Source organism: Streptomyces sp. NPDC102279 (assembly GCF_044766365.1).
Taxonomy (GTDB): domain Bacteria; phylum Actinomycetota; class Actinomycetes; order Streptomycetales; family Streptomycetaceae; genus Streptomyces.
Genome location: NZ_JBIWLU010000005.1, coordinates 1 through 226611, shown reverse-complemented (window position 1 = coordinate 226611; position 226611 = coordinate 1). Strand labels below are relative to the sequence as shown.

The 226611-nt window shown below is 71.8% G+C and carries 210 protein-coding genes, 1 tRNA gene, 1 rRNA gene and 1 riboswitch; of the genes, 103 read left to right on the top strand and 109 right to left on the bottom strand.

The genetic code is table 11. The features are described 5' to 3' along the window. The first annotated feature begins 289 nt into the window (after positions 1 to 289). Entirely contained in the window at positions 290 to 1408 is a 1119-nt protein-coding gene (gene serC, locus ACIRQH_RS13980) for a phosphoserine transaminase (protein WP_388872320.1), read from the top strand. A gap of 123 nt (positions 1409 to 1531) precedes the next feature. Here serC and ACIRQH_RS13975 read toward each other — a convergent pair whose 3' ends face one another. Further along, a complete protein-coding gene (locus tag ACIRQH_RS13975; RefSeq protein ID WP_404225880.1) occupies positions 1532 to 2542 on the bottom strand; it encodes a WD40 repeat domain-containing protein in 1011 nt (336 codons plus the stop codon). Between the two features lie 221 nt (positions 2543 to 2763). Between ACIRQH_RS13975 and ACIRQH_RS13970 the strand changes: the two genes are divergently transcribed. Beyond that, the gene (locus ACIRQH_RS13970; protein WP_388872623.1) at positions 2764 to 3447 is read left to right on the top strand and encodes an SGNH/GDSL hydrolase family protein; all 684 of its coding nucleotides are present in this window, start codon (positions 2764 to 2766) and stop codon (positions 3445 to 3447) included. A 238-nt stretch (positions 3448 to 3685) separates the two neighbouring features. Here the strand turns inward: ACIRQH_RS13970 and ACIRQH_RS13965 are convergent, their stop codons facing one another. Beyond that, positions 3686 to 5239 carry an MFS transporter gene (locus ACIRQH_RS13965; protein ID WP_388872315.1) on the bottom strand — a complete coding sequence of 518 codons (1554 nt, stop codon included), beginning with the start codon at positions 5237 to 5239 and terminating at the stop codon, positions 3686 to 3688. 482 nt (positions 5240 to 5721) lie between these two features. On the opposite strand from ACIRQH_RS13965, the gene ACIRQH_RS13960 reads away from it, so the two are divergent. Beyond that, positions 5722 to 6714 carry an aldo/keto reductase gene (locus ACIRQH_RS13960; protein ID WP_358819096.1) on the top strand — a complete coding sequence of 331 codons (993 nt, stop codon included), beginning with the start codon at positions 5722 to 5724 and terminating at the stop codon, positions 6712 to 6714. A gap of 138 nt (positions 6715 to 6852) precedes the next feature. Here the strand turns inward: ACIRQH_RS13960 and thpR are convergent, their stop codons facing one another. The 3 genes from thpR to ACIRQH_RS13945 all read right to left on the bottom strand — a co-directional run bounded on the left by thpR (position 6853) and on the right by ACIRQH_RS13945 (position 9669). Then, positions 6853 to 7443 carry an RNA 2',3'-cyclic phosphodiesterase gene (thpR, locus tag ACIRQH_RS13955; RefSeq protein ID WP_388872312.1) on the bottom strand — a complete coding sequence of 197 codons (591 nt, stop codon included), beginning with the start codon at positions 7441 to 7443 and terminating at the stop codon, positions 6853 to 6855. A 136-nt stretch (positions 7444 to 7579) separates the two neighbouring features. Beyond that, the gene (locus tag ACIRQH_RS13950) at positions 7580 to 9124 is read right to left on the bottom strand and encodes an MFS transporter (protein ID WP_388872309.1); all 1545 of its coding nucleotides are present in this window, start codon (positions 9122 to 9124) and stop codon (positions 7580 to 7582) included. 107 nt (positions 9125 to 9231) lie between these two features. Next, positions 9232 to 9669 (bottom strand): MarR family transcriptional regulator, encoded by a 438-nt coding sequence (locus tag ACIRQH_RS13945; RefSeq protein ID WP_355873763.1) that lies wholly within the window; start codon positions 9667 to 9669, stop codon positions 9232 to 9234. Between the two features lie 144 nt (positions 9670 to 9813). Between ACIRQH_RS13945 and ACIRQH_RS13940 the strand changes: the two genes are divergently transcribed. Beyond that, on the top strand, positions 9814 to 9996 hold the full coding sequence (locus tag ACIRQH_RS13940; RefSeq protein WP_355873760.1) for a ribbon-helix-helix protein, CopG family: 183 nt from the start codon (positions 9814 to 9816) through the stop codon (positions 9994 to 9996). A 33-nt stretch (positions 9997 to 10029) separates the two neighbouring features. On the opposite strand, the gene ACIRQH_RS13935 is transcribed toward ACIRQH_RS13940, so the two are convergent. Continuing rightward, a complete protein-coding gene (locus tag ACIRQH_RS13935) occupies positions 10030 to 11481 on the bottom strand; it encodes an NCS2 family permease (protein ID WP_358819093.1) in 1452 nt (483 codons plus the stop codon). Between the two features lie 240 nt (positions 11482 to 11721). Between ACIRQH_RS13935 and ACIRQH_RS13930 the strand changes: the two genes are divergently transcribed. Next, positions 11722 to 11994: a DUF2530 domain-containing protein gene (locus ACIRQH_RS13930; RefSeq protein WP_358819092.1), complete on the top strand. Its 273-nt coding sequence runs from the start codon at positions 11722 to 11724 to the stop codon at positions 11992 to 11994. 122 nt (positions 11995 to 12116) lie between these two features. Then, positions 12117 to 14516, top strand: coding sequence for a cation-translocating P-type ATPase (locus ACIRQH_RS13925; protein ID WP_388872304.1), 2400 nt, complete (start codon positions 12117 to 12119; stop codon positions 14514 to 14516). A 13-nt stretch (positions 14517 to 14529) separates the two neighbouring features. On the opposite strand, the gene ACIRQH_RS13920 is transcribed toward ACIRQH_RS13925, so the two are convergent. The 3 genes from ACIRQH_RS13920 to ACIRQH_RS13910 all read right to left on the bottom strand — a co-directional run bounded on the left by ACIRQH_RS13920 (position 14530) and on the right by ACIRQH_RS13910 (position 20144). Continuing rightward, on the bottom strand, positions 14530 to 15459 hold the full coding sequence (locus tag ACIRQH_RS13920) for a hypothetical protein (RefSeq protein ID WP_388872301.1): 930 nt from the start codon (positions 15457 to 15459) through the stop codon (positions 14530 to 14532). A gap of 224 nt (positions 15460 to 15683) precedes the next feature. Further along, on the bottom strand, positions 15684 to 18929 hold the full coding sequence (locus ACIRQH_RS13915) for a sacsin N-terminal ATP-binding-like domain-containing protein (protein ID WP_404225878.1): 3246 nt from the start codon (positions 18927 to 18929) through the stop codon (positions 15684 to 15686). A gap of 288 nt (positions 18930 to 19217) precedes the next feature. After that, complete coding sequence (locus tag ACIRQH_RS13910; RefSeq protein ID WP_358819088.1) at positions 19218 to 20144, bottom strand: DUF3027 domain-containing protein; 927 nt, start codon at positions 20142 to 20144, stop codon at positions 19218 to 19220. Between the two features lie 415 nt (positions 20145 to 20559). On the opposite strand from ACIRQH_RS13910, the gene ACIRQH_RS13905 reads away from it, so the two are divergent. The 4 genes from ACIRQH_RS13905 (at position 20560) to ACIRQH_RS13890 (ending at position 24149) form a co-directional block, all read left to right on the top strand. After that, positions 20560 to 21984, top strand: a complete 1425-nt coding sequence (locus ACIRQH_RS13905; RefSeq protein ID WP_358819087.1) for an MFS transporter — start codon at positions 20560 to 20562, stop codon at positions 21982 to 21984. Positions 21985 to 22079: 95 nt separating this feature from the next. Then, a complete protein-coding gene (locus tag ACIRQH_RS13900) occupies positions 22080 to 22577 on the top strand; it encodes a DUF2771 domain-containing protein (protein WP_358819086.1) in 498 nt (165 codons plus the stop codon). Between the two features lie 26 nt (positions 22578 to 22603). Beyond that, positions 22604 to 23302, top strand: coding sequence for a futalosine hydrolase (locus ACIRQH_RS13895; RefSeq protein ID WP_404225875.1), 699 nt, complete (start codon positions 22604 to 22606; stop codon positions 23300 to 23302). Continuing rightward, positions 23286 to 24149: a 1,4-dihydroxy-6-naphthoate synthase gene (locus ACIRQH_RS13890; RefSeq protein WP_358819084.1), complete on the top strand. Its 864-nt coding sequence runs from the start codon at positions 23286 to 23288 to the stop codon at positions 24147 to 24149. Before ACIRQH_RS13895 ends, ACIRQH_RS13890 begins: the two co-directional genes overlap by 17 nt. A 25-nt stretch (positions 24150 to 24174) precedes the next feature. On the opposite strand, the gene ACIRQH_RS13885 is transcribed toward ACIRQH_RS13890, so the two are convergent. After that, on the bottom strand, positions 24175 to 24558 hold the full coding sequence (locus tag ACIRQH_RS13885; RefSeq protein ID WP_358819083.1) for a cold-shock protein: 384 nt from the start codon (positions 24556 to 24558) through the stop codon (positions 24175 to 24177). 197 nt (positions 24559 to 24755) lie between these two features. On the opposite strand from ACIRQH_RS13885, the gene ACIRQH_RS13880 reads away from it, so the two are divergent. Then, complete coding sequence (locus ACIRQH_RS13880) at positions 24756 to 25007, top strand: hypothetical protein (protein ID WP_358819082.1); 252 nt, start codon at positions 24756 to 24758, stop codon at positions 25005 to 25007. 44 nt (positions 25008 to 25051) lie between these two features. On the opposite strand, the gene ACIRQH_RS13875 is transcribed toward ACIRQH_RS13880, so the two are convergent. Both ACIRQH_RS13875 and ACIRQH_RS13870 read right to left on the bottom strand, forming a co-directional pair. Next, positions 25052 to 25672: a haloacid dehalogenase-like hydrolase gene (locus ACIRQH_RS13875; protein ID WP_358819081.1), complete on the bottom strand. Its 621-nt coding sequence runs from the start codon at positions 25670 to 25672 to the stop codon at positions 25052 to 25054. Positions 25673 to 25757: 85 nt separating this feature from the next. Then, on the bottom strand, positions 25758 to 26876 hold the full coding sequence (locus ACIRQH_RS13870) for a hypothetical protein (protein WP_404225872.1): 1119 nt from the start codon (positions 26874 to 26876) through the stop codon (positions 25758 to 25760). 163 nt (positions 26877 to 27039) lie between these two features. On the opposite strand from ACIRQH_RS13870, the gene ACIRQH_RS13865 reads away from it, so the two are divergent. After that, positions 27040 to 29595, top strand: a complete 2556-nt coding sequence (locus tag ACIRQH_RS13865) for a helicase-associated domain-containing protein (protein ID WP_388872283.1) — start codon at positions 27040 to 27042, stop codon at positions 29593 to 29595. A 287-nt stretch (positions 29596 to 29882) separates the two neighbouring features. After that, positions 29883 to 31532 carry a DNA repair helicase XPB gene (locus tag ACIRQH_RS13860; protein WP_358819078.1) on the top strand — a complete coding sequence of 550 codons (1650 nt, stop codon included), beginning with the start codon at positions 29883 to 29885 and terminating at the stop codon, positions 31530 to 31532. A 52-nt stretch (positions 31533 to 31584) separates the two neighbouring features. Here the strand turns inward: ACIRQH_RS13860 and ACIRQH_RS13855 are convergent, their stop codons facing one another. Next, positions 31585 to 31779: a hypothetical protein gene (locus ACIRQH_RS13855; RefSeq protein WP_358819077.1), complete on the bottom strand. Its 195-nt coding sequence runs from the start codon at positions 31777 to 31779 to the stop codon at positions 31585 to 31587. Positions 31780 to 32356: 577 nt separating this feature from the next. Here ACIRQH_RS13855 and ACIRQH_RS13850 point away from each other — a divergent pair. Then, positions 32357 to 34354, top strand: coding sequence for a HelD family protein (locus ACIRQH_RS13850; RefSeq protein ID WP_388930864.1), 1998 nt, complete (start codon positions 32357 to 32359; stop codon positions 34352 to 34354). Positions 34355 to 34433: 79 nt separating this feature from the next. On the opposite strand, the gene ACIRQH_RS13845 is transcribed toward ACIRQH_RS13850, so the two are convergent. Next, positions 34434 to 35156 (bottom strand): copper homeostasis protein CutC, encoded by a 723-nt coding sequence (locus ACIRQH_RS13845; protein WP_358819075.1) that lies wholly within the window; start codon positions 35154 to 35156, stop codon positions 34434 to 34436. 157 nt (positions 35157 to 35313) lie between these two features. Beyond that, a complete protein-coding gene (locus tag ACIRQH_RS13840) occupies positions 35314 to 35991 on the bottom strand; it encodes a maleylpyruvate isomerase family mycothiol-dependent enzyme (RefSeq protein ID WP_358819074.1) in 678 nt (225 codons plus the stop codon). Positions 35992 to 36039: 48 nt separating this feature from the next. Between ACIRQH_RS13840 and ACIRQH_RS13835 the strand changes: the two genes are divergently transcribed. The 3 genes from ACIRQH_RS13835 (at position 36040) to ACIRQH_RS13825 (ending at position 39317) form a co-directional block, all read left to right on the top strand. Further along, positions 36040 to 36747: a hypothetical protein gene (locus ACIRQH_RS13835; RefSeq protein ID WP_358819073.1), complete on the top strand. Its 708-nt coding sequence runs from the start codon at positions 36040 to 36042 to the stop codon at positions 36745 to 36747. Positions 36748 to 36981: 234 nt separating this feature from the next. Beyond that, on the top strand, positions 36982 to 38190 hold the full coding sequence (locus ACIRQH_RS13830) for a Cmx/CmrA family chloramphenicol efflux MFS transporter (RefSeq protein WP_358819121.1): 1209 nt from the start codon (positions 36982 to 36984) through the stop codon (positions 38188 to 38190). A 20-nt stretch (positions 38191 to 38210) separates the two neighbouring features. Further along, a complete protein-coding gene (locus tag ACIRQH_RS13825) occupies positions 38211 to 39317 on the top strand; it encodes a GNAT family N-acetyltransferase (RefSeq protein ID WP_388872275.1) in 1107 nt (368 codons plus the stop codon). A 64-nt stretch (positions 39318 to 39381) separates the two neighbouring features. Here ACIRQH_RS13825 and ACIRQH_RS13820 read toward each other — a convergent pair whose 3' ends face one another. Both ACIRQH_RS13820 and ACIRQH_RS13815 read right to left on the bottom strand, forming a co-directional pair. Continuing rightward, a complete protein-coding gene (locus ACIRQH_RS13820) occupies positions 39382 to 39648 on the bottom strand; it encodes a DUF4031 domain-containing protein (protein WP_358819071.1) in 267 nt (88 codons plus the stop codon). Next, positions 39645 to 40040 carry a hypothetical protein gene (locus ACIRQH_RS13815; RefSeq protein ID WP_358819070.1) on the bottom strand — a complete coding sequence of 132 codons (396 nt, stop codon included), beginning with the start codon at positions 40038 to 40040 and terminating at the stop codon, positions 39645 to 39647. The genes ACIRQH_RS13820 and ACIRQH_RS13815 overlap by 4 nt, the downstream gene beginning before the upstream one ends. A 57-nt stretch (positions 40041 to 40097) precedes the next feature. On the opposite strand from ACIRQH_RS13815, the gene ACIRQH_RS13810 reads away from it, so the two are divergent. The 4 genes from ACIRQH_RS13810 to ACIRQH_RS13795 all read left to right on the top strand — a co-directional run bounded on the left by ACIRQH_RS13810 (position 40098) and on the right by ACIRQH_RS13795 (position 44150). Beyond that, positions 40098 to 41018 (top strand): MurR/RpiR family transcriptional regulator, encoded by a 921-nt coding sequence (locus ACIRQH_RS13810; RefSeq protein ID WP_358819069.1) that lies wholly within the window; start codon positions 40098 to 40100, stop codon positions 41016 to 41018. A 157-nt stretch (positions 41019 to 41175) separates the two neighbouring features. Beyond that, positions 41176 to 42111: an N-acetylmuramic acid 6-phosphate etherase gene (murQ, locus tag ACIRQH_RS13805; RefSeq protein WP_358819068.1), complete on the top strand. Its 936-nt coding sequence runs from the start codon at positions 41176 to 41178 to the stop codon at positions 42109 to 42111. Between the two features lie 16 nt (positions 42112 to 42127). Continuing rightward, complete coding sequence (locus ACIRQH_RS13800) at positions 42128 to 43528, top strand: PTS transporter subunit EIIC (protein ID WP_358819067.1); 1401 nt, start codon at positions 42128 to 42130, stop codon at positions 43526 to 43528. 34 nt (positions 43529 to 43562) lie between these two features. After that, positions 43563 to 44150, top strand: a complete 588-nt coding sequence (locus tag ACIRQH_RS13795; protein ID WP_358819066.1) for a hypothetical protein — start codon at positions 43563 to 43565, stop codon at positions 44148 to 44150. Between the two features lie 55 nt (positions 44151 to 44205). Here the strand turns inward: ACIRQH_RS13795 and ACIRQH_RS13790 are convergent, their stop codons facing one another. After that, positions 44206 to 44583: a hypothetical protein gene (locus ACIRQH_RS13790; RefSeq protein WP_404226149.1), complete on the bottom strand. Its 378-nt coding sequence runs from the start codon at positions 44581 to 44583 to the stop codon at positions 44206 to 44208. Positions 44584 to 44722: 139 nt separating this feature from the next. Between ACIRQH_RS13790 and ACIRQH_RS13785 the strand changes: the two genes are divergently transcribed. Next, positions 44723 to 45562, top strand: a complete 840-nt coding sequence (locus tag ACIRQH_RS13785; protein ID WP_388872265.1) for a Scr1 family TA system antitoxin-like transcriptional regulator — start codon at positions 44723 to 44725, stop codon at positions 45560 to 45562. Further along, positions 45546 to 45752 carry a DUF397 domain-containing protein gene (locus ACIRQH_RS13780; RefSeq protein WP_358819064.1) on the top strand — a complete coding sequence of 69 codons (207 nt, stop codon included), beginning with the start codon at positions 45546 to 45548 and terminating at the stop codon, positions 45750 to 45752. Before ACIRQH_RS13785 ends, ACIRQH_RS13780 begins: the two co-directional genes overlap by 17 nt. A 69-nt stretch (positions 45753 to 45821) precedes the next feature. Here ACIRQH_RS13780 and ACIRQH_RS13775 read toward each other — a convergent pair whose 3' ends face one another. The 5 genes from ACIRQH_RS13775 to thrC all read right to left on the bottom strand — a co-directional run bounded on the left by ACIRQH_RS13775 (position 45822) and on the right by thrC (position 51470). Then, complete coding sequence (locus ACIRQH_RS13775) at positions 45822 to 46943, bottom strand: NADH:flavin oxidoreductase (protein WP_388874857.1); 1122 nt, start codon at positions 46941 to 46943, stop codon at positions 45822 to 45824. A gap of 301 nt (positions 46944 to 47244) precedes the next feature. Next, positions 47245 to 48870: a chaperonin GroEL gene (gene groL / locus ACIRQH_RS13770; RefSeq protein WP_266760010.1), complete on the bottom strand. Its 1626-nt coding sequence runs from the start codon at positions 48868 to 48870 to the stop codon at positions 47245 to 47247. 382 nt (positions 48871 to 49252) lie between these two features. Next, positions 49253 to 49456, bottom strand: coding sequence for a cold-shock protein (locus ACIRQH_RS13765; RefSeq protein WP_005315736.1), 204 nt, complete (start codon positions 49454 to 49456; stop codon positions 49253 to 49255). A 443-nt stretch (positions 49457 to 49899) separates the two neighbouring features. Beyond that, positions 49900 to 50175, bottom strand: a complete 276-nt coding sequence (locus tag ACIRQH_RS13760; protein WP_355873669.1) for a MoaD/ThiS family protein — start codon at positions 50173 to 50175, stop codon at positions 49900 to 49902. Beyond that, positions 50172 to 51470: a threonine synthase gene (gene thrC, locus ACIRQH_RS13755; RefSeq protein WP_404225864.1), complete on the bottom strand. Its 1299-nt coding sequence runs from the start codon at positions 51468 to 51470 to the stop codon at positions 50172 to 50174. Before thrC ends, ACIRQH_RS13760 begins: the two co-directional genes overlap by 4 nt. Positions 51471 to 51487: 17 nt before the next feature. Further along, positions 51488 to 51644, bottom strand: a riboswitch (SAM riboswitch). 205 nt (positions 51645 to 51849) lie between these two features. Here thrC and ACIRQH_RS13750 point away from each other — a divergent pair. Further along, positions 51850 to 52794 (top strand): glucosyl-3-phosphoglycerate synthase, encoded by a 945-nt coding sequence (locus ACIRQH_RS13750; protein ID WP_358819061.1) that lies wholly within the window; start codon positions 51850 to 51852, stop codon positions 52792 to 52794. A 77-nt stretch (positions 52795 to 52871) separates the two neighbouring features. Beyond that, positions 52872 to 54323 (top strand): trehalose-6-phosphate synthase, encoded by a 1452-nt coding sequence (locus tag ACIRQH_RS13745; protein WP_358819060.1) that lies wholly within the window; start codon positions 52872 to 52874, stop codon positions 54321 to 54323. A 79-nt stretch (positions 54324 to 54402) separates the two neighbouring features. Here the strand turns inward: ACIRQH_RS13745 and otsB are convergent, their stop codons facing one another. The 3 genes from otsB to ACIRQH_RS13730 form a co-directional block, all read right to left on the bottom strand. Continuing rightward, positions 54403 to 55257, bottom strand: a complete 855-nt coding sequence (gene otsB, locus ACIRQH_RS13740; protein WP_358819059.1) for a trehalose-phosphatase — start codon at positions 55255 to 55257, stop codon at positions 54403 to 54405. A gap of 89 nt (positions 55258 to 55346) precedes the next feature. Continuing rightward, positions 55347 to 55574, bottom strand: a complete 228-nt coding sequence (locus tag ACIRQH_RS13735) for a DUF3263 domain-containing protein (RefSeq protein ID WP_355873656.1) — start codon at positions 55572 to 55574, stop codon at positions 55347 to 55349. Between the two features lie 143 nt (positions 55575 to 55717). Further along, positions 55718 to 56989 carry an ABC transporter substrate-binding protein gene (locus ACIRQH_RS13730; protein ID WP_404225861.1) on the bottom strand — a complete coding sequence of 424 codons (1272 nt, stop codon included), beginning with the start codon at positions 56987 to 56989 and terminating at the stop codon, positions 55718 to 55720. A gap of 144 nt (positions 56990 to 57133) precedes the next feature. Between ACIRQH_RS13730 and ACIRQH_RS13725 the strand changes: the two genes are divergently transcribed. The 3 genes from ACIRQH_RS13725 (at position 57134) to ACIRQH_RS13715 (ending at position 60356) form a co-directional block, all read left to right on the top strand. Further along, on the top strand, positions 57134 to 58129 hold the full coding sequence (locus ACIRQH_RS13725) for an ROK family protein (protein ID WP_404225859.1): 996 nt from the start codon (positions 57134 to 57136) through the stop codon (positions 58127 to 58129). 7 nt (positions 58130 to 58136) lie between these two features. Next, positions 58137 to 59282: an N-acetylglucosamine-6-phosphate deacetylase gene (gene nagA / locus ACIRQH_RS13720; protein ID WP_358819057.1), complete on the top strand. Its 1146-nt coding sequence runs from the start codon at positions 58137 to 58139 to the stop codon at positions 59280 to 59282. Positions 59283 to 59426: 144 nt separating this feature from the next. Further along, positions 59427 to 60356, top strand: a complete 930-nt coding sequence (locus tag ACIRQH_RS13715) for a 1-phosphofructokinase family hexose kinase (RefSeq protein WP_404225857.1) — start codon at positions 59427 to 59429, stop codon at positions 60354 to 60356. A 65-nt stretch (positions 60357 to 60421) separates the two neighbouring features. Here ACIRQH_RS13715 and ACIRQH_RS13710 read toward each other — a convergent pair whose 3' ends face one another. Further along, positions 60422 to 61402 (bottom strand): CBM35 domain-containing protein, encoded by a 981-nt coding sequence (locus ACIRQH_RS13710; protein WP_358819055.1) that lies wholly within the window; start codon positions 61400 to 61402, stop codon positions 60422 to 60424. Between the two features lie 116 nt (positions 61403 to 61518). Continuing rightward, on the bottom strand, positions 61519 to 63216 hold the full coding sequence (cdgB, locus tag ACIRQH_RS13705; RefSeq protein ID WP_358819054.1) for a diguanylate cyclase CdgB: 1698 nt from the start codon (positions 63214 to 63216) through the stop codon (positions 61519 to 61521). Positions 63217 to 63739: 523 nt separating this feature from the next. On the opposite strand from cdgB, the gene ACIRQH_RS13700 reads away from it, so the two are divergent. Beyond that, positions 63740 to 64249 (top strand): flavin reductase family protein, encoded by a 510-nt coding sequence (locus tag ACIRQH_RS13700; RefSeq protein WP_388874871.1) that lies wholly within the window; start codon positions 63740 to 63742, stop codon positions 64247 to 64249. A 40-nt stretch (positions 64250 to 64289) separates the two neighbouring features. Here the strand turns inward: ACIRQH_RS13700 and arfB are convergent, their stop codons facing one another. Then, complete coding sequence (gene arfB, locus ACIRQH_RS13695; protein WP_358819053.1) at positions 64290 to 64718, bottom strand: alternative ribosome rescue aminoacyl-tRNA hydrolase ArfB; 429 nt, start codon at positions 64716 to 64718, stop codon at positions 64290 to 64292. A gap of 192 nt (positions 64719 to 64910) precedes the next feature. On the opposite strand from arfB, the gene ACIRQH_RS13690 reads away from it, so the two are divergent. Beyond that, positions 64911 to 65486: a TerD family protein gene (locus tag ACIRQH_RS13690; RefSeq protein ID WP_358819052.1), complete on the top strand. Its 576-nt coding sequence runs from the start codon at positions 64911 to 64913 to the stop codon at positions 65484 to 65486. 64 nt (positions 65487 to 65550) lie between these two features. Here the strand turns inward: ACIRQH_RS13690 and ACIRQH_RS13685 are convergent, their stop codons facing one another. Then, positions 65551 to 66966: a M1 family metallopeptidase gene (locus tag ACIRQH_RS13685; RefSeq protein ID WP_404225854.1), complete on the bottom strand. Its 1416-nt coding sequence runs from the start codon at positions 66964 to 66966 to the stop codon at positions 65551 to 65553. Between the two features lie 491 nt (positions 66967 to 67457). Here ACIRQH_RS13685 and ACIRQH_RS13680 point away from each other — a divergent pair, with 491 nt between their 5' ends. Continuing rightward, entirely contained in the window at positions 67458 to 67958 is a 501-nt protein-coding gene (locus ACIRQH_RS13680; protein ID WP_358819050.1) for a hypothetical protein, read from the top strand. On the opposite strand, the gene ACIRQH_RS13675 is transcribed toward ACIRQH_RS13680, so the two are convergent. Then, on the bottom strand, positions 67955 to 68656 hold the full coding sequence (locus ACIRQH_RS13675; RefSeq protein WP_355873630.1) for a pentapeptide repeat-containing protein: 702 nt from the start codon (positions 68654 to 68656) through the stop codon (positions 67955 to 67957). The two genes, ACIRQH_RS13680 and ACIRQH_RS13675, sit on opposite strands and share 4 nt — an antisense overlap. 149 nt (positions 68657 to 68805) lie before the next feature. On the opposite strand from ACIRQH_RS13675, the gene ACIRQH_RS13670 reads away from it, so the two are divergent. From ACIRQH_RS13670 to ACIRQH_RS13660, 3 genes are all read left to right on the top strand, one after another. Beyond that, complete coding sequence (locus tag ACIRQH_RS13670; RefSeq protein ID WP_388930600.1) at positions 68806 to 69972, top strand: NAD(P)-binding protein; 1167 nt, start codon at positions 68806 to 68808, stop codon at positions 69970 to 69972. 131 nt (positions 69973 to 70103) lie between these two features. Next, on the top strand, positions 70104 to 71087 hold the full coding sequence (locus ACIRQH_RS13665; protein ID WP_388874882.1) for a zinc-binding dehydrogenase: 984 nt from the start codon (positions 70104 to 70106) through the stop codon (positions 71085 to 71087). Positions 71088 to 71167: 80 nt separating this feature from the next. Next, positions 71168 to 72667, top strand: a complete 1500-nt coding sequence (locus ACIRQH_RS13660; RefSeq protein WP_388874885.1) for an MFS transporter — start codon at positions 71168 to 71170, stop codon at positions 72665 to 72667. A gap of 76 nt (positions 72668 to 72743) precedes the next feature. On the opposite strand, the gene ACIRQH_RS13655 is transcribed toward ACIRQH_RS13660, so the two are convergent. Together ACIRQH_RS13655 and ACIRQH_RS13650 are read right to left on the bottom strand one after the other, a co-directional pair. Beyond that, positions 72744 to 74150, bottom strand: coding sequence for an NAD(P)/FAD-dependent oxidoreductase (locus tag ACIRQH_RS13655; protein WP_388930599.1), 1407 nt, complete (start codon positions 74148 to 74150; stop codon positions 72744 to 72746). A 10-nt stretch (positions 74151 to 74160) separates the two neighbouring features. Then, on the bottom strand, positions 74161 to 74814 hold the full coding sequence (locus ACIRQH_RS13650; RefSeq protein ID WP_388874890.1) for a rhomboid-like protein: 654 nt from the start codon (positions 74812 to 74814) through the stop codon (positions 74161 to 74163). 201 nt (positions 74815 to 75015) lie between these two features. On the opposite strand from ACIRQH_RS13650, the gene ACIRQH_RS13645 reads away from it, so the two are divergent. Continuing rightward, positions 75016 to 77916 (top strand): AfsR/SARP family transcriptional regulator, encoded by a 2901-nt coding sequence (locus tag ACIRQH_RS13645; protein ID WP_404225850.1) that lies wholly within the window; start codon positions 75016 to 75018, stop codon positions 77914 to 77916. A gap of 37 nt (positions 77917 to 77953) precedes the next feature. On the opposite strand, the gene ACIRQH_RS13640 is transcribed toward ACIRQH_RS13645, so the two are convergent. The 3 genes from ACIRQH_RS13640 to ACIRQH_RS13630 all read right to left on the bottom strand — a co-directional run bounded on the left by ACIRQH_RS13640 (position 77954) and on the right by ACIRQH_RS13630 (position 80664). Next, entirely contained in the window at positions 77954 to 78643 is a 690-nt protein-coding gene (locus ACIRQH_RS13640) for a sigma-70 family RNA polymerase sigma factor (protein ID WP_404225848.1), read from the bottom strand. A 183-nt stretch (positions 78644 to 78826) separates the two neighbouring features. Further along, entirely contained in the window at positions 78827 to 79834 is a 1008-nt protein-coding gene (locus ACIRQH_RS13635) for a hypothetical protein (protein WP_404225846.1), read from the bottom strand. 11 nt (positions 79835 to 79845) lie between these two features. Next, the gene (locus ACIRQH_RS13630) at positions 79846 to 80664 is read right to left on the bottom strand and encodes a lytic transglycosylase domain-containing protein (RefSeq protein ID WP_358821593.1); all 819 of its coding nucleotides are present in this window, start codon (positions 80662 to 80664) and stop codon (positions 79846 to 79848) included. Between the two features lie 419 nt (positions 80665 to 81083). Between ACIRQH_RS13630 and ACIRQH_RS13625 the strand changes: the two genes are divergently transcribed. The 8 genes from ACIRQH_RS13625 to ACIRQH_RS13590 all read left to right on the top strand — a co-directional run bounded on the left by ACIRQH_RS13625 (position 81084) and on the right by ACIRQH_RS13590 (position 89945). Beyond that, positions 81084 to 82037, top strand: coding sequence for a hypothetical protein (locus ACIRQH_RS13625; protein WP_404225844.1), 954 nt, complete (start codon positions 81084 to 81086; stop codon positions 82035 to 82037). Then, entirely contained in the window at positions 82034 to 82315 is a 282-nt protein-coding gene (locus tag ACIRQH_RS13620) for a hypothetical protein (RefSeq protein WP_081217966.1), read from the top strand. The genes ACIRQH_RS13625 and ACIRQH_RS13620 overlap by 4 nt, the downstream gene beginning before the upstream one ends. 78 nt (positions 82316 to 82393) lie before the next feature. Further along, positions 82394 to 82681, top strand: a complete 288-nt coding sequence (locus ACIRQH_RS13615) for a hypothetical protein (RefSeq protein WP_388874905.1) — start codon at positions 82394 to 82396, stop codon at positions 82679 to 82681. A gap of 16 nt (positions 82682 to 82697) precedes the next feature. Further along, positions 82698 to 83450, top strand: coding sequence for a hypothetical protein (locus ACIRQH_RS13610; protein WP_388874908.1), 753 nt, complete (start codon positions 82698 to 82700; stop codon positions 83448 to 83450). 1 nt (position 83451) lies between these two features. After that, complete coding sequence (locus ACIRQH_RS13605; protein ID WP_358821589.1) at positions 83452 to 84672, top strand: hypothetical protein; 1221 nt, start codon at positions 83452 to 83454, stop codon at positions 84670 to 84672. A 169-nt stretch (positions 84673 to 84841) separates the two neighbouring features. Next, positions 84842 to 86335: an SCO6880 family protein gene (locus ACIRQH_RS13600; protein ID WP_358821588.1), complete on the top strand. Its 1494-nt coding sequence runs from the start codon at positions 84842 to 84844 to the stop codon at positions 86333 to 86335. Positions 86336 to 86652: 317 nt separating this feature from the next. Next, complete coding sequence (locus ACIRQH_RS13595; RefSeq protein ID WP_404226146.1) at positions 86653 to 88149, top strand: ATP/GTP-binding protein; 1497 nt, start codon at positions 86653 to 86655, stop codon at positions 88147 to 88149. Between the two features lie 35 nt (positions 88150 to 88184). After that, positions 88185 to 89945 (top strand): type IV secretory system conjugative DNA transfer family protein, encoded by a 1761-nt coding sequence (locus ACIRQH_RS13590; protein ID WP_404226143.1) that lies wholly within the window; start codon positions 88185 to 88187, stop codon positions 89943 to 89945. Here the strand turns inward: ACIRQH_RS13590 and ACIRQH_RS13585 are convergent. Together ACIRQH_RS13585 and ACIRQH_RS13580 are read right to left on the bottom strand one after the other, a co-directional pair. Then, positions 89863 to 91095 carry a DUF418 domain-containing protein gene (locus ACIRQH_RS13585; protein WP_404225841.1) on the bottom strand — a complete coding sequence of 411 codons (1233 nt, stop codon included), beginning with the start codon at positions 91093 to 91095 and terminating at the stop codon, positions 89863 to 89865. The two genes, ACIRQH_RS13590 and ACIRQH_RS13585, sit on opposite strands and share 83 nt — an antisense overlap. After that, the gene (locus tag ACIRQH_RS13580) at positions 91092 to 91502 is read right to left on the bottom strand and encodes a hypothetical protein (RefSeq protein ID WP_358821586.1); all 411 of its coding nucleotides are present in this window, start codon (positions 91500 to 91502) and stop codon (positions 91092 to 91094) included. Before ACIRQH_RS13580 ends, ACIRQH_RS13585 begins: the two co-directional genes overlap by 4 nt. 141 nt (positions 91503 to 91643) lie before the next feature. Here ACIRQH_RS13580 and ACIRQH_RS13575 point away from each other — a divergent pair, with 141 nt between their 5' ends. Further along, complete coding sequence (locus ACIRQH_RS13575) at positions 91644 to 92684, top strand: NlpC/P60 family protein (protein WP_404225839.1); 1041 nt, start codon at positions 91644 to 91646, stop codon at positions 92682 to 92684. A 135-nt stretch (positions 92685 to 92819) separates the two neighbouring features. Here the strand turns inward: ACIRQH_RS13575 and ACIRQH_RS13570 are convergent, their stop codons facing one another. After that, positions 92820 to 93263 (bottom strand): DUF4913 domain-containing protein, encoded by a 444-nt coding sequence (locus ACIRQH_RS13570; protein WP_404225837.1) that lies wholly within the window; start codon positions 93261 to 93263, stop codon positions 92820 to 92822. Between the two features lie 138 nt (positions 93264 to 93401). Between ACIRQH_RS13570 and ACIRQH_RS13565 the strand changes: the two genes are divergently transcribed. The 4 genes from ACIRQH_RS13565 (at position 93402) to ACIRQH_RS13550 (ending at position 98504) form a co-directional block, all read left to right on the top strand. Then, positions 93402 to 95150: a hypothetical protein gene (locus ACIRQH_RS13565; protein WP_388874925.1), complete on the top strand. Its 1749-nt coding sequence runs from the start codon at positions 93402 to 93404 to the stop codon at positions 95148 to 95150. 203 nt (positions 95151 to 95353) lie between these two features. Further along, a complete protein-coding gene (locus ACIRQH_RS13560) occupies positions 95354 to 95548 on the top strand; it encodes a hypothetical protein (protein ID WP_388874928.1) in 195 nt (64 codons plus the stop codon). Beyond that, positions 95545 to 96825: a hypothetical protein gene (locus ACIRQH_RS13555; RefSeq protein ID WP_388874931.1), complete on the top strand. Its 1281-nt coding sequence runs from the start codon at positions 95545 to 95547 to the stop codon at positions 96823 to 96825. The genes ACIRQH_RS13560 and ACIRQH_RS13555 overlap by 4 nt, the downstream gene beginning before the upstream one ends. A gap of 104 nt (positions 96826 to 96929) precedes the next feature. Beyond that, complete coding sequence (locus ACIRQH_RS13550; RefSeq protein ID WP_404225834.1) at positions 96930 to 98504, top strand: glycosyl hydrolase; 1575 nt, start codon at positions 96930 to 96932, stop codon at positions 98502 to 98504. 122 nt (positions 98505 to 98626) lie between these two features. On the opposite strand, the gene ACIRQH_RS13545 is transcribed toward ACIRQH_RS13550, so the two are convergent. Beyond that, positions 98627 to 101554, bottom strand: a complete 2928-nt coding sequence (locus ACIRQH_RS13545) for a BTAD domain-containing putative transcriptional regulator (RefSeq protein WP_388874937.1) — start codon at positions 101552 to 101554, stop codon at positions 98627 to 98629. Positions 101555 to 101823: 269 nt separating this feature from the next. Between ACIRQH_RS13545 and ACIRQH_RS13540 the strand changes: the two genes are divergently transcribed. Further along, complete coding sequence (locus ACIRQH_RS13540; protein WP_404225832.1) at positions 101824 to 103578, top strand: hypothetical protein; 1755 nt, start codon at positions 101824 to 101826, stop codon at positions 103576 to 103578. Between the two features lie 414 nt (positions 103579 to 103992). Here the strand turns inward: ACIRQH_RS13540 and ACIRQH_RS13535 are convergent, their stop codons facing one another. Together ACIRQH_RS13535 and ACIRQH_RS13530 are read right to left on the bottom strand one after the other, a co-directional pair. Next, a complete protein-coding gene (locus ACIRQH_RS13535) occupies positions 103993 to 104358 on the bottom strand; it encodes a hypothetical protein (protein ID WP_404225830.1) in 366 nt (121 codons plus the stop codon). Between the two features lie 61 nt (positions 104359 to 104419). Continuing rightward, a tRNA-Thr gene (locus ACIRQH_RS13530) sits at positions 104420 to 104493 on the bottom strand. A 240-nt stretch (positions 104494 to 104733) separates the two neighbouring features. On the opposite strand from ACIRQH_RS13530, the gene ACIRQH_RS13525 reads away from it, so the two are divergent. The 3 genes from ACIRQH_RS13525 to ACIRQH_RS13515 all read left to right on the top strand — a co-directional run bounded on the left by ACIRQH_RS13525 (position 104734) and on the right by ACIRQH_RS13515 (position 107474). Next, entirely contained in the window at positions 104734 to 105870 is a 1137-nt protein-coding gene (locus ACIRQH_RS13525; protein ID WP_388875128.1) for an ABC transporter ATP-binding protein, read from the top strand. A 233-nt stretch (positions 105871 to 106103) separates the two neighbouring features. After that, positions 106104 to 106553 (top strand): hypothetical protein, encoded by a 450-nt coding sequence (locus ACIRQH_RS13520; RefSeq protein WP_358821630.1) that lies wholly within the window; start codon positions 106104 to 106106, stop codon positions 106551 to 106553. A 189-nt stretch (positions 106554 to 106742) separates the two neighbouring features. Then, positions 106743 to 107474, top strand: a complete 732-nt coding sequence (locus tag ACIRQH_RS13515; RefSeq protein ID WP_358821629.1) for a nucleotidyltransferase family protein — start codon at positions 106743 to 106745, stop codon at positions 107472 to 107474. A gap of 218 nt (positions 107475 to 107692) precedes the next feature. Here the strand turns inward: ACIRQH_RS13515 and ACIRQH_RS13510 are convergent, their stop codons facing one another. From ACIRQH_RS13510 to ACIRQH_RS13485, 6 genes are all read right to left on the bottom strand, one after another. Continuing rightward, the gene (locus tag ACIRQH_RS13510) at positions 107693 to 109342 is read right to left on the bottom strand and encodes a DoxX family membrane protein (protein ID WP_404225828.1); all 1650 of its coding nucleotides are present in this window, start codon (positions 109340 to 109342) and stop codon (positions 107693 to 107695) included. A 117-nt stretch (positions 109343 to 109459) separates the two neighbouring features. Continuing rightward, positions 109460 to 110401 carry a 23S rRNA (guanosine(2251)-2'-O)-methyltransferase RlmB gene (gene rlmB, locus ACIRQH_RS13505; protein WP_358821627.1) on the bottom strand — a complete coding sequence of 314 codons (942 nt, stop codon included), beginning with the start codon at positions 110399 to 110401 and terminating at the stop codon, positions 109460 to 109462. A 119-nt stretch (positions 110402 to 110520) separates the two neighbouring features. Next, entirely contained in the window at positions 110521 to 111921 is a 1401-nt protein-coding gene (cysS, locus tag ACIRQH_RS13500) for a cysteine--tRNA ligase (RefSeq protein ID WP_358821626.1), read from the bottom strand. 238 nt (positions 111922 to 112159) lie between these two features. Beyond that, positions 112160 to 112684 carry a 2-C-methyl-D-erythritol 2,4-cyclodiphosphate synthase gene (gene ispF, locus ACIRQH_RS13495; RefSeq protein ID WP_358821625.1) on the bottom strand — a complete coding sequence of 175 codons (525 nt, stop codon included), beginning with the start codon at positions 112682 to 112684 and terminating at the stop codon, positions 112160 to 112162. Beyond that, entirely contained in the window at positions 112674 to 113426 is a 753-nt protein-coding gene (ispD, locus tag ACIRQH_RS13490; RefSeq protein ID WP_388874950.1) for a 2-C-methyl-D-erythritol 4-phosphate cytidylyltransferase, read from the bottom strand. Before ispD ends, ispF begins: the two co-directional genes overlap by 11 nt. Before the next feature lie 358 nt (positions 113427 to 113784). After that, positions 113785 to 114267 carry a CarD family transcriptional regulator gene (locus ACIRQH_RS13485; protein ID WP_003953493.1) on the bottom strand — a complete coding sequence of 161 codons (483 nt, stop codon included), beginning with the start codon at positions 114265 to 114267 and terminating at the stop codon, positions 113785 to 113787. Between the two features lie 724 nt (positions 114268 to 114991). Between ACIRQH_RS13485 and ACIRQH_RS13480 the strand changes: the two genes are divergently transcribed. Continuing rightward, positions 114992 to 115663: a DUF461 domain-containing protein gene (locus ACIRQH_RS13480; RefSeq protein ID WP_388874953.1), complete on the top strand. Its 672-nt coding sequence runs from the start codon at positions 114992 to 114994 to the stop codon at positions 115661 to 115663. A 130-nt stretch (positions 115664 to 115793) separates the two neighbouring features. Here ACIRQH_RS13480 and ACIRQH_RS13475 read toward each other — a convergent pair whose 3' ends face one another. Further along, complete coding sequence (locus tag ACIRQH_RS13475; protein ID WP_009340348.1) at positions 115794 to 116474, bottom strand: response regulator transcription factor; 681 nt, start codon at positions 116472 to 116474, stop codon at positions 115794 to 115796. Next, positions 116471 to 117748, bottom strand: coding sequence for an ATP-binding protein (locus ACIRQH_RS13470; protein WP_358821622.1), 1278 nt, complete (start codon positions 117746 to 117748; stop codon positions 116471 to 116473). Before ACIRQH_RS13470 ends, ACIRQH_RS13475 begins: the two co-directional genes overlap by 4 nt. 246 nt (positions 117749 to 117994) lie before the next feature. On the opposite strand from ACIRQH_RS13470, the gene phoU reads away from it, so the two are divergent. Further along, positions 117995 to 118696 (top strand): phosphate signaling complex protein PhoU, encoded by a 702-nt coding sequence (gene phoU / locus ACIRQH_RS13465; protein ID WP_355873511.1) that lies wholly within the window; start codon positions 117995 to 117997, stop codon positions 118694 to 118696. Positions 118697 to 118847: 151 nt separating this feature from the next. After that, a complete protein-coding gene (locus ACIRQH_RS13460; RefSeq protein WP_358821621.1) occupies positions 118848 to 119000 on the top strand; it encodes a hypothetical protein in 153 nt (50 codons plus the stop codon). 88 nt (positions 119001 to 119088) lie between these two features. On the opposite strand, the gene ACIRQH_RS13455 is transcribed toward ACIRQH_RS13460, so the two are convergent. The 3 genes from ACIRQH_RS13455 to ACIRQH_RS13445 all read right to left on the bottom strand — a co-directional run bounded on the left by ACIRQH_RS13455 (position 119089) and on the right by ACIRQH_RS13445 (position 121032). Further along, positions 119089 to 119856, bottom strand: coding sequence for a calcium-binding protein (locus tag ACIRQH_RS13455; RefSeq protein ID WP_404225824.1), 768 nt, complete (start codon positions 119854 to 119856; stop codon positions 119089 to 119091). Positions 119857 to 120012: 156 nt separating this feature from the next. Beyond that, positions 120013 to 120462 (bottom strand): VOC family protein, encoded by a 450-nt coding sequence (locus ACIRQH_RS13450; protein ID WP_404225822.1) that lies wholly within the window; start codon positions 120460 to 120462, stop codon positions 120013 to 120015. Positions 120463 to 120573: 111 nt separating this feature from the next. Continuing rightward, complete coding sequence (locus tag ACIRQH_RS13445) at positions 120574 to 121032, bottom strand: ATP-binding protein (RefSeq protein ID WP_404225820.1); 459 nt, start codon at positions 121030 to 121032, stop codon at positions 120574 to 120576. 176 nt (positions 121033 to 121208) lie between these two features. On the opposite strand from ACIRQH_RS13445, the gene ACIRQH_RS13440 reads away from it, so the two are divergent. The 7 genes from ACIRQH_RS13440 (at position 121209) to cpt (ending at position 128804) form a co-directional block, all read left to right on the top strand. Continuing rightward, positions 121209 to 122123, top strand: coding sequence for a Scr1 family TA system antitoxin-like transcriptional regulator (locus tag ACIRQH_RS13440; RefSeq protein ID WP_388875131.1), 915 nt, complete (start codon positions 121209 to 121211; stop codon positions 122121 to 122123). Further along, the gene (locus tag ACIRQH_RS13435) at positions 122080 to 122217 is read left to right on the top strand and encodes a DUF397 domain-containing protein (protein ID WP_404225818.1); all 138 of its coding nucleotides are present in this window, start codon (positions 122080 to 122082) and stop codon (positions 122215 to 122217) included. The genes ACIRQH_RS13440 and ACIRQH_RS13435 overlap by 44 nt, the downstream gene beginning before the upstream one ends. A 334-nt stretch (positions 122218 to 122551) precedes the next feature. Continuing rightward, positions 122552 to 123463, top strand: a complete 912-nt coding sequence (locus ACIRQH_RS13430) for a hypothetical protein (RefSeq protein ID WP_404225816.1) — start codon at positions 122552 to 122554, stop codon at positions 123461 to 123463. Between the two features lie 304 nt (positions 123464 to 123767). Continuing rightward, positions 123768 to 125186 carry an FG-GAP-like repeat-containing protein gene (locus tag ACIRQH_RS13425; protein WP_404225813.1) on the top strand — a complete coding sequence of 473 codons (1419 nt, stop codon included), beginning with the start codon at positions 123768 to 123770 and terminating at the stop codon, positions 125184 to 125186. Positions 125187 to 125664: 478 nt separating this feature from the next. Beyond that, positions 125665 to 125937 (top strand): hypothetical protein, encoded by a 273-nt coding sequence (locus tag ACIRQH_RS13420; protein WP_404225811.1) that lies wholly within the window; start codon positions 125665 to 125667, stop codon positions 125935 to 125937. A 276-nt stretch (positions 125938 to 126213) separates the two neighbouring features. Further along, on the top strand, positions 126214 to 128175 hold the full coding sequence (locus ACIRQH_RS13415) for a YncE family protein (protein WP_404225809.1): 1962 nt from the start codon (positions 126214 to 126216) through the stop codon (positions 128173 to 128175). Between the two features lie 95 nt (positions 128176 to 128270). Continuing rightward, positions 128271 to 128804 (top strand): chloramphenicol phosphotransferase CPT, encoded by a 534-nt coding sequence (gene cpt / locus ACIRQH_RS13410; RefSeq protein WP_404225807.1) that lies wholly within the window; start codon positions 128271 to 128273, stop codon positions 128802 to 128804. 105 nt (positions 128805 to 128909) lie between these two features. On the opposite strand, the gene ACIRQH_RS13405 is transcribed toward cpt, so the two are convergent. Then, positions 128910 to 129671 (bottom strand): phosphoglyceromutase, encoded by a 762-nt coding sequence (locus ACIRQH_RS13405; protein ID WP_355879170.1) that lies wholly within the window; start codon positions 129669 to 129671, stop codon positions 128910 to 128912. Between the two features lie 198 nt (positions 129672 to 129869). Here ACIRQH_RS13405 and ACIRQH_RS13400 point away from each other — a divergent pair, with 198 nt between their 5' ends. Continuing rightward, a complete protein-coding gene (locus tag ACIRQH_RS13400; RefSeq protein ID WP_404225805.1) occupies positions 129870 to 131330 on the top strand; it encodes an MDR family MFS transporter in 1461 nt (486 codons plus the stop codon). 55 nt (positions 131331 to 131385) lie between these two features. Here ACIRQH_RS13400 and ACIRQH_RS13395 read toward each other — a convergent pair whose 3' ends face one another. Continuing rightward, positions 131386 to 131838: a DUF2000 domain-containing protein gene (locus ACIRQH_RS13395; protein WP_358821605.1), complete on the bottom strand. Its 453-nt coding sequence runs from the start codon at positions 131836 to 131838 to the stop codon at positions 131386 to 131388. Between the two features lie 49 nt (positions 131839 to 131887). Between ACIRQH_RS13395 and ACIRQH_RS13390 the strand changes: the two genes are divergently transcribed. Beyond that, on the top strand, positions 131888 to 132679 hold the full coding sequence (locus ACIRQH_RS13390) for an AraC family transcriptional regulator (protein WP_358821604.1): 792 nt from the start codon (positions 131888 to 131890) through the stop codon (positions 132677 to 132679). Between the two features lie 28 nt (positions 132680 to 132707). On the opposite strand, the gene ACIRQH_RS13385 is transcribed toward ACIRQH_RS13390, so the two are convergent. The 3 genes from ACIRQH_RS13385 to mshA form a co-directional block, all read right to left on the bottom strand. Next, entirely contained in the window at positions 132708 to 134414 is a 1707-nt protein-coding gene (locus ACIRQH_RS13385; RefSeq protein WP_404225802.1) for a glycosyl hydrolase family 28-related protein, read from the bottom strand. A gap of 185 nt (positions 134415 to 134599) precedes the next feature. Continuing rightward, positions 134600 to 135091, bottom strand: coding sequence for a YbjN domain-containing protein (locus ACIRQH_RS13380; RefSeq protein ID WP_358821602.1), 492 nt, complete (start codon positions 135089 to 135091; stop codon positions 134600 to 134602). Positions 135092 to 135182: 91 nt separating this feature from the next. Next, on the bottom strand, positions 135183 to 136520 hold the full coding sequence (gene mshA, locus ACIRQH_RS13375; protein ID WP_388874992.1) for a D-inositol-3-phosphate glycosyltransferase: 1338 nt from the start codon (positions 136518 to 136520) through the stop codon (positions 135183 to 135185). A gap of 344 nt (positions 136521 to 136864) precedes the next feature. Between mshA and ACIRQH_RS13370 the strand changes: the two genes are divergently transcribed. The 3 genes from ACIRQH_RS13370 (at position 136865) to ACIRQH_RS13360 (ending at position 140727) form a co-directional block, all read left to right on the top strand. Next, complete coding sequence (locus ACIRQH_RS13370) at positions 136865 to 137650, top strand: class I SAM-dependent methyltransferase (RefSeq protein ID WP_388874995.1); 786 nt, start codon at positions 136865 to 136867, stop codon at positions 137648 to 137650. 208 nt (positions 137651 to 137858) lie between these two features. Then, entirely contained in the window at positions 137859 to 138968 is a 1110-nt protein-coding gene (locus ACIRQH_RS13365; RefSeq protein WP_388874998.1) for an NlpC/P60 family protein, read from the top strand. Positions 138969 to 139395: 427 nt separating this feature from the next. Continuing rightward, positions 139396 to 140727 (top strand): PP2C family protein-serine/threonine phosphatase, encoded by a 1332-nt coding sequence (locus tag ACIRQH_RS13360; RefSeq protein WP_404225800.1) that lies wholly within the window; start codon positions 139396 to 139398, stop codon positions 140725 to 140727. Positions 140728 to 141059: 332 nt separating this feature from the next. On the opposite strand, the gene ACIRQH_RS13355 is transcribed toward ACIRQH_RS13360, so the two are convergent. The 7 genes from ACIRQH_RS13355 to ACIRQH_RS13325 all read right to left on the bottom strand — a co-directional run bounded on the left by ACIRQH_RS13355 (position 141060) and on the right by ACIRQH_RS13325 (position 146494). Continuing rightward, positions 141060 to 141398, bottom strand: a complete 339-nt coding sequence (locus tag ACIRQH_RS13355; protein WP_358821632.1) for a DUF2516 family protein — start codon at positions 141396 to 141398, stop codon at positions 141060 to 141062. Positions 141399 to 141512: 114 nt separating this feature from the next. Further along, positions 141513 to 142103 carry a hypothetical protein gene (locus ACIRQH_RS13350; protein ID WP_358821597.1) on the bottom strand — a complete coding sequence of 197 codons (591 nt, stop codon included), beginning with the start codon at positions 142101 to 142103 and terminating at the stop codon, positions 141513 to 141515. A gap of 61 nt (positions 142104 to 142164) precedes the next feature. Then, on the bottom strand, positions 142165 to 142695 hold the full coding sequence (locus ACIRQH_RS13345) for a helix-turn-helix domain-containing protein (protein WP_404225798.1): 531 nt from the start codon (positions 142693 to 142695) through the stop codon (positions 142165 to 142167). Between the two features lie 230 nt (positions 142696 to 142925). Then, positions 142926 to 143855 (bottom strand): RNA polymerase sigma-70 factor, encoded by a 930-nt coding sequence (locus ACIRQH_RS13340; RefSeq protein WP_358821982.1) that lies wholly within the window; start codon positions 143853 to 143855, stop codon positions 142926 to 142928. Continuing rightward, a complete protein-coding gene (locus ACIRQH_RS13335; protein WP_358821984.1) occupies positions 143852 to 144790 on the bottom strand; it encodes an NAD(P)-dependent oxidoreductase in 939 nt (312 codons plus the stop codon). Before ACIRQH_RS13335 ends, ACIRQH_RS13340 begins: the two co-directional genes overlap by 4 nt. A 194-nt stretch (positions 144791 to 144984) precedes the next feature. Continuing rightward, positions 144985 to 145533, bottom strand: a complete 549-nt coding sequence (locus tag ACIRQH_RS13330; RefSeq protein WP_404225795.1) for a GNAT family N-acetyltransferase — start codon at positions 145531 to 145533, stop codon at positions 144985 to 144987. A gap of 121 nt (positions 145534 to 145654) precedes the next feature. After that, on the bottom strand, positions 145655 to 146494 hold the full coding sequence (locus tag ACIRQH_RS13325) for an NAD(P)H-binding protein (RefSeq protein WP_358821980.1): 840 nt from the start codon (positions 146492 to 146494) through the stop codon (positions 145655 to 145657). A 104-nt stretch (positions 146495 to 146598) separates the two neighbouring features. Between ACIRQH_RS13325 and ACIRQH_RS13320 the strand changes: the two genes are divergently transcribed. The 3 genes from ACIRQH_RS13320 to ACIRQH_RS13310 all read left to right on the top strand — a co-directional run bounded on the left by ACIRQH_RS13320 (position 146599) and on the right by ACIRQH_RS13310 (position 149490). After that, positions 146599 to 147486, top strand: coding sequence for a sigma-70 family RNA polymerase sigma factor (locus ACIRQH_RS13320; RefSeq protein WP_404225793.1), 888 nt, complete (start codon positions 146599 to 146601; stop codon positions 147484 to 147486). A 481-nt stretch (positions 147487 to 147967) separates the two neighbouring features. Continuing rightward, the gene (locus ACIRQH_RS13315; protein WP_404225791.1) at positions 147968 to 148822 is read left to right on the top strand and encodes a nitroreductase/quinone reductase family protein; all 855 of its coding nucleotides are present in this window, start codon (positions 147968 to 147970) and stop codon (positions 148820 to 148822) included. Beyond that, positions 148819 to 149490, top strand: a complete 672-nt coding sequence (locus ACIRQH_RS13310) for an SDR family NAD(P)-dependent oxidoreductase (RefSeq protein WP_358821977.1) — start codon at positions 148819 to 148821, stop codon at positions 149488 to 149490. Before ACIRQH_RS13315 ends, ACIRQH_RS13310 begins: the two co-directional genes overlap by 4 nt. A gap of 40 nt (positions 149491 to 149530) precedes the next feature. On the opposite strand, the gene ACIRQH_RS13305 is transcribed toward ACIRQH_RS13310, so the two are convergent. Further along, positions 149531 to 151627, bottom strand: a complete 2097-nt coding sequence (locus ACIRQH_RS13305; RefSeq protein WP_404225788.1) for a HelD family protein — start codon at positions 151625 to 151627, stop codon at positions 149531 to 149533. 97 nt (positions 151628 to 151724) lie between these two features. Further along, a complete protein-coding gene (locus ACIRQH_RS13300; protein ID WP_358821975.1) occupies positions 151725 to 152354 on the bottom strand; it encodes a TetR family transcriptional regulator in 630 nt (209 codons plus the stop codon). Positions 152355 to 152493: 139 nt separating this feature from the next. Between ACIRQH_RS13300 and ACIRQH_RS13295 the strand changes: the two genes are divergently transcribed. Next, a complete protein-coding gene (locus ACIRQH_RS13295) occupies positions 152494 to 153477 on the top strand; it encodes a zinc-binding dehydrogenase (RefSeq protein ID WP_388875014.1) in 984 nt (327 codons plus the stop codon). 28 nt (positions 153478 to 153505) lie between these two features. On the opposite strand, the gene ACIRQH_RS13290 is transcribed toward ACIRQH_RS13295, so the two are convergent. The 3 genes from ACIRQH_RS13290 to ACIRQH_RS13280 form a co-directional block, all read right to left on the bottom strand. Beyond that, positions 153506 to 154582: a phosphotransferase gene (locus ACIRQH_RS13290; protein ID WP_404225786.1), complete on the bottom strand. Its 1077-nt coding sequence runs from the start codon at positions 154580 to 154582 to the stop codon at positions 153506 to 153508. Positions 154583 to 154882: 300 nt separating this feature from the next. Then, positions 154883 to 155620 (bottom strand): HAD family hydrolase, encoded by a 738-nt coding sequence (locus ACIRQH_RS13285; RefSeq protein ID WP_388875019.1) that lies wholly within the window; start codon positions 155618 to 155620, stop codon positions 154883 to 154885. Further along, positions 155620 to 156501: a winged helix-turn-helix domain-containing protein gene (locus tag ACIRQH_RS13280; protein WP_388930550.1), complete on the bottom strand. Its 882-nt coding sequence runs from the start codon at positions 156499 to 156501 to the stop codon at positions 155620 to 155622. The genes ACIRQH_RS13285 and ACIRQH_RS13280 overlap by 1 nt, the downstream gene beginning before the upstream one ends. Before the next feature lie 175 nt (positions 156502 to 156676). Here ACIRQH_RS13280 and ACIRQH_RS13275 point away from each other — a divergent pair, with 175 nt between their 5' ends. Further along, entirely contained in the window at positions 156677 to 156865 is a 189-nt protein-coding gene (locus tag ACIRQH_RS13275) for a hypothetical protein (RefSeq protein WP_358821970.1), read from the top strand. A gap of 27 nt (positions 156866 to 156892) precedes the next feature. On the opposite strand, the gene ACIRQH_RS13270 is transcribed toward ACIRQH_RS13275, so the two are convergent. Then, a complete protein-coding gene (locus tag ACIRQH_RS13270; RefSeq protein WP_358821969.1) occupies positions 156893 to 157801 on the bottom strand; it encodes a GntR family transcriptional regulator in 909 nt (302 codons plus the stop codon). A gap of 213 nt (positions 157802 to 158014) precedes the next feature. On the opposite strand from ACIRQH_RS13270, the gene ACIRQH_RS13265 reads away from it, so the two are divergent. Beyond that, positions 158015 to 158200: a hypothetical protein gene (locus ACIRQH_RS13265; RefSeq protein ID WP_081218099.1), complete on the top strand. Its 186-nt coding sequence runs from the start codon at positions 158015 to 158017 to the stop codon at positions 158198 to 158200. A gap of 209 nt (positions 158201 to 158409) precedes the next feature. Here the strand turns inward: ACIRQH_RS13265 and ACIRQH_RS13260 are convergent, their stop codons facing one another. The 3 genes from ACIRQH_RS13260 to ACIRQH_RS13250 form a co-directional block, all read right to left on the bottom strand. Continuing rightward, positions 158410 to 159684, bottom strand: coding sequence for a GNAT family N-acetyltransferase (locus tag ACIRQH_RS13260; RefSeq protein WP_404225782.1), 1275 nt, complete (start codon positions 159682 to 159684; stop codon positions 158410 to 158412). A gap of 349 nt (positions 159685 to 160033) precedes the next feature. Further along, positions 160034 to 161005, bottom strand: a complete 972-nt coding sequence (locus ACIRQH_RS13255) for an asparaginase (protein ID WP_388875134.1) — start codon at positions 161003 to 161005, stop codon at positions 160034 to 160036. Positions 161006 to 161192: 187 nt separating this feature from the next. Further along, the gene (locus tag ACIRQH_RS13250; RefSeq protein ID WP_388875030.1) at positions 161193 to 161849 is read right to left on the bottom strand and encodes an AmfC protein; all 657 of its coding nucleotides are present in this window, start codon (positions 161847 to 161849) and stop codon (positions 161193 to 161195) included. Positions 161850 to 162044: 195 nt separating this feature from the next. On the opposite strand from ACIRQH_RS13250, the gene dtd reads away from it, so the two are divergent. Beyond that, entirely contained in the window at positions 162045 to 162470 is a 426-nt protein-coding gene (gene dtd, locus ACIRQH_RS13245) for a D-aminoacyl-tRNA deacylase (protein WP_358821966.1), read from the top strand. A 22-nt stretch (positions 162471 to 162492) separates the two neighbouring features. On the opposite strand, the gene ACIRQH_RS13240 is transcribed toward dtd, so the two are convergent. The 6 genes from ACIRQH_RS13240 to ACIRQH_RS13215 all read right to left on the bottom strand — a co-directional run bounded on the left by ACIRQH_RS13240 (position 162493) and on the right by ACIRQH_RS13215 (position 167718). After that, on the bottom strand, positions 162493 to 163458 hold the full coding sequence (locus ACIRQH_RS13240; RefSeq protein ID WP_388875033.1) for a YgfZ/GcvT domain-containing protein: 966 nt from the start codon (positions 163456 to 163458) through the stop codon (positions 162493 to 162495). Between the two features lie 81 nt (positions 163459 to 163539). Further along, entirely contained in the window at positions 163540 to 163965 is a 426-nt protein-coding gene (locus ACIRQH_RS13235) for a transcriptional repressor (protein WP_358821964.1), read from the bottom strand. Positions 163966 to 164041: 76 nt separating this feature from the next. Further along, a complete protein-coding gene (locus ACIRQH_RS13230; RefSeq protein WP_358821963.1) occupies positions 164042 to 164617 on the bottom strand; it encodes an FABP family protein in 576 nt (191 codons plus the stop codon). A gap of 262 nt (positions 164618 to 164879) precedes the next feature. Beyond that, positions 164880 to 165935: a hypothetical protein gene (locus ACIRQH_RS13225; protein ID WP_404225778.1), complete on the bottom strand. Its 1056-nt coding sequence runs from the start codon at positions 165933 to 165935 to the stop codon at positions 164880 to 164882. Beyond that, entirely contained in the window at positions 165932 to 166882 is a 951-nt protein-coding gene (locus ACIRQH_RS13220) for a hypothetical protein (protein WP_358821961.1), read from the bottom strand. The genes ACIRQH_RS13225 and ACIRQH_RS13220 overlap by 4 nt, the downstream gene beginning before the upstream one ends. Next, positions 166879 to 167718, bottom strand: coding sequence for a hypothetical protein (locus ACIRQH_RS13215; protein WP_404225776.1), 840 nt, complete (start codon positions 167716 to 167718; stop codon positions 166879 to 166881). The genes ACIRQH_RS13220 and ACIRQH_RS13215 overlap by 4 nt, the downstream gene beginning before the upstream one ends. 157 nt (positions 167719 to 167875) lie before the next feature. Between ACIRQH_RS13215 and ACIRQH_RS13210 the strand changes: the two genes are divergently transcribed. Continuing rightward, positions 167876 to 168238 (top strand): DsrE family protein, encoded by a 363-nt coding sequence (locus ACIRQH_RS13210; protein WP_358821959.1) that lies wholly within the window; start codon positions 167876 to 167878, stop codon positions 168236 to 168238. Positions 168239 to 168264: 26 nt separating this feature from the next. On the opposite strand, the gene ACIRQH_RS13205 is transcribed toward ACIRQH_RS13210, so the two are convergent. From ACIRQH_RS13205 to ACIRQH_RS13165, 9 genes are all read right to left on the bottom strand, one after another. Then, positions 168265 to 168654 (bottom strand): VOC family protein, encoded by a 390-nt coding sequence (locus ACIRQH_RS13205; protein ID WP_358821958.1) that lies wholly within the window; start codon positions 168652 to 168654, stop codon positions 168265 to 168267. 77 nt (positions 168655 to 168731) lie between these two features. Further along, the gene (locus ACIRQH_RS13200) at positions 168732 to 168995 is read right to left on the bottom strand and encodes a DUF3099 domain-containing protein (protein ID WP_355879050.1); all 264 of its coding nucleotides are present in this window, start codon (positions 168993 to 168995) and stop codon (positions 168732 to 168734) included. A gap of 168 nt (positions 168996 to 169163) precedes the next feature. Next, positions 169164 to 169451, bottom strand: a complete 288-nt coding sequence (locus ACIRQH_RS13195) for a DUF1416 domain-containing protein (RefSeq protein ID WP_358821957.1) — start codon at positions 169449 to 169451, stop codon at positions 169164 to 169166. 30 nt (positions 169452 to 169481) lie between these two features. Further along, positions 169482 to 170327, bottom strand: a complete 846-nt coding sequence (locus tag ACIRQH_RS13190) for a sulfurtransferase (RefSeq protein ID WP_358821956.1) — start codon at positions 170325 to 170327, stop codon at positions 169482 to 169484. Between the two features lie 145 nt (positions 170328 to 170472). Beyond that, entirely contained in the window at positions 170473 to 170553 is an 81-nt protein-coding gene (locus tag ACIRQH_RS13185; protein ID WP_350310325.1) for a putative leader peptide, read from the bottom strand. Positions 170554 to 170819: 266 nt separating this feature from the next. Beyond that, complete coding sequence (locus ACIRQH_RS13180) at positions 170820 to 171554, bottom strand: DUF2993 domain-containing protein (RefSeq protein ID WP_404225773.1); 735 nt, start codon at positions 171552 to 171554, stop codon at positions 170820 to 170822. Between the two features lie 170 nt (positions 171555 to 171724). After that, the gene (locus ACIRQH_RS13175; RefSeq protein WP_358821954.1) at positions 171725 to 172954 is read right to left on the bottom strand and encodes a hypothetical protein; all 1230 of its coding nucleotides are present in this window, start codon (positions 172952 to 172954) and stop codon (positions 171725 to 171727) included. Between the two features lie 8 nt (positions 172955 to 172962). Next, positions 172963 to 173217, bottom strand: a complete 255-nt coding sequence (locus ACIRQH_RS13170) for a MoaD/ThiS family protein (protein ID WP_081218128.1) — start codon at positions 173215 to 173217, stop codon at positions 172963 to 172965. A gap of 149 nt (positions 173218 to 173366) precedes the next feature. After that, the gene (locus ACIRQH_RS13165) at positions 173367 to 174248 is read right to left on the bottom strand and encodes an alpha/beta hydrolase (RefSeq protein ID WP_404225771.1); all 882 of its coding nucleotides are present in this window, start codon (positions 174246 to 174248) and stop codon (positions 173367 to 173369) included. Positions 174249 to 174500: 252 nt separating this feature from the next. On the opposite strand from ACIRQH_RS13165, the gene ACIRQH_RS13160 reads away from it, so the two are divergent. Continuing rightward, complete coding sequence (locus ACIRQH_RS13160) at positions 174501 to 175319, top strand: response regulator transcription factor (protein WP_358821952.1); 819 nt, start codon at positions 174501 to 174503, stop codon at positions 175317 to 175319. A 23-nt stretch (positions 175320 to 175342) separates the two neighbouring features. Next, positions 175343 to 176365 (top strand): LacI family DNA-binding transcriptional regulator, encoded by a 1023-nt coding sequence (locus ACIRQH_RS13155; protein WP_355879030.1) that lies wholly within the window; start codon positions 175343 to 175345, stop codon positions 176363 to 176365. A gap of 77 nt (positions 176366 to 176442) precedes the next feature. Here ACIRQH_RS13155 and ACIRQH_RS13150 read toward each other — a convergent pair whose 3' ends face one another. Beyond that, entirely contained in the window at positions 176443 to 178203 is a 1761-nt protein-coding gene (locus tag ACIRQH_RS13150; RefSeq protein ID WP_404225769.1) for a trypsin-like serine protease, read from the bottom strand. 475 nt (positions 178204 to 178678) lie between these two features. Here ACIRQH_RS13150 and ACIRQH_RS13145 point away from each other — a divergent pair, with 475 nt between their 5' ends. The 4 genes from ACIRQH_RS13145 to ACIRQH_RS13130 all read left to right on the top strand — a co-directional run bounded on the left by ACIRQH_RS13145 (position 178679) and on the right by ACIRQH_RS13130 (position 182358). Beyond that, positions 178679 to 179890 carry a S1C family serine protease gene (locus ACIRQH_RS13145; protein ID WP_404225767.1) on the top strand — a complete coding sequence of 404 codons (1212 nt, stop codon included), beginning with the start codon at positions 178679 to 178681 and terminating at the stop codon, positions 179888 to 179890. Positions 179891 to 179904: 14 nt separating this feature from the next. Next, the gene (locus ACIRQH_RS13140) at positions 179905 to 180084 is read left to right on the top strand and encodes a hypothetical protein (RefSeq protein WP_388875060.1); all 180 of its coding nucleotides are present in this window, start codon (positions 179905 to 179907) and stop codon (positions 180082 to 180084) included. Positions 180085 to 180178: 94 nt separating this feature from the next. Next, the gene (locus tag ACIRQH_RS13135; protein ID WP_081218134.1) at positions 180179 to 180910 is read left to right on the top strand and encodes a response regulator transcription factor; all 732 of its coding nucleotides are present in this window, start codon (positions 180179 to 180181) and stop codon (positions 180908 to 180910) included. Further along, a complete protein-coding gene (locus ACIRQH_RS13130) occupies positions 180907 to 182358 on the top strand; it encodes an ATP-binding protein (protein ID WP_404225765.1) in 1452 nt (483 codons plus the stop codon). Before ACIRQH_RS13135 ends, ACIRQH_RS13130 begins: the two co-directional genes overlap by 4 nt. A 13-nt stretch (positions 182359 to 182371) precedes the next feature. Here ACIRQH_RS13130 and ACIRQH_RS13125 read toward each other — a convergent pair whose 3' ends face one another. Together ACIRQH_RS13125 and ACIRQH_RS13120 are read right to left on the bottom strand one after the other, a co-directional pair. Then, positions 182372 to 183583: a DUF2993 domain-containing protein gene (locus tag ACIRQH_RS13125; RefSeq protein WP_404225763.1), complete on the bottom strand. Its 1212-nt coding sequence runs from the start codon at positions 183581 to 183583 to the stop codon at positions 182372 to 182374. Between the two features lie 76 nt (positions 183584 to 183659). Continuing rightward, complete coding sequence (locus tag ACIRQH_RS13120; RefSeq protein ID WP_404225761.1) at positions 183660 to 185459, bottom strand: bifunctional metallophosphatase/5'-nucleotidase; 1800 nt, start codon at positions 185457 to 185459, stop codon at positions 183660 to 183662. Between the two features lie 432 nt (positions 185460 to 185891). Between ACIRQH_RS13120 and mshD the strand changes: the two genes are divergently transcribed. Beyond that, the gene (gene mshD / locus ACIRQH_RS13115; protein ID WP_358822053.1) at positions 185892 to 186818 is read left to right on the top strand and encodes a mycothiol synthase; all 927 of its coding nucleotides are present in this window, start codon (positions 185892 to 185894) and stop codon (positions 186816 to 186818) included. A 109-nt stretch (positions 186819 to 186927) separates the two neighbouring features. On the opposite strand, the gene ACIRQH_RS13110 is transcribed toward mshD, so the two are convergent. The 5 genes from ACIRQH_RS13110 to ACIRQH_RS13090 are packed head-to-tail and all read right to left on the bottom strand — an operon-like array spanning position 186928 to position 191621. Further along, positions 186928 to 187698 (bottom strand): ABC transporter, encoded by a 771-nt coding sequence (locus tag ACIRQH_RS13110; RefSeq protein WP_388875072.1) that lies wholly within the window; start codon positions 187696 to 187698, stop codon positions 186928 to 186930. Continuing rightward, a complete protein-coding gene (locus ACIRQH_RS13105; RefSeq protein WP_404225758.1) occupies positions 187686 to 189257 on the bottom strand; it encodes an ABC transporter permease in 1572 nt (523 codons plus the stop codon). Before ACIRQH_RS13105 ends, ACIRQH_RS13110 begins: the two co-directional genes overlap by 13 nt. Further along, positions 189254 to 190114 carry an ABC transporter ATP-binding protein gene (locus ACIRQH_RS13100; protein ID WP_358822050.1) on the bottom strand — a complete coding sequence of 287 codons (861 nt, stop codon included), beginning with the start codon at positions 190112 to 190114 and terminating at the stop codon, positions 189254 to 189256. The genes ACIRQH_RS13105 and ACIRQH_RS13100 overlap by 4 nt, the downstream gene beginning before the upstream one ends. Then, positions 190111 to 191046: a zf-HC2 domain-containing protein gene (locus tag ACIRQH_RS13095; protein WP_404226139.1), complete on the bottom strand. Its 936-nt coding sequence runs from the start codon at positions 191044 to 191046 to the stop codon at positions 190111 to 190113. Before ACIRQH_RS13095 ends, ACIRQH_RS13100 begins: the two co-directional genes overlap by 4 nt. A 32-nt stretch (positions 191047 to 191078) precedes the next feature. Then, positions 191079 to 191621: an RNA polymerase sigma factor gene (locus ACIRQH_RS13090; RefSeq protein ID WP_358822049.1), complete on the bottom strand. Its 543-nt coding sequence runs from the start codon at positions 191619 to 191621 to the stop codon at positions 191079 to 191081. 188 nt (positions 191622 to 191809) lie between these two features. On the opposite strand from ACIRQH_RS13090, the gene ACIRQH_RS13085 reads away from it, so the two are divergent. The 11 genes from ACIRQH_RS13085 to pstB all read left to right on the top strand — a co-directional run bounded on the left by ACIRQH_RS13085 (position 191810) and on the right by pstB (position 203655). Beyond that, the gene (locus ACIRQH_RS13085; RefSeq protein ID WP_358822060.1) at positions 191810 to 192196 is read left to right on the top strand and encodes a GntR family transcriptional regulator; all 387 of its coding nucleotides are present in this window, start codon (positions 191810 to 191812) and stop codon (positions 192194 to 192196) included. Continuing rightward, positions 192193 to 193116: an ABC transporter ATP-binding protein gene (locus ACIRQH_RS13080; RefSeq protein ID WP_388875081.1), complete on the top strand. Its 924-nt coding sequence runs from the start codon at positions 192193 to 192195 to the stop codon at positions 193114 to 193116. The genes ACIRQH_RS13085 and ACIRQH_RS13080 overlap by 4 nt, the downstream gene beginning before the upstream one ends. After that, entirely contained in the window at positions 193113 to 194066 is a 954-nt protein-coding gene (locus ACIRQH_RS13075; protein ID WP_388875084.1) for a hypothetical protein, read from the top strand. Before ACIRQH_RS13080 ends, ACIRQH_RS13075 begins: the two co-directional genes overlap by 4 nt. Then, complete coding sequence (locus ACIRQH_RS13070) at positions 194063 to 195088, top strand: hypothetical protein (protein WP_404225755.1); 1026 nt, start codon at positions 194063 to 194065, stop codon at positions 195086 to 195088. The genes ACIRQH_RS13075 and ACIRQH_RS13070 overlap by 4 nt, the downstream gene beginning before the upstream one ends. A 314-nt stretch (positions 195089 to 195402) precedes the next feature. After that, positions 195403 to 197634 (top strand): RNA degradosome polyphosphate kinase, encoded by a 2232-nt coding sequence (locus tag ACIRQH_RS13065; RefSeq protein WP_358822045.1) that lies wholly within the window; start codon positions 195403 to 195405, stop codon positions 197632 to 197634. Further along, on the top strand, positions 197615 to 198685 hold the full coding sequence (locus tag ACIRQH_RS13060; RefSeq protein ID WP_358822044.1) for a CHAD domain-containing protein: 1071 nt from the start codon (positions 197615 to 197617) through the stop codon (positions 198683 to 198685). The genes ACIRQH_RS13065 and ACIRQH_RS13060 overlap by 20 nt, the downstream gene beginning before the upstream one ends. Before the next feature lie 10 nt (positions 198686 to 198695). Next, positions 198696 to 199109, top strand: a complete 414-nt coding sequence (locus tag ACIRQH_RS13055; RefSeq protein ID WP_358822043.1) for an NUDIX hydrolase — start codon at positions 198696 to 198698, stop codon at positions 199107 to 199109. 420 nt (positions 199110 to 199529) lie between these two features. Then, positions 199530 to 200660: a phosphate ABC transporter substrate-binding protein PstS gene (gene pstS, locus ACIRQH_RS13050; RefSeq protein WP_358822042.1), complete on the top strand. Its 1131-nt coding sequence runs from the start codon at positions 199530 to 199532 to the stop codon at positions 200658 to 200660. A 100-nt stretch (positions 200661 to 200760) separates the two neighbouring features. Then, entirely contained in the window at positions 200761 to 201768 is a 1008-nt protein-coding gene (gene pstC, locus ACIRQH_RS13045; RefSeq protein ID WP_358822041.1) for a phosphate ABC transporter permease subunit PstC, read from the top strand. Beyond that, positions 201765 to 202829, top strand: a complete 1065-nt coding sequence (gene pstA / locus ACIRQH_RS13040; protein ID WP_358822040.1) for a phosphate ABC transporter permease PstA — start codon at positions 201765 to 201767, stop codon at positions 202827 to 202829. Before pstC ends, pstA begins: the two co-directional genes overlap by 4 nt. Positions 202830 to 202878: 49 nt before the next feature. Further along, positions 202879 to 203655, top strand: coding sequence for a phosphate ABC transporter ATP-binding protein PstB (gene pstB, locus ACIRQH_RS13035; protein ID WP_164374170.1), 777 nt, complete (start codon positions 202879 to 202881; stop codon positions 203653 to 203655). A 312-nt stretch (positions 203656 to 203967) separates the two neighbouring features. On the opposite strand, the gene ACIRQH_RS13030 is transcribed toward pstB, so the two are convergent. Both ACIRQH_RS13030 and ACIRQH_RS13025 read right to left on the bottom strand, forming a co-directional pair. Next, positions 203968 to 204966, bottom strand: coding sequence for an inorganic phosphate transporter (locus ACIRQH_RS13030; protein WP_358822039.1), 999 nt, complete (start codon positions 204964 to 204966; stop codon positions 203968 to 203970). 7 nt (positions 204967 to 204973) lie between these two features. Continuing rightward, on the bottom strand, positions 204974 to 205594 hold the full coding sequence (locus tag ACIRQH_RS13025) for a DUF47 family protein (RefSeq protein WP_358822038.1): 621 nt from the start codon (positions 205592 to 205594) through the stop codon (positions 204974 to 204976). A gap of 305 nt (positions 205595 to 205899) precedes the next feature. Between ACIRQH_RS13025 and ACIRQH_RS13020 the strand changes: the two genes are divergently transcribed. After that, on the top strand, positions 205900 to 206256 hold the full coding sequence (locus tag ACIRQH_RS13020; RefSeq protein ID WP_358822037.1) for a metal-sensitive transcriptional regulator: 357 nt from the start codon (positions 205900 to 205902) through the stop codon (positions 206254 to 206256). A 220-nt stretch (positions 206257 to 206476) separates the two neighbouring features. On the opposite strand, the gene ACIRQH_RS13015 is transcribed toward ACIRQH_RS13020, so the two are convergent. Both ACIRQH_RS13015 and ACIRQH_RS13010 read right to left on the bottom strand, forming a co-directional pair. Beyond that, a complete protein-coding gene (locus ACIRQH_RS13015) occupies positions 206477 to 206665 on the bottom strand; it encodes a hypothetical protein (protein ID WP_358822036.1) in 189 nt (62 codons plus the stop codon). A 130-nt stretch (positions 206666 to 206795) separates the two neighbouring features. Beyond that, positions 206796 to 207626: a hypothetical protein gene (locus ACIRQH_RS13010; protein ID WP_358822035.1), complete on the bottom strand. Its 831-nt coding sequence runs from the start codon at positions 207624 to 207626 to the stop codon at positions 206796 to 206798. Positions 207627 to 208110: 484 nt separating this feature from the next. On the opposite strand from ACIRQH_RS13010, the gene ACIRQH_RS13005 reads away from it, so the two are divergent. Further along, positions 208111 to 209685: an FAD-binding oxidoreductase gene (locus ACIRQH_RS13005; protein WP_404225750.1), complete on the top strand. Its 1575-nt coding sequence runs from the start codon at positions 208111 to 208113 to the stop codon at positions 209683 to 209685. A gap of 70 nt (positions 209686 to 209755) precedes the next feature. Here the strand turns inward: ACIRQH_RS13005 and ACIRQH_RS13000 are convergent, their stop codons facing one another. The 3 genes from ACIRQH_RS13000 to ACIRQH_RS12990 all read right to left on the bottom strand — a co-directional run bounded on the left by ACIRQH_RS13000 (position 209756) and on the right by ACIRQH_RS12990 (position 212566). Next, positions 209756 to 210457, bottom strand: coding sequence for a phosphatase PAP2 family protein (locus ACIRQH_RS13000; RefSeq protein WP_388875104.1), 702 nt, complete (start codon positions 210455 to 210457; stop codon positions 209756 to 209758). 196 nt (positions 210458 to 210653) lie between these two features. Beyond that, on the bottom strand, positions 210654 to 211655 hold the full coding sequence (locus tag ACIRQH_RS12995) for a bifunctional lytic transglycosylase/C40 family peptidase (RefSeq protein WP_358822424.1): 1002 nt from the start codon (positions 211653 to 211655) through the stop codon (positions 210654 to 210656). Between the two features lie 110 nt (positions 211656 to 211765). Further along, positions 211766 to 212566 (bottom strand): trypsin-like peptidase domain-containing protein, encoded by an 801-nt coding sequence (locus tag ACIRQH_RS12990; RefSeq protein ID WP_358822412.1) that lies wholly within the window; start codon positions 212564 to 212566, stop codon positions 211766 to 211768. Between the two features lie 293 nt (positions 212567 to 212859). On the opposite strand from ACIRQH_RS12990, the gene ACIRQH_RS12985 reads away from it, so the two are divergent. After that, positions 212860 to 213120: a DUF397 domain-containing protein gene (locus tag ACIRQH_RS12985; protein ID WP_358822413.1), complete on the top strand. Its 261-nt coding sequence runs from the start codon at positions 212860 to 212862 to the stop codon at positions 213118 to 213120. A 17-nt stretch (positions 213121 to 213137) separates the two neighbouring features. Here ACIRQH_RS12985 and ACIRQH_RS12980 read toward each other — a convergent pair whose 3' ends face one another. Both ACIRQH_RS12980 and ACIRQH_RS12975 read right to left on the bottom strand, forming a co-directional pair. After that, positions 213138 to 213776 (bottom strand): SRPBCC family protein, encoded by a 639-nt coding sequence (locus ACIRQH_RS12980; protein WP_358822414.1) that lies wholly within the window; start codon positions 213774 to 213776, stop codon positions 213138 to 213140. Further along, complete coding sequence (locus tag ACIRQH_RS12975) at positions 213773 to 214147, bottom strand: metalloregulator ArsR/SmtB family transcription factor (protein WP_358822415.1); 375 nt, start codon at positions 214145 to 214147, stop codon at positions 213773 to 213775. Before ACIRQH_RS12975 ends, ACIRQH_RS12980 begins: the two co-directional genes overlap by 4 nt. A 446-nt stretch (positions 214148 to 214593) precedes the next feature. Here ACIRQH_RS12975 and ACIRQH_RS12970 point away from each other — a divergent pair, with 446 nt between their 5' ends. The 6 genes from ACIRQH_RS12970 to ACIRQH_RS12945 all read left to right on the top strand — a co-directional run bounded on the left by ACIRQH_RS12970 (position 214594) and on the right by ACIRQH_RS12945 (position 221988). Next, on the top strand, positions 214594 to 214902 hold the full coding sequence (locus tag ACIRQH_RS12970) for a hypothetical protein (protein WP_037622434.1): 309 nt from the start codon (positions 214594 to 214596) through the stop codon (positions 214900 to 214902). A gap of 209 nt (positions 214903 to 215111) precedes the next feature. Further along, positions 215112 to 215966, top strand: a complete 855-nt coding sequence (locus tag ACIRQH_RS12965; RefSeq protein ID WP_404225746.1) for a hypothetical protein — start codon at positions 215112 to 215114, stop codon at positions 215964 to 215966. Then, positions 215956 to 217284, top strand: coding sequence for a hypothetical protein (locus ACIRQH_RS12960; protein WP_388875114.1), 1329 nt, complete (start codon positions 215956 to 215958; stop codon positions 217282 to 217284). Before ACIRQH_RS12965 ends, ACIRQH_RS12960 begins: the two co-directional genes overlap by 11 nt. Beyond that, positions 217281 to 218840: an SCO6880 family protein gene (locus ACIRQH_RS12955; protein WP_358822418.1), complete on the top strand. Its 1560-nt coding sequence runs from the start codon at positions 217281 to 217283 to the stop codon at positions 218838 to 218840. The genes ACIRQH_RS12960 and ACIRQH_RS12955 overlap by 4 nt, the downstream gene beginning before the upstream one ends. Before the next feature lie 14 nt (positions 218841 to 218854). Further along, complete coding sequence (locus ACIRQH_RS12950; RefSeq protein ID WP_358822419.1) at positions 218855 to 220282, top strand: ATP-binding protein; 1428 nt, start codon at positions 218855 to 218857, stop codon at positions 220280 to 220282. A gap of 11 nt (positions 220283 to 220293) precedes the next feature. Then, a complete protein-coding gene (locus ACIRQH_RS12945) occupies positions 220294 to 221988 on the top strand; it encodes a type IV secretory system conjugative DNA transfer family protein (RefSeq protein ID WP_404225743.1) in 1695 nt (564 codons plus the stop codon). A gap of 22 nt (positions 221989 to 222010) precedes the next feature. On the opposite strand, the gene ACIRQH_RS12940 is transcribed toward ACIRQH_RS12945, so the two are convergent. Together ACIRQH_RS12940 and ACIRQH_RS12935 are read right to left on the bottom strand one after the other, a co-directional pair. After that, complete coding sequence (locus ACIRQH_RS12940; RefSeq protein WP_404225741.1) at positions 222011 to 224653, bottom strand: NACHT domain-containing protein; 2643 nt, start codon at positions 224651 to 224653, stop codon at positions 222011 to 222013. A 74-nt stretch (positions 224654 to 224727) separates the two neighbouring features. Then, complete coding sequence (locus tag ACIRQH_RS12935; protein ID WP_358822422.1) at positions 224728 to 225282, bottom strand: GNAT family N-acetyltransferase; 555 nt, start codon at positions 225280 to 225282, stop codon at positions 224728 to 224730. A 151-nt stretch (positions 225283 to 225433) separates the two neighbouring features. Between ACIRQH_RS12935 and ACIRQH_RS12930 the strand changes: the two genes are divergently transcribed. Next, complete coding sequence (locus ACIRQH_RS12930) at positions 225434 to 226195, top strand: CDP-alcohol phosphatidyltransferase family protein (RefSeq protein ID WP_358822423.1); 762 nt, start codon at positions 225434 to 225436, stop codon at positions 226193 to 226195. Between the two features lie 139 nt (positions 226196 to 226334). Here the strand turns inward: ACIRQH_RS12930 and rrf are convergent. Next, positions 226335 to 226451 (bottom strand): 5S ribosomal RNA (gene rrf / locus ACIRQH_RS12925). Between the last annotated feature and the right edge of the window lie 160 nt (positions 226452 to 226611).

Here is a 226611-nt window from a genome sequence, read left to right as displayed (position 1 = left end):
GGTGGTGGGGGGGGGGGCCCCCCGCGGGGGGCGGCCCCCGGGGGGGGCCGGGGGGGGGGGGGGGGCGCCCCGCCCCTCCCCTTCCGAAGCCGCTCCGCCTTCTCCGCGTTCTCCGCCTTCTCCGCGTTCTCCGCGATCTCCGCGATCTCCGCGATCTCCGCGATCTCCGCGATCTCCGCGATCTCCGCGATCTGGTGCGTGCCCTCCGTACCCTCCGTCCCGTCTTCCTCCCGTCTCAGCCGCCGGACGAGGTTTCGACCAGGTTTCCCCGACCGGCTAGGCTCCCCGCGTGGCTGATATCCAGATCCCCGCTGACATCAAGCCCGCCGACGGACGATTCGGCGCTGGCCCCTCCAAGGTGCGGACGGAGGCGCTCGACGCGCTGGCCGCGACCGGCAGTTCCCTGCTCGGCACCTCCCACCGCCAGGCCCCGGTCAAGAACCTGGTCGGCACGGTCCGCGAGGGCGTGCGCCGGCTGTTCTCGCTGCCCGACGGATACGAGGTGGTCCTCGGCAACGGCGGCTCCACCGCGTTCTGGGACGTCGCGACGCACGGACTGATCGACAACAAGTCGCAGCACCTCACCTTCGGCGAGTTCTCCTCGAAGTTCGCCAAGGCCGCCAAGCTCGCGCCGTGGCTCGCCGACCCGACCGTGATCTCCTCCGACCCGGGCACCCATCCCGAGCCGGCCGCCGAGGCGGGCGTCGACGTGTACGCCTTCACCCACAACGAGACCTCCACCGGTGTCGCCGCTCCCCTCAAGCGGGTCGCGGGCGCCGACGAGGGCTCCCTCGTCCTGGTGGACGCCACCTCCGGCGCCGGCGGCCTGCCCGTCGACATCGCCGAGACCGACGTCTACTACTTCGCCCCGCAGAAGTCCTTCGCCTCCGACGGTGGCCTGTGGATCGGTGTGTTCTCCCCGGCCGCCATCGAGCGCGCCGAGCGGATCCACGCCTCGGGTCGGCACGTCCCGGAGTTCTTCTCGCTGCCCACCGCGATCGACAACTCCCGCAAGAACCAGACGTACAACACCCCGGCCCTCGCGACCCTCTTCCTGCTCAACGAGCAGCTGGAGTGGATCAACGGCCAGGGCGGCCTCGCCTGGTCGACGGCGCGCACGAAGGACTCCTCCTCGCGCCTGTACCGGTGGGCCGAGGACAGCAAGTACGCGACCCCGTTCGTCACCGACGCCGCGAAGCGCTCGCAGGTCATCGGCACGATCGACTTCGCCGACGAGGTCGACGCCGCCGCCGTCGCCAAGGCCCTGCGCGCGAACGGCATCGTCGACACGGAGCCCTACCGCAAGCTCGGCCGCAACCAGCTGCGCGTCGCCATGTTCCCGGCGATCGACCCGGCGGACGTCGAGGCGCTCACGCAGTGCATCGACTACGTGATCGAGAAGCTGTAACCACCGCTCCCCCACGGGGAGTTCAGGCGGTACGGGCGAGGGGCGCCCGGCACGGGAACGTGCCGGGCGCCCCTCGCGCCGTTGTCGGTGCCCTCACCGGGCCCCGCGGGCCGGTCGGCCGGCTCAGTTGCGGCGCAGCAGACGCCGGAAGCCGAAGACCACGGCGAGCAGCGCGGCGACCGCGACGGCGCCGACCTTGAGGCTGCCGCTCATCGAGTCGCCGTCGTCGCCGGAGGCGGAACCGCCGCCCTGCGAGGGCGACTTGCCGTCGGAACCGGTCGCGCCGGGCACGTCCCGCGGCTGCACGGGGCTGTCCGTTCCCTCGCTGCCGTACATGAGTTTGGTTCCGTCGGTGGTGTACGTGACGGACTCGCCCTGGCCTTGGAGGGGCACGTTCAGGCGGCCCTCGCGTTTGATGCTGCCGCCGTTCCAGTCGTAGAGGATGCCGCCGAAGTAGCCGCGTACGGCGAGGTGCCGGCCGTCGGGCGAGAACGCGCCGTCGGTGACCCACAGGTCGACGGGGGCGACGGGCTCGAAGATGTTCGTGCCGGTCGCGGAGAGGTGGGCGGGGCCTTCGTAGAGGTGGCCGCCGTCCTCGTCCTTGTCGGCGATGTACACACGGCCCGTCTTGGGGTGGACCATCAGCGCCTCGGCGTTGCGGGCGCCGTCGGAGTACTTCACGACGTACTGGGTGGCGCGGATCGTCTGGTCCTTCAGGACCTTCGGCTCGGGCAGCTCGTAGATCCACACGTGGTCCCACTTGCCGCCGAGGTTGTCGCCGATGTCACCGACGTACAGGTCGCCGTCGGGGCCCAGCGAGATCGCCTCGACGTCCCGGGGCGCGCCGACCCCGCTCATGGTGACCGTCGCGACGGTGCGGCCGGTCCGGCTGTCGACGGCGTACAGGTAGGCGCCGTCGTCGCTGTCGTTGTGGGTCCAGTACACGCCCGGGTGGATCCGGGAGGCGGCGAGGCCGCTGGACTCGGTGATGCGGGGGTCCTTGATGGTGAATCCGTCGTCCCCTCCGTCGGCGAGGGCCGGCGCCGCGAAGGCGACTGAGGCGACGGCTACGGCAACGGCTCCGGCAAGGGCTCCGGCGGTGGTCCCGAGGCGGAACGAGGGCGATCGGCGCATGGCCCAAGCCTGCCACCCCGCCCGAGTGTTCGCGTCGGCGGTGGCCGCCGAACAGCCCTCGACCGGCAGCGGACCGACGGCGGACGGACGGCGGACGGACGGCGGTCGGCGGACGGCGGTCGGCGGACGTGCGGCCGACCGGGCGGTGGACCAGGCGCACAGTGGCGGGCCTCACACCACGACGGCTCATCGCGCCCCCGCCGATCGTCCATGATGAGCGGATGCTCAGGTTCATGCCCGTCGGGGACTCCATGACGATCGGTAGCGCGGGCGAACACACGTGGCGTTACCGGATGTGGCAGCACCTGCGGGCGACGTACGGGGGCCCGTTCAAGATCGTCGGTCCGCGCGAGACGCTCTACGACATGACGACGGGCGTCCCCGACTCCTACGAGTACGCCGACCCGGACTTCCCGCGCGGTCATCTGGCGGGCTGGGGCGAGGGCTGGCAGCACATGGCGCCGGTCATCCGCGAGACGGTCAGCGCCCAGCGCGCCGACGTCCTGCTGGTCTCCCTCGGCCTGATCGACCTGGGTTTCTACACCAACGCGGTGCAGACGGCCGACAACGCCCGCATGTTCGTGGCGGAGGCCCGGGCCGCGAACCCGCGGGTGCGGATGGTGCTGCTCCCGGTGATACCGAACGTGCGCGCCGAGTCCGACGCCCCTTTCGCCACCGAGGTCGCCGCGTTCAACGAGCTGCTCGCCAAGACGGTCGCCGACCTCGACGAGCCGCGCTCCCCGCTGCTCCTGGCGTCCCCGCCGCCCTCGTACGACGTCGCCTTCGACACCTACGACGGCACGCATCCGAACGCCGGCGGCGAGCACAAGATCGCGGAGGGGTTCGCGGAGGCGATGTACCAGGCGTGGGATCTGGGCGCGCCGTACGTCGCGGCGACGGTCTGAACGGTCGCGACGGCCCGGACACCGCAAGGGGGCCCTCCCGGGCGGGGAGGGGCCCCTTGCGGCCCACCGGACCCTGACGGGCCCAACCAGGGTTTCCTGGAGGGGCGTTGCACCGGACGGCCGACCGCCGGTCCGTCGCTGATCCGCCTCCCTACCCGTACCGATCCGCCTCCCTACCCGTGCCGATCCGCTTCTCAGCTCGTGCCGATCCGCTTCTCAGCCCGTGCTGATCCGCTTCTCAGCCCATGTGGACGGGTGCGGCGCCCTCGCCCTGGTGCTGCCGGCCCGCGGTGATCGCGAGGGCCGTGACGACGAGGCCCGCCAGGAACAGGGCGGCGGCCGCGGCGAACGCCGTCGTGTAGCCGTGGGTCAGTGCGGCGGCCGCGGCGGAGACGAGCCCCGCGTCGTGCGTGGCGAGACCGCGGTACAGAGCCCCGGCGGCCCCGGGGAGCCGGTCGTCGGCCGCCGACGTGGACACCGTCGACAGCACCGCGAGGCCGAGCGCGCCGCCGATCTGCTGTGCGGTGTTGAGCAGCGCGGAGGCGATCCCGGTGTCCTCGTGGGAGACGCCGCTGACCGCGCCGAGTGTCATCGGCACGAAGCTCGCTCCGAGGCCGAGGGCGGTGACGAACATGGCGGGCATGATGCGCCCGGCGTAGGAGGAGTCCGGTGTGAGCGTGGCGAACCAGCACATGCCGCCGGCCGCGACCAGCAGACCCGGCCCGGCGATCAGCCGCGGCGCGATGTGGGTGACCAGCTTGGAACTGGCGCCGGCCGCGGCGGCCATGCCGAAGCTGAACGGCAGGAACGCGAAGCCGGTCCTGATCGGGCTGTAGTCCAGGATGAGCTGCGCGTAGAGCGTCAGGAAGTAGAAGGTGGCGAACATGCCCGCGCCGATGAACAGCATCGTCGCGTAACTCCCGGCCCTGCTGCGGTCCTTGAGGAGTCGCAGCGGCAGCATCGGGGACGCCGTCCGGCCTTGGAGCAGCAGGAACACCGCGAGCAGGACGGCCGCGACGGCGAACGAGGCGAGGGTGAGGGCGCCGGTCCAGCCGTGCTCGCCGCCCCGGGTGATGCCGTAGACGAGGGCGATCAGTCCGCCGGTTCCGGTGACGGCGCCGGGCACGTCGAGGCGTCCGGGGTGCCGCTCGGCCTCGACGAGGGTGCGGGTCCCGGCCAGGACGGCGAGGCCGATGGGGATGTTGACGAAGAACACCCACCGCCAGTCCAGGAGGTCCGTCAGGACGCCGCCCAGGAGCAGTCCGACCGTCGCGCCGACACCGCCCATCGCCGCGTACACGCCCATGGCGGTGTTGCGGGGCCTGCCGCCGGGGAACGTCGTGGTGATCAGCGCGAGCGCGTTGGGCGCGGCGAGGGCGGCGCCGACGCCCTGGAGGATGCGGGCGGCGATGAGCAGGCCCTCGTTCGGGGCGAGGCCGCCGAACAGCGAGGCGAGGGTGAAGACGGCGATGCCTGCCTGGAAGATCCGGCGCCGGCCGAACAGGTCTCCGGCCTTGCCGCCGAGGAGCAGCAGTCCGCCGAAGGCGAGGGCGTAGGCGTTGACGATCCACGCCAGGTTCGCGTCGGAGACACCGAGGTCGCTCTGGACGGCGGGCAGGGCGATGTTGGTGATGGTGGCGTCGAGGACGACCATCAGCTGCGCCGCGGCGATGACGACGAGGGCGAGGCCGAGGTGGCGTCCGCGGGGTGCGGGGCCGGTACCGGGCTCGGTCCCGGAAGTGTCCGTCCCGGCGGGGGCGACGGCAGGGGTGCTGCCGGCAGACACAGACATGGAAATACTCCAAAAGGTGGGCTGGAATCATTTCCCGGAGAGCGGAAGCGACCGGACAAGTCAATTCGAATTCCGAGAGGAAGCCGGGGCGAACGGAATCCGGGAAAGGTACGGAACGGAACGCCCACGCGTGCTGCAATCCGGGGCGGGGTGCCTGCACGGCACAATCCGGCCCCGGGACGAGCCCTCACCCTAACAGCCACAACACCCCGGGAGGGGGCGGGAGATCGGCCTCGCGGTGTGGTGATGATCGCCCTTGACGAATGCACGGACCGTGTGAGCACAAAGCGGAAAGCGGTGTGCGCGGACACCGGGAAGGAATCCGGAAAAGGGGCCGGTGCGGGTCCACATTTTTCACGGAAAGGCAAATCCTGAACCGGTCGGGCGGAGGTGTTTCGCCGGACGGACGGGAAGTCGGCCTCGGCCGGACGCCGCGATCCGCCCTTGCCTAGAGCGCACTCCACCCCGTTGGCTGGTACGTCATGAAGTACACACAGCTCGGACGCACGGGGCTCAAGGTCAGCCGGATCGTCCTCGGCACCATGAACTTCGGACCGCAGACCGACGAAGGCGACAGCCACGCCATCATGGACGCGGCGCTGGACGCGGGTATCAACTATGTCGACACGGCGAACGTGTACGGCTGGGGCGAGAACAAGGGCCGTACCGAATCGATCATCGGGAACTGGTTCGCCAAGGGCGGCGACCGGCGGGAGCGGACGGTCCTCGCGACCAAGGTGTACGGGAACATGGCCGCCGAGGGCGAGCCGTGGCCCAACCAGGACAAGCTGTCCGCCCTGAACATCCGGCGGGCGGTCGACGCGAGCCTGAAGCGGCTGCGGACCGACCACATCGACATCTACCAGTTCCACCACGTCGACCGGTCGACGCCGTTCGAGGAGATCTGGCAGGCGATCGACGTCCTGGTGCGGCAGGGCAAGATCCTCTACGTGGGGTCCAGCAACTTCCCCGGCTACAAGATCGCGCAGGCCAACGAGATCGCCGCGCGTCGCGGCGGCACCATCGGCCTGGTCAGCGAGCAGTGCCTGTACAACCTCGCCGAGCGGCGCGCCGAGATGGAGGTCATCCCGGCGGCACGGGAGTACGGGCTGGGGGTCATCCCCTGGTCTCCGCTGAACGGCGGGCTGCTGGGCGGTGTGATCAAGAAGGAGGTCCGGGGCGGCCGCCGGGCGGGCGGCCGGTCCGCCGACGCCCTCGCCGACACGGCCGTACGCAACCAGATCCAGGCGTACGAGGACCTGCTCGACAAGCACGGCCTGGAGCCCGGTGAGGCGGCCCTGGCATGGCTGCTGACCCGTCCGGGGGTGACCGGCCCGATCGTGGGCCCGCGCACCGCGGAGCAGTTGGAGTCGGCGCTGCGCGCCGTGGAGCTGGAGCTGTCGCAGGAGGTCCTGGAAGGTCTCGACGAGATCTTCCCGGGTCCGGGTCCCTCGCCGGAGGCGTTCGCCTGGTAGGACGGGCCCGCGCGGCGTCCGGTGTCCGGCGGTGGCGGTCGCTACCTGACCGCCGCCGCCAGTGCCACGACGACGAACATCAGCACGAGCACACCGGCCATGATCCGGTTACGGGTCTTCGGGTTCACGCCATCGAGGTTAACCGGCCCCTTGCCCGGTCCCGTCGCCCGCCCCCAGCGGCCGGGCGGCCAGGGTCTCGTAGCGGGGCCGCTCACCGGGGATCCCGGAGGCCGGCAGGTTGCTGCGGACGAGACACAGCTCGCCCACGGTCCAGGTGCCTCCGGCGAAGCCGTCCAGGGCGGTGACGTACGGGGTGAAGTCTGCGGAGTCGCGGCTGCGGGCCAGGGTGAGGTGGGGCCGGTAGTGGCGGTGTTCCTCCATGGCGATGCCCGCCTTGCGGCCGGCGGCCTCCGCGCGTGCGGCCAGCAGCCGCAGACTGTCGATGTCCCCGGTGGCGCCCGCCCACAGGGCGCGGCCGCCGAAGTGGCCGCCGCCGCGCAGGGCCAGCGGGAAGGGTGCGGTGTGCCGGGCCGCGCGGGTCAGCCGTTCGGTGAGGTCCGGCACGGTGGCGTCGGCGACCTCGCCGTAGAAGGCGAGGGTGAAGTGCCAGCCGGGGAGGCCGGTCCAGCGCAGCGCGTCGGCGCCCGGTGTGCGCCGCAACAGGTCGGCCTCCGTGGCGAGTTCACGCACCGCGTCAGCGGGCGGCAGCACGGCCGCGAAGAGTCTCATGCGGCCACTTTCCCAGGTGGCGGCGCCTGCGTGGAGGGATTCCGCCGGTGGCCCGGTCTCCCCGTGCGCGACGGCCGGCCCCCTCGCGCGGAGGGGGCCGGCCGTGGCGTCGGACCGGCTGTTCGCCGGCGGGGTCTCACACGGTGGCCAGTTGCTCCTCGGTGCGGGCGCGCGGCACGAAGCGGACGCGGGGTGCGCCGCGGTGCCAGCCGAGGGAGACGCGCAGGCCGCCGAGACGCGCCAGGACCAGGCCGATCGTCGTCGCCGCGGCCATCGAGACGAGGCCGCCGAGCGCGAAGCCGATCCGGGGGCCGTAGGAGTCGGTGACCCAGCCGACCAGCGGGGCCCCCACGGGGGAGCCGCCCATGAAGACCATCATGAACAGCGCCATGACCCGGCCGCGCATGGCCGGGTCGGTGGCCATCTGGACCGAGGTGTTCGCCGTGACGTTCACCGTCAGGCCGGCGATGCCGATCGGGACCATCAGCAGGGCGAACAGCCACAGTGAGGGGGCCGCGGCGGCGACCACTTCGAGCGCGCCGAAGGCGACGGCCGCCGCGATCAGCACGCGCAGCCGTGCCGTGCCGCGCCGCGCCGCGAGCAGCGCGCCGGCCAGTGAGCCGAGGGCCATCAGCGTGTTGAAGAGGCTGTAGGCGCCGGCGCCGGCGTGGAAGGTGTCGTCCGCGTACGCCGACAGCCAGACGGGGAAGTTGAACCCGAAGGTGCCGATGAAGCCGACGAGGACGATCGGCCAGATCAGGTCGGGGCGGCCGGCGACGTAGCGCAGGCCTTCGCGGAGCTGGCCCTTGCCCCGGGGTGTCCGCTGGACGACGTGGAGTTCGCGGCCGCGCATCAGGAGCAGGCCCACGATGGGTGCCACGAACGACAGGCCGTTGAGGAGGAAGGCCCATCCGGTGCCGACGCCGGTGATCAGGAGTCCCGCGACGGCGGGGCCGACCAGGCGTGCGGACTGGAAGTTGGCCGAGTTCAGGCTGACCGCGTTCTGCAGCTGGCCGGGTCCGACCATCTCGGAGACGAAGGACTGGCGGGCCGGGTTGTCGACGACGGTGGCGAGGCCGACGGCGAAGGCGGCGACGTAGACGTGCCAGACGTGGACGTGTCCGGAGAGGGTGAGGAAGGCGAGCGCCAGGCCGGTGAGGGCCATCGCCGCCTGGGTGACGAGCAGCGTGGGGCGTTTGGGCAGCCGGTCGACGAGGACGCCGCCGTACAGGCCGAAGAGCAGCATCGGCAGGAACTGCAGGGCGGTGGTGATGCCGACGGCGGCGGAGGAGCCGGTCAGGCTCAGCACCAGCCAGTCCTGGGCGATGCGCTGCATCCAGGTGCCGGTGTTGGAGACGACCTGGCCCATGAAGAACAGCCGGTAGTTGCGGACCTTCAGCGAGCTGAACATCGAGGAGGAGCGCTGGGCGCGGGGGGAGGGGCCGGCGGTGGCCGGCGAGGTCTCGGCGGTGGCCGGCGAGGCGCTCGGGGTCTGCGGGGTGGCCGCGGGGGTCCCGGTGGTGGCCGGGGGAGTCGCGGGCGTGGCCTGCGCGGGGTCCGCGACCTGTGCGGGGTCCGCGGTGGCCGGGGAGGTTCCGGCGGTGGCCGGGGAGTCGTGGGCGGCTGAGGAGTCGTGGGTGGCTGGTGCGGGGGCGGAGTGTGCTCCGGGTCCCGAACTCAAAAGGGCTCGCCTCCGGGGAGTCGTGGACGTCGGCGTCATGGGGGCGTCGGCGCTTGCTGGGGGCGGCCCCCGCCGATCCGGGATCGATGGGGGCCGGTTGGAGCGGGTCAGATGTGGGCGAGTTTCTCCAGGACGGGGGCGGCCTCGCGGAGCTTGGCCCACTCGTCCTCGTCGAGGACCTCGACCAGTCCGGCCAGGAACGCGTTCCGCTTGCGGCGGCTCTCTTCGAGCATGGCCTCCGCCTTGTCGGTCTGCGTGACGACCTTCTGGCGCCGGTCCTCGGGATGCGGCTCCAGCCTGACGAGCCCCTTGGCCTCGAGGAGCGCGACGATGCGCGTCATGGACGGCGGCTGCACGTGCTCCTTGCGGGCCAGCTCGCCGGGCGTGGCGGTGCCGCAGCGGGCGAGGGTGCCGAGCACCGACATCTCGGTCGGACTCAGCGACTCGTCGACCCGCTGGTGCTTGAGTCGACGCGACAACCGCATCACTGCGGATCGCAAGGCGTTCACGGCGGCCTCGTCGTCGCCCTGGGTGAGGTCAGGCATGTTCTTTAGCGTAACTCATTACCCTCGCTAAAGACCAACGGGGTGCCCGTGAAACGCGCCACCGAACCCCGAGGTCACTCATATGAGTGAGCCGGATCCGGAAAGCGACCCGGTTCCGGCCCGCGTGCGGCGACCCTCGACTGCATGGGGACCAGCGTGCTCAGCCTGCGTATGGACGGGGAGCTGCTCGACCGGCTCCGGGAACATGCCGCAAAACGCGGAATGAGCGTCCAGGACTATGTGGTCCGGACGCTCATTCGCGACGACTTCGACGAGCGGTTCCAGACCGCCGTCGAGGAGACGGAGAAGTTCTACGGGGTCACGTGAGGCCGCGTACCCGTGCCGCCGTCCCCGGCCGGGTCAGGTCAGGCCGAGGGCCGGCATCAGGTAGTAGAAGGTGAACACCGCCGACACCACGTACATCGCGACCGGGATGTCCCGCCCGCGGCCCGCCGCGAGGCGCAGCACGACGAAGGTGATGAAGCCCATGCCGATGCCGTTCGTGATCGAGTAGGTGAACGGCATCAGCATCATCGTCACGAAGGCCGGGATGGCGATGGTGTAGTCCGCCCAGTCGATCTCCTTGATCGAGTGGGACAGGATCAGGAAGCCGACCGCGATGAGCGCGGGGGTGGCGGCCTGGGACGGGACCATCGTGGCGACGGGGGTCAGGAAGAGGGCGACGGCGAAGAGCGCGCCGGTGACCACGTTCGCGAAGCCCGTGCGGGCGCCCTCGCCGACACCCGCCGTGGACTCCACGAAGCAGGTGGTGGCCGAGGAGGAGGAGGCGCCGCCCGCGGCGACGGCGATGCCGTCGACGAAGAGGACCTTGTTGATGCCGGGCATGTTGCCGTGGGCGTCGGTCAGCTTGGCCTCGTCGCTGATGCCCATGATCGTGCCCATCGCGTCGAAGAAGCACGACAGCAGCACGGTGAAGACGAAGAGGACGCCGGTCAGTATGCCGACCTTGTCGAAGCCGCCGAAGAGGCTGACCTTGCCGACGAGACCGAAGTCCGGGGTGGCGACCGGGTTTCCGGGCCACTTCGGGGTGGTCAGGCCCCAGGACGGGATGGTGGCGACGGCGTTGATGATCACCGCGACGACGGTCATGGTGACGATCGAGATGAGGATCGCGCCCGGCACCTTGCGGACCATGAGGGCGAGCGTGAAGAGCGTGCCGAGGATGAAGACCAGGACCGGCCAGCCGGTGAGGTGTCCGTCGCCGCCGAGCTGGAGCGGGACGGTGGTCTGGGCGGCGTCCGGGATGCGGGAGACGAAGCCGGAGTCGACCAGGCCGATCAGCATGATGAACAGGCCGATGCCGATGGCGATGCCCTTGCGCAGGCCGAGCGGCACGGCGTTCATCACGCGCTCGCGCAGACCGGTGGCGACCAGCAGCATCACGACGAAGCCGGCGAGGACCACCATGCCCATGGCGTCCGGCCAGGACATCCGGGGGGCGAGCTGCAGGGCGACGACCGTGTTCACGCCGAGGCCCGCCGCGAGCGCGATCGGCACGTTGCCGATGACGCCCATGAGGAGCGTGGTGAACGCGGCGGTCAGCACGGTGGCGGTGACGAGCTGCCCGCCGTCGAGGTGGTGCCCGTACATGTCCTTCGCGCTGCCCAGGATGATCGGGTTCAGCACGATGATGTACGCCATCGCGAAGAAGGTGGCGAAACCGCCGCGGATCTCGCGCGGGAGGCTGGAGCCCCGCTCGGAGATCTTGAAGTAGCGGTCGAGGGCGCTCTGCGCGGGCCGGGACTCCGGCTCCTGCGGGGCGGGGGCCTGGGTGGCGGCCGAGGTGGACATGCGGGTCCTCAAACGTGCGGGGGAATGGGGAACATGATCAAGTCTGGCCAGTGTCCGGTCACCGACGGGTTTCCCCCAGGTTTCCGTTGGTGTTTCGTACGAATACAACTGGCCAGTCTTGGACGGTTTCAGTATGAACATATGAGTCCGAAATCGCTATCTCCGCGCGTAGACCCTTGGTATACAAGGGGAACGAGGGTGCGGGCGTCGGCCGGATCCCACTCCTCGTAAGCTGTGCACATGGCGAAGTGGACCCCCAAGCACGAGGCGCCGGAGCCCCTGGAGGGCCCCGTCGTCGCCACCATCACGGGCGGCACGATCCTCTGGTTCGTCCTCTTCCTGGTGCAGCTGCCGTTCTACGGCTGGTTCGACGACCACGGACACCTGTGGTGGCTGTGGACGTGCCTGGCCGGCGCGGGACTCGGCCTGATCGGCATCTGGTACGTCCGCGGGCGCGACGCCGCCATCAAGCGCTCACGGGCCGCGGGCACCCCCTCCCCCACGACGGAGTAACGGCCACCCGGGGACCTCCCCTACGCCCACGGCAGCATTACCCGCGGCCCCGGTCCTCCCCAGGTCGGATCTTTCGGGCGCTCGGCGGGTGAAGCCGTATATCCGCACGTACCGTCGAATGCATGACCCACATCGACGCGGGCGCCGGACTCGATCCCGTTCACCCCGTGCCCATACCCGCGTCCCGGCGGGCGGAGGGGCTCACCGCCGCCGAGGTGGCCGAGCGCGTCGCGCGCGGTGAGGTCAACGACGTCCCCGTGCGCAGCAGCCGCTCCATCACGGAGATCGTCCGGGCCAACGTCTTCACCCGGTTCAACGCGATCATCGGTGTGCTCTGGCTGATCATGCTGGCCGTCGCGCCGTTCCAGGACAGCCTGTTCGGCTACGTGATCATCGCCAACACCGGCATCGGCATCGTCCAGGAGTGGCGGGCCAAGAAGACCCTCGACTCCCTCGCGGTGATCGGCGAGGCGAAGCCGACGGTCCGCAGGGACGGGGCGGCCACCGAGGTCAGCACCTCGCAGATCGTGCTCGGCGACCTCATCGAGATCGGGCCGGGCGACAAGGTCGTCGTCGACGGCACCTGCGCGGAGGCCGACGGGCTGGAGATCGACGAGTCGCTGCTCACCGGTGAGGCCGACCCGGTGGTCAAGCACCCGGGGGACCCCGTGATGTCGGGCAGCTTCGTGGTCGCCGGAGGCGGCGCGTTCACGGCGACGAAGGTCGGCCGGGAGGCGTACGCGGCGCAGCTCGCGGAGGAGGCCTCCCGGTTCACGCTCGTCCAGTCCGAGCTGCGCACCGGTATCTCCACGATCCTCAAGTACGTGACGTGGATGATGATCCCGACCGCCATCGGCCTCATCATCAGCCAGCTCGTCGTCAAGCAGCACGGCTTCAAGGACTCCATCGCGCGGACCGTCGGCGGGATCGTGCCGATGGTCCCCGAGGGGCTCGTCCTGCTCACCTCCGTGGCCTTCGCCATCGGGGTCATCCGGCTCGGCCGGAAACAGTGCCTCGTGCAGGAGCTTCCCGCCATCGAGGGCCTCGCCCGCATCGACACCGTCTGCCTCGACAAGACCGGCACCCTCACCGAGGGCGGCATGGACGTCACCGGACTGCGGCTCCTGGACGGCGCCGACGAGGAGTACGTGCGCACGGTGCTCGGCGCGCTCGGCGCGTCCGACCCGCGGCCCAACGCCTCCCTCCAGGCGATCATCGCCGCCTACCCGGACAGCGAGGAGTGGCGCTGCACCCAGGCCCTGCCGTTCTCCTCCGCCCGCAAGTACAGCGGTGCCGGGTTCAGCGAGGGCAACGGCGAGTCCAGCACCTGGCTCCTCGGCGCCCCGGACGTGCTGCTGGCCGAGGGCGACCCGGCGCTCGCCGAGACCGAGAGGCTGAACGAGGCGGGACTGCGCGTGCTGCTGCTCGCCCGCACCACCAAGGACCTGGAGGACCCCGGCGCGAAGGAGGCCGCGCGGCCCACCGCGCTGGTCGTCCTGGAGCAGCGGCTGCGCCCGGACGCGGCGGAGACGCTGCGCTACTTCGCCGAGCAGAACGTCAAGGCCAAGGTCATCTCCGGCGACAACGCGGTGTCGGTGGGCGCCGTCGCCGACAAGCTCGGCCTCACCGGCGAGGTCGTGGACGCGCGCCGGCTGCCCTCCGAGCGGGACGAGATGGCGAAGTCCCTGGAGAAGGGCACGGTGTTCGGCCGGGTCACCCCGCAGCAGAAGCGGGACATGGTCGGCGCCCTGCAGTCACGCGGCCACACCGTCGCGATGACGGGTGACGGGGTGAACGACGTGCTGGCCCTCAAGGACGCCGACATCGGGGTCAGCATGGGCTCGGGGTCCGAGGCGACCCGTGCGGTCGCGCAGATCGTGCTGCTCAACAACAGCTTCTCGACACTGCCCTCGGTGGTCGGGGAGGGCCGCCGGGTCATCGGGAACATCACCCGGGTGGCGACGCTGTTCCTGGTGAAGACGGTCTACTCGGTGCTGCTGGCCGTCCTCGTGGTGTGCTGGCAGGTCGAATACCCCTTCCTGCCCCGGCACCTGACCCTGCTGTCCACCCTGACGATCGGCATCCCCGCGTTCTTCCTCGCCCTCGCGCCCAACACGGAGCGCGCGAAGCCCCACTTCGTGCGGCGGGTGATGCGGTACTCGGTCCCCGGCGGGGTCGTCGCGGGCGTCGCCACCTTCGTGACGTACCTGATCGCCCGTCACCACTACACCGGGGACGGCTCGCTGAGCGCCGAGACGAGCGCCGCGACGCTGACGCTGTTCCTGATCTCGATGTGGGTGCTCGCGATCATCGCCCGGCCCTACACCTGGTGGCGGATCTGCCTCGTCGCCTCGATGGGCGGGGCGTTCCTGCTGGTGCTCGTCGTGCCGTGGCTGCAGCACTTCTTCGCGCTGAAGCTGGTCGGCACGACGATGCCGTGGATCGCGGTGCTGATCTCCGTGATCGCGGCGGCCGTCCTCGAGTTCTTGTGGAGGCTGGTCGACCGCCGCGTCCCGGCGTGAGGGGTGCTGTCGACTACTGCACGTCGACGTAGTCACCCGTGGCCTTGACGGCCGGGGTGGTCGAGGTGCCCGCGAAGTTGTAGCGGAAGTAACCGTCGACGGTGGCCGTCGTGGTCGTCTTCAGGTTGCCCTTGGAGTCCGACTTCACCGTCTTGAGGGTCGACGTGTACGTGGAGGCGGACTTCGTACGGAACTGCAGCCCGACCGGCTGGACGGTGTAGCCGGCGTACTTGTGGGTGTCCCAGTTGGCACGGGACAGCAGGCCGGTGACCGTGATGGTCTTGCCCTTCTTGACGGGCTCCGGCGAGGCGTTGACCGTCAGCTTGGAGTAGCGCTGGAGCTTGGTGGTGGTCAGCGCGTCCTGGTCGACGTACCCGACCTTGCTCAGGTCGGCGTTCGGGTCGTCGAGGTCGACGCCGTTCAGCGCGATCGCGTAGCCGTAGGCCTTCCACGTGGTCGCGTCCACGTTGCGCAGCTCGTCGTGCGGGTCGATGTCGATGGTGCCCGTGCAGGAGGCGGCCGTCGACGAGGTCGCCGTGCAGGACGGCCAGTCGTCGCCGATCAGCTCGTTGTCGAACGCGTCGAAGGAGCCTCGGTAGATCTCGACGTCCATCAGGAAGTCGTCGGCGGTGATGTCCACCGACGCGGCGTGCTTGACGTTGTAGGTGACCGGGACGGAGACCGTGTTGGTCGTTCCGGCGACGATCGGCTTGCCGTTGTTGACCTTCACGCTGGAGAAGGACAGGTCGAGCGTGTAGGGCTCGCCGTCGGAGCCGGTGGACCCGGTGTACGCGGTCTTGCCCGAGGCGGCGTGGGCGGCCTCGCGCACCTTGGCGATGTCCGCGCGGTGGTCGGCGGAGCCGGCTGCGTGGGCGCCCGGGACGGCGAGGGCGGAGAGGGCCAGGGCGCCGGAGACGGCGGCCACGGTGGCACGTATGCGCATGCGATCCCCAAGTGGAGAAAGGGGCCCGGCGGGTGGTCGTTCCTCGCGGTTCGTCGACACCAGGGGGCCCAAGTGATCGTGGAATCTGTTGACTCCGGTGATCAGATCGGCGACGCGGGCGAATGGTTGTACGGGGGATGAAGATTTTGTGTACGCATTACCAAGATCGCGCACGGGGTGGGCGGAGAAACCACCCACCCCGTGCGCGAACGGTCCCGGACCGCTCAGTCGAACCAGCGGTCCCGGGCCAGTTCCTCGGTGCGGGAGGGGTCCTCCAGCAGGGCCGCGACCTCGAAGCGGCGCGGCCACTGGCCCGCCGACCAGGCGAGTCCGGCGGCCACACCCTCCACGGTGGCGGCGTGCAGCACACCGTCGCGGGTGGCCCGCCAGTCCAACTCCGTTCCGTCCACGACCAGTTCCTCGTGCTCCAGGTACGAGGCGGGTGTCGCAGGCCCCAGCAGGAGCCGTACGGAGTCCGGGACGTCGTGCTCGGTGCCCTCGGAGGTGACCTCGCCGGTGACGGACTCGCTGAGCCGCCGCACCTGCAACAGCTCGGCGAGCTCCGCCGCCCGGGACGGCCGCACCGGCAGCAGCGGCACCCCGTCGGTGAAGGCCAGCAGGTCGGGAGAGTCGACGACCACAGCGTCGGCCGCGTCCACCACCCGCACCTCGCCGTCCACGACGGCCCGCAGCTCGTCCGGCAGCGTCACCTGCTCGGGATCGAGGTCGGCCAGCGCGCCGTAGAGGGCGTGCAGTTGGGCGCCGGAGACCTCACGGTCCGGGTCGGCGAGCCGGTCGAGGAGTTCGGCGGCGCCGCCGGGCTCGTCGAGCAGGGCGGCCACCGACGTACGGACGCCGAGCGCCCGCAGCACCTGCTCGTCGTCGAAGCCGGTCGCGTCGGCCTCGTCGTACAGGCCGCGCAGCAGCGGATCGCCGCCGGCCGCGCGCAGACCGGCCGGGCGGCGCCCGTCGAGCACCGGATGTCCGCGCAGCCACCACGCCGTGTACGGCCGGACGACCTCGTGCGTGCCGTCGGGCAGCAGGATGCGCACCTGCTGGGTGATCGCGTCCCGCAGCGGCGGCCGCGCGAGCAGCGCGAGCGCCTGCGGCCACCGGTCGTCGTCCACCAGGTCCAGGTCCCGTACGGCGACGATCTCGGTCGCGACGGGCGGCACCGGGGAGTCCGGCAGCCGGTCCAGGACGTCCTCGCACCACACGTCCACCGCGTCGAGCAGGCCCGCGTCGTCGGGCTGGGCGAAGTCCCCGTCGCGGGGCTCCAGTTCGTCCGGGTCGAGGACGACGTCGGTGGCCCGCACCAGGGCGAAGCCCGCGAGCACCCCGCAGGCGGCGAGTGGCCGGCCGCCCCAGCGGTCCGCCAGCTCCGCGTCGAGGAAGGCGAGTTCGTCCTCGCGCATCAGCTGGGCGAACGGGCTTCCGGGTAGCACGAGTTCACCGGCGGGCGCGAGTTCGCCCTCCTCGTCCGGCAGGGCCAGCGCGCCGAGCCAGGGCTCGTCACCGGGTTCGAGCCCGGCGTCGCGCACCAGCGCGAGCACGGTGTCCGCCAGTTCCTCCGCGTCCGGGGTGTCCTCGTCCCAGGCGCCGCCCCCGTCGTCCAGCGAGGCGGCCACCGCGGCCCGCACCTGCGGGGTGGTGAGCACCGAGCGGGGCGTCGCGGGCAGCGCGCCCAGCTTCTCCAGAAGCGGATGCACGGCGTCCGGATGGGCGACCTTCAGACCGAGCCGGGCGAGGGTGTCGGGCGCGACCAGCGAACCGTCGGCGGTGGGCAGCAGCACCTGGCGCGGCCCGATCGTCGTCCGGCCGTCGGCCAGCGGCACGGGCAGCCCCGACAGCCGGTCCGGGTCGACCCCGGCGAGGCTGTCGTACAGGCGGTGCCACCAGCCCGGGTCCTTCTCCAGACCGGCGAGCCGGTCCACGGCCTCGGTGAGCGGGACCCGGGCGACACCCAGGGTCCGCAGTTCCACGCGCCGTTCCAGTCCCGCGGGCAGCAGGCTCGGCAGGACCTCGGCGAGGACCCGCACCGTCTCGGCGCCGGCGCCCTCCACCACCTCCGCGTCCCGCGGCCGCAGCGCGGCCGGCTGCTCCGCCGGGCTGCTGTCGGGCCAGTCCGCCGGGGTGTCGGCGGCGGGCGTCTCGTCCGGCGGGACGGCGGGCGGCAGGAACGAGGTGCGCGGGAGCCGCTCCAGGACGGCCCGGCGCAGCGCGCTGTCCAGCTCGCCCTTGCCGAGCGGTCCCGGCACCAGGTCGATGATCCCGGTGTCCACCGGCCGCCACGCGGCGAGCAGCTCCGCGTACGCGTCCGCCGCGCGCTCCACCAGGAAGTCGGTCAGCGGGCCCGGGGCCGCGTGGCGCCGGGTGGTGTCCAGCGGGAGGGAGGCGATGAGCAGCGCGGGCACGCCGAGTGCCTCGTCGCTCGGGGTGGGCGCGTGCACGACGGGGCTGGTCCGGGGGCGGGCCGGGACGCCGTCCGGGCCGAGGGGGACGGCCCAGGTCACGGACCAGTGCGGCCGCAGCCGCTCCTCGACCGGACGGTCGGCGAGCAGGGCGGGGTCGAGGGAGCCGTGGCGGGCGACGGTGCGGTAGCGGGTGGTGCCGTCGCGGGAGTCGTCGATGGTGACGAGGCCGTGGGTGGCGGCGGGGGCGTCGCCGGTGGCGTATTCGGCGTCGCCGGTTGCCGGGGCGGGGGCGGAATCGGCGTCCCCGTCGGCGCCGGGCCGGGTACGGCGGAGGGTGCGGACCTCCCCCTCGCCGGTCTCGACGACCACTTCCTCCAGGCCGGGAAGGGCGAGCAGCAGGGCGTCGTCGACGGTGCGCAGGAGGCGCTCGGCGAGGTCCTCGGCGGCGGTGTCGCGCAGCGGGAGGATGACGGCCGTGTCGTACGGGTCCGGGGCGGTGCCCTCGGCGGCGAACGGCAGCCGGAGCAGCGGTACATGGCCGTCGCGGCGGCGGATCTCGTCACCGAGGCCCGCGCTGTCCCCGGCGGTGCCGGCGGCGAGGTCGCGGGCTTCGGCGAGGGCCCAGCGGACGCCGCCGTGCCGGCCGACGACCGCGGGTTCGTCCGTGACCGCGAGGACCGCGGCGAAGCCGACGCCGAACCGGCCGACGGCCGAGTCGTGGGCGTCCCGTTTCGAGGATGCGCGCAGCGTGGAGAGCGACTCGACGCCCGCCGCGTCGAGGGGGGCGCCGGTGTTGGCGGCGATCAGGACGCCGTCGCGCAGGGTCAGCCGGAGGCGGCCGGGGGCGCCGGCACGGGCTGCGGCGTCGGCGGCGTTCTGGGCCAGTTCCACGACGAGCCGGTCGCGGTACCCGCCGAGGACGAGGTCCTCCTCCGCGTTGGCGTCCTCGCGGAACCGGGCGGGGCTGGCCGCCCAGGCGTCGAGTACGCCACGGCGCAGGCGCGCCGTGCCGAACGGGTCCGCGCCCTCGGCCGCGGGCCGCACGAACTTACTCACGGATTCACTCTCCCTCTCGGGTGGCGCGGCCGCGCGGGCGGCGGGTCGCGGCTCGAAGGTACCGCGCGCTCCCCCGCGCTCCCGCCGGACGCCGGCTGCGGGCAGACGGGGGCCGAGGTTCCGGCGGGAAAAGGGCACGGGACACGGTCCAGCCCCTCGGCGATCGAGGAGCGGGTCCTGGGCGCAAGCCCCAGGACGGGACGGGCGGGGGCGGAGGGGGCGAAAGGAGCCGGTGGCCGGTCCCTGGGGCGGAGGACGAGTGGGTCCCCGCCCCGGGGCAGCGTGCCGCTACGAGTGGCCGAGTTCCGCGGTGGACTCGTCGGGGGCCGCGGAGACCGACCCGGAGTCGGGGGACGGCCGCAGCGGGAAGGGGTCCACCCGGGTCTCGTCGATCACCGGCTGAGGCGGCCGCGGAGGCGCCGGCATGACGGCGGCCTCGGAATGCCCCCCGCATCCGTACGCGAGGGACACCACATGCCCGTCGGCGGGCGAGAACTCGTTCGCGCAGACCCCGAACGCCTGTCCGAGCGTCCCGCCGATCCGGTTGAGGAAGCCACAGCTGACGCACGTCGCGGGCGCGGCCTGCGCCATCGCGGTCTTGGGCCCGTACGCCTCTTCCCAGCGGTCGGCGGCGACGTGCAGGCCGTAGCGGGAGAGGACCCGGGCCCGGCGCAGACCGAGTTCCTCGGCGACCGCGGCGATCGAACCGCGGCGCGGGGCCATCGGGAGGTTCGCGGGGGTGCCCGCACTCACCTCGATGTCCTCGGCCTCCACCAGCTCGGCCATGTCGTCCGAGATCGCGGAGTTCGGCGCGGGCTCGTCCTCGCCGGAGAAACCGGGTTCGAGCCGCAGGTCCTCGGCGTCCGTGGGCAGCAGGTCGCCGGGGCCCATGTCGCCGGGGCGGAGCCGCTCGCTCCACGGCACCCACTCGGGAGCCAGCAGCGCGTCGGTCCCCGGGAGGAGCACCGTCTCGTCGAGGGTGACGACCTTCGCTCGGGACGCGCGGGCCACGGTGGACGCCCAGCGCCAGCCCCGGTATCCCGGTTCCTTGCACTCGAAGTAGTGCGTGACAACGCGGTCCCCCTCGGAGACCATCCCGAGGTGCTCGCCGACGATGCCCGGATAGGCGACCTCCTCGGCGGCCGTCCGGGCGAGGTCGATCGCCTCGGCGCACAGGCGGTCAGGGGTGCGGCTTCGCGTTGTCGCTGCGCTCACAGGTATCGCTTCTCTCCTACGCCGTCTCACGGGTGCGCCATTCCTCCGGCGGGGGTGCGGACGGAGCGGACCGGTGGGCCGCGTCGACGTCCGCGCCCGATCGCACTCGGGCGCACCTACGCCATCCATTCTGCGGGATGGCCGAGAGGCGCGCGGCCGAGAACAATCGCCGCATGCGCGTTACGCACGCTACCTTCTCCTGGCCCCTGGGCCCACACCGGCGGGCGTCTTCGGCGCTCCGCGCCGGTATCCGGGCCGCTCCACGGCGTGCCGCCGGACCGCCTGACGCCGCCGCTCCGGCGCCCCGCGCCAGGGGTCCCGCACTCCCCGGCGCGCCCCGCTCCCCCACAAGCCGCCGCCCCCCATCCGCGCGGTAACCGCACTACAAACCCCGATCTCGGGGCACTATGACGGGGTGGCATCCGCAAGGTCGCCCCAGGGAGCCACCGGTCTCGGTGGCGCCAAGGGGAGCAACCAAGGTGACGGATCGGGCCGGGTGAGCGGTTCCGTCCGTGCGGTGGGGCGTGCCCTGAACTTCCCCGTGACAAAGACGGCGCGCGGCATCCGCCGGGCGACGCACGCGCACGGAGCGGGCGAGTCGGGCCTCGGAAAACTCATCGAACTGCACGCGGTGAACGGCGCGGGCGACGTCATGATCACCGTGGCGCTGGCGTCCACGGTGTTCTTCTCGGTGCCGACCGACGAGGCGCGCGGCCGGGTGGCTCTCTACCTGGGCATCACGATGGCGCCCTTCGCACTGCTCGCCCCGGTGATCGGCCCCCTCCTGGACCGGCTGCCGCACGGCCGGCGGGCCGCGATGGCGGGCTCGATGCTCGTCCGGGCCATGCTCGCGCTGATGCTGGCGGGCGCGGTGGTGAGCGGCACGTTCGAGCTGTACCCGGCCGCGCTCGGGGTGCTGGTGGCCTCGAAGGCGTACGGCGTGGTGCGCAGCGCCGTGGTGCCCCGGCTGCTGCCACCCAACTTCTCCCTGGTCAAGGCCAACTCACGGGTCACGCTGGGCGGGCTCCTGGCCACCGGTGTGGCCGCACCCATCGGGGCGCTGCTCCAGTCGCTGGGCTCCCGCTATCCGCTCTACGGCGCCTTCGTGATCTTCATCGCGGGTACGTTCCTGTCCTTCTCGCTGCCGCCGAAGGTCGACTCCGCCAAGGGCGAGGACAAGGCGCTGCTCGCCGCCGACGAGGGGCATCTGCACGGCCCGCACCTGAAGAAGCCGCCGCGCCCGGGGCTGCGGACGGTGGGGACGGCCGTCACGCACGCGCTCGCCGCCAACGCCTCGCTGCGCTGCCTGTCCGGCTTCCTGATCTTCTTCCTCGCCTTCCTGCTGCGCGAGCACCCGCTGAGCGGCAAGAGCGCGGCGGTCTCACTGGGCCTGGTGGCCGTCTCCGCGGGGGTGGGCAACGCGCTCGGCACGGCGGTCGGAGCCTGGCTGAAGCAGCGCGCCCCGGAACTCATCGTCGTGACGGTGGTGGCGTTCGTGCTGGGCGCCGCGGTCACGGCGGCGGTCTTCTTCAGCACCGCGCTGGTGGCGTGTCTGGCGGCGGTCGCGGGGTTCGCGCAGGCCCTCGCGAAGCTGTCCCTGGACGCGATGATCCAGCGCGACGTCCCCGAACTGGTCCGCAACTCCGCCTTCGCCCGCTCCGAGACGCTGCTCCAGATGGCCTGGGTCCTCGGCGGCGCCGTCGGTATCGCGATGCCGCTGAACGGGTCGCTCGGCCTGTCGGTGGCCGCCGGGATCGTCGCCCTCGGCTGGCTGACGACCGTGCGGGGGCTGCTTTCCGTGGCCCGGCGCGGGGGTTCGGGGCGCGGGCGGGTGTCCTGAGCCGCGCGGGACGGTGTCCGGGCCGCGCGGGTCCGCGCACGGCACGCCGTACCCCACGTGGGGGGACTGGTGGGCGCGCCCGATAGCCTTCGGCCATGACCTCCCTGCCCCGCGGCAGAGCCGCTAATGGACGACGCGCCGCCCGCACCCGCCGCGCCGTCGCCACCGTCGGCGCCGTTTCCGCCGGACTCCTCGCCCTGTCCGCCTGCGACAAGCCGACGCCGCTGGCCACCGTCACGGTCGGCGACAACTCGGTGAGTTCCGAGACCGACTGCTACAACGACGGCGACGCGGTGAAGACCGCCGACCTGGCGAAGTGCCTGCAGTCCAAGGACATCAAGTCCATCAAGGTCGATCCCGACGCGACCGTGCGCTTCGGTGTGGACCCGAAGATCGCGGACAAGGGCTGGACGATCCTGATGAACGGTCAGCCGCTGACCGACTCCAGCACGAAGACGTACCGGACCATCCCGGGCAGCGTGTTCTTCAACGAGCAGTACGGCGCCAAGGGCAACTCGACGGTCGTCTCCATCAAGGAGGGCGAGAAGGACGTGTCGGGTCTGTGGTCCTTCAAGTTCCAGAAGGACGCCTGATCACTGCCGCCGGGCGCAGGGTGCTCGTGGCCACCGCCGTTCCCGCCGAACGGGACGCGGTGGCCGGGGTGTCCCCCGGCCCGGGCCGTGAGACACGGCTGCCCGGGGCGACCCTGCTCCGGGCCGGCGGCCTCGATCTGCTGGCCGCCGGTGTGGGGCCGGCCCTCGCCGCCTCCTCCGTCTCCGCCGCGCTCACCGCGGCGGCCCTCGCGGGCACGCCGTACAAGCTCGTCGTCTGCGCCGGAGTCGCGGGCGGTTTCCAGCCCGACGCGCCGGTCGGGTCGCTGGTGGTCGCCGACGACATCGTCGCGGCCGACCTGGGCGCCGAGTCCCCCGGAGGTTTCCTCCCGGTCACCGAACTGGGCTTCGGGACCGTCAGCCACCGGCCGCCGGATTCACTCGCACGAGAGGTCGCGGCCGTCACGGGCGGCCAGGTCGGGACGGTGCTCACCGTGTCGACCGTGACCGGCAGCGCGGCCCGCGCCGCCGAACTGCGCGCCCGGCATCCGCGGGCCCTCGCCGAGGCGATGGAGGGCTTCGGCGTCGCCGAGGCGGCCGGTGCGCACGGGGTGCCGGTGCTGGAGATCCGCGCGGTGTCCAATCCCGTCGGCCCGCGTGACCGCGCCGCGTGGCGCATCGGCGACGCGCTCGCCGCACTCGCCGGGGCGTTCGGGAAGCTGACGCCCCTCCTGGAGAGTTGGAACGGACATGACCGTACGCACTGAACCTTCCGAAGACCTGCGGATCGCCTACTCGCCCTGCCCGAACGACACCTTCGTCTTCGACGCCTGGGCGCACGGCCGGATCCCGGGGGCGCCCCCGCTCGACGTGACGTTCGCGGACATCGACATCACCAACGGCATGGCCGAGCGCGGCGAGCTCGACGTGCTGAAGGTGTCGTACGCGGTCCTGCCGTACGTCCTCGACGACTACGCGCTGCTGCCCTGCGGCGGTGCGCTGGGCCGGGGCTGCGGGCCGCTGGTGCTGTCGCGGGAGGCCGGTACCGACCTGACGGGCCGTACGGTCGCGGTGCCGAGCGAGAAGTCGACGGCGTACCTGCTGTTCCGGCTGTGGGCCGCGGACACGGTGCCCGGCGGGGTCGGCGAGATCGTCGTCATGCCGTTCCACGAGATCATGCCGGCGGTGCGGGACGGAAAGGTCGACGCGGGCCTCGTCATCCACGAGGCGCGTTTCACGTACCAGAACTACGGGCTGCACAAGCTGGCCGACATGGGTGAGCACTGGGAGCGGACGACCGGGCTGCCGATCCCGCTGGGCGCGATCATCGCGCGGCGCTCGCTGGGCGCGGAGCGGCTGCGGGCGCTCGCCGACGCCACCCGTGCCTCGGTCCGCGCCGCCTGGGACGACCCGGAGGCATCCCGCGCCTACGTCCTGGAGCACGCCCAGGAGATGGACCCGAAGGTCGCGGACCAGCACATCGGCCTGTACGTGAACGAGTTCACCGCCGATCTCGGCGAGGACGGGTACGCCGCGATCCGCGGACTCCTCACGCGTGCGGCGGCCGAGGGACTGGTACCGCCCCTCGGACCGGACGCGCTGGACTTCCCCTGATCCGGAGGGATCCGGACCTCTCCGGTCAGACGTCGAGCTGGTCGGCGACCGCGCGCAGCAGGCCCGCGATCTTGTGGCCGGAGGCCTTGTCGGGGTAGCGGCCCTTCTCGAGCATCGGAGTGATGTTCTCCAGGAGGGTCGTCAGGTCCTGGACGATGGACGCCAGTTCGTCGGGCTTGCGGCGCTGGGCCGCCGCGACCGAGGGGGTCGGGTCGAGGAGTGTCACCGAGAGCGCCTGGTCCCCGCGCTGACCTGCGACGACTCCGAACTCCACACGCTGGCCGGGCTTGAGAGCTTCGACTCCGGCGGGCAGGACCGAGGAATGGACGAAGACGTCGCCGCCGTCGTCGCGGGAGAGAAAGCCGAAGCCCTTCTCACTGTTGAACCACTTGACCTTGCCGCTGGGCACCGTCTGTCCTCGTCCTCGTACTCGTCGGGAACTGCTCGGGAAACCGCTCGGGTCGTTGCAGGGGCAACTGCCCTTGAACGGCTCTGGATAGCACTACAGCGGGTCGCCCGACCCGCCGCCATCAAGGCTAGTGGTCCGGCGGCCGGTGACAAGACGTCGCCGGACTGTTCCTTCGCGCAGGGAACTACCCTGGTCGGGTGCGTGACAAAACCCAAGCGAATTCCCGCGAAGCCGGTGACCGGCTGATCCGTGCCGGTGCCATCGTGTTCTTCATCGGAGCCGTGGCCACACTGGTCACCGTGGCCCCGCTGTTCCTGGACACGAATCCTTTTCCGACCTACATGTTCGGCCTGAGCATGCTCATGGGGGTCGGCTTCCTGCTGGCGGCGGCTGGCGTGCTGCAGTCCGTCGCGGAGGGCCGCCGCAGGGCGCGCGCCGCGAGTTCCTGAGCGGCGGCTCGGCCCGGAACCTCTCCCGGCCCGCCCGGCCGCGCCTAGCGGTGGTTCTTCAGCCAGGCCGGGAATTCGGTGAGGTCGGCGAGGACCACGTCCGCGCCCGCGGCACGCAGTTCCTCCGCGTCGCACGGGCCGGTCGCCACACCCACCGCGTACGCCTGCGCCGTGTGCGCGCCGCGTACGTCGCCGGTGTGGTCCCCGACGTACACGCTCGCGCCGTGCTCGCGCAGTGCCACCGCCTTCTGCTCGGCCCACAGGTTGCCGACGAGTTCGTCGGCCGCGATGCCCAGGTGGTCCAGGTGCAGCCGCGCGTTGGGCTCCCACTTCGCGGTGACGACTACCGTGCGCCCGCCCGCCGCCCGGACCGCCTCGACGGCCTCGCGCGCGCCGGGCATCGCGAGCGTCCCGGTGATGGCGTGGGCCGGGTACATCTCGCGGTAGAGGTCGGCGATCGCCGCGACGTCCGCGGCGGGGAACCAGTTGGCCAGTTCGTCCTCCAGCGGCGGCCCGAGCCGGGTCACGACGAGATCGGCGTCGATGTACGTCCCCGTCCGCTCCGTGATCGCGGTGTAGCAGGCGTGGATCCCGGGGCGGGAGTCGATCAGGGTCATGTCGAGGTCGAAACCGACGGTCAGCGCGGGAGCAGTCATATGCGCCATTGTGCCCAGGCCGCCGACGGGCCGGTCCAGGCACCCCGTGCGGGCGGAGCGGGGGCTGTGGGACGTCCGGTGCGGGCCGTGGGGCTCAGCGGCGGCGCTGGGAGCGCCAGACGAGGTACAGGGCGGAGGCCACGGCTGCCGCGCGGACGACCCAGGGCCAGGTCTCGGCCATCGCGTCGCTCATGTGACCTTCGGCCACGGGGTCGCCCCAGCGGCCGTTCTGGCGGCCCCAGAGCCAGACGAGGCCGGCCGTGACCGCGAGGCCGGGCAGGACGAGGACCGCCAACTTCGACTCCCCGGGGGTGAGCCGGCGGGAGCCGTAGGCGATCAGCCAGCCGAGGCCGAGGGCGAACCAGTTGCCGAGCACGGCGCCGGCGACCAGGAGGACGGCGGCGAGCAGCAGGAGCGGGTTGGTGGAGCCGGCGAGGAGCGATCGGCGACGTACGACGACGGGGGCGACGACCGTCGCGTCCACGGCGCCCGGTGCGGCCGCCTTCGCCCGGCGCTTCGTGCCGAACCGGGCCCAGCGCCCTCCCCTGACCTTGCCGTTGTCCGTCCCGGCGGTCCGCGCGGCCTTCTCCGCTGCCGCCTCGGCCGCCTCCTCCGCCGTCGGGTCCTTCGCGGCGGGCGGCGGCTTGAGCAGTTCGGGGATCTCCACGCCGCCGGTGAACCCGGGCACGCTGTCGCCGAGGCCGAAGGGGCTGCCGGTGACCCGCCACCAGTCCGGCTGGGTCGCGCTGTCGCCCAGTTCGTACGCACTCGCCAGATGGGGCGGGGAGGGGATGTCGGCCCCCGCTTCCCCGGGGGGCACGGTCTCGGGGGGCGCGGTCCCGGCGGGGCGCGGGCGGGGCACGACGCGGCGCAGTCCCTTGGGGCGCTCCCGCGGGGTGTCGGAGCGCTGGGCGGGTACGGCGGCCCAGGTGTCCGTGGACGCCGCGGGGGCGGTGCCCGAGGGGGAGGCGGAGCCCGGTGTGCCGCCCGCTCCGGCCGCGGAGACGACGGCGTCGGGGGTGCCGAGCCGTTCGAGGAGGCGGCGGACGGCGACGGGGCTGTCCGCGGTGTCCTTGGCCCTGCTGCGGTCGATCTCACCGCGCAGCTCCGTGACCAGGCGCATCCGGGTCGCCGACGGCAACTGCCGCTGCTGGGCCAGGTCGCCGACCCGGCTCAGGTAGTCGAAGACCAGCTGGTCGCTCTCGATCCCCACGAAGTCCCCTCCGGGGCCGGTGCGTTGGATTCCCCGTGGTGACGAAGGTACCGGTTTTTCCGCGCCGGGAGGGGGCCGCTCCGTCCGGGGAACGCGCCCGCCGGGTACGCGTCCAGGCGTGCGGCGGGGTCTCGGGGGCAGGTCACCCGCTACCGTTGACAGGATGAGCCCCGAGACGACCGCCCCGCGGTCCCTGGCGGAAGCACTCCGGGCGCGGGACGACGCCTCGCTGTCCGCCTTGCTGCGTTCCCGTCCCGACCTGATCACGCCCGTCCCCACGGATCTCACCCAGCTCGCCACCCGGGCGGGCACCCGGGCTTCGGTGGTGCGCGCCCTGGAGCGGCTGGACCGGTTCGCGCTCCAGACGGCCGAGGCTCTGGCCGTGGCCCCGGAACCGGCCGCGTACGGGGAACTGCTCGGGCTGCTGGCGGGGGACGACGCCGAGCCCGCTGTGACGGCGGCCTTCCCGCACGCCCTCGGGACGCTCCGCGAGCAGGCCCTGGTCTGGGGGCCCGACGACCGGCTGCGGCTCGTGCGGACGGCCCGCGAGCTGCTCGCGCCGTCCCCGCAGCATCCGTCCCCCACGGGGCTCGGGCCCACGGTCGCCGAGGCCACCACGGGCATGTCGCCGGGCCGTATCCAGGAGATCGTGGCCGCGGCGGGGCTCGCGACGACCCATGACTCGGTGTCGGCGGTGGTGTCCCTGAGTGGCCTGTTCGGCGACCGGGGCCGGATGTCCGCGCTGCTCGACGAGGCGCCCGCCGATGCGGTGGAGGTGCTGTCGCGGCTGGTGTGGGGGCCGCCGTACGGGCAGGTGACGGCGGACCCGGCGGCGCATCTGCGGTGGCTGATCGACCGGGGGCTGCTGCTGCCGACGGCGCCCGGCACCGTCGTCCTGCCGCGGGAGGTGGCCCTGCATCTGCGGGCGGGCCGTGCGCACCGGGTGACGGAGCCGGCGGCGCCCGCGGTCGAGGCCGCGACGACGCACCGTCCACAGGTTGTGGACGCCGCCGCGGCCGGTCAGGCGTACACGACACTGGCGACGGTCGAGGAGCTGTTGAAGGACTGGCACGAGGGAGGTCCCGCCGTGCTGCGCGCGGGCGGGCTGAGCGTGCGGGACCTGAAGCGGACGGCGGTGGCGCTCGACGTCGCCGAGCCCGTCGCCGCGTTCTGGGTGGAACTCGCCCATGCGGCGGGCCTGGTGGCGTCCGACGGCGAGGCCGACGAGCGGTACGCGGCGACACCGGCCTACGACGAGTGGCTGGAGCTGCCGGCGGCCGAGCGCTGGGCGCGGCTCGCCTCGGCGTGGCTGGCGGCGACCCGCACGGCGGGGCTGGTCGGCGGGCGGGACGCGAAGGACCGGACGCTCTCGGCGCTGGGCCCCAACCTCGACCGTTCGGCGGCGCCCGAGGTCCGCCATCGTGTCCTCGCACTCCTCGGCACCCTGCCCGAGGGCTCCTCGCCCGCCCCGGACTCCCTGCTCGCCCGGCTGTACTGGGAGCGTCCGCCGCGCGGTGCCCGGACCCCCACGGACGACCTGCGGACCCGGCTGGCCCGGTGGACCCTGTCCGAGGCGGAGCTGCTCGGGGTGACCGGCCGGGGCGCGCTGTCCGCGCAGGGGCGGGCGCTGCTGGGCCTGCCGTCGTCGGCCGCCGTGGAGACGGTGGAGGCGTCGGGGCCGGGAGCCAAGCTGCCCGCGCACAAGCGGCACCACCCGGCGGACCGTGCCGTGACCGGTGCCGTGCCCCGCTCCCCCGCCGAGCAGGCCGCCGCGGCGGAGCGGGCGGCCCGGCTGGTCGCGCCGCTGCTGCCCGAGCCGCTCGACCACGTGCTGCTCCAGGCGGACCTGACGGCGGTCGCGCCCGGCCCGCTGCAGCGTCCGCTGGCCGACACGCTCGGGGTGCTCGCGGACGTCGAGTCCAAGGGCGGCGCGACGGTCTACCGCTTCACGCCGGGCTCCGTACGCCGGGCCCTTGACGCCGGGCGTTCGGCCTCCGACCTGCACGCCTTCCTCGCCGCCCACTCCCGTACGCCGGTCCCGCAGCCGCTCGCCTACCTGATCGACGACGTGGCGCGCCGCCACGGGCACCTGCGGATCGGGGCGGCGTCGGCCTACGTCCGCTGCGACGACGACGCCATGCTCAGCGAGATCCTCGCCGACAAGCGGTCGCAGGGGTTCCGGCTGCGCCGGCTCGCGCCCACGGTGCTGGCCGCGCAGGCCGACCCGGCGGCTCTGCTGGAGGGCCTCCGGTCGATGGGCTTCGCGCCGGCCGCCGAGTCCGCCGAGGGTGACGTCCTGATCACCCGGGCGCACGCCCACCGCACGCCGCCGCGCACCGCCCCGGAGCCCGTCCCGGACGGCCCGCCGGTACCCGACGCGACGCTCCTCGGAGCGGCGGTCCGCGCCATCCGGGCCGGGGATCTCGCCTCGACGACCCCGCGCAAGGAGGACCCGGCCGGGGACGGCCCGGCCACCGGCGAGCTGCCCCGCACCAGCTCCGCCGAGACCCTCGCCACCATGCAGGCGGCCGTTCTCACCGGTGAGTCCCTGTGGATCGGCTACGTCAACGCCGAGGGCTCCGCCAGCCAGCGGGTCATCGCCCCCATCCGTGTCGAGGGCGGCTTCGTCACCGCGTACGACCACACGGCGGACGAGGTCCGCACCTATCCGCTGCACCGGGTGACGGGAGTGGCGGAACTGGCGGACGACCAGCCGTGACGCGGCCCGCCGCGGGACGGGCCGCGGGCCGCGGGCGCGGGGGGACAGCGGTGCGGCCCGTGGCGCAGGACCGTGCTCGGGAACACCGGGTGTGGGCCGCCCCGCCGAACTCCTGGACCGAGCGGCCACGGCCGGCTGACGGGGGCGGACACGGCCGCCTGACAGGGGTGGGCGCGGGGCCGGTACCGGGACGGGCCGACGACCAGCCGTGATCACCCCCCGGTAAGGCACACTGGACGTTTGGCCGAGCATCCGCGCCGGGTGCCGCCACGCAGAAAGGGACGGGTGTGAACGGACCCCTCATCGTCCAGTCCGACAAGACGCTCCTGCTCGAAGTGGATCACGAGCTGGCCGACGCCTGCCGTCGTGTGATCGCCCCCTTCGCCGAGCTGGAGCGGGCTCCCGAGCACATCCACACCTACCGCGTCACCCCCCTCGGCCTGTGGAACGCGCGGGCCGCCGGGCACGACGCCGAGCAGGTCGTGGACGCGCTCGTCGAGTTCAGCCGGTATCCGGTCCCGCACGCCCTGCTCGTGGACATCGCCGAGACGATGGACCGCTACGGCCGGCTCACGCTCAGCAAGCACCCCGCGCACGGTCTCGTCCTGACCACCACCGACCGGCCCGTCCTCGAAGAGGTGCTGCGCTCCAAGCGCGTCGCGCCGCTCGTCGGCAGACGGATCGACGCCGACACGGTCGCCGTGCACCCCTCCGAGCGCGGCCAGATCAAGCAGACGCTGCTCAAGCTCGGCTGGCCGGCCGAGGACCTCGCCGGGTACGTCGACGGCGAGGCCCACGCCATCGACCTCGCGGAGGACGGCTGGGCGCTGCGGCCCTACCAGAAGCAGGCCGTGGAGAACTTCTGGCACGGCGGCTCCGGTGTCGTCGTCCTGCCCTGCGGCGCGGGCAAGACGCTGGTCGGGGCCGGTGCCATGGCGCAGGCCAAGGCCACCACGCTCATCCTCGTCACCAACACCGTCTCCGCGCGGCAGTGGAAGCACGAGCTGGTGAAGCGGACGTCGCTGACCGAGGAGGAGATCGGCGAGTACAGCGGTACGCGCAAGGAGATCCGCCCGGTCACCATCGCCACCTACCAGGTGCTGACGACCCGGCGGAAGGGCGTCTACCCGCACCTCGAACTCTTCGACTCGCGCGACTGGGGACTCATCCTCTACGACGAGGTGCACCTGCTGCCCGCGCCGGTCTTCAAGTTCACCGCCGATCTCCAGGCCCGCCGCCGGCTGGGACTGACCGCGACCCTCGTCCGGGAGGACGGGCGCGAGTCGGACGTCTTCTCCCTGATCGGCCCCAAGCGGTTCGACGCGCCGTGGAAGGAGATCGAGGCGCAGGGCTACATCGCGCCCGCGGACTGTGTCGAGGTGCGGGTGAACCTCACGGACGCGGAACGGATCGCGTACGCGACGGCCGAGACGGAGGAGAAGTACCGCTTCTGCGCCACCACCGCGACCAAGCGGAAGGTGACGGAGGCGCTGGTCAGGAAGTTCGCGGGCCAGCAGATCCTGGTGATCGGCCAGTACATCGACCAGCTCGACGAGCTGGGTGAGCACCTGAACGCGCCCGTCATCAAGGGCGAGACCAGCAACGCGCAGCGGGAGAAGCTGTTCGACGCGTTCCGGCAGGGCGAGATCAGCGTGCTCGTGGTGTCCAAGGTCGCGAACTTCTCCATCGACCTGCCGGAGGCCACGGTCGCCATCCAGGTCTCGGGCACCTTCGGGTCCCGCCAGGAGGAGGCTCAGCGTCTGGGCCGGGTCCTGCGGCCGAAGGCCGACGGCCACAAGGCCCACTTCTACTCGGTCGTCGCCCGGGACACCATCGACCAGGACTTCGCCGCGCACCGCCAGCGCTTCCTGGCGGAGCAGGGGTACGCGTACCGGATCATGGACGCCGACGACCTGCTGACCGACAGCGGGAGCTGACGGGAGGCGCCTGCGACGCGGGCGGTCACAGGGTCGGGCGGGGTACGGCGGGTCAGCGGCGGCGGACGCCGGCTTCCTCGCCGTACTCGCCGAGCAGGACGACGTCGACCGCGGCGCCCGCGAAGACCTTCACGGCCCGCAGGGCGTCGCCGAAGCGGTGGCGGTGGTGGGCGGAGGTGACGGCCGTCGCCCCGCGGGCGGCGGCGCCGGGACGGGCAGGGCCTGGGGTGAAAGTGGCTGCACTCATACCTCCATGGTGCGATCCCCGGCCCCGAACGGCGTCGGTCTTCCGACCGAACCTGGGCATCCCCCGCGTCCACCCCCGGTGCCGCCCGCCGTACACCTCACGACGGACAGCGCCCCCTAGGGGCCCGGGGCCCGACCCTGACGAGCGGCGGGCCGTTCCCCTCCCCGGCGGGATCCGGCGCCGCCCGCAGTCGCAGCGGGAGCCGTCCGTGAGGGAGCCCTGCGCCGCGACGCGGGAAGGCCGGACCGGTCCGGCGGCAAACCCGGAGCCGGAAAACCCAGTGGCACCGGCATCCGTCCCTCACCTAGAATCCCCGCTCTTGCCCGCCTCCCTTCGCGGAGTGCCGCCGTCCGGCCGGAAACCGGACGGCATCCGGAATCGCGCACGGATTCCACGGAGATCCAGGCCCGAACCGCCTGGACCGTCCGAGCCACCGCATCACTCCCGCAGCAGGTCCCCGGAGGCAATTCCCGTGTCCACCCTGTCCGACGGTCCGTCCGGCGCACCGTCCGAAGCCGGCGATCCCCTCTCCCGCGAACGTTCCCACCTCGGCCTGTCCCGTTCAGCGCTCCGCGCGATGCGCGAGGACGCCGAGAACCTCGACATCCGCGACGTCACCGCGAACTGGGTGAACGCCGAGGTCCTGCACCGGCAGATCGGGGAGCGCATCAAGGCCCTCGCCGACCTCAGCCACACCCCGCTGTTCTTCGGGCGCCTCGACTACCTGCACGCGCCGGGTGCCGACCGGGCGGAGGGTGCGCGGGGCGAGCGGTTCTACATCGGGCGCCGGCACGTGCACGACGCCGACGGCGACCCGATGGTCATCGACTGGCGCGCCCCGGTCTCGCAGCCGTTCTACCGGGCCTCGAAGAAGGACCCGATGGACGTCGGGCTGCGCCGTCGCTTCGGCTACACCGGCGGCGACCTCACCGCCTACGAGGACGAGCACCTCTCCGACCCCGCCGAGGCGGCGGCCACCAGCAAGCTGCTCCAGCAGGAGATCGAGCGCCCGCGTGTCGGCCCGATGCGCGACATCGTGGCGACCATCCAGCCCGAGCAGGACGAGATCGTACGGTCCGGGCTGTCCGGCTCGGTCTGTGTGCAGGGCGGCCCCGGCACCGGGAAGACCGCTGTCGGCCTGCACCGCGTCGCGTTCCTGCTGTACGCGCACCGGGACCGGCTGGCCCGCACCGGCACCCTGGTGATCGGGCCGAACAAGTCCTTCCTGCACTACATCGAGCAGGTGCTGCCCGCCCTCGGCGAGCTGGAGGTCCGGCAGGCGACCGTCGACGACCTCGTCGCGCATGTCGAGGTGCGCGGCAGCGACGACGCGCCGGCCGCGGTGATCAAGGGCGACGCACGGATGGCGGAGGTGCTGCGCCGGGCCGTCCGCTCGCACGTGACACTGCCGACGGAGCCGGTGATGGTCGTCCGGGGCTCCCGGCGCTGGCGGGTCGCGGCGTACGAACTGGAGGAGATCGTGCGCGAGTTGCTCGCCCGGGACATCCGGTACGGCGCCGCGCACGAGGCTCTTCCGCAGCGCATCGCGCACACCGTGCTGGTCCAGATGGAGCGCTCCGGGGAGGCGCCGGACGACCGGGTGCAGGACGCCGTCGCCCGGAACGCCGCGGTGAAGGCGGCCGTCAAGGCGATCTGGCCGCAGGTCGACCCGGCCAAGCTGGTGCTGCGGCTGCTGAGCGACGCGGACTTCCTCGCCGCCCACGCGGAGGGGCTGCTCGACGAGGCCGAGCAGAAGGAGATCCTCTGGGCGAAGCCGGTGCGCAGCGTGAAGGCCGCGAAGTGGTCGGCGGCCGACGCCGTGCTGATCGACGAGGCCACCGATCTGGTGCGGCGCACGCACTCGCTCGGGCACGTGGTGCTCGACGAGGCGCAGGACCTCTCCCCGATGCAGTACCGCGCGGTGGGCCGGCGCTGCACGACGGGTTCGGCGACCGTGCTCGGTGACCTGGCGCAGGGGACCACTCCGTGGGCGACCCGGAGCTGGGCGGAGGCGCTCGGGCATCTGGGCAAGGGGGACGCCGTCGTGGAGGAGCTGACGGCGGGTTTCCGTGTCCCCACGGACGTCATCACGTACGCGTCCCGGCTGCTGCCGCACATCGCGCCCGGTCTCGCGCCGGTCGCGTCGGTGCGGGAGAACCCCGGCTTCTTCGAGGTCCGGGCGTCCACCGGGGACGGTGAAGTGGTCGACGCGGTCGAGGAGTTGCTGGACCGCGAGGGCTCGATCGGGCTGATCGCGGCGGACGCCCGGATCCCGGCGCTCGCGCAGGCGCTGGCGGCGGCCGGGCGGACGTATCTCGGGCCCGGCGAGGAGACGACGGCCGAGACCCGGCTGACCCTCGTGCCGGCCTCGCTCGCCAAGGGCCTGGAGTACGACTACGTGGTGCTCGACGAACCGCGGGCCGTCGTCGACGGCGAACCGGACGAGCGCACCGGCCTGCGCCGCCTGTACGTCTCCCTCACCCGAGCGGTCTCGGGCCTGATCGTCACGCACGCGTCCCCGCTGCCGGCGGAGCTGACCGATTCCAGCGGGGAGTTCAGCCCCTCCGGCGTCTGAGGAGCGGGGTGCCCGAGGGCAGCACCCCCGGGTACGGGAAAGGCAGGGGCGGAGGGACGGGAATCCCCCCGCCCCCGGACTACGCGTGCAGCGGCGCGCGGGCGTCGACGGCGGCCCGCCACTCCCGGACCGCGACGGCGGAGACCGGCCCGGTCCAGCCGAGGGGCCGGGCGGCGCCGCCGATGTGGAAGGCGTCGACCCCTGCCGCGCGCAGCTGGGGGACATGGTCGAGGCGCAGGCCGCCCCCGACCATGATCCGCTGCTCGTACCCCGGTTCGCCGCAGCGCCCCGCCTCGGCGGCGAGCACGGGAAGGCCGTCGTCGACGCCCGTCGCGGACCCGGCGGTCAGATAGCCGTCGAGACCCGGCAGGCCGGCGAGCTGCCTGCGCAGGGCGTCGCGGTCGGCTGCGCGGTCGATCGCCCGGTGGAACGTCCAACGGCAGCCGTCGAGTTCGGCGGTGATCCGCTCGACGGCGGCCAGGTCGGGGCCACCCCGCTGGTCCAGGAAGCCGAGCACGAACTCGTCGGCGCCCGCCGCCCGCAGCTCGCCCGCGGCCCGCACCAGCGCCTCGACGCCCTGCTCGCCTCCCGAGGCGAAGCCGTCCGACAGGCGCAGCATCACGCGCAGCGAGATGTCGACGGAGGCACGGATCCCGGCGAAGGTCTCCACCGGGGGCGTCAGCCCGTCGGCGGCCATGTCGGTGACCAGCTCAAGCCGGTCGGCTCCGCCGTCCTGAGCGGCGACCGCGTCCTCCACGCCGAGGGCGATCACCTCCAGGAGTGCGCTCTTCCGCTCGCTCATCGGACCTCTTCCTTGGGCGGCTACAGGTCTAGTCCAATCCCAAGAGTACGCGCGCGGGCACGGGGGCGCGAGAAGCCCCGGCCGGGCCGAGGGTTTTCCCCGTCCGCCCGGCCCCGCCCTGCGCCGCCCCGCCCCGTGCTCACGTGTCCCCCGCCCTTCACCCGAACAGGTTCAGCTCCGTCTCCTTCGCCCCGACCAGCTCGTACGCGGCCGTCTGCGGGACCGGGCGTCCCGCGTACAGCCGTACGAGCGTCGCGGCGTCGCCGATGTAGCGGGCCGGGGGCCGGTCGCCGGGGACGCCGCCCAGGCGCAGCGGGTCGTCGAGGTGGTCGAGGTCGGCGTGCAGCGGCAGGCGGTCCCGTTCCCGGCTGACCCGGGCGAGGAGGGTGAGGGCGTGCGGAAGCCCCGCCCCCTCGTAGGCGCCCGGTTCGCCGAGGGCCTCCCGTACGTCTCCGGCGTGCACCCACTCTCCGAGCGCGACCGCGTCGAGGGCGCCGTCGGACCGGGCGATCGCCGCGCCGGCCTCGGTCATCCCGCGCTCCAGTTCGTCGAGGACCCGGGCTGTCGGCCAGTCGCCGCGCTCGGCGATGTCGCGGTCGTTGGACTCGGGGCTGAACACCCCCCGTTCGAAACGGCTCTCGACGACCCGGGCCAGCACGGCCGAGCAGTGCGCCACCACCTCCCGCACCGTCCAGGCCGGGCACCCCGCGGTCGGCAGCGCGAAGTCCCCCTCGGGCCTGGCCCGCAGCAGCGGGATCAGCGCGTCGCGCTCGGTATGCAGGAGCAGGCCGGGCAGTTCCGGGTCCCGTACGTCGTGTGCGTCTCCAGGAATCATGGGTCCACCGTAAGAAGGGACGCGGCGCGGGGCGAGCAGAATGGCGGTATGGCAGCAGAGAGCAACCGCAGGCCGGGCGCCGACAGCCCCCGGCATCCGGCCCGCGCGGACCTGGCGAAGCGCTGGGCGGAGACCGTACGGGCCGCCCGCGACGGCGCGGACGGTCCGGGACCCTCCCCGGAGCCCTACGCGGAGAACCTCCTGGACCGCTGGGCCGAGCCGCAGCGGCGATACCACACCACCGACCACCTCCTCGCGGTACTCGACCGCGTCGACGTGCTGGAGGCGCACGGGGAGCGGCCCTCGGACCCGGCCGCGGTACGCCTCGCGGCCTGGTTCCACGACGCCGTGTACCTGCCGGACCGCTCGGAGAACGAGGAGCGGTCGGCGCGGCTGGCCGAGCGCGCGCTGGCCGAGCTGGGCGTCGGCGCGCGGCGCACCGCCGAGGTCGCCCGGCTGGTCCGGCTGACCGTCTCGCACGACCCCGCCGACGGCGACGGCGACGGCGCCGTCCTGTGCGACGCCGACCTGGCGATCCTGGCCTCGCCGCCGGCCGCGTACGCCGCCTACGCCGCGGCCGTCCGCGAGGAGTACGGCTTCGTCCCCGACGACGCCTTCCGGGCGGGCCGGGCGGCCGTACTGCGTCAACTCCTGGATCTCCCACGGCTGTTCAGGACGTCGTACGGAGAGCGGGTGTGGTCCGGTCCCGCCCGCGGGAACCTCACGGCCGAGCTGGCGGCACTGACGGAGGGCTGAGCCCCGGGCCGCCCGCGCCGCAGGTCCCCCGGCTCCGGCGCCGCCCCGGCCCGCCTCCGGTACCGCGTCCCCCTCCCGTCGCACCACCGCCCACCGCCCCGTCCGTCATCCGGGACGGCGGGGAAACCGTTCGACGGCACGCTCCGGACGCCGTACGAAGGAGGCATGCCTCCGAGCCGCGGTTCCCTGACGCCGGACATACCCGCCACCGGTCCCCCCGGTGCCCGCCCCCGTATGCCGCTGTCCGTCTACATCCTCGCCCTGTCCGTCTTCGCCCTCGGCACCAGCGAGTTCATGCTGTCCGGGCTGCTGCCGCCCGTCGCGGAGGACCTGGGCGTGACCATTCCGCAGGCCGGACTGCTGATCTCGGCGTTCGCGATCGGCATGGTCGTCGGGGCGCCGCTGCTCGCCGTCGCGACCCTGCGCCTGCCGCGCCGGGCCACCCTCGTCGCGCTGATCGCCGTGTTCGGGCTCGGCCAGGTCGCCGGGGCTCTCGCGCCCACGTACGCCGTGCTGTTCGCCTCACGGGTGGTCAGCGCGCTGGCCTGCGCCGGGTTCTGGGCGGTCGGGGCGGCCGTCGCCGTCGCGACGGTGCCGGCGACGTCGCGGGCCCGGGCGCTCGCCGTGATGATCGGCGGCCTGTCGGTCGCGAACGTCCTCGGCGTGCCCGCCGGAGCGTTCCTCGGTGAGGGGCTGGGCTGGCGCTCCGCGTTCTGGGCCGTCGGCGCCGCGTCCGCGATCGCGCTCGTGGGCATCGTGAGCCTGGTGCCGGCCCTGCCCCGGCCGGCCGAACGGCCGCGGATGAAACGGGAGATGCACATCTACCGCGACCGGCAGGTCTGGCTCTCCATCGGCACGATCGCGCTCGCCGCGGCCGGTGTCTTCTGCGCGTTCAGCTACCTCGCCCCGCTGCTCACCGATGTCGCCGGCCTCGACGACGGCTGGGTGCCGACCGTGCTGGCGCTGTTCGGGGTGGGCGCGCTCATCGGGACGGCGATCGGCGGGCGGTTCGCCGACGCGCACCTGTTCCGGGTGCTGATCCTGGGGATGGCGGCCGACACGGTCGTGCTCGTCGCGTTCGCCCTCCTCGGGCGCCACGCCGTCGCGGCGGTGCTGCTCTCCTTCCTCCTCGGGGTCGCCTGCTTCTGCACCGCCCCGGCCCTGAACGCGCGGATGTTCGACGTCGCCGCCGCCGCTCCCACCCTGGCCGCCGCCACCACCACCGCGGCCTTCAACCTGGGCAACACCGCGGGCCCCTGGCTCGGCGGGGCGGTCATCGACGCGGGGCTCGGCTACGGCGCCACCGCCTGGGCGGGCGCGGCCCTGACGACGGCGGCCATCGCCCTGGCCGTCGTCTCGCTGCGCCTGCAGCGCCGTACGCCGGGATCACGGATCGTCGGAACCGGGAGCGCGACGGCCGATCCCGTGTGTTCCGAGGCGTGATCCGTCCTATCCTCGGCCGCATGGGAGACACGGGTGGGGACCAGGTGGAGGCAGCCGTCCGGGACTGTGCCGCGCTGCTGCGACCGGCGGCCGGGCTGGACTGGAACGGCGTCAGGGCGGGAGGGCTGGAGTGGGACTGCCGGCGGACCGCCGAGCACATCGCGAGTGATCTCGTCGCGTACGCGGGCCAGTTGGCGGGGCGGGCCACCACGGCGTACGTGCCGTTCGAGATCACGCTGGACGACGGAACCGACAACGCGGGGGCCGTCGACGTGATCGAGGCGACCGGCGGACTGCTCGCCGCCGCCGTGCGGACGACTCCGCGCGAGGTACGGGCCTTCCACCCGCACCCGTTCCGCAGCGCGAACCGCGAGGGCTTCGCCGCGATGGGCGTCGCGGAGATCCTGCTGCACACCCACGACATCGCCGAAGGGCTCGGCCTCGCGTACCGGCCGCCGGCCGAGCTGTGCACCTGGGTCCTGGCCCGGATCTTCCCGCACGTCCGGCCCGAACCGGGCGCCCCCTGGAACACCCTCCTGTGGGCCACCGGACGGGCCGACCTGCCCGGCCGCGCCCCGGTCACCGAGTGGCGCTGGCGCAACAACCTGGTGATCGACGCCGAGCGGCTCACGCTCCAGGGCGTCACCCCGGCCGCCGCCGCCGATCTCCGCGCGGGCGGCACCGGCGGCTTCGCGTGGATCGAGGGCGGCCCGTTCGAGGGCACGCGGGACGCCGCGGGCATGGTGGTGAAGGCGTACGAGGCGGGGACGCACCGGCCCGAGTGGGGCATGTTCGCGCTCGTGCGGCGCGAGGACGGGCAGGCCGTCGGCGGGATCGGCTTCCACGGGGTGCCCGACGAGGAGGGGCGCGCCGAGGTGGGCTACGACCTCGCGGAGACCGCGCGCGGCCGGGGTTACGCGACCGAGGCGCTGTGCGCCCTCGCGGAGCACGCCCTGGCCCGCGACGACGTGAAGCTCCTGTTCGCGGCCATCGAGCAGGACAACGCCCCCTCCCAGCGCGTGATCGCCCGCGCCGGCTTCACCCGGGTGAGCGAGGACGAGGAACGGGCGGCGTACGAACTGCACGATCTGGAGCCGTCGTTGCGGCTGTACGTCCGCGAGAGCTGAGCGGGCCGCCCGCTTCGCGTGAGCGGGGCGGGCGGCGCACCCGCGGGAGCCGGGCCGGGACCGGTCAGCCGGTCGTGCCCTTGCGCCGCCGCAGTCCCGCACCGTGCAGCAGCCGCACCACCTCGCGGCTGTTGACCTCGACGGCCCCCGCCGCCACGGCGGCGGCGTAGCGGTGCGAGGGGATGTCGTAGTGGTCGCGCTCGAAGGCGCGGCGGGGAGCGCCCAGCGTCTCCGCGAAGGCGTGGAGTTCGTCGTAGGAGACGTCGCTGATCAGGTGGGACCACACCCGGCCGTGGCCCGGCCAGGTGGGCGGATCGATGTAGACGGTCACGCGGGCGGGCCCGAGCCGGTCGCCGAACTGAGGGAGCCCACCGGGGAGACCTTCACGCCGGCCTGGTGGCACACCCAGTGCGGGTCGGGTCCCAGTTCGGGCTCGACCTCCAGGGCGTGCGGGTCGCCGCTGCCGCAGACCGGGCAGAGCGGCCACCGCCCGTGCCGCTCCAGGAGCGCGTCCTGGACGTCCTGGGCGACGAGCCCGGCGACGAATCCGGCGCCCTCCGGCCACTGCTCGACCCACCAGCGGCGCTGCACCACCGACTCCTCGACGAGGGAGACGACGTCCGCCTCGGCGACCCGGCCCGCGATCAGGTCGGCGAGCACACGGGCACGAGCCGCGTGGAGCGCCTGTTCCAGAGGGCTGAGGGCGTTGTCGCTGGGGTCCATGCCCCCCATTGTGCGCACCCTTGACCGTATGCCCCAAAGGAAAATATCTTTCATCATGTGACCCAGAACGTGAAGGAAATTTTCGCGGGCGAGGCTCCTCCCGCCCCTGCCGCCCTCGCGGCCAAGGTGCGGACCCTCGCCCCCTCGATGACGCGCTCCATGCAGCGGGTCGCCGAGGCCGTCGCCGGTGATCCGGCCGGCTGCGCGGCCCTCACGGTCACCGGGCTCGCCGAACTCACCGGCACCAGCGAGGCGACGGTCGTGCGCACGGCCCGCCTCCTCGGGTATCCGGGCTACCGGGACCTGCGCCTCGCGCTCGCCGGGCTCGCCGCCCAGCAGCAGTCGGGCCGAGCCCCCGCCGTCACCGCCGACATCGCGGTCGACGACCCCATCGCCGACGTCGTCGCGAAGCTCGCCTACGACGAGCAGCAGACCCTCGCCGACACCGCCGCCTCGCTCGACACGGTGCAGCTCGGCGCGGCCGTCGCCGCCATCGCGGCCGCCCGCCGCATCGACATCTACGGCGTCGGCGCCTCCGGCCTGGTCGCGCAGGACCTCTTCCAGAAGCTCATGCGGATCGGTCTGATAGCCAACGCGCACAGCGACCCGCACCTCGCGGTGACCAACGCGGTGCAGCTGCGCGCGAAGGACGTGGCGATAGCCATCACCCACTCCGGCTCGACCGGCGACGTCATCGAACCGCTCCGGGTCGCCTTCGAGCACGGGGCGACGACGATCGCGATCACCGGGCGTCCCGGCGGACCGGTCACGCAGTACGCCGACCACATCCTCACCACCTCCACCGCCCGCGAGAGCGAGCTGCGGCCGGCGGCCATGTCGTCGCGCACCAGCCAGCTCCTCGTGGTGGACTGCCTGTTCGTGGGGGTCGCCCAGCGCACCTACGAGACGGCGGCGCCCGCGCTGTCCGCCTCCTACGAGGCACTGGCGCATCGCCATACTCCGCGCCGCGGCCGATAACCGCCGCGCGGGACACAAACCGGGGGACTTGATTCAGCAGGGAGACTGCGGTCCGTGGGCGGCCTGACGCCACCCGCGTGACGGTGCCGTACGTCGTCCCGGCCGCGCCCCTTCCCGGGCGCGGTACGACACCTCACCGGAAAGAGCCGCTCCCGTCATGACCTCCATGTCCAACTACGGTGATCTTCGAGCAGAGTTGGAGACGCTGACCACCGAGGCGTTCCGCCCCGAACTGTCCGAGATCGACCGGCTGCCCACGCTGGAGATCGCCCGGCTCATGAACGGGGAGGACGCAACGGTGCCGACAGCCGTCGCCGCGCAGCTCCCGCTCATCGCCGCCGCGATCGACGGCATCGCGGAGCGCATGGCCCGCGGCGGGCGCCTCGTCTACGCGGGCGCCGGTACCGCGGGCCGCCTCGGCGTGCTCGACGCCTCCGAGTGCCCGCCCACCTTCAACACCGACCCCACCCGGGTCGTCGGCATGATCGCGGGCGGCCCCGCCGCCCTGTCCACCTCGATCGAGGGCGCGGAGGACTCCCGGGAACTGGCCGCGGCCGACCTGGACGCCATCGCGGTGACCGCCGACGACACGGTGGTCGGCGTCTCCGCCTCCGGCCGCACCCCGTACGCGGTGGGCGCGGTCGAGCACGCCCGCTCGCGCGGCGCGCTGACGGTCGGCCTGTCGTGCAACGCGCACAGCCCGCTCGCGGCCGCCGCCGACCACGGCATCGAGGTCGTGGTGGGCCCCGAGCTGCTCACCGGTTCCACCCGGCTGAAGTCCGGCACCGCCCAGAAACTCGTGCTCAACATGCTGTCGACGATCACGATGATCCGGCTCGGCAAGACGTACGGGAACCTGATGGTCGACGTGCGGGCCTCGAACGAGAAGCTGCGGGCCCGCTCACGGCGGATCGTCGCACTCGCGACCGGCGCCTCGGACGAGGAGATCGAGCAGGCGCTCGCCGCCACCGACGGCGAGGTGAAGAACGCGATCCTGACGATCCTCGGCGAGGTGGACGGGCCGACCGCCGCCCGCCTTCTGGAGGAGAGCCAGGGCCATCTGCGTGCCGCGCTGGCGAAGGCGTCCGGCTGACGAGCACGCTCGGGGAGTGCGTACACCGGACTCCACCACAGCCACCGCGATCCTCCCCCTGGTGGGCGGCCCCGCGAACGTCCTCACCGTCGCCCACTGCATGACCCGGCTCCGGCTGGGTCTGCGGGACCGGAACCTCGTCGACGAGGACGCCCTGCGGGCGCTGCCCGCCGTCCTCGGCGTCGTCGCGGACGACGACAGCTACCAGATCGTGCTCGGCCCCGGCACGGTCGCCCGGGTGACCCCGGAGTTCGAGGCACTGCTGACGCCCGCGGCCGAGCGTCTCGCGCTGCGCGGCGCCGAGCTGAAGGCCGACCGGACCCGGCGCAACGCGACGCCTCTCAAGCTGCTGCTGCGCCGGGTCGCGGACATCTTCGTGCCGCTCATCCCGGCACTGATCGGCTGCGGAGTGATCGCGGGCCTGAACGGCCTGCTGGTCAACCTCGGTGTGCTGACGGGCATCACGCCCGCCCTCGCCGTCATCGCCGGCGGCTTCATGGCGCTGATCGCCGTCTTCGTCGGCTACAACACCGCCAAGGAGTTCGGCGGAACCCCGATCCTGGGCGGCGCGGTGGCGGCGGTCGTCGTCTACGCAGGGGTCGCCAAGGTGACCGTGTTCGGCATGACGCTGGCCCCCGGCCAGGGCGGCGTCCTCGGTGCACTGGCCGCCGCCCTCCTCGGCACCTACGTCGAGAAGTGGTGCCGACGCTGGGTCCCGACGGCCCTGGACGTCCTCGTCACCCCGACGCTGACCGTGCTGCTGACCGGCCTGGTGACGCTGTACGCCCTGATGTACGCGGCCGGTGAGCTGTCCTCCGCCATCGGGACGGCGGCCGACCGGCTCCTGTCCACCACCGGAGCGTTCGCGGGCCTCGTCCTCGGCGCCCTGTTCCTGCCGCTGGTGATGCTCGGCCTGCACCAGGCCCTCATCCCCATCCACACCACGCTCATCGAGCAGCAGGGGTACACCGTCCTGCTGCCCGTCCTCGCCATGGCCGGCGCGGGCCAGGTCGGCGCCGCCCTCGCCGTGTACGTACGCCTGCGCCACGACACCTCGCTGCGCACGACGATCCGCTCGGCACTGCCCGCCGGCCTCCTCGGCGTCGGCGAACCCCTCATCTACGGCGTCTCGCTCCCCCTCGGCCGCCCCTTCCTCACCGCGTGCGCGGGCGGAGCCGCGGGCGGCGCCTTCATCGGCTTCTTCTCGATGCTGGGCGACCAGGTCGGCTCGACCGCCATCGGCCCCTCGGGCTGGGCCCTGTTCCCGCTGCTGTCCGGCAACCGGGGCCTCGGCCTCACCGCGGCGATCTACGCGGGCGGCCTGCTGACCGGGTACGCCGTCGGCTTCGCGGCCACCTACTTCTTCGGCCTGGACCGCCGGACACGCGTCCGGCCCCCGGAACCGGCCGCCGCGTGACCGCACTGTCGGCGGCGCGTGCGACGCTGGGACCATGAACCACGCACAGCTGACCGCCCTCGGGCGCGCCCTGCGGGTGCTCGGGGAGCACGGCGACGCCCTGAGCGCCGACAGCCCCGACGCCAAGCTGCACGAGGTCAAGGCGGACCTGAAGCGGGCCCTGGACCTGCTGGAGGAGACGGTGACGACGGCCGCGCCGACCACCCGCTGCTCCGAGCATCCGAACGGCCCGGTGGACGAGAGCGCCCCCGACCGCTGCCTGCTCTGCGAGACCCGCCGCCGCGCCGCCCGCCGCACCGAGGTCAACGACGCGTACACGCACGGCCGGACACCCGCGCCGGACGAGCTCCCCGACCGCGCCATGTCCCGGTACGGGGTCCGGGGCGACCGTCCCCAGCCCCAGCAGCGCTGGCTCCCTGAAGTGTGGACCGGCCAGGAGTGGCACCTGTGCGGCACCCCGCGCCGCGACCGGCACGAGGCGGAGCGCTATCTCGCGGCCGAGCGCCGTACCCCCCGCCCCGGCATGGCCTACCGCCTCGTCCACGAGTTCACCGACTACGAGGTGCTCCGCATCTGGGGCACCCCGGTCAAGGTGGACATCGAGCCCATGGGCAACCTGTAGCCGTCAGGGGTGACCCGGGAGGGTCTCCTCAGCGGTGACCTCCCGGACCCCTTCCTCACGGCAGCCGCGTCTCCGTGTTGAGCCGCCGCACCCGTGCCCGCAGCCCGTCCCCCGGTGCCGCCTCCCCGAGGGACTCCGGCGGGCAGTCCCACTCGCATCCGCCACCCGGCGGCCGCAGTTGGACGAGTCCGCCCTCGCGCCCCATCACCTGGCCGAGCCGCCCGTCCCGCACGTCGACCGCGTACTCCACGCAGGCACGCAGCACGGCGGTCAGCTTCTGCGCGGTCCCGACGTTGCAGCGGCCGAGTGCGACCAGGGCGAACGGCTCGTCGCTCGCCCCGGTGACCGGATCGACCCGCAGCGACGGCAGCACCACCCCGACGCCGGTCAGCGCCGCCCGCAGCTCCGCCACGATCTCCTCCGTCGGCCGCATCCGTGTACCCGGCGTCATCTCCATCGGACCGTTCCCTCCACGCTGAGTGTTCGCTTTCACCACCCAGCGTGGCCATCACCCCTCTAACCTGGCCAGAGTCGGCGTCCCAACAACCCCAGCTGTGTGACAGGGAGTCGCCATGCCCGGACCGAAGGACCTCGACCCCTCCTCCTCACCCCGCGCGATGATCGGAGCGGAGTTGCGGTACGCCCGCGAGAACGCGGGGCTCTCTCAGGCGGAGCTGGGCGAACCCCTTTTCGTGAGCGGCTCGTTCATCGGTCAGCTGGAGGCGGGGACCCGGCGGCTGCACCTCGAATACGCCGTCCAGATAGACGAGATCCTGGGCACGAAGGGCTTCTTCGAGCGCAACTGCAGGGCCCTGGCCAGGTCGAAGTACCCGGACCACTTCGCGGAGGCGGCGGAGGCAGAGGCGATCGCATCGGGGATCAGGGAGTACGCGCCTCTGCTGATCCCAGGACTACTGCAGACGGCAGGCTATGCGCAGGCCGTATTCCGCGGAGGCCGCCCGACCGCCACAGCAGACGTAATCGAGGATCTGGTCACAGCGCGACTTGAACGGGCTCAGATCCTGGAAGATCCAACAACCCCACTGTTGTGGGCAGTTCTGGACGAAGCCGTCCTACGCCGACAGGTTGGCGGCGCGGACATCATGGTTGAAGCCCTACGGCACATCGCGGCGCTCGCGAAGCGACACCGGATCATCCTCCAGGTACTGCCGTTCGAGGCGGGCGCCCATATGGCCATGGGTGGCTCTCTCAAGCTGATGGCGTTCGAGGACGCACCCTCACTCGCCTATCTGGAGGGCTTGGGCACAGGCCGACTGGAGGACTACCCCGGAACGGTCACCAGCTATGAGCTGACCTTCGACCTACTCGGGGCCAGCGCGCTCTCACCGTCGGAATCCCTAGCCCTGATCGAAGCAGTGGCAGAGGATTACTCGCATGAGGAACAACCCTGAGTACCCCCTGAACGACACCACTTGGCACAGGTCCAGCTACAGCGATGCCAGCGGCGGAAACTGCCTCGAAGTCGCCGAAGGTCACCCCACCCTCGTCCCCGTGCGGGACTCCAAGAACCTCGGCCCGGTGATCGCCTTCGGCGCCGTCGCGTGGGCCGTGTTCGTCGGGCACGTCGGCAGCGACGGCTGACCGGCGCGGGAAACGAGAAGGGGCGGCGCCCGCGTCACAGCGGGCGCCGCCCCTACAGCCAGGCTCGGATCAGCTGAGCGTGCGCAGCGCGGCGGCGTCGTACGGCTTCAGGTCGTCGAAGCGGCCGGCCAGGACCTTCGCGGCCCACTCCGGGTCCTGGAGCAGCGCGCGGCCGATGGCGACCATGTCGAACTCGTCGCGCTCCAGGCGGTCGAGGAGGTCGTCGATGCCCCGCACCGAGGAACCCTCGCCCTGGAAGGCCTTGAGGAACTCGCCGTCCAGGCCCACGGAGCCGACGCTGATGGCGGGCTTGCCGGTGAGCTTCTTCGTCCAGCCGGCGAGGTTGAGCTCGGAACCGTCGAACTCGGGCACCCAGTAGCGGCGGGTGGAGGCGTGGAAGGCGTCCACCCCGGCCGCGGCGAGCGGGGCGAGGATCGCCTCCAGCTCCTCCGGGGTCTCGGCGAGACGGGCGTCGTACGCCTGCTGCTTCCACTGCGAGTAGCGGAAGAGCACGGGGAACTCGGGCGAGACGGCGGCGCGGACCGCGGCGACGATCTCGGCGGAGAACTTGGTGCGGGCGACCGGGTCGCCGCCGTAGGCGTCGGTGCGGCGGTTGGTGCCGGCCCACAGGAACTGGTCGAGCAGGTAGCCGTGGGCGCCGTGCAGCTCGACGCCGTCGAAGCCGATGCGCTCGGCCTCGGCGGCGGCCTTCGCGAACGACTCGATGACGTCGTCGAGGTCCTGCTGGGTCATGGCCTTGCCGGTGACGTCCGCGCCCTCGGTGGCGAGGCCGGAGGGGCCGACGGCCGGGGCGTCCGCGAAGGGCGGCTCGCCGGCCTGGCGCACCATGCCGATGTGCCACAGCTGCGGGACGATCGTGCCGCCGGCCGCGTGCACGGCGTCGGCGACCTTCGTCCATCCGGCCAGCTGGTCCTCACCGTGGAAGCGCGGCACCCGGTCGCTCTGCCCGGCCGAGTCGTGGCCGACGTAGGTGCCCTCGGTCACGATGAGGCCGACGCCGGCCGCGGCGCGGCGCGCGTAGTAGCCGACGACGTCCTCGCCCGGTACGCCACCCGGCGAGAACATCCGGGTCATCGGGGCCATCGCGATCCGGTTCGGGACGGTCAGACCGTTCAGGGACACGGGGCGGGCAAGGATGTCGGCTGCGCGGGACGCGGCGTCTGCGGTCATGTGGGGGCTCCTCGAAGAGCTCGTCGGTGGCAGGTCGGGCGTTCTGCGGGGCGGAGGATTCCACGCGGTATGTGCGCATGCATCGACTGCCCGTCAGCGTCAACCACCACATCCGGCACCACATTCCGGCACGCCCGCACGGTCCACTGTGATCCGGGCCACGCGCGCCGAGGGAGGGCGGCGACCGTTTCGCGTCCAGGGGGCCCTCGGTCCTGGACCTCGGAAACGCCCGAGGGCGGCACCCTCCCTCTCGGGAAGGTGCCGCCCTCGGAACGTCAGGACGGTTGATCGACCAGGTCGATCAGAAGTCCATGTCACCGCCCGGCATGCCGCCCGGAGCGCCGCCGGCAGCGGCCTTCTCCGGCTTGTCGGCGATGACGGCCTCGGTGGTCAGGAACAGCGCGGCGATGGAGGCGGCGTTCTGCAGGGCAGAGCGCGTGACCTTCGCCGGGTCGATGATGCCTTCGGCGATCATGTCGACGTACTCACCGGTCGCGGCGTTCAGGCCGTGGCCGACGGGAAGGTTGCGCACCTTCTCGACGATGACGCCACCCTCGAGACCACCGTTGACGGCGATCTGCTTGAGCGGGGCCTCCAGCGCGAGCTTCACGGCGTTGGCGCCGGTCGCCTCGTCACCGGTGAGCTCGAGCTTCTCGAAGACCGAGGAAGCCTGGAGCAGGGCCACGCCACCACCGGCGACGATGCCCTCCTCGACGGCCGCCTTCGCGTTGCGAACGGCGTCCTCGATGCGGTGCTTGCGCTCCTTGAGCTCGACCTCGGTGGCGGCACCGGCCTTGATGACGGCCACGCCGCCGGCCAGCTTCGCCAGACGCTCCTGGAGCTTCTCGCGGTCGTAGTCCGAGTCCGAGTTCTCGATCTCGGCGCGGATCTGGTTGACCCGGCCGGCGACCTGGTCGGCAGAGCCGGAGCCGTCGACGATCGTGGTCTCGTCCTTGGTGATGACGACCTTGCGGGCACGGCCCAGCAGGTCCAGACCCGCGTTCTCCAGCTTGAGGCCGACCTCCTCGGAGATGACCTCGCCGCCCGTGAGGATGGCGATGTCGCCGAGCATGGCCTTGCGGCGGTCACCGAAGCCCGGAGCCTTGACGGCGACGGACTTGAAGGTGCCACGGATCTTGTTGACGACCAGGGTCGACAGCGCCTCGCCCTCGACGTCCTCGGCGATGATCAGCAGCGGCTTGCCGCCCTGCATGACCTTCTCGAGGAGCGGGAGCAGGTCCTTGACGTTCGCGATCTTGGAGTTCGCGATCAGGATGTACGGGTCGTCGAGGACGGCCTCCATACGCTCCATGTCGGTGGCGAAGTACGCCGAGATGTAGCCCTTGTCGAAGCGCATACCCTCGGTGAGTTCCAGCTCCAGACCGAAGGTCTGGGACTCCTCGACGGTGATGACGCCTTCCTTGCCGACCTTGTCCATCGCCTCGGCGATGAGCTCGCCGATCTGCGTGTCGGCGGCGGAGATGGAGGCCGTGGAAGCGATCTGCTCCTTGGTCTCGACATCCTTGGCCTGCTCGAGCAGGGCACCGGAGACGGCCTCGACGGCCTTCTCGATACCGCGCTTGAGGGCCATCGGGTTGGCGCCGGCGGCGACGTTGCGCAGACCCTCGCGCACGAGCGCCTGGGCCAGCACGGTCGCCGTGGTCGTACCGTCGCCGGCGACGTCGTCCGTCTTCTTGGCGACTTCCTTGACCAGCTCGGCGCCGATCTTTTCGTACGGGTCCTCGAGCTCGATCTCCTTGGCGATGGAAACACCATCGTTGGTGATCGTGGGCGCGCCCCACTTCTTCTCGAGGACGACGTTACGGCCCTTGGGGCCGAGGGTGACCTTGACGGCGTCGGCGAGCTGGTTCATCCCGCGCTCGAGACCGCGCCGTGCCTCCTCGTCGAACGCGATGATCTTGGCCATGTGAAGTGGTCCTCCCGGACGGGGTGGATTGCTCCGGATCGCGCCCGCGCCCGCGACGGACGGCCTGCATGCCCTGTGGTTCCTTGCCCCACCGGCCTGCGGACCTCGCTGGCCCGATCCAAGTTCTGTCACTCTCACTGGGAGAGTGCTAACGCCAATGATTAGCACTCGACCCCGTCGAGTGCAAGGTGCGCTCGTGAGGCGAGCCCCTCCGAGGGGTGGCGGTCGGGCGCAAGCGCCTCTCGGGAAACGGGCCCCCGGGGGAAGCCCCCGCGCACGGCGCGCGCCCGCGCGCGCGTGGGGAAGACGCACGAGGGGCCCGCATCCCTGGTGGGATGCGGGCCCCTCGTGCGTGAGTGCGTCGGTGGTCGTTCGCGCCCGATCAGACGGCGAGTTTGACCATGTCCGCCTGCGGACCCTTCTGGCCCTGCGAGATCTCGAACTCCACTCGCTGACCCTCTTCAAGGGTGCGGTAGCCGTCCATCTGAATCGCGCTGTAGTGCACGAAGACGTCCGCACCACCGTCGACCGCGATGAAGCCGTACCCCTTCTCCGCGTTGAACCACTTGACGGTGCCCTGAGCCATGCCTAACTCCCCTATTACTGGCCCTTGCACAGATCCGCACTTCGCGGATCCGGGTCAGACCTCCACCCCCCAACGGGTTGGGGGTGTGCGCCGGAACGCGTCGACCGCGGCTGAATGTATCTGTCCAACTGCCGTCTGCAACAGGTCAATCGGACGAGAATTCTGGGCACGCCTGATCGCCGGTATAGGGAGAATTCGAGGAGATCCAGGGCAAGTCGGGCCCCGTATATGCCATAAACGGCTCAAAAAGGCCGGGCACTTTGGCTACTTCTTGTCGGCTGCCGGGAGAGGACTCATATGCGTCCGGCATGAAACCAACATCCAGAACGGGGCGACTTCCCCAACCCTACCCCGTTCAACCCTGCAGAATTGCCCCCTCCGCTTCTCTCACGGAGGGGGCAATTCGATGAACTCTTCGTGTTCGGCATTACCGAGGGTAACGATCAGCCTCCGGCGACGGCCGGAATGATCGAGACGCCCACCCCGTCCGGGGTCGCCGTCTCCAGTCCCTGCTCGAAGCGCACGTCGTCGTCGTTCACGTACACGTTGACGAAGCGGCGCAGCTTGCCCTGGTCGTCCAGGACGCGCGCGCTGATGCCCGTGTGGTTCTTCTCCAGGTCGCTGATGACCTCGGCGAGGGTCGTGCCCTCGGCCGTCACCTCGGCGGCACCCCCGGTGTAGGTGCGCAGGATGGTGGGGATGCGGACGTTGACGCTCATGATGCGAGGCCTGCCTCTCGGAAGGAGTCGAGGTTCGGGCGGATGGTCGCGGTCAGCCCGGTGTCCGAGGCCACCGCGTCCAGAGTCTTGAGGCCGTCGCCGGTGTTGAGGACGACGGTGGTCAGGGTCGGGTCGAGCAGACCGCTCTCGATCAGCTTGCGGGTGACGCCGACGGTCACCCCGCCGGCGGTCTCCGCGAAGATGCCCTCCGTGCGCGCGAGCAGCTTGATCGCGTCGACGATCTGCTCGTCGTTCACGTCCTCCACGGCACCACCGGTGCGCCGTGCGATGTCGAGCACGTAGGGCCCGTCGGCGGGGTTGCCGATGGCGAGCGACTTGGCGATGGTGTCCGGCTTCTGCGGCCGGACGACGTCGTGGCCGGCCTTGTAGGCGACGGAGACCGGCGAGCAGCCCTCGGCCTGGGCGCCGAAGATCTTGTAGGGCCGGTCCTCGACGAGCCCGAGCTTGATCAGCTCCTGGAGGCCCTTGTCGATCTTCGTGAGCTGGGAGCCGGAGGCGATCGGCACGACGAGCTGGTCCGGCAGCCGCCAGCCGAGCTGCTCGCAGATCTCGTACGCCAGCGTCTTGGAGCCCTCGGCGTAGTACGGGCGGAGGTTGACGTTGACGAAGCCCCAGCCCTCGCCGGCCGGGTCGCCGATCAGCTCGGAGCAGAAGCGGTTCACGTCGTCGTAGTTGCCCTGGATGCCGACCAGCTCGCCGCCGTAGACCGCGGCCATGACGACCTTGCCCTGCTCCAGGTCGTGCGGGATGAACACGCAGGAGCGGAAGCCGGCACGGGCCGCCGCCGCGCCGACGGCGCCGGCGAGGTTGCCCGTGGAGGAGCAGGAGAGGGTGGTGAAGCCGAAGACGCGGGCCGCTTCGATGGCCTGGGCGACGACGCGGTCCTTGAAGGAGTGCGTCGGGTTGCCGGAGTCGTCCTTGACGAAGAGCTTGCCGGCGTCGACGCCGAGCTCGCGGGCCAGGTTGTCGGCCTGCACGAGCTTGGTCCAGCCCGGGTTGATGTTCGGCTTGTCGGCCACGTCCGCGGGGACGGGCAGCAGCGGCGCGTAGCGCCAGATGTTCGCGGGTCCCGCTTCGATGCGCTTGCGGAGTTCTTCGGTTTCGTAGGCCGAGAAGTCGTACGCGATCTCCAGCGGGCCGAAACACTCCTCGCAGGCGAAGAGCGGGCCGAGAGGGACGCGATGTCCGCACTCCCGGCAGGAAAGCGCCGCGGCCGGGCCGAGATCGACCGCTTCTGCGGAGTTCGTGGTGCTTGCAACTGTCTGCGCAGCCATGGAGGCGAGGCCCTTTCTCCTCATCTTCCTCACGACGCACTTCGCCGTGAGACGGATTTGGCACCTTCCCTAGCCGGGAGCCTCGCGACGCGATCGACTTCGATCGGTACGAGACCGGCTGGAGGGTTGCCGGGGCTTCATCGGGCCGTATCCCTCTGCCCCTCTGGATGAGCGGTATTAAATTGTTGAACTGTTGAACACAGTTAGCGCCGATGATCCAGGACATGCGATGGTCATCCGCGTTGTTCAAGACTGTAACCGAAGGCCAGGACAGTTGAAGCAGTCGTCCGAACCGCGAGACGACGGCAAGCGATCAGCCGCTGGCCGCAGCGGGCACGCTGATGAGAGCGTGTGATCAGACAGTGAGGAGCCGCAGACCGTGCTGAATGACGTCGAACGCTGGCTGAGCACACGCTCCTGGTCCCTGACCGACCGCCCGCTCCACAGGATCATGGCCGCGAAACGCACCTCGGGGTCGACGGTCAGCGTCGTGCTGCCCGCGCTCAACGAGGAGGAGACGGTCGGCGAGATCGTCTCGATCATCCGCCACGACCTGATGCAGCAGGTGCCCCTCGTCGACGAGATCGTCGTCGTCGACTCGGGCTCCACGGACCGCACCTCCGCGGTCGCCGCCGCCGCGGGCGCGCGAGTCGTGCACCGCGACGACATCCTTCCCCGGCTGCCGGCCGTGCCCGGCAAGGGCGAGGTCCTGTGGCGGTCGCTGCTCGTGACGAGCGGGGACGTCGTCTGTTTCATCGACGCGGACCTCAAGGAGTTCTCGTCCGACTTCGTCTCCGGGATCGTGGGCCCCCTGCTCACCGACCCCGGCGTCGACCTGGTCAAGGCCATGTACGACCGCCCGCTGGGCGGCGCCGCCGGTCAGGGCGGCCGGGTCACCGAGCTGATGGCCCGCCCCCTGCTGAACATGCACTGGCCGCAGCTCGCGGGCTTCGTGCAGCCGCTCGGCGGGGAGTACGCCGCCCGGCGCTCCCTGCTCGAACAGCTGCCGTTCCCCGTCGGGTACGGCGTCGAGCTGGGCATGCTCGTCGACGCCCTGCACCTGGTGGGCCTGGACGCCCTCGCCCAGGTCGACGTCGGGGTGCGCAAACACCGCCACCAGGACGGCCAGGCCCTGGGCCGCATGGCCGCCGCGATCTACCGCACCGCCCAGTTGCGGCTGGCCCGCGGCCACCTGATCCGCCCCGCCCTCACCCAGTTCGAACGCACGCGGGACGGTTTCCAGCCGCGCACGTACTCGGTGGACACGGAGGAAAGGCCCCCCATGTCCGAAATCGCCGAGTACCAGCAGCGCAAGGCCGCTTGAGCGGACCCGTCGGCCGGCGATCGCATACGGCCGACGGGAACGTTTGAGCGTTTCGAGACGGGGCTAGGTTTCGAGGCATGGCTTCCACGCACGGTGCCCACGGCATCCTCGTCGCGTCCAACCGCGGCCCGATCACCTACCAGACCCAGGACGACGGCTCACTGCAGGCCAAGCGCGGCGGTGGCGGGCTCGTCTCCGGGCTCTCGGCGATCGGGCCGGACGCGGACGCCCTGTGGGTGTGCGCGGCCCTCGGTGACGGCGACCGGGAGGCCGTGCGGCGCGGGGTCGGCGAGGACGGCGTGCGGATGCTGGACATCGACGCCGAGGTGCACGCCGACGCGTACAACGGCATCGCCAACTCCGTGCTGTGGTTCGTCCACCACATGCTGTACCAGACCCCGCTGGAGCCGGTCTTCGACGCCGGGTTCCGGCGCCGGTGGGACGCCTACCGCGCCTACAACCAGGCCTTCGCCGAGGCGCTGGCCGAGGAGGCCGCCGAGGGCGCCTCGGTGCTGGTCCAGGACTACCACCTGTGCCTGGTGCCGGGGATGCTCCGCACGCTCCGCCCCGACCTGCGCATCGGCCACTTCTCCCACACGCCGTGGGCGCCCGTGGACTACTTCCGGATGCTGCCCGACGACATCCGCACGGAGCTGCTGGACGGCATGCTCGGCGCGGACCGGCTGGCGTTCCTGACCTGGCGCTGGGCGACGGCCTTCCTGGACTGCGCGGCGGAGATCGACCCCGGGCGCTACCGGGTGACGTCGGCCTCGGAGGCGTCCCGGGCGGTCGAGCACCTGGACGGCGCCGCGCCCGGCCGGACCCTCGTGGGCGTGCACGGCCTCGGCGCGGACGCCGAGTTCCTGCGCGCCCGCTCGCACGAGGACGACGTCGCGGAGCGGATGGCCGCGCTGCGCGAGGAGATCGGCGAGGGCCGCAGGACGATCGTCCGCGTCGACCGGACCGAGCTGTCGAAGAACATCGTGCGCGGGATGCTGGCCTACCGGCAGCTGCTCGACGACCACCCGGAGTGGCGCGAGCGGGTCGTGCACGTGGCGTTCGCCTACCCCTCGCGGCAGGACCTCGCGATCTACCGGGACTACACGGCCGAGGTGCAGCGCGTCGCCGACGAGATCAACTCCAGCTACGGGACGCCCGGTTGGACCCCGGTCGTGCTGCACGTCAAGGACGACTTCGCGCGCTCGCTCGCCGCGTACCGGCTGGCGGACGTCGCCCTGGTGAACCCCATCAGGGACGGCATGAACCTCGTCGCCAAGGAGGTCCCGGTGGTCTCGGACGAGGGCTGCGTCCTGGTCCTGTCCCGGGAGGCGGGAGCGTACGAGGAGCTGGGCGAGGACGCCGTCTCCGTGAACCCGTACGACATCATCGGCACCGCGCGGGCGCTGCACGAGGCGCTGACCATGCAGCCGGGCGAACGGGCCGAGCGGACCAAGCGGCTGGCCGCCGCGGCCACCGCGCTGCCGCCGGCCCAGTGGTTCCTGGACCAGCTGCACGCGCTGGAGGCCTGACCGGCCGCCGGCCGTCCAGTCCAACAAGGCCGTTGTCGCAGCCGGGTTGTCGTGGCCCGGCGGACAACGGCCCGCGCGCTCAGGCCAGTCGGTCGGCGAGTGCGGCGAGCAGCCGGACGACCCCGGCCGGGCCGTCGACCACCAGGTCGGCGCGCTCGGCGAGTTCACCGACCTCGGGGGTGCCGCTGCACACCAGGAGGCCGGGAACGCCGTCCGAGCGGAGCTTGTCGATGGCGGCGAACGCGGGCAGGTCGCCCAGGTCGTCACCGGCGTACAGGACGGCCTCGGCGCCGGTCTCCCGGATGTAGTCGAGGAGCGCGACGCCCTTGTCCATGCCCGGCGGGCGCAGCTCCAGGACCATCCGGCCGGGTTCGACGATCAGTCCGTGCCGGGTGGCGAGGTCGGCGAGCGGTTCGCGGAGCGCCTCGAAGGCGGCCTGCGGGTCCTCGGCGCGGCGCGTGTGCACGGCGAGCGCGCGGCCCTTCTCCTCGATCCAGGTGCCCTGCCAGGCGCCGATCTTGTCCAGGAAGCCCGGCAGTTCGGCGCGGACGGCGGCGACGCCGGGGTGCGGGGCCGGGGCGGTGACGTCGCCGCTGACGGCGTCCCAGCGTTCGGCGCCGTAGTGGCCGAGGACGACGAGGTGCTCCAGGCCGGGGACGCCCGCGAAGCCGCCGTGCCGGACGGCGACGCCGGGCGGACGGCCGGTGATCACGGCGACGGAGGCGACCTTCGGGGCCAGCGCCGCCAGGGCGGCGACCGCGTCGGGGTGCGCGCGGGCCCGGTCGGGGTCGGCCACGATGGGGGCGAGGGTCCCGTCGAAGTCGAGTGCGACGACCGTCCGGGTGGGGCGGGAGAGGATCGCTTCCAGACCGTCGCGCCCGGCAGGGGTCACCGGGGCCGGCAAGGGGTCCTTGGATTCGGGATGGCTGCCCATGGGGCGACCCTATCCGGGTACGGGCGGGCGCACCCCTCGCTCATGGCCGCGCGGGGGCGGCGCGGCCTGATCGCGCCGCGGCCGGCCGGTCAGCGCTCCGAGCGGCGGGCCTCCCGCACCCGGCGAAGCCGGTTCACCGTGACCGGGTCGTGCGCGAGGGCCCTCGGGTCGTCCAGCAGGGCGTTGAGCAGTTGGTAGTAGCGGACCGGGGCCAGGCCCAGCTGTTCCCGTATCGCGCGCTCCTTGGCGCCGGGGCCGGCGAAGCCACGGCGCTCCAGGGCGAGGATGCGCTGTTCCCGCGCCGGCAGCTCTTCCACGGACAGCACGGTATCCCCCGGCACCGACAGCGGCCCGATGAGGCCACCGGGGGCGAGCGGAGGCGCGGGGAGCGGCGCGAGCCCCCACCCGGGGGGGGCGGCCGGAGATCGACCCGGCGGTCCCCCGGTGGGGGGGTCGGGCGCTAGCTGCCGCTGCTGTCGGCCATGGTGGCGCTGGTCTGGAGCGAGCCGAGCACCTCGGCCGGGTCGCCGCCCGGGCTCACGGCCTTGGCGATGCCGCTCTTCACGTCGGCGCTGACACCGGCCCAGGAGGTCTTGTCGACCGGGTAGAGCCGGGAGGTGGGGAGCTGGGCGAGGAAGGGCTCCAGGTCCTTGTCCCTCTTGTCGACCTCCATGGCGTCGGACGCGGACGCGGTGACGGGCAGCAGGTCGTACTTGTGGGAGAAGGCCGTGACGTTCTTGTCCTGGTAGACGAAGTCGAGGAAGTCGCCGACCTGGTCGCCGTTGCCGTTCTTCTTGAAGGCCATCATCCAGTCGGCGACGCCCATGGTCGCCTTCGTCCTGCCGTCGACGCCGGGCATCGGCACCATGCCGAACTTCACGCCCTTGCTCGCGGCCTGCTTCATCAGGGTGGGGTGTCCGACGAGCATGCCGACGTCACCGCGGGTGAACGCGGAGAAGGCGGCCGCACGGTTCAGCTTGGCAGGTGCGACGGGTCCGGTGAGGCCCTTGGTGACCAGTTCGTCCTTGATCCAGGTGAACGTGTGGACGTTCTGCGCGGAATCTATGGAGTACGTGCCGACGTCGTCCGCGTAGCCGGTGCCGCCGCCGCTCAGCAGCCACTGCATCGCCTCCGCCTGGGCCTCCTCGGGACCGAGCGGCAGCGCGTAGGGGAACTTCACACCCTTCGCCTTGAGCGCCCTGGCGTCGGCCGCGAGCTCGCTCCAGGTCGTGGGCGGGGTGATGCCGGCCTCGGAGAACAGCGTCTTGTTGAAGAAGAGCAGCCGCGTGGACGAGGCGAACGGCAGCCCGTACTGCGTCTGGTCGATCTGTCCGGCGTCGGCGAGCTGGGAGACGAAGTTGGCCTGCACGGGTATGGAGAGCAGGTCGTCGGCCTTGTAGAGCTGGCCTTTCGCCGCGTAGTCGGCGTACGCGCCGATCTGCGCCATGTCGGGGGCGTGGCCCGCCGCGACCATCTCCTTGACCTTGCGGTCGACGTCGGTCCAGGGGTAGACGCTGACCTCGACCCTGGTTCCCGGATGGGCGGACTCGTAGGCCTTGACGACGCCGTCCCAGTACGTCCGCGAGCTGCTGGCCTTCGTGTCGCCGTAGTCCGCGGCCACGAGTCTGAGTGTCACGTCCGAGGGATCCTCCGAGCCGCCGCAACCCGCGAGGGTCGCCGTCATGCCCAGGGCCGAGACCGCCGCCATCGTTCCCGTGATACGCCGCTGCACCGCTTGCTCTCCCCAACCCCTGAGCCGTATCGGCTGCTTCATTTGCTTCTGCGTCCGTTGCATCCGTCTCGGAATGCGGATCCAAGGTCTACACCACGTGAGTGGACTAGACCTCTCCTGGGGTAAGGGGCGACACTGTCCCCCGTGAGACATGTCATCGCCCTCGATGTGGGCGGCACCGGGATGAAGGCGGCCCTCGTCGGGGCCGACCCCGAACCCGCCGCCGGCCGCCCCGGCGCGCCGCCGCCGCAGGCCCCCGAGCACCCCGTGCTGCTGCACCAGGCCCGCCGGGCCACCGGCCGCGAGCGCGGGCCCGAGGCCGTCGTCGACGACATCCTCGACTTCGCCGCCGAACTGCGCGCCCACGGCGAGAAGCACTTCGGGCAGAGCGCCCTGGCCGCCGGCGTCGCCGTGCCCGGCATCGTCGACGCCGAACACGGCATCGCCGTCTACGCCGCCAACCTCGGCTGGCGGGACGTCCCGCTGCGCCGGCTGCTCGGCGAACGGCTCGGCGGTGTGCCCGTCGCCCTCGGGCACGACGTCCGCACCGGAGGTCTCGCCGAGGGCCGGATCGGCGCCGGGCGGGGAGCGGACCGTTTCCTGTTCGTGCCGCTGGGCACCGGCATAGCGGGCGCCATCGGCATCAACGGCAGCGTCGAGGAGGGCGCGCACGGCTTCGCCGGGGAGATCGGCCACATCGTCGTACGGCCCGGCGGCACCGCGTGCCCCTGCGGGCAGTACGGCTGTCTGGAACGGTTCGCCTCGGCGGCGGCCGTCAGCCAGGCCTGGGCCGAGGTGTCCGGCGACCCGGACGCGGACGCCGCGGACTGCGCCAAGGCCGTCGAGTCGGGCGACCCGCGGGCGCGGGCCGTGTGGCAGGACGCCGTCGACGCGCTCGCCGACGGGCTGGTCACCGCGCTCACCCTCCTGGACCCGCGCACGCTGATCATCGGTGGCGGGCTCGCGGAGGCCGGGGAAACCTTGTTCACACCGCTGCGGGCAGCGGTCGAACGCCGCGTCACCTTCCAGAAGCTGCCGTCCATCGTCCCCGCCGCCCTCGGGGACACCGCCGGATGCCTCGGTGCCGGGCTCCTCGCCCGGGACCTCCTGAACACCACGTCAACGACTCCCCGGAGGTAACCACCTGATGGCTCCTAGCAAGGTTCTCGCCGGTGCCCGGGTGGTCCTGCCCACCGGGACCGTGCCCGAAGGCCGCGTCATCGTCGACGGTGCGCGCATCAGCGGGAGCGCTCCCGCGGACGCGGACGTCCTCGACCTGTCCGGCCACTGGCTGGTCCCCGGCTTCGTCGACATCCACAACCACGGCGGTGGCGGCGCGTCCTTCACCTCGGGCACGGTCGAGGACGTCCTGAAGGGCATCCACACCCACCGTCTGCACGGCACCACCACCGTCGTCGCGTCGACCGTGACCGGAGACATGGACGGCCTCGCCCAGCGCGCCGGACTGCTCTCCGAGCTGGCCGAGCAGGGCGACCTCGCGGGCATCCACTTCGAGGGGCCGTTCATCTCGCCGTGCCGCAAGGGCGCGCACTCCGAGGAACTGCTGCGCGACCCCGACCCCGCCGACGTCCGCAAGCTGATCGACGCGGCCCGCGGCCACGCCAGGATGGTCACGCTCGCCACCGAACTGCCGGGCGGTCTCGACTCCGTGCGGCTGCTCGCCGAGCACGGCGTGATCGCGGCGATCGGCCACACCGACGCGACGTACGAGCAGACGCAGGCGGCCATCGACGCGGGCGCGACCGTGGCGACCCACCTGTTCAACGCGATGCCGCCGCTCGGACACCGCGAGCCCGGCCCGATCGCCGCCCTCCTGGAGGACGAGCGGGTCACCGTCGAGCTGATCAACGACGGCACGCATCTGCACCCCGCCTCGCTGGAGCTGGCGTTCCATCACGCGGGCCCCGGCCGGGTCGCGTTCATCACCGACGCGATGGACGCGGCGGGCTTCGGCGACGGCCGCTACATGCTCGGCCCGCTGGAGGTCGACGTCACGGACGGCGTCGCCCGCCTCGTGGAGGGCGGATCGATCGCGGGCTCCACGCTCACCCTCGACCGCGCCTTCCAGCGCGCGGTCACCGTCGACCGGCTGCCGGTCGACGACGTCGTGGCGGCCATCTCGGCCAACCCGGCCCGCCTGCTGGGCCTGTACGACCGCAAGGGGTCCCTGGAGCCCGGCAAGGACGCGGACCTCGTGGTTCTCGACGCGGACTTCGCGCTGAAGGGCGTGATGCGCGCGGGCGAGTGGGTGGTCGATCCCCAACTGGGGTGATTAGCCCCTTTGTTGCGGCACGGCGGTCGGCCCGGGGACTGGGCCGACCGCCGTTGTCTTTGGCATGATCGTGCCTCCGGAACCACCGGCGGGCGTCCAGTCGGCGCGCCCACGTCACGCAACCCTCGGGGGAGGTCGTCGCAGGTGATCCTCACGGTCACGCTGAACACCGCTCTCGACATCACCTACCGCGTACGGTCCCTGCGCCCACACGCCTCGCACCGGGTGAGCGAGGTGACCGAACGCCCGGGCGGCAAGGGCCTGAACGTCGGCCGCGTGCTCGCCGCGCTCGGCCACGAGGTGACGGTCACCGGGTTCACGGGTGGCGCGACCGGCCGCACGGTGCGCGAACGGCTCGCCGGAACGCCGCGGATCGAGGACGCGCTCGTCCCGGTCGCCCAACCGACGCGCCGCACGATAGCCGTGGTCGACACGACGACCGGTGACACGACTCAGCTCAACGAACCGGGACCGGAGATCACCCCAGCCGAGTGGGCGGCCCTCCAGGAGACGTACGAGCGGCTGCTGCGCTCCGCCTCCGCGGTGGCCCTGTGCGGCAGCCTGCCGCCCGGAGTCCCGGTCGGCGCCTACGCCCAACTCGTCCGCGCCGCACGCGCCCTGGCCGTCCCGGTGCTCCTCGACACGAGCGGCGAACCGCTGCGCCGGGGGGTCGCCGCGCGGCCCGACATCGTCAAGCCGAACGCCGACGAACTCGCCGAACTCACCGGCTCCCACGAGCCGTTGCAGGCCACCCGTAACGCCCGTCGGCGCGGCGCACACGCGGTGGTCGCCTCCCTCGGCCCGGAGGGGCTGCTGGCCCACACACCGGACGGCCACTGGCGCGCCAGGCCGCCCGTGCGCGCCCACGGCAACCCGACCGGCGCGGGCGACTCGGCGGTCGCGGGCCTGCTGTCGGGTCTGGTCGAGAACCTGCCCTGGCCTGACCGGCTGGCCCGCGCGGTCGCCCTGTCGACGGCGACGGTCGCGGCGCCGGTGGCGGGCGAGTTCGACCGCCCGCTGTACGAGAGCCTGCTCGACAAGGTCACGGTGACGACGGAGGCCGCGGCGGCGTAGCCGCGCGGCCTCTCCTGCGGCCCTCGGGGCCGGCGTTCACGGCCCGGGGCGCCCCGGGCCGGAACCTACTCCTTGACCTGGCCCTTCTTCAGCGAGAGCTGGTCGAGCAGCACGTTGCAGCTGTCGCCGTCCCCGCAGGAGACGGTGATCGTGTTGGTGCCCTTGTTGAGGCTCGGGTAGGCGTAGGTCGTCGTCCAGCCCTTGGCGAAGTCGCCGTCGGCGGCATTGGCGAAGTTCTTCATGCTCAGCTTGGAGCCGAAGGCCTTGCCGTTGACGGTGAGCGTCATCGACTGGTCGGCGCCGGGCACGCTGTAGCGCGCGAAGAGGGTGTAGACGCCGTCGCTGGGGACGTCGTCGACCGTCCAGGTGACCGAGGAGCCCGGGTTGTTCAGGCCGGCCACGTAGACCCCGCCGTCGGACTGGGCACCCTTGACGTCGGACGCGGTGCTCGCACCGGTGCCGAGGTTCAGCGCCTTCGCGTCGATCTCCTTCGGCTCCATGGCGTTGCCCGGTGCCTTGGACGCCGACCGGCTCGGGGAGGCGCTCTGCGAGGCCGTGGGCGTCGAGCCCGCGGCGTCGTCCTTCTTGTCGTCGTCGCCGCCGCTGCCGATCATGGCGACGCCGATGCCGATCACGACGGCGGCGACCACCGCGATCGCTCCGATGAGGAGGCCCTTGGTGTTCGGGCCGCCCCCGCGCCCGCCGCCGTCACCGTGACCGGGCATGGGCGAGCGCGTCGTGACGGGCCCGCCCGGAACGGTCTCGGGGGCCGCGTAGTGCGCGTTCGGCTGGTTGTAGCCCTGCTGCTGCGGCACCTGGCCGTACGGGGCGGTGGGGGCGTTCTGCTGGCCGTAGCCGCCCGGGGCGGTCTGCTGCTGGCCGTACTGGCGCTCGCCGACGGCCCGCACCCGGTTGACCGAGCCGGGGTAGCCGTAGCCACCGCCTCCGGACGGCGGCAGGGCTCCGTTGGCCTGACCGTCGGCGTACAGATAGCCGAACGGGTCGTCGTCCTCGGGCGTGCTCGCGCCGTTGTTGCCGGGCGTCATCCCTTGGTCTCCTCAGCGGGTGCGGTTCAGATGCGGTACGTGAATGAATGGCGAGCCTACCCGCTCCCACTGGGCCAAACGGGGGGCCTTCACCACACCGACAGACTGACCTGGGGTTATCCCGCGCGCCTGTGTTGTTTCGGACGTGATCGTTTCTCGACGTACATCCGCTCGTCAGCGGATTTCAACACCTCGTCCGCCGTCATGCCGCAGTGTGCCCACCCGATGCCGAAGCTGGCGCCGACCCGCACGGCCCGTCCGTCGACCCTGATGGGCGGGATGATCGCGTTCCGCAGCCGGACGGCGAGGTCCTGGGCGTCCGCCCGGCCGAGGCCGTCGGCGAGCACCACGAACTCGTCGCCGCCGAGCCGGGCCACCGTGTCGCCGTCGCGGACGCCGTGGGTCAGCCTGCGGGCGACCTCGATGAGCACCTCGTCGCCCGCGTTGTGGCCGAACCGGTCGTTGATCGACTTGAAGCCGTCGAGGTCGCAGAAGAGCACCGCGAGGCCCTTGGTGCCGTCGTCCGTCTCGCCCTCGGGGGCGATGGTGTGCACGTGGTGGTCGAAGGCGTCGAAGGCCTCGGAGGCGGACCGGAAGTCGAAACCGTGCCCGTTCCCGTCGAAGGCGGGGTGTCCGTCGTGGGCGGCGCCCGGCAGCTCCGCGAAGTCCCCGTGCCCGTAGGCCGCGTCCAGCGAGGCGACCGCGCCGGGCGGCAGGGACTGCGGGCGGGCGCAGAGGCGCGAGCTGAGCCGGGAGCGCAGTTCGGCGGAGTTGGGCAGGCCGGTCAGCGCGTCGTGCGAGGCGCGGTGCGCGAGCTGGAGCTCCCGGCGCTTGCGCTCCTCTATGTCCTCGACGTGGGTGAGCAGGAAGCGCGGGCCGTCGGCGGCGTCCGCGACGACGGAGTTGCGCAGGTGGACCCAGACGTAGGTGCCGTCGCGGCGCCCGAGCCGCAGCTCGGCCCGGCCGCCCTCGGCGGAGGTGCGCAGCAGGGTGCCGATGTCCTCGGGGTGCACGAGATCGGAGAAGGAGTAGCGGCGCATCGCGGAGGCGGGCCGCCCGAGCAGCCGGCACAGGGCGTCGTTGGTGCGCAGGATGCGGCCGTGCTGGTCGCCGCCCATCTCGGCGATCGCCATGCCTGAGGGCGCGTACTCGAAGGCCTGCCGGAAGGACTCCTCGCTGGCGCGCAGGGCCTGCTGCTCGCGCTCCAGGCGGACCAGGGCGCGCTGCATGTTGGCGCGCAGCCGGGCGTTGCTGATCGCGATGGCGGCCTGGAAGGCGTACATCTGGAGCGCCTCGCGGCCCCAGGCGCCCGGCCGCCGGCCGTTGCGCGGCCGGTCCACGGACAGGACGCCGATCAGCTCGCCGTGGCCGCCGGAGGCGCTCGGGGTGTACATCGGCGCGAAGAGGCGGTCGGAGGGGTGCCACTCGTCCTCGAAGCGGGGCGCGGGACCGTCCGTGTACCACTGCGGTACGTCGTCCTCGTCGAGGACCCAGCCCTCGGTGTGCGGTATGAACCGCAGGTCGCCCCAGCCCTCGCCCATGGTGAGCCGGCGCTCCCAGGAGGTGCGGGAGCCGACGCGGCCGGTGATGAGGGCCTCGGCCGCGGAGTTGCCCGCCAGGGCGGCGACGACGAGGTCGCCGTCGGGGCGTACGAGGTTGACGCAGGCCAGCTCGTAGCCGAGCCCGGTGACCACGCCGTCGGCGACGGTCTGCAGCGTGTCGGCCAGGCTGCGGGCGGTGTTCATGTCCGCCATCACCTGGTGCAGCTGCCGCAGGGTCGCAAGACGGACGTAGGGCTCCGACTCGGTCTCCATTCGCCCTCCCCTCGAGACCTCGCAGCAACTCCAGGGTTCTCTCGGCGTACCCAGGTGCTCTTCGGTGCTCTGCTGACTACGGCCTTGGCGACCGGGCGGTGCCCGCCGTGAAAACCCTCACGGCGTACTGCTTGGTAGCTTCCTGCATGGCGTCTCCGCCACTGAATCACAGCGCGCTCTCCACTCGGTACACAGGGTCAACAAAATATGGCTCCTGTGACTCAAGTCACAGCGGAAGATGAGCAATTGAGTGGAGTTTCTGCATTTCAGTGCCCGTTTATCGACCGCATTGTCGGTCTGCTGTGCAGACCCTGTGCACGCTTGTGCCCACTGGATGAACAGGCCTGAGCGTACGGCTTCCGGGCCCCGTCTCCGTCCGCGTGCCCCCTCCCCTCCGTCCCCGGACCTAGGTCCGGGTTCGGGCCGAGGTCCGATGCGCGGTCCCGGGTGCGGAGACTAGCGTTTCGACGTGCTCACGACTCCCCCTGCCGCTCCGCCCACCCCGCCCGTGCATGCTGAGGGGGTGAGCAACGACGAGTTCCGCGCCGCCATGTCCCGGCTGGCCGCGGGTGTGGTCCTGGTGACCGCGTACGAGCCCGCGCTGGCCGACGACGGGCCGCGCGGCGAGGACGTCGGCATGACCGCGACGGCCTTCATGTCCGTGTCCCTGGACCCGCCGCTCGTCATGGTCAGCCTGCGCGAGGGCTCCCGGATGGACGACCTGCTCGACGAACAGCCCCTGTGGGGGGTGTCCGTCCTCTCGGAGAGCCAGCGTCACATCGCGGGCCGCTTCGCGATGAAGGGCCGTATCAGCGACCGGCTCCTGTTCGAGGACATCCCGTACGTGCGCGGCGAGGCGGCCGGGGCTCTCCTGGTGGGCGGCTCACTGGCGACCCTGGAGTGCCGGACCGAGCAGCGGGTGTCCGCGGGCGATCACGTCCTCGTCATCGGCCGCGTCCTGACCGCCCGGGTGCCGAGCGCGGACGGCGGCCCGCTGACCTACTTCAAGGGCCGCTACCGGCATCTGGGCTGACCGCCCGGCGGGCTCCCGCGGGAGCCCGCGCGGCGCGGGGCTACCCCCAGTCGCGGCCGGTGCGCCCGCGCTTGGTGTCGGAGCGCTGCTTCTTCTCGCGCAGCCGCCGTTCGTTGATGCCCCGCGGGATGCGGGTGGCGCGGCGCTGCTTGGGCGGCGGGGCGGTGGCCTCGGCGAGCAGCGAGGCGAGGCGCACGGCGGCGGTCTCGCGGTTGCGCCACTGGGAGCGGTGCTCGGAGGACCGGACGCTGACGACCCCGTCGACGAGGCGCCCCTCCAGCCTGGCGAGCGCGCGGTCCTTCCACACGGGCGGCAGGGCCTCGGTGTTCGCGAGGTCGAAGCGCAGTTCGACCTGCGTGTCGCTGGTGTTGACGTGCTGCCCGCCCGGGCCGCCGGAGCGCGAGAAACGCCACATGAGCTCGGCCTCGGGCAGGGAGACGGAGCCGCGGATGACATAGGGACCGGACATGGGTCCATGGTCCCGTGCCCGGACGGTCCGCGTCACCCCGTTTTCAGCGGCCGTTCGAGTGCCCCGGGACACTTTGGCAAAGAAAGTAAAGACAGGCGGAACCTATGGGACCCCCCTTGGCGTTCATAGAGGTGACGGTAGCTTCGTCCTCAGTACGAAGCCCGTACGCAACGAGGGAAGGGACTCCCAACAATGGCTGTAAGCCTGTCCAAGGGTGGCAACGTCTCGCTCACCAAGGAGGCTCCGGGCCTGACCGCCGTCACCGTGGGCCTCGGCTGGGATGTCCGCACCACCACGGGCACCGACTTCGACCTCGACGCCTCGGCCATCGCGGTCAACCCCGAGGGCAAGGTCTACTCGGAGGCCCACTTCATCTTCTTCAACAACAAGGCGACTCCGGACCAGACCATCGTCCACACCGGTGACAACCGGACGGGCGAGGGCGCGGGCGACGACGAGGCGATCAACGTCAACCTGGCGGGCCTGCCCGCCGACGTCGAGAAGATCGTCTTCCCGGTCTCCATCTACGACGCGGAGACCCGCTCGCAGAACTTCGGCCAGGTCCGCAACGCGTACATCCGCATCCTGAACCAGGCCGGCGGAGCCGAGATCGCCCGCTACGACCTCTCCGAGGACGCGGCGACCGAGACCGCGATGGTCTTCGGCGAGCTCTACCGCAGCGGCGCGGAGTGGAAGTTCCGCGCGGTCGGCCAGGGCTACGCCTCGGGCCTCGTCGGCATCGCGCAGGACTTCGGCGTCAACGTCTGATCCCGACGCACGACGGGAGGAGCCCCTGGCCGTCGGCCAGGGGCTCCTCCCGTGCCCGCCGCGCTCACGCGTGGTCCGGCCGGCCCTCGCCGTGCAGCCAGTGGTCCCAGATCGCGCCGAAGTCCTTGTCCGGCGCGGCCTTCTCGACGTACGCGGTGAAGTCGGCGGTGTCGGCGTTCCGGTGGCGGCGCGTGGCGGCCCAGCCCTGGACGATGTCGTAGAAGGTGTCGTCGCCGACCAGTTCGCGGATCTTGTGCAGGACCATCGCGCCCCGGTAGTAGACGGGCGGGTCGGAGATGTGCGCGGCGTCCGGCGGGTCGGCGGGCGGGAAGGCCCAGATCTCGCTGTTGTCGGCCGGTTCGTAGTACTCGCCCTTGTAGAGCGCTTCGAAGATCTCGTCGGCCGTGTCGCCGCCGTGATCCTCCTCCCACAGCCACTCCGCGTAGGTGGCGAAGCCCTCGTTGAGCCACATGTCCCGCCAGGACTTCGGGGTGACCGAGTCGCCGAACCACTGGTGGGCCAGTTCGTGGACGAGGGTCGCGGTGTCGGGGGCGCCGGGGAAGACGGGCCGGTTCTGGGTCTCCAGGGCGTAGCCCGCGTCGTCGGCGCGGTCCACGATCGCCCCGGTGGACGAGAAGGGGTACGTGCCGAAGTTGTACTCCTCCCAGTCGATGATCCCGGGGAGCCCAGCGAGCACCTTCCTGCTCGCCTTCGCCTGGGCGGGGTCGACCGCCACGTAGACCGGCAGCCCCTTCTTCGTCGTGGAGCGGGTGATGTCGTAGTGGCCGATCGCGAGGGTGGCGACATAGCTCGCCATCGGTTCGGCCGTGTGCCAGACGTAGGTGGTACGGCCCTTCGCGGTCGTCTCGCTTCTCAACTCCCCGTTGGAGACGGCCTGGAGACCCTCCGGCACGCTGATCCGGACGTCGTAGGACGCCTTGTCGGAGGGGTGGTGGTCGCCGGGGAACCAGGCCATCGAGCCCGTCGGCTCGCCGAGGCCGAGGGCGCCGTCGGCGGTGCGCAGCCAGCCCTCCTTGGAGCCGTCGGGGTCGGTGATCGTCTCGGGGCGGCCGGAGTAGCTCACGGTCGCGTGGAAGGTCCGCCCCCGGTCGAGGTCGTCGGGCGGGCGCACGGTCAGTTCCTGGCCCGTGCGGCTCCAGCGGGCCCGCCGCTCCCCGACGGTGACGTCGGAGACGTTCATCCCCAGCAGGTCGAGATGGAAGGCGCTGAGGTCCTGAAGGGCCCGCGCGGTGATGTCGGCCGTCCCCGTGAGCCGCTTGCCGCGGGGGTCGTAGGACAGGGTCAGGCCGTAGTGCGTGACGTCGTAGCCGCCGTTGCCCGACTTCGGGAAGTACGGGTCGTGGACCCCGGCCGCGCCGGGCTTGCCGTGCACACCGTCTCCGCCGCAGGCGGTGAGGCCGAGGGCGAGGGAGAGGGAGAGGGAGAGGGCTAAGGGGGCGACGCCGGGAGGTCGGGGCACGTTCGTGATCCTAGGTGGAGCGGTGTCGGGGGGCCTGTGCGTCGCCGGGGCGGGGGTGGTCGGAAACCGTCGGGCGGAACGCTCCGGCCGGATGCGGCGCCCGCCGACGCCTCCGGGCTTCGCCCCCACCCCTGCGCCCGGACATCCGTCGGCCGCCCGCCGGTGGGGGCCCGTCGCGCCGTTCCCCGCGTCCCCGGACACCACCCGGCGTTCCCCGGGCTTCGCCCCCACCCCTGCGCCCGGACATCCGTCGGCCGCCCGCCGGTGGGGGCCCGTCGCGCCGTTCCCCGCACCCCTGAACACCACCCGGCATCCCCCAGGGCTTCGCCCCCACCCCTGCGCCCGGACATCCGTCGGCCGCCCGCCGGTGGGGGCCCGTCGCACCGTTCCCCGCACCCCTGAACAGCAACCGGCGTTCTCTGGGCTTCGCCCCTGCCCTTGCGCCCGGTCGTCCGTCGGCCGGCCGGCGGGGGCGTGGCACCATCTTCTACGTGCTCGACATCGGCTACGCCCTCTCCAACCGCTTTCCCGATCCCCCGCAGACCGACTACCGGCGCGCGGACGTCCGTGCGCTGCGGCACGACCTGTTCTGCGGAGACGTCTACCTCGCCGACACCAAGGCGGATCGCGAGGTGTCCACGGGCTGGGGATGGGTGCCGGTGCTCGACTTCGCCTGGGCGTTGTGCGACATCGTCGAGCGGCTCGACCGCGACCCGCTCGGCAGCCGGGCCTCCCGGCCCCAGCACGCGGAGCTGGACTTCACCGAGTCGACCGACCGCATGCTCTTCGAGCGGCGCTTCGGCTGGGTGGACATCGCAGCCGACTGGATGCCGCGCGAGGAGGAGCCGCTGACCTTCTCGTTCACCGCGCTGCGCCGCGAGGCCCGGGACTTCCTGCACGACCTGCTGGCCGACCTGACCGACCTGCACGACGACCTCGGCGAGAACCCTGCGATCTGGACCCTCCAGGCCCGCTTCCCCCGCGTCTCCTAGGGCCCCTCCACCCGGACGCCCAGCGCGGCGGCCAGTACCGGTGCCAGGTCCAGGAGCTGGGCCGTGCCGATGACCGCGCCCGCCAGCCGGTCCACGCCCCGGGCGATGTCCAGCTCCGCCGCGGCCCGCAGATCCACGTCCGTCAGTGTCGCCCCGGTGAGGTCGGCGCCCTTCAGGACGCAGTCCACGAACTCCACCCGCTCCAGGCGCGCACCCCCGAAGTCCGGCTCGACCAGGACGCAGCCCTCGAAGACGACGTCCTTCAGCCGCGCCTTGCGCAGGTTCAGATAGTCGATCTTCCCGCCGCGCACCACCACCCGCTCCAGCACGGAGCCGTGCAGCTGCACGCCGCCGAGCCGCGCGTCGACCACCTCGACGTCCCGCAGCATCGCCTCGGCGAGATCGGTGCCCACACCCCGTATCCCCGTCAGGACGGAGTCCAGCACGCGCGCGTGGTGCAGCCGCGTCTCGTCCAGCGCGCAGCGCGTCAGCGCGCAGTCCATGAAGCGGGCTCCCCCGCCGTCCTGCCCGGCGAAGTCCGCGTCCGTGAACTCCAGCCCGTCATAGTCGCCGTCCGGCTCCAACTCCCCGCCGTCGTACGGCTCCAGCGCGGGCAGCCGCAGCTCGGGCCGCCGGGCCGCCTTCACTCCCCCGCCGGACGCCTTCGCACCGGACCCGCCCGCAACTCTCCTCGCCATGCCCCCATCCTGCCCTCCCCCACTGACAAACGCCCTGGCCTGCGCGAACCCGGCCCATGTCACATTCCTGGGCCCCCGATCGGTCCTCTTCACAGAAAGGCCCGCTGTCAGAGCCCTCTCGGACCCCGAGCACGAGGAGACCTCCAGCCATGGACCGCATCACCGTCATCGGCGGCGGCTTCGCCGGACTGACCGCCGCGATCACCGCCGCGGAGGCAGGCGCGAGCGTCACCGTCCACGAAGCGCACCACACCCTCGGCGGGCGGGCCCGGACCGCCGAGGGGCCCTACCGGACCAACGAGGGCCCGCACGCCCTGTACAGCGCGGGACCGCACTGGACGTGGCTGAAGCAGCGGGACCTGATCGGACCGCTCGCACCGGTACCGCCCCGGGAGGCTGCCCGGCTGCGGCTGCACCACAAGGGAGCGCTGCGCCGCACCCCGCCCTTCGCGATGCTCAAGCTGCTCCGGCGCTCCTGCCAACAGGCTCCCGAGGACGTCGACTTCATGACCTGGGCGACGGGGCAGGCCGGAGCGGAGGGTGCGCGGGCCGCCGCCAACTACGCGGCCGTGGCCCTCTTCCACCACGACCCGGGATCACTGTCCGCCGCGTTCGTGCAGGAGCGGCTGCGCCGGGCCATGAGGCTGCCCCCGGAGGCGAACTGCCCGCGCGGCGGCTGGGCCAACGTCATCGACCGGATGGCGGGGCGGGCCTGGAACCTCGGGGTGCGGATGGAGACGCTGGCCCGGGTGGACCGGCTGCCCGTGGGAAAGGGGCCGGTCGTCGTCGCCACCTCGCTCGCGTCCGCCCGGCACCTGCTCGGGGACGCGGCGCTGACCTGGCCGAGCGGCCGTACCGCGCTGATCGACCTGGCACTGACGAGCCGGCGCGGTGACGCGTTCGCGGTCTCCGACCTGGACGCGCCGGGCTGGATCGAACGGTTCACCGCGCGGGACCGCACCCTCGCCCCGGCAGGCGAGCAGCTCCTCCAGGGGCAGATCCCGATCGCGCCGGAGGAGTCCGGGGCCGACGGGGTCGCGCGCGCCGAGCACCTGCTCGACCTCGCCTTCGAGGGCTGGCGCGAACGGGTCACCTGGCGGCGGGAGTCGGTGGCGAGCGGCCGTACGGGCGCGGTCGATCCGCCCGGCACGAGCTGGCGGGACCGGCCCTCCATCGACCGCGGGGACGGCGTCTACCTCGTGGGCGACCAGGTGGCCGCCCCCGGCGTGCTCTCCGAGGTCTCCTTCAACAGTGCCCTGGAGGCGGTCGCGCTGGCCCTGCGCATCCGCGAGCGCCTTGACCTCAAGCATGCCTGAGGTTGAAGAGTGGTGAACCCACCGGCAGGCCGGCGGTCTCCGGGCCTACGGGCCGGGCACCCCGCGCACGGCCCGCATCCTTCGCACCGCGCGACACCCTCGTACGCCTCTCCGAACGTGAGGAACCCCTGATGCACGCCATCCGACTGCACGCCTTCGGTCCCGCCGACCATCTGGTCCACGAGCACGTCGACGACCCCGTGCCGGGGCCCGGGCAGGTGCGGATCGCCGTGGCCGCCGCGGGGGTTCATCTGCTGGACGCGGCCCTGCGCGAGGGCATGCGGGGCGGTCCGGCGCCCGGGCCGACCGTCCTGCCGACGGTGCCCGGGCGGGAGGTGGCCGGGACCGTGGAGTCCCTCGGCGAGGGGGTCGCGGCGCTCTGGCTCGGCCGTCGGGTCGTCGCCCACCTCGGCTTCGCGCCCGGGGGCTACGCCGAACTGGCCGTCACGGACGTCGACCGCGTCCACGACATCCCCGAGAACCTGGACTTCGCGCAGGCCGTCGCCATGATCGGAACCGGCCGTACGGCCATGGGGATCGTGCAGTTCGCCGAACCGGGGCCCACCGACGTGGTCGTCGTGCCCGCGGCGGCCGGCGGCATCGGCACCCTGCTCGTGCAGTACGCGCACCACCGGGGCGCGACGGTGATCGGTCTGGCGGGCGGCCCGGAGAAGGTGGCCAGGGTCCGCGCGAACGGCGCGGACCACGCCGTCGACTACACCGAGCCGAGCTGGTCGGAGAAGGTCCGCGCGCAGCTCGGCGGCCGGACGGCGACCGTCGTGTTCGACGGCGTCGGCGGCGAGGTCGCCCGGGAGGCCGTGGCGCTGCTCGGACCGGGTGGCCGCCACATCGTCTTCGGCTGGTCGGGCGAGGGCATCCGGGACGGCTCCCCCTACCTGGTGGAGGGGGTGTCCGAGCAGGTGCTCGGGCCCGTGATGCTGAGGCGGGCGGGCGGCCCCGATCCCCTGCGGACCCTGGAGCTGCGGGCCCTCGCGGAGGCCGCGTCCGGGCGGCTCGGCCCGGCCGTGACCCGTTTCCCGCTGGCGGAGGCGGCCGCCGCGCACCGTGCCCTGGAGAGCAGGGCGACGATCGGAAAGGTGGTGCTGGAGCCGTGACCACGAGCCCCGGAAAGGCGTCCCGTGAGGCCCTTTCGTCCGGAGATGCGACCCCCGCCGATCCATGGTCTTCTGAGCGGGTGACTGCCACCCGGACAGGCGAACCCAGTGTCCCCGCAGGTCAGGACGCCCACCGCTGGTGGGCGTTGGTGGTCATCGCTCTCGCGCAGCTGATGGTGGTGCTGGACGCGACGATCGTGAACATCGCGCTTCCCTCGGCGCAGAGCGACCTGCACATGTCCGACGCCAACCGGCAGTGGGTCATCACGGCCTACACGCTGGCGTTCGGCGGACTGCTGCTGCTCGGCGGCAGGATCGCCGACCTCGTCGGGCGCAAACGCACCTTCATCATCGGCCTGATCGGCTTCGCCGGTGCCTCCGCGATCGGTGGCGCGGCCACCACGTCGGCCATGCTCTTCGGCGCCCGCGCGCTCCAGGGTGCGTTCGCCGCCCTGCTCGCGCCCTCCGCGCTCTCCTTGCTGACCACGACGTTCACCGATCCGAAGGAACGCGCGAAGGCCTTCGGCATCTACGGCGCGCTGGCCGGCTCGGGTTCGGCGATCGGCTTCATCGCGGGCGGCCTGCTGACGGAGTACCTGAACTGGCGCTGGTGCCTGTACGTCAACATCCCCATCGCGATCATCGCGGTATTCGGCGCGTACTCGCTGCTGCACGACCGGCCGGGCCACAAGAACGTCCGGCTCGACGTGCCCGGCGCGATCCTGGGCTGCGGCGGACTGGTGGCGATCGTCTACGGGTTCAGCGAGGCGGGATCACGTGGCTGGACCGACTCCCTCGTGCTGGCCCTCCTCGCGCTCGGCCTCGCGATGCTGGTCGCGTTCGTGTGGTGGCAGAACAGGGCTCCGAGCCCGCTGCTGCCGCTGCACATCGTCACGGACCGCAACCGCGCTGGCTGCTTCCTGACGATGGGTCTGGCCGTCATCGGCCTGTTCGGCGTGTTCCTGTTCATGACCTACTACCTCCAGGTCATCCTCGGGTACTCGCCGGTGAAGACGGGTCTCGCGTTCCTGCCGCTGACCGTCGCCATCATCATCGGCTCGACGCAGATCTCCGCGCGGCTGCTGCCTCATGTGGCGCCGCGCAGGCTGATGGTCCCGGGCATGATCCTCGCGGCCGGCGGCATGCTGTTCTTCACCCAGCTCACCGTCGACTCCGACTACGCGGGCGAACTGCTGCCGGGTCTGCTCCTGCTGGGCTTCGGTATGGGCATGACCTTCATGCCGGTCTTCGCCACCGCCACCGCGGGCGTCGCCCCGCAGGACTCGGGCGTGACCTCCGCGACGGTCAACACCTCGCAGCAGGTGGGTGGTTCCATCGGCACCGCGCTGCTGAACACCATCGCCACCACCACCAGCGCGACCTACATCGCCGCCCATCTGCGCAACCCCGCCCAGAAGGACCTGATCGTCCGCCAAGGCATCGTCCACGGGTACACGGTGGCCATCTGGTGGGCCGTCGGCATCATGCTGGCCGCCGGTCTGATCGCCGGACTCATGGTCACCGCCAAGGCCCCGAAACACCTCGCGCCGGACACGGCGGTCCCGGAGTCCGCGGCCTGAGGCGCGACGGCTCCATGGGTCCGGGGGCCCGTGAGTCCGGTGGGCCGGCCGGTCCGGTGGGCCGGCGGGTCCGGGGTCAGTGCCGGCCGGACACCCGGTCCGCGAGCCGGGCCAGCCGGGACGACTCCGCGCTGTGGGTGGTCAGTTCGCGCCGGTCGGCGGTGCGGTAGGTGGCGTACATGCCGTGCACGCCGATCCAGCGGAACGGTTCCGGCTCCCACTTGCGTACCTTGTGGCCGACCCAGGGCAGGCCGGTCAGCTCGGTGGCGCCCGCCTGGCCGGAGTCCTGCTGCACGAGGTCGCGCAGGGTGCGGGCGGCCAGGTTGGTGGTGGCGACGCCCGAGCCGACGTATCCGCCGGCCCAGCCGAGGCCCGTCGAGCGGTCCAGGGTGACCGTGGCGCACCAGTCGCGCGGGACACCGAGGACGCCGGACCAGGCGTGGGCCACGCGCACGCCGGCCAGCGGCGGGAAGAGGCGCACGAGGATCTCGTACAGGGCGTCGATGGTGGCCTGCTGGGTGCGGCCGTCGTTGTCGGTGCGCGAGCCGAAGCGGTACGGGACGCCGCGTCCGCCGAGTGCGATGCGGCCGTCGGCGGTTCGCTGGGCGTACATGTACGCGTGCGCCATGTCGCCGAGCGTCTCGCGGCCCTCCCAGCCGATGGCCGCCCACTGCTCGTCCGTCAGCGGCTCCGTGGCGATCATCGAGGAGTTCATCGGCAGCCAGGTGCGTTTCTGGCCCTTGAGGTTCGCGGTGAAGCCCTCGGTGCAGCGCAGGATGTAGGGGGCGCGGACGGTGCCGTAGGGCGTGACCGCGTGCTTCGGGCGGATCTCGGTCACCGGTGTCTGCTCGTGGATGGTCACGCCGAGGGCCTCCGCGGCGGCGGCGAGGCCCTTGAGCAGTTTGACCGGATGCAGCCGGGCGCCGTGCGGTGTCCAGGTCGAGCCCACCGCGTCCGCGACCCGGATCCGCTCGGCGGTCTCCTTGGCGCCGTACAGCTCGCGGTCCTTCTCGCCGTACGACAGCTCGTGCGCGTGGAAGGCCTTGAGCCGGGCCAACTGGGCCGGCGTATAGGCCACTTCGAGGACTCCGCCCTGGTGGACGTCCGCCTCGACGCCCTCCTCGGCGGCCACCCGGACGACCTCGTCCACGGTGTCGTTCATGGCCTGCTGGAGGCGCGTGGCCGCCTCCTTGCCATGCAGTTTCGCGTACCGGTCGCGGCCCGCGATGCCGTTGTAGAGCCAGCCGCCGTTGCGCCCCGAGGCGCCGTAGCCGCAGAACTTCTGCTCCAGGACGGTCACCCGCAGGAAGGGCGCGGCCTTCTTCAGGTAGTACGCGGTCCACAGTCCGGTGTAGCCGCCGCCGACCACGACGACGTCGGCGGTCGCGTCGCCGGGCAGCGGTTCCCGGGGGGCGGGGAAGCCGTCGTCCGCGTACCAGAAGGAGATGCCGCCGTTCACGGCGTTGCCTGCCGAGCTGCTCATGAGCGGGACGTTAACCCCTGGACGTGGTGACTGTCTCCTTCGGATTCCGTGCTTTTCCCCGCCCTCTGACCAGCGGATAACAGGCGAGACCGATCACCACCGAGGTGAAATGCCCGAGATCGGTGAAGGTGCGCCCGGTGACGAGGGGGACCCCGTAGACAGCCAGCACGATCACCAGATACGCGTACCGCCAAGGCGTCGCGATCCGGTAGGTGAGCACGCCGACCACCCCGGCGAGCGCGTAACTGACGCCGATGTCGAGGGTGTCGGCGGCGGAGTGCGGTGCCATCCCGTGGCGGATCGCCCAGAGCAGCGCACCCTCGCTGATCAGCGTGGACAGCACGTGGGCGGCCGCGTTCACCGCGAGCCAGCGCGCGGTACCCAGCCAGCGTTCGGCCGGCGCCTGGAAGACGGTGTAGAGCACGGCGTACGGCAGCCAGCGCCCGCCGTCGATCCACATCGCGCTGGCGACGAGGACCCGCACCGGGTTGCTCGACAGCTCGTGCAGGTTCGTGGAGCGCTGCCGCAGGAACTCCGCTTCGAAATCCGGAGACATGTGATGCATCGCAACGGTCGTGACGAACAGGATCGCCAGCCAGATGTACGTGCCCGGGGCGCCGCGCACATATGTCCACACCCTGTGGATACCCCGCTCACCACGCACGGCCGGCCTCACCCATGCCAGTAGTGTCCCTTATGTGATCGACGTTCCGGCGACATTCGGAACAGGCCACTCCGGGTCAGGCAACCCCGTCATCGCGCCGGATACATGGCTCGAACACGTGAATCTCCCGTTCGACAGATTGTTCGTAACAGCGGCTCGCTACTCTCCGGTGGCGTGAGGGTTACTGGTGGTGCGGAAGTTTTGCGTTTTTCCTTACTGGGCCCGCTGCGGGCCTGGCGGGCCGGCACGGAGCTGGCCCTCGGTCCGCCGCAGCAGCGGGCGGTTCTCGCGGTGCTGCTGCTGCGCGGCGGACGCGCGGCCGGAGTCGGCGAACTCGTCGACGGCGTCTGGGGCCCCAACCCGCCGTCCGGCGCCGTCCCCATGCTGCGCACCTATGTGTCCCGGCTGCGCAAGCTGCTGGAGCCCGCCCGGCCGGCGGGCGCTCCGCCCCGGCTCGTGGTGTCCGTCGGCGACGGATACGCCCTGCGCACCGAGGAGATCACCAGCGACCTCGGCGTGTTCGAGGAGAGCCTCGCGCAGGCCGAGCGGCGCCGTGCCGCGGGCGACAGCCGCGGAGCGGCCAGGATGCTCGGCAGCGCGCTGGCCGCATGGCAGGGCCCGGCGCTGGGCGGTGTGCCGGGCCCGCTCGCCCGCGCCGAACGGGCGCGGCTGACCGAGCGGCGGCTGGGCGCCCAGGAGTACCGGCTGCGCGTGGAGCTCGAACTCGGCCGTCACGAGGCGGTGTTGCCGGAGCTGAAGGCGCTGCGTGACGCACAACCGCTGCGCGAGGCGGTGTGTGAACTGCTGCTGGTCGCCCTGTACCGGTGCGGCCGGCGGGCCGAGGCCCTGGAGATCTACGCGCGCACCCGGCGCACCCTCGTGGACGAACTGGGCATCGAACCCGGCCCGTCCCTGCGGGCCGCCCACGCACGGCTGCTGTCCGGCGACCTGGACCTGTCGCCGCCGCCCGTGCCGGTCCCGGCCGCCGCCACCTCCGCCACCACCGCGCCCGGCGAGGCCGGACCGGACACCGGGCCGCCGAACGACCCCGACGGGACCGGGCCCGTACGGGCGACGGGTGACACCCACCCTTCCCAACTCCCGGCTGATCTGGCGCTGTTCACCGGACGGGAGGCCGAACTCGATCTCGTGGAGGCGCTGCTGCCCACCGCCGACCACCCGGACAAGGCCGTCATCGGCCTCGTCAACGGCATGGCCGGGGCGGGCAAGACCACGCTGGCCGTGCACTGGGCCCACCGGGTCGCCCACCGCTTCCCCGACGGCAGCCTCTACGTCAACCTGCGCGGATACACCCAGGGCGGCTCCGTCATGCACCCCTCCGAGGCGCTGGAGACGTTCCTCGTGGCGCTCGGCGTGGCCCCGCAGGCGGTCCCCGAAGGACTCGACGCGCAGGCCGCGCTCTACCGCAGCGTCCTCGCCCGCCGCCGCGTGCTGATCGTGCTCGACAACGCCCGCGACACCGAGCAGATACGGCCGCTGCTGCCCGGCACACCGGGCTGCCTGGTCATCGTCACCAGCCGCAGCCGGCTGACCGGCCTGGTGGCGGGACACGGCGCCCACCCGCTGACCCTCGGCCCACTCACCGGCGACGAGGCGCGCGCCATGCTGACCCGGCGCATCGGCCGCGCCCGGGTGGAAGCGGAACCGCGGGCCACCGACGCCATCGTCGAACTGTGCGCCCGGCTGCCGCTGGCCCTCGCCATCGTGGCCGCGCGAGCCGCGCACCACCCCGGGTTCCGGCTCGCGGACATCGCCGCGGAACTCCGCGAGAACCACGGCAGCCTGGACGCCTTCACCGGCGGCGACGCGCGCACGGACGTACGCGCGGTCTTCTCCTGGTCGTACCACGCGCTGCCGCGCCAGGCGGCGGAACTCTTCCGCCGGCTCTCCCTGCACCCGGGGCCCGACATCGGCACCGCCGCGGCCGCGGCCCTGGCCGCCGAACCGGCACGCACGGTCCGTGCCCGCCTGGGCGAACTCACCGGGGCCAGTCTGCTCGGCGAACACGCGCCCGGCCGCTACGCCTTCCACGACCTGCTGCGCGCCTACGCGGGGGAACTGGCCGACGCCGAGGACGGCCCGGAGCGGCGCGCGGCGGCACTGCTGCGCCTGCACGACCACTATCTGCACACCACCCACAACGCCTCCGCGACCATCGGCCCGCTGCGCGAGACCCTCCCCCTGCCGTCCAGCACAACGGACAGCGGACCCCTGCGGTTCACCGGCCGCAAGCAGGCCATGAACTGGCTGCGCGCGGAGCGCCACGTACTGCGCGCGGTCGTCGAGCAGGCCGCCGCGCACGGCCACGAGGACCACGCCTGGCGCACCGCCGTCGGCCTCGACCTCTACTTCGATCGGCTCGGCTTCTGGCACGACCTGATGGAGATCAACAGTGCCGCGCTGCGCGCCGCCCGCGCCGTCGGCGACCGGACCGGCGAGGCACACGCGCTGCGCGGACTGGGCTTCTTCCACACGCGGTTCGCGCACTCCACCGAGGCGCGCCGCGACCTGGGCCGCGCGCTGGAGCTGTTCCGGGCCGAGGGCGACGCGTTCGGAGAGGCCCGCACCCGGCGCTGCCTCGCGTACCAGGCCAATGGGGAGGGCAGGTTCGCCGTCTCGCTGGACCACTACGCCCGCGCCCGCGAGCTGTACCGGGGCGAGGGCAGCACGAGCAGTGAGGCGATCGTCCTGAACGAGGTCGGCTGGACGTACATCCTGCTCGGCGAGCACGACAAGGCGCTGGAGCACTGTGAGAAGGCCGTCGCCCTGCATCAGGAGATCGGCGACCCGGTCGGGGAGGCCGCGGCGCAGGACAGCGTCGGATACGCGCATCACCAACTCGGCCAGTACGGCGCCGCGGTCCAACGCTTCGAGCGGGCGGTGGCGCTCTACCGGGAGATCGGCGACCACTACCTGGAGGCCGACACCCTGCGGCACGCGGGGGACGCGCACCTCGCCGCGGGCGACCGGGAGACGGCGGTCGCCGCTTTCAGGAGGGCGCTCGCTCTCCTGGAGGAGACCGGCCACCCGGAGGCCCCGGAGCTGCGGGAGACCCTGCGCGGCCTGGACGAGTCCGGCTAGGGGTGACACCGGTCCGGGAGGGAGCGGGAGTGCTTGATCAGGCGGCGGCGCGCTCCGGGCGCCCGGACGGCGCCTGCCGGTCCTGCGCCTGCTGGTCCCGCGACTGCTGGTCCTGCCCCTGCTGATCCGACTGCCGGGAGTTCCGCCGCTCGGTCCGCGCCGGCTGACGGTCCGCCTCCTCCACGACGACACCCTGGTCGCGCAGGGCCAGCCGCAGACTGCGCAGGGCGTAGTACACCCGGGACTTGACCGTGCCCTGCGGGATGCCGAGGGCGTCCGCGGCCTCCTGGGTCGTACGGTCCGCGAAGAACGTCGCGCGGATGACGTCGCGGTGGGCGGGGGTGAGCGTCTCCAGTGCCTCCTGCACCACGATGGACGACAGCATCTGCTCGATGTCGTCGACCTCGGCGCCCAGTTCGCTCAGCCAGGTGGCGCCGCCGATCTCCAACGGCCGGGCCATCCGCGTCCGGTGACCGTCGATGACGAGGTTGCGGGCCACCCGGAACATCCAGGGACGCACCGCCATCCCCTCGTCGTCGACGAGGTTCCGCTTGTTCCAGCAGCGCAGCAGCGTCTCCTGGATGACGTCCTCGGTACGGTGCGTGTCCCCGCCGAGCATGCGCAGCACGTACGTGTAGAGCGCGGGACCGTGTTCCAGATACAGGTCGCGCAGCGCCCGTTCCTCGGCGGAGACCGCGCTCGCCGATCCGATGACCGTCACGTTCATGGTGGGCTCCTGTTCCTTGGGAATGGCCGGCCCCGTGGGGGGTACGAGGAGCCGGGGCCTCCTGGGGAACGGAGTGTTCCGAGGGGTGTTCCACGTTCGTTTGACGTCGGTTGTACGGATCGATGGACGAGCTGGTCGGGACGCGTGTGACCACAGGTACGTGTGAGGTTTGCGCTCCGTGACTCAGACGTAGGCCGCCAGCGTCTCCACCTGGCTGCGGACCTGGCCGACGAGGGCCGCGTATCCCGGGGGCAGCAGGCCGTTGCGCTCCAACGTGGCCCACATGTGCAGCAGTTCACGGCCGTGCGCGACCACCGCCCTGTCGTCGTCGAGCTGTTGCCAGGCGGCCGCCGCCCGTGCCACCTCCGCCGGGGCCCGGCCGTCCCGGGCGCGGCACCGGATCCGGGCCACCGCCAGGGCCAGCACGATGGCCTCCCGGTGGTCGCCGCGCAGGTGGGCGAGGTAGGCCTCGACGGCCCGCGCCTCCACGGCGTGCGGATGCTCGGCGCCCAACGACTCGGTGAGGCTCTCGCGCAGTTCGGTCGCGTCGTCGAACGCCTCGTCGAGCATGCCCGCGGCGGCCAGCGCGTTGATCCGGCCGATCCGCTCGGTGAGCCAGTCCGGGAAGTCGGTGCGCACGGCGGGCGCCGTGACGGCCGCCGGGTCCGGCACCTCCGCCCGCGCGGCGGCGGTGGCCCGGGCCCGGGCCACCGCGGTCGCGACGGCGGAGGCCGTGGCCGCGGCGGACGGCGGCACGACGACGGCCGCGGGAGCGGGAACCGGGACGGCTGCGGGCGCCGCGAACTCGGCCGGTGCGGCAACCGGGACCGGGGCGGTGACCGGCGCGGGCCCCGGTGCCGGGGCCGCGAAGCCGGTGGGGGCGGCAATCGGCGCGGGCGCCGGGACAGGCACCGGGGGTGCGAACTCGGCGGGTGCGAACTCGGCGGGTGCGGGGGGCTCGTCGGGGTCGAGGACGTGGCTCGAGCCGTCCGGGAGGACCTGGAGGACGAACCGGGCGGCGTCCGGACCGTCGTACACCGTCGCCTCGACGGCGCCACCGCGCTCCTGCGCGTGGGCCTGCAACCGGTCGAGCACCGCCTCGTGCACGGACTGGCCCGCCGTGGGGACGAGGGTGTGTCCGTCGATCTCGGCGGTTCCCTCACCGGAGATGTACACGTCGAAGTGGGCCATCGCTGTCCTCCTCATGCGGCGGGGCCGGTCGTGGTGGCGTCCGGGTCGGGCGTGACGCCGGGGGTGGCGCCCGAGGGCGGCGCGCCGATCCCCTGGTACTTGGCGAACTGTGCGCGGATCGCGAGGACGTACCCCTGGGCCTCGTTCGTCTGCGGAACGCCCTTCGCCGCCTTGACCGCGTCCATCCCTACGTCGTACGCGGCCAGCGCGAGGTCCAGCGAGGTGTTGCTCGTCCCGTCCTCGCCGGTCTCCTGGATCTGGCCGCTGTCGATCAACGCCTGTCCCTGTTTGGCCAGTTCGCACATGTACCGGCCCTGGGCCATGATCGAGTCCTCCGCGTCCAGGGCGGAGGTCTTGTCGTTGTCGTCGTCGTCCTTGCCGTACTGCTTGAAGATCTCGGGCGGCAGTTGCGAGATGCCCTCTTCGCCGTTCGGGCCGACGAGAGACTTGTTGAAGCCGGACTCCTTCTCGATCTGCGAGGCGATGACGATCGGGCCGATCGCGCCGCACAGTTCACCGGCCTTCTGGATCGGGTCCACCAGGTCCTCGGGCACCGTCGAGGTGTCCAACTGCCCCTTGCCGTCGCCCTGGAAGATGCTGAGCGTCTGGTCCGCGGTGTCCTGGCTGGGGGGATCCCCGCCGCCGCCGTGGAACAGCAGGTAGAGCGCGATGAGCGGGGCGAGCAGGACGCCGAACCCGCCGAGGATCACGACGACGACCAGCGTGCCGGCCAGGGCGAGCGGCGACAGCAGGCAGCCGCAGCCGGTGCCCGCGATGATGCCGTTCCGGACGGCGGTCGACGCACCGCCTTCTCCGCCTTCTCCACTCATGGCGCCCGCCTTCTTCCCCACACCTTGAACCGCTGTGGCCACATGACCCGTTGTGCTGTCCGACGGGCTCGACAGATCCAAACGGCGCCCGGAGCAAATAAGTTCAAACCAGTGGAAACCAGATGAGCCAGAGCAGCGGATTCACGAGCGAAGAGGGGGGCGGGGCACACATGGGCACTCCTTCGGCACTGCCGTCGGGCCCGGGGTCATGGGTACGGGGACCGAAGAACCCACAGCCGACGCCCCCGGAAGCGCGGCCCGCTCCTGACAGCGACGGGACCGTTCCCGCGGAGGCGGCCGGACCTGCGCCCGCCCCGGCGGCCCCGGCCCCGCAGATACCTCAGGCGGCCCCGCAGATACCTCAGGCGGCCCAGCAGATACCCCAGGCGGGACACAATGCGGCCCCGGCCGCCCCGCCCGTGACACCTGCGACCCCCGGCACACGGAATCAGCCGGTCCCGGCCCAGCCGCAGGCACCGCAGGCACCGCAGGCCCAGGCGACCGCCGTACAAGCGACTCCCGTACAGGCGCCCCGAGTTCAGACGGCTCCTGCGCAGGCCGCTCCCGTTCCGTACACGGCACCGCAGCCGCACCCGGTTCCGGTCCAGGCGGCTCCGGTCCAGCCCGCCGCACCGCAGATCCAGGCAACCTCGTACACGGCTGCCCCGGTTCAGCCCGCGCAGGCCCAACAGGCCGCTCCGCAGCCCGCGTTCCAGCAGGCTCCCGGCGCGCAGTACACGGCACCCGCCGCCCCGGTGGCCCCGCAGCCGACGGCCCCCGCCGTCCCCGCGCCCGCCGCTCGGAAAGCCCCTGCCGCCCCGCGTCCCAAGGCCGCGGCCTCACCGCGGGCCGCGGGTGCTCGGCGTTCGGCACCGGCCGCCGACGCCGAGGCCGGCTGGGGCCGGGCGAAGCGGCCCCGGCCCGTCCGCGGGAAGTCCCGCGACGACGTCGGCTGGGTGAAGGCCCACGGCGGGTCCGGCGCGACCTCGATGGTCGAGGCGTTCGGCGGAGTCGACGTGGGAGCCCGCTGGCCCGACCCCGCCCGCGGCGAACCCCGCCGGGTGGTGCTGGTCGGCCGGACCAGCGCGCGCGGACTGCAGTCCGTCTCCCAGGCACTCGGCGCGCTGAAGGACGGCAACGCCCCGCAGGGACTCGAACTGCTCGGCGTGGTTCTCGTCGCCGACGCCCCCGGGCGGCTGCCGCTCAGCCTGCTCCGCCGTATCCGCGTACTCCGCTCGGTCGCCCGCGTGCACCGCGTGCCGTGGATCCCGGCCTGGCGCACCGGCGGCCGGCCGAGGTCCGTGCCCCGGCAACTCGCCACGCTCTCCAAGCTGGTGGGCGGCGAGCTCTACGGCGAGGGAGCCGTGTCATGACCCCACCCCTCCTCGACGCGCGGTTCCTCGCCGCGTACACCCCGCCCGTGGGTGCCGACACGATCCTCGGCCTGCTCGCCTGGTGCGCCTCGGCGTGCGGGGTCGGCGGACTGATCATCGTCGGCATCCAGATGGCGCTCCAGCTGCGCCGGGGCGACCCCGGCGAGGGCGGCGAGCACTTCCGCGGCGTCTTCTTCGTCACCCTCAGCTGCCTGGTCGCCACCTGCGCCGGGCCGCTCGTCGCGGCCCTCGGCAGCCTCCAGCTCCTCGGTCCCTGACCCCGACACACCTTCGCGCAACGCCAGTCACCCAGTCGCCCACCGCTCGTGCCGGGCGCCGATTCCTCGGAGATCCCCATGTCCTCTCTGCTCTACGAAGCCTCCAACATCCTCGCCTCCGGTGTCCCCCAGCCGGCCCGCAACGCCCCCGGTGAGCTGACCTCCAAGGTCAACACGGTCCTCGGCATCGCCGCCTGGGCCGGCACCGCCGCCGGTGTCGCCGGTGTCCTCATCACCGGCGCGATGATGGCCGTCTCCGTGAAGCGCGGCGAGAGTTCGGAGCACATGAGCCGGCTCGGCATGGTCCTCGGCGGCTGTGTCCTGGTCGCCACCGCGGGCCCGCTGATCAGCTTCGTCTTCGCGTAAGCGGGCGCCGGTCGTGATGTTCAAACGCAGGGAGCGCCGGATCGCGGAGTCCGGGCCGTACTACAAGCAGCGCAGCTGGCAGCTGTCGGCGGGATTCCTGGGCATCGTGGTCGTGGTGGGCGGGATCGTCAGCCTGCTGTCCGGCCCGGGCGCGAGTGCGGACGGCGGGAACTCCGCGGCCTCCGAAGGACCGCTGTCGAAGGCCTCCGCCACGAAGGACGGCCGCCCCAAGGGCTGCAGCACCGACGACAGCGCCGGTCCCGCGCTGCCCAAGGCCGCGCCCAAGGACGTGACCTGGCGCACGCTCGGTGTCGCGCGGGTGCCGATCTCCGCCTCGGCGGGCCCCACCCTGATCCAGGGGCCCCTGTGGTGGTGCTACGCGCACACGCCCGCCGGTGCCGCGCTGGCCGCGCACATCATCCCGTCGCAGATGAGCGGATCGCACTGGCGCACCGTCACCGAGCAGCAGGTGGTGGCCGGGCAGGGGCGCGAGATGTTCGAGTTCCAGCGGGCCACCGTCGCGAACACGGACGGGCAGAGCGACGGCGCGGCCGTCGCCTCGTACGTCGGCTTCTCGGTGACCTCGTACACGGAGTCGGCGGCGACCGTGCGGCTGCTCCTGAAGAGCGCCCAGGGATATGCGGCGACCAACATCTCCCTGCGCTGGAGCGGCGGCGACTGGAAGGTGCGGCCCGACGACAACGGGTCCCTGCACTCCCCGGTGTCCTCCGTCCAGACCACCAACGGCTTCACCCTCTGGGGGGTCTGACGTGAACTGCACGTCCGGAAATCCGGTCATCGACCTGGTGAAGGGCTTCTTCAGCTTTCTCGGCGACCCCATCGGGACCATCGTCGACCTGATCGCCAAGACCATTCTCGCGGGCGCGGTCGCCGTGTTCGCGGCACTGACCACCAACGTGCCGACGCTGGAGCAGACCGACACGTCGAAGGGCATCAGCGCCGACACGCAGTGGATCGTCGTCTACCTGGCCGTCGGCTCGCTGCTCTTCGCCGCCTGCCGCATGGCCATCGAACGCAAGGGTGACGCGGGGCGCACCGCGCTCAAGGGCATCATGCGGGTGGTGCTCGTCTCGGGTGCCGCCACCACCGTCGTCATGGCCGCCGCGGCCGTGGGCGACAGCTACTCCAACTACCTGTTCAACAACGCCGTACGCGATTCGCTGAACAACGTCGGAGCCTGCTCGGACGGCAGCGGCATCCAGTCGTTCCTGCTGCTGGTCCTCGCGTTCCTGCTGCTGATCTCCGGGATCATCCACACGATCCTGATGTACATCCGGCTCGGCGTCATGATGCTGCTGCTCGGCACCCTTCCGCTGGCCGCCGCGGCCTCGATGACGGACTGGGGCGCCGGCTGGTGGCGCAAGCACGTCGGCTGGATGATCGCCTGGCTGCTCTACAAACCCGCGGTCGCCCTCGTCCTCAACGCGGGCATGGCGATGATCAACTCGGGCCAGAACAGCGGCACCGGTGACGCGGCCACCATCAACACCCGCATCGCCGGCATCGGCGTGATGCTGCTGTCCGCCATCGCGCTGCCCGCCCTGCTGAAGCTGATCGTGCCCGCCACCGCCGCCATGGGGACCGGCAACCCGATGTCCAGCATGGGTCAGGCGGGTTCCAACCTGGCCAGTGGCGCGGTGCAGCTCGGCGGCCGGGGCGGCAGCTCCGGCGGCGGCGCGCAGGTGGGTCCGAGCGGGGCGTCCGGCACGGGCGGCGCGAACGGGTCCGGCGGTTCGTCCGGTGGCGGCGGCGAGGCCGGCGCGACCGGATCGGGCGGCGCGAACGGCGCGGCTGCCGCAGGCCGGGCCGGTGGTGCCTCGGGCGCCGGAGCGGCGGGCAGCGGTGCCGCGGCGGCGGCAGGACCCGCGGGGGTCGCGGTGCTCGCGGCGGTGGCCGCCGCACAGGTGGCCAGCTCCACGGTCTCCGGCGCCGTGGAGGGCGCCGACGGCGAGCTGGGCAACAACAAGTGACCTACGGGGAGCCGCCGGCGGCCGGACCGCGCCTCTGACGCGTCCGCCCCACGTCTCCCCCACGACCGGCCGCCGGACTCCCATCCCCCCTTGGGAGTCCGGCGGTCTCCTCCTCACCGCCCCATCGCCCCGCCGCACTCCCCATCACTTCACGAAGGGAACCGGACTCATGTCCACGGAAGCCGCCACCCATCCGACCTACGGAAACTGGCGCAGGCCACGGCGACCGGGGCTCGGACCGCTCGGACTCGTCGGCACCTTCGGGGTGTTCGGCGGTCTCATCGTCACCCTGCTCGCGTCGCTGATCTCGCTGTACGCGGCGCTGGTCGTGCTCGTCCCGGTCGTCCTGTTCCTGGTGCCGCTCTCCATCCGCACCCAGGACGGCCGCAACGTCTACCAGCTGATCACGCTGCGCGTCGGCTGGTGGCGCCGCAAGGCGAAGGGCGCGCACCTGTACGTCTCCGGTCCGCTGTCCGCCCGTCCCGGCGGCCGGTTCCGTCCGCCGGGCCTGCTCAACAAGGTCACCGCGACCGAGGGCCGGGACGCCTACGACCGCCCCTTCGGCATCCTGCACCACCCGGTCCGCAACCTGTACACGATCGTCCTCGGCTGCGACCCCGACGGCGGTTCGCTCATCGACCCGGACCAGGTCGACGTCTGGGTCGCGCTGTGGGGCGAGTGGCTGGCCCGGCTGTCCCACGAACCCGGCCTGCGCGGCGCCTCCGTGATCGTGGAGACCGCTCCCGACCCGGGCACCCGCCTCGCCCACGAGGTGCTGCCGCGCATCCACCCCGACGCCCCGCCGGCCGCCCGTGCCGTGATGGAGGAGGTCGTGGAGCGCTATCCGAGCGCGTCCTCGGAGATGCACACGTACATCACCCTGACGTACGGGGTCCCGCCGGGCCAGCGGCGCAAGAAGGACGACGTGATCACCGACCTCGCCATCCGCATCCCGGGTCTGCTCAGCGGACTCGTCGCGGCCGGCGGCGGTGCCGCGTACCCGCTGTCGGCGGAGCGGATCGCCGAGGTCGTCCGGGTCGCCTACGACCCCGCGGTCGCCGCCGACGTCCTCACCGCCCGCGCCCAGCAGGGCGGAACGGGCCTGGAGTGGGACGACGCGGGTCCCGCCGCCGCCGTCGAGACCGTGAACAGCTACCAGCACGACTCCGGCGTCTCACGGACCTGGCTGCTGACCCTCGCGCCGCGCGGCACGATCCGCTCCTCCGTGCTGCGGGGCATGCTGGAGGCCGCCCCCGGCACCCGCCGCAAGCGGGTCGCCCTGGTCTACCGCCCGATCGACCCGGCCACCTCGGCCCGCATCGTGGAGGCGGACCGGCGCAGCGCCCAATTCATGGCGACGTCCGGCAAGGGCATGGTCCAGGCGCGCGCGGCCTCCGAGGTGCGGGCGGCGGAGCAGACCGCGGCCGAGGAGGCGTCGGGCGCCGGACTCGTGGAGTTCTCGCTGATGCTGACCGTCACCGTCGACACCATGGAGGAGCTGGCGGACGCGAGCGTGACCGTACGCAACCTGACCGCGGCGTCCCGCGTGCTGATGCGGCCCGCGGACCGGATGCAGGCGGCGGCGTTCAGCTGCACCCTGCCCGCCGGGATCCTCCCCTGGGAACAGACCCTCATCCCGCACGAGCTGCAGGAGGCGCTGTGAGCCGCCGCCGCGAGGAGAAGCTGGCCGAGCGGGCCGACCGGCTCGCCGAGGAGCAGGCGCTCAGGGCGCCCGCCCCGGACGGGACCGGCGGGCAGCCCTGGGCGGAGCCGTCCGGGCGGAAGAAGCGGCCCAAGGCGGCCAAGCCGTCCGCCCGGGACGACGGGACCGACCTGGCCCCCGGCACCGCGCCGACGGGCAGACCGGCCCCGTCGGACAAGCCGGCCAGGTCCGGCAAGGAGAAGACGCCGGGCAGGGCCAAGGAGCTGTTCGTCCCGCACCGCGGCTGGTACGGCGTGGGCGGCGGACGCGTCGGCTACATGGACCCGCCCACCATGTGGCGCGCGACCACCGTGCAGGCCTGCGGCATGTGGCCCTTCGCCGCCGGTTCCGGCTCGCCGATGACCGGCGTACCGCTCGGGCAGCACCTGTTCACCGGCGCCACCGTGTGCGGCGACCCGCTGAACTGGTTCACCCGGGCCCGCTACATCTCCAACCCCTCCCTGTTCATGCTCGGCATGCCGGGTCTGGGCAAGTCCACGCTGGTCAACCGGATGCTGATCGGGCTCGCCGCGACCGGTGTCGTCCCGCTGGTCCTCGGTGACCTCAAGCCGGACTACGCCGACACCGTGCGCGCGCTCGGCGGCCAGGTCATCTCCATCGGCCGCGGCCGGGGCGGCATCAACGTCCTCGACCCCGGCGCGATGGGCGCGGCCGCGGCGAAGATCGGCGGCGAGGCGGGCGAGGTGCTGAAGGCCGAGGCGCACGGCCGCGTCCTGAACATGGTCGCCGCCCTCATCACCATCGTCCGCGGGCGGCCCATGGACGACCACGAGCAGTCCGTGCTCTCCGCCGTCCTGCACCACCTGCGCGAACGCACCCCCGCGGGCCGCACCGTGCTGCTGCCCGACGTGCTGCGCGTCCTGACCGAGGGTCCGCCCCGGGTCCGCGCGGTCACCCTCGACCGGGGCGACGACGCCCGCTACCGCGACGCCGTCGACCCGCTGCACCGCTCGCTGCTCGGCATCCTCGACGGCCCGCTGGGTGACACCTTCGCCTCCGAGACGTCCACCCGGATCAACCCGGACGCGCCCGCCGTGTGCATCGACATCTCCGGCATCGGCGAGGCCGACACCCAGCTCACGGCCGCCGCGATGCTCGCCGCCTGGTCCGACGGCCTCGGCACGGTGGCGGCCTCGCACGCCCTGGCGGACGCCGGACTCGCGCCCAGGCGCTGGTTCTTCACCGTCCTCGACGAACTGTGGCGCCCGCTGCGCGCGGCCTCCGGCATCGTCGACCGCATCGACGCGCTCACCCGCCTCAACCGTTCGCTCGGCCTCGGCGACGCGAAGATCACCCACACCCTCAAGGACGCCGAGGCCCTCGGCAGCGACGCGGACCGCGCCAAGGCGCGCGGCTTCGTCGAGCGTGCCGGCATGGTCGTGTGCGCCGGGCTCCCGCGGACCGAGATGGAGGACCTGGGCAAGGTGGTCGGCCTGTCGCGGCGCGAGATCGAACTCGTGTCGTCCTGGTCGTCACCGCCCGGCTGGGGTGTGAACGGCGACAACGAGGAGCCGCCCGGCCGCGGCCGCTTCCTCATCAAGGTCGGCGGCCGCCCCGGCATCCCCATCAAGGTCGCCATCACCGACGCGGAGCGCCACCTGCACAACACCAACACCCGCTGGACGCCCAACGAGGACGCCGTCGAACAGGCCGCCGCGCATGCCGCGCGGCAGGTCGCCCGCGCCGCCCGGGAGGGCGTCCACGGCGTCCCCGGCGGTCCGGGCGCCGAGGCCTCGGGGAGGTGGACGGCGTGAGCGCGCCCCGCGGCGGCGGCGGCGACCTGCACGACATGCTCCCGTGGGCGATCGTCGCGGTCGCCGGCACCGGCCTGGTGACGTTCACCGTCGCCTGGTCCGGCGGCACCCTCGGCTCCGGCCTGTCCGGCAACGGCTGGGACGCCCCGCCGTTCGCGCTGTCCACCATCGCCCACCTGGTCTCCGACGGGCCCGGCGCCCTGTGGCCGGCCGCGCCGCCCGCCGCCGTCTACGCGGGCATGCTCGGGCTGCTGGTCCTGATCGCGGTCCCCCTCGCCCTGGTCGTCCGCCTCTTCATGGACCGCTCGGCGCGCCCCAAGGGCCTGGCCGGACGGCGGGAACTCGCCGCCATGTGCCCCAAGGGCATCGAGTCCCGCGCCCGCGAACTGCGCCCCGGCCTCAAGGGCCGCGACCACGTGCACCCGGACGAGACGGGCAACCTCCTCGGCGACCTGGAGCCCAAGGGACCCGAGCTGCGCAGCAGTTACGAGGACGTGGAGCTCGACCTCATGGCTCCCCGCGCCGGCAAGTCCACCGGTATCGCGGTGCCCCGGGTGCTGCGCGCCCAGGGCGCGGTACTGCTCACCTCCAACAAGGCCGACGTGTACGCCGTCACCCGCGCCGAGCGCGAGAAGGCGGGCACGGTCTGGACGTTCGACCCGCAGGGCATCGCGCACACGCGGCGCGCCCTGTGGTGGAACATGCTCGGCGAGTGCCACACCATCGAGGGCGCCCGCCGGATGGCCGGCCACTTCGTCGCGTCCGTCAACGACGACACCGCGAAGAAGGACTTCTGGATCTCGGCCGCCCAGAACACCCTGACCGCGCTGTTCCTCGCCGCCGCGCGCGGCCGGGCCCCGCTGACCGATCTCCTCGCCTGGCTCGCCGACCCCGCCGACCGCACCCCGATCGACCTGCTGCGCGAGGTCGGACTCGTCGCCATGGCCGAGCAGCTGCAGGGCACGGTGCGGGGCGCGGTGGAGACCCGGGACGGCATCTACGAGACGGCACGGCAGACCGTCTCCTGCCTCCTCGACCCGGAGATCCTCGCCTGGGTCACCCCGGACCCCGACCTCCCCGAGTTCCGGCCCGACCGGCACGTCCTCGGCCACGACACGCTCTACCTGCTGTCGAAGGACGGCGGCGGCTCGGCGGCCGGCGTCATCGCCGGGCTCGCGGACGCGACGATGCGGGCGGGCGTCGTGGCGGCCGAGCGCATGGGCGGGCGCCTCGACCCGCCGCTGACCGCCGTCCTCGACGAAGCGGCGAACGTGTGCCGCATCTCCGATCTTCCCGACCTCTACTCGCACTTCGGCTCCCGCGGCATCAACGTCGTGACGCTGCTGCAGAGTTACCGGCAGGGCGCCCGCGTGTGGGGCGAGGTCGGTATGGACGCGCTGTGGAGCGCGGCCACCGTCAAGCTCCTCGGCGCGGGTCTCGACGACGCCGACTTCGTCCAGAAGATCTCCACCCTGGTCGGCCAGCACGACGTCAGGACGCCGAGCGTCTCGCGGAGCAAGGACGGCACGTCACGGTCGTACTCCTACCGTCAGGAGGCCGTCCTGCCGCCGGACCGGATCCGCGCCCTGCCGAAGGGCACGGCGCTGCTCCTCGCCACCGGGGTCAGGCCCGCCCTGATCCGGCTGCGCCCCTGGTACAAGGAGCCCGGCGCCGGTGCCATCTCGGCCGCGGCGAAGGCGGAGACGGCGGCGATCACCGAACGGGCGGCGAGCCGTCTGCTGCCGGGCGTGACCCTGCACAAGCCGGAGGCCGGCCGGGACGCCGCGCCAGCGTGACCGTCCTGAGCACCAGCTCGGCGGGCCCGTACCGGAACCGGCCCATCAGCCGGTAACCGTAGGCGAGTTGAAGGCCGTACAGCAGCACGCAGCCCGCGAGGACGCCGGCGGTGCCGACGCGGTCGTAGAGCCCGAACCCGTAGCCGGTGAACACGCAGGCGAGGACCAGCGACTGGGTGAGGTAGTGACTGAGCGCCATGCGCCCGGAGGCGGCGAGCACGTCCGCCGCCGGGCGCACCGCGTCGCCCAGCAGGAGCACCCCGCAGGCGTACGACGCCGTGAGGGCGGGCGCGGTCAGCAGCGACACCGCGTGCCCGACCAGGAACCAGCGGCTGTCGAGCGGCCCGTTCGCGCAGACGGCGGTGACCGCGCCGCCCGCAAGACCGACGGGCAGCCACCGTACGACGGTCCGCCGCAGCCACGCCCGGTCCCGGCCGCGCCGCTCCACGAGTCCGGCCTTGGCCGCCGCGAGGCCCGCGAGGAACGCGGCCAGCATGTCGGGCGTGTACAGCAGGTTGGCGCCGAGCGCCGACGGCAGCTCGCGCAGATGGGCCCCGATCACCGAGCCGAACCCGCCGCGGTAGGCGGCCACGGTGTCCGCGACCCGGGGCGCGTACTGGGCCGGGGTGACCGGTTCGGTCAGCGCGACGGTGAGCAGCCCGTACCCGAGCAGCAGCACGGCCAGGCCCACCACCAGACAGACCGCGACCCGCACGGCGGCCCGGGGGGTGAGGTCCCGCAGCCCGTACAGGATCAGGCCGAGAGCGGCGTACGTCATCAGGATGTCGCCGGGGTAGAGCAGCACGGCGTGCGCCAGTCCTAGTCCGAACAGCCCTGCCGTGCGCCGCAGATGGCGGAGCCCGGAGGCGGAGTCCGACGGGCGGGCCGCGCGGCGGTCGAGGACGAAGCTGTAGCCGAGGAGGAAGGAGAAGAGCTGGTAGGCGGTGGTGGTCGCCGTCACGCCCCAGGCGGCCGCCCGGTCCACGGCCGAGGCACCGGGGCCGCCGCCGAACGCCGTGTACGGGTCCGCCATCAGCTGGGCGTTGACGAGCAGGATGCCGAACAGGGCGAACCCGCGCAGCACATCGACCCCGACGACCCGGCCGCCGCTCGCGGCACCGCCGTCCGCCCTGTCGTCGCGCCCATTCACGACGAGACCATGACCCCGGTGCCGAAGGCCAGGGTCGAGGACAGGAACCAGCCGAACGACGGCGCCAGCAGATACCGCAGCGTCCACAGCCGGGCCGCGGCGGGCCGGTTCTGCGCGTAGACCACGGGCACGCTTCCGCCGACCGGCGGCAGTCCGCACAGCGGCCCCCGCCATCCCGGGTCGAGGACGAGACCGCGCCCGAGGTGGTCGGAGAACACCACGAGTCCGCCCGGCCTCGGGTCGGCGGCCCTGCGGGGCGTGACCTGGCCCATCACCCGCAGCCCGCGCAGCCACAGCCGCAGGGCTCCCAGCACCGACCGTGCCGCCAGCGTCAGGAACCCGAGGCCGAACCCCGTGCACAGCGCCAGCGGCACCAACTCCGCGACCATCCCGATCCCTTCGTCCACGACCGCCTTCGACGCACAACGTCCCGTGGTGTCCGACCGGTTCACACCGTCGCTTTGAACCACCGCCCTCCGCAGCCCCGTTGTGGGGGCGACCCCCGGCCTCCCTCCCATGCGGCGCCTACGAAAGGAGCTTCGGCCCAGATGAGACGGACCCTGCGCGCACCCGGCCACCGGACGGCCGCGACCCTGGTTCTGGCCCTCGCGCTGACGGCGACGGTCCAGCAGCCGGCCCGGGCCGAACCCGAACCCGGCACCCTCACCGAGGTGCGCGCCGAGCTCGAACGGCTCTACCACGACGCGGAGGTGGCCACCGACAAGTACAACGCCGCCGACGAGAAGGTGACCGGGCAGGAAAAGCGCGTCCACACGCTCCAGGACCAGATCGAGACGGCCGAGACGAAGCTGGGCCGGCTCACCAGGCTGGCCGGCGCTGCGGCCCGCGCCCAGTACCGGGGCGACAGCCTGCCCGCCGAGATGCAGTTCGCTCTCGCCGACGATCCCGAACACGCCCTGGACAACGCCGCGTTGGCCCGACAGGCCCAGCAGGCCACCCAGGGGGTGCTGGCCGCCCTGACCGCCACCCGCGAGGACCTGGGCACCCGCACCGACAAGGCCACCGACGTCCTGAAGAGCCTGCAGGCGAGCCGCCGCGCCAAGGACACCGAGCGCCAGTCGGTCGAGAAGCACATCGACGACGCGAAGGAGCTGGAGTCGCGGCTGGAGAAGAAGGAGGTCGAGCGCCTCGCCGCGCTGGACAAGAAGGAGGCCGACGACGCCCAGGCGAAGTGGGTGGGGACCGGCATCCTCAAGAAGGTCGGCACCGACGCGACCTCCGCCGGCAAGAAGGCCATCGCGTTCGCCACCCGCCAGCTCGGCAAGCCCTATGTGTGGGGCGCCGAGGGCCCCGACTCCTTCGACTGCTCCGGCCTCACCTCGCAGGCCTGGCTCGCGGCCGGCCACGTCATCCCCCGCACCTCGGAGGAACAGTGGCGCCGCCTGAAGCACGTCCCCATCGAGGACATGCGCCCCGGCGACCTCATCATCTACTTCGCCGACGCCAGCCACGTCGCCCTCTACATCGGCGACGGCAAGATCATCCAGGCCCCCCGCCCCGGCCGCTGGGTGTACGTCTCCCCGGCCGCGTCGATGGAGATCCTCGGGGTGGTCCGACCGGACGCGTGAACCCGGGGACGGTGTTCTGTGCCGAGGCGTGGCCGAGGACAAGGACGACGACGAGGGGCGGGCCGCCGTGGCCCGCCCCTCGTTTCGCCCGTGCCTGTACACAGCGCCCTACGCCGTGCCCGTACGCCCCGAGGATCAGCCCTGCGCGGGCGGCGGTCCGAACGGGTCGACGGCGTCGACGACAGGGACCTCCTTCGCCCGGTGCGACCCGGACTTGCAGCCGGCGAACACACCCGACGGGTCCCGCAGGTTCTGCATGATCGGCCCGAGGAAGTCCCGGTGCCAGCTGGCGGGACCGCTCATCCCGGACTCGGATCCGGTGTCGCTCAACTCCCCCCAGGCGAGCCACAGTCCGTGCAGCTGCGCCACCGCCTCCGGGTGGTCCCACCAGCGTGAGCACCACGGAGCCAGCGAGGTGACCTCACGGCCGTACACCGGCAGCAGTACGTGATGCACCCACAGGGTCAGCTGCCGCAGCGCCTGGCCGTACTCCGGCCCCTCCAGATAGAGGATGAACTTCGGCGCGGGCGGCGGAGCCGGAGCCTCCTGCTCGGCGGTGCCTCCGGTCTGAACGGTCATGGCGCTCCTCCCTGACGGATCGGTCTCGTCCGGGACCACAACGCGCCCGTGCGGTACGGGGTTCACGGAAACGGCGGATCACCACCCCTCTCCAGGGGGTTGAACCGCCCGGCCACAGCGGCCGTTGAATCAGCACGAATGTTCCACAACGCGGGCGAGTGGCGCGTCTTTCGCCGCTCCGGCGAGGAGGACCTCACGATGGCGGGATTCAACGAGCAGCAGTTCAGGGCCGAGGAACAAGAGATCAGGTCGGACCTCAAGAAGTACGGCCTCCACCACGACAAGCAATTCATGAAGGCCTTCGACGGCTACATGACCCAGCTCCACACGAACGGGCTCTGGGTCCAGGCGCAGCACACACCCAACCAGGCCTGGGCCGCGGACGCGGCGACCAACCTGATCGCCGAGTTCGACCGGACGAACGCTCTGCACGTCCCGGCCAAGTGGTGGCGGGACAACAAGAGGAACAAGAACTTCGCCGCGGAACGGGATGCGAAGGCGCGGGACACCCTCGACAAGAAGTACCTGTGGAGCAAGACCGAGCCCTACTACCCGGCGAGGAAGGCCGCCGAGGCCGGCGGTCTCATCCTGGAGACGTCGTTCCCGGGAAAGATCTTCAACGGGAAGAACTTCGGATTCGAGAACTGGTCGGACGCTCCCGTGCAAGCACAGCTCTGGGAACACATGTCCAGTCACTACGTCGACGCGGCCCGGGGCCCCGTCGAGGCGGTGATGCTCGGCGGCAAGGTGGACGGCAGTGTCCTGACCAAGCACGAGTGGCCCCACCTGAAGAAGCGGATCGAGGCCGGTGAGGTCTCCAACCTGCACGTCAAGGTGATGGGATTCAGGAACGACTCGCAGGAGTCGCAGGCCTGGTCGCTGGAGACGAGGGCGACGTTCAACGTCCACTCGCAGAACTCGTTCGACCAGATCCCCTCTCCCCAGGACCCCGACTTCTGGAACAAGCAGAACCGTTGGCGCAACCAGGAGAAGGCCCGCAACGCAAGCAAGTCCTCGGCGAGTTCGTCGAGTTCCCAGGACAGCGCGGCCAGCAACTTCTCACTGAAGAGTTTCCACAAGGCCTTCGACGACCCCAGCGCGGTCGTCGTCCTGGCGGACCCGGGCGCACCGAGCACACAGAGGGCTGAGAGCCCCGGTGAGGAACAGCTGTCGCGGGTCGTCACCCGTCAGATGTCCGTCGCGGACACCACGGCCACGCAACCGCCGCCGAACCGGCAGCAGACGATCGACGCGGTACGGACCGAACTGCAGGCCCAGGCGGCTGCCGTCCACTCCCTGGACGAGAAGCTCATGGCCCTCAGGGAGCAGCAGGTGCTGCGGGCGGCCAGCACCCCGGCGTGGCCGGGCGCGCAGAACTACGAGGCCGGGCTGAACCAGGGCATGTCCTCGATGGCCCCGTTCAGAGCGCCCACTCTCGACTACTCCCCGACGGCGCCCGCTCCAGGGGCGAGCGACGGTTACTTCCCACAGGGGCTCCGGTACACCGCCAATCCGGTGACGACCCCGTCGTACTCGTACACCCCGCACGCGGTGGGCAGCACACTCCCGCAGTCCGAGTCTCCGCTCCAGACCGGTTCGTTCGAGTATCCGCCGGCGCCCGTCCACGGCACCCAGAGCTTCAACCCCACGTACACGAACACGCAGGAGCGGACCCCGAGCACGGGTTCGGCCTCCTCCGACTTCGGAGCACCGCTCCAGCCGACCCAGCGGCACCCCAGCCCGCCGTCGGACATCCCGGCCCCGGTGCCGAGCAGTTCCTCGGGGCACGGGCACAACAGCTCGAGGAAGAGCAAGAAGACCAAGGAACCGTCCTCCACGCTCATGTGGCTGGCGGGGAAGAAGCCGGGCGGCCCCAGTAAGAAGTAGGCCCCGGAAGCCGACCGCGGCCGCCGGCGCGAGCGCTCTCCAGCCGGCGGCCGCGCCGGTGCGGACGCCCGGTGCCATCGCTGCCGCACCCATGCCGGTGTCCGCCGTGTTGAACTCCCGCGCGCACCACACCCGTTGTGCTTGTCGAACCACGTCGGCGCCCCGTCGGCGCCGCATGGCCGACAGGTCGAGGAGGTACGCACATGTCCGCTGCCCACGCACGGAGGTTCGCGTCACAGGGCCTGCTGGAGCGCCGCCGGTCCGCGCCCCCGGCGAACGGCTGCTACCAGCGCGAGACCCCACCGCGTCCGGTCGACGGCGCGCCCTGGTTCCCCGCGACGGCGCTGCCTCCGGGACTGCTGCCCCTGCCGACCGGGTTCGAACTGCGCGGGGCGTGAGCGGCACCGTGGCGAACGACATCACGGCCTCCGGGGACCGGAACCGGCTGACCAGGAGAAACCCCGGTGCCAGGCTGGCGCGCGACCTGCTCAAGACCGAGTACGGCCTGCGGGGCCAGGCCCGGGGCGGGGCGGGCCGGGCGGACGGGGAGAGCATCTGGGAACGGCTCGCCGCCGAACTGCGCCGACTCCTCGCACGCTTCACGGGCGGGTCACGCCCTGCACCGGCCGGCGGAGGCACCGCGCCCGGCGGCGGAGAGGGGCCCGGCCAGGGCGACGGCTCCTCCGATCAGGCCGCCGCGCACGGGCGGAACGATGCCGGGCAGACACCGTTCACGACACCGCCGCTCACCGGGCAGGCTTCCTCCGAGAAGCCCGTTCACGAAGGCATGGCGCGTCTCGAAGAACAGATCCGCCGGCTTCCGGCGCACGAACGCGAGGCCTTCGAGAACGCGGTCCTCCACCTGGTCAGGAACGACAAGAAGTACCGGAAGGCGTTCGAGAAGTCGCCCGAGAGCATGCCCCTCGTCGCCCGCTGCGTCGTCGACGCGCATCTGCGGGAGGTGGCACCGGAAGTGGCGGCGGCGGACAAGGCCGCACGGCAGCAGTCGCCTTCGTCGCCGGGCGCACCCGGCGACGAGACCCGCTCGCGGTGGGAACGCCCGGCCCAGAACCTCGGCGGACCGGCGGTCGACGTCGTCCCCTCGTCGTCCAGGAGCGGTTTCGACGCCCCCCGCCCGGACGAGGTGACGGACGGCCTCGGCTTCCAGGAGGCCGCCCGCATCAGCCTCGCGGAGCGGACCAGCAGCGCCACTCTGACGCCACGGGAGAGCGACCTCTTCGCCGGGCACGGCTTCCTCGCCGCGCAGAACGGCAGCCCGGGAGTCGGGTCCGGCGGCGAAACCCTCGCCGCCCTTTCGGGACGGGAGCCGCCGGTGTCACCGCTTCCCGCCGCCGCGCAGCTCGTGTCCCCCGTACTGAGCGACGCGGCCCTGGTCTCCCCGCTGCCGGCCCACGCCCGGCCGTTCTCCTCCACGCCGGACCAGGCGTCCCCGGTCTCCCCGTTGCCGGGGCAGGCCATCCCGGCCCCGTCACAGCAGAGTCCGGTCCTCCCGCCCTCCCCGCTCAGCCGGGAAGGGCACCAGTCCCTGCGGGACACCCGCGACGCCTTCCCGAGTGTTTCGACCTCCAGCGGCTCCGACGCGAACACACGGTCCGCCGCTCCGGCCCACGGCGTGCAGAGACAGCCCGTCCAGAGGCCGGTACGGCGCACGTGACATCCCCCGCCCGGTGAACCATCCACCCCCGCCCATCCGTGGTGCCTGCGGCGACGCCACCTGATCGCCGAACCGGCGCAACGCCCCACGGAGAGGCACGCTCTATGCGCAGACGCACATCCTTACTCCTGGCTCTACTCCTGGTCGTCGTCGGTGTGACCGGCACCGCCCTGGCGGTGCAGTCCCACCGCTCCGGCGGCCGAAGCATCCAGGGAACGCCGGCGGCCGACGTCGCCGAGCACACCGTCACCCTGCAGAACAGGACGGACAGCCGTATCTGGGTCGGCAGCACGGTCAACGCCGACGGCTCGACCGCGCTCACCGGCCTCCCGGTGCTCGACCCCGGAAAGTCCGCCACGGTCACCGTCCCCGAGCGCGCGGGAGCCGGGCACTGGCGTGGCACCTTCTTCGCCCGCCAGGGCTGCGGCGGCGAGGACGGCAGTACGTTCCACTGTGCCGTCGGCGACTGCGGACCGCACGCCGACCGCTGCTCGACCGGTGAACAGCCCACAGGGCTCGCCGAGTTCAACTTCGACCCGGCCGACTCGCTCGCCCCCTGGTACGACGTGAGCTACGTCAACGCCGTCGCCGCACCCGTCACCATCACCCCGAACGACGTGGCACCGCCCGCCGGCGGCGAGTGCGCGGTGGCGGGCTGCGCGGAGGACCTGCTGTCCGCGTGCCCGGCCGACAACCTCGTCAAGGACCAGGGCACGGGCGCTCCGCTGGTGTGCGTCAACCCGAACCGGGACGCCAAGACCGGCTACAGCGACATGGTCAACCAGAAGTGCCCCACCGCGTACGCCTGGTCGAAGCAGGACGCCGAACCGGGCAACAAGGTCATGTACCAGTGCACCAAGTGCACCGGCCTGACCGTCGCGTTCGGCACCGGCAGTGCGGCCCCGGCCGAGCCCGCCGCCACGCAGCCGGCCCCGGAGAACAAGACCCCGGCCGCCGGGCGCAAGGGCGTCAGTCTCAACCCCGTCGACGGCGCCTCCCAGGCGCTGGCCGACTCGGGCGCCTCCTGGTACTTCAACTGGGCTTCCTCGACCGGCGCGGTGACCAGGCCGAACGGCGTCGACTACGTCCCGATGATCTGGGGTCCCGGCTCGGTCACCGACACCGAACTCGGCCAGGCAGCCAAGGAGGGCAAGGAGCTCCTCGGCTTCAACGAGCCGGACTCGCCGACCCAGGCGAACATGACGCCCGAGCAGGCGCTCGACCAGTGGCCCCGGCTGGAGGCGACCGGTCTGCGGCTCGGCGCTCCCGCCGTCGCCACCGGCGCCGACGTGGCCGGCGGCTGGCTGGACCGGTTCATGCAGGGAGCCACCCAGCGGGGGCTGCGCGTCGACTTCATCCCGGTGCACTGGTACGGCGCAGACTTCGGACCCGACGCGGCCAACCAGCTCCGCGGCTACCTCCAGGCGGTGCACGACCGCTATCACAAGCCGGTCTGGCTGACGGAGTACGGCCTGATCGACTTCTCCAAGGGCACGCCCCGCTATCCGAGCGGGCAGGAGCAGACCGACTTCATCCGCTCGTCGACGCAGATGCTGAACGGGCTGGACTTCATGGAGCGGTACGCGTGGTTCACGCTCTCCACGGTGACCAGTCCGACCGGCCTGTACGACGGGGCGACCGCCAACGCGAGCGGCCGGGTCTACCACGACGCGGGCTGACCCGCCCGGCGGTTGAACCGTCCGCCCCCGTCCTCCGTTGTGCGGGTGGAACCCGGTCGCGGCCCTCCCCCGGGCCGCGGCCGGCCCCTCGTCGAAGGAGACTCATGTCAGGCGGTCCGTGCCTACGCCCTCGGGGCAGGGGCGTCGGACGGTCCGCCCTCCAGGCGGCCGAGCCGTTCACGGACCTTCTCGGCGTCCGGATGGTCGAAGTCCACGAAGATCGCCAGGGCCTGGCGCCAGCTGTCGCGCGCCGCCTCCGGCTCCTGGGCGTCGAGGTGGACGTCCCCGAGGTTGCCGAGCGTGTGGCCCTCGCCCCACCGGTTGCCGATGTCCCGGTGGGTCTTGAGCGCCTGGAGGTGGTACGCGACCGCGGCGTCGTGGCGCCGCAGACGGCGGTGGACGGTGCCGAGGATGTCGAGGGTGACGCCTTCGACCCAGCGGTTGCCGCCCGCGCGCAGCACGGTCAGTGCCTGGTCCAGACAGGCGACGGCCTCGTCGAAGCGGCCGAGCTTCTGGTAGGCGTCGCCCAGATTGCTGAGGGCGATGCCCTCGCCCCAGGCGCCGCCGATGACGCGCTCGATGGCCAGTCCGCGCCGGGTGTACTCGATGGCCTTGTCGAACTGCCCCGACTGGAGATAGGCGTCTCCGAGGTTCGCGACGGCCGAGGCCCTGCCGTCGTGGTCGCCGAGGTCGCGGTAGGCGATCATCGCCCGGTGCAGGTGGTCGATCGTCTCGTCGAGCCGGCCCGAACTGCGCAGCGCGGCGGCCACGTCCGCGAGTCCCTGCGCCTCGCCGACACGGTCGTGGGCCGCGCGGGCGGCGGCCAGCCCGGCACTCGCGGTGTCGAGCCAGTCGTGGATGTGGCTGCGCAGGTAGAAGAAGCCCCACAGCACGGCGGGCAGCCGCCACGCGATCCCGGGATGCCCGGACGCGGCGGCCTGGTGCACGGCGCTGACGAGGTTGCCGCGCTCCTTCTCGCACCAGCGCACCGCCTCGTCCTGCGTGCCGAACTCCATCGGCCGGCACAGCGGGGGCAGCGGTTCGAGCGGGATCCGGCGCCGGTGCGGGGTGATGTGCGGGTAGGCGGCCTCGGCGGTGTGCAGGTACCAGGCGAGCAGCCGTTCCACCGCCAGGTCCCGCTCCTCGGGCGTCTCCTCGGCGCGGACCCGCTCGGCGGCGTACACCCGCAGCAGGTCGTGCAGGGTGTAGCGGCCGGGGAAGTGCTCGGTGAGCAGATGCGCCCGGGTCAGCTCGACGAGCAGCGCGCGGGCCTCCCGGGACGGCAGCCCGGTGAGCGCCGCCGCGGCGGGCGCGGAGATGTCGGGCCCGGAGTGCAGGCTCAGCAGGTGGAAGAGGCGCGCGGCCGGCGCCGACAGCACCTTGTACGACCAGGAGAAGACGGCCCGTACGTCGGTGGTGATGTCGTCGCCGCCGGCGAAGGCGTCGAGGCTGCCGTGGGTCTCCCGCAGTTCGTCGACGATCGCGCTGAGCGGGAAGCCGGGGTACGCGGCCGCGTGCGCGGCGACGATCGACAGGGCGAGCGGCAGCCGTGCGCACCGGGTGATGATCTCGTCCGTCGACTGCGGTTCCGCCGCGAGCCGTTCGGTGCCGAGGCGTCGTGCCAGGAGGTCGTGCGCCTCGGCGCGGGACAGCTGGTCCAGCGTCAGGGGATGCGCGCCCTCCCCGGCGACCAGTCCGGTGAGCTGGTTGCGGCTGGTCACGATGACGAGGCAGCCCGGGGAGCCGGGCAGCAGCGGCCGGACCTGTTCGGTGTCCCGGGCGTTGTCGAGCAGGACGAGCACCCGCCGCCGGGCGAGGAGGCTGCGGTACAGCGCCGCCTGGGCGTCGAGGCCTGCGGGGATCCGCATCGGGGGGACACCGAGCGCGTCGAGGAACGTACGGATGGCCTCCTCCGGCGTCACGACGACACCGGTCGGGTCGAAGCCGCGCAGGTTGACGTAGAGCTGGCCGTCCGAGAAGCGGTCGGCGATCTCGTGGGCCCAGTGCACGGCGAGGGTGGTCTTGCCGATGCCGGCCATGCCGCCGATCGCGCTGATGACCACCGAAGTCGGGATGCTGCCGCCCTCGGGCAACAGGGCTCGGGCGCGCTCCAGTTCGGCGGACCGTCCGGCGAACGTCGGCAGGTCGGCGGGGAGTTGAGCCGGCCGTGCCGGGTGCGCGACCGCCGGCGGGGCGGGTTCGGCGGACGTTCCCGCCCGTTCGGCCTCCACCACCTGCTCCGGCGGTTCGGGCGTCGGGGACGGCCCGGCACCGAGGGTGACGTCGGCGGCGAGGATGCGGTCGTGCAGGTCCTGCAGCGCGGCGCCGGGTTCGATCCCCAACTCGGCTACGAGCGTGGCGCGCGTCCCGCGATAGGCGGCGAGCGCCTCGGCCTGCCTGCCGGACCGGTACAGCGCCAGCATGAGCAGCCGGCACAGCTGCTCGCGCAGCGGGAACTTGCCGGTCAGCGACAGCAGTTCGGCGATCACCTCGCTGTGCCGTCCGAGCTCCACGTCCACGTCGAGCCGGGCCTCCGTGGCGGCGAGCCGCTGTTCGTTCAGCCGGGACGCCTCGGACTCGGCGAGCGGGCCGGGGACTCCGGCCAGTGCCGCGCCGTGCCAGCCCGCGAGGGCCGCGTGCAGCAGATCGGCCGCGAAGGCCGGTTCGCCGTCGGCGCGCAGCCTGCGGGCCTCGGCGATCCGCCGCTCGAACACATCGAGGTCCAGGGCGCCTTCGGGGAACCTGAGGAGATAGCCGTCGCCGACCGACACGACCACTCGGGGCGCGTCGGCGCTGTCCCGTTCCGGTTCCAGCGCCTTGCGGAGCCGGGACACATAGGTCCGCAGGACCGACACGGCGGCGGCCGGCGGCTGCTCGCCCCAGACCGCGTCGAGGAGTTCACCGAGCATGACGGGGCGTCCCCGGCGGAGCAGCAGTGCCGCCAGAACCGCCCGCTGCTGCGGGGAACCGACGTCCACCTCCTGCTCACCGTGCCATGCCCGGACCGGCCCCAGCACGGCGAAACGCACGGATTCCTCGTAGGCCTTCACTCTTCGGACTGTACTGAACACCTGTTCCACACAAGGGGCCTTGACGGTTCCGGACCGTCAACGGCGGCGCGGCCCGCTGCCCTCCCGGTCCGCCCCCTCCCGACCTCCGGGGCAGCGGGCGGCGGACGTGAACGCACGGACGCGCAGGTCCCGTTCCGCACCGCCGCGGGATTGAACCGTTTCCGGGCGGCACCCGTTGCGCTACGCGGGGACCGACGCGACGGACCCTGCCGGAGCCATGCGGCGGGGTACGTCAGGAAGGAAGCGCGATGAGCCGGGGCGAAGAGACCGACGAGCCGATCACGGGGGGCGACCCCGCCGTGCCCGGGAAGCCGATGGATCTCGGCAAGCCGGAACCCGTGGGCGAGGCGTCCGGGCCGGCGCCCCGCTTCGCGGTGGTCATCTCCGGCGACGGCTCGGCCGCGATCGACGGCGAGCCCGTACCGGCGGTGGAGGGGGCGACGGTCGACGCCGCGATCCTCGACGTCCTGCACGGTTACGCCCGCGACCTGAACGTCACGGTGACCGCCACCGTCTCCGACCCGTCGGCGGGGTACGTGGCGTTCGTCGAGGTGGCCCCCGACGGTTCGAGCAAGCTGGTGGACCAGCAGGAGCAGCGGCCGGAGACGGGTCCGGCGCCGGTTCCCGTACCGATACCGGTCCCGGCATCCGAGCACACGGGTACGCCGGCGGCCGAAGCCGAACCGGCCGAGCGAACCGGGGACTTCACCAGAGAGCCCGACGACGAGTGGGACGACGGCTACGCCCCCTTCGCCGAGGACGATGAGGGCGACCAGGACGGCGGTGCCGCCCCCGACGATGACGCCGTCGACGAATATGACGACGACTATGACGGTGACGATGACGACGCGGCCGATGACGACGGCGACGAGTACGACGTAGAGACGTACACGCTGGAGCAGCAGAGGCTGCGGGAGTCGGCGCCTCTGCCCCCGCCGCCGCCGGCCCCCAACGCGCCCTCGTCCTCCTACCCGTCGTCGCCCTCGTACTCGGACGATGACGAGGATGAGGAAGAGAACGAGGGCGACGAGGTCGCGGACTTCGGCGCCGACTCGGGCCGGGAGGGGGGATTCCCGGTCGCCGGGGCCGCCGCCCGGCCCGCGCCGCAGCTCGTCCGCAGGCCGGGGTCACGCCAGTCGGACGACGAGTACCAGGGCCCGGGTCTGCTGCACAGGCCGATGGTCGTCGGGCCGGTGGCCCTCGTCGTGGCCGCTCTCGTGATCGTTCCGCTGGTGATCATCGGCAGCGGCGGCTCGGACGACGGCGGGCACCGCAAGGAGGCCGCCCGGTCGAGCGAGGAGACGAGCAGGAGCCCGCAGGCCGAGAAGTCGGGGCCGATATCGACCTCGTCCCCGAGTCTCCCGCCGCCGCCCAGCATGTCGGCGTCCCCTTCGGCCAAGCCGAAGAAGTCGAAGGACGCGAAGAAGAAGGCGAAGGAGCCGGGAAGCGGCGGAGGCGTCGTCGTCACCATCACGGCCAGGCCGCCGCAGACCACGGTGACAGCCAAGCCCCCGCAGGACACGGCCGCGAGCGTCGTGAAGCGGCTCGCCAAGAACGATCCGTCGGGGCGGCACATCTGCTACCGCGCCTACGTCTCCGGACAGGGCTGGCAGAAGCCGGTGTGCGACGGCACCATGGCCGGCACCACCAACCAGAACCGCCCGATCAAGGCCCTCAACATCGCGGTGTCGGGCAGCGGCGGATCGTCCGCCAACGCCTTCGTCCACAACTCCGCCTCCAAGGACGGCAGGGGCAAGTGGATGCCGCAGTGGACGCCCGTCAAGGCGGACGGCACGGACAACTACATCGGCAGCGCGAAGAAGGGCGCACCGAACATGTCCGGCTTCGCCATCAACGTCGGCACCGGCCGCATCTGCCAGCTGGCCAAGGTCCACTCGTACAACTGGGGTGGCCAGGGCTGCGCTGACGCCCGGCCCGGCTACATCTTCGGCGGCGCCCTGGAGAACGACCGCTACCTGGAGGCGGTCAAGTTCACGGTCTGACGGTTCCGCGTCGCGGGCAGCGTCAGGCGACTGAAGGGTTGTGGGGCCGAGGGGCGGAACACTGTGCCCCGACGGCCCCTTCCGGCTGCCCTGCCGACTGCCCTTTCGGACACGGAAGGCGTCCCCGAAACACCGGGAATCGCGGCACCGGCTCACCTCATCCACAGCTACGTTGCCGAGGCGACAGCTCTCCCCTCGTCGGTCACCGAGACCGTCGACGCCTACCCGGGGGCGGACACGGCGAGGACGCGGTAGCCGTCTCCGTTGAAGTCATCCCTGTACTTGGCGGGAGCCGCGGGGGACGGCACTGCCGTGACCATCAGCTTAAGAAAACTCGGTGCCGTGACAGAAGGCGCCGAAGCAGCCCCCGTCCACGGCTGAGCCACGGAAGACGGTGGGAGTGGCGGAGGCGCCTTAGGACTTGCCACCGTCATGACGATCGCCATCCGCAGGACGCCGCGACGCCTGAATCACCCCGCTGCTCAGCCCCATGGCCATGACCGCCAGCATCTGTCCGGGCATCCGGAACTCACGGTCGGCGACGATCGCCCAGTCGGCCGCCAGAAGACCGATGCTGAACGCGGCCGCCAGCAGCCCCCAGCCGTAGACGTGAGGCCTCTTGACACCCTGCCGGACCTTGCGAGGCACCCAGCCACGAGTGACGGCCACGACGCCCCCGGCCGCGGTCACCAACGCGAGCAGACCAACAGGTATCGCGAGATGGACGTACTCACTTCCCCCCCTGCGCATCGGATCCACGCCGGACGCCCGCGTGATCATGACACCCCCGCACCCAGGCAAAAGCCCAGCCCAGACATTGTCTGAGCTGGGCCTGAGAACGAGCCCCCTGTCGGATTCGAACCGACGACCTACGCATTACAAGTGCGTTGCTCTGGCCATCTGAGCTAAGGAGGCCTGCACGCGCGCGTGCGGTGTTACGTGCCCGTGCAGTGTACCCACGTCACCAGAGGCCCCTGTCGAAAATTTCCGCGAACTTCACTGGCCCCGGAGTACTGACAGAACACGTGAACGACAGGTAGCGTCCTGAACCAGTTCACCCATGTGGACTACACCACTACGGACCATCTCGTAGTGGATCACCACCTTTACAACGGATCGTCCGGCACGTTCCTGCCGGTGAAGGGGGCCCTCACCATGGCCACTGTCTCGTTCAACAAGGCGACCCGCATCTACCCGGGTGGCGACAAGCCCGCCGTCGACCAGCTCGAGCTCGACGTCGCGGACGGCGAGTTCCTCGTCCTCGTCGGTCCCTCCGGCTGCGGAAAGTCCACCTCCCTGCGCATGCTCGCAGGTCTCGAGGACGTCGACGGCGGTTCGATCCACATCGGTGACCGCGACGTCACGCACCTGCCGCCCAAGGACCGGGACATCGCCATGGTGTTCCAGAACTACGCGCTGTACCCGCACATGACCGTCGCCGACAACATGGGCTTCGCCCTCAAGATCGCCGGCGTCAACAAGGCCGAGATCCGCCAGAAGGTCGAGGACGCGGCGAAGATCCTCGACCTCACCGACTACCTCGGCCGCAAGCCGAAGGCCCTCTCCGGCGGTCAGCGCCAGCGTGTCGCGATGGGCCGCGCGATCGTGCGTGAGCCCCAGGTCTTCCTCATGGACGAGCCGCTGTCGAACCTCGACGCCAAGCTCCGCGTCTCCACCCGTACGCAGATCGCCTCCCTGCAGCGCCGCCTCGGCATCACCACGGTGTACGTCACCCACGACCAGGTCGAGGCCATGACCATGGGCGACCGCGTGGCCGTGCTCAAGGACGGTCTGCTCCAGCAGGTCGACTCGCCGCGCAACATGTACGACCGCCCGGTCAACCTCTTCGTCGCCGGCTTCATCGGCTCCCCCGCCATGAACCTGGTCGAGGTCCCGATCACCGACGGCGGCGTGAAGTTCGGCAACAGCGTCGTCCCGGTCAGCCGCGAGGCCCTCTCGGCCGCCGCCGACAAGGGCGACCGCACGGTCACCGTCGGCGTCCGCCCGGAGCACTTCGACGTCGTCGAGCACAACGGCGAGGCCGCCAAGTCACTCACCAAGGACACCGAGGACGCTCCGGCCGGCCTCGCCGTCTCGGTGAACGTCGTCGAGGAGCTCGGCGCCGACGGCTACGTCTACGGCTCCGCCAAGGTCGACGGCGAGCTCAAGGACCTCGTCGTCCGCGTCAGCGGCCGCGCCGTCCCTGACAAGGGCGCCACGCTGCACGTCGTGCCGCGTCCGGGCGAGATCCACGTGTTCTCCACCTCGACGGGCGAGCGCCTGTCCGACTGACGACCGCGTCGTCCGGGCCGAACGCACACCCCGTAGGGGTTGAATTCACCCAAGTTGACGGAGAAGGCCCCGCAGCCTGCTGCGGGGCCTTCTCCGTTGTCGACAAATACCCCGGCAGACCGGGCATTTCGATATCTGTGCGTCAACGCACTACCTCGAAAAGGCCGTTTCCCCATCCCCCGAACCGGTGACTAATTGTCGCCAAATCATCACCCCGCGCTACCCTCACTCGCGTGAAGCACTCCACCACTAACCAATCGACCCGGCGTGGCCGTGGCCCCGCCCGCCGGATCGGCCGCACCCTCGCCCTCGTTCTGCCTGTCGTCCTGGTGCTCTCCGGGACTCTCGCGGTCACCCGAGTCAACTGGTCGGGGAATCCCTCGAACTCGGTGCTCACCGCGTCCTCCGAAGACGTCTCCTCGCGAGCTGTCTCCCGCGCCCCGCAGGACGTCCTGCGCGACAGACTCCTCCTGGAGCTCCAGGAGAAGGACCCGGGCGTCGCCCTCACCCACCTCCAACAGGCGGTGAACGGGCGCCCGTCGCTCGCGAAGCACTGCGTGTCCATCGCCCGCGCCCTGGGCCGCGCCGCGGTCCGTGCGTACGGACCCACGCGCGCCCAGTCGTTCGCGCGGCCCGTCTGTGACACGGCGTTCGCCTCGGGGGTGGCGAACACCCATTTCTGAGGTCCCCCGTCCCCGCACCGGGGACGACATCGCCCCTCGGAGGCCGCCGAGCGCTCTCCGAGGGGCCCAGCACCGCCGGCCCCCGCCCCACCGCCGGCCGACCTCCCCCGGCAGCACCGAGCCGCCCCCGGCCGGCTCCCCCGGCCGGTCTCCCGAAATCGCTCGAACACCGCCACGTACAGTTCGGTCATGACCGATCCGAACGCCGAGGCACGCCCCGTTCAAGCCGTCGTCCTGGCCGGCGGCCAGGGCTCCCGGCTGCGGCCCTACACCGACGACCGGCCGAAGCCCATGGTCGAGATCCCCGGCACCGGGACACCGATCATCGGGCACCAGTTGACCTGGCTCGCCGAGGAGGGCGTCACCGACGTCGTCATCTCGTGCGGCCACCTCGCCGGGGTCCTGCAGACGTGGCTGGACTCGGCCGAGCTCCCGGTCAAGGTGACGACGGTCGTGGAGACGGAACCCCTCGGGCGTGGCGGCGGCCTCCGGTACGCGGCGGCGCACCTCCCGCACCCGGACCGCCCCTGGTACGCGACGAACGGTGACATCTGGACCCGTTTCTCGCTGCGCGACATGGCCGACTTCCACGCCGAACGCGACGCGGTCGCGACCCTCGCGCTGGCCCGCCCCCGCATCCCCTGGGGCGCCGTCCAGACGGACGGCTTCGGGCACATCACGGACTTCATCGAGGCGCCGCCCTCCCCGTTCGAGATCAACGCGGGCGTGTACGTCTTCTCGCCCGAGTTCACCGGACTGCTCCCCGAGCGCGGCGACCACGAGCGGACCACCTTCCCGCGCCTGGCCCGCGAGAACCGGCTGGCCGGCTTCCCGATCCCGCAGGGTGCCTACTGGCGTGCCATCGACACCGCCAAGGACCTCACCGAGGCGGCGAAGGAGCTTGCGGCCCTGGGCCGTTGAGCTCCCAGGGCCGCACCGTCGAGCCGGCCAGGGACCCGCAGGACGGCGTGCGGCCGTCCGGCCCGGCCACTGAAGGCCCCTGAGAACCGCTCAGTGCCCTCCAGGGCGCCCCGCAGCGCACCGTAGCCGGTCCCGCACACTCCGTACGCGTCAGGGCCCCGCACGTTCCCGTGCGGGGCCCTGACGTCGTTCTCCGCGATCCGCGCGGCCGGTTGGGGTCAGCCCAGCAGACCGCCGACCAGACCCGGCTGCCCGGTGGACGAGTCGCCGCCGGGAGCGGTGCCGCCCGTGGAGCCGGTGCCGCCGCTCGACGTGCCGCCGCTGTTGGTCGGGCCCGCGGTGGTGCTCGGGGCCTGGTCGACGGGCGAGCTCTGCTGCGGCGGCGCCTGGCCGCTGCTGCCCTGCGTCTGGCTCGGCTGCTGTCCGCCGGCGGCCGAACCGGTGTCCCGGGTCGCGCCGGGTGTCGTGGCCGCCTGCGAGGGCGTCGAGGAGCTGCGCTGCGTGGGCGCCTCGGAGGCCGACGGGGTGGCCTTCTGGTGCCGCTTGCCTGGCGTCTCCGGGAGCGGGGAGCCGGGCAGTTCGTTGCGCGGGGCCTCGCCGGGACCGGGGACGACCACACGGTCGGAGTCGCGGACGGCACCGCCGAGCAGCGATCCGACGAGCAGCGTGAGACCGATGACGATGGCGGCGGCGAGCGCGCCGCGGCGCAGGACGCGCCCGCGCAGGTCCCAGATGTCGGCGCGCGGTCCGAGCGTGCGCCACGCCTCGCCAGCCAGCCGGCCGTCGACGGAGTACACCGGGGCGCCCGCGATGATCAGCGGGGACCAGGCGGCGAGGTAGATGATGTCGGGCGCGTCGTAGGCGGGCACCGTCTTCCAGCTGACCGTGACGATGAGAGCGGCCGACAGCATCGCGCCGACGACGGCGGCCACCCGCTGCCACAGTCCGAGGACCGTGAGGACCCCGACGATGACCTGGAAGAAGGCGATGACGAGGCCGGAGCCGACGGGGTGCTGCAGGGCGAACTGCCGCAGCGGCTCGGCGACTTCCCACGGGTGCAGCGTGTTCAGCCACTTCATCATGGAGCCGCGCTTGCCGCCGTCGAAGTAGACGGGGTCGCAGAGCTTGCCCATGCCGGCGTAGATGGAGATGAAGCCGAGGAAGACGCGCAGCGGGAGCAGCACGACGCCGAGGTTCATCCGGCGGCCGGGGTGGTAGGCGTGCCGGGCCGGGTCGGACTCGCCGCGTTTGACGGGAGTGCCGGTGCCCGGGCCGTCGAGGTCGTCGTCCTCGAAGTCGGTGTCCGTGAAGGCCGGTTCGTCGTAGGCGCTGCCGACGGTGCGCATCTGCGGGAGCAGTCGCTGTTCGTCGCCGACGGGGCTGCGCTGGCTGCCGACGAGGGGCGTCTCGACGGTGTCGACGGTCAGATCGCCGGCGTAGCCGGGCTGTTCGCCGATGCGCGGGATGACCTGGGTCGCACCGGCGTCGGCGGTCGGCAGGCTGCCGCCGCCGTGGCCGACGCCCGCGCTCCGTACGGCCTGCAGCAGTCGGTGGGCGCCGGTGTCGTCGGGGGCGGACTTCCCGCTCCAGACGACGGGGGCGCGGCGGCGGCCACCGCCGGCCCCGCCCGCTCTGCCCGGCGTACCGACGCCGGGGAACCGCGCGGTGTCGTCGGGGCTCAAGTGCCGCGCGACGCGCGCGGATTGCCCCCGCGACGCAGCTCCTAGCTGGACGCGGAAGCTCGCATGATTGACGATGACCTGCGCCGGATCGCTCGGCACCTTCACCATGCTCAGCGCGGGAACGTCGTCGAATCCAGACGAGCGGTCCCCCGTGGGTGTGCGGGGTGTTCTGGTGTCCACACTCATCTAACCGAGTGACGTGTGTTTAGGACACTGCTTTGACCGCGTCGATCTGTCCGGACAGCGTCAAGGCCGTCCCGAACATCCCGATTAGCCCACGGGGGTGACCACTGGGACGTTTGTTCAGGCGCGTCGTCGGGACGCCTCGTAGAGCACAACTCCCGCCGCGACACCGGCGTTCAGCGACTCGGCGCCGCCGGGCATCGGGATCCGGACGCGGAAGTCGCAGGTCTCGCCCACCAGTCGGGACAGTCCCTTGCCCTCGCTGCCGACGACGATGACGACGGGACCGCCGAGGGCCTCCAGATCACCGACCTCGACCTCGCCGTCCGCGGCGAGACCGACGACCACGAGCCCGGCCTTCTTGTACGACTCCAGGGCGCGCGTCAGGTTGGCGGCGCGGGCGACGGGCGTACGGGCGGCGGCACCGGCCGACGTCTTCCAGGCACCGGCGGTCATGCCGGCCGCGCGGCGCTCGGGGACGACGACGCCGTGGCCGCCGAAGGCGGAGGCGGAGCGGACGACGGCACCCAGGTTGCGCGGGTCGGTCACCCCGTCGAGGGCGACGATCAGCGGGTCCTGGGCCTGGTCGTACGCGGCGGCGGCGAGGTCCTCGGGGTGCGCGTACTCGTACGGCGGGACCTGGAGCACGAGACCCTGGTGGTTGAGGCCGTTGGTCATGCGGTCCAGCTCGGGACGCGGGGCCTCCATCAGGTGGATGCCGCCGCGCTCGGCGACGAGCTGGAGCGCCTCGCGGACGCGCTCGTCGTTGTCGATGAACTGCTGGACGTAGAGCATCGACGCGGGGACGCCCTCGCGCAGCGCCTCGACGACGGAGTTGCGCCCGACGACCATCTCGGACGAGGCCTTGCCGGCGCGGCCGCGCGGGGCGGGCTTGCGCACGGTCTGCTTCGCCTTGGCGTTGGCGACGCGGTTCTTCTTGTGTCCCTTGCGCGCTTCGGCGGGCGGGGTCGGACCCTTGCCTTCGAGGCCCCGGCGTCGCTGGCCGCCACTGCCGACCTGCGCGCCCTTCTTGCCGGACATGCGGCGGTTGTTAGCGGCCATGACCTACCTGTCTGTGTGAGGCGTGCGTACGTACGTATATGAAGTGTGCCGCCCGGAGGCCCGGGCGGCACAATCGATCAAGGTCGAGGGTGATCGGCCGGGGCCGGCGGAGCGGGTGCTCAGCGCGGCCCGAGCGTCCACCGGGGCCCCTGCGGGCTGTCCTCGATGACCAGGCCGGACTGGTTCAGCTGGTCGCGGATGGCGTCCGCGGTGGCCCAGTCCTTGCGGGTGCGGGCGGCCTCGCGCTGGTCGAGGACCATCCGGACCAGGGTGTCGACCGCGCCGTGCAGATCGTCGCCGCGGTCGCCCTCGCCGGCCCAGTGCGGGTCGAGCGGGTCGAGTCCGAGGACGCCGAGCATGGCACGTACCTCGGCGAGGCGGGCGACGGCAGCTTCCTTGTCGTCGGCGGCCAGCGCGGAGTTCCCCTGGCGGACCGTCGTGTGGACGACGGCGAGCGCCTGCGGGACGCCGAGGTCGTCGTCCATGGCCTCGGCGAAGGCGGGCGGCACCTCGGCGGACGGCTCGACGACGCCCCCCGCCTTCTCGACGACGCGCTGCACGAAGCCCTCGATGCGCGCGAACGCCGACTCGGCCTCGCGCAGGGCCTCTTCGCTGTACTCGATCATCGAGCGGTAGTGCGGGGTGCCGAGGTAGTAGCGCAGCACGATGGGGCGCCATGCCTTGACCATCTCGGAGACGAGGACCGAGTTCCCGAGGGACTTCGACATCTTCTCGCCGCTCATGGTGACCCAGGCGTTGTGCACCCAGTACTTCGCGAACTCGTCGCCGAAGCCCTTGGCCTGCGCGATCTCGTTCTCGTGGTGGGGGAAGATCAGGTCGATCCCGCCGCCGTGGATGTCGAAGGCGCTGCCGAGGTACTTGTGGGCCATGGCCGAGCACTCCAGGTGCCAGCCGGGACGGCCCCGCCCCCACGGCGTCTCCCAGCTCGGCTCGCCCGGCTTGACGGCCTTCCACATGGCGAAGTCACGCGGGTCGCGCTTGCCGGTCTCGCCCTCGCCCGCCGGCTGGAGCAGGTTGTCGAGCTCCTGGTTGGAGAGCTGGAGGTAGCCCGGGAAGGACCGGACGTCGAAGTAGACGTTCCCGTCGGACGCGTACGCGTGACCGCGCTCGATGAGCCCGCGCATCATCTCGATCATCTCGGGGATGTGCCCGGTCGCCCGCGGTTCGTAGGTGGGCGGACGGCAGCCCAGCGCGGCGTAGCCGTCGTTGAAGGCGCGTTCGTTCTCGTAGCCGATGGACCACCAAGGGCGGCCCTGGTCAGCCGACTTGGCGATGATCTTGTCGTCGATGTCCGTGACGTTCCTGATGAACGTCACGTCGTAGCCGCGGTACTCGAACCAGCGGCGCATGATGTCGAAGTTCAGGCCCGAGCGGATGTGCCCGATGTGCGGTGCGGCCTGCACGGTGGCGCCACAGAGGTAGATCGAGACGCAACCCGGCACGAGCGGGGTGAAGTCACGGATCTGCCGGGCACTGGTGTCGTACAGGCGAATGGTCACCACTCCAGGGTAGTGGGCCACGGGTAGTGCCCCGCGACCCTTCCCCCGCAAGGGCCACGGATTCGTGACAAACGGCGGGCCGCCCGTCCCCTCGGGCTCCGGAGAGGGTGCCTTCAGGGCGAGCGGGGGCCGGATCGCGGCGGTGGTCGCGACCGCGGAGGCGCGAAGGAATCCGCCTATACGGGTGCAGAGCCGCCGGAATGGGTGAATCGTTCGCCCTCGGGGAACGGTGGCCGGCTCAGGGCGTCCGGACGACCAGAGCGGTGGCGACCGCCATCAGTCCCTCGTCCCGGCCCGGGAAGCCGAGGCCGTCCGTCGTGGCGCCGGACACCGACACCGGGGCGCCCACCGCGTCCGAGAGGATCTTCTGCGCCTCGTCCCGCCGCTTGCCGATCTTCGGGCGGGGTCCGACGACCTGGACCGCGACGTTGCCGACGGCGAAGCCGGCCTCGCGGACGATCCGGGCCGCCTCCGTCAGCAGGACGACGCCCGACGCCCCGGACCATTCGGGCCGCCCGGTGCCGAAGTGTGCACCGAGGTCACCGAGGCCGGCCGCGGAGAACAGGGCGTTGCAGGCGGCGTGCGCGACGACGTCCGCGTCCGAGTGCCCGGCGAGCCCGGGCCCCTCGCCCTCCCACTTCAGGCCGGCGCACCACAGCTCCCGGCCCTCCTCGAAGGCGTGGATGTCGGTGCCGATCCCGACGAGCGGGAGCACGGGTGCCGGAGCCTGGGGCGCGGCCCGCCCCGCCGTCTCAGAACCCATCGTTGAGCCTCCGTCGCGCGAGAACCGCCTCCGCGAGGACCAGGTCCAGCGGGCGGGTCACCTTGAACGCCTCCTCGTGGCCGGGCACGACCACGACCTGCAGGCCCAGCTGCTCGACCATGCTCGCGTCGTCGGTCACGTCGTCGCTGACGGTCTCGTGGGCGCGTACGAGCGTCGCGCGGTCGAAGCCCTGGGGCGTCTGGACGGCCCGCAGCCGCGCCCGGACGGGTGTGGCCACGACCGGCTCGGGCTCCCCGGCGACGGCCGCGGGCTCGACCTCCTTGACGGTGTCGGCGAGCGGCAGCGCCGGCACGACGGCGGAGGCGCCGTCCCGTACGGCCTCGATGACGGCGTCCACGGTGTCGACGGGCACGAGCGGGCGGGCCGCGTCGTGCACGAGGACGATGTCGATGCCGGGCGGCAGCGCGTCGAGTCCGTACTTCACGGACTCCTGGCGGCTCTCACCGCCGGGGACGACGAGGAAGTCGGTGCGGTCCGGCAGCGCGTGCACGTCCAGCAGCGACTTCACCTCGGCCGCGCCGTCCGGCGGGGCCACGACGACGACCAGGGAGACCGCGCGGGACGCGGCCATCGCGCGGGCCGCGTGGATGAGCATGGGCGTTCCGTTGAGCGCGCGCAGTGCCTTCGGGGCGCCCGGACCAAGGCGTACGCCTCGGCCGGCGGCCGGAATCACGGCGGCGGTACGGGACCCCGACGGCGCGGGAAGCGAAACGTCAGACATCGGTTCCTGTCAGGTTTGTGTGCTCGACCGGTATGGGTATGGCCTGGTGAGTACCCCCTGCTCGGAGAGAGGGGGGAGTGCCGGGCGCGACGCCTTGACCGGGGACCCTTCCGTGACATCCGGTCGAGTCGGCCGCCGGGCACATCGAGTATCGGACATGCCGGTACGGCGGGGGACAGTCGATGCCGGGTGGACCGGGTGAACCGCCGGGTGAGGCGGACCGGGTGCGTGCGGGTACGAACATGCCGCAGCGCCCGGCGACAGCAATTGCGTCATCGGGCACCGCGGCATTCATCGCGCAGCTGCGCGGGCTGGTGCGTACGTCAAGACGGCTGGCGTCTCGGCGACTGAGCCGGCGTCAGGACGCGAGGACCTCGTCGAGCAGGGCCTCGGCCTTGTCCTCGTTGGTGTTCTCCGCGAGAGCAAGCTCGCTCACCAGAATCTGGCGCGCCTTGGCGAGCATGCGCTTCTCACCGGCGGAGAGTCCGCGCTCGCGCTCACGACGCCACAGGTCACGCACGACTTCCGCGACCTTGATGACATCGCCGGAGGCGAGCTTCTCAAGATTTGCCTTGTAACGACGGGACCAGTTCGTGGGCTCCTCGGCGTACGGCGCGCGCAGCACCTCGAAGACCCGGTCCAGCCCGTCCTGACCGACCACATCACGCACGCCGACGAACTCCGCATTGTCCGCTGGCACACGTACCGTCAGATCGCCCTGGGCGACCTTCAGCACCAAGTAGGTCTTGTCCACGCCTTTGATCTGGCGAGTTTCGATAGCCTCGATCAGCGCGGCCCCGTGATGGGGATAGACCACGGTGTCGCCAACCTTGAACGTCATGTGACAGGTACCCCTTCCGTGGCTATCCAGGATAACACGGAAACGGCGTCTTCTGAATGGCGTTTTCGCAGGTCAGGGCCCATCTCGGGGCTTGACAACCGCAACAGGAACGTGCTGCGGGAGGCGAGCGGAAGAGGGTATTCGCAGGTGGGAGCGGCTGTCCAGGCGGAGAGAAACGCGCACGTTACACACACCCGGACACTCTGACCAGGGTCCGAACATCCCGTTTTGTCCGCCGCCAGGAGCGCGACTTCCGCTACTCCGTTCGATGGGCGGGGCCGAGCGCGGAGCGAATCCGGAATTGATCAAGACGATCGGTGATCACGTGCGGGATGACGTGATGATCGGCTCGCGATGACCTGGTGTTCCGGCACCGTGATCGATTTTCCGGGCGACCGGGCATTCATTCCCCGAAATGCGCAAGGCCGACTCCGCGGAACTTATGTGAATGGCGGACGAGGGCGCGATCAAAGTAGCCGACGCCCCGCCCGGGCGGGGCGGGAGGAACGGGGCGCACACACGGCGCACCGGAGCCGTGCGGGCGCGTGTCCGGCACGGCGGCCGGACCCCCGCACCCTTCCGCCGAGCAAAGTCGGGCCCTTGGGGAGGGTCGGGTGCGGTCGCACGGGAACGGATCGGTAACCTAAGGCCGCTGACAGACCCTTAGGGCGGCTTTACACAGGAGTCGCCCTGCTTCGCCCACGTTCAAGGAGTTGCCGCCGCCGTGAGCAGCAGCCTTCGACGCGGCGCCTCCGCCGCCGCCGTCATCGCGTTCTCGATCGCCTCGCTCGCCGCGTGCAGCGCGGGCAGCGATGCCCAGACGTTGGAGGTCAAGCCGGACAACGCGGCCACCTCCGTGGGCAACATCAAGATCCAGAACGCCCTCGTCATCACCCAGCCCGACGTCAAGGCGACCGGTCCGGCGGTGATCTCCGCGACGCTGTTCAACAGCGGCAGCACGCCGCAGACCCTCGACTCGATCGCCGTCGACGGCGGGGGCACCGCCCAGATCACGCCCGCCACCGGCAAGGGCAAGCTGACCGTCCCGGCCGGCGGCTCCGTCGTCCTCGGCGGCAAGGGCAACGCCTCCGCGGCGCTGTCCAACCCCGGCCAGGGCGTCCTGAACGGCAGCGCCCAGAAGGTCACCTTCGGCTTCAGCGAGACGGGTGACGTGAGCCTGCGCGCCTTCGTCGTCCCGGCCGAGAGCTACTTCACCAAGTGGGGCCCGAGCGACATGCCGTCGGCGCCCGGCGCCTCCGCGGGCACCTCCGCCTCGCCGTCCGGCTCGGCCACGGGTTCGCCGTCCGCGTCCACGTCGGGCAAGCCGGCGGACGGCGCGTCGTCGTCCGCCACGGGCACGGCCACGGCCACCTCCTCGGCGTCCGCCGGACAGTGACCCGGCACCGGGCGTCCAGGAGGGCCTCAGGCGCTCCCGGCGGCCCCCGGGCACGCAGCTGACATGACGAAGGGCGGGACCCCTCCCGGGGGTCCCGCCCTTCGTCATGTCAGTGGAGCGTGGGGCCGGTCTACGGCTCGAACTTGTAGCCGAGACCGCGCACCGTGACCAGGTAGCGGGGCGCGCCCGGGTCCGGCTCGATCTTCGCGCGCAGGCGCTTCACGTGGACGTCGAGGGTCTTGGTGTCACCGACGTAGTCGGCGCCCCAGACCCGGTCGATGAGCTGCATACGGGTCAGCACACGGCCCGCGTTGCGCAGCAGCATCTCCAGGAGGTCGAACTCCTTCAGCGGCAGGTCGACCTTGGAGCCGGAGACGGTGACCACGTGACGGTCGACGTCCATCCGGACGGGGCCGGCCTCCAGCGCGGCCGGGGTGACCTCCTCGGGCTCCCCGCGGCGGCGCAGGACGGCCCGGATGCGGGCCACCAGCTCCCGCGAGGAGAAGGGCTTGGTGACGTAGTCGTCGGCTCCTATTTCGAGGCCCACGACCTTGTCGATCTCGCTGTCCTTGGCGGTCACCATGATCACCGGGACGTTGGAGCGGCCGCGCAGCTGGCGGCAGACCTCGGTGCCGGGCAGGCCCGGCAGCATCAGGTCGAGGAGGACGAGGTCGGCGCCGTTGCGCTCGAACTCGTCGAGTCCGTCGGGCCCGGTGGTCGCGATGGCGACCTCGAAACCCTCCTTGCGGAGCATGTACGACAGGGCGTCGGAGAAGGACTCCTCGTCCTCGACGACGAGCACACGGGTCACGGAAGGACCTCCGGGGCAGGAAGCGGTTCGTACGGGGATGTGACGGTGGTCGTCCCGTCGGGCTGCTCGGTCTCGTCCTCTTCGTCGAGGCCGGGCATGTGGTGATCGGTCACGCGGTCGCGGGCCGCACTCGCCTCCGGCAGCCGCAGGGTGAACGTGGAGCCCTGACCCTCGGAGCTCCACACCGTGACCTCCCCGCCGTGCGAGGCGGCCACGTGCTTGACGATGGCCAGTCCCAGCCCCGTACCACCGGTGGCACGGGAGCGGGCCGGGTCGACTCGGTAGAAGCGCTCGAAGACGCGCTCCTTGTCCTTCTCCGAGATGCCGATGCCCTGGTCGGTCACGGCGATCTCGATGTGTTCCCCGCCGGGCGCCGTCACCCGGCGGACGGCTATGCCGACGCGGGTGCGGGCGGGTGAGTAGTTGACGGCGTTCTCCACGAGGTTGCCGAGAGCGGCGGCCAGCTGGCCCCGGTTCCCCCACAGGCTCAGGTCGGCGGTGCCGCCGGCCGCCATGGTGATCTGCTTGGTGCCGGCCTGGTGGCGGCAGCGGTCGATCGCCTCGGCGACGAGTTCGTCGACGCGGACGGGCTCGGCGTCCTCCAGGGGATCGTCGTTCTGCACCCTCGACAGGTCGATGAGCTCCTGGACGAGGTTGGTGAGGCGGGTGGCCTCTATCTGCATGCGTCCGGCGAAGCGCTCCACGGCCTCCGGGTCCTCCGAGGCGTCCATGACGGCCTCGGAGAGCAGGGAGAGGGCGCCGACCGGCGTCTTCAGCTCGTGGCTCACGTTCGCGACGAAGTCACGGCGTACGGCTTCGATGCGCCGGGCCTCCGTCAGGTCCTCCACGAGGAGGAGCACCAGGCGCGATCCGAGGGGGGCCACCCGCGCGGAGACGGCGAGTGCCTCTCCCCTCCCTGTCCCCCTTCTGGGCAGATCCAGCTCCACCTGGCGTATCTCCCCGTCTCGCCGGGTGTCACGCGCCATCTGGAGCATCGGTTCGACGGCGAGTTTGCCGCCGCGCACCAGTCCGAGGGCGTATGCCGCCGAACTGGCCTTGACCACGGCGTCCGCTTCGTCGAGTACGACTGCCGATGACCTGAGCACGGAGAGCACGGTGTCGACACCCGGTGGAAGCACCGGGTCCGTGTGCAGAGAAGTGCGGGTCGGGCGTTTCTGGTCGCGCTCGCTCCAGCGGAACGCCAGCATGGCGATGACACCGGTAAGCACTCCGGCGATCGCTGCCGCTGCGGCGACCGCCGCGTTCACGTCCATGCACCCAGGTTAGGCATGCCGTCGCTCCTGGCCACAGCCATCCGAGTGCGACCTCGAACACTCGTCGCCCAGAGTTCACCCAGGCGCCAGTGTTGGTTCATTTGGGGTGACGGAAACGGACGCGTGCGAGCCGGATCGTGGGAGCGTGGGGTTCACGGGTCCCGTCCGCCGTCCTCCAGGTGGCCGGAACTGGCCGGTCCCGGACCCCGGACCCCCCGGAAGCTGACGTAAGAGAGGGACAACCACATGCGTGACGCGTATCACGAGGAACTTGACTCGATCGGCGACGGCCTGGTCGAGATGGCCCGGCTCGTCGGGTCGGCGATCGGGCGCGCCACGACTGCCATCCTCGACTCCGACCTGAAACTGGCCGAGACCGTCATCGCGGCCGACCAGAGGGTCGACGATCTCCAGCACGAGCTGGAGGCCCGCGCGATAGCCCTGCTGGCCCGCCAGCAGCCGGTCGCCACCGACCTGCGCATCGTCGTCACCTCGCTGCGGATGTCGGCCGACCTGGAGCGGTCCGGCGACCTGGCCCAGCACGTGGCCAAGCTGGCCCGGCTGCGATTCCCGGACAAGGCGATCCCGCACGACCTGCACGCCACGATCCTGGAGATGGGCCAGCTCGCCCAGCGCCTGATGGCGAAGGCCGCCGAGGTCATCATCACCAAGGACGTCGACCTGGCGATGCAGCTGGAGCAGGACGACGACGAGATGGACCTCCTGCACCGCACGCTCTTCCAGCACCTGCTGGACGACAAGTGGAAGCACGGCATCGAGACGGCAGTCGACGTCACCCTGCTCGGCCGCTACTACGAGCGCTTCGCCGACCACGCGGTGTCCGTCGCCAAGCGCGTCGTCTACCTGGTCACCGGCGAGCACGCGGACGAGCTGCAGCCGGACATCCAGCCCGACATCCAGCCGGCGGCGGGAGTGGAGGGGGTCTGAGCCCCCGGGCGGGGCGTGGGATTCGCGCCCTGGGCGCGCGTGAAGCCCCAGTGCGCTGTTGATGCGCCGGGCCCAGTGGGCATGAGATGGGCGAACAGGAGCTGTGCGGCGCGGTCCGCCTCGCACGCCTCCGTGCCTGAAGGAGGGTCCCATGGCCGAATCCCCCAGCACGCCCGATCCCACGCAGGACCGTGACACCCGGCAGCCCGCCGAGATCAAGAGTCTCCCGCTGTTCGGCGCCTGCGGCTGCGGCTCCGGCTGCGGCTGCGGCTGCCAGTCGGGCAATCCGTGCCAGTGCGGCTGAACGTGTCCGTACGAAGCGAAGGGCCCCGTCGTCCTGACGGGGCCCTTCGCGTTCGTCCGGCGCCGGTGGCGCAGGCTCCCCCGATGCCCTACTTCAGGGCGACGCCGTCCCCGTAGGCGGTGGCCCCGCTCGTGGTGCCGGTGGCGGCGAAGCTCCAGCGCCAGGTGCCGGCGGACTGCGCGGTGACGGTGGCCCTGACCTTGCCGCTGCTGTCGCTGGTGACGGTCTTGACCGTGCTGTACGAGGAGGACCCGGACTTCTTGAACTGGAGCGCGACGGACTGCCCGGTGTACCCGGCGTACACGTTGGTGTCCCAGTTGGCCCGGGTCAGCTTCCCGGTGACGGTGAGGGTGTGGCCCTTGGCGACGGGCTCGGGCGAGGCCTGGGTGTTCGCCAGCTCGGCGAATCGCTTGACCTTGACCGGCGCGCTGGTCTCCAGGTCGTAGAAGTCGCCGTCCTTGGCGGCGGCCTCCGCGGTGAAGTGCCAGGTTCCCGCCGAACTGTTCTTGAGGTCGTAGTAGTCGGTGCGGTTCGCGTCGAGGGCGTACCGGTAGCTGCACTTCAGGCTCGTCGAGGAGGGCCGGGTGCAGGAGACGGAGTCGGGGTGGACGATCCGGCTGTCGGGGCTGACCAGCTTCGCGCCGTAGATGTCCTTGAGGCCGGACCCGTCCTTGGCGGTGGCCGTGACGGTCACCGCCTGTGTCTTGCTCACGCCGACGTTGACGGTCGTCCTGCTGAAGGACAGCGAGGTGAACGCGGTGTCGCCCTTCCTGGTGTCGGCGTGCGCGGCGGGCGTCACGAACGACAGCAGGGCGAGGGTGCCGGCGGTGGCGGCCGCGGCGGTACGTATGCGCATGGTTCTCCAGGAACTCGGCCGGATCGTGGTCCGGGTACGGGAGAGACACCTGGAGGGCGCGATTGGTTGTACGGAAGAGGGCGGCCCCTTGTACGGAAGAGGGCGGCGACCTGCGCCTTCGCGGCGGGGCCGGCCGGTACGGCCACCCGTGGGCGCTCAGACGACGGGTTCCCCGACGCCGATCAGGTTGCCCTCGCTGTCGTGGAACCACGCGCCGCGTTCCCCGCGGGCTCCCTTGCTCGGGTAGTTCCCCTCGACCTCGGCGATCCCGCCCCGCGTCCGCAGCGCAGGCAGGTCCACCTCCTCGAACTGCACTCCGCGCCGCTTCAGCTCGCCGACGACCGCCTCGATGTCGTCGACGCCCAACGCCATCTGCGTGAAGGTCCCCGGCGAGGCCCCGGTCGACGCGAACAGCACGAACTCGCCGTCCCCGCACCGGTACAGCAGCCCGCCGGGCCGCTCGTCCACGGGGTCGAGCCCGAGCACCTCGGAGTAGAAGCGCCGGGCCCGCTCCAGATCCTGAGCGGGCAGCCGCGTCGCCACACCGCGGGCGCGGGCCCCCAGATCGTCCTTGCCCTTCGTGCCGCCGGCTCCGTCCGTGTCCATGTCTCCACTGTGCCGCGCGCCGTGCCGGACCGCCCGATCGCCCGATCGCCCGGAGGAGGCGCGAGGCGTCTGCGGGCCGGCGTGCCGATCACTGCGGCGCGGGAGTCCCCGTCAGGTCGTCGGCTCCGTCGGCACCTCCGCCCACACCGTCTTGCCCACGGGGTGCCGAGGCGTCCAGCCCCAGCGCGCGGCCAGGACGTCCACCAGGAGGAGGCCGCGCCCGGACTCGCCGTCGGGAGCCGGGGGCGGGGCGGCGGGCGGCCGTTTCGCGGCGGCCGCGTCGCTGACCTCGATCCGGACCAGCCCCGCCCCGGCGTCGAGGCCGAGCCGGAGCCGGCAGTCGTGTCCCGGGACGTGACCGTGCCGCACGGCGTTCGCGGTGAGTTCCCCGACGACGAGAGCGACCGCGCAGGAGGCGTCCGACTCCGGCGCATACCCCCACTCCTCCATCCGCCGCACGGCGAGGCGCCGGGCGAACCGGGCCCCTCGCGGCGAGGAGGCGAACCGCGCCCTGAGCGCACCGATGTCCGTCGGGGGCTCCTCATCAGAGGTGGTCGTTCCTGTCAGCACAGCGTGTCCGTCCCTGCCGTCGTCCCTGAGCCGTCCCGCGCCGCACGCGAGTCGTCACGTTCCGTACTCAAGAGTCGTCGGACGCCCCTACGCTCGGTAGGTGACGGAGCCTTACCTTTCGGTTCGTAAGGAACGGAAGTGACGCCTTGGCCAACGGAATCGACCCCAGTACGTCGATGGCGGCGCTCTTCGGCTCACGGGTGCGCCGCCTCCGTACGGAAGCGGGGCTGACCCAGGCGGAACTGGGCCGCAGGACCCACGTCGTGAGCACCCGGATCACCCAGATCGAGCGGGCCTCCGGTGCGAAGCCCACGCTGGACCTGGCACGGGCACTCGACGAGGCGCTCGGCGCCGACCAGTTGCTCGTCGAGCTGTGGCCGTACGTGTATCGGGAGGCGTTTCCGGACTGGTCGCGGAAGTTCATGGCCTACTCGGAGCAGGCGATGTCGATCGGGGAGTACGCGGCGCACGTGGTGCCGGGTCTCCTCCAGACGGGGGCGTACGCGCGGGCCGTGTTGACCGTTGGCCTGACGCTGAGCAGCGAGGCACAGTTGGAGGAGAGGCTCGCGGCGCGCTTGGGGCGTCAGGAGCGGCTCGACTCGGCCGATCGACCCGAGCTGTGGGTCGTCCTGGACGAGGCGGTACTGAGGCGTCCCATCGGCGGTCCTGCCGTGATGCGCGAGCAGTTGGAGCGGTTGCTCGCCGCTGCGGCGCAGCCGCACATCACCGTTCAGGTACTCCCCTTCGAGCAGGGCGAACATGACGCCATGGGCGGCTCGTTGACGATTCTGGGGCTCCCGGACGGCTCGGACGTCGCTTACACCGAAGGCGCGCACTACGGCCAACTCATCGAGGATTCGGCCGAGGTCAGGAGATTCGCTCTGACCTACGATCGGCTGCGGGCGGCGGCGCTGCCCCCGCTCATGTCACTGGACATGATCCGATCCGTGATGGAGGGCAACCACCGTGGAGCGAAGGTCCCGTCCCGATCAGAACGGCGCCGCGTGGCGCAGGAGCAGTTACAGCAATCAGGAGGGCGGCAATTGCGTGGAGGTACAGGACGGAGTCCCCGGCATCGTCCCCGTGCGTGACAGCAAGGCGCCGCACGGACCCGCGCTCGCCTTCGATACCGGCGTCTGGACCCTGTTCATAGGCGAGTTGAAGGCCGGCGACCACCGCCTCTGAGCGAACCGGGCCCCGGTCATCCTCCGCCTTTCGGCCCCGCCGGATCCTTGTTCGCGAGGGACCGGCGGCCCGCTGACCTCCCCAAGAACCGGGAGAAAGAACTACCCGCCCACCCACCCTCCCGCGCGTGTCACCCGTCCGGGTGACGCGCTTGCGACGGAGGGATACGGACGGTTACGTTCGCCGCGACAACCGCAAACGAAGACGGCCCCCGGCCGGGACGGCAATCCCGAACGAGGGCCTGACCCATCAGGAAGAAGCACCTTCCCGATGGCTACCAGCAGGAAGAAAAGAGCTTCCCGATGGCTACCAGCAGGAAGAAAAGAGCTTCCCGATGGCTGATTCACAGTCTAACGCGCGCCTGCGCGCCGACGCCGGAGCTCCGACCTCCGGCGTGATCCATGTACGCACCCGCCTCACCGCCGACTTCACGGTGCTCGCGAACGCCCTCGCGCAGCGACGCGGCAGCGCGGTCACGATCGGCGTCGCGGCCTACATCTCTTCCCTGCCGGACGGCTCTCCCGTGAGCATCGCAGCACTGTGCGAGCACTTCACGGAGGGCGAGATCCTGATCTCACGGGCCCTCAGGGAGCTGGAGATGGCCGGGTACTTGGAGCGACGTCGAGAGCGGATCGCTACCGGCCAGATCCGTACACGGACGTACTTCTACACGGTCCCAGGCAGTGACGCGGATCCGGACCACCCGCCCCAACCTCCGCGCCCGCGAGGCCCCTTGAAGCAGCAGGGGGACGCATCGAGGCCGGTGCGGACGACGGTGCGGACACCGGCGGAGCCGCCGTCCGGGCGACCCGAGCCGACGCAATCCGAACCGGAACAGCGGGGCGGGACCGGACCCGCCCTCGCCGACGCCGACCCGGGGGCGGTGGCGGTCCTCGCCTCCCTGCGCAGGATCGACCCGCGGCTGATCCTCTCGGAGTGGGAGGCGCGCCGCCTGGCACCGCCGGTGACGGAGTGGCTCGCGGCGGGCGTGGAGCCGTACAGGATCGCGGAGTTGCTGACCACGGGCCTCCCTGCCCACTTCATGGGCCGCCCGTCGGGCCTCCTGGCGTTCCGCCTGCGGGAGACACCGCTGCCGATCCCGGTGCGCGCACCCCAGCTCACCCCGGATCGCACCGTCGTTCACCCCTTCCAGACCTGCGAGGGCTGCGAACGCGCGTTCCGCGCCCCGGCCCCGGGCCACTGCCGCGACTGCCGGTCGAGAGGCCGCCTGCGCACGGCGAGTTGAGCCGCGCGGCGGCGGGTCGCGGGGCGGCGGGTCGCGGGGCAGGCGGGTCGCGGGGCAGGCGTCAGTCCTCCCCCGAGTGGGACCGCCGAACACCACTCGTGCGGACCTCACACACCGCTGGACCGAGGGAGCGTTCGCACGTTCTCTACCCGTACATGGGCAACCGTTCATGTGCCCCGAGGGTCTGGAGTGGTGAAGCCGTACGGCGTACAGCGCACGGAGTTCCTCGTGCTCGTAGGCGTACCGGCGGACTCGTATGCGGACGGCACGGGACGAAGCAGGACGACACGGGAGTGTGAACGGCATGGGACGGCGACGGATCCTCGCGGCGTGCGCGACGGCGTTGGCGGTGACGGGCGGGGCCTTGGGCATGGTGCCCGCGCAGGCGGCACCCGGCGGTGGTTCGGCCGCCGCCCGCGCCGGTGATCTCGACGGTGACGGCTTCGGCGACCTCGCCGTCGGCTCCCCCAGCGGCACGATCGCGGGCCACGCGAAGGCCGGCTACGTCTCGGCGATGTACGGCACCGCGCAGGGCGTACGCACCACGCGGAAGAAGGGCATCACCCAGCAGACGGCGGGCATACCCGGCACGCCCGAGGCGGGCGACCGGTTCGGGTCCGCGGTGGCCGTCGGCGACGTGGACGGCGACGGGTACGCGGACCTGGTCATCGGCGCGGGCGGCGAGGCGATCGGCACGGTCAAGGGCGCCGGCTCGGTCACCGTCGTGTTCGGCGCCAAGGGCGGGCTGAGCAACAAGGCCATCGCCTTCAACGCGCCCACCCCGACGGCTCGTCAGGGCTTCGGCGACCGGATCGCCGTCGGAGACTTCGACCACGACGGCCGTGACGACATCGCGGTCGTGGCGGGGACGAAGGTGCAGGTCGTGAAGGGCGCGGCCAAGCTGCGCGACACGGCGAAGCCCGCCATGAAGGCGTACACCCCGCCCGGCGGCGGTGCCGGAACCGGCCAGATCGCGGCGGCCGACGTGAACGGCGACGGGTACACCGACCTCGCCACCGTCGCCTACTTCGACGACCCGGCGGACGAGGGCACGCTCGGCGTCCTCGCCGGCTCGGCGACGGGCCTCACCACGAAGGCGTTGGGCAAGACGGGGCTCCCGTTCGCGGGGTACAGCATCGTCACCGGTGACATCACCGGCGACGGCAAGGACGACATCGTCATCGACACGAACTTCTCGGACGGCCCGGACGACTACCTGCTCCGCATGTACCCGGGCACGGCCTCGGGCCTCGGCGCGGGTGTGGCCTTCGGGGGATCGCCGCAGCCCGGCAGCGCGACCGCCCTTGCGGACTTCGACGGCGACGGCCACGCCGACCTGGTCACCTCGGACACCGGCGCGCCCGACCCGGACGGCTTCAACAACGCGGGCGCGGTGACGGTCGTCAAGGGCACCGGATCGGGCCTGGACGCGGCGCACCAGCAGACGATCACCCTGGACACGCCGGGTGTGGCGGGCGCGAGCGAGGGCAACGACCTGTTCGGCAGGGCGGTGGCGGCGGGCGACTACGACGCGGACGGCAAGGCCGACCTCACGGTGGGCGTCCCGGGCAAGTACCTGGGCACCGGCGCGGTCAGCGTCATCCCGGGCTCCTCCACCGGCCCGACCGGCACGAACTCCATCCTGGTCAACCCGGAGTACCTGGACCACCCGACGGCGAAGGCGGCCTGGGGCTCGGCCCTGGGTGCGACGACCCGCCCCTGAACGACATCGACACCGGGGCCCGGCCGGCCACACGACCGACCGGGCCCGACGCCGAGCGGACCGAAAGGAACCTGGCCCGGACACCGAACTCCATTCCCCTCCGGCGGGTTGCTCAAGTTGCGCTCAGGAAAAGGATCTTTCGACTGAAGCGCACATGGCGCACTCATAGGGTCGGGGGATGCGATCGCCTGCCAGGCGTTCCATCACCAGGGGGAGCGACCATGGGCACCGGCTTCAACCGAACTACCCTGGCGAGCAACACAGTTCGCGGCCGCCGGTGAAGGGTCGGACGCGCCGTCCCCTCAGGTGCGCACTGCTGACGCTCCTCTGCCTGACGGGCTGCACATCCCACGGCTCCGCACCCAACGGCCACCCCTCGACGACTGCCCCTCCGCGGAGCGTCGCCCCACCGTCCCAGAAGCACCTGACCGCTCAGGCGCAAGCAGCCCTGGACGCCGCGACGGAGGCGGACAGTTCGATGGTCGAGTCGGGTGCCGAGCGGGTGTCCGACGGTGTGCACACTCAGCCCGACCTGGCTGGCGGCACCACCTACGGACTGACCGTGGTGTGCGTCGGCCACGGTGGCGCCGAGACCGCGTTCACTCCCCGCGACGCAGGCCCGAAGAAGCGGATCCCTTGCGACGGGTCGGTGGTCTTCGAGCGGTTCACGGGCCGGGGTCCACTGCGCATGGACGTCCGAGGGAACCCCGGTTCGACAGGCGTGATCGCCTGGCGGGTCAACAAGGTCTGATCACCGAACGGGCTCCCGCCTTACGGGGTTCCGCGCCCCTGCGCAGCGCAGCCGTCTCGGGCCGGGCGGTGTTCGCCCCCTCATGCGGAAATCAAGCGCATACACGTGATCTCCGCACACCCGAAAACCTCTCCTCAATTGTCACAGCCATGCCATACGCTGCTCACAGCAGCCGCGCCCCGCACATCACCGCAGTTCCGTGGTCATGTCCGGGTGCTGCGCGGCGCACTCGTCTCCCCGGTCTCATACCGGGTTCCACATGGGGGTAACAGCACTGTGCGTACGCGCAGCATCTCGATCGCGACGGCCGTCGCGGTCCTCTTCGGTTCGGCCGCTCTCAGTCTCGGTACCGCCGGCACCGCCTCGGCCGCTCCGGCCGCCCGGGTCACCACGCCCGGCGGCCTCGCCGTGGACGGCCCCGTGAAGCGGGTGTTCGTCGGCGACAGCGCCAACGGCACCGTCGTGGCCACCGACTACTCCGGCACCGTCCTCGGCTCGGTCAAGGGCGTCACGGGCGTCAGCGACCTCGCCGTCTCGGACGACGGGGCGACCGTGTACGCGGCGGCGCCCGAGATCCACGAGATCTGGGCCATCGACGCGAGCACGCTCGGCCTCAAGGCCCGCTACACCGTGCCCACCAACACCGGTCCGCGCCATGTCGCGTTCAGCGGCGGCAAGGTGTGGTTCTCCTACGGCGACCAGTGGGACGGCAACATCGGCTCCGTCGACCCGTCGGTCGACCCCGCGAGCGGCACCGACCCGGTGACCATGGAGCAGATACCGACCGAGGGCACCTCCGTCGGTATCTGGGGCCAGGCCCTGCTGGACACCGATCCGACCCAGCCAGGCATCCTCGCCGTCGGCGAGACCGGCCTGTCCACGGCCTCGATGGCCGTGCTCGACGTCTCCAGCGGCAAGCCCGCCCTGGTCGCCTGGCACAACGGCGACTACTCGCTGAACAACGGCATCGGCGACATCGACCTGGTGCCCGGCGGCAAGCAGGTGCTGGTCAACGGCAAGGACCGGGACGCCTACGCGGACGGCACCTTCAAGGCCGCCGGCTCCTACCCCAACGGCCAGTTCGCGGACGTCGCCTCGAACGGCTTCCTCGCCCAGGTCAACGGCTCCAAGATCCTCACGTACCAGCCCAACGCCACCCTGCCGCTGCACACGTACGACCAGGGCACGGCCCAGACCGCCGACCTCGCCTGGGCGCCGGACGACTCCCGGGTCTTCGCGCTCGTCAGCGCGGACGGCGGCTACAGCCTCAAGGTGCTCACCGGCACGGCGCTGAACAGCCCGGCCCTGACGGTCAACGCCCCGTCGAGCGCGACCCGCGCCAAGAAGCTCACGGTCACCGGCAAGCTCACGGCGACGGTTCCGCTGCCGTCCGGCGCGAAGCTCCAGGTCACCCGGACCGACCTGGACTCCCCGAGCGGCAAGGCGCTGCCCGCCGTCACGGTGAAGTCGGACGGTACGTACTCCTTCTCCGACACCCCGCCCGCCGGCGGCACGGTCACCTACAAGGTGTCGTACGCGGGCGACGCCGGGCACTCCGCGGTCACCGCGAGCGACAAGGTCGACGTCTCGCGCGCCTCGGCCTCGCTGAGCCTGAACAACAACGGCAAGGTCTACTCGTACGGCACCGACGTGACGTTCACGGCGCACCTCGGTACGACGTACAAGAACCGCACGGTCGAGATCTGGGCCAACCCCTACGGCGGCGACAAGCCCAACAAGCTGATCAGGACCGGGACCGTCAGCTCCGGCGGCAACATCTCCGCGAAGATCGACATGACCCGGGACACCGAGGTCACCGCGATCTTCAAGGGCGACGCCCGCTACAAGTCGAAGACCGTCAAGGCCACGGGCTACGCCAAGGTGAAGAACTCCACCGCGGTGACGAAGCAGTACAAGACGGCCAAGATCGGCTCGCACTCGTACTACTGGTTCCACAAGAACACCGACCCGCTGCTCACCACGACGATGACGTACTACCCGGGCCGCAAGCAGCGCATGGACATGCAGGTCTACTACGCCGGTTCGTGGTACACCACCGACGGCAGCCCGCAGTACTTCAAGCTCGCCTCGAACGGCAAGTCCGGCGTGCGCCTGGAGGCCCCGGGCACCTCCGGCATCAAGGTGCGCATGCGCTCCTCGTACATCAACAACTCCTCGGGCGACAACGTCAACTCGACGACGTACGGCTCGTGGAAGTACCTGTACTTCTCCAACTGACGGGAGCGCCGGAGAACGGCGCCCACCCCGAGCACTGGCCCTCCTCTCCCGGAAACCCATGGAGAGGGGGGCCGTTCCGCGTCTACGGTGACGCGGTGACAACTCAGGTGATCGTCCTCAACGGTGGTTCCAGCTCGGGGAAGTCGGGGATCGCCCGGTGTCTTCAGGCGGTCCTGCCTCAACCGTGGCTGACGCTCGGGACCGACACCCTGGTCGACGCGATGCCGGCGGCATTGCGTGCCTCCGACACGGGGATCGAGTTCGCTCCCGACGGCGAGGTGACCGTCGGACCGGAGTTCCGGACGCTGGAAGCCGCGTGGATCGAGGGCATCGCCGCGATGGCCCGCGAGGGGGCCAGAATCATCGTCGACGAGGTCTTCCTCGGCGGCCCGGCCTCGCAGAAGCGGTGGCAGGAGGCCCTGCACGACGTACAGGTGCTGTGGGTCGGCGTCCACTGCGACGCCGCGGTCGCCGCGGGCCGCGAACTCGCACGAGGCGACCGCCCCATCGGAATGGCCACGTCCCAGGCGGACCTGGTCCACCGGGACGTGTCCTACGACCTACAGGTCGACACCACCCACACCGAGTCACTGGACTGCGCACGGATCATCGCGGCACGTGCGGGGTGACGACGCCGGGGCCGTCGACCGCGCCGGGGTGCCGTAGAGGGCCCAGGCCGCGAAAATGCCCCCGCCCCGCGCCGTTCGCGCAGGTCGGGAGCATGATCGCGAAGGTTACTTCTTCTTGCCCTGGTTCTTGACCGCCTCGATCGCTGCCGCTGCCGCGTCCGGGTCGAGGTAGGTGCCGCCCGGGGTGAGGGGCTTGAAGTCGGCGTCCAGCTCGTAGGAGAGGGGGATGCCGGTGGGGATGTTCAGGCCCGCGATGTCGGCGTCGGAGATGCCGTCGAGGTGCTTGACCAGGGCGCGGAGGCTGTTGCCGTGGGCCGCGACCAGGACCGTGCGGCCGGTCAGCAGGTCGGGGACGATGCCGTCGAACCAGTACGGCAGCATGCGGACGACGACGTCCTTCAGGCACTCCGTCTGCGGGCGCAGCTCGGGCGGGAGCGTCGCGTAGCGCGGGTCGTCGAACTGCGAGTACTCGGCGTCGCGATCGAGCGGCGGCGGCGGGGTGTCGTACGAGCGGCGCCAGAGCATGAACTGCTCCTCGCCGAACTCGGCGAGCGTCTGCGCCTTGTCCTTGCCCTGCAGGGCGCCGTAGTGACGCTCGTTCAGGCGCCAGCTGCGGTGGACCGGGATCCAGAGGCGGTCAGCGGACTCCAGCGCCAGCTGCGCGGTGCGGATCGCGCGCTTCTGGAGCGAGGTGTGGACCACGTCGGGCAGCAGGCCGGCGTCCTTGAGCAGCTCACCGCCGCGTACTGCCTCCTTCTCGCCCTTCTCGTTGAGGTTGACGTCCACCCAACCGGTGAACAGGTTCTTCGCGTTCCATTCGCTCTCGCCGTGGCGGAGGAGGATCAGCTTGTACGGTGCGTCGGCCATGCCTCCGAGCGTAATCGAACCCCCCGACCGCTCGCGCGCTCGGTCGCCAGTCGGACACCCGCGCCCCCGCTTCGCCGTCCCGCGCCCTCCCCGGCGCCCGTCAGTTGACGGCATCTGTTAATCGAGTGGCTCTCCGGGACCGCCCCCTCGTAAGTTGTGCTCACCGCCAGAGCCGCTTACGTCCGTGGGGGATTTTCCATGCCTGTCGCCGTCGTCAGACGTGCCGTCCGGGAGACCGTGTCCGGGCTCCCCCGCGAGTTCTGGTGGCTGTGGACCAGCACGCTCATCAACCGGCTGGGCGCCTTCGTCGCCACGTTCATGGCCCTGTACCTGACCCTCGACCGGGGCTACTCCGCCTCGTACGCCGGTCTCGTCGCGTCCCTGCACGGCCTCGGCGGCGTCGTCTCCTCGCTCGTCGCCGGCGTCATGACCGACCGGTTCGGGCGCCGCCCCACCCTGCTCGTCGCGCAGGTGTCGACGGCCGGCTCGGTCGCGCTGCTCGGCTTCATGCAGGACCCGGTGGCCATCGCCGCGGTCGCCTTCCTGGTCGGCATGGCCAGCAACGCCTCCCGGCCCGCCGTGCAGGCGATGATGGCCGACATCGTCCGGCCCGAGGACCGCGTCCGCGCCTTCTCCCTCAACTACTGGGCCATCAACCTCGGCTTCGCCGTCTCCTCGATGGGCGCCGGTTTCATCGCCGAGTTCAGCTACCTCGCGGGCTTCCTCATCGAGGCCGGCATGACCCTGGTCTGCGCGTTCGTCGTCTTCGCCAAGCTCCCGGAGTCGAAGCCGGTGCAGGTCGCCAAGGAGACGGCGCCCGCCGTCGGGCTCGGGACCGTGCTGCGCGATGGACGGTTCATGAGTGTCGTCGGTCTGTCGTTCCTCGTCGCGCTGGTCTTCCAGCAGGGCTCGGTCGGACTTCCGATCGCTATGGGCGAGGCCGGCTTCACGCCGGCGGACTACGGCACGGCGATGGCGGTCAACGGCGTGATGATCGTCGTGCTCCAGATCCCGGTGACCCGTTTCATCGAGCACCGGGACCCCCGGCGGCTGCTGGTCGTCTCGTCGATCCTCGCCGGATACGGGTTCGGGCTCACCGCCTTCGCCGGGTCGGTGGGGGTCTTCACCCTGACCGTCTGCGTGTGGACCCTCGCCGAGATCGTCAACGCCCCGACGCAGACCGGGCTCGTCGTCCGCCTCTCCCCCGTCCACGGCCGCGGCCGCTACCAGGGCATGTACACCCTCTCCTGGGCGCTCGCCTCGCTCGTCGCCCCCGTGATGTCCGGCCTCGTCATCGACCGTTTCGGCGCCGCCTATCTCTGGGGCCTGTGCGCGGTGGTCGGCACGGTGGCGGGCCTCGGCTACGCCCTGCTCATGCGCCGGCTCCCCACGGAGGACCCGGTCCGGGAGCCCGTACGGGAACCGGCGACGGCGGCCGTGCGGGAACCGGTTGCGGCGGCCGTACGAGAGCCGGTCGCGCAGGGCGTACGGACCTCCGCGCGCGAGTCCGTGCCCGTGCCCGAGCCCCGTCCGGCATCCCTCGCGGACGCGGTTGTCGTCGACGTCGGCCCTGCCGCCGTGGGCTGCGGCCCCGCCCTGGAGGCCGCCCCGACACCGGCACCGGAACCGCCCCTCCGTACGGAGTCCACCCCGGCCTGAGCAGCGGACAGCGGCCACGGCGTCTCCGGGGCGGGACGACCCCGGCCCGAAGACCTCACGGATGCATCCGCGCCCCCTTCACCACCTTGTCCACCGCGTTCCGCGGCCCGTGCACCGCGAGGCCCACCAGGTCCAGGTCACCGGTCGGCACGGCCCGTACGGCCGCGCGGTTGTCACGGTCGTTGCCCGTGGCGAACAGGTCGGACGTGAAGAGCGCCCTGGGCAGCGCCCGGGAGAGCGCGCGGCCGTGCGCGGCGGTCAGCGTCTCCTTGGACGCCTCGAAGACCATGACGGGCTGGCGGAACATCGGCAGGTAGGCGACCGCGTCGGCGTCCTCGTAGGGCTCACCGACCACCTCGGGGACGGCCGTGCCCAGGCCGCTGACGAGGAAGGCGGTCACATTGAGCCGCTGCCAGGGCTCCAGGTCGTCGCGCAGGACGACAGCGATCTTGGTGTCGAAGCGGACGGGTGCGTCGTCGGAGACGTTCATGCTGCTCACACTGCTCATGCACTGAGACTGCCGACCGGGAGCCGCCGCGGTCTTGTACGTTCTTTGCATGGCCCCGCAGCGGGAGATCTCCGCGTGGCGCCCGGGTGTCCCGGGCGTCGTCGAGGTGTTCCACGCCCACTACACCGAGTACGCGTACCCGATGCACGTGCACGAGGCCTGGACGCTGCTGATCGTCGACGACGGCGCCGTCCGGTACGACCTGGACCGGCACGAGCACGGCACCCCGCACGACACGGTGTCGCTGCTGCCGCCGCACATCCCGCACAACGGCGCCCCGGCCACCGCGGACGGTTTCCGCAAGCGGGTCCTCTACCTCGACAGCTCGCGTCTCGGCGACGACCTCATCGGGCCCGCCGTGGACGGACCCGACCTGGTGGACCCGGTGCTGCGGCAGCGCGTCGGGCAGCTGCACACCGCGCTCGCGCACCCGGGGGACGAGCTGGAGGCCGACAGCAGGCTGACGCTGATCGCGGAGCGGTTGCAGGGCCGACTGCGTCCCGCCGCGGCGGTCGACCTCGCGCGCCCCGACCGGCCGCTCGCGTACCGGTTGCGCGAACTCCTCGACGCGCGCCTCGTCGAGGGCGTCGCCCTGGACGAGGCGGCGCGGCTCGTCCACGCCCACCCCGCCCATCTCGTACGGGCGTTCAGCGGGGCGTTCGGCATCGCCCCGCACCAGTACCTGATGTCCCGCCGGGTGGACCGCGCCCGCCGGCTGCTGCTCGACGGGCGCCCGCCGGGCGAGGTGGCCGCCGCGACCGGTTTCTACGACCAGTCCCATCTCACCCGCCATTTCCGGCGGTTGGTGGGGGTGACTCCGGGGCGGTACGCGCGGTCGTGAGCCCTCCGCCGACCGCCTGGGAAGTCGATCACCCGCTCTGGAGGCCGCGTTGGGCCTCGTACAGGTTGCGCGGGCGCGCCGCGTCGGTCGTCCCGTACAGCTCCAGGCGGGCGTGCAGGTCGCCGGTGAAGTCGGGCACGTCGATCTGGTCGGACTCGGTGACCTCGTTGACGCCGACGGTGGCGCTGTAAGGGGCGAGTCCGTCGATCTTCATCAAGCCGGCGCGGCCGTTGGTGACGCGGATGTTCCAGTGGGTGAAGCGGGCGCCGAAGAGCGGTCCGGCGGAGGCGTCGCCCCCGTGCCGGCCGTCGTTGTCCACGGTGATGTCGGTGCGGACGTTGGCGAACGGCAGCCCGCGGTGGGAGTCGAAGGTGCCCATCCGCATGTCACCGTGCGACCAGACGTTGTACGAGGACAGCCCCTCGACGTTGATGCCGTGCAGCTGGGTCCCGGCGGGCGCGGGGACGGTGCGCTCCTCGATGGTGAAGTCCTCGATCAGGTTGTCGTGCGAGCCCTCGCGGCAGAAGTACGGGTGGTGCGCGCCGCGGCCCGCGACCCGCGTGCGGCGCAGGGTGCAGGCGGAGGCGGCGACGAGGCCGAAGCCGTTGTCGACGTGGCGCACGGTGACGTCGTCGACCCAGCAGTCGTAGGCGCACTGCAGGACGACGCCGTTGTACCCCTTGTCGAGGAGGTGCGGGGACTGCGGTGTCTCCACGGCCTCCAGGGTCAGCCCTTCCACGCCGGAGCCGGTCAGTTCCTCGACGTGGGTGGTCAGCCGGGGGTCCCACTCGGGGCGGACGTCGAGCGGGAGGGGCCGTTCGAGCGTCACCCTGCGGCCACGCACGCGTGCCACGCGGACGGGCCACTCGTAGGGGACGTACGACGTGAGTTTCGTCTTGTCGTCCCAGTAGTACGCCTCCGGGCCGGGGCCGCCGCCCGACATGTGCTCCAGGAGGGTGTGGTCCGCGTCGTCGGCGAGGCGGAGGAGGACAAGGGCGCCGGGACGCAGCTGGGAGGCGTCCGCGACGGTCACCGTCCATGAGCCCTGACGTGCGGGCTCGACGGTGGTGAGGGTCTGCCAGGCGTCGCGCGTGTTGCCCGTCCAGCCCTCGAAGGGCCACGCCTTCGCCCTGATGGCGTCGACGAGCGAGTCCAGACGGGCGGTGGGTGCCAGCCAGACGAGGCCGCCGGCCCAGGACCAGGAGGACTTGTCGCCGCCGTAGCGGGATCCGTAGACGCCGATCAGCTCCGTGAGGTTCTTGGTCGCGAGCAGCGTCGTACGGCCGCTGCCGGCGCCCCGGAGGACCACGTTCGAGTGGCCGACGCGGATCAGGTCGTCGATGCGGTAGGTCCCTGGCGGGATGGTGACCGTGCCACCGCCGGCCTTTCCGGCGGCGGCGATGGCACGGTTGATCGCGGGGGCGCAGTCGGTCGTCCCGTCGGCGGCGAAGGCGCCGTGGTCGCGGACGTCGGTCACGACACGGTGCCGGGGCAGGCGTGCCGCTCCGCCGCCGAGGCCGGCCCTGCCGACGTACGGGATCTGCGGGTGGGTGAACGGGGAGCGGGTGAACTCGCGCCAGATCGCCGGTACTTCGCCGTGCCGTGCTGGGGCGCTCGGCGGGCTCCCCGCCGTCGCCGCGGCCGTCCCCGCCGCCGCTGCCGTCCCCGTCGCCGTGCCGGTCACGCCGACGGCCGCCACGGCCGTGGCGCTGCCGAGCAGGGTCCGTCTGGTCATCCCCGCGCGTCCGCTGTTCCGGTGCCTGTTGCTCATGCCCGTCCGCCCTTCCATGGTGCTCGTCCGACCCAACACGCTTTTCATGGATGTGAACGACGTTCAGATCTGCGTCGGCGGCGAGCATGCCACGAGGACCCTGCGCACCGGAAGGGGTCGCGCACAGGTCAATGGCAGGGCGAGGAGCGTCAGTTGGCGGGGCGCTCGGTCAGATGCGTGAACGCGTCCAGGTTGCGGGTCGACTCGCCGCGGGACACCCGCCAGTCGTACTCCTTGCGGATCGCGGAGGCGAAACCGAGCTCCAGGAGGGTGTTGAACGAACCGTCGGCGGCTTCGAGGACCGAGCCGAGAAGCCGGTCCACCTCGTCGGGGGTGACGGCGGCCAGCGGCAGCTTGCCGACCAGATAGACGTCCCCCAGGGAGTCGACCGCGTAGGAGACCCCGTAGAGCTTGAGGTTGCGCTCCAGGAGCCAGCGGTGGACCGCCGCGTGGTTCTCGTCGGGGTGGCGGACCACGAAGGCGTTCAGCGACAGCGAGTGGTTGCCGACGATCAGCGAGACCGTCGTGGAGAGCTTGCGGGTACCGGGCAGTTTCACCACGTACGAGCCCGCCGCGGGACTCTCCCACTCCAGCTCGGCCTCGGTGAGGACCTGCTCGATGATCGACGCTGCGTCAGCCATGCAGCGAGCGTACGTGACCGCCCCGGACGCGGCTCAACCCCTCCGGGGCACGACCGCACCCCGGTCACCGGCGGGACGGACCCGACTCGTCTCAGGCGTGGTGCGCCCGCAACCGGCGCCGGTGTTCCTGGGTCGCCGCCGCGTAGACGTCCGCCGTCGCGGCGGCCGCGGTGTCCCAGCCGAAGCACTCCGCGTGCCGGGCCGCCGCGGCGCCCATCCGGTCCGGGAGGCTCGCGTCGTCCGCGAAGTGGCCCAGCACGCGCGCGTAGTCGGCGGGATGGTGTCCGGGGACCAGGAAACCCGTCTCCCCGTGGCGGACGGCCACCGGCAGACCGCCGACCTCGGCGGCGAGCACCGGCGTACCGGCCGCCTGCGCCTCGATGGCGACGAGCCCGAAGGACTCGCTGTAGGAGGGCATCACCAGGACGGACGCGGCCCGGAACCAGTCCGCGAGCTGGTCCTGGTCGACGGGCGGCCGGAACCGCACGACGTCGGCGATGCCCAGCCGCGCGGCGAGCTTCTGGAGCCCCTCCGGCTTGGCGAGCCCGCTGCCGCTCGGGCCGCCGACCACCGGGACGACGATCCTGCGCCGCAGCTCGGGCCGCTCGTCGAGCAGCACGGCGACCGCGCGCAGCAGCACGTCGGGGGCCTTCAGCGGCTGTATGCGGCCGGCGAAGAGGGGGATCAGGGCGTCCTGCGGCAGGCCGAGGCGGGCCCGGGCCGCGGCGCGGCCGTCGGCGGGGCGGAAGCGGTCGAGGTTGACGCCGGGGTGCACCACGGCGACGTTGCCGGCCTCGGCCTCGTAGTGGCGCACGAGTTCGTCGGCCTCCTCCGCGGTGTTCGCGATGAGGCGGTCGGCGGCGCGCACGATCTGGGTCTCGCCGATGACGCGGGCGGCGGGCTCGGGGGTGTCGCCCTCGGCGAGCGACGCGTTCTTGACCTTGGCCATCGTGTGCATGGCGTGGACGAGGGGGGCGCCCCAGCGTTCGGCGGCCAGCCAGCCGACGTGGCCGGAGAGCCAGTAGTGGGAGTGAACGAGGTCGTAGTAGCCCGGGCGGTGACCGGCCCACGCCTGCATGACGCCGTGCGTGAAGGCGCACAGCTGGGCGGGGAGATCTTCCTTGGCGAGGCCTTCGTAGGGGCCCGCGTCGACGTGCCGGACGAGGACGCCGGGGGCCAGTTCGACGCACGGCGGGAGCGCGGCCGTGGTGGCGCGCGTGAAGATCTCGACCTCGATGTTGATCGCGGCCAGCCGCTGGGCCAGCTCCACGATGTAGACGTTCATGCCGCCCGCGTCGCCCGTGCCGGGCTGGTGCAGGGGCGAGGTGTGCACGGAGAGCATCGCGACGCGGCGGGGCCTGCGGTGCAGCCTGAGCCGCGAGGGCGCCGCCGCCGAGCGACGCCCGAGCCTGCTCACGTACTGGCTCACGTGGCGTTTCCTCCTCGCTGCGGGCATGCCGTTCGGAGGACACAGGGCGCCCTCCAGCAAGGGGAACGTCGGAGGCCTCCGCTCCATTTCCGCTTTGCCGAATCATTACCGCCGATCGCTCAACCGTTCGACCCGAGAGTGCGTCTGCCCCGCTGCCCGCCGGGTGTTCCGCGGGGCGGGAGCACGGGGTCCGCCACGGTTGTCCACAGGGCTGTGGGGGCGGGCCGGAGGTTGTCCACAGGGCGGAACGGCCGTCGTCGGAGCCGCCTACTCTCGTACGCATGGCAACCCGCGCAGCGTCCCACTCCCCCTCTCGGCTTCGCTCGGGCGGTGGGACCCCCGTCGTGGGTTCGGTGACGCGCGGGACGACCAATCCCAACCGGCTGCGGCGCATGGACCGCTGGATCGCCGCGACGCACGGCGCCGAGCTGCGCAGGTCCCCGGACCCCGTCGCGGTCGACCTGGGCTACGGGGCGGCGCCGTGGACCGCGGTCGAGCTGCTGGCCCGGCTGCGCACCACCGCCCCCCGCACCCGGGTCTTCGGCGTCGAGATCGAGCCGGCCCGCGTCACCGCCGCACTGCCGTACGAGCGCGAGGGACTCGCCTTCCGGCACGGCGGCTTCGAGGTCCCGGTGCCGGGCCGTCCGACCCTGATCCGCGCGGCGAACGTGCTCCGCCAGTACGACGAGGAGCAGGTCGCCGAGGTCTGGCAACGGCTGTGCGCACGGCTCGCGCCGGCGGGGCAGGGTTCGCGGGGCGGACTGCTCGTCGAGGGCACCTGTGACGAGATCGGCCGCCGGCACGTCTGGGTCGCCCTCGGCCCGGAGGGTCCGCGCACGGTCACGTTCGCCACCCGGCTCGGCTCCCTCGACCGCCCGTCCGACCTGGCCGAGCGGCTGCCCAAGGCCCTCATCCACCGCAACGTCCCGGGCGAGCCCGTACACGCCTTCCTGCGCGACTTCGACCGCGCCTGGGCGGCCGCCGCACCGTACGCGTCGTACGGCGCCCGGCAGCGCTGGATACGCGCGGTCCGCGACCTGTCGGCCGACTGGCCGGTCGCGGACGGGATCGCGCGTCGGCGCCAAGGCGAAGTGACGGTGCGCTGGGAGGCGTTGGAGCCGCGGTTCTGACCCGCCGCCGGAACCGACCCGTCCGCGAACGGGCGGGAACGATCTCGACGAGTCGCACGTCACACAGGCCGGGCGACGAGATCGTCATGCCGGGCGGGGCCGGTGGGAAGGGAGTTCTTGCCCGGCTCTGTCGCATTGCGCGGCGACATGGCACGATCCCCGAGGCGTCCGGAAGTTACTGACGGTAAATCAGGTAGGGGGCGGAGCAATGGGATCCGGCAAGCGGAGCCTGACGACGGCGACCCTGTTCCTGGCCTGCGCATGTGCCTGCGCAGTGCTGGCGACACCAGGAGTGGCGTACGCGAGCCCGGCACCGAAACCGACGTCCACCCGGACCCCGACGCCCACGCCGACTCCGACCGCGACACCAAAGCCGGTGAGCACCAAGGAGCTTGAGGCGGTCCGCCTGAAGCTCGACGAGCTCTACCACGACGCGGCGGTCGCCACCGACGCGTACAACGCGGCGGAGGAGAAGGCCGACAAGCAGTCGGCCGAGATCGTCGACCTGGCCCGGGAGATCGTCAAGGGCCAGGCCAAGCTGGACGAGTTGAAGGACCGCGCGGGCGCCGCGGCCCGCGCGCAGTACCGCGGCGGCAGCCTGCCTCCCGAGGCCCGGCTGTGGCTGAGCGACAACCCGCAGGGCTTCCTGGACGGCGCCGGCCGCGTGCGGGCGGGCGAGCACGCGACCAAGGGGCTGCTGGACGAGATGGCGCGCACCCAGCAGGACCTGAAGCAGTACGAGAAGGACGCCTCGGCGCAGTGGAAGAAGCTGGAGGCCAACCGCGAGGCCAGGGCCGAGGCCAAGAAGAAGATCACGAAGCGGATCGCCGCCGCCGAGCAGCTGGAGTCCCAGCTGGAGAAGAAGGAGAAGGAGCGGCTGGCGAAGCTGGAGGAGCAGGCGGCGTACCAGGCACAGTCGGTCTGGCTCAGTTCCGGCGTCCTCGCGGACATCAAGAGCGAGGCGTCCGCGGAGGGCAAGAAGGCCGTGAAGTACGCGACGGACCAGATCGGCAAGCCATACGTGTGGGGCGCCGAGGGACCGGGCTCGTTCGACTGCTCGGGGCTCACCTCGCAGGCCTGGGCCACCGCCGGCCACCCGATCCCCCGCACCTCGCAGGAGCAGTGGAAGCAGCTCAAGCACGTGGCCGTCGAGGACATGCGCCCCGGCGACCTCGTCATCTACTTCGACGACGCCAGCCACGTCGGGATGTACATAGGCGACGGCGCCATCGTGCACGCCCCCCGGCCCGGCCGGAACGTGACCATCACGGGGGCCGGTTCGATGCAGATCCTGGGCGTCGTACGACCGGACGCCTAGGGCGGCGAGACCGCGCACCCGAGCAACCCGGTGCCACGGCGACCCCCGGTGCCGCTGCGGGTGGCGACCCGACGGGGCGGGGCGCATCGCGCGTGACGCAGCGCACGTGACCGGCCGCACCCGGCGACCGCGCGCCGTCGCCGCGCACACGGCCCGTCACGCACGCCGGTCGCGAGTGACCCACCGCACGTGACCCACCGCACCGTTGCCCCGGCCCCCCGTCCCCGGGGACGTGACCTTCGTCATCCCTGACGGGACCGCGTCCTGTCCAAATGCGGTACGGGATGCGGCATATGACGCTGGCCCTTCGCCGTACGCCGTGCCGTACGCCATTCCGTTGCGGCACCGACGGGCGCTATGGTCCCCGTCGGTGGGTCGAGGTCCTTCGCCCCACCACGCCCTCGGGGGGAGGGAAGGAACCCAGACGATGCCCGTACCCGTACCGCGGCAGAGAGCGATCCCGGCCGTGGAAAGTGGTCAGGCTCAAGCCGTGTTCTCACCCGGCGGCCCATCCGGAGACCCAACCGGCGGCCTCGCCGGTACAGCACCGGCACCTCGTGCCGCCACGGCCCCGGCCGACAGCACCACCAACCTGACCCTCCTGGTCATCGAGGACGACCCGGCGGGTGCCCTCGGGGTGCCCGAAATGCTCGACGCGGCCGGCAGGCCGATCCGGATCCGCACCGCCCGCAACCTCACCGAGGCCGAGCGGCTGCTCACCCATGACGTCCACTGCATCCTGCTCGACCTCGCGCTGCCCGCGCCGGGCCGCGCGACGGACGTCGCGGACGAGCTGGCGACCCTCAAGCACGTCCTGGAGCTCGCGCCCCGGCACGCCGTCCTCGCGCTCACCGCGTCCGGCGACACCGAGACCGGCGCGGAGGCCGTCCGGGTCGGCGCGCAGGACTACCTCTTCCGTGACGAGCTGGACGGTCGGCTGCTGAGCCGCGCGATCCGGTACGCGGTGGAGCGGAAACGTTCCGACAAGGCCGAGCGACGACTCACGGAGTCCCGGCTGCGCGCCCAGGAGAACGCCCGGCTGGAGCGCGGCCTGCTGCCGACTCCGCTGCTGGAGGGCTCCTCGCTGCGGTTCGCCGCGCGCTACCGCCCGGGCCGTTCCCGCGCGCTGCTCGGCGGCGACTTCTACGACACCGTGCGCACGGCCGACGGCACGGTGCACGCCATGATCGGCGACGTCTGCGGGCACGGGCCCGACGAGGCGGCGCTCGGCGTGGAACTGCGTATCGCCTGGCGCGCGCTGACCTTCGCGGGCCTGTGCGGTGACGAACTGCTCTCGACGCTCCAGCAGGTTCTGGAGCACGAGCGCGAGAGCGACGAGATCTTCGCGACGCTGTGCACGGTGGACATCGCGCCGGACGGCCGCCGCGCCGGGCTCTGCCTGGCCGGTCACCCGTCGCCGCTGATCGCCCGCCCGGGCCGGCCCGCGGAGCTGCTGCCGTACGAGAACAACGGCCCGGCGCTCGGTCTGCTGCCGAACGCCCGCTGGCCGCGCATGCAGGTGGAACTGGGCGCGGCGTGGAGCCTGATGCTCTACACCGACGGTCTGATCGAGGGCCACACCGGCGTCGGCAACGAACGCCTGGGCCAGGACGGCATGGTGGACATGGTCCGCCGACAGCTCGCGCAGGGCCTTGAAGGCGAGGAGTTGCTGCGCGCCGCGGTGAGCGAGGTGCGCGAGCTCAACGGCGGGGAGCTGGCGGACGACGTGGCCGTCCTGCTGCTCGACCGGAAGCCGTAGCGGCCGCGTCGCGCGGCGGGGGTTGCTGCGTCGCCCTCCGCCGCGGGGCGGGGCACAACGGGTTGAGGTCCGACGGCCCGACACCGTATGGACGGCCCGGACGGCCTGGACAGGACGGGCCGATCCGAACGGCCGCCGATGTGCGCCAGCGAGGCATGAGGGGCGGCAAAAGGGGTTCTACCGGCCGCCCGTGTGCGGCTGCGATACCTGGGCGCCCTACCGGCCCCCCGCGTGCGGCAGCGGGCCGCGCGGGTCTGCCGGCCGCCGGTGAGTGGCGTCGAGGCGCGAGGGTCCGCCGGCCGCCGGTGTCCGGCGGCGGGGCATCCGAGGCTCTAGCGGCCGCCGTTGTAGGGGCCGTACGGGCCGTCGCTGCTGCTTCCGCCGCGGCGGCCACGGCCTCCTCCGGAGACCTGGCGCAGGGCGGGACGGACGTCGACGAAGAAGACGATCGTGGCGATCAGGCCCGCGATCTGCAGGAACAGCATCGGAACCAGCAGGTTCACGGCAACCGTGATGCCCAGGATGATCAGCCAGAACATCTTGTTCTGCTTCTCGGCGGCGCGATAGGCGTCGTCGCGGGCGACCACGGCCATCACCAGCGCCACCACGGCGAGCACCAGCATGGCTGTGAAGATCAGCCACATGAGGCCGCCGAATGCCGTCATCAGCACAATGCCCACCGCCCGGGTCTAGTCGTCTTGTCGCCACCGTACCCGCAGAACGGGCCGGGAACTCCGAGAGTGCCCGGCCCGTCCGAGGACGGGCCGGGCACGGAAGCCGCTCGCCTACTTGGCGGGCGGAGTGGTCTTCTTGGCGACCGGCTTGCGGGCCGCGGGGGCCTTCTTCGCCGGGGCCTTCTTGGCGGGCGCGGCCTCGGCCACGACCACCGGCTTCGGCTGCGTCTTGATCTCGCCGGGCTCGGCGTTCGGCTCCACCGCGATGGCGAAGTCCTCGATCTCCTCGGCGGCCTCACCGCGCCAGGTGCGCACGGTCAGCTCGCCGTGCTCGGCGACCTTCTCGTACGTCTCCCGGGCCTTGACGGCGTACTCGGCGGCGACGCCGACTCCGCGCAGGGCGAAGTCCTGGGCGGACTCACCGAGCTTCTTCAGGTCGGTGTCGAGGGAGTTGATGAACTCCGTCACCTTCGTCTGCAGGTTCTCCTGCGCCTCCTTGGCGCGGGCGGAGGCCTTCTCCTGCACGGCGTTCGGGTCGATGTTCTTCACGGTGTCGATGTGCGCCGGAGCGTCGGTGCGGATCTGCTCCACCAGGCCGGGGACCTTCTTCGCCTGCTGCACGGCGAGGTCGGCGGTGCCGGCCAGGAAGTAGAGCGGGGTCGGGTCGGTGGCGGCCTTGCGGATGTCGTCGGTGATGGCCATGACGGTGGTCCTCCCGTGAATCGCTGTCAGCTGAGGGTTTTTGTGGTCCGCACGCAGGTGGTCAACTGGCGTTCTGCTGCGGACCGGCATCGTTGCCGTCGGCCGTGCGGGGGCCGCGGACGGCGGTGTCCTGTGCAGGCTGGGCGCCCGGTATGTCCTGAGCCGCGGGCACGCCGGAGCCGGGGTCCTCGTCGGTCCCTGGCACCTCGGTGACGTGAGCGGTCTCGTCCGCCGGCGTGATCTCGAATCCGTTCTCCTTGCGGAAGGACTCGTAGATCTGGAGCAGCACCTGCTTCTGCCGCTCATTCAGCGTGGGATCGGCGAGGAGGACGGCACGCGTCTCCACCTCGTCCCGGTCCCGTTCGGCGTCGAGGATCCCGGCCCGCACGTACAGCGTCTCGGCGGAGATGCGCAGGGCCTTGGCGACCTGCTGGAGCACCTCCGCGCTCGGCTTGCGCAGCCCGCGCTCGATCTGGCTCAGATACGGATTGGACACCCCGGCGGCATCGGCGAGCTGCCGCAGGGACAGCTGCGCGGTGCGCCGCTGTTCCCGCAGATACTCACCAAGATTGCCGACGTTGAGCGATGCCATGGCTCCACCTTGCCGCATCCCCGCTAACTTTTGCAAGCAGCCGCTTGCAAAAGTGTGCCACGGCACGGTGGGCGCGTCCGGTGGCCGCCCTTCAGCCCACGAGTGCTCCGGAGGCGGGCCGCCGAAACATCGGCGGCCCGCCTCGATGAGACCCGTGAGGCGGTGGGCCGCCGCGTGGCCGGTCCCCTCCGACCCCGATCAGGGCTGAACGGCCCATCGCCCCTCTCTCCTCACCCCCGCGGCGGCCACCCCTCGTCTCCCCCCGCCTCGGCGGCGAGGGCCCAGACGTCCGCCAACGGGCCCATGTGGGTGAGCTTGTCGGGGTTCATGACCGAGCGGATCGTCACGACGCGCCCGTCGAGGGTCTCGAGCGACCAGATGCCGACGACCCTGCCGTCCCGGTCGCGCAGGACCGCCCCCGGCAGGCCGTTCACCTCGTGCTGCCGCAGCGTGACCCCGACCCGGTCGAACCCCGGGGCGAACGCGGCCAGAAGCCGGGCCACGTTGTCGGCGCCGAAGACGCCGCCCACCAGTTGCGGCGCCTTGCCGCCCCCGTCGCCGACCAACTGCGCGTCACCGGCGAGCAGTTCCCGCAGCCCGTCGACGTCGCCCTCCCGGAACGCGTCGAAGAAGCGCCCGGCGAGTTCCTCGCGCGCCCTGCGGTCCACCTCGAAGCGGGGCCGGCCCGCGTCCATGTGGCGGCGCGCCCGTACCGCGAGCTGACGGCAGGCCGCGTCCGAGCGCCCGACTGCCGTGGCGATGTCTGCGAACCCGAACCCGAAGACCTCGCGCAGCACGAAGACAGCACGTTCGAGCGGGCTCAGCCGCTCCAGCAGGAGCAGCGCGGCCATCGACAGCGAGTCGGCCAGTTCCGCCGACCGCTCCGGATCCTCGTACGGGTCGTCCAGGAGGGGCTCCGGGAACCAGGGTCCGACGTACTCCTCGCGCTTGACCCGGGCCGAACGCAGGACGTCGATCGAGATCCGGGTGACCACGGCGGCGAGGTAGGCCCGGACCGACCGGGGCTGTGTCGTGGAGGCCGCCCAGCGCAGCCAGGTCTCCTGGACCGCGTCCTCGGCCTCGGCCACGCTGCCGAGGATCCGGTAGGCGATCGCGAAGAGCAGGGGCCTCAGTTCCTCGAACTCCTCGGTGCGGGTCACGTCAGCGCTTCCTCGAACCCGGTCCGCCACGAGGGGTGGCCGGGCTGCCAGCCGAGCTCGCGCCTGGCCTTGGCGTTGGAGAAGCCGCGGCCCTCGGTCATCATCACGACGGCCTGGTCCCCGGCGAGCACCCGCGCCAGCCACACGGGGATCCGCATCGGCCGCTTCGCCCCCGCGCACGCGGCCAGGTGCGGCAGCCACGCGGAGGCCGGGGCGGGGTCGTCGTCGACGACGTTGAACACACCCGTCACCCGCTGCTCCACCGCGAGGACGGTGGCGCTCGCCGCGTCGTCGAGGTGCACCCAGGAACTGTGCCCGGTCCCCCGTCCGACCAGCGGGAACTGCCGCCTGCGCACCAGCTCGACCTGGTCGTCGGTGGCGCCGGGGCCGTAGAACGCGCCGTAGCGCAGGACCGCGCCGCCGGCCTTGAGGACGACGTCCTCGACGTGGCGCATCGCGAGCATGCCGCCGTGGGCCGCCGTCCCCTCCATGAGGTCCAGGGGGTCGTCCTCCGTCTTCACCCAGCCGCCCTCGCGGATGCCGTTCCAGCTCGCGTAGCCCTGGGCGACGACGTGGGAGACACCGGCCGCCTCGGCCGCGGCCAGCAGATGGTCCGTCCCCTCGGTGCGCAGCCGGTTGGTGGTGGCGAACCACCGGTCCGGATGCTTGATGTCGGGCTTGCCCGCGTGGGCCACGGAGATCGCGGTCATCTGGTGGACGATCGTGTCGGGCCGGGCACCCGCCACCGCCTCGCCCACCGACACCGCGTCCAGCCCGTCCATCACGACGCCGTCCGCACCGAGTCGCTGCAGCAGACCCAGTTTGGCCGCGCTCGTCGTCGTAGCCGTCACCTGGTGACCACGGGCGACGAGCTGCGGCACCAGCCGCTGCCCCAGAACCCCGGTCCCGCCCGCCACGAACACCCGCATGACCATCACCTTCCTGAATTCCACGACCTGCTCTCGTCTCTGGGACGAGACAGCCCCCGGCATCCGTGACATGCCGCGGGCGGGGACGGGCGTGGCGGGGTGTGCGTACCCGTGGAAAGCCGTGCAATGTGCACCGTGCAATGTGCGGCACTCCGCACGGGGGTACCGCTGGTCGGCGCGGCTGCGACCGTACGGGCTTCTCAGCGGCCGGCGGCCCACTCCTCGCGCAGGAGGCCGAACTCGACGCTGTCGTACCAGGCGTCCCCCACCCGGACGCTCGACCGGCGGCGCCCCTCCTCGACGAAGCCGGCCCGGCGGAAAGCGCGCATGGCGCGTTCGTTGCCGCTCCAGGTGTCCAGCTCGACGCGGTGCAGACGGCAGGCCCCGAAGAGGTGGCCCACCAGGAGACTCAGCGCCTCCGAGCCGTAGCCGCCGCCCCAGCGATCGCGCTCCCCGATCGTGATGCCCACCGTCGCCCGCCCGGCGAACGGGTCCAGGTCGCGGTAGTCGGCCATGCCGATCGCCCGGCCGTCGGCCAGGTCCTCCACGGTGAACGTCAGCTCGCTGCTCGGGTTGTCCCGCAGCCGGGCCTCGTGGAAGGTGGCCATGGCTTCCCGGCTGACGGGTCCGAAATAGGGGTTGTCGCCGGTGGCCCAGTGGACGACCTCCGGGTCGTTGCGCCACCGGAAGTGAGCGTCGAGGTCCTCGGCGCTCAGCGCCCGCAGCCGTACCAGTCTGCCGTCGATCATGCGGCGATCATAAAGAGCCGTGTGGCGCTGTCCAGCGGGTTTTCCGGCCCCGGGCGCCGGGCCCCGGCCAGCCCTCGGCCGGCGCACCCCCGGGGGTGCACGCCCTCGCCCGCCCGCACCGCTAGCCCAGCTGCTCGGCCAGGAAGTCCTCCCAGGTCCGCCTGCCGGTGTCGGCGCCGGCGAGCGTGAGGTTGTCGCCCGCACGGTAGGCGCGTCCCGCCTTGCCCGGGATGCGGACCGGCAGCAGCGGGCGGCGGCGCCTGCCGCGGGCCAGGGCGTAGCCGTCGGCGAGTTCGGCGAGCGCGTAGACCCTTGGTCCCGCGAGGTCGGGGACCAGGCCGGACGGGCTGCCGAGGGTGAGTTCCGTGAGGCGGGCCGCCACGTCGCGGGCGTCCACCGGCTGGAGCCGCAGCCCGCCCGGCGCCGGGAACACCGGCAGTCTGGCCATCCCGGCGACCATTTTCAGGGTCAGTTCGTTGAACTGCGCCGCCCGCAGCGTCGTCCACGGCAGCCCCGATCCGGCGACCGCGCGCTCGGCCTCCCGCTTGGACCGCAGCCAGGCGAGCGGAACACGGTCGGCACCGATGACGGAGACGTACACGAAGTGCCGTACGTCCGCGGCCTGCGCGGCGCGGACCAGATTGCGGGTCGCGAGGTCGTCGCCCTTGGGTCCGCCCGCGAGGTGCAGGACCGTGCCGACGCCGTCCAACGCGGCCTCGATGTCCTCGCCCTCGGCCTGGAGAAGATCGACGGCCACGTACGCGACGCCGTCGACGGTCTCGCGGCGGTGCCGGCTCAGCACGCGCACCCGGTGTCCGGCCTCCCGCAGGAGCGGGACGACCAGGCTCCCGAGGGTGCCGGTGCCGCCGGTGACGAGGATCGTCGACGGGGTGGTGGGGGCCTTGTCGGAGGCGGCGGCCGGGGTGGGCAGGCCGGTCGGGTTCGCCGGGTCGGTCGTCATGTCTGCTCCCAGGGTGTGGGGGCCGGGGTCCGAAAACCCGGGCCCCGTCAGCGGGTTCCGGTGTTCCATTGCCCTGACACCCGGGACGAAGGGAATGTGACACGGTGAGCGAGATCGCGTGGTCGGCCGACCTTTTCGAGGAGCAGCGGCCGCGTCTGCGGGCGGTCGCCCACCGGATGCTGGGCTCCCTGAGCGAGGCGGACGACGCCGTCCAGGAGGCATGGCTGCGGGCCTCCCGCGCCGACACCGGCGCCGTGGAGAACCTCGCCGGCTGGCTGACGACGATCGTGGCGCGGGTGTGCCTCAACATGCTGCGCGCGCGGGAACGACGCCACGAGGAGCCCTTCGACGTACGGGTCGCCGACCGGCCCACCGCCCCCGGGACCGGTGCCGACCCCGAGGAGGAGGCGGTGCTGGCCGACTCCGTCGGGGTGGCCCTGCTGGTCGTCCTCGACACCCTCGCCCCGCCCGAACGGCTCGCGTTCGTGCTGCACGACCTGTTCGCCGTGCCGTTCGACGAGATCGCCCCGCTCCTCGACCGTTCCCCGGCCGCCGTACGGCAGCTCGCGAGCCGGGCCCGCCGCCGGGTGAAGGGCGCTTCACCGCTGCCGGAGGGTGAGCTGGCCCGGCGGCGCGGTGTCGTCGAGGCGTTCCTGGCCGCCACCCGCGGCGGCGACTTCGAGGCACTGGTCGCCCTGCTGCACCCCGACGTCGTCCTGCACGCCGACCGCTCCGTCGTCCCGACCCCCGAACCGGTCCTCGTCAGCGGGGCCGCCGCGGTCGCGAAGGGCGCGATGGCCGCCACGGGCCGGGCCCGCTTCACCGGACCCGCCCTCCTCGACGGCACGGTCGGGCTCGTGATGGCTCCCTTCGGCCGGCTCGGCCTGGTCCTCGGCTTCGCCATCACGGAGGACGGACTCATCACCGAGATCAGGGTCGTCGCGGAACCGGACGACCTGCGCCGCGTCGAGGTCGCCGCGCTCGACGGCTGAATTCCCCGTACGTCCACCGCGCCACCGCTCTCCCCTTTTCCGACGGATCGAACACCACCGCCGGAAAAGGGGATGGAAACGGGTATTGCCTTTTCGCGTGCGGAGGCAATACGGTTGCGCCCATGACTGCCGGGTCGGCCTTGTGCCGTGAGCGAGTTGGGTGCCCGGCCTCCGAGTGAGGCCGGCGCGGGCCAGAGGCCCGCCTCCCGCATTTCCCCTTTCCCCAGTGGCTTCCGCCGCGCCCCGCGTGAGACGCGCGCCGCGCCGAGCCTCTGATCTCGTACGACGCCGTGCCCGACAGGGCTGCCCGCCTTCCTGGCGGTCCCGTACCTGTCCGGAAGCGCGTACGCGTGCCCCCTGCGCCCCTCGCGCGAATACGCGATCCCGCACGCGGGCCCTTCTCACCGTCGCCACCGCGGACGGCCGGAACCCATTCCGTCCGCGGTAATTCGCCCTGCCCGAAACCAAAAGAAAGCCGAGAATGCCCAACCCTTTCAACCAGCAGGTCATCGATGAATTCCGGGCCCGAGGCGGGCGCGTCGACGGTCCTTTCGAGGGGGCTCGGCTGATTCTGCTGACGACCCTCGGGGCACGGACCGGGACCCCGCACACGACTCCCCTCGGCTACTACCACGACGGCGGCGAGCGGGTGCTCGTCATCGGGTCGGCCGGGGGCGCGCCCCGCGACCCGGACTGGTTCCGCAACCTCCTCGCGAACCCGCGGGTGACCGTCGAGGACGGGGTGTTCACCTACGAGGCGCAGGCCACCGTCCTCGGACGCGCCGAGCGGGACCAGGTCTTCGCCCGCGCGGTGCAGGCCGATCCGGGCTGGGCGGACTACCAGGCGAAAACGGACCGCGTCATCCCCGTCGTCGCCCTGCGCGCGCTCCCCAAGGACGGGCCGCCCGACCTCGGCGGCCGCTCCCTGGGCGCGTATCTGAAGGCCGTCCACGACGCCTTCCGGCATGAACTCGCCCTGATCCGGCGGGAGGTGGCGGACCAAGGCACGGCGACCGTCGGCGCCCAGCTCCGCGTCAACTGCCTGACCCTCTGCCAGGGCCTGCACAACCACCACACCGGCGAGGACCTCGGCATCTTCCCCCTCCTCGCCGGCCGCGGGCCCGGGACCGCACCCCTCCTGGAGCGACTGCGCCGCGAACACGCGCGGATCGCCGAACTGCTGGAGGAACTGCGCGGCGCCGTCGCTCCCGGGCAGACGGACCCGGCCCGCGTACGCTCCGAGGTGGACCGCCTCACCGGCGAACTCGAAGCCCATCTGACCTATGAGGAAGAGCAGTTGATCCCACTCCTGGACAGCGCCGGAGCGCCCTCGTGATCGCGCTCGTCACCGGAGCGAACCGCGGAATCGGCCGCGAGCTCGCCCGCCGGCTGAGCGCCGAGGGCCACACCGTCTACCTGACGGCCCGGTCCGCCAAGGCGGCCGCCGACGCCGCCGAGGCCGTCGGCGGACGGGACGTCCGCCCGCTCCGCCTCGACGTCACCTCCGACGAGGACGTCACGGCGGCGGCCCGGGAGATCGGCGCCCTCGACGTGCTGATCAACAACGCGGCGATCACGTACGACACCTGGCAGCGCGCGACGAGCGCCGACCTGGACGTCGTGCGCGAGGCGGCCGAGACCAATCTGTACGGGCCCTGGCGGCTGACCCGGGCGCTGCTCCCGCAGTTGCGCGCGAGCGCGCACCCGCGCGTCGTGAACGTCTCCAGCGAGGCGGCGTCCCTCACCAGCATGGGCGGCGGGACCCCCGCCTACTCGGCGTCGAAGGTGGCGCTGAATGCCCTGACCAGGATGTTCGCGGCCGAACTGCGTTCCGACGGGATCCTGGTGAACGCGGTCTGCCCGGGCTGGGTCGCCACCGACATGGGCGGTGCGGGCGGCCGTCCCGTCGAGGAGGGAGCCGCGAGCGTCCTCTGGGCGGCCACTCTCCCCGACGACGGCCCCACCGGCGGCTTCTTCCGCGACGGACGGCCGTTGCCCTGGTGAGACGGCCGGAGCAGCACGGCGTCCGGCGCCGCGATCGGCGTCACCAGGGCAGTGGACGGGTGTGCACCACGTCGAGCCGCGAGACCGCCCGGGTCAGCACGACGTAGAGCCGGTGCGGTCCGCGCTCCTCCGCCTCGGCGATCGCGGCCGGTTCCACGGCCACGACATGGTCGTACTCCAGTCCCTTGGTGAGGCTAGCGGGCACCACCGCGATCCGGGCGCCGGGTTCGTCGGGACCGGCCGCACCGATCCCCGCCGCGCCGAGCGCCTCCCGCACGCCGACGACGTCCGGGTCGGCGGCGATCACACCGATCGATCCCTCGTGCGCGAGCGCGCCGCGCACGGCCTCGACGGTCCCGGTCAGCAGGTCGGGGGCCGGCAGGATCCTCAACTCTCCGTCCCTGCGCAGGGATCGGGCGGGCGGTACGTCCACACCGAGCTGTTCCAGCACCTGGTTGGCGAGCCGGACGACGGCCTGGGGGACCCGGAAGCCGACCGTCAGCGGCACGACGACGGCATCCGGTTTGCCGAGGTGGCCGAGGAGTTCGCCCCAGTCCCGCGCGGCCCAGGGAGTGGTGCCCTGCGCGAGGTCGCCGAGCACGGTCAGCGATCCGAAGGAGGCCCGCCGGGCGATCGCCCGGCACTCCATCGGCGACAGGTCCTGCGCCTCGTCGACGACCAAGTGGCCGTATCCCTGGGGGTGTTCGACGAGCCCGGCGATCTCGTCGAGGAGGACGAGATCGGCGGCGGACCACCGCGCGGACTTCCACGAGCGCGGTGGCTTCACCCACAGCAGCGCCTTCCGCTCCTCGGCGTCGAGAACACCGCCGGCGGCCCGCTCCAGCACGTCCGCGTCGGTGAGCAGCCGGGCGAGCAGTTCCTCGGGGCGCACCCTGGGCCACACCGCGTCGACGTACGCGCTGACGGGCCGGGCCCGCGAGATCCGCTGCGCCCAGGCGCTCGACTGCGGCCCGGCCCGCAGTTCGGCCTGGGCCCGCACATGGTGCACGACCCGGGTGCGCACCCGCTCCCGCCCGACGGCGTACGGCGGTTCCTCGGCGCGCACGCCGTCCACGATGCGCCGCAGCACCCCGACCGGGACCCGCCAGCGGTACGTACCGTCCGGCACGGCGAGGGAGTCGGCCGGTACGCCGACGTGGCCGTACAGCGCCCTGCGCAGCACCTCGGCCATCCGGGCGTCGTGCTTGACGACCGCGGTGCGCGGCTCGTCCTCGCCGGTCACGGGGCGGTCCGCGATCTCCTCCCCGATCGTCGACTGCCGCACACCGGTCTCGCCGAGGGCGGGCAGCACCTCCGCGATGTACGACAGGAACGTGCGGTTGGGGCCGAGGATCAGCAGCCCGCCACGGCGGATGCGCTGGGGATGCGTGTAGAGGAGGTACGCGGCCCGGTGCAGGCCGACGGCCGTCTTGCCGGTGCCCGGGGCGCCCTGCACGCAGACGGAGGACGCGAGATCACCGCGTACCAGCTCGTCCTGTTCGGGCTGGATGGTGGCGGCGATGTCCCGCATGGGGCCGACGCGGGGGCGCTCGATCTCCCCGGCGAGGATGCGGCTGCCGCCGAGCACGCCCTCGTCGGCGCCGTCTCCTCGGCCGTCCGGCCGCCCCGCTCCGATGGGCTCGTCCTCCAGGCCGGTGAGGTCGGCGGAGTCGCCGCGGCTGCCCGGGGCCCAGCCGAAGCGGCGGCGGACGGCGACGCCCTGCGGGTCGCGGGTGCTCGCCTGGTAGAAGGCCCGCGAGACGGGGGCGCGCCAGTCGACGACGAGGGGCGGGGTGGCGGGCCGTTCGCTGATCCGGAGCCGCCCGATGTGGTAGCTCTGCCCGGCGTGGTCGCCGGCCTCGGTGTCCGCGTCCTCGAAGTCCAGCCTTCCGAAGAACAGCGGACCCTCGGGCAGTTCCCGCAACGCCTTCGCCTGGCGGCGCAGCACGTACCCGAGCACCTCGGCGTCCGCGCCGGAGGCGGAGACGTCCTCGCCGGTGACGACCTGTTCCTCGGCTCCGTCGACCATCGCGGCGAGGGCGGCGCGACAGGAGTCGTGGAAGGCGCGCTCACGGTCGAGGGAGCGGGCGAGCGGGGCGTCGTGGGCACGCCCGGGGGCGGAGTCGGGTGGCGTCATTCCATCCAGCGTAACCGAATAACGTAACCGAGTAACATTTTTTACCGAGACATGCCTGGTGGACGCTCCGCGACCCGGTGGGGGCGCCCCGCTCTCCTCAGGCGAGTTCCGGAAGTGCCGCCGCCAGCCGTCCGAAACTCCGCTCCGCGGCGGTCACGGCGTCCGGGCGCACCGCGTCCACCGGCTCGCCGTCCGCGATCCGCCGCCAGTTCTCCAGGGCGAGAATCCGGCGTACGGCGGTGATCTGCCCGGCGGCGAGCCGCGCTTCGAGCCCGCCGCCCAGGGGTTCGGCGAGCACGGCGGCGAGCGAGGCCTCGGACCGCTCCAGGTAGCCGCCGAGGCGCGCCACCAGCGCGGGTGTCCCGTAGAGCAGCCGGTGGAAGGCGAGCACTGCGGGGTGCGCGTTGAGACCGGTGGCGGGGTCCTCGCTCCGCAGCCCGTCCAGGAAGTGCTCGCGCAGGGCGTCGATGGCGGACCGCCCGTCCGCCCGGCCCTCCTCGACCACCCGCGCCGCCTCCGTCTCGTGGTCGGCGAAGCGGTGCAGGACGAGGTCCTCCTTGGTGGAGAAGTACCGGAAGAGCGTCGGCTTGGAGATCTCGGCGGCGGCCGCGACCTCGGCGACGGACACGGCGTCGAACCCCTTCTCCAGGAAGAGGCCGATCGCGGTCTCGGAGACCTCCTGGTACATGCGCTGCTTCTTGCGTTCACGCAGTCCGGTGTCGCTCATGGCCCCGAGCGTACGCATCGCCGGAGGCCCGCACGCACCCCGCGATCCGGGCGCTTGACCTCAACCGGGCTTGAGGTCGAAGACTGATCGCGAGGGGCACCCCCTCACCGACGTCCGCGATCACGCCGAGGAGCGACTGATGCGAGCAGTACAGGTGAAGGAGTTCGGCGGTCCCGATGTGCTCGTCACGGTCGACGTCCCGGATCCGGTGCCGGAGGCCGGTGAGGTCCTCATCGATGTGGCGTACTCCGACACGATCTTCGTGGAGACCCAGATCCGGGCCGGCTGGGGCGGCGAGTTCTTCGAGGTGGCACCTCCGTACGTACCGGGCGGCGGGGTCTCGGGGGTGGTGAGCGCGCTCGGCCCCGAGGTCCCGGACGAGTGGCTCGGCCGCCGGGTGACGGCGTTCGTGGAGGGCAGCTACGCCGAACGGGCCGTGGCACCGGTCACGGCCCTGGCCGTCGTGCCGGACGTCCTGGACCTCTCGTCCGCCGCCGCCCTCGTCCACGACGGCGTCACGGCGGCCGGCCTGCTCGAACTGACCGGCCTCGGCGCCACGGACCGCGTCCTGATCCTCGGCGCCTCCGGAGGCATGGGCACCTTGCTCGTCCAACTGGCCCACGCCCGCGGGGCACGGGTGGTCGGAGTCGCCCGGGGTGCCGAGAAGCTCGCGCTGGTACGGGAGTTGGGCGCCGACGCGGTCGTCGACGTGACCCTTCCGGACTGGACGGACGCCGCGCGCACGGCTCTCGGCGGAGGCGCCGGGGGCCGGCCGGAGGCCGCGGACCTCGTCCTCGACGGAGTGGGCGGCGAACTCGGCCTGGCCGCGTTCGCGTTGACGGCGGACGGCGGACGCTTCTCCGCCCACGGGGCACCGTCGGGCGACTTCTCCCCCGTCGACCCGGCCGAGGCCCGCCGCCGCGCCATCACCCTCTTCGGCATCACGGACGTCCAGTTCGCCCCCGCCGACCTGCACCGCCACAGCAGGGCCGCCCTGACGGAGGCGGCAGCGGGCCGTCTGCGCCCGGTGATCGGCGAGGTGTTCCCCCTGGACCGCGCGGCCGAGGCCCACGCGGCGGTGGAGGGACGGGGGATGGTGGGGAAGGTGGTGCTGGGGGTGTGAGGGGGCGGGTGCGCTTCCCCACGCCGATTCAGGCGTTCCTGCACCACTTCTCGAGCGCGAGGGCAATGCCTGCCGTGCTTGGCATCCTCTCGATCTCCAGCGGTCCCTCCGCGGCGATCAGCACCTTCTCGATCCTGCGGCCCGCGCGGACAAGCGGCTCGCGGTCGGTCACCGGTCCGGGGTCCAGCGTCAGGGCCGTCCGGATGACGTCGGTGAACACGGACTGGGCGCGCTTGTAGGCGAGCAGTTTCGGCAGGTCGTCCGCGTACCCGGCCGAACTGCCAGGCGCGACCCCGTCGACGGCCTCGCGCCACCGCCGCACCACGTGCCGCTCCTGGTCCGCCGGGTAGCGCATCAGGTAGAGGTGCGTGGCCAGGTCGTACAGGGGGTCGCCGAACATCGCCAGCTCCCAGTCGATCGTCCAGAGCCGGTTCTCGGCGTCGACCACGAAGTTCTCGCGGTGGAGATCGGCGTGCAGCAGGCAGAAAGGGCGCCCGGTCAGGTCCGCCAACCGCTTGCGGAGCTTCTCGAAGGAGTCGTCGTCGAGCCCGAGGTCACCGAAGAGGCCCGCGAAGCGGGGCCGGTTCTGCCGGTACACCCGCTCCTGCGTGAACAGGACCAGCCGTTCCAGGAAGCCCGAGCTGTCCGCCTCGGGCGCGCGGTCCGCGGGTTCGCAGGTGCGCTCGGCGGTCAGAGAGCCGGGACGGACGGCTGCCAACTGACGGAACAGAGAGATGACTTGCCGGACGAGTGACTCGGGGACCTCGGTGCCGGACCCGTACAACCGGCCCAGCGTGTGTCCTTCGACGAACCGCTGGAGGCGGGTGGAACCGGCTTCGATCAGCTCGGGGATGCCCTCGATCCGCCCTGCGAGGGACCGCAGGAGCTGCTCCTCGGAGGCGAAGCACCGCCGGTCGAACCACAGCAGATCGGGGCGCGGCTCCCGGCACTTCCAGCGGACCTGCCCTGCCGCCTCGGTCCCACCCGGCAGGGGAAAGACGTACGTCTCGTGGTGGTAGCCGTGGAGCGGTCCCTCGACCGCGTCCGCGTCGCCACTCACCGCGACGGCTCGCAGCAACGCCGGGGAAGCCGTTCGGGCTGGCATTGACCGTTCTCTCACGTGAGACCGCAACCAATGAGGAAGGAGGGGAGCACGGTACTCCCCCATGAGTGCGCATGGTGCCAGAAGGTTTCTTCCGATCGCCTCACTCCTTTCCCTGAACGGATGGCCTCCCCTTCACCCGTAAGCGGGCACTGAACAGGCAGGACTCCTGGCGCCGGCACCGGCCACCGCCCTTCGAGGTTCACACGGTCGGGTTGGCCGCGCACCGGCTCCCATGCCGCCGTTCCGGCGGGCGCGACCCCGGACGAGTACCCGATGACGCGCACGTATCGCACCCGCCCTTCAAATCTGACCGCGCAGAATCCGCAGCACGGTCTCCAGGGAGGTCACCACGTCCTCGGCTCCCGCGTCGCGCAGCAGCTTCTCCGTGCGCTCGTTGCGCGCGTAGCCGAGGAAGGGGACTCCGGCGCGCTGGGCCGCGTAGAGGTCGGACGGGGCGTCGCCGATCATGAGCGCCGTGGAGGGAGCGGCGCCCAGGGCGTTCAGAGCCCGGTTGAGGCAGTGCGGGTCGGGCTTGAGGTGGTGCAGGTCATGGGTGCGGCCGTAGATGTTGGGGGTGAAGCACTCGGTCAGGCCGCGGCTCGTCAGATAACGCGAGGCGGTCTGCGGGGAGTTGTTCGTGGTGATCGCGAGGCGGGCGCCGACGGCGCTCCAGGTCCGGATCACCGGGTCGGCGTACGCGGTGGGCCAGGCGGAGACCACCGCCTTCAGCTCCTGCTGGGTGAACCGCGCCTCCAGCTCGGTCACCAGATCGCTGTGCGGGCGCCGCCGGTTGACCGCGTGCAGCACCACCATCGGATCGGGGTGTACCCGCTCCTCCGCGGTCAGCAGCCCGCGCATCCCCTGCCGTTCGAGCCACTCGACCAGATCCTGGGCCACCCGCTCCGCCGAATGGCCCGCGAACAGCCGGCAGACGGGCCCGTCGAAGTCGAAGAGCACGAAGCGGGCGCGGGTGATCGCATCCCTGAGCTTCGCCGTCCGTGTCGCCGTCGCTTCGGCCTGCGCCGTTTCAGAAGTCACTAGGAGAGTTTCAGGTCCGTGGTGATGGTTTCCCAGAGGGCGTCGAACCACTTCTGCGATTCCTCCACGAACGCGGCGTCCCGCCGGCCGGCCTGCTTCTCGAAGGAGAAGAGGAGGGATGTGGCGCCGATGGTGTCGTACATGTCCAGGACCTCGCTCTCCACGGTCTCCTCGCGCCTGGCGATCATGTAGTACGCGATCAGCGCCTCGGACTCGTTGAGCAGATACAGCTTCACCGGCGGGGTGAACGGCAGCGCGCGGAAGGTCACGCGGACGTCGATGCCGTGCGAGGAGCGCAGGGACTGGAGGTTGTGCCGCAGCACCTGCCCCTGGGCGTTGCGCTGGCCCAGCCACCGCTTGTGGACGGCGTCGTCGTCCTCGCCCTGTCCGGGGACCGGCACCGGGAACGCCAGCGTGATGTCCCGGGAGGGCAGCAGGATGCGCACGTCGATGGACTGCGGGCGGAGCCTGCCGTCGTGGATCTGCCGGACGGGCTCACTGATCGCCATCATCAGGGTCTCCGCCGTCAGACAGGCCGCGTCGATCCGCACGTGAGGTACGGAGAACGCGTCGGTGAGCCGGGGCGCCAGCGCCACCATCGTCGGCTGCGGCCCGTCCCGGGTGGGAGCGACGTCGGCGATGCGCGGCGGGCTGCCCTTGCTGACGTTGCTGAGGAGGCCGTCCGTCTGGAGCATGCCGAGGGCCTGGCGGACGGTGCCGCGTTCCACACCGAACTCGTCGGCCAGCTCCGCCTGGGTGGGCAGGCGGTCACCCGCCTTGAGCTCACCGGTCCGTATGCGCTCCCGGAGGGTGTCGGCGATCTGCTGCGGCGAGAGCCTTCTGCTGTCGTTCACGGCCACGTTCTCCTGAGTCACGACCAAACGCTACAACTGCCGTCCATCTACGGGCAGTTGTTTGAAAGTTGTTTATGACTAGGCGCCAAGTGGGGACAACTTAACCATAGTTGGTAACCAACATGGCCAAGTTGGCGGAAGTTTTGCCTCCCCATCGTGGCCGGTCCCCTGCCGGCCCTCCAGCACCGCAGGAGGAACCACCATGCCCGTCATCGCCCTCCTCGCCGCCGTCTTCGTCGTCGGCTTCGAGCAGCTCGTCCAGTGGCAGTACGGTCCGTCCGGCATCGTCGGACTGCTGCTGCTCGCCATCGGCATCAAGGCCAAGAGCCCCACGTGCAGCTCCATCGGGGCGGTCGTGCTCGCCCTGATGGTCTCGGGGCCGGCCCTGTGAACTGCGCGACACCGCATCCGGGAGGCCTCAGCCCGAGAGCACAAGCTCCGAGCTGATGGTCTCCCACAGCGCGTTGAACCACAGGTGGGACTGCTCCACGAACGTCGTGTCCCGCAGTCCCGCCCCCTGCGCGAAGGGGAAGAGCGTGGAGCGGGTGCCCTGGACGTCGTACATCTCCAGCTGCTCATGGTCGATCTCCTCCTCACGCCGGGCGAGCGTGTAGTACGCGAAGAGCGCCTCGGTGCCGTTGAGCAGGTACAGCTTCACGGGCGGGGTGAAGGGCAGTGCCCGGAAGGTGACCTCGACGTCGATGCCGTGCGTGGACCTCAGGGCCAGCAGGTTGTGCCGCAGCACCTGCCCCTGCGCGTTGCGGTTGGCGAGCCAGTTGCGCTGGAGCCGGCCGTCGGAGCGGGCGTCGACGGGTGCCGGGAAGGCCAGGTCGATGTCACTGCTCGGAAGCAGCACACGGACGTCCACCCTGGCCGGATTCATGCGTCCGGCGTGAATCTGACGCAAGGGCTCGCCCATGGCGAGGGTCAGCGATATCGCCGTGAGACACAGTGCGTCGATCTCCACGTGAGGGGCGGCGAACGCGGCCGTCACGCGCGCGCCGAGCGCCACCGTGGTCGGCTGCGGCACGGCTTCCGGGCCTGTCAGAACCCTCTCGGGAGGCTCCGCGACGGTCGCCGGGCTCCCCTTGGACACATTGACGAGCAGTTGCTCCGACTGCAGGATGCGCAGCGCCTGGCGCACCGCGCCGCGCTCGACGCCGAACTCGTCGGCCAGCCTGGCCTGGGTGGGCATGCGCTCACCGGCCCGCAGCTGACCGGACCTGATCCGGCTGCGCAGCTCGTCGGCCACCTCGCGGTGAGACCTGGGCGGCCGCGGCGACCCGTTCCGCCCGTTGACGGCGATATGTTCCGGCTCCACGACCAAACACTACAACTTCCCGCCATCTTTGGGCAGTTGTCGGATAGGTGGTTATGAGTCGTCCCAACATGGAGATAACTAGGAGTGAGTTGGTCACCAACTTGCACAACATGGTCAAGCTTCCCGGGGGTTGGCCGCCTGAGCATCGCCCGCGGATCGGGTGACGAGGCGGACGGTCCTCAACGGGGTTCGCCTCCCCGTCCCGAAGGAGGGACCGTCATGCCGCTCATCGCCCTCGCCGTCGCCGCCCTCGCCATCGGATTCGAGCAGCTCATCCAGTGGAAGTACGGACCGATGGGCATCATCGCGTTCGTCGCGCTGTCCGTCGGCCTCAAGGCCAAGAACACCATGATCAGCGGCATCGGGGCGGTGATCCTCGTGATGCTGCTCGCCCAGTCCGGCTGACGGACGCCTGCCGTCCGTCGGCCCGGCCGACCGGTCTCTCCTCCGGAGGGGAGCCGGGAGCCCGGTCGGTCCGCACCACCGCACCACCGCACCACCGCACCACCAGAAAAACAACCACAACTGAATCGCTACGGATCAAGAGATCAGAGCTCACGGGAAACAGCCCGGCACCCGCATGGAAGGGGAACTGACGGACCGAAAACGGTAGTTCAGAAGATGTCCGGGCACCACGGTCGCCTGGACGTCCGCAGCAGGGCGTCGGCTACGGAGGCGGCGCCCTCTTGCCGTTCCCGGACCCGGCCGAGCGCCACGAGCCGCTCCGCGGAGTCGTCACCGAGCCAGAGGGTGGCCAGCTCGGCGACCGGGACGGTGAGTTGAGCGTCCTCCGTGGTCGGGGCGCAGGTCGCGGTCCCGTCCGCGGCGGCTTGCAGCCGGTAGCGGCCACCCGCCGGCCCGCTCTCGTCCGTCACCTCCAGGACGAGCGTCCCGGCAGCCCCGTACGTCCGTACCTCCAGGGCCCGTACGACGTCCAGGATGCGTACCCACAGCCAGTCCGACTGGGTCGTGATGCGCGCGGCCCGCGGGTCCGGCAGGAACTGCGGCACCAGGTCGTCGGGGGCGCGCCCACCCGTCTTGACCCGGGCGATCCAGTCGACCGAGCAGAGGTACCGCCACAGGGCGCGTTCCGCCGCCGGCGTCACCGCGATCAGCCAGTTCACCGTCGCGGTGTTCTGCGGCTGGTTGGAGTCGTCCCAGTGGTCGTCGGACTCGTAGGAGACCAGGCCCTCGATCTCGCCGGACGCCGAGCGGTACGCGGCGTAGAAGGGTTCCTTCCAGGGGTCGCCGCCGAGCCTCAGGACACCGGTGTTGATCTGCCACCAGCGGTCGTCGCGGTTGATGGCGCCGGGCCGGCCGCGGCGGAAGCGTTCGTGCACCCCGGGTCCGTCGCGGCGCACGTCCTCGGCGTCCACGAGGTCGACGCGGCCGCCGTCGCCTGGGCCCGCCCAGCGGGGGTCGAGGCCCGTGCGCGCGACGTCGATGGTCCACTCGGCGGTGGTGGTGACGGGGCCGAAGCCGTAGCGGCCGTAGATCGGGTACTCGGCGGCGATGAGCGTCGCGACGACGTCGCCGCGCTCCCTCGCCGCCGCCAGGTCGGCCTCCATCATGCGGGTGAGGAGGCCGCGGCGGCGGTGGGTGGGCGAGACCGTGACGCTGGAGATCGCGTCCGCGGGGACGGTGGCGCCGCCCACCACGGTGAGCTCCTGGGGGAACGAGCGGAACGTCGCCACGCAGCGGTCCCCGTCGTACGCGCCCAGGGTGCGCGGCAGGACAAGTCCCGCGCCCCGCGCCTCGGTCTCCTCCTTGGACACCGTCGGCGGGCGCAGGAACCCCGTGTTCAGCGCGCGCAGCCAGTCCGGGATGTCGGGGGGTGCGAGGGGGCGGACCATGAGGGGGGTGGGGGCGGTGCCGTCGTGCGGGGTCATGGGGCCACGCTAGGCGCCTGTCGGCGGGGTGTCGCGGGGGTTTCCGCCGCCGGCACCCCTGCCGAGGGGCCTCGTTGGTGTCCGGGGCGCGTCCCCCGACGCCCGCCCTCCCAGGTGGTTGTTCCGACGCACCCCGGTGCGGGCCGGTCGCGCAGTTCCCCGCGCCCCTGAACACCACCCGGCGCTCCCCGGGCTTCGCCCCCAACCCCTGCCCCAGGCCGCCGGTCCAGCGCCCGCCCGGTGGGGTCGATCTCGCGGCACTCCCGGGGCTTCGCCCCCAACCCTGCTGCGCGCGGCCGTGGGGGCTTGTCGCTCCGTGCCCCGCGACCCCCGCGGGGATCTCCGTTCCTCAGAACGTGGCCCTTATCTCGCCCACTTCCCTGCCTCCGCCCAGCAAGGGGGCCCTGCCTATCTTCTGGAGGATCGGGGACGTCACGTTCAGGAGGGTCAGGGCGCGGGCGAGGACGGGGCCGAGGGCTCGGGTGGAGCCGTCGTCGATCTTGAAGGCCAGGGCGCGGCCGTCCGGTAGGGCGACCGCCTGGACCGCTTCGGCGCCCATCTTGGACAGCGCGCCCGGGATCTCCCGCATCAGCCAGGTGTCGGGACGCCGGGTGCCCGCGACGTACTCGGGGTGGGCTCGCATGGCGTCGGCGACACGGCGTTCCGCGGAGCCGGGGGCGGCGAGGACGAAGTGGCGGAAGGCGCGGGCCAGGCCGGTGAGGCCGATGGCCATCAGGGGCGCCCCGCAGCCGTCCGTACCGACCGCCGCGACCGGCTCCCCCGCGGCCTCCTCGACCACCGTGTGAATCAGCTGCTGGAGCGGGTGCCCGGGATCGAGGTACGACTCGGTGGGCCACCCTCGCTGGGCACAGACCGCGAGCATCGCCGTGTGCTTGCCGGAGCAGTTCATGGTGACCCGGTCCCGTACGGCACCGGCGGCGAGGTACGTCTCCGCCTCGACGGCGTCCAGCGGCAGGTCGGGCGGGCACTGGAGCTGGTCGCCGGTCAGCCCGTTCTCGATGAGCATCTTCCGCACCAGGTCGCGGTGGAAGATCTCCCCGGAATGGCTGGCGGCGGCGAGGGCGAGGCGCTCCCCGGACAGGTCGAGGCCGGCGCGCAGGACGCCCGCCGCCTGCATGGGCTTGTTCGAGGAGCGGGGGAAGACGGGTGCCGTCACATCGCCGAGCGCCAGCTCGACCGACCCGTCGGCGGCCAGCAGGACCAGGCTGCCGCGATGGTGGCCCTCGACGAAACCGGAGCGTACGACCTCGGCGAGGACCGGCGGAGAACCGGCGGGGGTCCCGGCCGCCGGGGCGGACATGCCGTCCGGGGTGGAGGGGCCTTCGGGCGTGCGGGGCGTGGCGGGCATCGGCGGTGACCTTCCGGGAAGGGACCCGCCCGGAGGGCGTCACCCGGGTCGTACCCGGGACCGCGCCCGCCGCCGCGGAGCGAAGCCGCCTCCAGGTTCCGGCGTGCCTCTCGGCCCCGGGATCGCCGGGGCCGCCGCGTCACATGAGCAGGTCGTCTACTTGTGCTTCGCCTTCACGGTACCTGCGGGCGATCTCCGCGCTGCAGTCGTCCGCGGTGCGCTGGAGCTGCTGGCGCTGCCGGGAGACCTGCTGCTCGTAGCGGACGAGACGGCCGAGGCCCGCGCTCAGCTCTTCGTCCGTCCGGGCGTCCAGGTCCGACAGCTCCACCTCGGCGAGCATGTCGGCGGCGAGCGCCCGGTACTCCTCGCTGTGGGGCGTGCCCACCGTCACATGGCGGGCGGAGGAGCGGTGGCGGGCCGGGGCGTCCGTGAGGATCTCCGAGAGCCGCTCGACGACGGACGGCTCCCTGGCGGGCAGGAACGGCCGGTGCCCCGAGGTCGCGGCGGGCATCCGCCGCTGTCCCCGGCGCGCGAGCTCCGCGCGCGTGATGTCGATACGCCCCTGGAGGAGCCGTCGTACGTAGCTGAGATCGGCCTCGTTCCGCTGGGCCTCCCGGCGCAGGGTCCGCAGTTCGGGCAGCCGGAGCACGCCGAGACCGGGCCGGCCCGCGTCGGCGGGCAGCGGGCCGCTGTCGGTGCGCTGCACCGGCGGCCGGGACGCCGCCCGGCCCGCCCGTGCGCTCGTGCGGGTCAATGACACGGCCCCGGGCTGTCGCCCTGTACTCGGTGTGCTCATGTGCCTCTACCGTCCCCTCGACCGGCGCGGTCCACCCACCGGATGCACCGCAACACCCCGCATGGTGCCACCCCCGGTGGTCGCTATGTGACCGAGTGCCCCCGATCGGCCCCAGATGGGGGGTTAGTAACCTCCGGAAATCACGCGAAGGGCCCGCAGAGCGTCACGCCGGCGGGGCACGGCATCATGGTCGGCATGCGTGCGGTGGTGCAGAGGGTGGACGGCGCGAGCGTCGTCGTGGACGGCGAGACGGTCGGCGAGATCAACGGCGAGGGCCTGTGCGTCCTGGTCGGTGTCACGCATGAGGACACCAAGGAGAAGGCGGCACAGCTCGCCCGGAAACTCTGGTCCGTCCGGATGCTGAGCGAGGAGCGGTCCTGCTCAGACATCGACGCGCCGCTGCTGGTCATCAGCCAGTTCACGCTCTACGGCGACGCCCGCAAGGGCCGCCGCCCCACCTGGAACGCCGCCGCCCCCGGCGATGTCGCGGAGCCGCTCGTCGACGAGGTCGTGGCGCAGCTCCGCGCCCTGGGCGCCACCGTGGCCACGGGCCGCTTCGGCGCCGGGATGCGTGTCTCCCTCACCAACGACGGCCCGTTCACCGTCCTCCTGGAGATGTGAGCCCAGGCCCCGCGGGTGGCCCCTACGGCTCGACCACGACCTCCTGGGCCGCCGCTGTCGAGTCCGCCGTCAGCGGGGCGTCGAGCGGCACGTTGCGCTTCACGAGCGCGAGGGCGATCGGGCCCAGCTCGTGGTGGCGTGCGGCCGTCGTGATGAAGCCGATCTTGCGGCCGTCGGGGCCGTCCGCGGAGAGGCGCAGCTCGGTGCCGTGCGCGGGCAGGTGGACCTCGCTGCCGTCGAGGTGCAGGAAGACCAGGCGGCGCGGGGGCTTGCCCAGGTTCTGGACGCGCGCGACGGTCTCCTGGCCGCGGTAGCAGCCCTTCTGGAGGTGCACGGCGGTGCCGATCCAGCCCAGCTCGTGCGGGATGGTGCGGTGGTCGGTCTCGAAGCCGAGGCGGGGCCGGTGCTGTTCGACGCGCAGCGCCTCGTGGGCGAGGAGTCCGGCGGCCGGGCCGGCCTTCCGCGCGTAGGACTCCAGGTCCGCGCGGGGCAGGAAGAGATCACGGCCGTACGGCGTCTCGCGGACGACGACGCCCTCGGGGACCTCGGCGATCGAACCGGCCGGGAGGTACACCACCGCGAAGTCGGCCGTGCGGTCGGCGACGTCCACGCGGTAGAAGAACTTCATCGACTCCAGGTAGGCGATCAGCGCTTCCTGGGTGTCCGGTTCCGTGTGCATCCAGACCGTCGTGCCGTCGTCCACGAGGTAGAGCGCGTGCTCGATGTGGCCGTTCGCGGAGAGGATCAGCGCCTCGGTGGCCCGGCCCACGGGGAGGTCGGTGACGTGCTGGGTGAGCAGCAGGTGCAGCCAGGCGAGCCGGTCGTCGCCGGTGACGGTGACGACGCCACGGTGCGAGAGGTCCACGAAGCCGAGGCCGTCGGCGAGGGCACGCTGCTCGCGGAACAGGTCGCCGTAGTGCGCCGCGACGCCTTCGTCCACGCCTTCGGCGGGAACGGCGCCCGGCAGGGACAGGAGGGAGCTCTTCATGGACATACACACTACGACCGTGGGGTCGTCATTTTTATTTCTGCGGCCCGGCCGCCTGATCGGCGAAGGACCGCTTCCCGGTCACTTCTGCCCGGCCGCGCAGTCCTTGCAGCGTCCGAAGATCGCGAAGTGCTTCATGTCCGTCTCGAAGCCGAAGCTGTCCCGGAGCTTCGCGGTGAACTCGGCGGCGACGGAGACGTCGGCCTCGATGACGTTCGTGCAGTCCCGGCAGACGAGGTGGATGTGATGGTGCCGGTCGGCCAGGTGGTACGTCGGCGCGCCGTGCCCGAGGTGGGCATGGCTGACCAGCCCGAGCTCCTCCAGGAGCTCCAGGGTCCGGTAGACGGTGGAGATGTTGACCCCCGACGCCGTCTTCCTCACTTCCACGAGGATGTCGTCGGGGGTCGCGTGCTCCAGGGTGTCCACTGCTTCGAGGACAAGCTGACGCTGCGGCGTCAGCCGGTAGCCGCGCTGCCTGAGGTCGCTCTTCCAGTCGGTGCTCACCACACTGGAAGTCTAGGACCATTCGGCGCCGAACCGAGCTGATGAACGACAGCGGCGGCTTCGGCCGGGCGGACCGGGCCTACTTGAAGAAGGCGATGCCGTCGTCCGGCATGTCCTCGGGCAGGTCCTTGGCCCAGCGCTCGACGTCCTCCGGAGTCACGGTCTTCTTCAGGTGACCGGACATGTAGGGGCGCAGCTCGACCTCGGGGGTCTGCTTCTCACCGACCCACATGAGGTCGCTGTTCACATAGCCGTAGAGGCGCTTGCCACCGCTGTACGGGCCGGACGCGGCGGTGCGGGCCACGGCGTCGGTGACCAGGTCGATCTGCGGCTTCTTGTCGGCGAGTTCGCCGTACCAGATCTCGACGACGCCGTCGTCACGCGTCATCACGACCTCGACCTTGCGGTCGGCGTCGACGCGCCAGAAGCCGGTCTCGGTCTCCAGCGGGCGGACCTTGTTGCCCTCCGCGTCGAGCACCCAGCTGTGCGAGCGGTACTCCAGGAAGTCCCGGCCGTCGTGGCTGAAGCTGACCTCCTGTCCGAAGTTGCACTTCTCGGAGCCGGGGAAGTCGTACACGCCGACTCCGGCCCAGTCGCCGAGGAGGAAGACAAGGGGGACCAGGTCCTTGTGGAGGTCCGACGGGATCTCGATCATGAGCTGAACAGTTCCTTGATGGGGGTCAGCGCTGGCCCTGGTACAGCTTCTTCACGGTCAGTCCGGCGAAGGCGAGCACGCCGACGCAGACCAGGACCAGAAGGGTTTCGAAGAAGATCTCCACGGGTGCTCCTCGGTGAGCGGAACGGGGTCCCCCGCCCGGCGCGGCCGCGACTGGGGACGTACACAAGGCCGGGCCCCAGCTTACGCGGCTGGGGCCCGGCACTCTCTTTCAGGTACACCCTCCCGGGGCCACGCGGCCTCAGTCGAGCAGCTGGCTCTGCAGGACCACCGTCTGCTGGAACGGCACCGCCTGCGCGACCCCCTTGTGGGACTGCACGACCAGCGCGATGGTGTCGCCGGCCGACAGATAGGCCTCGCGGACCTGCTCGGGGCCGTACGGCTTGCTCTCCGTGTACGCGAACCGGGTGATGTCGTCGATCTCGGACGCGGCGGGGAAGTGCTCGTCGCGCTGGGACGTGGCGGCCCCGGTGACCGCGTACTGCGCCCCGTCGTAGTTCGTGAGCTTCGTGGACACGAGCTCCTCCGCGACGGCGGCGGTGTCGAACTGGAGCAGGTAGATCCGCGTGCGCGTGCCGTCCGCGGTGGTCCAGCCGCGCGCCGCGATGTGCCGCACCGCGTCGTCGGTCAGCATCTGGCCGACCGTCTCGCGATCCACCTTCTCGGCGTACTGGGAAAGGAAGGCCTTGGACGACAGCCAGCCGTCGTCACCCCGCAGTGCCGCGTCCGCCTTCGCGCCCTTCGGCGCGGCAAGCAGGAGCGCGCGCAGGTCGGCGGAGTGCACGCCGGCCTTGTCCGCGCCGGCGAAGGGGGCCGGGCTGCCGGACGGCAGCGGCGGCTTCGCGATCGCCGGGTAGTCCCAGCGTCCGTCGGGTTCCGTCGCCAGACCGGGTACGTCGGTCCGCTCCATGCGCGTGATGCCGTACGCCGCAGACGCCCCGACCGCCGCGAAGACCACCGTGGCGGCGGTCCACCGCAGCACGGCACGCAGCACCCGGCGGTCCTTCCTGACCTTGACCGGGGGTTCCTGCGGTGCGGGGAACACCGGCGGCGCGGTGGGCGGCGGCGGAATGAAGCCCGCCTGCCCGGCGTACGGGGCCGCCATCTCGGGCTGCGGCTGCGGATGCGGCACCACGGACTCCGGCTCGGCCGCCGCGGTCTCCCCTACCGGTGCGGTCGCCTCGACGGACGCCGAGACCTCCTCCTGCCTCGGGTCCTGCTCCGGCCGCGTGGACTCCGTCGGCAGCGTGTCCGGTTCCGGCTGCGCGTCGTCGACCTGGGTCGTCTGCTCGGTCATACCGCCTCCCCCGGGGTCTTGATGCGGTCGAGCTGCTGACGCAGGAGCATCGCGACTCCCTTGCTGTTCAGCGGCTTGACTCCGTACGCGGTGACGCTGACCTGCACGTCGCCCTGGTAGGCGGAGCAGATCATCATGTCGAGCTTCTCCTTCTGGTCCTTGGGCGGCAGGAAGCACTTGGCGTTCTTGTAGCCCTCGATCTTCGGTCCGGCGCGGAAGACCTTCAGGGCGTCGAACAACTCGTTCTGGAACGTGGACCTGTCCCGGACCGCCGCCTTGTCCTCCATCTGGACCAGCTCGATGCTCACCGCGTAGGCGCCTGCCGCGTAGAGCGTGGAGTCGCTCGCGTTCGACGTGCTCAGGTAGCTGCGCATCGCCATGCCCTTGGTGTGCTGCTTCTCGATCTGCTTCTCGATCTGCCGCCGCTGCGAACGGGGCAGGCTGCGGATCGACTCCTTGCGCAGGGCCGTCGCCTCGCCTCCGCTGAGCGCGGCGTCGGAGCCGAACTCGGCGATGTCCGGGCCACGGCTCCAGCTGTCGTCGTACGGCACGAGCACGGAGGCCAGCGTCGACGCGGCCTTCGCGTTCTTGACCTCGTGCTTCTCCCCTCGCGGGAGCTTCCAGGTGGGCGCGCCCGCGTCACGGTCGGCGTCCTGGACGGTCACGACGGTGTAGGCGCTGCCCGCGATGACGGCTCCGGCCAGCAGCACGGCACCGGCCACGGCGGCGATACGGCCACGGCGGAGCGGCTTCCTGCGCGGTACGGGCGCGTCGGAGGGCTCCGCCGGCACGCCGGACTCCGCCGCCGCGGGGGTGTCCGCGGGCGCCGGTGCCACAGCCGGGGTCTCGATCTCTGCTACAGCCTCGGCCTCGGCGGGAGTCGATTCCGGTGCGGCCGACGCCGGGGCGGGCCGCACGTCCTCAGGGTTCTCGGCGTGCTCGTTCACAGCCGCTCCATCTGCCGCTCGGCCAGGTCCATGATCTTGGCCTTGGGAATCGGCTTGCTGTCGTAGACCCAGATCTCCACGGCGACGTCACCACGCCAGGCATGAGCCTCGGCCTCGTAGAGCGGCAGGTAACCGGGCTTGGTGTCGGGCTTGTTGTGGACGTACGCCACGCCGTCCCCGGTGCCCGGGACGGGCCAGTCGCTCGTGTCGCTCTTCTTGGCCGCCCAGTAGTGACCCTCCTCCGCGGAGTCGGCGGCGGCGAGCTTCTCCTCCTGGCGGAACTGCACGAGCCGGACCTCGACGGTGTACGTGCTGCCCGAGCTCCAGCCCGTGACGGCCGCGCGCCGGTACTCGTCGGCGATCAGCTCACGGAAGGCCCCGGCCGGCTTCTCGTACGACTCGGCGTACGCGCCGACGTCCATCCAGCCGTCGGCGTCTCCCAGCCAGTCGGCCGTCTTCGCGCCCTTCGGCCGCGGCAGCAGCAGCTTGCGCAGGTCGCCGTCCGTCTTGACGCGGTGGTCCTGTGCGGCGGACAGCGGCTCGGGGCCGTCGCCCTTGGCCTGGGCCACGACCGGCTGCGACAGCGGAGCCAGCTTCGTGGGCTCACGGTCGGCCTGGATGACAAATCCGGTGCACGTACCGGCGACGAGACCGAGCACGGCGGCCGTGGCGATCAGCAGGGCAGTGCGCCCCCGCCGCCGCCGGACACGCGGTTCGGCCGGGACGTCCGCCTCGGCGGCCCGCACAACGGGGCCGACGGCCTGCGCGGGCTCGGAGGCCTGCGCGGGCTCGGAGGCCTGCGCACCGGGGTCGGCAACCGGCGCATCTTCAGGCACGCGCGGTCTTTCCGGTGTTTCGGATCCTTCGGGTACTTCCAAGACGTCCCCCCACAGAACGTGAAGCGTGGATTCCGTATCCGCGCGCACAGGAGACCCATGGCCCATGCATGGGGTTGCACGAAGGATGATCACGATTCGGCATACGATGACGGGCATGGCGAACAAGCTCGTGATCAAGGTGACGGCGGGGGCCGACGCCCCGGAACGCTGCTCTCAGGCCTTCACCGTCGCGGCGGTGGCCGTGGCCAGTGGCGTGGAGGTGTCCTTCTGGCTGACCGGCGAGTCCGCGTGGTTCGCGCTGCCGGGCCGGGCGGCCGAGTTCGACCTGCCGCACGCCGCTCCGCTGCCCGACCTGATCGACTCGATCCTGGCGGCCGGACGCCTCACCCTGTGCACCCAGTGCGCGGCCCGCCGCGACATCACCGAGAAGGACGTCCTGGAGGGGGTACGGATCGCCGGGGCGCAGGTGTTCGTGCAGGAGGCGATGGCGGACGGGACGCAGGCGCTCGTCTACTGACGGGCCAAGGAGCGGGAGCCGGCCGGCTAGGGACGCGGCTTGCGGCGGACGTCCACCCAGAGGCAGAAGGGGTGGCCCGCCGGGTCGAACAGCACCCGTACGTCCTCCTGGGGCTGCAGGTCGGCGAGCCGGGCGCCCAGTTCCTCGGCCCGCTCGGTCTCCTCGGCCAGGTCGTCGACCTCGATGTCGAGGTGCAGCATCATCCGCTGGTCGCCGGGGCCCGCGGGCCACACCGGCGGGGTGTAGAGCGGCTCGGTCTCGAAGGCGAGCGCGGTGCCCTCGAAGGGCGGGCCGATGAGCACCCAGTTCGGCTCCTCGGCGCGCACCGTGTAGCCGAGCAGCCGCTGATAGAACTCGGCGAGCTTGTGGGCGTCGGGTGCGTCCAGCACCACCGTGGACAACCTCGTACGCGACATGTGAGCCTTCCGCGCCGTTCCGGCCGGCGCCGTGGAGCCGCTGCCGCTGTCCCGACAGGGCCGCCGCCGGCCACCGACTACTGCTGTCGTCGTTTCTTGCCGTCCAGCTCGTCCCACCACTCGTCGGACTTCCGGTCGCCGGACGGGTCGTCCCACCATCGGTCCTCGGGGCCGCGCCGGTTGGCCGCCATCGCCGCGACCGGCGGGATGACCATGGCCACCACGCACATCGCGACGGCCGCCGGGACCGACCACAGCCGTACGACGCCCCAGGCGAGGACGAACAGCGTGATGCACGTCCCCATCATGACGAAGTACACGTGACGCCTGCGTGCGTACATACCTCCAGCGTAGGCCCGGACAACCCGTCCGGCGCAGTGCCCGCCGCACCGAGCGGGCGCCGCGGGCACGCCGAAGGGCCGCACCCCGATCCGGTAAGCGTCCAACCCCCGGGGGTGCGGCCCTTCGGCCGTTCCGTCCGGCCGCCGTCAGGGACGGCGGCCGACTGTTCAGACGGCGATCGCGATCTCGGCGAGGCCGCCCGTCTGCGCCACGACCGTACGGTCGGCGGTGCCACCGGGGACCAGCGCCCGGACGGTCCAGGTGCCCTCGGCCGCGTAGAAGCGGAACTGGCCCGTGGCGGAGGTCGGGACCTCCGCGGTGAACTCGCCGGTCGAGTCCAGGAGACGGACGTAGCCCGTCACCGGCTCGCCGTCGCGGGTCACCTGACCCTGGATCGTCGTCTCACCGGGCTTGATCGCCGAGGCGTCGGGGCCGCCGGCCTTCGCTCCACACATATGTCGGTTCCGTCCTTCAGGCCTTGAGGGTTACTTGTTGGCGCCGAGCTCGATCGGCACGCCGACGAGGGAGCCGTACTCGGTCCAGGAGCCGTCGTAGTTCTTGACGTTCTGGACACCGAGGAGCTCGTGCAGGACGAACCAGGTGAGCGCGGAACGCTCACCGATGCGGCAGTACGCGATGGTGTCCTTGGCGAGGTCGACCTGCTCGTCGGCGTAGAGCTCCTTGAGCTCGTCGTCCGACTTGAAGGTGCCGTCGTCGTTGGCGTTCTTCGACCACGGGATGTTGCGGGCGCTCGGGACGTGGCCCGGACGCTGCGACTGCTCCTGCGGCAGGTGCGCCGGCGCGAGCAGCTTGCCGCTGAACTCGTCGGGCGAACGGACGTCGACCAGGTTCTGCGCACCGATCGCGGCGACGACGTCGTCACGGAAGGCGCGGATCGAGGTGTCCTGCGGCTTGGCCTTGTACGCGGTCGCGGCGCGCTCGGGGACCTGCGAGCCGTCGACCAGGTCGCGGGAGTCGAGCTCCCACTTCTTGCGGCCGCCGTCGAGGAGCTTCACGTTCTCGTGGCCGTAGAGCTTGAAGTACCAGTAGGCGTAGGACGCGAACCAGTTGTTGTTGCCGCCGTAGAGCACGACGAGCGTGTCGTTGCCGATGCCCTTCGCCGAGAGGAGCTTCTCGAAGCCCTCCTGGTCGATGAAGTCACGGCGGACCGGGTCCTGGAGGTCCTTGGTCCAGTCGATCCGGATGGCGTTGCGGATGTGGTTCTTCTCGTACGCCGAGGTGTCCTCGTCGACCTCGACGACGGCGACGTTCGGGTCGTCCAGGTGGTCCTGGACCCAGTCGGCGTCTACCAGGACGTCCGTGCGGCTCATGCTCGTTCTCCTCCGGGGCAGTTGCGGCGGGGTGATGCGTTGGAGAGGGGTGCGCGGTGGTGCCGGCCGATCAGGCCGCACGGCGCAAGGGTGGCCCTGACGAGAGAGGTCCAAGGGCCCGGCGCGCGGAAGTCGACGCTTCCGCTCAGAAGGTGCGACAGAGCATGGCGGCGACGCGGCACAGGTCTACTGCCCGCCGCTTCGTGAGATCCGCCTGTCGCTTCATGCGTCCGATCGTAGGGACGGACAGGCGGGCATGTCACCGGCGTGTCGTATGCTGAGACGCGATCGTCCGCACTGTGATACGAGAACGCCGTCGGGGCCGCCGCCGCACGGGCCCCGGCCCTCCTGGCCGACTTCCTGCCGAAGACGCATCTGCGGTACGGACGTGACCGTCTCGCCTTTCGGACAGGACCCCTTCAGGCAGCACTTCTCCGGGCGGGGACCGGGCTCCGCCCATCCGGGGCCGCCCGGCCTCCCCGCCTCCGCGACCTACCCGACGAGGCTGACGTCCGAACCCTTCACCGAGATGTCGACGCCGTCCGAGGCCGCCTCGACCTTGTCGAGCTTGATGCCGCCCGGCAGCTTCTGGATCTTCTGTTCGAAGTCGGTGACCGACCGGATCGGGCCCTCGACGAGCTGGGTGTCACCGATCTTGGGCAGCGAGTCGGCGTGCACCTTGACCGTGTCCCCGGAGACGGTGACGGAGCTGAGCACCGAGACCGGCGGCAGCTTGCGGCCGAGGAGTTCCGAGGAGAGGGTCACCTTGATCTTGCCGTTGCCGCCGTCGGAGAGGCCCGTGATCTGGGCGGTGAGGCCGGGCGCGACGTTCCCCGGCTCGGACTTGGCGGCCTTGAGCAGCTCGTCGTAGGCGATCGTGGCGGTGCCGGTGGCCCGGGCGGCGGTGGCGGAGCTGAAGTCGCCGGAGAAGGCCACGCCGTGCATCTCCGCGCGGAGGTCGTCGATCCGGACGGTGCCGGCCGAGGTGCCCGTCGACGCCTCGTAGTCCTTGATGCCGATCTTCACGTCGTCCAGTTCGCCGCCGACGACCTGGGTGAGGAACGGGAAGCCCTCGATGGACACGTCGGGGGTGTTCGCCAGGCCCTCCGTGCTCTTGACGCGGTCCGCCGCCTGGTCCTCCGCGACGTGGACCGCCACCCGGTCGGCGATCACGAACAGACCGCCGAGGACGACGACCAGGATCAGGAATATTCGCAGTGCGCGCATGCTCGGTGTTCCCTCACGTAGGACGGCCCCGTCCGGTCGGCCTGGTTGCCGCCGAACGCGAGCCTAACCATGAAGGGCCCCCGGTCCGGGGGCCCTTCATGATGGTTGTCGATCAGCTGTGACGATTCGGAGCGGCAGGTTGACCGGATCGCGGCGGTGGGAACCGGCCGTCAGCCCAGCGCGCGGCCCAGCAGGTAGACGGCGGGGGCGGCGGCGGCCAGCGGCAGGGCCACACCCGCGGTGAGGTGCACGAACCGGGACGGGTAGTCGTAACTGGCCGCCCGGTGCCCGATCAGCGCGCACACCCCGGCGCCGAGGCCCAGGAAGGCGCCCTGGGTGCCCAGGTCCGTCATCCCGCCGACCGCGATACCGGCGCCCGCGGCGGCCAGCAGCGCGACCACCACGGAGGCCGCGGTGGGCAGCGGCAGCGCGCGGGCCAGGATCGCGACGGCGACCGCCGCGCCTCCCACGGTGACGGCGTCCGGCTCGGCCGCGAGGTGCCCGGCCGCGATGATCGCCAGCGCCGCGGAGGCCACGGTCGCCATCAGCCCGTACATGCGGGTGTCGGGGTCGGCATGGCTGCGCAGCTGGAGCACGAGGGTGAGCAGCACCCAGACACCGAGCGTGCCGAGGATCGCGGCGGGCGCGTTCTCCCGGCCCGCGGCGAGCAGCGCGACGTCGGCGGTCAGCGCACCGGCGAAGGCCAGCGCGATGCCCTGCCGGGCCGGCCACATCCCATTCAGCCGGAACCAGCCCGCCGCGGTGACGGCCTGGAGCAGCACGAGAGGGACGACGAGCGCGTACTCGCCGATGGCCGCCGCTCCGGAGAGCAGCAGCGCGAGGACCGCCGTCAGCGCGGCCGGCTGCATGCCGGGCTCGATGATCGGGGACCGGCCCTCGGCCCGGGCACGCTGGGCGTCGGTGATCCGGGCGTTGCCGGTGACGGTCGCGGGTCCGTAGTCCGAGGTGGCGTCTGCCGCGACCTCGGCGGGTGTCGCGTCGGCGAGCGGGATCCCGTCGGGGCGGATCCGGACGCCCACCGGCTCGGCGGACGGCTCCTGGGCGGGGGCCTCGGACGGCAGGGGGTCGCCCGCGGCGTCGCCGTAGCCCTGGGGGCCCTGCGGCTCGCCGTACGCCGGGTAGGCCTGCGGAGGCAGATAGGCGGTGTCCGCGGCGGGAACGGACGGGTGCGTCTGCGTCTCCCAGGTCTGCCCCTCCCACTGCTGGGTCTGCTGCTGCCAGTCGGGCTCACCCTGGCCTTGCTGCTGACCCTGCTCCTGCTGCCCCTGCTGCTCCTGCTGCGGGGACTGCTGGTCCCGGGACTCCTGCTGGGGCTGCCGGTAGGGGTCGTACTCCTCGTACTGACCTTCGTACCGGCCCTCGAACGGCTGGTTGCTCATGGTCTCGCTCACCCTCCTGCGAACGGCGGGAGCACCTCGACCGTGCCGCCCTCGGCCAGCCGTACCGTCTCATGCCCTCGGGTGCCCACGGGGTCACCGTCGATGAGGAACGAGCAGCGTCGCAGGACGCGGACGAGCTCGCCGGGGTGTCGTTCGCGGGCCGCGTCGAGTGCCTCGGCGAGCGTGCCCGCCTCGTACGGCTCCTCGGCGACGCCTGCCGCGGCCTTGGCGGCGGCCCAGTAACGCACCGTGCCCTTTGCCATCTCGTTCCTCAATCAGCGGTTCGGTGTCTGTGCGCCCACACGCTCGCGTGGACCCCGCAAGGCTAGGCCCTGTCGTCAAATCCCCGTCCGCCCCCCGACGCCGTGCCCGCCCCGTGGGATCGAACGACGGGACGGTCACGACGGTCGCCCTAGCCCGCGTGTGCGACGGCCCAGGCCGCGATGCGGGTGAGCAGGTCGTCCGGGGCCGCGTTCTCCGCGTGCCCCATGCCGTGCTCCAGCCACAGTTCGGCGTGGCCGCCCGACGCCTCGGCCAGCATCCTCGGGTGGTCGAGCGGGAAGTAGCCGTCCCTGTCCCCGTGGACGACGAGCAGCGGGGTCGGCGCGATGTACGGGACGCACTCGACGGGCGACGCGGGCACCGGGTCCCACTCACGGTGGTGGATCCGGGTGCGCAGGCCCAGCCGGCCCACGATCCGGCCCTCCGGACGGGTCACCAGCCAGTGCAGCCGCCGCATCGGGGCCGTGCCCCGGTAGTACCAGCGGGCGGGCGAGCTGACCGAGACCACCGCGTCCGTGCGCACCTCCGCGCGCCCCTCGTACTCCGGACCGGCCGCCTCGGCGGGACCCGGTCCCGAACCCGTCCTCCCGTACAGCGCCGCGTGCCGCAGCACCACGGAGCCGCCCATCGAGAAGCCGACCGTCACGATCCGGGTGTGCCCCAGCTCGCGCGCCCAGGCGACCGCCGCCGCCAGGTCGTGGACCTCCCGGTCGCCGACCGTGGAGCGGCCCCCGGAGGCGCCGTGACCACGGAAGGAGAAGGTGACGACCGCCGCGCTGCGGCCCAGCACACCGGCCGCGCGGCGCACGTGCGGACGGTCCAGATCGCCCGTGAACCCGTGCGCCAGGATGAACGCGAGATCACCACCGGGCCGCTCCCCGGGGTCGTAGGCCGCGTCGATCGTCACTCCGTCGACCGTGCGCAGAAACCTCCGGGCGGAGGTACGCGGCGTTGTCTCACGGTGTGGACTATTGAAAGATCGCGTCACTTGACCTGCCGGACCTGAGCTCATGTGGGCTATTCTGCTGGGCATGAGGACTCGGGCAGAGTAGCCCCCGGGTCCTTTTGTGCTTCCAGGACCGTTGTATACGAAGCGGGAAACCGCAGGTGTACGGGGCCAGGGAGGCCCTGCGGATCCCAGGGCGAGGGAGTCGCAGGCAGAGAGCAGTGCCGCAAACGTCCTCGCAGGGACCGAGGAGGAACCAGACGTTATGGGCGAGCGAACCGAGCACGACCGCAGGACGACCCAGGTGGGTGAGGTGCGATGAGTTCACTGTTGCTCCTGACCAATGCCCTTCAGCCGTCGACGGAGGTGCTTCCCGCTCTCGGCCTGCTGCTGCACAACGTGCGCGTGGCACCGGCCGAAGGCCCGGCCCTCGTCGACACCCCCGGTGCCGACGTCATCCTCATCGACGGACGACGTGATCTCCCGCAGGTCCGCAGCCTGTGTCAGCTGCTGCGCTCCACGGGACCCGGCTGTCCCCTCATCCTCGTCGTGACGGAGGGCGGCCTCGCGGCCGTCACCGCCGACTGGGGCATCGACGACGTTCTCCTCGACACCGCCGGTCCGGCCGAGGTCGAGGCACGGCTGCGGCTCGCGATGGGCCGCCAGCAGATCGTCAACGACGACTCCCCCATGGAGATCCGCAACGGCGACCTCTCCGTGGACGAGGCGACGTACAGCGCCAAGCTCAAGGGCCGGGTCCTCGACCTGACCTTCAAGGAGTTCGAGCTCCTGAAGTACCTCGCGCAGCACCCGGGCCGCGTCTTCACGCGCGCCCAGTTGCTCCAGGAGGTCTGGGGCTACGACTACTTCGGCGGTACGCGGACGGTCGACGTGCACGTACGACGGCTGCGCGCGAAGCTCGGGCCCGAGCACGAGTCGCTGATCGGAACCGTCCGCAACGTCGGCTACCGCTTCGTCACGCCGGAGAAGGTGGACCGCGCGGCGGACAACGCGAAGGCCAAGGCGGCCCAGCCAAAGCCGGACGATGCGGACGAGACGGCGCACCTGGACGCCGCCGCCCCCGCGGAGGCTCCCGAGCAGTCTCAGGAAGCAGCCGTACGCCCTGCCCAGAGGTAGGTCCATCCGCGTAGACTCCGCGCGTGGCCAAGGTGACAAGGGATGATGTAGCACGACTGGCGGGTACGTCGACCGCCGTCGTCAGCTATGTCATCAACAACGGACCCCGGCCGGTCGCCCCGGCCACGCGCGAGCGCGTTCAAGCAGCGATCAAGGAACTGGGGTACCGGCCCGACCGGGTCGCCCAGGCCATGGCCTCGCGGCGGACGGAACTCATAGGGCTGATCGTCCCGGACGCGCGCCAGCCCTTCTTCGGGGAGATGGCGCACGCGGTCGAACAGGCCGCGGCCGAGCGCGGGAAAATGGTGCTCGTCGGCAACTCCGACTACATCGCCGAGCGCGAGGTCCACTATCTGCGGGCCTTCCTCGGCATGCGGGTCTCCGGGCTGATCCTCGTCAGCCACGCGCTGAACGACCACGCGGCCGCCGAGATCGACGCCTGGGACGCCCGTGTGGTGCTGCTGCACGAGCGCCCCGAGGCGATCGACGACGTCGCCGTCGTCACCGACGACATAGGGGGCGCCCAGCTCGCCACCCGGCACCTCCTGGAGCACGGGTACGAGTACGTGGCCTGTCTCGGCGGCACCGCCGAGACACCGGCGGTCGGCGACCCCGTCTCCGACCACGTCGAGGGCTGGCGGCGCGCCATGCAGGAGGCCGGACTCCCCACCGAGGGCCGCCTCTTCGAGGCCCCGTACAACCGTTACGACGCCTACCAGGTCGGCCTGGAACTGCTCGCCGGACCGCACCGGCCGCCGGCCATCTTCTGCTCCACGGACGACCAGGCGATCGGTGTGCTGCGCGCCGCGCGCGAGCTGCGCATCGACGTGCCGGGGCAGCTCGCGGTCGCCGGGTTCGACGACGTCAAGGAAGCGGGTCTGACCGACCCGCCGCTGACCACGATCGCGTCGGACCGCTCGGCGATGGCCCGCGCGGCCGTCGACCTCGTCCTCGACGACGGTCTGCGGGTGGCGGGCTCCCGCCGCGAGCGGCTGAAGCTGTTCCCCTCGCGGCTGGTGGTGCGCCAGTCCTGCGGCTGCGAGTAGGTCGTACGGCACTCGAACAACGGAGATCCCCGCGCCCCGGAAGGGGCGCGGGGATCTCTGCTGTCCGTCCGGTGGGGCTAGAACAGCAGGTTGTACTGGTTGAAGCCGGTGCCGAGGCTCTTGCGCGAGCCGAAGAGGTCGCTGGAGGCCTTGTCGGTTCCGGGGTAGAGCCAGAGCGTGCCGCCCGAGTCACGGGTGATGACGTCGGCGATGCCGTCGCCGGTCACGTCGCCGTTGGCCACGTACGAGGTGAAGTTCCAGCCCGTACGCGCCTGGATCCGCGTCGACCACGGCGTGTGCTCGACCTGCGTGCCCCGGTAGAGGTACAGGACGCCGGAGCTGTTGCGGACCAGCAGGTCGGCGCGGCCGTCGCCGGACAGGTCGCCGTGCCCGAAGATCTCGACGCCCTTCCAGGCCTTGTCGACGACCTTGACGCGGGCGTAGAACTCGCCGTTGCCCTTGCCGGGGTACAGGTAGACCGAACCGTCGGCGTCCACCGCGACCAGGTCGGGGCGGGAGTCACCGGTCATGTCGCCGGGGACGGCGTACGACTTGTAGCCGCCCCACACCGACGTGATCTGCATCCACTCGAACTCGCCGCTGCTGTGGTTCAGGTAGCTGCGGTAGAGCTTGCCGTCGGTCGCGTCGCGTTCGATCAGGTCCTGGTAGAAGTCCCGGTCCAGATCGGCCTGGAGGACCCAGCCGGCGGTCTGCCAGCCGTTGCCCTGGTAGGCGCGGGTGGCCAGCGAGGTGCCCTTGCTGTCCTGCTCGAACAGGCCGCCCGAGGGCGTCCGCTCCAGCAGGTCGGCACGGCCGTCGAAGGTCAGGTCCGCGTCGTCGATACGGGGCTGGGCCGCCCAGGTGTACGAGGACACCTTGGTGAACACCGGGTAGGCGCCCTTGGCGGTGCAGCCGGAGACGCCCCACGAGACGATGCCGACGACCTTGCCGCCGACGACCACCGGGCCACCGGAGTCGCCGTTGCACGGGCTCTTGGTGCCCTCATCGGTGCCCGACGCCGGGGTGCCGGCGCAGAACATCGAGCCCTCGACGAAGTCGTCCTCACCGAGGACCGTCTTCATCGCGGTGTTGCAGGTGGAGTCGGCCACCATCGGCAGGGTGACCTTGCGCAGGTTCGCCGACAGGTCCGCGTCGTCGGCGCCCGAGGTCAGACCCCAGCCGTAGACGGTGGCGGACGTGCCGGTCTTGTACGAGGTGCTGTCGCCCGCGGCCGTCAGCTTCATCCACTGCTGCTCCAGCGGACGGTCCAGGGTGAGGACCGCCACGTCGTTCTGGAGGGTCGCGTCGTCGAAGTGCGGGTGGTTCCACTGGCGGTAGACGCCCGCGACGGTGCCGTTGGTGTCGTCCAGCAGGCCGGTGGCGCCGGCGACCACCGCGCCGTTCTTCGCCCAGTCGAGGCCGGCGACACAGTGTGCCGCCGTCAGGACCTTGTTGGGGGCGACGAGGGTGCCGCCGCAGAAGTAGCCCTCGCCGGCAGCGTCGTCGTAGTAGGACAGCTGGACCATCCACGGCGCCGAGGAGATGGAGGTCTCGGTGCCGCCGATGATGAACGGCGTCTTCTTGGGCTTCGCCGCCGGCGTCGCCTGGGTCTTGGCCGCCTCGACCACGCGGTGGCGCAGTTCCTTGTCGGAGGCGGTCGGGGCGGGCACGGCGCCGGTCTGGGCGGCGACGCTCGCCTCGGGCAGTCCGGCCGGGTGGTCGGCCGCACTGGCGGGCTGCGCCGCGAGGGCGCCGGCGCAGGTCAGCGCCAGCGCGAGAGCGGCCGTCGGCAACGCCGTGGCGGGGCGTCTCCAGCGGTCGCGCAGGGCACGTATCACTCAGGGCTCCTGGTGTGGGTGCGTGTAGTCGTAGTCGTCCATGTCAGAGGCCTGAGAAGGGCGTACGACGCACCGGCCCGATCGTCGACAGCAACCGCTTGCATGGCGTGCGTCGACATCGGGCGTAACCGCGGAGCCCCCCTCCGGCGCGGAGATCGTAGGCCTCTCCAGCCCCCGAAATCACGACCCTCACAGGGGTCAGACAAGTGTTCGCCCCTGCCGTTCCACGGGATCACCGGGACGCCACCCCCTGTTTGCCTGAGGAGCCGGCGAAGGGCGCGCAGGAGGTCGGGCAGGAGTTCCGCCGGACGGTCCGGCAGGTCCCGCCGACCGGGCTCGACAGAAGTACCGGAGCGCATCCGGGTCGTACCCGGGCCGTCGCTCCGGGCGCCCTTATATCGGGCATACGAGGTTCTGTCGGGCTTCTCAGGGACCGCTCAGGGAGCTCTCATGATCCGAGGACAGTCTTTTTGACATGACCGAGAGCTTCCGCCGCAGCGGCGAGTACCCCCAGGGCGACGACCACGGGTCCGCGTACCCCCAGCAGCAGTCGCACCCCTCCTCCTCCCCCGTGAACCCCGAGTGGCCTCCCCCGCCGGCGTACCGGCCGGTCCACGTCGAGCCGGGCACCACCGTGTGGCCGGGCTCCGGTCACGGCGGTGACGGCCACGGCGGTGACGGCCACGGCGCCGGGCCGTACGCCGGTCACCCCGGATCCGACGCCACCGGCTCCACCGCGGTCTTCGCCGCCCCGCCCGCCCCGCCGGAGGGCCGGGCACCCGCGAAGCGGCGCGCCAAGGGCCCGTTCGCCCTGCTCGCCGCCGTGGCGATCGTCGCCGCGGCGATCGGCGGCGGCACCGCCTACGGCATCCAGGAGCTGACGGGCAACGACACCGTCGCCTCCAGCAGCACCAGCGCCAGCGTGGTGCCCACCAGCCAGAAGGGCACCGTCTCCGGCGTCGCCAAGGCGGTCAGCCCGAGCATCGTCGAGATCAGCGCGACCTCGAACGCGGGCTCCTCCACCGGCTCGGGCGTGATCATCACGACCGGCGGCGAGATCGTCACCAACAACCACGTCGTGTCGGGTGCCTCCGCGATCAAGGTGCGGCTGAACAACGGCAAGTCGTACACCGCGAGCGTCGTCGGCACCGACAGCAAGAAGGACCTCGCGCTGATCAAGCTGGAGAACGCGCCGTCCGGACTGAAGACGGCGACGCTCGGCGACTCCGCCGGCATCCAGGTCGGCGACCAGGTCGTCGCCATCGGCTCCCCCGAGGGCCTGACCGGCACCGTCACCAGCGGCATCGTCTCCGCGCTCGACCGGGACGTGACCGTCTCCACCGACGAGAGCCAGGGCCAGCAGCAGCAACAGCAGGACGGCGGCAGCGGCAGCGAGCAGTGGCCCTTCGAGTTCGGCGGGCGCCAGTTCAACGGCGACACCGGCTCCTCCACGACCACGTACAAGGCCCTGCAGACGGACGCCTCGCTCAACCCCGGCAACTCCGGCGGCGCCCTGATCGACATGAACGGCAACATCGTCGGCATCAACTCCGCGATGTACTCGGCCGCTTCGGACTCCTCCTCGTCCTCGTCGAGCGCGGGCAGCGTCGGCCTCGGCTTCGCCATCCCGATCAACACCGTCAAGTCCGACCTGGCCTCGCTGCGGGCCGGCGGCTCCGACAGCTGACCCCGGAGGTCGCCATGAAGATCCAGCACGTCGCGCACCCCGTGACCGGCGACGACCCGGCCGGGCTCGCCCTGGCCCTGGCGGTCGCCCGCGCACTGCACGCGCCGGAGCGGCGGGCCCCGGAGCTGGCCCCCGCCGCCTCCCGGCCCGCCGCGCGCCGGGCCCCGGCCCGCCGCCGTACCGTACGAAGCTGATCCATTCCGGGACAGCCCGGAACGTGCGAGGCTGAAAGCACCCGGTCGGTCCGGGTGCCCCACGACCCCCATCCCACCCGAGGAACCCGCATCCATGAGCTCCGCCGAAGGCGACCGTGACACCCAGCGCATCCTGATCGTCGACGACGAGCCGGCGGTGCGCGACGCACTCCGCCGCAGCCTCGCCTTCGAGGGGTACGACACCGAGGTCGCGGTCGACGGCGCGGACGCCCTGGAGAAGGCCACCGCCTACCAGCCCGACCTCGTCGTCCTCGACATCCAGATGCCCCGCATGGACGGCCTCACGGCGGCCCGCCGGATGCGCGGCGCCGGCACGACGACGCCGATCCTCATGCTGACGGCCCGTGACACGGTCGGTGACCGGGTGACGGGACTGGACGCCGGCGCGGACGACTACCTGGTCAAGCCCTTCGAACTGGACGAACTCTTCGCCCGCATCAGGGCGTTGCTGCGCCGCAGCTCCTACGCGGCGTCCGCGGGTGCCGTTCCCGAGGACGACGCGCTGACCTTCGGTGACCTGCGCATGGACCTGTCCACGCGCGAGGTCACCCGGGCCGGGCGCCCGGTGGAGCTGACCCGCACCGAGTTCACGCTCCTGGAGATGTTCCTCGCCCACCCGCGCCAGGTCCTCACCCGCGAGCAGATCCTGAAGGCCGTCTGGGGCTTCGACTTCGAACCGTCGTCGAACTCCCTCGACGTGTACGTGATGTACCTGCGCCGCAAGACGGAGGCCGGCGGCGAGCCGCGCCTCGTCCACACGGTCCGGGGTGTGGGGTACGTGCTGCGGTCGGGCGGCGCGGAGTGAGAAAGGTGCTCCGCCGGTTCAGGTCGCTGCCCCTGCGCTCCCGGCTCGCCCTGCTGGTAGCGGCAGCGGTGGCGTTCGCCGTGGCGGCGGTCTCGGTGACGTGCTGGTTCATCGTCCAGGGCAAGTTGTACGACCAGGTCGATACCCAGCTCGGCGATGCCAACTTCCGGTTGACCGAGCCGCAGATCACCGCGCTGCTCGCGACCTGTCCGAAGTCTGTGGCGGGCACACCCGATCTTCAACGCCCCAGGGACTACTACGTGCAGGTGGTCAAGCCGAGTGGCTCCCCCTGCGTCTTCAGCGACTCCACCGGCGTTGTGAAGTCCACGGCACAAGACAAGAGCATTGCTGCGAACCCTGATCAGGGCCAGGAGGTCTTCCACAACGCCACCGATGCGGACGGAAACGATGTACGGGTCCGAACCACACCGCTGCTGGTGGGCGGATTCGGCCCCGGTGCTCGGCTGTATCCGAACGTGGCGCTGACTGTCGGCGTATCCCTCCGTGACACCCAGAAGACCCTCAACGACCTCGCCCTAGTGCTCCTCCTCGTCTCCGGCATCGGAGTCGTGGGCGCCGGTGCCGCCGGGCTCTGGGTGGCTCGGGCCGGGCTTCGTCCGGTCGACAAACTCACCGAGACCGTCGAGCACGTCGCCCGGACAGAAGATCTCACCGTTCGGATCCCGGTCGAGGGAAACGACGAGATCGCGCGGCTCTCTGAGTCGTTCAACTCCATGACCGCCTCCCTCGCCAGCTCCCGCGAGTTGCAGCAGCAGCTCATCGCGGACGCCGGGCACGAGCTGCGGACGCCGTTGACCTCGCTGCGGACGAACATCGAACTCCTCACCCGGAGCGAGGAGACGGGCCGGCCGATCCCTCCGGCGGACCGCAAGGCGCTGCTCGCCTCGGTGACCGCGCAGATGACCGAACTCGCGGCGCTGATCGGCGACCTGCAGACGTTGTCGCGTTCGGACGCGGGGCACGCGGCCGACCCCCTGGAGGTCGTGGCGCTCCAGGACACGGTGGAGGCGGCCCTGCGCCGGGCACGGCTGCGCGGCCCCGAGCTGACGATCACGGCCGCGCTGGAGCCCTGGTTCGTCCGGGCGGAACCCTCCACCCTGGAGCGGGCGATCGTGAACATCCTCGACAACGCGGTGAAGTTCAGCCCGCCGGGCGGCACGGTCGACGTACGGCTGCACGAGGGCGAGCTGACCGTGCGCGACCACGGACCCGGCATCCCCACCGACGAACTCCCGCACGTCTTCGACCGTTTCTGGCGCTCACCCGACGCACGGGCCCTGCCGGGATCGGGCCTCGGCCTGTCCATCGTGGCCCGCACGGTCCAACAGGCCGGCGGCGAGGTGTCGCTGCGCCCGGCGAAGGACGGCGGCACGATCGCGACCGTACGGCTGCCCGGCGCCCCCGCCGCTCCGCCCGAACTTCCCTGACCCGCGGGTCGGGTCAGTGCCCGACCCGCAGATCCGTGCCCGCCACCTGGACCCGGATCCCGTCGCGCTCGACCCGCACGTCCCGCAGGTTCACCGCCCCGTCCGCCGGGTGCGGCAGCTGGAAGCCCAGCGAGAGCTGGTCGGTGAGAACGGGCCGGGTGAGGCGGGTGAGGCCCTGGAGCAGGCTCGGGTCGAAGCCGAGGCGCTTCAGGAGCTCCGGGTGGGCCGCCGCCACGTCGAGGAGGTTCAGCCGCATCGCCTGATGGACGAAGGCGGGCGCCCCGGTCAGGGAGGCCAGCTTCGTGTCGTCGCGCAGCGCCTCGCGCACCGCCGAGTCGGGCACCCCGAGCCGGTGGACGATCGACGGGACGGCGAGCAGCGCCCGCGCCTTCGCGGCCTCCTTGCCCAGCCTGGCGGCCGTGTCCCGGGTGAGGTGGAGGCCTTCCGAGGCCCGCGCGCCGGGGCGGTAGGTCGCCAGGTCGCCGATGTCCAGGCGCATGCCGCCGATGTGGGTGGAGATACCGCGCGCGCCGTCCCGCTGGATGCGCGCGTCGGCACGCAGCTGCAGATCGTGCCCGGCGACGGGCAGCGTGCCGCGTGCCCGCACCTGGTCGCCGCCGTGCCCGGTGAACGTGACCTGCGAGGCGCCCAGTTCACGGTTCAGGTCGTCGAAGGACAGCAGTACCTCGCCGTGCATCTCGGGGATGCGGGCGCCGCGCACGGAGGTGGGGCCGTCGCCGTCGAGCCGTACGTTCGTCGCCGTCGCCGACACCTTGGCCAGCGAGACCCGGTCGGCGGCCACGTCGGGCACGGTCACCTTCACGGAGTCCAGCCGCTGGTCGGCGAGCTGGGTGAGGAAGGGGAAGCCGCCGATCTCGACCTCGGGCGCGGCGGTCAGGTGCAGCTGGTCCTTGAGCTTGTCGGCCGCCCGGTGCTCGGCGTACAGCACCGCCCAGCGGTCGCCGAGGGCGAGGAACGCCGCGAGGGACAGGATGGTGGCTGAGGCCTTCACGGCGAAGGGGAGACCGGCGAAGCGCCTGCGGCGGCGCCGGCTGCCGCGGCGGTGGTTGGGCGGGGACCAGCCTTCGTCCGGTTCTTCCCGGGGCTCGTCCACGGGCCGGTCCTCGTGGAGGAACTCCTCCAGGGGCCCGGTGCCGTCGAGGGCGCCCAGTTCTTCGTAGGGGTTCGGACGGGGATGCGTGGCTATGCGGTGGGGGGTACGCATCGTCTCATCCGACCATGCGTACCACCCCTGACCGCAACTGCTACCGCCCGTATGCGATCAACTTCACGATCCGCGACTACTTGACGATCGTGATCCGGTCCGCGGCCGGGACCGGGTACGGCGCCGTGGCGGAGGAGCCGGCCGTCAGGTAGGTCTCCAGGGCCGCGAGGTCGTCGCCGCCGACCCGGACGTTCCCGCCCTTGCCGAGTTCCGCGAAGCCGTCGCCGCCGCCCGCGAGGAAGGAGTTCATCGCGACGCGGTAGGTGGCGGCCGGGTCGATCGCCGTCCCGTTGAGCTTGACCGAGTCGGCGACGACGCGGGCCGCGCCGGTCTTCGTCAGGTCGAGGGTGTAGGTGAGGCCCTTGGAGATCTGGAGGATCTTCGGGGAGGCCTCGTTGGCGCCGCTGACCTGCTGCTGGAGCGCGGTGACCACCTGGGCGCCCGTCAGGTCGACCAGGTTGACCGTGTTCGCGAACGGCTGGACCGTGTACGCCTCGCCGTAGGTCACGACGCCGTCGCCCTCGCTGCCACTCGCCGCGTAGGTGAGCCCGGCGCGGATGCCGCCCGGGTTCATCACCGCGAGGTCGGCCTCGGGGTCGACGGACTTGGCGTACGCGAGCTGCGCGTCGGCGATCAGGTCACCGAGCGGGGACTCGGTGCCCGCGTTGCCGATGTCGCCGGCGATGTACCCGATGGGCCGCGAGGCGATCGGCGCGGAGAGCGCGTTCCACCTGGCGATCAGCGATGTCATGTCGGCCGCCTTGGCGACGTCACGGGTGACCACGTGGTTCGCGGACTTGACCGCCGTGCGCGCGATGTCGCCGGTCCGCCGGTCGTACGTCAGCGTGGTGTCCGTGTAGAGACGGCCGAAGGAGGAGGCCGAGGTGACCATGCGCGGCTGACCCGCCGGGTCGGGGATGGTGCACGCGTAGGCCTGGTGGGTGTGACCGGTGACCAGGGCGTCGACGGCCGGCGTGACGTTCTTGGCGATGTCGACGATCGGCCCGGAGATGCCGTCGCCCGCGCCGGGGCTGTCGCAGTCGTAGTTGTACGACTGCGAGGCGGGAGCCCCGCCCTCGTGGATCAGCGCGACGATGGACTTCACGCCCTGTCGCTGGAGTTCCTTGGCGTACTTGTTGATCGTCTCGACCTCGTCGCCGAACTTCAGACCCTTGACGCCCTCGGCGGAGACGATGTTCGGCGTGCCCTCCAGCGTCACGCCGATGAAGCCGACCTTCACACCGTTCTTCTTCCAGACCCAGTAGGGCTTGAGGATCGGCTTCTGTGTCTTCTCGTCGGTGACGTTCGCCGCGAGGTAGGGGAAGTCGGCGCCCTTGAACTTCGCCTTCTTGTCGTAGCAGCCGTCCGTCGGGTGGCAGCCGCCCTTCTGCAGGCGGGTCAGCTCCTTGGAGCCCTCGTCGAACTCGTGGTTGCCGACGCTCGTCACGTCCAGGTCGAGGTCGTTCAGCGCGTCGATCGTCGGCTCGTCGTGGAAGAGCCCGGAGATCAGCGGCGAGGCCCCGACCATGTCACCGGCGGCGGCCGTGATCGAGTACTTGTTGCCCTTGCGGGCGTCGCGCAGGTGCGTGGCCAAATACTCGACGCCACCCGCGTCGATGGTCTTCGTCGTGCCGTCGGGCTGCAGCTCCGTGACGCGGCCGGAGGAGCCGGTCGGCGGCTCCAGGTTGCCGTGCAGGTCGTTGAAGGAGAGCAGCTGGACGTCCTGGTAGCGGCCGCTGCCGTGGTGGTGCGGCGGCGTCGCGTCGTCCTGGTGCGCGCTCGCGGGCATGGCCGCGGCCAGCGCACCCACGGTGGCGAGACCGGCGGCGGCCGCGAGGAGGCGATGAGTTCGTCTGTGCCGGAAGGTGGGCGGCATGGTTCCCCCCTGGAGAACGGTGAGAGGCGAAAGCGGGGTGTCGTGACCTGACGTGACGCGACGTGCGAGGGCCGAGCGGGTGGTGCGGGCCGGGCAGATGGTGCGACCGCGGTGGAGCGGGTGGTGCCGGTCGAGCAGATGGCGCCGGTCGAGCGGGTGGTGCGAGCGCGGGCCGGGCGGCCTGTGCGGTCGCTGTGACGGCCGTGGCTTTTGCACGCACTTTAGAATCAACGCGCGTAGCGCAACAGGGGGTTCGGGGTTACGGACTGGTTGCCATCGCTTCACCGGAGGCTGACACCCCGCTCCGCGAGGCTCCGTCCCACCCCCGCCGTGGCCGCCGCGCGCTCCGTGCCGGACCGCCTCGCCGCCACGCTCCACATCGACTCAGCCCAACCGCTTGTCCCCCAATCACCGCGCCGTACCCTCATATCCATGACCAGCGACGACACGTCACCCCTCGCCAGCTCGCGCTCCATCGCGACCTACTCCGAGCTCTCCCCGGACCAGGCCGAGGACGTGCTCCGGCTGCTCTCGGAGTCCGCCCAGGGGGACGGGCAGCAGGCGGTGTCCGAGCAGGGGCGGCTGCAGCTGAGGGGCGGGGCCCGCGAGGGCGTCCGGCATCTGCTGCTGACCCTCGGCGACGAACTGGTCGGCTACGGCCAGCTGGAGGACACCGACCCGGTCGAGGCCCCGGCCGCCGAGCTGGTCGTCCACCCGGCACACCGGGGACACGGCCACGGACGGGCGCTCGGCACGGCCATGCTCAACGAGTCCGGCAAGCGGCTGCGGGTGTGGGCGCACGGCGGCCATTCCGCCGCCCGGCATCTCGCCCAGGTCCTCGGTCTCACCCTCTTCCGTGAACTGCGCCAGATGCGGCGCCCGTTGGAGGGCCTCGACCTGGCCGACGCGAAGCTGCCGGCGGGCGTGAGCGTCCGTGCCTTCGTGCCGGGGCAGGACGACTCGGCCTGGCTCGCCGTGAACGCCGCCGCCTTCGCCCACCACCCCGAGCAGGGCTCCCTCACGCAGCGCGACCTGGACGACCGGATCGGCGAGACGTGGTTCGACCCGGCCGGCTTCTTCCTCGCCTTCCGCGGCGACGACCTCGTCGGCTTCCACTGGACGAAGGTGCACGCCGAGGAGGGCCTCGGTGAGGTGTACGTCCTCGGCGTGCGCCCTGGCGCCCAGGGTGGCGGCCTCGGCAAGGCGCTGACCACGATCGGGCTGCGCCATCTCGCCGCCCAGGGCCTGCCCACCGCGATGCTCTACGTGGACGCCGACAACAAGCCGGCGGTCGCCGTCTACGAGCGCCTCGGCTTCGTCACCCACGAGACCGACCTGATGTACCGCACGGAGTCCTGACCCGGGCCAGGCCGGAGCAACGGTCCGCCCGTACGCGGGCCGACCGAGCCGGAGCAACGGTCCGCCCGTACGCGGGCGGCGACTCCGGCCGCGGGCCCGGCGGCTGACGTCAGCGGTGGCCGAGGACGGTCCCTCTCCGTCGCCGCAAGGGCTCGGCCAGGCTGCACGCCCCCACCACCGCCGCCACGACCAGGACGCCCGCCCATCTCCGGTGCGCGTCGTCCCAGCAGGGGTCGTCCGTCGCGACGAAGAGGGCCCAGCGCTCGGGGAGCAGCAGGGCCGCCGCGAAGACGGTGCCCACGAGTCCCGCGGACACCGCGAGGCCCGGCCCGGTGGCCTCCGAGTGCCGTACGGCCACGATCGCGGCGCCCAGCGCGAGGGTGGCGAGGGCCGCCGCCTCCAGGGTGACGGCACCCACGGGCGGCCGCCCCTCGTCGGGTATGAGGAGAAGCGCCGTCGTCCACCACGCCGCCGTCAGTGGAGCGACGAGCCCCAGGCGCACTCCGATCCGCACCGTTCGCCGTGTCGGCACCGCGGCGGTGGTGTGCCGGGCCGGGTCGTCCAGCAGGAACGCCAGCCCCAGGCAGAAGGCGAGCGCGGCGGCCCGCAACACGTTGAGGCAGAGCCACGGGTCGACCTCGCCGGAGATCATCCGCGGAGTGCCGGCCAGCAGCAGGCCGAGGCCCGCACCCGTGGCCAGGGCCGCGCGGGGCAGGGTGCGCCACACGGGCCGGACGAGGACGGCGGCGACCTGCCGGGCTCCGGGGCGCCCGGCACCTCCCGCGCGTCGACCGGCGGCGTTTCCGAACCGCCGCTCAGTGGCGTCCGCGGAGCCCCCGGGGCCTTTTGCGGGCCGGCCCGCCACGTCTACATCTCGCACGATCCACTCCCCGAGTCCGCCGCCGTCCCCTTGCCCGCGACCGGTACGCCGAGCAGCTGGGCCACCCGTGTCGTGGACGTCTTCGGGGAGGTCAGCTCCGTCCAGTGCGCCTTGACCTTCGCGGCCACGCTGAAGTGGGGCTTCGCCAGCAGCTCCCTGACCACGGTGGTCTGCTGGGCGGACATGGAAAGACCTCCGGTGGGCGAGAGCACGATGGCGGAGCCCTCCGTGCTGTCGTCGAGCCTGACGTCGCGGAGGGACTGCATCGGGTCCCGCTGTGTACTCAGGGCCAGCCACATGGTGGTCACCACACGGGCGTCGCACTTCTCACCGGCGCTCTTCTCGTCCCCCGCGACCAGCACCGAGGCGACGCCGACCGCGAACTCGGGAACGCGGTTCCCACCCCAGCGCGTGCCTGCCGTCACGGTGCCCGGCGCGGTGGACGGGGCGATCGCGGCGTCACCCTGCAGGCCGTACCGCGCGTCGATGCGCTGGCGCACGGTCAGCCGCTCCCCTCCGGCAGGCCCGCCCGCGCGGGACTGGACGCGGTCCACGACACCGGCCCAGTCGGCGGTGCGGCCGGCCCACTCGGGGAACGCGCAGTACGTCGACCGCCCGTGCTCGATGCAGACCTGCACCTTCTGCGGGGTGACGGACGCCTTCGCGCGGGCCGCTGCCAGCGAGGCGGAGTCGCCCGGGGACTGTCCGGTCACTCCGAGACCGGTCGCGGCGGCGGCGACCACCGCGACGGCCGCGAGCAGCCGCGTCCGGCCGCCGCTCAGCACGACCGCGAGGCAGAGCAGCAGGACGGCGAGGCCGACGAGGTAGAGGGCGTGCCAGGCGGCCGGGCGGCCCACCAGGTCGGACGGGAAGGGGTCCGCGCCCGCGTCGGAGACGACCGGGCCGAGCCAGGTCACCCAGTGCGCGCCCTGGGTGGACGCGGAGACGAGGATGGTGACGGCGTAGGCGCCGATCACGAAGGGCGGTGCGACGAACCCGACCGGGATCAGCCGGGCCAGCAGGACGCCGAGGACACCGGCCAGCAGGATCACCAGGGGGCCGACGACCAGTTCGGCGGGTGAACCGTGCCCCGCCGCGCCCGGCTTCAGCGCCGCCCAGGTGAACTCGAACCCGACGACGAGCGCGGTGATCGCGACGAACGGCAGCACGGACAGCGCGTGGGCCAGCGTCCGCCGCCACGGCTCCATGACCAGCACGTCGAAGTGCCGGTCGGTGGACTGCCGGCGCGAGCGCAGGACCGCGCGGTTCACCGCGACGAACAGCGCGATGGCGAGCAGCAGCGGGGCCGCCTGGGTGGACCGGTCGACGTCCTGGAGGGCGGGGAACTCGTCCATGCCCTCACGGCCGGAGAACAGGGTCCATCCGGTGTAGCCGACGTACACCGCGAGGAAGAGCAGGACCGGGATCTGGAGGAGCAGTTCGCGTGCCTCGAAGCGGGCGAGGGCGATGACGGCGGCCGTCCTGGACCGCGGGCTCGGCTCGGCCCACTCCGCATCGGTGGGAACGGTCCGCGGGAGCGTGTTCGTACCGGCGCTCATGCCGTCACCTCCGCGTGCTCACCGTCGAGGGCGAGCAAGTAGCCGTCTTCCAGTGTTGGTTCGAGGAGGTCGGCGCCTTCGGGAGGGTCGCCGACGTTGCGGAACGCGCCCGTGCCGGTGCGCCATCCGGCTCTGGCGGCCGGGTCTCGCTCGGTGCTGCTCCAGACGCGGCCGGCCGCGCGCTCGGTCAGCTCGGCCGGGGTGCCCTCGAAGCGGATGCGGCCGCCTGCCATGACGATCACGCGGTGGCAGAGCATTGCGACGTCCTCGGTCTGGTGGGTGGAGAGCAGGACGGTGCGGCCTTCTCCCGCCTGGGCGATCAGCTCACGGAAGCGCATGCGCTGTTCGGGGTCGAGTCCGACGGTCGGCTCGTCGAGGACGAGGAATCCGGGGTCGCCGACGAGTGCGGCGGCCAGCGCGACCCGCTGGCGCATCCCGCCGGACAGCCGCTTGATGCGCTTGCCGCGCACGTCGGACAGGTCGACGGCCTCCAGCACGCGCCGCACCTCGCGGTGCCGGGCGGTGCGGTCGGTCAGTTCCTTGAGGATCGCCACGTAGTCGACGAACTCGAAGGCGGAGAAGTCCTGGTGGAATCCGGGGGTCTGCGGCAGGTAGCCCAGTGTCCGGCGGACGTCCAGGCGTCCCGCGGTGGTGCCCGGGTCGTGTCCGAGGACGGTGAAGGCGCCCCGGTCGGCCGGCACGGCGGTGGCGAGCACCCTCAACAGGGTGGTCTTGCCGGCGCCGTTGGGTCCGAGGAGGCCGGTGACGCCGTCACCGAGGCGGAGCGAGACGTCGTCGAGCGCGCGCGTCCCTCCGAAGCGGAGGCTCAGGCCGGAGGCGGAGACGGTGGGGATCATGCGGCGTTCCTGTCGGTGAGGTCGGTGAACGGGAGGCGCGAGCTGTCGAACCGGTCCCGTGCGAGATAGAGGAGTGCGGCGGCGAGGGCCGCGACGGCTCCGGCGACGCCCTGTCCGGCCGCCGTGAAGGGGGCGAGTGTGGCGTCCGGCGACGTGGTCGCCTGGGCCACGGCCAGCACGGTGACCCAGCCGCCCGCGACCAGGCAGGGTCCGAGGACGGGGCCGAGCCGGGAGGCCAGGGCGAGGCCGCTCGCGGTGAGGGCGAGGGCGGGCAGCAGCCAGGCCAGGGCGCGCAGGCCGTAGGACGGGAGGGCGAGGGTCGCCATGCCGTTCAGCCCGAGGCCGACCGTGAGCACCGCGACCGTACGGATCATCAGGAGGCGGAAGCCGTGCAGCGGGGAGACGACCGCCATCTCGTAGGTCGGGTCGAGCTTCGGTCCGTAGGAGAGGGCGACCCCGGCGAGGGGAAGCAGGGGGGCGAGGGCGAGGAAGAGGGTGGGGGTGGCGCCGACCCGTCCCGCGTTGGCCGCGGCGACCGTCATGGCGAGGACGGCGGCGACCGCGCCGAGCCAGGATCGGCGCAGGACGGGGGCGGCGGCCAGCAGCCGTGCGGTGTGGTCGGCCACGCCGAGCCGGACGAGCACCGCCTCGACCGGGCCGGGCCGGGGTGCGTCGAGCTCGGCGTCGAGCCGCTCCCATCCGGCGTCCAGGGCCACCGGGTCGCTGAAGGCGGCCAGTTCGGCCCGGCACCGGTCGCAGGCGGCGAGGTGGGTGTCGGCGGACCAGAGGCGGGGTGGCTCCAACGCGCCCTGCGCATAGGCCCGGAGGTCTTCCTCCGGCAGGTGCCAGGGCGTACGCCCGGTGCTGCCACCGATCACGCCCTCGCCCCCGCTCGTGCGGCTGTCGTCAGCCACGCCGTCGTCACCCTTCATGCCGCTGTCACCGCTTCCGCGACGGTCGTCGCTCATGCCAACGCCTCCCGCAACTGCTTGCGCGCACGCAGTGCCCGCGTCTTGACCGTGCCCGGCGGGATGCCGAGCAGGACGGCCGCTTCCCGGGTGCTGAGCCCGTCGATCACCGTGGCCTGGAGCACCGCCCGGAGTTCGGGCGAGAGTCTGGTCAGCGCGCCTGCCAGGTCGCCGTGTTCGACGCCTGCCAGCACGCGCTCCTCCGCCGAGACCTCGTCGCGGTGCCGGAGCCGGGCCAGCGCGCCGCGCAGCCTGCCGCGCGCGCCGTCCCCCCGCATCGAGTCGACGAGCCGCCGCGAGCCGATGCGCCACAGCCAGCCGGCCGGGTCGCCCTCCTCGCGGTAGCGGGCGGAGCCGTGCCAGACCGCGAGGAAGGTCTCCTGGACGACGTCGTCGACGATCCCTGGGTCGGCGCACCTGCCGCGCATCCGCGCGCTCAGCCAGGGCGCATACCGCCGGTACAGCTCCTCGAAGGCGCGACGGTCCCGGTCCGCCGCGATGGCCCGCAGCAGCTCTCCGTCGCTTCTCGTTTCCCTCACACCCCCTCATCGGACGAGCCCCACCGATCGGTTCACGCCCCGGCGAAGTTTTTCTGATCACCGTTCCGTGCCTGGTCGGGGCCCTGAACCCGGCGTCGCCGACATCCTGTTGGCCCGTGTGACTTGACGGCGGCCACCCCCTTGCACCACCCTTTCACTACTCAATTAGTGAAAGGGTGGTTGTCCGAGTGGTCGCGTACCGCATCGACCGGCGCAGCGGCGTCGCCACCTACGTCCAGATCGTCCAGCAGACGAAGCAGGCGCTGCGCCTCGGCCTCCTCGAACCCGGCGACAAGCTCCCCACGGCCCGCGAGGTCGTCGAAGCCACCGCCATCAACCCCAACACCGTCCTGAAGGCCTACCGCGAGCTGGAGCGCGAAGGCCTGGTCGAGGCCCGGCGCGGCCTCGGCACCTTCGTCCGCAGAACACTCGGCGCCGCCCCGGCCGACTCGCCCCTCGGCGAGGAGCTCGACGCCTGGGCGCGCAACGCCCGCACGGCGGGCCTGGACCGCGAGGACGTGGCCGCGTTGTTCACCTCCGTACTGGACGCACACTTCCCGAAGGGGGACCAGTGAGTTCCACCCGCACCACCCGCCCCGGCGTCGCCATCGAGGCGCACGGTCTCACCGTGCGCTACGGCCGGCGCTCCGCCGCCGCCCTGGACGACTGCTCCTTCCGCCTCCCGGCCGGCCGGGTCAGCGCCCTCGTCGGCCCCAACGGCGCGGGCAAGTCGACGCTGTTGGCGGCCGCGGCCGGACTGGTGCGCCCCGCCGCCGGCGCCCTCACCGTGCTCGGCACCGGCCCCGCCGAGGCACGCGAGAGCATCGCCTACCTCTCCCAGAACAAGCCGCTGCACGCCCAGCTCACCATCGCCGAGACCCTGCGCCTGGGCGCCGAACTCAACCCGGCCCGCTGGGACGCCTCGTGCGCGGCCGCGATCGTGGAGCAGGGCTCGCTCGACCCGGGGACCAAGGTCAGGCGCCTGTCCGGTGGCCAGCGGACCCGGGTGGCACTCGCCCTCGCGCTGGGCAAGCGGCCCGAACTGATGCTGCTGGACGAGCCGATGGCCGACCTGGACCCGCTGGCCCGCCACGAACTGCTGGGCACGCTGATGGCGGACGCCGCCGAGCGCGGGACCACCGTGCTGATGTCCTCGCACATCGTCTCCGAACTCGCCGACGCCTGCGATCACCTGCTGCTCCTGGGCGGCGGGCGCATCCGGCTCGGCGGCGGCCTGGACGACCTGCTCCTCGCCCACACCCTGGTGACCGGCCGCGGCACCCCCGCCGACCTCGCCCCGCACCTCGTCGTCGAGTCCCGTGCCGCCGGCCGCGGCCTCACCGCCCTGATACGCAAGGACGGACCCGTGGACGACCGTTGGCAGGCCGAACAGCCCTCGCTGGAGGAGCTGCTCCTCGCCCACCTGCGGTCCCCCGCGACCCCGGCGCTGCTCACCCCCGGCACGACCGCGACCCCCGTGGCGGTGACCCGATGAGCGTCACCTCCCTGACGTCTCCCGTGCGCCGCGCGCTGCCCCGCCCACGTGGCCTGCTCTGGACGCTCCTGCGGCTGCACCGCACCGCGCTGTGGATCTGGACCGCCTTCGTGGTGCTCACCGCGGGCCTCCTGCTGTGGCTGTACGGCCCGGGCGCCACGCACACCCAGCACCTGCTCGACACCCTCGGCTACGCGGGCGTGCAGGACGACGCCTGGACCGGCGGCATCATCGGCTCCCCCTTCTCCGGCGGCTACAACGACCTCTTCTACACCCCGGCCTCCCTGCTGAACGCCGCTTCGTTCGCGGTCGCCGTCTTCGCCGGGACCTCGCTGGTCGCTCGCGAACTGGAGAACGGCACCGCGCGGCTCGCGTGGACCCAGTCCGTCAGCCCCGCCCGGTGGCTCGCCGCCAAACTCGCGGTACCCGCGCTGTTCGTCACGGTCGGCACCGGCCTGCTCGTCGCGCTCTACCGGATGCTGTGGTCCGCCCACAGCAACCTGCTGCTGGCCGGCTACGGCCCGCAACGCCTGTACTTCTCCATCGGCCCGGCCACCGTCGCCGCACCCCTGCTCGGTCTGGCCGTCGGCGTCCTCGCCGGGCTCACCCTGCGCCGCACGCTGCCCGCCCTCGCCGCCGCGGGCGTGGTCCAGTACGCCGTCATCGCCGTGCGCTCCAACTTCTGGCCGTTCCAGCGCAGCTACCAGCAGCCCGACCTGTCCGTCCGCAGCCGGGCCATCACCTCCACCGGCGTGGAGATCCACGACCCCGGCTGCTACACCGACCGCGCGTGCCTCGCCGAACACCACGTCGTCGGCTTCACCCGTCAGTACCTCCCCTCCCCCGACTACTGGCCCCGCCAGCTCCTGGAGACCGGCGTCCTGCTGGCCGCCACCGCGATCCTGGTCGCCGCGGCCTTCGCCGTCCTGAGGAGGACGTCCACCTCATGAGCGCCCCGACCCTGCGCCCCCCGTCCGGCCCGGCCGCGTCGTCCCGGCCCGCCCCGGCCCTGCTCCGCCCCTCCGGCCTGACCTGGACCGTGCTGCGCCTGCACCGCGCCGCCCTGGTCGTGTGGGTTGCCGCCCTGCTCACCACCGCCGCGGTCCTGACCTGGATGTACGTCATCGGGCCGGACGCCCGCGCGGCCCTCGCCCCTTGCGGCTCACCGCCGGTCGGCACGCTGCCCGACTGCACGGTCCTCGACGCGATCAGCACGGACGAGAGGTACAGCGCCGGCATCGGTCTGGTCTCCACCGCCGTGTCGTATTTGATGTTCCCGGTGGCCGCCTGGGCGGCCGCCGCGCTGGTCGGCCGCGAGCTGGAGGACGGCACGGCTCAGCTCGCCTGGACCCAGTCCGTCAGCCCGGTGCGCTGGCTGGCCGCGAAGCTCGCCGTACCGGCCGCCGTACTCACCATCGGCACCACCCTCGCGGTGCTGCTCGACGTGTGGGCACGCGGTGACGGCAATCCGTCCCTGGTCGGCGACTGGTACGACCCCGAGGTCTTCGCCTCCACCGGCCCCGTCGCCGTCGCGTACGTCCTCGCCGGACTCGCCTTCGGCGCCCTTGCGGCGCTGGTCCTGCGCACGGCACTGCCCGCCGCCGGAGCGGCGTTCGCCGCGACGCTCGTCCTCTCCTACGGGCTGCGGGCGGTGCGGCCGAGCCTGTGGCCCACGACGACGATCACCGGCCGCGCGGCCCTCGACCTCCCGCGCAGCGCTCTCGAACTGGAGCACGGCGTCGTCACGAGCGACGGGCGGCGCATCGGGAACGACCTGGCCTGCGTCGGCTCCGAGACGTCAGCCCGGATCCGGACGTGCAAGAACAGCTCCGGGCTGAGCGACTTCTGGGCGACCTACCACCCGAAGTCCCACTTCTGGCCCCTCCAGCTGGTGGAGAGCGGTCTGCTGCTGGCCGTCGCGGGGGCCGCGGCAGCCGCGGCCTTCACCCTGCTGCGCCGTCGCACGGCGTAACCGGCGGTATCCCGGGCGGCCCCGCGGCTCGTACGGGGCCACGGACCCGCTTTCCGGACACGTGGACGTCCGGGAGCCTCCCCCCGATAGCCCGCACGTCATGTCCTCGTAACCATCGATTCAGGTGACCTTGCGACCCTCGGGGAATGCAGCCCGCCGTGCCCGAGCCTTCTCCTCCGCCGGAGAACGAGTCCTCGCCGACCACGCGGAGTGAGCGTACGCCGGTGATGCGGAACGGCAATTTCCGTATCGCCGCGCTGGCGCCCGCTCTCTCCGACGCGCCGGTCTCGCCTTCGGCGCGGAAGAATGGGTCCATGAACTCGCCAAGCGCCCAGGCACCCGTGCAGCACCCGCAGCCGTCGGTCGGATCCATCGCCGCACACCGGCCGCACACCGTCGCGGCCAACGTCTCCGACCTGGAGCCCGACCTCGACGCCGACCTCGACGAGTACGAGGACACGGTGCAGGACGGCATCACCCTGCCGCAGGGCCGGTTCCTGGACCGTGAGCGCAGCTGGCTGGCGTTCAACGAACGCGTGCTCGAACTCGCGGAGGACCCGAACACCCCGCTCCTGGAGCGCGCGAACTTCCTGGCGATCTTCGCCAGCAACCTGGACGAGTTCTTCATGGTCCGGGTGGCCGGCCTCAAGCGCCGTATCGCCACCGGCGTCGCCACCAAGTCCGCGTCGGGCCTCCAGCCCCGCGAGGTCCTGGAGATGATCTGGGCGCGCTCCCGCGAGCTCATGGCCCGGCACGCCGCCTGCTACCAGGAGGATGTCGCCCCCGCACTCGCGGAGGAGGGCGTCCACCTGGTCCGCTGGAGCGAGCTGACCGAGAAGGAACAGGCCCGCCTGTTCACGCTCTTCCGGCACCAGATCTTCCCGGTCCTGACCCCGCTGGCGGTCGACCCCGCGCACCCCTTCCCGTACATCTCCGGCCTGTCGCTGAACCTGGCCGTCATCGTGCGCAATCCGGTCAGCGGCCACCGTCACTTCGCGCGCGTCAAGGTCCCGCCGCTGCTCTCCCGCTTCCTGGAGGCCTCCCCGAACCGCTACGTCCCGATCGAGGACGTGATCGCGGCGCACCTGGAGGAGCTCTTCCCTGGCATGGAGGTCCTGGAGCACCACACGTTCCGGCTCACCCGGAACGAGGACCTGGAAGTCGAGGAGGACGACGCCGAGAACCTTCTCCAGGCCCTGGAGAAGGAGCTCATGCGGCGCCGCTTCGGCCCGCCGGTGCGCCTGGAGGTCGAGGAGTCCATCGACCGGTACGTCCTCGACCTGCTCGTACGGGAGCTGAAGATCTCCGAGGCCGAGGTGTACCCGCTGCCCGGCCCCCTGGACCTCACGGGCCTCTTCGGCATCGGCTCGCTCGACCGGCCCGAGCTGAAGTACCCCAAGTTCATCGCCGGCACCCACCGCGATCTCGCGGAGGTCGAGTCCGCCTCCCCGCCGGACATCTTCGCCGCGCTGCGCGAGCGCGACGTCCTGCTGCACCACCCCTACGACTCCTTCTCCACCTCCGTGCAGGCGTTCCTGGAGCAGGCCGCGACCGACCCGGACGTCCTCGCCATCAAGCAGACGCTGTACCGCACCTCCGGCGACTCGCCGATCGTCGACGCGCTGATAGACGCCGCCGAGTCCGGCAAGCAGGTCCTCGTGCTGGTCGAGATCAAGGCGCGCTTCGACGAGCAGGCCAACATCAAGTGGGCCAGGAAGCTGGAGGAGTCCGGCTGCCACGTCGTGTACGGCCTGGTCGGTCTGAAGACGCACTGCAAGCTGTCGCTCGTGGTCCGCCAGGAGGGCGACACCCTGCGCCGCTACTCCCACGTCGGCACCGGCAACTACCACCCGAAGACGGCCCGCCTCTACGAGGACCTCGGGCTGCTCACCGCCGACCCCCAGGTCGGCGCGGACCTCTCCGACCTCTTCAACCGGCTCTCCGGCTACTCGCGCCGCGAGACCTACCGCCGGCTGCTGGTCGCCCCCAAGTCGCTGCGCGACGGCCTGATCGCGCGGATCAACAAGGAGGTCCAGCACCACAACGCCGGGCGTCCCGCGTTCGTCCGCATCAAGGTCAACTCGATGGTGGACGAGGCCCTCATCGACTCGCTGTACCGCGCCTCCCAGGCCGGTGTGCCGGTCGACGTGTGGGTGCGCGGGATCTGTGCCGTCCGGCCCGGTGTCCCGGGCCTGTCCGAGAACATACGGGTGCGTTCCGTCCTCGGCCGCTTCCTCGAACACTCCCGGGTCTTCTCCTTCGGCAACGGCGGCGAACCCGAGGTGTGGATCGGCAGCGCCGACATGATGCACCGCAACCTCGACCGGCGGATCGAAGCGCTGGTCAGGGTCACCGACCCGGCTCACCGGGCAGCCCTCGGCAGGCTGCTGGAGACCGGCATGTCCGACACCACCGCCTCCTGGCACCTCGGCCCCGACGGCGAGTGGACCCGACACGCGACCGACGCGGATGGCCAGCCCCTGCGGAACGTCCAGGAGATGCTCATAGACGCCCGGAGGCGCCGGCGTGGCACAGCAGCACCTTGATCCCCCCACCAGTCCGTCGGCCGGGACGGCCCCCACGGTCCCGGCCCCTCCCGCCCAGGAAGGTGCCCCCATCGGTGACGCCCTGGCGGGCTACCTCCGGGCTCAGGCCACGGAGTTCCTGCGCTCGCTGCGCCAGCACCGGGAGACCGGCAACGCGGCGGGCGGCGCCGGGGAGTCGGGCGACGCGGCACGTTCATTGCGCCGCTCCGCCCGCCGCATCAGCGGCAGCCTGCACACCTTCCGGCCGCTTCTCGACGCGGACTGGTCGGAGGCGATGCGCCCCGAGCTGGCCTGGCTGTCGGGCACCCTGGCCCGCGAGCACGCGTACGCCGCGCGCCTGGAGCGCCTGCTCGGCGCGCTGAACCGGCTGTCGGGGGCCGCCGCGCTGCCCGCGCAGGCCGGACCCGGCCCGGCCGCCGCCCCCAAGGGCAGCCTGACCGTCGGCGCCGCCAAGGCCGGCGCCCTCCTCGACCGGCAGCTGACACTCGCGCGCACCCGCGCCCACTCGGCGGCCCTCCAGGCGCTCGGTTCCTCCCGTTTCCACGCGGTCGCCGACAGCGTCGCCGTCCTCGCCAGCGAGGTCCCGCTGACCCCGGCCGCGGGCATCACCGACCTGCGTCCGCTGGCCGGAGCGGCACAGGACCGGCTGGCCGACGCCGTCACCTCACTGCCGCTGGTCACCGCGGGCCACCCGTACAACGCGGAGGCCCTCGTGCACGGCCTCTCCGCGGACACGGCACCCCAGCCGCAGGACGCGCCCTGGCACCAGGTCCGGCTGCTGCTGCGACTGCACCGCTACGCGCGCGAGGTGCAGCACGGCGGGGAGTTCCCCGTCGACGGACGGCTGCTCGGCGCGGGACAGGCGCTCAACCGGCACCGCGACGCGGCGGAGGCCGCGGCGGCCGCCGCTTCGGCGGCGCGCACCCCGCGGATCGCGCCGGCGACGGCGTACGCGCTGGGAGTGCTCCACGCCGACCAGCGGCACGAAGTGGAGGCGGCCCGGTTCGCCTTCCAGCAGGCATGGCAGAAGGAAGCCGTACGCACCCCGTGAGGGAGGCCCCATGGCCGACGACACCATCCACGCCGCAGGCTGCGTCCTGTGGCGCCGCTCCCTGGCGGGCTCCGGGCTGGAGATCTGCCTCGTGCACCGGCCCAAGTACGACGACTGGTCGCATCCGAAGGGCAAGCTGAAGCGCGGCGAGGACTCCCTCGCCGGCGCCCTGCGCGAGGTCGGCGAGGAGACGGGCTACGGGGCCGAGCCGGGCGCCGTCCTCCCCACGCTCCGTTACCTCGTGGGGGACCGCCCCAAGGAGGTCCGCTACTGGGCGGCCGAGGCGGCCGACGGTCATTTCACGCCGAACGACGAGGTCGACCGCGTCCTGTGGCTCTCCCCCGTCGCGGCCCGTCACCGTCTCACCCAGCCCCGCGACCGCGATCTGGTTGACGCCCTGCTGGACGCGCTGCACCTGACCTGAGGCCTCCCCGTACCGGTGAACACCGTGCGCACCTGCACGAACGCGGAATCTGCGCCGGTACGCAGCGGGGTTGCGAGCCGGTACCCGCGGGAAAGGCGCGGCGCATGAGGGATGGCGGAGGCCTGCGTACGCTGAAACAGGAGCCACCCCTGTTGGCTACTCAGAGTTTCCCCGCAGGCCCCCTGGGCCGGAATCCGGCCGTGTCCTCGACGTAAGCCTTCCGTGACCTCACCGCACCGCCCTCAGGGGTTCACCCCCCGTTCACTTATGGCCTTCGACGCCTTCACCTGATCTGCCTAATTTCGGCCGTACACGGTGCGAAGGAAGTCCTCGGACGTTCTCGCCGCATCGCTACAGACCGCATTACTCAGACTTCGCACGCCGCCACCAGACGGCGGCTCCTGGAAGGAACTCCCGAAAGTGAAGCTTCAGCGCATGAACCGGCGGGCCCTCACCCTCGGTGCTCTCGCCGTCTCCGGCGCCCTGGCCCTCACGGCGTGCGGCTCTGACGACACGGGCAAGAGCGACGCGAGCGGCAGCTCGGCGCCGACCGCGGCCGCGGGCTCCATCAAGTGCGACGACGCCAAGGGCCAGCTGCAGGCGTCCGGCTCCTCCGCGCAGAAGAACGCGATCGACGCCTGGGTCAAGGCCTACACGGCCGCCTGCAAGGGCGTTCAGATCAACTACAACCCGACGGGTTCGGGCGCCGGTGTCACGGCGTTCACCCAGGGCCAGACCGCGTTCGCCGGTTCGGACTCGGCTCTCAAGCCGGAAGAGGCCACCGCGGCCAAGAAGACCTGCGACGGCAACAACGCGGTCGACCTGCCCATGGTCGGTGGCCCCATCGCCATCGGTTACAACCTCCCGGGTGTCGACAACCTCGTGCTGGACGCCTCGACGATCGCCAAGATCTTCGACGGCAAGATCAAGACGTGGGACGACGACGCGATCGCCAAGCTGAACCCCGACGCGAAGCTCCCCAGCACCAAGATCCAGGCGTTCCACCGCTCGGACGAGTCGGGCACGACGGACAACTTCACCAAGTACCTCAAGGCCGTCTCACCGTCGGACTGGAAGTACTCGGGCGGCAAGGCCTGGCAGGCGCAGGGCGGCCAGTCCGCTCAGGGCTCCTCCGGCCTCGCCCAGCAGGTGAAGCAGACCGCCGGCGCGATCTCGTACTTCGAGCTCTCCTACGCCGCTGACGGCATCAGCACCGTCGACCTCAAGACGGACGCCGCCACCCCGGTCAAGGCCTCCGTCGAGAACGCCACCAAGGCCATCTCCTCCGCCAAGGTCGCCGGCGTCGGCAACGACCTGGCCCTGGAGCTGAACTACAAGCCGACCGAGGAGGGCGCCTACCCGCTCACCCTGGTCACCTACGAGATCGTCTGCGAGAAGGGCAACAAGGCCGACACCCTGGCCGCCACGAAGTCCTTCCTCACCTACATCGCGAGCGAGGACGGCCAGAAGCAGCTCACGGCCGCCCAGTACGCGCCGATCCCCGACGAGATCATCACCAAGGTCCGCTCGACCGTCGCGAACCTGAGCTGACCCGAGTGTGCGGCCCGCCTCGCCGAGGCGGGCCGCACCGTCCGGTGCACCGCCGCCTGGAGCCGCCACTCGACTCGGCTCCGCAGACCGGAGACTCCCGATGGACATATCGACACACAACACCGAAGCACCTCCCCCCACCCCACCGCCTTCCACGATCGAGCAGAAGCGCGCGGCACGTGGCGCCACCCGCCCCGGCGACCGTGTCTTCCTCGGCCTCTCCCGCGGGTCCGGCATCCTCCTCCTGGTGATCATGGCCGCCATCGCGGTCTTCCTCACCTACCGTGCCGCGATCGCGATCAGCAAGGACCACGCGAACTTCCTCACGACGTTCGAGTGGAACACCAACATCGATCCGCCGGTCTTCGGCATCGCGGTGCTGGCCTTCGGCACGGTGGTCTCCGCGATCATCGCCATGGCCCTCGCGGTCCCGGTCGCCGTCGGCATCGCGCTGTTCATCACGCACTACGCGCCCCGCAGGTTCGGCGGACCCGTCGCGTACGTGATCGACCTGCTCGCCGCCGTACCGTCCATCGTCTACGGCCTCTGGGGCGCCCTCGTCCTGGTGCCGCACATGGGCGGCCTGTTCGGCTGGCTCGACCACTACTTCGGCTGGACCGGCATCTTCGAGTGGCAGGGCGGAGCGCCCCGCTCGATGCTCACCGTCGGTGTCCTGCTCGCCATCATGATCCTTCCGATCATCACCAACGTCAGCCGTGAGGTCTTCCGGCAGGCGCCGATGATGATCCAGGAGGCGGCGCTCGCGCTCGGCGCCACCCGCTGGGAGGTCATCCGCATGTCGGTGCTGCCCTTCGGCCGCTCCGGCGTGATCTCCGCCTCGATGCTCGGCCTCGGCCGCGCGCTCGGCGAGACGATGGCCGTCGCCACCGTCCTCTCCCCGACCTTCGACATCAACGCCAGCCTGCTCGACCCGGGCGGCGGCACGTTCGCCCAGAACATCGCGAGCAAGTTCAGCGAGGCCACCCCGTTCGGCCAGGACGCCCTGATCGCCTCCGGTCTGGTCCTGTTCGTCATCACCCTGGTGGTCAACGGCGCGGCGCGCGTGATCATCAACCGCCGCAAGGAGTACTCGGGGGCCAACGCATGAGCAACGCACCCGTCACCGCACGACACGCGAGCACGCTGCGCGGCGGAACCCTTCCGAAGTGGTCCCCGTGGGCCATCGCGGTCGGCGCCGTGGTCGTCGCCGTCGGGATCGGCCTCGGCGCCGGCCTCGACAGCAAGGTCCAGTGGGGCCTGATCGCCGCGATCCTGTTCGTCCTCGGCACGTACGGCATCGCCGCCCGCGTCGAAGGCCGCCGTCAGGCCAAGGACCGCGTCGCCACCAGCCTGGTCTGGGTCTGCTTCATCGTCGCCGTCATCCCGCTGGCCTCCCTGATCTGGGAAACGGTCAAGCGCGGTGTGAAGGTCTTCGACGTCTACTTCCTGACGCACTCCATGGGCGTGGTCGCCGACACCGAGACCGGTGGCGGCATCTACCACGCGATCATCGGCACCCTGGAGCAGGTCGCCATCGCGAGCCTGATCGCGGTGCCCGTCGGCGTGCTGACCGCGATCTACCTCGTCGAGTACGGACGCGGCAAGCTCGCCAAGGCCGTCACCTTCTTCGTCGACGTCATGACGGGCGTCCCGTCGATCGTCGCCGGTCTGTTCATCCTCAGCTTCTGGATCCTGATCCTGGACATGGGCTACTCCGGCTTCGCCGGTTCGCTGGCCCTCGCGATCCTGATGATGCCCGTGGTGGTCCGCTCCACCGAGGAGATGCTGAAGCTCGTCCCGAACGAGCTGCGCGAGGCCTCCCTGGCCCTCGGCATCCCGAAGTGGCGCACCATCATCAAGGTGGTCCTGCCGACGTCCATCGGCGGTATCACGACGGGTGTGATGCTCGCTGTCGCGCGCATCACCGGTGAGACGGCCCCCGTGCTGCTCCTGGTGTGGGGTACGAACTTCATCAACACCGACCCGTTCTCGGGCCCGCAGGCCTCGCTGCCGCTGTACATCTACCAGCAGTACGCGAACAGCGCCGGCTCCGGCGCTGCCTACGACCGGGCCTGGGCGGCGGCACTCGCCCTCATCGCCTTCGTCATGATCCTCAACATGGGGGCGCGAGCCATCGCGCGATGGAAAGCCCCCAAGGCGGGCCGCTGACGCGGCCATCAGCGACCCGAATCCTTTGCGAAAGAAGCAGTGAACTGACATGGCCAAGCGAATCGACGTAAGCGGTCTGACCGCCTACTACAGCGCCCACAAGGCGATCGAAGACATCTCCATGACGGTCGAGCCCCGCTCGGTGACGGCCTTCATCGGCCCCTCCGGCTGCGGCAAGTCGACCTTCCTGCGCACCCTGAACCGCATGCACGAGGTCACCCCCGGTGGCCGCGTCGAGGGCAAGGTCCTCCTCGACGACGAGGACCTGTACGGCAGCTCGATCGACCCGGTCGCCGTGCGCCGCACCATCGGCATGGTGTTCCAGCGCCCCAACCCCTTCCCCACGATGTCGATCTTCGACAACGTGGCGGCGGGCCTGAAGCTCAACGGCTCCTACAAGAAGTCCGAGCTGAGCGACGTCGTCGAGAAGTCCCTCAAGGGCGCGAACCTCTGGAACGAGGTCAAGGACCGGCTGAACAAGCCCGGCTCCGGTCTCTCCGGCGGTCAGCAGCAGCGCCTGTGCATCGCGCGGGCGATCGCTGTGGAGCCGCAGGTCCTCCTCATGGACGAGCCCTGCTCGGCCCTGGACCCGATCTCCACCCTCGCCATCGAGGACCTGATCGGTGAGCTGAAGGAGCGCTTCACGATCGTCATCGTGACGCACAACATGCAGCAGGCCGCCCGCGTCTCCGACCGCACCGCGTTCTTCAACCTGTCCGCGGTCGGCCAGCCCGGCCGCCTCATCGAGATAGACGACACGGAGCGGATCTTCTCCAACCCGTCCGTCCAGGCCACGGAGGACTACATCTCCGGTCGCTTCGGCTAGACCGGACCTCCCCCCGAACCCCTCGCGGTGCTGCATGGCGGTGCCACCGCGAGGACGAAAAGGGCCCGCCCCTGGCTCCCGGGGGCGGGCCCACTCGTTTACCCGTCCGCCATTCCGGCCATTCCGGCCCGTCCGGCATTCGAGGACGAGGCCCTCAGACCGGAGGGAGGTCTGGGGGCACGGCCCCCGGAAGCGGGAGGTAAGGGGGGGGAGAGGCCGGCGAGGGCGGAGAGGGCGAAACCAAAAGGCCCGGCCCCCGGAGGAGAACCCCCGGACGACCGGACCCTGGAAGAGCGGGAACGAGCGGCCCCGCTAGAGAACCGCGACGTTCACGATCCAGAAGCTCACAGCGGCCACGAGCCCGGCCGCCGGCATGGTGATGAACCAGCCGAGGACGATGTTCTTGGCGACACCCCACCGCACGGCCTTGACCCGCTTCGTCGCCCCCACGCCCATGATCGCGGACGTGATGACGTGCGTCGTGGAGATCGGCGCCTTGAAGATGTAGGCCGTGGCGAACATGATCGACGCACCGGTCGTCTCCGCGGCGAACCCCTGCGGCGGATCGAGCTCGATGATCTTCCGTCCGAGCGTCCGCATGATGCGCCAGCCACCGGCGTACGTGCCCAGCGACAGCATCATCGCGCAGACGAGCTTCACCCAGACCGGGATCGGGTCGCCAGGACCCTGCACATCGGCGATGACCAGCGCCATCACGACGATGCCCATCGTCTTCTGGGCGTCCTGAAGACCGTGCCCGAGCGCCATGCCGGCCGCCGAGACCGTCTGCGCGATACGGAAGCCGCGCTTGGCCTTGTGCGGGTTGGAGCGGCGGAACAGCCACATGATCGCGGCCATCACCAGATAGCCGACGAGCAGACCGACCACCGGCGACAGGAACATCGGAATGATGATCTTGTCGAGCACGCCGTCCCAGTAGACCGTCGTGCCACCGGCCAGCGCCGCACCGACCATGCCGCCGAACAGGGCGTGCGAGGACGACGAGGGCAGACCGAAGTACCAGGTGATCAGGTTCCAGGTGATCGCGCCGATGAGCGCGGCGAAGAGGATTCCCATCCCCTTCGACCCCTCGGGCGTCTGGATCAGCCCCTCACTGACGGTCTTGGCGACCCCGCTGCCGAGGAAGGCACCGGCGAGGTTCATCACCGCGGCCATGGCGAGCGCGGCCCGCGGCGTCAGGGCACGCGTCGACACGGACGTGGCGATGGCGTTCGCCGAGTCGTGAAAACCGTTCGTGTACGTGAATCCGAGCGCGACCCCGATGGTCACGATCAAAGCAAAGGTGTCCATGAACGGGTCAGGACTCCTTGACGGCGATGGTCTCCACCGTGTTCGCCACGTGCTCGAACGCGTCGGCCGCTTCCTCCAGCACGTCCACGATCTGCTTGAGCTTCAGCACCTCCATGGCGTCGTACTTGCCGTTGAAGAGGTGGGCCAGCAGCTTGCGGTGGATCTGGTCGGCCTGGTTCTCCAGACGGTTGACCTCGATCCAGTACTCGGTGAGGTTGTCCATGGTCCGCAGGTTCGGCATGGCCTCCGCGGTCAGTTCCGCGGCCCGCGCCAGCACCTCGATCTGCTGCTCGACGCCCTTGGGCAGCTCCTCAACCTGGTACAGGACGACCAGGTCGACGGCCTCCTCCATGAAGTCCATGATGTCGTCGAGGCACGAGGCCAGGTTGTAGATGTCCTCGCGGTCGAACGGCGTGATGAACGAGGAGTTCAGCTGGTGGAAGATCGCGTGTGTCGCATCGTCACCGGCGTGTTCGGCGGCCCGCATACGCTCTGCGATCTCGGCCCGGGCGGAGGTGTCCGCGCCGAGCAGTTCCATCAGGAGTTTCGAGCCCGTGACGATGTTGTCCGCGGATGCGGAGAACATGTCGTAGAAGCTCGTCTCCCTGGGGGTCAGACGAAAGCGCACGTTGGGGTCCTCGGGGTGCTTCGGTTCGGTCAGGCTGATGCTAGGCGCATCATCCGGCCACGGCTAATGGGCCGTCCCCCAGTGTCGCCCATCGGGCACAGTGATCAGCACAGGGTCCGGTACCGGCTTCTGGCAAGGGCCCTATACCCGGCAAAGTTCGATACCATATACCCACCAGGGGTATACGTACAGGGCGTAGCAGACGAGATTCGGCCAGGTTTCCCGGCCGGATCTCGACCGGCATCCGGAACAGTCCCCGGGCAGGCCCCTGACAAAACCGCCGAGCGGATCAACAGGAGGACGCGATGACGACCACCGAGGCCGGCGCGACCGCGCCCTCCGGCGACGGACACGAGGTCGTGACCGATCACGACCGCGGAATCCACGGCTACCACCAGCAGAAGGACGAGCACCTGAAGCGGCTGCGCCGGATCGAGGGACAGATCCGCGGGCTCCAGCGGATGGTCGACGAGGACGTCTACTGCATCGACATACTCACCCAGGTCTCCGCCTCCACGAAGGCCCTGCAGTCCTTCGCCCTCCAGCTCCTGGAGGAGCACCTGCGGCACTGCGTCGCGGACGCGGCCCTCAAGGGCGGCGACGAGATCGACGCCAAGGTCGAGGAAGCGACGAAGGCGATCGGCCGCCTGCTCCGCACGTGAGAGATGTGACGCACGCGACGCGGGGGACGTATGTGACATCCCCGACTCATGTGGCGTTCCGGACTCGGACCGGGACACAGGGTCGACGCGACACCGGGACGCCGGGACGCCGGGACGCCGGGACGCCGGGACCGGAACACCGGGCGACGAGACCGGAACACCGGGCGCCGGGACGGAGCCGAACCCCCGCTCCGCGGCACCTCGCCGTCGGAACCGGGCGCTAGTCCCCCGAGCCGTGCGGACGTGCGCGTTCTTCGGCCACTTTCAGCACCTCGTCGATGCTCTCCAGGCTGAGCCGGTCCTCGTCGGCGGCCGAGGCCGCGATGATCAGGTCACCGCACAACTCGATCTCGGCGAGGGCCACGTGGTCCTGAACTGCCGTACCGCCGACCGGAGCCACGTGCGTCACCTCTTCCTGCCGTCACCGACTTCCTAGAGTAGGGAGCGGCCTACACACCGCGCATGGCACGGAAGGGCCATTTCCGGCCCTCCGGTGAAGCTACGGCTCCGGATGCTCTTGCCCATTCCACCGGAACCCACTACTCCGCGATCTTCCCGGCGTAGATGTCCGCGGAATCCGGCAGCCGTACGTCCGCGGCGGCGCCGAAGTCGTACAGCAGGGTCGTCGAGGCGACGTCGACGGTGCCCTTCTTCTGGTCGTTGACGAAGCTGAACCGGTGCCGGACCTTGCGCAGCCGCCCCTCGTCGTCGAGGTAGGCGTCGAACGGCACCGAGGTGGTGGCGAACCCTTTCGCCGCCGCGTTCAGCGCGGGCCGCTGCCCGGTCGAGGCGCCCCGGGCGGCCACCAGGAGGTCGGCGGTCCCGCGGTAGTGCCGTACCGAGGTGCCGGCCACCTCGGTCCGGCCCACGTACGTCGCCGTCCGCGCGCCGCGCAGCAGCTCGGCCGCGGCGTACGGGTCGGTGACGCCGCCGGTGACCAGGTTCCCGTCCGACAGACCGGCGGTCTCCACCCGGACCCACTTGTCGGCGGGCACACCGGCGCCCCGGTTCTTCATGAACAGCGCCCCCGGGGCGAGCAGCTCGGTGATCGGCCGGTGCTCATCGGCCCCGGCGGGGTCCTGCGGCAGCAGCACCTTCAGCTCCCCGGTCTGCCTGCGGAAGTCGTAGACGCCCTGTCCGCGGATGGTGACCCGGGTCCCGCCCGTGGCCATCTCCATGGACGTGGTGGCCTTGGCGCTGCCCGCGCGCTCCAGCGCACCGGCCGCCCGGCGCAGCGTCCCCACGGTGTCGGCGCCGGTGCCGACGTCCTCGGCTGCGGCCCCGCCGCCCGAGCAGCCGGTGCCACAGACCATGAGTCCCGCCATGACGAGCGCCATCGCGGTCGCCCGTCCCTCCTGCTGCGCCACCATCGTCCGCCGACCCCCAGCCGGTCCGTCCCGGGCCTCCCTGTCGCCCCGCTTAACGACGGGTGGGGACGGTCGTCACGCGGCAGGAGTCCGTTCACTTGCCTTGGGTAACGTTGTCGGTGTGGAGCAGCAGGACATCACCGACCCGGTATCAGAGCACCGCGCGACCACCGTCGAGCAAGGTCCCTTCTGTCTGGCCCGCTGCACCTGCGGCTGGCGGGGCCCGGCCCGTCGCGCGAGAAGCCAGGCCCGCGCGGACGGCGCGACCCATGCGACGGGCGACACCCCCTGAGGGACGCCCGGCCTCCCTTTCCCCCCGCTTCCCTCCCTTTTGGTGCCTCCCCTCACCGTTTGCGGCCACCCCGCCGTTCCCCTCGCGGTGCGCGCGTGCTGGGATGCGGGAGCTGTAGCGGTTTCGCGACCTTCGCGCGTGGAACCTACGAGCCCGCAGGCCCGTCTCGTTCCACGGAACCCAGGGGAGGCGCACATGCAACGGCGTACGTTCATCGGCGGCACCACCGCCGTCCTCGCGGCGGCTGCGACGTCCGCCTGCAACGGCAGTGCCGTTGAAGGCGCTTCCGGCGCCTCCGCCGCGGCGGGGAGCACCGCCGCGGACGCCTCCGGCATACGCTCGGCGACCGCGAGCAGCCGCGCGGCCGCCAACTGGACAGCCCTCTCCCATGCCCTGGACGGCGCCCTCGTGCGCCCGGGCGACCGCAGTTGGTCGGCCGCGCACCAGCTGTACAACACACGCTTCGACGGCCTGAAGCCCGCCGCCGTCGCCTATGTCGCGCACGCCGACGACATACGCACCACGATGGACTACGCCCGCGCCCACGCCGTCAAGGTGTCGATACGCAACGGCGGCCACTCGTACGCCGGTTGGTCCTCCGGGGACGGCCGCCTGGTCATCGACGTCTCCAAGCTCGACAAGATCCGCGCCTCGGCGAACGAGGCCGTCGTCGGCGCCGGCTCGAAGCTGATCGACGTCTACCGGACGCTGGCCGCGAAGGGCGTCACCATCCCCGCGGGTTCCTGCCCCACCGTGGGCGTCTCCGGTCTGACACTCGGCGGCGGCCACGGCGTGGTGTCACGGGCGTACGGGCTGACCTGCGACAGCCTCACGCAGGCGACGCTGATCACCGCCGACGGCAAGCAGCTGACCGCCGACGCCTCCGCGAACAAGGACCTGTTCTGGGCGCTGCGCGGCGCCGGCAACGGCAACTTCGGCGTCGTCACCGAGCTGCGCTTCAAGACCCACCCGGCTCCGCAGGGCGTCTCGGCGTACATGACCTGGCCGTGGGCGAAGGCGGCCGCCGTGGTGAAGGCCTGGCAGGAGTGGGGCCCGGACCAGCCGGACGAGATCTGGTCGTCGTGCCATCTCGCGAGCGCGCCCGGCGGCAGCCCGACCGTCTCGGTCGCCGCCTTCTCCCTCGGCACCTACGGCGAGCTCCAGAACGCCGTGGACCGGCTGGCCGACCGCATCGGCTCCCCCGCGCGCAGTGTCTCCCTGAAGCGGCGTTCGTACGAGGAGTCGATGGAGGTGTACGCGGGCTGCTCGTCCTTCTCGGCGGACGCCCAGTGCCATCTGCCGGGCTCGACGCCGGGCCGCGACGCGCAGGGCGCCCTCGGACGCGAGACGTACGCGGCCCGTTCGGACTTCTTCGACCGGTCGATCTCCGCGGCCGGCGTCCAGACGCTGCTGAGCCAGATCTCCGCGGTCCGCGGCGGGGCGGGCAGCATCGCGCTCACGGCGCTCGGCGGCGCGGTCAACCGGGTGTCGCCCACGGCGACGGCGTTCGTGCACCGCCGCTCCCGGATGCTCGCTCAGTACATCGTGTCGTGGCAGGCGGGCACGTCCGGCACCACCGCCCAGTCCTGGCTGACCGGCGCCCACCACGCGATGGCCCGGCACGCCTCGGGCGCGGCCTACCAGAACTACACGGACGCGACGCTGACGGACTGGCGCAAGGCCTACTACGGGGACGCGGCGACCCGGCTCAAGACGCTGAAGCACCGTTACGACCCGGACCGCTTCTTCTCGTTCCCGCAGGCGCTGTAGCCGGCCGCCGTGCCGGGAGCCCCGGCCGCGGGCGCCCGCCCGTCACCGGTGCGGGCACCCGAGCGGGCGGTCAGGCCGCGAGGTCCCGCTCCTCGGAGTGCTCGGTGCGCGCTCCGGGGATGAGCGTCTCCTGCCCGGCGGGAGCCGCGTTCCGCGCGCGGATCAGCCGTCCCGCGCGCGGGGACCGCTCCACGGCCTTCATGACCGGGGTCAGCAGGGCCATGGCGAGCGGCGACAGCAGCAGGACGACCGCGGTGCCGAGGGCGAAGCCGCCGATGACGTCCGTCGGGTAGTGCACGCCCATGTAGACGCGGCAGAACCCTTCGAGGAGGGCGAGCCCTATCCCGGCGAGGCCGAACTTTCGATGGGCGACGAAGAGTCCGACGCCCATCGCCATGGTGAGCGTCGCGTGGTCGCTGACGAAGGAGAAGTCGGTCTTGCCGCCGACCAGGACGTCGAGGCCCTGGTGGTCGACGAAGGGGCGCGGCCGCTCCACGAAGCCCCGTATCGGAACGTTCACGAGGACGGCGATGCCGGCCGCGAGCGGGGCCCAGACGAGGGCGGCCACGGAGGACGCGGCGTCGGTGCCGCCCCGCCGCCGGACGGTCCACCAGCAACCGACGACCAGGAGGACCATCGCGAGCAGGAGACCCCACTCACCGACGAACTCCATGATGCGGTCGAACCAGTGCGGCGCGTCCTTGGCCAGGCCATTGATGTCGTACAGCAGGTCGACGTCGGGGTTCGAACCGGATTCGGCGAGTCCAGCCATGGTGCTGCGGCCCCTTCGTCGTCTTTCCCGCGGTCGCGCCTTTTCGCGCGCCGCTCGATCCACCCCCGTGGTCGTAGAACAGGTTCTCTACGTGGAACAGGAACGCACAGTTCCCTGCGGTGGGTTCCGTACTCCACGGAACGATCACGCAGACGTTATCGAAGAGAGACACATCGCCGCAGCTCAGGGGGTGGGTTCAGATCGAAGTGGGCAATGCTTTCGCGCCATCTTCCGTCACTCGGGTGGCCCCGAAGTAGTCGGGGGTGTCGATGGGGTCGAAGCGGATGACGGCACCCGTGCGGGGTGCGTCGATCATGTATCCGCCGCCCACGTAGATCCCCACGTGCCGGATGGCGCGGGAGTCGGTGAGGTCGTCGGAGAAGAACACCAGGTCCCCCGGCAGGAGTTCGGACCTCTTGGGGTGCGCTCCCGCGTTGTACTGGTCGTTGGCGACCCGCGGCAGGGTGATCCCGGCGCTCTCGTAGGCGGCCTTGGTGAGACCCGAGCAGTCGAAGCGTCCGCCCTGGTCAGCGGTGCCGTTGCCACCCCACAGGTAGGGCGTGCCGAGCTTCTTCTGCGCGTACGTGATGGCGGTCGCGGCCTGCTTCGAGGGGTCCACGCGGGTCACCGGAGCGGCAAAACTCCTCGACAGCGTGGTGATCGTCTTCACGTAGTTCTGGGTCTCTTTGTACGGCGGGACACCTTTGTACTTGATGACCGCGTACGCGCCCGCGTTGTAGGCGGCGAGCATGTTCTCGGTGACGTCTCCGGGCGCGTTCTTCACGTAGGAGGCGAGCTGGCAGTCGTACGAGGCGGCCGACGGAATCGCGTCATTCGGGTCCCACACGTCGCGGTCGCCGTCGCCGTCGCCGTCCACTCCGTGGGTGGCCCAGGTCCCCGGGATGAATTGCGCTATCCCTTCCGCCTTCGCGGGACTCTTCGCGTTCGGGTTGAATCCGCTCTCCTGGTACAGCTGGGCGGCCAGCAGTGCGGGATTGATCGCTCCGCAGAGATTGCCCCACTTCTGCACGAGGGGCTGGTACGCGGCGGGGACGGCGCCCTTCGCGAGTCCGACGGCGCCGCCGCCGATGCCGTTGGCGAGGTTCCCGGCGACCATGTAGACGCCGACGACGAGCAGCATCACGAAGCTGATCCCCGTGCCGATGGCAACGGTCGCCACGATCCACGCCTTACGCACCGTCAACCGCCCCTCACCGCACAGGAGTCCGCCGACGTCAGTGTAGAGGCGGGGTCCGCGCACGGGGGAGATCGCGCACAGGCGGCGGGCGAGGTTCCGCCGGACAGTCCCTAACCGGCCAGTCCGGCCTCGCGGTAGAGGTCGGCGGCCTCGGTGCCGAACACGGCGCTGTACGAGATGTCGTCGGTCTTCCCGCCCTGCTCGTGGCCGCCGATCACGCCGACGACGGCTCCGTCCCCGTTCACCCAGGGGCTGCCGCTGGTCCCGCCGGCGAAGGCGGGGCACGCGATGCGCTGCTGCGTGCGGCTCAGCGCGGTGGGCTTGTCGGTGCAGGTGACGGCGGTGTCGGCGGAGCTGGGGTATCCGGTGACGGTGACGGCCGTGGCCCCGGTGGCGCGGTGCGCGGCGAAGACGTTGGCGCCGCCGACGGCGTCCTCGGCCTTCTTGCCGTCCCGCTCGCCGAGGACGGCGAAGGCGATGTCGCTGTCCTCGCTGTCCTCGCTGTCCGAGGCCTGCCCGTCCTTCCAGGCGTCGGGCAGGAACACCCGCCGGACGTCCCAGAACCCGTACGGCGCGCTGCCGTCGCGGTACCCGGGCGCGAAGGACATCGCCCGGCCCCCGTCCAGACAGTGGGCGGCGGTGAGGAGGAGGTCACGCCCCGCACTGTGCACGAGGGAGGCGGTGCAGAAGTGCCCGCCGCCGCCCTTGCTCGCCGCGTCCCCGTGGAACAGGGCGCCGACACGGGCCGTCCGCGCGTTCACGGCGGCCTGGACGGTCACGCCGAACGGTCCCGGCCCGTCGTCGGCCGCGGCCACCGACGAGGACGTCACGGCCAGCAGCACGACCGCCGCGCCGAGCAGCGCGGGCCGCCGCCGGGCTCCGGGGAAAGGGGTGACGCGGGTGCGCTTCATCGCCTCTCACCTTGCCCCGAGCGGGTGAGCAAAACCTTGGACGAGTCCGAGTATCGCCCGAGACCTCCCGGGGCGCCCGTCCAGACCCCGGCAGCCCCGCGGCCCCGGGCCCGGCCGGGCGCCCAGCCGGGTGACAGCCCCTTCAGGACGGGCCGGGGCGAGCTGCGCTCCACGCGCCACGAGGGCGGCGGGCCGGGGATACGGTGGCCGCGGAAGTCTCCGATCACGGGCCCGGGGTCCGGACGCGGCGAGGTAGAGGCCTGCTTCCACCTGGCCGGAGAGGAACACCACCGTTGACCGACATCCCCCCGGGCCTCGACTGGGTGCGGGCCGCGCCGGAGGGCGTGACCGGGCCGGGCCCCTGGATCGAGCTGGCCTTCGGCACGGACGGCCTGGTCCACCTCCGGGAGACCGGAGACCCGGAGAACGTCGTCACCACCACCCGCAGGAAGTGGGACGCGTTCGTCCTGGGCGTCCGGGCGGGCGAGTTCGACCACTTCGCGGCGGGGACCGACGACGAGCGGCCCCCGGCTCCCGCCGAGGACCGCTCATGAGGTGAGGCGCCGGGCTCCTACGCGGATTCGGCCCCCGTGTACGCGGCCGTGGTCCGGTCCGCCGCACCCCGGGCGCCGTCCTCCGGCTCACCGCCGGCGACGTTCGCCTCGAACCAGCTCTCGCTGCTGCGCGTGATGAAGTCGCGGCCCTCGTCGGAGGTCAGCCACGCCATGCTGTCCTTCGGGTCCAGGACACCGCCCGGGGAGCCGAGGTGCCCGGCCAGGCCCATCAGGCCGAGGTCCCAGCCGACGCCGACCGCGCCCGGCCCGAACTGCGCCCAGCGTTCGTCGTCGACGTGGGCGATGTGTTCGAGCTGGAAGCGGGTGCGCTCGCCCTCCGGGGTCAGCCGCACCTCGATCCAGCTCACATCACCGCCGTACTCCCAGGTCGCGGCGAAGCTCTCGGGCGGCTCGCACCGCTCGACGGTGCCGCCCGCGTTGCCCTCCAGCTGGTACGTGCCGCCGAGGCGGAGGTCGCCGGAGACGGGCAGGAACCAACGGGGGATGCGCTCGGCACTGGTCACGGCGTCCCAGACGTCCTCGACCGGGGCGTCGTAGGTCTGACTCAGCGTCACCACGCGGGCCTCGCCCGCCTTGTACTCGCGCGTGCCGACCGTGCGTCGCACGGCGTTGATCTGATGGGTCACGTCGATCACGATTGCTCCTCCGCAGTTCCCTTGTCGCCCTCGCCGGACGCGCGCAGGCGACGCTCCCGCTTCCCCCGCGCCAGTTCCGTCGCCAGGGCGTCCAGGTGCGGCGTCCAGAAGCGACGGAACGGGTCCAGCCACGCGTCGACGTCCCGCAGCGGGGCCGGGTCGACCGCGTACAGCCGCCGGGCCCCCTCGGGCCGTACCGTCGCGAAACCGTTCTCCCGCAGCACCTTCAGATGCTGGGAGACACCGGGCTGCGATATCCCGAACTCCTCCCCGATGGCCTCGCTCACCGCTCCGGAGCTCATCTCGCCGTCGGCGAGCAGCTCCAGGATCCTGCGGCGCACGGGGTCACCGAGTACGTCGAATGCGTGCACACCCCGAACGTATCAGCCCGCACTTATATAAGCCATCACCGACGATCACACGGATACGGCCCGCGCGCGTGCCCCGCGATCGCACGGGGGGTTAGCCTGGAGGCGACGGACCGTCACGAGCGGTACGGGGGTGCCGTGTCGGCCGGCAGCGGTTCGCGCGAGGGCCGTAGAAGGGGACAACGACGGAACCACACGACAGGTTTCGCTCCCACTTCATTGCCCGGCGTGACCGGCCGTGATACACAGAGTGACCATACGACTCTTCGTATAGCGCCGTACGCCTCCCGAAAGGGTCCCCGCGTACGCCGGTGACAAGGGATTCGTACGAAACCCGCCAACCAATGACGTCAAGTCGACATGCGAAGGCGTCTTTGTCGGCGAGAATGGGCCCGACCTCTGCGCAGTGGCAGGGGGTGCAGAACTACCCACTAGGGGCGGTGACTTACATGCTTTTCGCAGCCGACAAGGGCGACATCAACACGATCATCGGCGGGATCGCCCCGGACTGGGGCCCCTTCGGCAGCCTGGGCAACGAAGCCAAGGTGATGGTCGAGGTGGTGATGGCGGTCGCCATCCTGCTGTGCCTCGGCATCGCGATCTGGGGTGCGGCCAAGCAGCGCATCGGCGCGACCGCCCTCCGCGACACCTTCAGCGCCGAACAGGGCAAGGGCCTCATCATCGCCGGGCTCACGGGAGTCTTCATCATCGGTTCCCTCGGCACGCTCTTCACCATCGTGTACGGCATGGCCGTGTAGCCCGGCCGGACCGCGCCGCAGCCGGCGCATCGTCAGTCCCCGGCCGGGCGTGCCCGGACACCCCGTCCTCCGACCCACCCGTCCGTCGTGCCCACCGGCTGAGGTTGCGTTTCCCTGATGTCGAGTCACCACACCGCGCCCGCGCGGGAACCAGCACGGCTACCGTCGTACTACGTGGTTCAGCGAGAGGTTGAGGGGGCGTACGCGGCATGAGTCTCGGAGACGAACCCGGGTACGGCGACGCCCCGCGCGGCGAGAGCGGAGGGTACGGCGGCTCCGGCCAGACCCGCACCCGCCTCCCCGACCGCCCGGGCGATGTCTACGGCGGTGCCCGCCGTGGCCGCGGATCCTCCTCCCGCAGCCTGATCACGGTCGTCGGCGTCGTCGTCCTCCTCATCGCCGCGATCGCCTTCGCGAACCGCGGCGACGACTCGCCCTCGGCGGGCGACACGGGCGGCGACAAGGCGAAGACGTCCCCGACGTCCGCCTCCGGCGACCACCCCGTGGACACGAAGTCCGCCGGCATCCCCTCGGGCTTCCCCCACACCGGTGAGGGCGCCCAGAGCGCGGCCACCAACTACGGGATCGCGCTGGGCTCGACGGGGATGTTCGACACCGGGCAGCGGCACGCGATCGTCGACGCCGTGTACACACCCGACGTGGCTGCCGCCCGGCAGCCGGACCTGGACACCGCGTACTCCAGCGAGAAGTTCCTGACCAACATCGGCCTGGACAAGGACGGGGCCGCGCCGGCCGGTCAGACGTTCGTCTCGCGGATCATCCCCGTGGGCACCAAACTCACCGCCTCCGGCGGGGACACGGCCACCGTCGAACTCTGGTACACGTCGCTGTTCGGACTGTCCGGAGAAGGATCCACCAACCCGGTGTCGGAGAGCTGGTACACGACGACCTACCAGCTCAAGTGGGCCGGCGAGGACTGGAAGGTCTCCGACTTCACGCAGAAGGACGGGCCGGTCCCGGTCGGTCGGGACCAGAAGGCCTCCACCGCCGACGACATGACCAAGGCTGTCGAGGAGTACGGAGGGTTCACGTATGCCCGCTAACAAGCCGCGTCGTGCCCTCTCGCTCGCTGCCGCGGTGGCGGCGGTGCAGTCGGCCGCCGTCCTGCTGGCCACCAACGCCATGGCGGCCCCCACCCCGACTCCCAGCAGCAACGCGTGCGATCTCGTGCGCGGCCCTGCCAAAAAGTACTGCGAGAGCGACAAGAGCGGCGGCGGCGGCAAGACCGGGCTGACCGGTGACTCCGGGCTCGGGTCGACCCTCGACCCGCTCTCCTCCCTGGCGAAGGGCTGCGCCGACGCCGCCTCCTGGACCGTCGACAAACTCTCCGCCGCCGTGAACGACACCGCCAACGTCGACTTCACGAACCCCAAGTTCCTCCAGCAGTACGCCGTCGTCTTCGCGGCGTCCACGATCCTGACCCTGCTGCTGTGGCTGCTGGCCGTGGCGAAGCGGGCCGTACGGGGTGTCCCCCTCGGCACGGCCCTGTCCGAGGCGATCGGGTTCCTCTGGCTGACCGTGCTGGCGTCGGCGTTCACCCCGCTGATCCTCTACACGGTCGTCTCGGCGACGGACGGCGTCACGGAGGTGCTCGCCAAGACCACCGGCAACCAGACGGACGCGTTCTTCGGGACGTTCTCCGGCGCCCTCGGCAAGGGCGAGAACATCGGCGGCGGCCCGATCATGCTGATCGTCGTCTCGCTGGTCTCGATCCTGGCCGCCGGAGTCCTCTGGCTGGAGCTGGTGATCCGGGCCGCCCTGCTCTACGTCGGCGCCCTGCTGGGCACCGTCGTCTACGCGGGCCTGGTCGACAAGAACCTGTGGGGCCACGTCCGCCGCTGGGCGGGCATCATGATCGCGGTGATCCTGGTGAAACCGGTCATCGTGATCGTGCTCGGCCTCGCCGGCGCCCTCAGCTCCGACAGCGGCCCCGACGCGTTCTCCGCCGTCGTCTCGGGCCTCGCCATCATCCTGCTCGCCATCTTCGCCAGCGCGATGATCTACCGCTTCGTACCGGGCTTCGGCGACGAGCTCGCCGGCTCCCGCAACAACCGCATCATGCAGGGCGCCGAGGGCAAGGCAGCCGCCGTCATCAGCTCCCCGGCGACCATGGTCGCGCAGGGCATCAAGACGCACAGCGCCCGCGCGGACAACAACGGCGGCGGAGGCGGAGGCAGCCAGCCCCGCCCCGCCAACCCGGTGTCCGGTGGTGTGGCCGCGCACAGCAGTCGTACGCCGAACGGAGGCGGCGGATCTGTCCCCTCCGCCGCACCCCCACCGCGTAGCAGCCCGGTCAACACCCCGCACGCGAGCAACACCCGCAACAGCAGCACCAACAGCACGGGAGGTGAAGGGCGTTGACGACCGAGTCCCACGTGTCCCACGTGGTCACGCCCCGCCGTACATATCTGATCGGCCGCGCCCGGCCGAACGCGATCGTCGGCCGCAACCGCGAGTCCGGCGAGATCGCGCTCATCATCGCGGGCGCGTTCCTCGGCATGATGTGCGGCCTGCTCGTCCCGGTCCTGTCCCTGCGGATCGTCCTGCTCATGGGCTTCCCGCTGCTCGCGCTGGCCGCGGTGTACATCCCGTACAAGCGCCGCACGTTCTACAAGTGGTTCGAGATCAACCGCAGCTACAAGCGGAGCCTGCGCAAGGGCACCGCGTACCGCAGCCAGGTGATGGAGGCCGGACTCCGCATCGACGGCAAGGAGGTCGAGATCGGCCCGCCGCCCGGCATCGGCCGGATCTCCTGGCTCGCCGCCCCCTTCGGCCCCGACGAGATCGCCGTACTGCTGCACGCCGACCGCCGCACCGTCACGGCCGCCATCGAGATCGAAGGACCCGGCGTCGGCCTGCGCGACAGCGAGGACCAGGAAGCCCTCGTCGACCGCTTCGGCACACTGCTCAAGCACGTGGCGAACGGCGACGGCTTCGTCACCCGCCTCCAGATGCTCGCCCGCACCCTCCCCGCCGACCCCGACGCCCACGCCAAGGACGTCTCCCTACGCGGTGACGAACGGGCCCCCGGCTGGCTCCAGCAGTCCTACGACCACCTCCAGTCGATGGTGTCCACCAGCAGCGAGCAGCACCGCGCCTACCTCGTCGCGTGCATGCACTACTCGCGCGAACTGGCATCCGAGGCGCAGGCCATGGCACGCGCCGCCCGGCCGCAGGGCGGGCGCAAGCTCGACCGCGACGCCGGACTCGCCGTCGTCATGGCGCGCGAGCTGACGGACATCTGCTCCCGGCTCCAGGAAGCCGACATCCGCGTACGGCAGCCGCTCGGTCAGGGGCGGCTCGCCTCCCTCGTGCACTCGATGTACGACCCGGACCACCCGATCGACCACATCCAGGCCATGACCAAGCGCAACGCCTGGCCGGCCGAGCTGGACGCCATGGAGCCGACGTACCTCCAGGCGAAGACCCGCGAGTCCTCCACCCGCGCCCCCTGGTGCCACTCCACGGCATGGGTGAAGGAGTGGCCGATGACCCCCGTGGGCGTCAACTTCCTCGCCCCGCTGCTCGTCCACACCCCGGACGTCATCCGCACGGTCTCCGTGACGATGGACCTCGAACCCACCGAGATCGCCATCGAACGCATGCTGACCGAGAAGACGAACGACGACGCCGAGGCCAGCCGCGCCGCCAAGATGAACCGCACCGTCGACCCCCGCGACATCGCCTCGCACAACCGCCTCGACCAGCGCGGCGAGGACCTCGCGAGCGGCGCCGCCGGCGTCAACCTCGTCGGCTACATCACCGTGTCCTCGCGCAACCCCGAGGCCCTCGCACGCGACAAGCGCACCATCCGCGCCTCGGCCGGCAAGTCGTACCTGAAGCTGGAGTGGTGCGACCGCGAGCACCACCGGGCCTTCGTCAACACACTGCCGTTCGCCACCGGAATCCGCAGGTAGGGGCTGATGCACTGATGCGGGATCCGCTGTCCATCGCCACCGACGCCTTCACGTCCTTCCTCTTCGGCAAGATCGAGACGACCCGGCTCCCGGTCCGCACCTCCACCGGACAGGCCCAGGCCGTCTACCTCCCGACCGCCGCGCCGGGCCTCGGTGACTCGGGCGTCATCATCGGCCGCGAGGTGTACTCCGGCAAGGGCTACATCTACGACCCCTTCCAGCTGTACGGGCAGCAGCTGCCCGCCCCGCACTGGCTGGTCCTCGGAGAATCCGGCAACGGCAAGTCGGCCCTGGAGAAGACGTACGTCCTGCGCCAGCTGCGCTTCCGCGACCGCCAGGTCGTCGTCCTCGACGCCCAGGGCGAGGACGGCGCCGGCGAATGGAACCTCATCGCGGAAGAGCTGGGGATAACCCCCATCCGGCTCGACCCGACGGCCGCCCTCGACATGGGCATCCGGCTCAACCCGCTCGACCCCGCGATCACGACGACGGGCCAGCTGGCACTGCTGCGCACCATCATCGAGGTCGCCATGGGCCACGGCCTCGACGAGCGGTCCGGCTTCGCCCTGAAGGTCGCGCACGCCTACGTCAACGAGACGATCGTCGATCGCCAGCCCGTCCTGACCGACATCGTGGAGCAGCTGCGCCACCCCGAACCGGAGTCGGCCGAGGCGATGAACGTCGCCATAGACGACGTACGGGCCTGGGGTCTGGACGTCGCGCTGGTCCTCGACCGGCTCGTCGACGGTGACCTCCGGGGCATGTTCGACGGGCCGACCACGGTGGGCATCGACCTGGACGCGCCCCTCATCGTCTTCGACCTGTCGCACATCGACCGGAACTCCATCGCCATGCCGATCCTGATGGCGATCGTCGGCGTGTGGCTGGAGCACACCTGGATCCGGCCCGACCGCAAGAAGCGCATCTTCCTGGTGGAGGAGGCGTGGCACATCATCAACAGCCCCTTCGTGGCCCAGCTCTTCCAGCGGCTCCTGAAGTTCGGGCGACGCCTCGGTCTGTCCTTCGTGGCGGTGGTCCACCACCTCTCCGACGTCGTCGACGGGGCGGCGGCGAAGGAGGCCGCAGCGATCCTCAAGATGGCGTCGACCAGAACGATCTACGCCCAGAAGGCCGACGAGGCGCGGTCGACGGGTCGGGTCCTCGGCCTGCCCCGCTGGGCGGTCGAGATCATCCCGACGCTCACCCCGGGCATCGCGGTCTGGGACGTCAACGGCAACGTCCAGGTGGTCAAGCACCTGATCACCGAGACCGAACGCCCCCTGGTCTTCACCGACCGGGCGATGACCGAGTCGTCGGCGGACCTCCTCCTGTCCGGCGACGCGATGCGCGCCGCCGAACTGGAGGCCGAGGAACGGGCGGCGGCCTTCATGGAGCAGCACCTCAGCGACCTCGACGACTCCTCCGAGTCCACGGTGGCGTGAGGCGGCCTGAGATGAGACCGGACGACCGGCACGGCCCCCGTCGCGAGGGGGAGGGCGGCATCCCCGACGGCCTGCTGGTCGGGGTGCTCGGCTTCCTCCTCGGCATGACCCTGATGGTGTGGACGGCCACGGGCCTCGCGGGCCTGTTCTCCCGCGGTGCCTGGCCCGAGGCCGTCACCTTCCCGCGTACGCCGTCGGCCATGCGGTACCTGATCGGCGCGCCGCACGATCTGCCGGGCGCCTGGCCCGACACCCCCGCCGCCCAGCTGTCCGGCTACGGGCTCTTCTGGGGCCTGTTCATCGGCCAGTTGATGGTCCTGCTGGTCCTCACCGTGTTCGTGATGGGGACGGTGGCCCGGTGGCGCGCGGGCCGCGCCCGAAGACGTGCGGAAGCCGTGGCGTCCGCGGGCGCGATCGGCCCGGTGGTCCCCTCGGCCAGGGCCGAACAGCAGGCGTGGGCGGAGCAGCAGCCCCCGGCCGCCGCTGAGTACCCGGGCCCGGCGCAGCCGACGCCCGCCCCGCCGCCCGCGACGGCCCACGCGTCCTTCCCGGCCGCGGAGGACGTCCGGACGGCGGATCGGTCCGGAGAGCGGACGGGCGCCGCCCAGGCAGGCGCACAGCCGGCCGGACGGACCGCCGGCCGGGCCGCCTCGGGTGCGGACGCGGGGGCGGGGGCCGCCACCGCGGCCACGATGTGGGCGGGCGGCCGGGAAGCGGCTCCCACCGACGGCGCGGCGCCCCTCACCACGACACCGGCCCAGCCGAAGCAGGCCTGGGAGAACACCCACGCGGTCGTCCTGGCGGCGGCCGAGGCCCGCCGGCCCACCGCTGCCCAGGCCGTGCGCGACGCCGAGGGCCCCGCCCTCGTCGTCACCTCGGACCCGCGCATCTGGTCGGAGACCAAGGACGCCCGCGCCAAGCTGGGCCCCGTCCTCCTCTACGACCCCACCCACCTGTGCGACACCCCGGCCCGCCTCCACTGGTCCCCCGCGGCCGGCTGCCAGGACCGGGAGACGGCCGCGGCCCGCGCGAGCGCCCTCCTCGCCGCCGTCCGCCCCACCGCGAAGGTGGACCAGGCGATGGCCGACGTCGCCGAAACGCTCCTGCGCAGCTACCTGCACGCCGCCGCCGTCGAGGGCAAGGCCTTCCGCCACGTGCACCGCTGGGCCCAGGGCGCGCAGGTCCAGGACGCCGTACGGGCCTTGCGGACGAACCCCAAGGCCGCGTCCGGCGCCGCCGGCGAACTGGAGGCCGCACTCACCTCGCATGCCGAACGCCGTGACATCGCACAGGAGTTGACAGCACGGGCCCTCTCGTCGCTCGGCACGGTCAACATCCGGGAATCCTGCACCCCGAACCGAACTGACAGCCTCACCCTGGATTCTTTCGTCGACGAAGGGGGCACGCTCTATGTGGTCGGTGAACCGATCGAGGACCCCAAGGCGAACCCCGGCGCCATGCCGCTCCTGACGGCCCTCGCCTCAAGCGTGGTCGAGCGTGGCCGGCGCATGGCCGAACGGTCATCCTCCGGTCGGCTCGACCCACCACTCACCCTCGTCCTCGACGACGTGGCGGCCGTGGCACCGCTCCCCCAGCTCCCGGACCTCCTCACCACAGGCCCGGCCCGCGGCCTCCCGACCCTGGCCCTCCTCCGCTCCCGTGAACAACTCCGTTCGCGGTGGCCGCGATACGAGCTTCCGGACTGACCGGAAGCCGTCCGCGAGGACGTCACGTGAGCGTCAGGCGCACCGCCCGGACCCGGCCGTCGACACCGCGCACGGGATCGGCGCCCACCTCGACGGAGTCCTCCGGCAGCGCGGCCCGCACGCCGGTCACCATGCCCTCGGGGACGGTCAGTTCACGGACGCGGTGCCGCGAGAGGTAGGCGGTCAGGGCGGCCACGGACACGCCTGGCCTGACGTCCATGCTCTGCGGCACCCGGCCGAGGCGCCCGAGGTGACCGAGCTGCTCGTCGGTGCGGACGGTGTGGATGAGGCCTTCCGGATCCAGCCGTGCGATGACCTCGTCGGCGTACCGCGCGCTGTCGAAGCGCGACCAGGCCCACATGAGCTGGGCACGGACCCGGACGAAGGGGTGGCCGGTGAAGCGGGCGAGAAAGGCGACGGAGGCGTCCGAGGCGATGTGCGAGGCCGCGATGACCGTGCAGTAGGCGGCCATGTCGTCGTCGAGTTCGCCGGGTCCGGGCAGCAGGTGCAGGATCAGCGGTCCGACGTCAGCCAGGGCCCGCGCCTCCGCCTCGTTCCCCGGCGGGACGAGGGTGGCGGCCGACCGCTCCACGGCCTCCCGCACGGACGGGCCGAGCGACGTGGCGTGCTCCAGGCAGGCCGCCGCGAGAAGGTGGATCCGCGTCCGTACCCGCTGGTCCGGCGCCCGCTCCCCCCGTGCCAACAGCTCCCGGAAGATCGTCTCGCGCTCCCTGGGGCGGGCGAGCGCGACGGCCATGCGGATCACGTCCTCCCACTGGTCGTCGTCCGCGTGCTCGACCAACAGCCCGAGGTCGCCCTCCTCCACGGCGGCCCGGGCGCCCAGGAAGTCCTGGAAGGTGCGGTGGACGAAGTCCACGGTGCCGGGCACGGGTTCGCGCACCAGGCCGCTGCGCTGGACGAAGTGGTCGAGGACGGCCGGCGCGCCGCCCAGCTCGCCGACCTCGGGTACCGCCGGAAGCACCCGGGCGACGATGGCCTCCGCCCGTGAACGGTCCATCTCCGTACGGCCGTTCTTGATCAGCCAGTAGGCGAGGAGCTGGAGCACCTCCAGCTGTGGCTCCTCACGGAGTGCGGGAACCGCCATGTCCCGCTCCCGGTCACGGCGGCTGAGCAGCATCGACAGAGCGGCCTCGTAGAGGTCCTTGCGCCCGTGGGGCAGCCGGCCGCGCCGGTCGTGGTGCAGGGCGCAGATCAGCCCGCACATCAGGGGGTTGGTCGCGAGCCGCCCGAGGTCCGGCTGCGTTCGTACGGCCGTGCGGAGCTGTGCCGCGTACCGGTCCAGCTCGCCTCCGTCGTCCGTACCCGTCCCGGCGGCCGCGTGCCACCGCTCGATGAAGGCCGCGACGTCGGTCGGCTCCATGGCGGAGAGCGTCAGCTCGCAGAACCCGTCCTCGACCAGCCAGTCATGGCCCACCGCGGACGGCCGGGAGGTGACCAGCCAGCGGTTCTCCCCGCCGTACGTCTCCATCAGGTCCCGCAGCCATCCGCGGGTCCGTTCGCGCTCGGGCTCGGGCACCTCGTCGATCCCGTCGACGAGGATCAGCCCGCGTCCGGCCAGGAGCACCCGGTCCTCCCACCCGTCGGGCTGCCCGCCGGCCAGCGGGCAGCCCGTCGCGGCGAGCAGGTCACGGGGGTTGGGCAGCCGCTCGCCGTGGCGCGTCAGGGTGCGGAGCGGGAGGACGAACGGCACCCGGTCGTCGAGGTACTCCAGTCGGTCGGGCAACTCCCCCCGGGCGGCGGTGACGGCCAGCCACTGCACGAGCGTGCTCTTCCCGGAACCGGCCTCACCACGCAGCAGTACCCGCCGGTCGGAGGCGAGGGCCTGGTCGGCGGGTTCGGTCCCGTCGGCGAGCGCCCGCTGGTACGCCCGTACGCGCTCCAGGTCGGCCGGGCCGCCGCCCTGCACATCGGGTCCGCCCCGGGGCGGACCCGGCACCCGACGGGTCGTCTCCAGGTTCAGGTACGCCACCTCCAGCGGCCACCGCGTGGGCGAGCCGCCGAGGTCGATCCCGTGGATGGTGAGCTTGCCGTACTTCTTGCGCAGATGATCCAGATACCGCTGCTCGAAGGCGGAGTCCTCGCCGCCCGGCAGGGGGCTGCGCCGCACCAACTCGTCCACCTTGGCGATGAGTTCGTCGAGGCCCCGGGCCTGCTCCACGAGAGCGTGCGCGACGAAGGTCGACCGCTGGGTGAAGAACTGCAGGATGTGCAGGCAGGCGGTGTCGACCAGACGCTCGTAGAAGTACGTGGCCCGGGAGCTCAGATGGCGCTCGGGACGGTCACCGGCCCGCCGCAGCTCGCGCGCGAACTCCTGGTGCCCCAGCCGTACCGCGTCGAGGTCGGTGAGGGTGAGGTCGCCGAGCGCGTGGAGCGTGGTGCCCAGTGCGTCGACGACGGCCTGTTCCTCGTCGGCCGCGACGGGCCGTTCGCCGCTCCGCAGCCCCTGCCGGACCAGCCTGGCGGCGAGTTCACGGACGTCCGCCTCGGTGAGGGAGCGCTTCTCCCCTTTGAACGAGACGTATCCGGAGATGCGGATCGGCCGGTCGACGAGACCGGCGCCGGGTCCTTCGGTGACGAACAGCCTCTTCACCAGGGGGCCCACGGCGGCCGAGGCCAACCTCGTTCCGACAGCGGCGAGTTCCACGTGTGCTCCCCCGAGACGGCTGCGATCCTCCCCGGGATCCTAGGCCGCTGAGCCGGGTGCCGGAGATCGTTCCGTCACTCGCTCCGGGTGATCACGAACTCCAGCTCCAGCTCCCCGGTCTCCCCGGGCATCGGCACGGTGTTCCCGGTGGGACGGAAACCGGCCTTCCGGTAGAACGCCTCCGCCCGGCTGTTCTTCTCGTGGACGAAGAGCCGTACGCGCTCCAGTCCGATCCCCCAGGACCACAGGAGAGCGGCGTCGAAGAGTGCCTGGGTCACCCCGGCCGCGCTCCCCCGGTGCTCGGGCCGCACGAAGACCCCCACCAGATGCGCCTGACTCTGCTCGGTGACCGTCCCGAAGGGGTCCACCGAGCCGGCCTCCTCGACCAGCACGGTCACGGAACCGTCCCACGCGCCGTCCTCGCCGACCGCCACGAACTGCTGCCGCTCCTCGACGCCAACGGCGGCCCCGGCCGCCCGCTCCTTCCAGAAGCCGTCGGCCTTGGCGGAGGCGTCCTCATAGGTCTCCAGGAACGCGAGATGGGCGACGGGGTCCCGGAGCGCGTCGAGTCTGAGCTCCTTCACCTGACGCCACTCGTCGGGCCATATGGAACGGATCACGTGGTTCATGAGGGTCACGGTAGTACGGGCACGCACCATCGCTCACCCGGATATCCACCCTGCCGAACGCCGCCGGCCCGCCCCCCGTCATGCTCTTCCCTTGTACGACAGTTCCAGCCAACAACCGCTACAGCACCGGCTCGTCAGGGAGAAACACCGCATGGCCAAGGTCCAACTCGAGGAACTCCGCACCGTCATTCATCCCGAGGGCAAGCTGGACAGCAGGGCCGAACACTGGGCCGGCCGCCTCTACATGAGGTCGCTGTCCCTCCGCGTCACCCTCCGGCTCGTCGACGCCCGCATCTCGCCGAACCAGATCACGGTGATCATGGTGGCCGCGGGTGTCCTGTCCGGGGTCGCCCTGATCCTGCCGGGCCTCGGCGGGGCGGTCCTCTCCGTCCTGTTCATGCAGCTGTATCTGCTGCTCGACTGCGTGGACGGCGAAGTGGCCCGCTGGCGGCGCCAGTTCAGCCCGCTCGGCGTCTACCTGGACCGACTCGGCGCCTACCTCGCCGACGCCGCCGTCATGGTCGGCATGGGCATCCGCGCCGCCCAGCTCGGCCTCGACCTCTACCTGGTGGCGGGGCTCGCGGCGGCCATCGGTGTCCTGCTGCTGAAGTCGTCCTCGGACCTCGTGCACGTGGCCCGCTCCGACAGCGGCATGCAGAAGGCGACCGACCAGTCCGTCGTCCCGCGTTCCAGCGGCCTCGCCAGCGTCCGCCGGCTCGCCTCGGCCGTCGGCCTCCACCGCCTGGTCAACGGCATCGAGTGCACCCTTCTGCTGCTCGTCACCGCGGTCATCGACCTGGCCCTCGGCGACCTGACCGCCACTCGCATCGCCACGATCGCCGTCACGGCGATCGTCTGGCTCCTGGTGCCGGCCCACATCGTCTCGATCGTGGCGTCGTCCCGCCTGAAGTAGCCGGGAAACGAGAAAGGGGGCGGTCTCCTGACGGAGACCGCCCCCTTTTCTCTTCAATTCTCCGACGACCAAAAAACGGTCCTGGAACGCAGAAAACCCCCGTACCGGTATCCCCGGTACGGGGGTTTTCTCAAAACTTGTTCGGCGGCGTCCTACTCTCCCACAGGGTCCCCCCTGCAGTACCATCGGCGCTGTGAGGCTTAGCTTCCGGGTTCGGAATGTAACCGGGCGTTTCCCTCACGCTATGACCACCGAAACACTATGAAACTGTCAACCGGAGCCGTGGCATAGCTACGACGGTTGTTCGTGGTTTCAGAACCAACACAGTGGACGCGAGCAACTGAGGACAAGCCCTCGGCCTATTAGTACCAGTCACCTCCAGCGGTTACCCGCCTTCCAGATCTGGCCTATCAACC

Coding starts and splice junctions, on each gene's coding strand:
- ACIRQH_RS13825 (WP_388872275.1), top strand. CDS start 38,211: ATGGGAGACACGGGTGGGGACCAGGTGGAGGCAGCCGTCCGGGACTGT.
- ACIRQH_RS13180 (WP_404225773.1), bottom strand. CDS start 171,554: ATGCGCGCACTGCGAATATTCCTGATCCTGGTCGTCGTCCTCGGCGGT.
- ACIRQH_RS13070 (WP_404225755.1), top strand. CDS start 194,063: ATGAGCGCCCCGACCCTGCGCCCCCCGTCCGGCCCGGCCGCGTCGTCC.
- ACIRQH_RS13360 (WP_404225800.1), top strand. CDS start 139,396: ATGCCCGTACCCGTACCGCGGCAGAGAGCGATCCCGGCCGTGGAAAGT.
- ACIRQH_RS13510 (WP_404225828.1), bottom strand. CDS start 109,342: ATGAGTGTGGACACCAGAACACCCCGCACACCCACGGGGGACCGCTCG.
- ACIRQH_RS13330 (WP_404225795.1), bottom strand. CDS start 145,533: ATGATCGACGGCAGACTGGTACGGCTGCGGGCGCTGAGCGCCGAGGAC.
- ACIRQH_RS13890 (WP_358819084.1), top strand. CDS start 23,286: ATGACCGTACGCACTGAACCTTCCGAAGACCTGCGGATCGCCTACTCG.
- ACIRQH_RS13190 (WP_358821956.1), bottom strand. CDS start 170,327: ATGAGCCGCACGGACGTCCTGGTAGACGCCGACTGGGTCCAGGACCAC.
- ACIRQH_RS13225 (WP_404225778.1), bottom strand. CDS start 165,935: ATGACCGAGCAGACGACCCAGGTCGACGACGCGCAGCCGGAACCGGAC.
- ACIRQH_RS13250 (WP_388875030.1), bottom strand. CDS start 161,849: ATGAGCACACCGAGTACAGGGCGACAGCCCGGGGCCGTGTCATTGACC.
- ACIRQH_RS13390 (WP_358821604.1), top strand. CDS start 131,888: ATGGCCCCGCAGCGGGAGATCTCCGCGTGGCGCCCGGGTGTCCCGGGC.
- ACIRQH_RS13175 (WP_358821954.1), bottom strand. CDS start 172,954: ATGAGCAACCAGCCGTTCGAGGGCCGGTACGAAGGTCAGTACGAGGAG.
- thrC (WP_404225864.1), bottom strand. CDS start 51,470: ATGGCTGCGCAGACAGTTGCAAGCACCACGAACTCCGCAGAAGCGGTC.
- ACIRQH_RS13875 (WP_358819081.1), bottom strand. CDS start 25,672: ATGGCGCATATGACTGCTCCCGCGCTGACCGTCGGTTTCGACCTCGAC.
- ACIRQH_RS13525 (WP_388875128.1), top strand. CDS start 104,734: ATGGCCACTGTCTCGTTCAACAAGGCGACCCGCATCTACCCGGGTGGC.
- ACIRQH_RS13255 (WP_388875134.1), bottom strand. CDS start 161,005: ATGTCCGCCCCGGCGGCCGGGACCCCCGCCGGTTCTCCGCCGGTCCTC.
- ACIRQH_RS13200 (WP_355879050.1), bottom strand. CDS start 168,995: ATGTACGCACGCAGGCGTCACGTGTACTTCGTCATGATGGGGACGTGC.
- ACIRQH_RS13485 (WP_003953493.1), bottom strand. CDS start 114,267: ATGACGTTCAAGGTTGGCGACACCGTGGTCTATCCCCATCACGGGGCC.
- ACIRQH_RS13450 (WP_404225822.1), bottom strand. CDS start 120,462: ATGGACACGGACGGAGCCGGCGGCACGAAGGGCAAGGACGATCTGGGG.
- ACIRQH_RS13395 (WP_358821605.1), bottom strand. CDS start 131,838: ATGAGCAGTGTGAGCAGCATGAACGTCTCCGACGACGCACCCGTCCGC.
- ACIRQH_RS13600 (WP_358821588.1), top strand. CDS start 84,842: ATGTCCACGGAAGCCGCCACCCATCCGACCTACGGAAACTGGCGCAGG.
- ACIRQH_RS13240 (WP_388875033.1), bottom strand. CDS start 163,458: ATGAAGAGCTCCCTCCTGTCCCTGCCGGGCGCCGTTCCCGCCGAAGGC.
- ACIRQH_RS13765 (WP_005315736.1), bottom strand. CDS start 49,456: ATGGCTCAGGGCACCGTCAAGTGGTTCAACGCGGAGAAGGGGTACGGC.
- ACIRQH_RS13350 (WP_358821597.1), bottom strand. CDS start 142,103: ATGGCCATCACCGACGACATCCGCAAGGCCGCCACCGACCCGACCCCG.
- ACIRQH_RS13425 (WP_404225813.1), top strand. CDS start 123,768: ATGGGACGGCGACGGATCCTCGCGGCGTGCGCGACGGCGTTGGCGGTG.
- ACIRQH_RS13165 (WP_404225771.1), bottom strand. CDS start 174,248: ATGAGCTCAGGTCCGGCAGGTCAAGTGACGCGATCTTTCAATAGTCCA.
- ACIRQH_RS13455 (WP_404225824.1), bottom strand. CDS start 119,856: ATGCGCATACGTACCGCCGCGGCCGCCACCGCCGGCACCCTCGCCCTG.
- ACIRQH_RS12965 (WP_404225746.1), top strand. CDS start 215,112: ATGAGTCTCGGAGACGAACCCGGGTACGGCGACGCCCCGCGCGGCGAG.
- ACIRQH_RS13000 (WP_388875104.1), bottom strand. CDS start 210,457: ATGGCTGGACTCGCCGAATCCGGTTCGAACCCCGACGTCGACCTGCTG.
- ACIRQH_RS13540 (WP_404225832.1), top strand. CDS start 101,824: ATGAGCCGGGGCGAAGAGACCGACGAGCCGATCACGGGGGGCGACCCC.
- ACIRQH_RS13975 (WP_404225880.1), bottom strand. CDS start 2,542: ATGCGCCGATCGCCCTCGTTCCGCCTCGGGACCACCGCCGGAGCCCTT.
- ACIRQH_RS13635 (WP_404225846.1), bottom strand. CDS start 79,834: ATGGCCCACTTCGACGTGTACATCTCCGGTGAGGGAACCGCCGAGATC.
- ACIRQH_RS13925 (WP_388872304.1), top strand. CDS start 12,117: ATGACCCACATCGACGCGGGCGCCGGACTCGATCCCGTTCACCCCGTG.
- ACIRQH_RS13665 (WP_388874882.1), top strand. CDS start 70,104: ATGCACGCCATCCGACTGCACGCCTTCGGTCCCGCCGACCATCTGGTC.
- ACIRQH_RS13195 (WP_358821957.1), bottom strand. CDS start 169,451: ATGTGTGGAGCGAAGGCCGGCGGCCCCGACGCCTCGGCGATCAAGCCC.
- ACIRQH_RS13845 (WP_358819075.1), bottom strand. CDS start 35,156: ATGAGCGAGCGGAAGAGCGCACTCCTGGAGGTGATCGCCCTCGGCGTG.
- ACIRQH_RS13930 (WP_358819092.1), top strand. CDS start 11,722: ATGGCGAAGTGGACCCCCAAGCACGAGGCGCCGGAGCCCCTGGAGGGC.
- ACIRQH_RS13535 (WP_404225830.1), bottom strand. CDS start 104,358: ATGATCACGCGGGCGTCCGGCGTGGATCCGATGCGCAGGGGGGGAAGT.
- pstC (WP_358822041.1), top strand. CDS start 200,761: ATGGACATATCGACACACAACACCGAAGCACCTCCCCCCACCCCACCG.
- ACIRQH_RS13470 (WP_358821622.1), bottom strand. CDS start 117,748: ATGGACGTGAACGCGGCGGTCGCCGCAGCGGCAGCGATCGCCGGAGTG.
- ACIRQH_RS12950 (WP_358822419.1), top strand. CDS start 218,855: ATGCGGGATCCGCTGTCCATCGCCACCGACGCCTTCACGTCCTTCCTC.
- ACIRQH_RS13075 (WP_388875084.1), top strand. CDS start 193,113: ATGAGCGTCACCTCCCTGACGTCTCCCGTGCGCCGCGCGCTGCCCCGC.
- ACIRQH_RS13300 (WP_358821975.1), bottom strand. CDS start 152,354: ATGAGCGACACCGGACTGCGTGAACGCAAGAAGCAGCGCATGTACCAG.
- ACIRQH_RS13775 (WP_388874857.1), bottom strand. CDS start 46,943: ATGACCGCAGACGCCGCGTCCCGCGCAGCCGACATCCTTGCCCGCCCC.
- ACIRQH_RS13275 (WP_358821970.1), top strand. CDS start 156,677: ATGCCCGTCATCGCCCTCCTCGCCGCCGTCTTCGTCGTCGGCTTCGAG.
- ACIRQH_RS13325 (WP_358821980.1), bottom strand. CDS start 146,494: ATGACGACCGACCCGGCGAACCCGACCGGCCTGCCCACCCCGGCCGCC.
- ACIRQH_RS13260 (WP_404225782.1), bottom strand. CDS start 159,684: ATGACCCCGCACGACGGCACCGCCCCCACCCCCCTCATGGTCCGCCCC.
- ACIRQH_RS13900 (WP_358819086.1), top strand. CDS start 22,080: ATGACCTCCCTGCCCCGCGGCAGAGCCGCTAATGGACGACGCGCCGCC.
- ACIRQH_RS13835 (WP_358819073.1), top strand. CDS start 36,040: ATGGCAGCAGAGAGCAACCGCAGGCCGGGCGCCGACAGCCCCCGGCAT.
- ACIRQH_RS13185 (WP_350310325.1), bottom strand. CDS start 170,553: ATGAAGCGACAGGCGGATCTCACGAAGCGGCGGGCAGTAGACCTGTGC.
- ACIRQH_RS13830 (WP_358819121.1), top strand. CDS start 36,982: ATGCCGCTGTCCGTCTACATCCTCGCCCTGTCCGTCTTCGCCCTCGGC.
- ACIRQH_RS13790 (WP_404226149.1), bottom strand. CDS start 44,583: ATGCGGCCGACGGAGGAGATCGTGGCGGAGCTGCGGGCGGCGCTGACC.
- ACIRQH_RS13365 (WP_388874998.1), top strand. CDS start 137,859: ATGGGATCCGGCAAGCGGAGCCTGACGACGGCGACCCTGTTCCTGGCC.
- ACIRQH_RS13960 (WP_358819096.1), top strand. CDS start 5,722: ATGAAGTACACACAGCTCGGACGCACGGGGCTCAAGGTCAGCCGGATC.
- ACIRQH_RS13135 (WP_081218134.1), top strand. CDS start 180,179: ATGAGCTCCGCCGAAGGCGACCGTGACACCCAGCGCATCCTGATCGTC.
- ACIRQH_RS13400 (WP_404225805.1), top strand. CDS start 129,870: ATGCCTGTCGCCGTCGTCAGACGTGCCGTCCGGGAGACCGTGTCCGGG.
- ACIRQH_RS13405 (WP_355879170.1), bottom strand. CDS start 129,671: ATGGCCGACGCACCGTACAAGCTGATCCTCCTCCGCCACGGCGAGAGC.
- ispF (WP_358821625.1), bottom strand. CDS start 112,684: ATGGGTTCTGAGACGGCGGGGCGGGCCGCGCCCCAGGCTCCGGCACCC.
- ACIRQH_RS13570 (WP_404225837.1), bottom strand. CDS start 93,263: ATGACCGTTCAGACCGGAGGCACCGCCGAGCAGGAGGCTCCGGCTCCG.
- ACIRQH_RS13855 (WP_358819077.1), bottom strand. CDS start 31,779: ATGAGTGCAGCCACTTTCACCCCAGGCCCTGCCCGTCCCGGCGCCGCC.
- groL (WP_266760010.1), bottom strand. CDS start 48,870: ATGGCCAAGATCATCGCGTTCGACGAGGAGGCACGGCGCGGTCTCGAG.
- ACIRQH_RS13210 (WP_358821959.1), top strand. CDS start 167,876: ATGGCGAACAAGCTCGTGATCAAGGTGACGGCGGGGGCCGACGCCCCG.
- otsB (WP_358819059.1), bottom strand. CDS start 55,257: ATGGGCAGCCATCCCGAATCCAAGGACCCCTTGCCGGCCCCGGTGACC.
- ACIRQH_RS13670 (WP_388930600.1), top strand. CDS start 68,806: ATGGACCGCATCACCGTCATCGGCGGCGGCTTCGCCGGACTGACCGCC.
- ACIRQH_RS13590 (WP_404226143.1), top strand. CDS start 88,185: ATGCTCCCGTGGGCGATCGTCGCGGTCGCCGGCACCGGCCTGGTGACG.
- ACIRQH_RS13125 (WP_404225763.1), bottom strand. CDS start 183,583: ATGCGTACCCCCCACCGCATAGCCACGCATCCCCGTCCGAACCCCTAC.
- rlmB (WP_358821627.1), bottom strand. CDS start 110,401: ATGGCCGCTAACAACCGCCGCATGTCCGGCAAGAAGGGCGCGCAGGTC.
- ACIRQH_RS12970 (WP_037622434.1), top strand. CDS start 214,594: ATGCTTTTCGCAGCCGACAAGGGCGACATCAACACGATCATCGGCGGG.
- ACIRQH_RS13815 (WP_358819070.1), bottom strand. CDS start 40,040: ATGGACCCCAGCGACAACGCCCTCAGCCCTCTGGAACAGGCGCTCCAC.
- ACIRQH_RS13965 (WP_388872315.1), bottom strand. CDS start 5,239: ATGTCTGTGTCTGCCGGCAGCACCCCTGCCGTCGCCCCCGCCGGGACG.
- ACIRQH_RS13430 (WP_404225816.1), top strand. CDS start 122,552: ATGGCTGATTCACAGTCTAACGCGCGCCTGCGCGCCGACGCCGGAGCT.
- pstA (WP_358822040.1), top strand. CDS start 201,765: ATGAGCAACGCACCCGTCACCGCACGACACGCGAGCACGCTGCGCGGC.
- ACIRQH_RS13460 (WP_358821621.1), top strand. CDS start 118,848: ATGGCCGAATCCCCCAGCACGCCCGATCCCACGCAGGACCGTGACACC.
- ACIRQH_RS13615 (WP_388874905.1), top strand. CDS start 82,394: ATGTCCTCTCTGCTCTACGAAGCCTCCAACATCCTCGCCTCCGGTGTC.
- ACIRQH_RS13160 (WP_358821952.1), top strand. CDS start 174,501: ATGAGTTCACTGTTGCTCCTGACCAATGCCCTTCAGCCGTCGACGGAG.
- phoU (WP_355873511.1), top strand. CDS start 117,995: ATGCGTGACGCGTATCACGAGGAACTTGACTCGATCGGCGACGGCCTG.
- ispD (WP_388874950.1), bottom strand. CDS start 113,426: ATGTCTGACGTTTCGCTTCCCGCGCCGTCGGGGTCCCGTACCGCCGCC.
- ACIRQH_RS13780 (WP_358819064.1), top strand. CDS start 45,546: ATGAGGAACAACCCTGAGTACCCCCTGAACGACACCACTTGGCACAGG.
- ACIRQH_RS13620 (WP_081217966.1), top strand. CDS start 82,034: ATGACCCCACCCCTCCTCGACGCGCGGTTCCTCGCCGCGTACACCCCG.
- ACIRQH_RS13850 (WP_388930864.1), top strand. CDS start 32,357: ATGCGCGAGGACGCCGAGAACCTCGACATCCGCGACGTCACCGCGAAC.
- ACIRQH_RS13710 (WP_358819055.1), bottom strand. CDS start 61,402: ATGACGCCCGGCAACAACGGCGCGAGCACGCCCGAGGACGACGACCCG.
- ACIRQH_RS13095 (WP_404226139.1), bottom strand. CDS start 191,046: ATGAAGGGTGACGACGGCGTGGCTGACGACAGCCGCACGAGCGGGGGC.
- ACIRQH_RS13640 (WP_404225848.1), bottom strand. CDS start 78,643: ATGAACGTGACGGTCATCGGATCGGCGAGCGCGGTCTCCGCCGAGGAA.
- ACIRQH_RS13515 (WP_358821629.1), top strand. CDS start 106,743: ATGACCGATCCGAACGCCGAGGCACGCCCCGTTCAAGCCGTCGTCCTG.
- thpR (WP_388872312.1), bottom strand. CDS start 7,443: ATGAGACTCTTCGCGGCCGTGCTGCCGCCCGCTGACGCGGTGCGTGAA.
- ACIRQH_RS13345 (WP_404225798.1), bottom strand. CDS start 142,695: ATGGCATCGCTCAACGTCGGCAATCTTGGTGAGTATCTGCGGGAACAG.
- ACIRQH_RS13940 (WP_355873760.1), top strand. CDS start 9,814: ATGGGGACCAGCGTGCTCAGCCTGCGTATGGACGGGGAGCTGCTCGAC.
- ACIRQH_RS13550 (WP_404225834.1), top strand. CDS start 96,930: ATGCGCAGACGCACATCCTTACTCCTGGCTCTACTCCTGGTCGTCGTC.
- arfB (WP_358819053.1), bottom strand. CDS start 64,718: ATGTCCGGTCCCTATGTCATCCGCGGCTCCGTCTCCCTGCCCGAGGCC.
- ACIRQH_RS13295 (WP_388875014.1), top strand. CDS start 152,494: ATGCGAGCAGTACAGGTGAAGGAGTTCGGCGGTCCCGATGTGCTCGTC.
- ACIRQH_RS13380 (WP_358821602.1), bottom strand. CDS start 135,091: ATGGCTGACGCAGCGTCGATCATCGAGCAGGTCCTCACCGAGGCCGAG.
- ACIRQH_RS13935 (WP_358819093.1), bottom strand. CDS start 11,481: ATGTCCACCTCGGCCGCCACCCAGGCCCCCGCCCCGCAGGAGCCGGAG.
- ACIRQH_RS13595 (WP_404226146.1), top strand. CDS start 86,653: ATGGACCCGCCCACCATGTGGCGCGCGACCACCGTGCAGGCCTGCGGC.
- mshD (WP_358822053.1), top strand. CDS start 185,892: ATGACCAGCGACGACACGTCACCCCTCGCCAGCTCGCGCTCCATCGCG.
- ACIRQH_RS13865 (WP_388872283.1), top strand. CDS start 27,040: ATGAGCCCCGAGACGACCGCCCCGCGGTCCCTGGCGGAAGCACTCCGG.
- ACIRQH_RS13420 (WP_404225811.1), top strand. CDS start 125,665: ATGGTCGAGTCGGGTGCCGAGCGGGTGTCCGACGGTGTGCACACTCAG.
- ACIRQH_RS13335 (WP_358821984.1), bottom strand. CDS start 144,790: ATGGTCATGCGGGTGTTCGTGGCGGGCGGGACCGGGGTTCTGGGGCAG.
- ACIRQH_RS13565 (WP_388874925.1), top strand. CDS start 93,402: ATGTTCCACAACGCGGGCGAGTGGCGCGTCTTTCGCCGCTCCGGCGAG.
- ACIRQH_RS13690 (WP_358819052.1), top strand. CDS start 64,911: ATGGCTGTAAGCCTGTCCAAGGGTGGCAACGTCTCGCTCACCAAGGAG.
- ACIRQH_RS13145 (WP_404225767.1), top strand. CDS start 178,679: ATGACCGAGAGCTTCCGCCGCAGCGGCGAGTACCCCCAGGGCGACGAC.
- ACIRQH_RS13440 (WP_388875131.1), top strand. CDS start 121,209: ATGGCGGCGCTCTTCGGCTCACGGGTGCGCCGCCTCCGTACGGAAGCG.
- ACIRQH_RS13140 (WP_388875060.1), top strand. CDS start 179,905: ATGAAGATCCAGCACGTCGCGCACCCCGTGACCGGCGACGACCCGGCC.
- ACIRQH_RS13575 (WP_404225839.1), top strand. CDS start 91,644: ATGAGACGGACCCTGCGCGCACCCGGCCACCGGACGGCCGCGACCCTG.
- ACIRQH_RS13655 (WP_388930599.1), bottom strand. CDS start 74,150: ATGAGCAGCTCGGCAGGCAACGCCGTGAACGGCGGCATCTCCTTCTGG.
- ACIRQH_RS13230 (WP_358821963.1), bottom strand. CDS start 164,617: ATGATCGAGATCCCGTCGGACCTCCACAAGGACCTGGTCCCCCTTGTC.
- ACIRQH_RS13020 (WP_358822037.1), top strand. CDS start 205,900: ATGACGACCACCGAGGCCGGCGCGACCGCGCCCTCCGGCGACGGACAC.
- ACIRQH_RS13010 (WP_358822035.1), bottom strand. CDS start 207,626: ATGGTGGCGCAGCAGGAGGGACGGGCGACCGCGATGGCGCTCGTCATG.
- ACIRQH_RS13745 (WP_358819060.1), top strand. CDS start 52,872: ATGGCTTCCACGCACGGTGCCCACGGCATCCTCGTCGCGTCCAACCGC.
- ACIRQH_RS13105 (WP_404225758.1), bottom strand. CDS start 189,257: ATGAGCGCCGGTACGAACACGCTCCCGCGGACCGTTCCCACCGATGCG.
- ACIRQH_RS13610 (WP_388874908.1), top strand. CDS start 82,698: ATGTTCAAACGCAGGGAGCGCCGGATCGCGGAGTCCGGGCCGTACTAC.
- ACIRQH_RS13315 (WP_404225791.1), top strand. CDS start 147,968: ATGCCCAACCCTTTCAACCAGCAGGTCATCGATGAATTCCGGGCCCGA.
- ACIRQH_RS13795 (WP_358819066.1), top strand. CDS start 43,563: ATGAACCACGCACAGCTGACCGCCCTCGGGCGCGCCCTGCGGGTGCTC.
- ACIRQH_RS13265 (WP_081218099.1), top strand. CDS start 158,015: ATGCCGCTCATCGCCCTCGCCGTCGCCGCCCTCGCCATCGGATTCGAG.
- ACIRQH_RS13945 (WP_355873763.1), bottom strand. CDS start 9,669: ATGCCTGACCTCACCCAGGGCGACGACGAGGCCGCCGTGAACGCCTTG.
- ACIRQH_RS13055 (WP_358822043.1), top strand. CDS start 198,696: ATGGCCGACGACACCATCCACGCCGCAGGCTGCGTCCTGTGGCGCCGC.
- ACIRQH_RS13560 (WP_388874928.1), top strand. CDS start 95,354: ATGTCCGCTGCCCACGCACGGAGGTTCGCGTCACAGGGCCTGCTGGAG.
- ACIRQH_RS13100 (WP_358822050.1), bottom strand. CDS start 190,114: ATGATCCCCACCGTCTCCGCCTCCGGCCTGAGCCTCCGCTTCGGAGGG.
- ACIRQH_RS13675 (WP_355873630.1), bottom strand. CDS start 68,656: ATGGCGAGGAGAGTTGCGGGCGGGTCCGGTGCGAAGGCGTCCGGCGGG.
- cdgB (WP_358819054.1), bottom strand. CDS start 63,216: ATGGAGACCGAGTCGGAGCCCTACGTCCGTCTTGCGACCCTGCGGCAG.
- ACIRQH_RS13760 (WP_355873669.1), bottom strand. CDS start 50,175: ATGAGCGTCAACGTCCGCATCCCCACCATCCTGCGCACCTACACCGGG.
- ACIRQH_RS13305 (WP_404225788.1), bottom strand. CDS start 151,627: ATGACGCCACCCGACTCCGCCCCCGGGCGTGCCCACGACGCCCCGCTC.
- ACIRQH_RS13290 (WP_404225786.1), bottom strand. CDS start 154,582: ATGCCAGCCCGAACGGCTTCCCCGGCGTTGCTGCGAGCCGTCGCGGTG.
- ACIRQH_RS13920 (WP_388872301.1), bottom strand. CDS start 15,459: ATGCGCATACGTGCCACCGTGGCCGCCGTCTCCGGCGCCCTGGCCCTC.
- ACIRQH_RS13970 (WP_388872623.1), top strand. CDS start 2,764: ATGCTCAGGTTCATGCCCGTCGGGGACTCCATGACGATCGGTAGCGCG.
- ACIRQH_RS13065 (WP_358822045.1), top strand. CDS start 195,403: ATGAACTCGCCAAGCGCCCAGGCACCCGTGCAGCACCCGCAGCCGTCG.
- ACIRQH_RS13005 (WP_404225750.1), top strand. CDS start 208,111: ATGCAACGGCGTACGTTCATCGGCGGCACCACCGCCGTCCTCGCGGCG.
- ACIRQH_RS12945 (WP_404225743.1), top strand. CDS start 220,294: ATGAGACCGGACGACCGGCACGGCCCCCGTCGCGAGGGGGAGGGCGGC.
- ACIRQH_RS13630 (WP_358821593.1), bottom strand. CDS start 80,664: ATGAGTGGAGAAGGCGGAGAAGGCGGTGCGTCGACCGCCGTCCGGAAC.
- dtd (WP_358821966.1), top strand. CDS start 162,045: ATGCGTGCGGTGGTGCAGAGGGTGGACGGCGCGAGCGTCGTCGTGGAC.
- ACIRQH_RS12990 (WP_358822412.1), bottom strand. CDS start 212,566: ATGAAGCGCACCCGCGTCACCCCTTTCCCCGGAGCCCGGCGGCGGCCC.
- ACIRQH_RS13205 (WP_358821958.1), bottom strand. CDS start 168,654: ATGTCGCGTACGAGGTTGTCCACGGTGGTGCTGGACGCACCCGACGCC.
- ACIRQH_RS12960 (WP_388875114.1), top strand. CDS start 215,956: ATGCCCGCTAACAAGCCGCGTCGTGCCCTCTCGCTCGCTGCCGCGGTG.
- ACIRQH_RS13385 (WP_404225802.1), bottom strand. CDS start 134,414: ATGACCAGACGGACCCTGCTCGGCAGCGCCACGGCCGTGGCGGCCGTC.
- ACIRQH_RS13120 (WP_404225761.1), bottom strand. CDS start 185,459: ATGCCGCCCACCTTCCGGCACAGACGAACTCATCGCCTCCTCGCGGCC.
- ACIRQH_RS13030 (WP_358822039.1), bottom strand. CDS start 204,966: ATGGACACCTTTGCTTTGATCGTGACCATCGGGGTCGCGCTCGGATTC.
- ACIRQH_RS12930 (WP_358822423.1), top strand. CDS start 225,434: ATGGCCAAGGTCCAACTCGAGGAACTCCGCACCGTCATTCATCCCGAG.
- ACIRQH_RS13785 (WP_388872265.1), top strand. CDS start 44,723: ATGCCCGGACCGAAGGACCTCGACCCCTCCTCCTCACCCCGCGCGATG.
- murQ (WP_358819068.1), top strand. CDS start 41,176: ATGACCTCCATGTCCAACTACGGTGATCTTCGAGCAGAGTTGGAGACG.
- ACIRQH_RS13170 (WP_081218128.1), bottom strand. CDS start 173,217: ATGGCAAAGGGCACGGTGCGTTACTGGGCCGCCGCCAAGGCCGCGGCA.
- ACIRQH_RS13840 (WP_358819074.1), bottom strand. CDS start 35,991: ATGATTCCTGGAGACGCACACGACGTACGGGACCCGGAACTGCCCGGC.
- pstB (WP_164374170.1), top strand. CDS start 202,879: ATGGCCAAGCGAATCGACGTAAGCGGTCTGACCGCCTACTACAGCGCC.
- nagA (WP_358819057.1), top strand. CDS start 58,137: ATGGCTCCTAGCAAGGTTCTCGCCGGTGCCCGGGTGGTCCTGCCCACC.
- ACIRQH_RS12935 (WP_358822422.1), bottom strand. CDS start 225,282: ATGAACCACGTGATCCGTTCCATATGGCCCGACGAGTGGCGTCAGGTG.